We start from the raw sequence: 223,642 nt of genomic DNA on the forward strand, positions 1-223,642 counted from the left end.
GCTACCTGCCGGCCCGCGACGGGATCGAAGGCCCGGCCGGCTTCCCGGCCCGCGAGACGATCAAGCTGATGCCGTTCGATGCCGCCAAGGCCCTCGCCGACGAGGAAGCCAACAAGCAGCGCTTCGGCGAGATCTTCGGCGGCTGACGCTGAGCCGCATTACCGACAGTGCCAGACGTTTGGACGGCGAGAGCATCACTCTCGCCGTTCTTGTCGTTTTTGTCGGGCTCGTCAGCGTGCTGCCGGTGGCCCGCCTCGCCTTCGAAGCGTTCTTTCCCGGCGGCACGCCCGACCTCTCCAATGTCCGCTCGGTACTCGCCGCCCGGTCGACCTGGACCGCCACCTGGAACTCGCTGGTCACCGCCACGCTCGGCACCGCGATCTCGCTCTGCCTCGGCACGCTGTTTGCTCTTCTGGTCGCGCTGACCGACATACGCGGCAAGGCCGCACTCGTGTTCTGCTTCCTCCTGCCGCTGATGATCCCCCCGCAGGTGACGGCGCTGTCGTGGGCCCAGCTTGCCGGCCCTGCAAGCCCGCTGCTGATCACGCTGGGCCTGGCGCCGCCGCTGGGCTCGCCCAATCCGCTCTACAGCGCCCAAGGGATCGTGCTCCTGCTCGGCATCCAGCACGCGCCGCTGGTGTTCCTCGCCGTGCGCGCCGGGCTGCGCGGCCTGCCGCGCGAGATGATCGAGGCGGCGCGGGCCTGCGGCGCGAAACGCCTGCGCGTCCTTTCGACGATCGTGCTGCCGATGATGACGCCGCCGCTGGTCGCCGGCGGGGCGCTGGCCTTCGTCTCCGCCGTCGGCAATTTCGGCATCCCGGCGCTGCTCGGCATCCCGGCCGGCTACACCGTACTGCCGACGCTGATCTACCAGCGGCTGGCGAGCTTCGGCCCGGCGATCATCTCGGACGTCGCGGTCCTGTCGATCGTCGTCGGCGCCCTCGCCTTCGTCGGCTTCGCGGTGCAGGCCCTGGTCATCGGCAAGCGCGACTATCGCAGCGTCGGCGCGCCCTCGCAGGCGCTGCGCTATGCGCTCGGACGATGGCGCGTCCCGGCCGAAATCCTCGCCTGGACGATCATCGTGGCGATCCTCGTGGTGCCGCTGGTCGCCCTCCTGACCACCTCGCTGGTGCCCGCCTATGGCGTGCCGCTGACCGCCGACACCCTGACGCTCGGCAACTACGCCGAGGTGCTTCTGCGCCAGGATTCGACGATCCGCGCCTTCCGCAATTCGTTCCTGCTGGCGGCCGGCGCGGCGCTGGTGCTGATGGCGGTATGCGTGCCGTTCGCGGCCTTCATCGTCTGGCGCCGCAGCCGCTTCCTCGACGTCATGGCGATGACCGCCGAAGTGCCCTACGCCCTGCCCGGCATCGTGCTCGGCGTCGCGGCGATCCTCCTGTTCGTCGTGCCGCTGCCGCTCGTCGGGATCAGCCTCTACAACACGATCTGGATCATCTTCTTCGCCTATCTGGCGCGGTTCCTGACATTGTCGCTACGGCCGGTGATCGGCGCCGTGCAGCAGACCGACCGGGCGCTGGAGGAAGCCGCACGGATGACCGGCGCGCGCTATCTTTTCCGGCTGCGCACCGTAGTGCTGCCGCTGCTGGCGCCGGCCGCGGCGGCGGGCGCCATCCTCACTTTCATGACCAGCTTCAACGAGCTCACCGTTTCGGCGCTGCTCTGGTCGGCCGGCAACGAGACCCTGGGCGTCGTCGTGTTCAACCTCGACGATTCCGGCGCGACGGTGCTGGCCTCGGCGGTGGCCGCGGTGACGGTGGTGGCGATCGTCGCGATCATGGGCGTGACGGCGCTGGCGGCGCGCCGGCTGCCGCGCGGCGTCCTGCCCTGGACCGACTGACGACTGCTCAGGCGGCGCGCGCGGCGGGAACCCGCATGGCGGCGCCGGGCAAAAGCCAGCCATCCCTGATCGCGATGCGGACCTCGGTTCCCGTCGGGACCAGGCGCGGCGCCCAGACCGGCAGCAGCTGCGCCGGCGCTGCCGCCGGCGCCACTTCCAAGAGGGCATGCGAGCCCTTGAACGTCGCCTTGGCGACGCGCGCGGCAAAGCCCTCGCCGTCGGAGAGCGTGAGATGTTCCGGCCGCAGGCAGAGCCGCGCCGTAGTGCCAAGCGGCGCCAGCGTGGCGGGATCGGCCCGCACGTCGGCCTCGTGGCCGAACAGCGCGACATGGGCCCTGCCGGATGCCGCCGGGCCGACGACGCGGCAATCGACCACCGAGCCGTTGCCGACGAAGCGGGCGACAGCCTCGCTGGCGGGCTCGCCGTAGAGCGTCACCGGGTCTGTGACCTGCAGCACCCTGCCCGCCTCCATCACCGCAACCCGGTCGGCCATGGCCATCGCCTCGGCCTGATCGTGGGTGACGTAGACCATCGTTGCCTTGGTGCGTTCGTGGAATTCCTTGAACGTGTCCTCCATCGAGGCGCGAAGATTGACGTCGAGATTGGCCAGCGGCTCGTCGAGCAGCACCACCGCCGGGTCCATCGCAAGGCAGCGCGCCAAGGCCACGCGCTGGCGCTGGCCGCCGGAGAGGTCGGCCGGCCGCCGCGCCTCGAAGCCGGAAAGGTCGACGGCGGCTAGCGCCTCGGCGACCTTGTCGGCCTTCGCCGCGCCCCTGATGCCGCGCACCCGCAGCGGATAGCCGACATTCTCGGCAACACTCATGTGCGGCCAGAGCGCATAGGACTGAAAGACGATGCCGACATTGCGGTCTTCGGGCGGCACATGCCGGCCCTCACCCGCCATCACGGTGCCATCGAAGCGGATCGCCCCGGAGGAGAGCGTGTCGAAGCCGGCGATCAGCCGCAAGAGTGTGGTCTTGCCGCAGCCGGACGCGCCGAGCAGCGCCACGAACTCGCCCGCCGCGATCTCCAGCGACACGCCGTCGACGGCGGCGGCATCGCCGAAGCGCTTGGTGACGGCGGAGAGGGAGATCGCGGACATGGGAGGCTCGTCATGGCAGGAAAATCTGCCGGCAAGGATAGGGCGCGCGCCCTCCGAGCGCGAGAGCATTCGGCAGGGCGCGGCCTGTGATCGGCTTCGGGTCCCCTTAGCGCGAGGAGAACTGGTCCTCCATCCGCCGCTGCCATTCGGGCGACAGGATGATCCGGTCGATCTCGATGCGCAGCCGCTCGGACCCGACGTGGAACAGCGGCATGGCGACGGTACCGGCGAAGCGCTGCACGCTCTTTTCGCCGGCAGCGCTCCTGGCGGCCTGGTAGGGATAGGCGATCCGGTCGATCTCGTCCGCCTCCAGCGCCGTCATGGCCCGATCGAGGCTGTCGAAGCTGGTGAGCGTCCGAGCCGCTTTCAGGTCGCTTTCGGGCACTGCCCCGTCCGCGACGAAGCCGACGCGCTGATCCGCGATCGCATCCTCGAGGCTGGGGCCGCTGCCCTTTTGGCCGGTGAGCGACACCAGATAGGCGGTCAGGATAGCTGTCAGCGCCATGGAAAACAGCATCCAGATCATCGCCACGGCGCGTCCGCCCAGCGTCTTCGGCACGAGGTCGCCGTAGCCGATCGTCGTCGCCGTCACGCCGGCCCACCAGAAGCCGTCGCCGATACCCTTGATGCTGGATTCGCGTGCCGCGAGGTCGCCGTTGCCGGATTTCTCGACCAGCCAGAAGATCGTACCGACCACCAGCAACAAGACGCTGAGCATGCCGACGACCTTGAGGAAGCCGAGATTGAAGAGGCCGGCGAGCCCCTCCACGAAGCCCGAAGCGCTCGACGTGCCGGGCGCGCCGATCAGGCCGATCGGGTCGACATGGAACGGCAGGCTGCGCCGGACCGTGTCGGACACCTGCGGCTCGGCGTAGACCGGAAAGACCGCCTGCATCGACCCGATCTCCGGCTGGCTGCCGGCCGCAACCAGCCTGTAGTAGAGCCCTGCCGCGTCCGCTGCCTCCCGGAACAGGTCGACCGCCGGCCCGCTCCAGTTGCCGTCCCCGTCCTGCGTCGCATAGGGCGCGATCTCGACGACCCCGACCTCCTGCGCAGTAGCGCTCGGACCCGGCAGGCTGAAGGCGGCAAGGAAGGCGAGACCGGCGAGGAACCGGAGAAATCTTGGCATGACGGAGGCGTACTCGGTGTGAGGAAGATCAACGCGGGCTGATGAGCCTTTCGAACAGCAAAACGCCTAGGACGCAACGCCGTCGGCGCCAAACTGATCCGCAGTCTGGCGAGCGAGTGCATGAGGCACGCGATCTCGCGGGGGCCGCGATGAGCCTCGCCCTTCCCCACGGGCGTCATCCTCGAGCTTGACCCAAGGACCCATTCCTCGGCGCTGACCCCGCGAAAACCGCGCAGAGGATCCCAACAAACCTGAAGCAGGTAGCGCATCCTCGGCGCCGATTTGGCGGCGTCGAGGACTTGGCATGGGTCCTCGGGTCAAGCCCGAGGAGGACGCCGTGTTGGGGGTTCGGTGCCAATCGCATCAGGCAGCTGAGCGCGACATGGACGCATACGGCGCTCTAGAACAGCCCCTCGATCTCACCGGCCTCATTCAGCCGGATCGTCTCGGCCGCCGGCTTCGACGGCAGGCCGGGCATGGTCATGATCTCTCCGCAGATGGCCACGACGAAGCCGGCGCCGGCGGAGAGGCGGACTTCGCGAACATGGACGGCAAAGCCGTCCGGCGCGCCGCGCAGGGTCGGGTCGGTCGAGAAGGAATACTGGGTCTTGGCCATGCACACCGGCAGCTCGCCGTAGCCGGCCTCCTCCCAGGCGGTCAGCTGGTCGCGGACGGACTTGTCGGCGGTGATCTCGGCGCCGCGATAGATGCGCTTGACCACCGTCTCGATCTTCTCGAACAGGCCGAGCCCGTCCGGATAGAGCGGGGCGAACTGGGCGGCGCCGCTGTCGGCGAGGACGGCGACCTTCTCGGCGAGTTCGGTGATGCCGGCCGAGCCGTCGGCCCAGTGGCGGCAGACCACCCCCTCCTCGCCCATCTCGGCGACATAGGCCTTGATCGCGGCGAGCTCGGCCTCTGTGTCGGTACCGAAATGGTTGATGGCGACGATGGCGGGCACGCCGAACTGGCGGATGTTCTCGATGTGCCGGCCGAGATTGGCGCAGCCGGCCGTCACTGCCGCCACGTTTTCGGTGCCGAGATCCTCCTTGGCGACGCCGCCGTTCATCTTGAGCGCCTTGACGGTGGCGACGATGACGGTGGCGGCGGGCTTCAGCCCGGCCTTGCGGCACTTGATGTCGAAGAACTTCTCGGCCCCGAGATCGGCGCCGAAGCCGGCCTCGGTGACGACGTAGTCGGCGAGCTTCAGCGCCGTGGTGGTGGCGACGACGGAGTTGCAGCCATGGGCAATGTTGGCGAACGGGCCGCCGTGGACGAAGGCCGGGTTGTTCTCCAGCGTCTGCACGAGATTGGGCTGCATCGCGTCCTTGAGCAGCACTGCCATGGCGCCGTCGGCCTTGAGGTCGCGGGCGAAGACCGGCGTCTTGTCGCGGCGATAGGCGACGACGATGGCGCCCAGGCGCTTCTCAAGGTCGGCAAGATCGGTGGCGAGGCAGAGGATCGCCATCACCTCGGAGGCGACGGTGATGTCGAAGCCGCTCTCGCGCGGATAGCCGTTAGCGACGCCGCCGAGCGAAGCGACGATGCCGCGCAGCGCCCGGTCGTTCATGTCCATGACCCGGCGCCAGGTGACGCGGCGGGTGTCGATGTCGAGTTCGTTGCCCCAGTAGACATGGTTGTCGATCAGCGCGGCGAGCAGATTGTGCGCCGTGGTGATGGCGTGGAAGTCGCCGGTAAAATGAAGGTTCATGTCCTCCATCGGCACGATCTGCGCATAGCCGCCGCCGGCCGCGCCGCCCTTCATGCCGAAATTGGGTCCGAGCGAGGCTTCGCGGATGCAGATCGCGGCGCGCTTGCCGATGCGGTTGAGCCCGTCGCCGAGGCCGACCGTGGTGGTGGTCTTGCCCTCGCCGGCCGGTGTCGGGTTGATCGCGGTGACGAGGATCAGCTTGCCGTCCGGGCGGCCTTCCAGCGACTTGATGAAGCCGGCGGAGATCTTCGCCTTGTCGTGGCCATAGGGCACGATGTCGGCCTCGTCGATGCCGAGGCGGGCGGCGATCTCGCGGATCGGCTTCTTCTTCGCGGCACGTGCGATCGCGATGTCGGACTTGAACTCGGCCAAGTGGTTGTCTCCCGATTCCGATTTTTTTGTTGCGGCGGACCATAGGGAGCGAACGACGGAAACGCTACCGGCCCGGGCGGTGAAGAATTCTCAATGCAGGGGTAAGATTTCGCAGCGCAACGAAGAAGCCCGGGCGCAGGGCGCACCGGGCTCCTCGTCTGTCAGTCTGCCTGTCCGCGACATCGGGAGGAAATGTCCGAGAACCAGGCAGTGCGCGGCATTGCGAGGCTCGAGCGATTGGGAGGATCTCGCGGGCCTCAGCAGGTCTTGTTACCGCAACGTCATGAATGTAGCGCAAGTTGTGTCCGCTGTCTGTTACTCGTTTGCTACGACTCCATTGCAATAAGGCTCGCGTTGCCACCGGCCGCGGCGGTATTGACCGACACCACCTGTTCGCGCGCGAACCGCAGGACGTAATTCGGCCCGCCGGCTTTCGGCCCGGTGCCGGAAAGACCGGAGCCGCCGAAGGGCTGCGAGCCGACGATGGCGCCGATCATGTTGCGGTTGATGTAGACATTGCCGACGGTGAGGCGCTCGCGCACCCGCCGGGCGACGTCGTCGATGCGGCTGTGGATACCGAGCGTCAGGCCGTAGCCGGTCCGCTCGATGGCGTCGCACACCGCGTCCAGCCCGCCGGCCTTCCAGCGCACGACATGCAGGATCGGACCGAAGATCTCGCCGGGGAGCGCCTCCGCCCGGTCCAGTTCGACGATGTGCGGCGCGATCCAGTGTCCCTCAGGCGGCAGGCCGGCCGGCAGCGTGCCGGCGAAGCGGATGCGCTGCTCGCGGCCCATGCGGTCCAGATGCTCGCTCAGCATGGCGTGCTGCGCGGCGTCGATCACCGGGCCCATGTCCGTCGCGATGTCGCGCGGGTCGCCGACGGTCAGCTCCGCCGCGGCGCCGGCGATCATCTCGACCATCGCGTCGGCAACCTCCTCCTGCACGAACAGGAGCCGCAGCGCCGAGCAACGCTGGCCGGTCGAGCGGAAGGCCGACATCACCACGTCGTCCGCCACCTGTTCGGGGAGCGCCGTCGCATCGACGATCATCGCGTTGATGCCGCCGGTCTCGGCGATCAGCGGCGCGATCGGGGCGTTGCGTGCGGCGAGCGCCCGGTTGATGGCAAAGGCCGTCTCGGTCGAGCCGGTGAAGGCGGCGGCCGCCGTCGCCTGATGCGCGACAAGGGCTGCCCCCGCCTTGCCGTCGCCGGGCGCGAGATAGAGGCTGGCGGCGGGGAAGCCCGCCTCGTGCAGCAGGCCGACGGCGATCGCGGCGATCAGCGGCGTCTGCTCGGCCGGCTTGGCGATGACGACATTGCCGGCGGCGAGCGCCGCGGCGACCTGGCCGGTGAAGATCGCCAGCGGGAAGTTCCACGGCGAGATGCAGACAGCGACGCCGCGCGAGCGGTATTGCAGCACGTTCTCCTCGCCAGTCGGGCCGGGCAGGAAGGTCGGCGCGCCGAACAGCCGTTCGGCCTCGGCGGCGTAAAAACGCAGGAAATCGACCGCCTCGCGGATCTCGGCAATGCCGTCGTCGACGGTCTTGCCGGCTTCGCGCGCCAGAAGATTCATCAGCAGGCCCTGTCGCGCCTCCATCAGGTCGGCGGCCTTGCGCAACCAGCCTGCCCGCGTCGCGGCAGGCACGACTTCCGCCTTGCGGACATGGCGGGATGCTTCGCCGACGAGGGCGGAGGCCGCCTCGGCGCCGAGCGCATGGACGCTGCCGATCGCCGTGCCGTCGACGGCCGAGCGGACGGTCTCCGGCGCGTCGGCCTTGGCGCCCGACCACAAGCAACGGGCGGTCACATCGAGCGGGCCGGCGGCGTCACGCTCGGCCAGGAAGGAAGCCAATGCCTTGCGCTCGCCGAAGGGAACGCCGGCGGAATTCTGCCGCGGCGCGAAGATGTCGCGCGGCAGGGCGATCTTGCCATGGCGGGCGGGGCCGTCGGCAAGCAGGTCGCGCGGGCGCTGCAGCAGCGTCTCGATCGGCACGTCCTCGTCGCCGACCTGGGCGACGAAGGACGAGTTGGCGCCGTTCTCGAGCAGGCGGCGGACGAGATAGGCGAGCAGGTCGCGATAGCCGCCGACCGGGGCGTAGATCCGGCAGGCGATGTTACCGCCCTTGGTCTTGCGCAGCGTCTCGTAGAGCGCCTCGCCCATGCCGTGGAGGCGCTGGAACTCGAAGCCCGTCGGGTTGGGACCAGCCATTTCCATGATCGTCGCGACCGTCAGCGCGTTATGGGTGGCAAATTGCGGATAGAGCCGCGAGCGCCGGTCGAGCAACGCGCGCGCCGCGACGAGATAAGATAGGTCAGTCGCCGGCTTGCGGGAATAGACCGGATAGCCGGCAAGGCCCTTTTCCTGCGCCAGCTTGATCTCGGTGTCCCAGTAGGCGCCCTTCACCAGCCGCACCATCATCTTGATGCCGGAAGCGGCGGCCAGTGCGTCGAGATGGTCGATCACCGCCAGTGTGCGCTTCTGGTAGGCCTGAACCGCGAGGCCGAAGCCGTCCCAGCCCTTGAAGTCCGCGGCCGCGACGACCGCATCGATCACGTCGAGCGACAGTTCCAGCCGCTCGGCCTCCTCGGCGTCGATGGTGAGGTTGAGGTCGTAGCCCCTGGCCCTGTCCGCCAGCTCCACGACCTTCGGCACGAGGTCGCGGATCACCGCCTCGCGGTGCGTCGGGGCGTAGCGCGGATAGAGGGCCGACAGCTTCACCGAGATTCCGGGCCGGTCCGGCAGCGCCTTGTTGCCGGCCTTGCGCCCGATCGCCTCGATGGCGTCAGCATAGGACTTGAAATAGCGCGCGGCGTCCTTGGCGGTGCGGGCGCCCTCGCCCAGCATGTCGTAGGAGTGCCGGTAGCCCTTCTTTTCGAAGCTCCGTGCCCGGTCGAGCGCGTCGCCGATCGTCTCGCCCAGCACGAAATGCCGGCCGAGGAAGCGCATCGCCTGCCGCGTCGCGGTGCGCACCGCCGGTGCGCCGAGCCGCTTCACCAGCGTCTGCATGACGCCCTGCGGCGTCTCGCCCGGCCGGATGATCCGCGCCGAGATGCCGAGCGCCCAGGCCGAAGCGGCGGTCAGCATGCGGTCCTCGTCGCCGTCGTGATGGGCCCAGTCGCCGGCGCCGATCTTGTCCTCGATCAGCCGGTCCTGCGTCGCCGCGTCGGGCACCCGCAGCAGCGCCTCGGCGAGGATCATCAGCGCCAGGCCCTCGCGGCTCGACAAGCCGAATTCACGCAGGAAGTCCTCGACGCCGCCAATGCCGCCCGATGAGTTGCGGATCCCCTCGATCAGGGCGCGGGCCCGGCGGTCTACCGCGGTCTCGTCGTGGGTCCAGCGGCCGGCGGCCCCGAGCAGCGCCGCCACGGCGGCGGTGTCGTCGGGCGCGTAGGGAGCGGTGAAGGGCGGAGTCAGGGCCGGCATCGCGTTCTCCAGAAGCGGGTCGGCGGCATTCTAGCAGGCTCGCCGAGAGTGCTTCTCGCTAAAAAATGCCATTCAGGTGGTGACAAGCGCAGCCGGAGTCGATCTAAAGCGACGAAATGACGGAACTCGACCAAAAAGACCGTAGTATTCTCCGCGAGCTTCAGCGCGAGGGCCGGCTGACCAATCTGGAACTCGCCGAACGCGTGCATCTGTCGCCGACGGCGACGACCGAGCGGGTCAAGCGGCTGACCCGCGAGGGCTTCATCCTCGGCTATGCGGCGCGGCTCGCGCCGGAGAAGCTCGGACGCGGCATGATCGTCTTCGTCGAGGTGAAGATGGATCGCACCAGCGACGCGGTGTTCTCCGAGTTCAAGCGCGTCGCAGAGGCGACGCCGGCGATCATGGAATGCCACATGGTGGCAGGCGGCTTCGACTACCTGATCAAGGCCCGGGTCGAGGACATGGCGGCCTACCGCGCCTTCCTCTCGGAGACCTTGCTGGCGCTGCCAGGTGTCCGCGAAACGCACACCTACGCCGTGATGGAGGAGGTGAAGAATACCGCCGCCATCGCCTTCTGACGGTTGACGTCACCGCCACAGATGCAATGTTGCGCAAGCCTGGAACATGGCGCAATACTCAGCACCAATGGACCCGATCCGGCGCCGACGGGGGCTCGACGCGGCGAACTGGTGCCTCAGATAAGGAGACAATCATGATTTCTCGCCACGTTGTTGCGGGGCTTTCGCTCTGTGCTCTGATCGCTGCCTCCCCGGCAGTTGCGCAGGAGGCCGACAGCTGCTCGACCGTCCGTCTCTCCGACGTGGGATGGACCGACATCACCGCGACGACAGCCGTGACCGGCCAGATCCTCGACGGGCTCGGCTACGAGGCGGACGTCAAGATTCTCTCCGTGCCGGTGACCTTCGCTTCGCTGGCGAACAACGACCTCGACGTGTTTCTCGGCAACTGGATGCCGGCACAGTCCAACGACCTGAAGAAATATCTCGACGACGGGTCGATCGTGCAGGTGCACACCAATCTCGAAGGCGCCAAGTACACGCTGGCGGTGCCGAAATATCTCTTCGACGCCGGCCTCAAGGACTTCGCCGACATCAGCAAGTTCCGGGACGAGCTGGACGGCAAGATCTACGGCATCGAGCCCGGCAATGACGGCAACAGCCTCGTCATCGGACTGATCGAGAAGGACGAGTTTGACCTCGGCGACTTCGAGCTGGTCGCCTCGTCCGAGCAGGGCATGCTCAGCCAGGTCGCCCGCGCGACGCGCTCCGACGAGCCGATCGTCTTCCTCGGCTGGGCACCGCATCCGATGAATTCCTCCTACGAGATCGAGTACCTGTCCGGCGGCGACGACACGTTCGGGCCGAACTACGGCGGCGCGACGGTCTACACGGTGACCCGCAGGGGTTATTCCGAGGAGTGCCCGAATGTCGGCAAGCTGCTGACCAACCTGACCTTCGACCTCGAGATGGAAAACCAGATCATGGGTGCCATCCTCGACGACGGCGAGGATCCGGACGACGCGGCCGAGGCATGGCTGAAGGCCAATCCGGGCCGCCTCGACGCCTGGCTCGAGGGCGTCACCACGACGGACGGCGAGGAAGGCCTTCCCGCCGTCAAAGAATCGCTCGGTCTTTCCTGACCATCCCCGACTGACCGACGACTGCAGGGCCGGATGAACCGGCCCTGCCTGCATGAACGGGCCCGGACCCCGCAAGAAGGAAGACATCCCAAGTGGAATGGCTGGAAGATAACCCGCTGCCGATCGGCGACTACGCCGAAGCCTTCGTCGACTGGCTGACGGACAACTTCACCTTCGTCTTCGACGGGCTGACGACGGGATTGGGCGGTTTCATCGACGGCATCCTGTTCCTGCTGGAATGGCCCCATCCCTTCGTGATCGTAGCGGTCTTCTGCGCCATCGCCTGGTTCGCCCGCCGCTCCATTCCGGTGGTGCTGTTCACCCTCTTCGGGCTGCTGCTGATCATCAATCTCGGCTTCTGGGAAGCCACCGTCCAGACGCTGGCGCTGGTGCTGGCGGCGACCACGGCGTCGATGATCATCGGCGTCCCGCTCGGCATCGCCGCGGCGCGCCGCGAATGGATCTACGTGATCCTGCGGCCGATCCTCGACCTGATGCAAACCATCCCGACCTTCGTCTACCTGATCCCGGCGCTGATCCTGTTCGGCCTCGGCATGGTCCCCGGCCTCGTCGCGACGGTGATCTTCTCCCTGCCCGCCTCGATCCGCCTGACCCGCCTCGGCGTCGCCTCGACGCCGCAGCAGCTCATCGAGGCGGCCGACGCCTTCGGCGCGACGCCGATGCAGCGGCTGTTCAAGGTCGAGATCCCCTACGCCCTGCCGCAGATCATGGCCGGCCTGACGCAGACGATCATGCTGTCGCTGTCGATGGTGGTGATTGCCGCCCTCGTCGGCGCACCGGGCCTCGGCGTGCCGGTGCTGCGGGCGCTGAACTCGATCAATGTCGGCAACGGCTTCGAAGCGGGCCTTGCCATCGTGCTCCTGGCGATCATTCTCGACCGCTTCTTCCGGGTCGAGGAGTCGCCGCGATGACCAAACCCATCGTCTCCTTCCAGAACGTCTCGATCGTCTTCGGCAAGAACCCGGAATTGGCGTTGCCGCTGGCGGATGCCGGTCAGTCCCGCGCCGAGATCCGCGAGGCGACCAACACGACGCTTGGCGTGGCCGACGCCTCGATGGACGTCTTCGAAGGCGAGATCGCCGTCCTGATGGGCCTCTCCGGCTCCGGCAAGTCGACGCTGCTGCGCGCCGTCAACGGGCTTGCGCCCGTGACCCGCGGCCGGGTCCTCGTCGATACCGGCAAGGGGCAGGTCGACCCGCGCGACTGCGGCACGAAGCGACTGCGCGAGCTGCGCCGGCGCGAAGTCGCGATGGTGTTCCAGCAATTCGCGCTGCTGCCCTGGCGCACCGTCGCGGACAATGTCGGGCTGGGACTGGAACTCTCCGGCGAGCCGAAGGCGGAGCGCCGCGAACGGGTGATGAACCAGCTGCAACTGGTCGGTCTCGGTGACTGGGCGGACAGCCGCGTCGGCGAACTCTCCGGCGGCATGCAACAGCGCGTCGGCCTCGCTCGCGCCTTCGCCACCGACGCGCCGATCCTGCTGATGGACGAGCCGTTCTCGGCCCTCGACCCGCTAATCCGCGCCCGGCTGCAGGACGAGCTCCTGGAGATCCAGCAGCGGCTGAAGAAGACCATCATCTTCGTCAGCCACGATCTCGACGAGGCCTTCAAGCTCGGCAACCGCATCGCCATCATGGAGGGCGGGCGGATCATCCAGATCGGCACCGCGCAGGACATCGTGCTGCGTCCCGCCAACGATTACGTCGCCGACTTCGTGATGCACATGAACCCGCTGAACGTCCTGACCGCCGAAAACGTCATGCGGCCGATCGATCGCGAATCCGGCGACGCGCCGGCCCGTGTCGCTGGCATGGCCGAACCGGACACCCCGCTGCGCCGGGTGATGGAGTCGGTCTGCAAGGGCCGCGGCTCCGTCGTCGTCTCGCGCAACGGCCAGATCCTCGGCCAGATCGGCGCCCAGGAAATCGTCGACGCGCTGGAGCGCCATCAGGTCGACCAATAACGCTTTCCATCTGGCACCCCTTCGGCCCGTGCCCGGCTGCTTCGCCGGAACGGCTGGCGGGGTTGGGCGTTGGTTCCCCAGCACCATCGCGCGCCGATTTCCGGCCGCAAATCCCCTACCTGCAAGGATCAGTCATGCTCAAGTTCTTCGCCAGCGCCGTCGGCATCGTCTTTCTCATCGGGCTTCTCGTGGTCGTCGGACTGCTGATGCTGATCTTCTAACCGCGTTGGACACGACGCTCGGGCTGCTGGACGTTCCAGACGGCCTCCCATGGTCCAGTCCTGCGCTCTGGCTGTCGACATGGTTCGGCGCCGGACTGATCAACCCGCTCCGGGCGGGGCTGGCCGTCGCAACGGCCCTCGCCCTAGTCCTGCTGCTGCGACGCCGCGAATGGCCTGTCGCGCTTCTGGTAGTGGCCACGGGGTTGGGGACGACAGGCGTCGTCTTCTGGGAAGACGCCACCGGCACCGGCGACGACAGACGCATCGTCGTCGACGAGGTCGCAGGATTCCTTCTGATCGCCTCGATCCTCGGCGCTGCCCGATGGCAGCGCCTTCTGCTCGCCGCACCGATTTATCTAGTGATCGACCGATCGAAGATCTGGCCGCTGGACTGGCTGGAGACGCTCCCCGGGGCGATCGGAGTCATGGGCGACGATATGGGCGCCGCCGGACTCACGATCCTGCTCTTTCTCGCTGCCGAAAAGTTCGTGCCATCCAACGCTGGTCGCCGCGCCCGGTCGTGATGCCAAGATCCAGCCGAGCCAGACGGCTCAGGCCTGGATCAGTGTCTCGGCCCGTGCCGGCGGCAGCCGACCTTCATCCACCGCGAAACAGGCGACTTCAGTCGCACCATGCCGCTTCAGCACCGGCAATTCGGTCCGGCAGCGCTCGTTGGCATAGGGACAGCGCGGATTGAATGAGCAACCCGGCGGCGGGTTGAATGGCGACGGCAATTCGCCGGTGAGGCGGATGCGTTCGACCTTCTTTGTCGGATCGGTCGCCGGCGTCGCGGACAACAGCGCCCGCGTGTAGGGATGCAGCGGGTCGGCGTAGAGCGCGTCGACCGGGGCGATTTCCACTGGCCGACCGAGATACATCACCATCACCCGGTCAGCGACATGCCGAACCACCGAGAGGTCGTGGCTGATGAAGACGTAGGTCAGGCCGAGCCGATCCTGCAGATCGGCCAGGAGGTTGAGGATCTGCGCCTGGATCGACACGTCCAGCGCCGAGACCGGCTCGTCGAGGACGAGGATCTTCGGCTCGAGGATGATCGCGCGGGCGATGGCGATGCGCTGGCGCTGGCCGCCGGAGAACATGTGCGGGTAGCGGCCGTAATGCTCGGGCCGCAGCCCGACCTCGGCCAGGGCCGCCTCGGCCTTCGCCCGGCGCTCGGCGCGCGACAGGCTGGTGTTGATCTTCAACGGCTCCTCGATGATCGTCCCGACCTTCTGGCGCGGGTTCAGCGCGCCATAGGGGTTCTGGAAGACGATCTGCACGGTCGAGCGCAGACGCTTGGCGTCGCCCTTGTCCTTGCCGGTGATCCGGACGCCGTCGATGTCGAGTTCGCCCGCCGACGGCGTCTCGATCATCGTCAGCATACGGGCGAGGGTCGACTTGCCGCAGCCGGATTCGCCGACGATCGCCAGCGTCTCGCCTTCCTCGACCGAAAAGCTCGCCTCCTTGACGGCCTTCAGCTCGAGCTGCTTGGCGAACATGCCGCGCCGGACCTCATAGACCTGGCTGACGTCCTTGGCCGTGACGATGGCGTTCATCGGGCAGCTCCCTGCGCATAGGACGCTTCGGCCGGCGCGTTCATCGGGTAGTGGCACAGGGCTTCGCCGAGCGACGGCGGCTGGTGCGGCGGCACGATGGTGCGGCAGCGATCGTCGGCCTTCGGGCAGCGCGGGTTGAACAGGCAGCCATTCGGCCGGTCGCCCTGCCCCGGCACGACGCCCGGAATGGTCGGCAGCCGGTCGCCGGTCGAGCGCTCGGGAATCGCGGCGAGCAGCGCCGCCGTGTAGGGATGATGCGGTGCATCGAACAGGCTCGCGACCTTCTGGCGCTCGACCTGCTGCCCGGCATATTGCACCACGACGCGCTCGGCCGTCTCGGCGATTACGCCCATGTCGTGGGTGATCAGGATCATCGCCATCCCGTGCGACTTCTGCAGGTCGAGCAGGAGATCGAGGATCTGCGCCTGGATGGTGACGTCGAGCGCCGTCGTCGGCTCGTCGGCGATCAGGAGCTTCGGGTTGCAGGCGGTCGCCATGGCGATCATCACGCGCTGGCTCATGCCGCCGGAGAGCTGGTGCGGGAAGGCGGAGAGACGGCGCTCCGGCTCCGGCATGCCGACCTGCTGCAGCAGCTCGATGGCCCGGTGCTGGCGCGCCTTGCGATCGAGATCGGTATGCGCCTTCAGCGCTTCCTTGATCTGGAAGCCGACATTGAAACACGGGTTGAGGCTCGCCATCGGCTCCTGGAAGATCATCGCGATGTCGCGGCCGATGATCTTGCGTCGCTCGCGGCCGGCCATGAGCTGCATGTCATGGCCTTCGAAGGTCATCTCGTCGGCGGTGACGGTGGCGCTCGGCGGCAGGAGCCCCATCAGGCCGAGCATCGCGACCGACTTGCCCGAGCCGGACTCGCCAACGATTCCGACGACTTCGCCGGGCTCGATGGTGAGATCGACTCCGTCGACCGCCTTGAACGGGCCGGACGCCGTGGCGAAGGTCACGGAGAGATTGCGGATCGAGAGAAGTGGCATAATCAGCTTCGTTTCATCTTCGGGTCGAGCGCGTCGCGCAGCCCGTCGCCGACGAGGTTGATCGCGAGCACCGTGATGAGGATGGCCAGGCCCGGGAAGGTCACGACCCACCATGCTCGCAGGATGAACTCGCGCGCCTCGGCGAGCATTGTGCCCCATTCCGGCGTCGGCGGCTGGGCGCCCATGCCGAGGAAGCCGAGCGCCGCGGCATCGAGGATCGCATTCGAGAAGGACAGGGTGGCCTGGACGATCAGCGGCCCGAGACAGTTCGGCAGGATCGTCACGATCATCAGGCGCAGCGGCCCGGCGCCGACGACGCGCGCCGCGGTGACGTATTCGCGCTGCTTCTCGGCCATCACCGAGGCTCGGGTGAGCCGGACGAAATGCGGTTGCAGCACCAGAGCAATGGCGATCATCGCGTTGAACAGGCCGGGTCCGAGCACCGCCACGAGCACCAGCGCGAGCAGCAGCGACGGAAAGGCGAGGATGATGTCCATCACCCGCATGATCACCGTATCGACCCATCCGCCGACATAGCCGGCGATCAGGCCGAGCGAAATGCCTGTCGACACGGCGATGACCACGACCACGACGCCGATGAACAGCGAATAGCGCGCCCCGTAGATCAGGCGCGAGAGGATGTCGCGCCCGACCGGGTCGGTGCCGAGCAGATAGGTCATCTGCCCCCCGTCCTGGAAGGCCGGCGGTACCAGCAGGGCGTTGGTGTTGGTCAGCGTCGGCGAATGCGGCGCGATCAGCGGCGCGAACAGCGCCGCGAGGACGACCAGCGTGAACACCACGAGGCCGCCGACGGCGCCCTTGTTCTCCGAAAAGTAGAACCAGAATTCCGCCAGCATGACGCGGCGCGCGCTCTTCGTCGGCTCGCGATCGGGGATCTCGGAGCCGACGCCTTCGGCGGCTTCCTGTGCTTCGATATGGCTCATCAAGGCCTCCTATTGCGCCCTGACGCGGGGATTGATCACGCCGTAGAGGAGATCCACGACGAGATTGACGAACATGATGATCATGGCGATCAGCAGCAGCCCGCCCTGCACGACCGGGTAGTCGCGGCGGAACACGCTGTCGACCATCCACTTGCCGATGCCGGGCCAGGAGAAGATCGTCTCGGTCAGGATCGCGCCGGCAAGCAGCACGCCGACCTGCAGGCCGATCGTCGTCACCACCGGGATCAGCGCATTGCGCAGCGCATGGACGCCGACGACACGGCACTGCCCGAGGCCCTTGGCCCGCGCCGTCCGCACGTAATCCTCGCCGAGGACTTCCAGCATGGCCGAGCGGGTCTGCCGGGCAATGACGGCCAGCGGGATGGTCGCCAGTACCACCGAGGGCAGGATCAGATGCGACAGCGCCGAGGTGAAGGCGCCGGCCTGGCCGGAGCGCAGCGAGTCGATCAGCATGAAGCCGGTGGTGGACGGGAAATAATAGAGCAGCGAGATGCGACCGGAGACCGGGGTCCATTGCAGAACGCCGGAGAAGAAGATGATCAGCAGGAGACCCCACCAGAAGATCGGCATCGAATAGCCGACGAGGGCGGCGCCCATGATCGACTGGTCGAACCACGAGCCGCGCTTGACCGCCGCGAACACGCCAGCCGGAATGCCGAACACGATGGCCAGCACGATGGCGCAGAAGGCCAGTTCGAGCGTTGCCGGGAACAGCGTCAGGAATTCGTCCAGCACCGGCCGCCGCGTCGTGATCGACTGGCCGAAATCGCCCTGGAACAGCCCGGTGAGGAAATTCCAGAACTGCAGGTAGATCGGCTGATCATAGCCGAGCAGCGCCGAGAGTTCGGCATGGCGTTCGGGCGTCAGACCCCGCTCTCCGGCCATGATCAGCACCGGATCGCCGGGCAGCAGGCGGATGAAGAAGAAGGCCACCAGTGCGACACCAATGAAGGTAGGCACCAGAACGGCGAGACGACCGACGAGAAAACGTAACATGGAACCGTTCTACACGTTTTTGCGGGCGACGAAATGCGCCCAAGCGCCGGGGAGCGCGCGGAGCAAGCCCCCTAAACGAAGGAGGGGCGGCTGTCGCCACCCCTCCTCCTTTTCCACAGATAGCCGCGCTTTACTCGGTGATGTCGACGCCGTCAAAGGTCATGTCGCCGAGCGGGCTCTGGACGAAGCCCGTGACGTTCGAGCGCATCGGCACGTAGACCACCGAATGGGCGATGGTCGCCCAGGGCGCTTCGCGCTTGAAGACGACCTGCGCCTGCTCGTAGAGCTCGGCGCGCTCTTCCTGCGTCGGCTTGGACTTGGCTTCCTGCACGAGGGCGTTGAATTCCTCGTTGCACCACTGCGCGCGGTTGGCGCCGCCGACGGCGTCGCAGCCGAGCAGCACAGCCAGGAAGTTGTCCGGATCGCCATTGTCGCCGGTCCAGCCGAGCAGCACGGCGCCATCGCGATCAACCTGCGACGAGCGCTCGAGATACTCGCCCCACTCATAGGTGACGATCTCGACATCGACGCCGATCGCGCCGAAATCCGACTGCAGCAGCTCGGCCATGCGGCGGGCATTCGGGTTGTACGGCCGCGACACGGGCATGGCCCAGATGTTCATCGACAGGTCGGTCACGCCGGCTTCCTCGAGCGCCGCCTTGGCCGCCTCGGGGTCGTAGTTGTCGTCTTCCAGCGTGTCGTTGTAGGACCACATCGTCGGCGGGATCGGCGCCTTGGCGACTTCGCCGGCACCCTGGTAGACGGCGTCGATAATCGCCTGCTTGTTGATCGCCATGTTGAGCGCGCGTCGCACTTCCGGCTGGTCGAACGGTGCCTGCTGCGTGTTGTAGGCGAGGAAGCCGATGTTCAGGCCTTCCTGCTCCATCACCGTGAGGTCCGCATTGTTCTGCAGGCTCTCGAGATCGGCCGGATTCGGATAGGACATGATGTGGCACTCGCCGGCGAGCAGGCGCTGCTGGCGCACCGACGCGTCGGTGGTGATGGCGAAGACGAGGTCGTCGATCGGCTGCACGCCGCCCCAGTAGTCGTCGAAGGACTGGTAGCGGATCACGGCATCGCTCTGATAGGCGACGAACTCGAACGGTCCGGTGCCGATCGGAGCCTGGTTCAGCTGCGCCTGCTGATTGGTCTCGGCGAGCTGGTCGGCATATTCCTTGGAGAGGATCGAGGCGAACGGCATCGCCAGGTTGGCGATGAACGGCGCTTCAGGACGGGCGAGCGTGAAGCGGACCGTCATGTCGTCGACCTTCTCGACCGACGTCACGAGCTCGGGCATCGACATGGAGTTGTAATACTCCCACGACGCCCCGGCCACGTACTGGTGATACGGATTGTCGGTCTTGCCCTGGCGCTCGAAGGAGAAGATCACGTCGTCGGCATTCATGTCGCGCGACGGGGTGAATGTCTCGTTGGAATGCCACTTCACGCCCGGTCGCAGCTTGAACGTGTACTGCAGGCCGTCGTCCGAGATTTCCCAGCTTTCCGCAAGGCCCGGCTCGGCCTCGGTGGTGCCCTTCTTGAACTCGGTCAGGCGGTTGTAGATCGGGTGGCCGGACGCATCGAAGGTGGTTCCGGCGGTGTACAGCGCGGGGTCGAAGCCCTCGGGCGAGCCTTCCGAACAATAGACCAGCGTCTTGGCCGACGCGGCGGATCCGAGCGCCAGCGTCAGAGCGGTGGCGGCGAGGAGCCGGGTTAACAATTTCATGGGTGAACTCCCGAAAAAGACAAGGCGGGCAACAGCGCCCGCCGGGAGCGCGCATCCGACAATCTTTGTGTTTTCCTTGCAAGCTTAATTTTTGAACACCTACTCAAAAACGATCATCGGCGCTTTTGCGCCGCCCGCTGCGTCGCGATCCATTTCGGCAAGCGTCCGCGCGGCGATGTCGCGATAGACCGCAGCGTGCCGGCTGTCGGGCTCGGCGACGACGATCGGCCGTCCTGCATCCGAGGTCTCGCGAATCACCATCTCCAGTGGCACCTCGCCGAGGAACGGGACTTCCAGACGTTGCGCCTCGGCCTTTGCGCCGCCATGGCCGAAGATGTCATAGCGGGCGCCGGTGTCCGGCGCGATGAAGTAGCTCATGTTCTCGACGATGCCGAGCACCGGCACGTCGACCTTCCGGAACATCGCGAGACCCTTGCGCGCATCGATCAGCGCCAGGTCCTGCGGTGTCGAGACGATGACGGCACCGGCCAACGGCACCTGCTGGGCCATGGTCAGCTGGGCGTCGCCGGTGCCGGGCGGCATGTCGACGACGAGCAGGTCCAGCGTGCCCCACTCGACCTCGCGCAGCATCTGCGTCAGCGCCGACATGACCATCGGACCACGCCAGATCATCGGCGTTTCCTCGTCGACGAGGAACCCCATCGACATCGCCTTCAGCCCGTAGGCCTCGAGCGGGATCAGGGTCCGGCCGCCGCCCGAGCGGGGCTTTTCCTTCAGATTGAGCAGGCGCGGGATCGAAGGGCCATAAATGTCGGCGTCGAGAATGCCGACCTTCAGGCCGAGCGCGGCGAAGCTGAGCGCCAGGTTGACGGCGGTGGTGGACTTGCCGACGCCACCCTTGCCGGAGGCGACCGCGATGATCCGGTCGATGCCGGGAACGCCCGGCTTCGAACCCGCAGGGCGCGGGGCGCCAGGACCGCCCGCGGGCGCTGCACCGGCGCGGATCGCCTGGCCAGGCCTGCCCGGTTGCTGCGGGGGAACCGGCTGCGGCGAGCGCGATGGCGCGCCTGCCGCCTTCTCGGCGGTCAGCGCCACGAGGGCGCTGGCGATTCCGTCAATCGACACGACCCGCCGCTCGATTTCCCGGCAGAACGGCTCGAACCGCTCGGCCTCCGCTGCCGGTACGGACAACGAGAAGAAGGCCTTGCCGTCGGCGATGAAGATGTCCGACACCATGCCGCGGGAGACGACGTCGCCCTGTCCGTCGGGTGCATCGAGCCCCCGCAGCAGCGCCTGGATCGCGGATTTCTGTGCGTCGCTCAATTCGTGTCTCCTACTGTGGCTATTGCCCTTGCCGCCGCAGATAACCCGCCTGATGGGCAGTTCCAACGCCTGCCACCCCGTATTGTCGTAAAGAACCCCGATCCGGGTGCCGTCCCGTCGGCATCTGGCCTATCATCGGCGTATGGACGATGGACCCGACGAAGCTCCCGGAAATGCCGGATCATCCCGGCCGGTGTCGCTGCTCCAGCCGGTGGCCGACACAGTCCGTGCGCTGGGGCGGCGCCTGCTGCGCGAGGCTCGCCATGGCGCGCTGGCGGTCATCGGCCCGACGGGGCATCCCGCGGCAAGCAGGGTCCTCGTCGCGACGGATGCGTGCGGCAACCCGATGATCCTGATCTCAGACCTGTCGGCGCACGCGGCCGCCCTCGCCGCAGACCTGCGCTGCTCGCTGCTCGTCGGCGACGTCGGCAAGGGCGATCCGCTGGCGCATCCCCGGCTGTCGCTCAGCGCGACGGCCACGCCCATCAACGCCGCTGCTCCCGAGCGACCGGCAATGCGGGAGCGCTTTCTGTCGCGCCATCCCAAGGCGGCGCTCTACGCCGATTTCGCCGATTTTCGCTTTGTCCGCCTTGAGCCGGTCGACGCGGCGCTCAATGGCGGCTTCGGCCGCGCCTATGCGCTGGAGCCGACGGACCTGATCGACGAGCCCGTCGCGGGTCTCGAAGAAGCGGGCATCCGCGCGCGTGACCACATGAACGCCGATCACGGGGATGCCGTCGACCAGATCGCGCGTCGCCACGGCGAGCCCCACGACGGATGGCGGATCGTCACGGTCGACCGGTCGGGATTCGAGATCGGGCGCGGGGATCGGCTACGGCATGTCGCCTTCGCGCTCGACCCGGCCGGCCCGGGCGGCTTCCGCCGGGCTTTCGTCGCGCTGCTGGCCGAGGCGTCGGAAGCGAAAGGCGCCTAAAGCTTGTAGCCGTCCGGGCAAGCCGCGCGGAAGCGGCGGTTGTCGGCCCGCCGATAGATGCACTGCCCGGGAAAGTTAGCCGCAAGACCAAGAATATTGTCACCGGGAGACGGCGACGGATCCGGCACGGTCCCGACGGTGAACGGCGCGACATCCGCTCCCTCAAGACCGAACACGGCACCGAAGACAGGCGGCAAACCGGCGCCGGAGCAGCCCGAGAGGACCGTGAAACAGAACAGCAGCACACAGGCCGGCACCGTACGGCTGTTCGGCTTCGGCGTCGTGATGCGCGAAAGGTGAGGTCGCGATTTCATGTGTCCCCGCTTTTGATGCCCGACATCCTTAGCCTCGACCGGCATGCGCAGCCAAGTTCGACACGAAAAAGGCCGCCGGGATCTCACCCCGACGGCCCTTCGAAACATTTCCTGCAGTGATCGGCTCAGCCGATCAGTAGCCTGCCGGGCAGCGGTAGATGTTGCCGTCGGAATAGCGGCAGTAACCCGGGCGCTCCTGCGAGCGGCCCACGACATTGCCGACGACCGCGCCCGTGCCGGCGCCGATAGCGCCGCCGATAAGTGCGCCGCGCGCATCACCGGTAATACCGGCACCGATCGCTGCACCGCCGAGACCACCAATACCGGCGCCCCCTGCCGTGTAGCGGTCTTCCGTCGTGCAGCCCGATGCCGCGAGCGTCAACGCCGCGACCGCTGCCAATGAAAGCTTTCTGATCATTCCCAACCTCTCACTAAAACTCGTCGTCCCAGCGTGAAACGATGAAGGATGACTTTCGTTCCGTCACGCGTGAAAGCGTTCAGCGTGCGGCGACGATCTGCGGCTCGGCGTCGAAGGTGATCAGAAGCTGGCCAGAACGGCTGACGGCCCAGTCGATCGAAGCGGACTGTTCGAAGACCTCTTCGTCGACCGCCTTGCAGGCACCCAGGACGCGACGGTCGGTCGACCCGCTCAGCCGGATCTGCAGCGGCAGATCGCTCTGGCACTCGGCCAGCGTCTCGTAGGCCGGGACGGGGACCGGAATTTCCTTGCAAAGCGTGGCGTCGCTCGAGCAGCCAACAAGCAACATGAAAGCAGCAACGTGTTCCATGAAAACCTCTCCTTTGGTCACTTAAATGACCGGTCAGGAGATTCGTTCCGCGACCGCCGGCATGCGCCGTCACGAATGTGTGAGGTTTACAAGACATTGGTTTGCAAGGGCCGTTGGGCCTCAGGCGGACTCGACGGTGGACCGCGAGATGATCTCGTACTGCGCGTCGGGAATGGTCAGCGTGTAGCGAATACCACCCGGCAGATACTCTAGTCCGGCTTCGCCGCCGACCGCGTTGGGCACGATCCGTTCCAGCGTGGATGTTCCGAAGCGTGCGTCCCGCTCCGCCCGGACGCGCGGCCCGTTGCGCTCCTGCCAGACCAGCAGCAGGCTTTCACCATCGTCTGTCGTCTGGAACCGTGCCGTGATCGAGACCTGGCCCCCGGGGACCGACAGCGCGCCATAGGATGCCGCATTGACCGCGAGTTCGTGAAGCGCGAGCCCGACATGCAACGAAGCCGTTGGTGACAGATAGACGTCGGGAGCCTCAACCTCGATCTGATCCATGCCGTCTGGCGCATAGCGCTCGACCTGCATGGTCACGAGGCTCAGCAGGTCGGCGCCACGCCAATCGGCGTCGGTGACAATGTCCTGCGAATACGACAGTGACTGGATCCGCCCCCGGAAGCGGACGAGGAATTCCGGAACGGTCACCGAATGGCGCGCCGTCTGGCTGGCGAGGCTCTGGATGATCGCCAAGAGGTTCTTCGACCGGTGCGAGAGCTCGCGAAGCAGCGTCTTGAGGGTCTCCTCCCGACGCTTCTGCTCGGTTATCTCGAAAGATGTCCCGATGATGCCGCATACTTCCCCCTGCCGATCGCGGTCGACATCGATGCGGACATCATACCAGCGCACCGCCGAGCCGGACGCTATCGACAGCTCGAACCGGGCAGGTCGAAGGCTGCGCAGCACTTCCCGTTTCATCGCGGTGGAACGTTCGCTCGCCGCGCCGGAGAGGATGTCGGCGTCGCCCATGCCTTCCCGCGCGTCGGCAAGCCACGAATCGCCGCCGTTCGACACCCAGCAGTAACGCAGCTCGCGATCTTGGGCGAACACGGACATCTCCGTGTTGCCTATCGCTCGCATGACCTTGTCTGCCAACATTAGCCGACGCTCGAAAAATGCGCTGTGCGATCAAGCGCCAAGCCGAGCCGACCGCGACGAATAGCGACGGCGGAATACGCCCTGCGCGATGTCAGCGGTTCCCGGCCTGGCGGCCTGGCGGATGGTGCGCCGCGAACACGTCGCACGCGATGACGATCTGCGCGGGCGCGTCGCGCCGCGACTGTGCGGGCCCGACCATGGCTTGCCTGCCAAATCCGATACTTGCCTGGGCTCGCCATGATCGGCTCGGTGACCGCGACCTAAGCCGCGGCCTTCCTGTCCGACTCGAAGAACAGTGCCTGGCTGATCAGCGCTTTCACCATGTCCGGGTTGAAGGGCTTCGTGACGAGGAAGGTCGGCTCCGGCCGTTCGCCCGTCAGCAGGCGCTCGGGGAAGGCGGTGATGAAGATCACCGGCACGGAAACCTTCGCAAGGATGTCGTTGACCGCATCAATGCCCGAGCTGCCGTCGGCAAGCTGGATGTCAGCAAGGACCATTCCCGGCTTCTGCTTGTCGAACAGGGCGAGAGCTTCCTTGTGAGTCCGCGCGACGCCGGTCACCGTGTGCCCGAGGCTCTCCACCATCTGCTCGATGTCCATCGCGATCAGCGGCTCGTCCTCGATGATCATGATGTCGGTGGAGACCTGACGGCCGATATCGGAGCTCGCCTGATCGATCAGGCGGGAGAACTCCGCGTCGCCGAGGCCGAGGATCAGGGCGGCTTCGTCGGTCGTGAAGCCCTCGACCGCGACCAGCAGGAAGGCCTGGCGTGGCAGCGGGGAAATGGCGCGCAGATTGCGCGAAGCCTTTTCCTCCCAAGCCGAGGTCGGGGCATCCTCGCGGATATTCACCTCGACCGACTGCCACAATGACGAGAACAGCTTGTAGAGCGAGATGCGTGGGGTCTGGTCGTCCGGAAAAAGGCTTGGATCAGCAATCAACGTCTCCAGGACCGCTGCGACATAGGCGTCGCCGCTCGCCTGCGAACCGCTGAGGGCCCGGGAATAGCGCCGGAGATAAGGAATGTGAGGCGCTATGCGGGATGACATCGACATGAAAACTCCCCTCGTGTCGACCTAAGGATAAGGCACGAATGGGTGCTGAATGCCCCGACGGCGAAAAAGTTCCTCACGTCGGTCGGAACTTTGGCTCGTGACGGATGTTCACGCCTTCGGATGCTCTTGCGACGACGCGTCAATGTCGGGAGCATTGTGGAGGGGCAGGCTTGCGAAGCGCAGCAATGAATTTATGTAACAGTCGTCGTACGGCGCTACTGCGCGGCATGTCACGAGCGAGTGACACACGACATACACATACCGAGACCGTTTATGGATGATCGCGACACGAAGGATCAGATGTTCCAGGATAAGCAGCAGCAGCGATCGCCGACGCCCGCTCCCCAGTACGGCGTGCAGACCGCAATCGGTAAGCGGTTGAGGGCGTACTACGACGACGTCGCCAGCGAACCCGTTCCGGACCGCTTCCTGTCGCTTCTGGACGCGCTGGACGCGGCGGAATCGGCGTCGAAGAATGCGGACCGTAAGTAGGTTCATTGATGAGCGAACAGCACGATTTCCGCCGGGAACTGATCGCGATCATTCCCAACCTTCGAGCTTTTGCCGCCTCGCTGTCGGGCTCGTTCGATCGAGCCGATGACCTGGTTCAGGAAACTCTCGTCAAGGCTTGGGACAAGCAGCATACCTTTCAGCCAGGCACCAACCTGAAGGCGTGGCTCTTCACCATCCTGCGCAACGAGTTCTACACCCAGATGCGCAAGAAGGGCCGCGAGGTCCAGGATGTCGACGGCATCCACGCGATGCAGCTGGCCGGCCATCCCGAACAGCAGGGGCATCTCGACCTGCAGGATTTCCGCAGGGCGCTCGACATGCTGCCGGACGACCAGCGCGAGGCGCTGATCCTCATCGGCGCGTCGGGCTTTTCCTACGAGGAAGCTGCCGAGATCTGCAAATGCGCGGTCGGCACGATCAAGAGCCGCGTGTCGCGGGCTCGAACCCGCATCGCCGAAATTCTCGGGATCGATGGCGATGGCGAATACGGCCCGGATTCGATTTCGTCGCAGATCATAGGCGTCTCGGCGGCCTGATCTCTTCACAAACCGCGCACCGGGCGGGAACCGTCCGGCTGCAAAGCAGTTTCATTCAACACCGGTAGCGGGCGGGTCCTCCCGCCCCACGCCTGTCCTTCAGTTTTCTCAATGGGGTGCTCCATGGCTTCCGATATCAGTTCGAACGACGTCAAGATGGCTGGCAAGCCGAGCGGTCCCGGGACGAACGAGGGCAAGCATGACATCGAGGCCGAGCTGGCTCGGCTCCGCGAGGATGTCAGCGGCCTTGCCGAAGCCCTGAAGGCCGAGGCTTCCAATCGTGCCGACGGCGCCCGCCAGCAGGCCTTTGCGCTGCGTGACGACGTACGCGAGCGCGGCGAGCGCTACATGCGCCAGGCACAGGACGCCGCTTCGGACCTGGAAGAGCAGTTGAGCGAGAGGGTCCGCGCCGAGCCGATCAAGGCTGTCCTGATTGCAGCCGCCGCGGGCTACATCTACGCGCGTCTGTTCCGCCGCTGAACATGGTCCTGCAGCTCATCACCAGGCTGATCACGGGCGAGGCCGGCACGTACTTCGTGCGAATGCGTCGACTGGCCGGACTTTACGCCGTCATGGCGTTGTTCGGCCTGCTCACCGCCATCTTCCTTATCCTCGCGCTGTTCATCTTCCTGGCAGAGACTTTCGGTGCTCTGCCGACGGCGCTCGGTTTCGCCGGCGTGTTCCTGCTCGTGTTCGTGGTATTCTGGATCATGACCATCATGGTCCAGCGCACCCCGAGCCGGCGGGCAGATGATCGCCTGCAACGCGACGTTGCTTCGATTGCCGGGGTCGCCGCCCTGACCAACGCGCCGCTGCTGTTCCGCTCCATTCGTCGCAACAAGACGCTCCTTCTGGTGCCGGTTGCCGGCGCAACGGGTTTCGCCCTCTGGCGGGCGATCTCCAATTATCGTGATCGCATCCGTTAGGCATCTCGCCCGTTATTCTCATGAGGTGCCTTACCGGGCCCGCCATGAACTTATCTCATTTGCAGGACCCAACTCATGCCAGAGCCCAAACTCAATCCCGAAGACGCCCGCCAGGGCGAAAAGGGAACGCCCGTTCTAAAAATTCTGATCATCGGCCTGGCGCTGTGTGCCGTCATCTTCATCGGGCTGGGCATCTACGGTTCGGTACTGCCCGACGCCGATATGGCGATCGAGGGTGAATCGACGACCACGGCACCAGCCGCCGACACGGCCGAGCCAACGGGTACGACCGTGACGCCGGCCGAGGACGCGCCAGCGCAGTAAACTGTCGCATCAGCCGATCTCGCCTCGGGCTCGGCTGCCTCATTCGATCATCCAGCCCAGACGGAGCGTTTCATGTCGAATTCAGGCAACGGCGGCAAGGATCGGGTGATCGCCGCCGATATGGATGTCGGTGGCGACGCCGATCAGCCCGGCATCAGCCAGCCGATCACACAGGCCGAAATCGAGGACATCCTCAACAACCCGGAGATGCTGGTCGAGGAAAAGCAGGCGCGGCTCGAGGAACTGTCCCAGCGCGTCGGCTACCGGGAAACGATCGACGCGGGTGACGAATTCAATCCGCTGGGCATGCAGATCAGCGAAGCGCTGAACCTCCTCGCAGACGGCGGCCACAACTATTCTGCCGTCGAAGAAACGGGTTTCGATCCCGAGGGGCGTTCCGACGCAAAATCGCCGGACGAGATCGACTGGTCCGAAGACGAAGATAAGCCGCCCCGCTGACCGGCGGGTGCCAACAGCTGGAGAGAGCGCGGTACTCGGCTAGTTCGCCGAGACCGCATGCGTTGCGTCCTCGGTAGCGTGATAGCTGGCTTCAGCTGGCACCAGTACATTCAGCGCCAGCGGCTTGATCTCCACGACCATGCTCGGCTCGAGCCGCGTGAGTTCTCCATCGCGGACCGCCCGCTTGTCGTGGTGGCGGCCGTTGTATTCAAAAGCCACCTTATGCGCCGTCAGCACTTCCAGATGTGGATTCTGGCGCCAGGACCCGCGCATGATGTCGAAGGTGAGCTTCATGACCGCCCGCGGCGCCTTGACCCGGCAGATATAGACGCCGAGCACGCCGCCGCGCGGATCGTCCGCATAGGGCACGTGCCCCTCCCCGTAGAGATTGTTGGAGATGGCGACGGCAGGGCTCGAGATGCGCTGCTGGGCGCCGTCGATCTCGATTAACAGTTCCACTGACGGCAATTGGCGCAAGGCCAGGAAGACGGCGCGACTGGTGGCGAACATCTTGCCGACCCGCGAGCGGTAAGTCAGGCCCTCGCGCATCCGGACCATCCGCGCGTGCAGGCCGACGGCGAACTGGTGGACGAAGGGCTCGCCGTTCACCGTCCCGACGTCCACGGCCAGCACCTGTCCCGACGACAGGGCCGCGATCGCATCGGTCAGATCCAGTGGAATCTGCAGCGTGCGGGCGAAGAGGTTCATCGTGCCGGCTGGCAGGATGGCGAGGGCGATCGGCTTGCCGGTCAGCGCCATGGCCGCTGCCGAAACCGTCCCGTCGCCGCCACCGACCATCAGCACGTCGATGTCGGTGCGCTCCGAGGCCTTCCGGATGGTATCGACGATGGCCTTTCCCGCGCAGTGCTCGACGATGATCTCGTGGCCATGAACCTGGAATTCGTCACGGATCAGCGCCGAGAGCTGATCGAGGTCCATCGTTTTCAACGTGCCGCCATCCTGGTTGAGCAGCGCGAGAATCTTCATCGATGTCCCCATTCGGAAAGGTGGTCAGTCGTCCGCAGGAGACATGGCACCGCGTCGTCGTCGTTGCACATAGGCGCATAACGCGGACGCGCCAATCCGCGCAATGCGGGCGTGGCAATGGTTGTCGAATGGAACCGTCGCGGCGCCGTGCCGTTCTGGCGGCGAGGTCGCGCGAACGCGCGGCACGAAAATGGGAGCACGACATGATCGAATGGATCGTCATTTTGCTGATCGTGGCCGCGATCGCGAGCCTGCTCGGCTTCCGCAGCGTGGCTGGGGCCTCGGTCGGCATCGCCAAGATCCTGATCTTCATCGTGCTGATCGGCCTGTTGCTGATGCTGGTCTTCGGCGTGCTGGTCTTCGCCTGATCCTCGCTTGCGACAGGGGGCGCCGTCTGTCCGTAACGTCGGCATTTCAGCGAAGAAAGGTCCGACTGGCGGAACCGAAAGGTGTCGAGTCGGTTCTATCTCCATAGGCGGCGCGTCACGAAGGCTCCTGCAGCATTCGTGACTGCGGCCGCGTCTATCCCTAGAATAGACAAGGACAAATTCCATGATCCGCAAGCTTTTCGCCACCACCGCCCTCGCCGGCATTCTTGCAACTTCGGCCTACGCCCAGGAAGCAGCGCCAGTGACCGCGGCTCCTGTCGCGCCGGACGCAGCGGTGACGATCGATTCGAATGCAGCGGCCACCACGCCGGTTGCCGGTGAGCACGCCGGGATGGCCCAGGGCGACCACATGCAGTCGCTCACGGCCGACCAGCATCTCGCCAGCGACCTGATCGACCTCGCCATCTACCAGAGCGCGGCTGCCGACGCCGAGAGCATCGGCGGGATCGAGAACTTCATGATCGACGCTGACGGCCAGGTCGTTGCCGCCGTCGTCGATATGGCGGTCAACGGCGAGAGCCGCATCGTCGCCATCCCGTTCGACCAGATCACCTGGTCGATGGACGCGAACAACGAGCCGCGTGCCGTGTTGAACGTCGGCGTCGAGCAGCTGGCCCAGGCCCCGGCATTCGTCGAGCCCGAAGACCAGGTTGCAGCAGCCGATGCCGTCGCTGTCGGTGGCACTGAAACGGCACCGGCGACCGGAATGGCCGGGACTGAGATCGCTCCGGTGGCGGGCACGGATCAGGCTGCGGTGACCCCGCCGGCCGCTACGACCGGTACGGTCGCAGCAACCGACGGCGAATACGCATCCCAGGTCGGCCCCGACCAGTACCTCGCTGACAATCTCATCAGCTCCGACGTGCGCAGCGGTGCAGGTGACGACGCCGACGAGATCGGTACGATCAGCGACCTCGTCATGGCCTCGAACGGCCGTATCGATGCCGTCGTCATCGGTGTCGGTGGGTTCCTCGGCATCGGCGAAAAGGACGTCGCTGTCCCGTTCGACCAGCTGCAGATGACGCGTGATGACGACAACGATCTGGTCGTTGCGACGGCGATGACGCGCGAGCAGCTCGAGCAGGCGCCGTCCTTCGAAGTATCGGATGACAATGCCACGATGGCTGCTGGCGAGCCGGCTGCGACCTCGGCGGTTGCGACCGATGACACCAACGAGCTGACGGTCGCCGAGCCGGTCGAAACCGACGTCGTCGCCCCCGTCGACGGAACGGTGACGACCCAGGCCGAGACCGACGTGGTCACGCCCGGCGTTGGCACAGCCGACACCACCACCACGGCCTCGACCGGTGGCGAGCGCGAAGGCATGATGGCGGTCACCGACCAAACCGAACTGACGGCCGACAATCTGCTCGGCACCTCGGTCTACGGTCCGAATGAAGAGTCGGTCGGCGACATCGCCGACATCGCCCTCAGCGCCGACGGCCAGGTCGATGCAGTCATCGTCGACGTCGGTGGCTTCCTCGGGATCGGTGCCAAGCCGGTCGCGGTGAGCATGGACAACCTCCAGTTCATGCAGGATGCCGGCGGTTCGCTGTATCTCTATACGCAGTTCACCCAGGAGCAGCTCGAAGCCGCTCCCGAGTATGATGCGGACAGCTACGCCGACAACCGCGACACGATGCGGATCCAGTCGAGCGGCGCGGCCGGTACGCCGGCAACCGCCAACTAAGCTTCGACACTTTGTCGAGGAAGAGGGCTCGCTTCGGCGGGCCCTTTTTCGTTTTTGCAGCGCAACATGCTGCGACGATGCCGCGCTTGTGATCTCCAGCCCCGCCAAGGTTACACTTCGTAATCAAAGCAACGGCATTCTCGCCCGAATATCCGCTATCTTGCATTTTGGGGCGGCTCTCGCACCGCAACACGCCGACGCAACATACAAGGTGTCCATGGCCATCCTGAAGCAGGTGCTCGTCACCGCCCTCGTCCTGATTGTTGCCGCGGTGGCCTATCTCAAATGGGATCCGGGCGCCGGGCGTACCGTGCTGGCATCCGACATGGCTTTGCCCGGCTTTGTGCGGACGGCCATCCTGTTGGTGGCACCCGAAGCTGGCGAGCCGGCGCCTGAAGCGGCCGAGGCTCCGGCTGGCAATCCGCGCCGCGGCGGCGGCGGCGCGACCATCGTCGTTGCCGACACCGTCGCAACCGGCGTCACCCGGACGGCAATGCGCTCCATCGGCACGGGCGAAGCCATCCGGTCTGTGGTGGTCTATCCCGACAACACCACCGGCATCATCGACGAGGTGCCGGTGCAGTCCGGCGACCAGGTGGAAGCGGGATCGATCCTGGCCCGCCTCGAGAGGGCGAGCGAGGAAGTCGCGGTTGCGCGCGCCCAACTCGGCGTCGAGGCCGCCGAGGACAAGCTCCGCCGCTTCCAGCGCCTGCAGAATTCCAACACCATCACCGCGGTCGAGGTCACGGACGTGGCGCGGGAGCGCGACAATGCCCGCCTCGACCTGCAGACGGCCGAGATCGCCCTTGGCAAGCGCGACATCCGCGCGCCGATCGCCGGCCGTGTCGGCATCGTCAGTGCCGACCGCGGCGACCTCGTCGGCAACGACACGGTGATCGCGACGATCGACGACCGCAGCCAGATCAAGGTGGTGTTCTTCACGCCCGAGAGCTTCGTGCAGGACTTGGAGATCGGCGCGCCCATCGAAGCGGTTGCAACGGCGCGACCGAACCGCATCCATGAAGGACGGATCGTCGCCATCGACAGCCGTCTCGACGAGGCGAGCCGGACGCTGCGCACCGAGGCGATGATCGAGAACACCGAGGACGAGCTGCGGCCCGGCATGTCGTTCTCCGTCTCGCTGGAGCTCGATGGCGAGACATTCCTGTCGGTCGACCCGATTTCCGTCGTCTGGGAACGCAACGGACCGATCGTCTGGAAGATCGTCGACGACAAGGCCATCAAGGCGCCCGTTCGCATCGTCGAACGCAACATCGACCGGATCCTTGCCGCCTCCGATACGCTGAAGGACGGCGACCTCGTCGTGGTCGAGGGCCTGCAGACCGTGCGCGAGGGCGGCCCGGTGGAGATCCAGCGCGTGCGGCAGCTGCCTGCCAGCGCCGAGGCTACACCCTCTGCCGAGGGGGTCGCGCTGGAGACGCCGCTGGAAGAGGAAGCGTCGGCTCCCGCTCCGCTCGGCCGCGCGGCGGCCGCGCAGCTGCCGGCCTCCGGCACCGCCGACGACGCGAGGACGACCACCCGATGACGCAGCCGGTGTCGCCCGATTCCAAGCCCGACGGCATCACCGCCTTCACCAGTCTGTTCATTCGGCGGCCGGTGCTGACCATCGTCATCAACCTCCTGATCGTCGTCGCCGGCCTCGCCGCCTTCAACGCCGTAGAGATCCGCGAACTGCCGAATGTCGACCGCCCGGTCATCAGCGTCTCCGTCACCTTCGACGGCGCCTCTCCGGAGACGGTGGACCGGCAGATCACCGACCAGATCGAGAGCGCCGTCGCCCGCGTCTCGGGCATTTCCTCGGTCTCCTCGCGATCGCGCTTCGGCGACAGCCGGACGACCATCGAGTTCACCGACTCCACCGACCTGAACGTCGCCGCCAGCGACGTGCGCGACGCCGTCAGCCGCATCTCCGACGTGCTGCCGGAGGGCGCGGACGAGCCGCGGATCGTCAAGGCGGACGCCGACGCCGACGCGATCATGCGCCTGGCGATCACCGCGCCGGGCATGCCGATCGAAGACCTCACCACGCTGGTCAACGACCGCATCGCCGACCAGCTTGCCGCCGTCGAAGGCGTCGCCGACCTGCAGGTCTACGGCGACCGCGAGCGGCTGATCTATGTCGACATCGACCCCGACAAGCTGGCGACCCGGGGCCTGACCCTCGGCGATGTCTCGACAGCGCTGCAGAACGCGGCGATGGACGTGCCGGCCGGCTCGCTGGCCTCGCCGACGCAGGACCTGATCGTCCGGGCCGATGCCAACGTCTCCTCCCCGGCCGAATTCGAAGCCATCTTCCTGGACGACCGCACGCGGCTGCGCGACGTTGCCGCCGTCCGCTTCGGGCCGGACGATGCGGCCTCGCAGCAGCGGGTCAACGGCCAGACCGGCGTCGGGCTCGGCGTCGTGCGCCAGGCCGGCTCCTCGACGCTCGACATTTCCGAGGGGGTTCGCGCCGAGGTCGAAAACCTCAACCGGACGCTGCCGGACGGCGTGACGATCCGCGTCACCAGCGACGACGCCACCTTCATCGACGGCGCCATCCACGAGGTCGAGATCGCCCTCGGCCTCGCCGTCGTCATCGTCGTCTTCGTGATCTTCCTGTTCCTGCTCAATGTCAGGGCGACGATCATCCCGGCGGTCACCATGCCAATCGCGCTGATCGGCGTCATGGCCTTCATCTACCTCGTCGGGTTCTCGATCAACATCCTGACGCTGCTGGCGCTCGTGCTGGCCACGGGCATGGTCGTCGACGACGCCATCATCGTGCTCGAGAACATCGTGCGCCGCCGCGACATGGGCGCCAGGCCGAAGGCGGCTGCCGTGCTCGGGACGCGCGAGGTGTTCTTCGCCGTCATATCGACGACCGCGACGCTGGCCGCCGTGTTCGTGCCGATCTCCTTCCTGCCGGGCCAGGCGGGCGGGCTGTTCCGCGAATTCGGCTTCGTCCTTGCCATCGCGGTCGTCATCTCGTCCTTCATCGCCCTGACCCTCTGCCCCATGCTGGCGGCGCATTTCCTGAAAGCCCGCGAGGACGAACGCGCGCCGGGCTTCTTCCAGAACGGCATGCGCTGGATCGGCCGCCGGCTGGCCGGATTCTATGCGGTCACGCTGCGGTTCTGCCTCGCCTTCCCGCTGCTGATCGTCGTTGTCGCCGGGGGGTTCTCCTTCCTCGCCTACATGACCTTCCTGTCGATGCCGCAGGAGCTGACGCCGACGGAGGACCGCGCGGTCGTGCTGATGAGCATCGACGCACCGCAGGGCGCGAGCCTCGACTACACCAACGGCCAGCTGCGCCGGATCGAGGACGTCGTGCTGCCCTATGTCGACAGCGGCGAGGCGACCAACGTCTTCGCGATTTCCGGCCGCGGCTCGGCAAACTCGGCGTTTCTGGTCGTGACCCTGGCCGACTGGGCCGAGCGGGAGCGGACCCAGCAGGAGATCGTCGCGGAGATCAACGGCAAGGTCCAGCAGATCGCCGGCGTCCGGGCGTTCGCGATCCAGCCCAACTCGCTGGGCATCCGCGGCGGTGGACGCGGCCTGCAGTTCGCGGTTGCCGGCCAGAATTTCGAGGAGCTGGCGCTGACCGCCGACAGGCTGCTCGAGGCGATGCAGGCCGACGGCCGCTGGGGCAACGTGCGCCTGTCGGAGAACGCCACCCAGGCGCAGCTCTCGGTGATGATCGACCGGGCGCGGGCGTCCGATCTCGGCATCGACATCGACGGCCTCGCCACGGCGATGCAGGCGCTGCTCGACGGCCGCGAGATCGGCCAGACCTACGTCGACGACAAGGAAGTGCCGATCAAGCTGATCTCGACCAGCGACCCGGTCAACGATCCGGGCGACATGCGCAACATCTTCGTCCAGGCGAGCGACGGCCGCATCGTGCCGATGTCGACGGTGGCGACCGTCGAGGAGCGCCCCATCGCGCCGACGCTCAACCGCGAGGATCGCGCGCGGGCGGTGGCGCTGTCGGCACAGCTGCCGGACGGCTATTCGATCCAGGCCGGCTGGCTGGACCTCCAGGATTTCGCCGCCGAGATCCTGCCGGACAACCAGCGGCTGATCCCGCTCGCCGAAGCCGCCACGATCGACGAGACCAACAGCGGCATGGCGCTGGTCTTCGCCTTCGCGATCATCATCATCATCCTTGTGCTCGCGGCGCAGTTCGAGAGCTTCGTCTCGGCCTTCATCATCATCGCCACCGTGCCGCTGGGCGTTGCCTGCGCGATCTTCGCGCTGAGCTTCTTCGGCATGAGCCTCAATCTCTACAGCCAGATCGGGCTGGTGCTGCTGGTCGGCATCATGGCGAAGAACGGCATCCTGATCGTCGAGTTCGCCAACCAGCTGCGCGAGGAAGGGTTGAGCGTGCACGAGGCGATCGAGCAGGCGTCGCTGATCCGCCTTCGGCCGGTGATGATGACGATGATCGCGACGGTCGTCGGCGGGCTGCCGCTGGTCTTCGCGTCCGGCGCGGGCGCCGAGGCGCGCATCGCGCTGGGCTACGTCATCGTCGGCGGACTGGGTCTCGCGACGCTCTCGACGCTCTACGTGACGCCGGTGGCCTATCTCATCCTCGGCCGGTTCTCCTCGCCCAATGCCGACAAGACCGCGCAGCTGCAGCGCGATATCGCCGCGGCCGAACGGCAGGAAGCCGATCGCCGGCGCAGGGAAGAGGACGGCATGAGGCCTCAGGGAGCCTGACGCGGCGCTGCCGAGGCTCGCCGGACGACCGCCTGAGTCGGGGCGCTTCTTGCGCCCTGCGCGCCGGCGCGGTTGCCGGGACGGACATTTGGCGCCATGCTGTGCTGCAGCGCCGTGACCCGGCCAGTGCGAGGCCAACGATGTCCAGCATGCCAGTTCGGGACGACCGCCGCTTCCAGCTCATCCTGATCAAGCCGTCGCATTACGACGACGACGGCTACGTCATCCGCTGGTGGCGGGCGATGATCCCGTCCAACTCGCTCGCGGCCCTCTACGGCATCGCCCTCGATTGCGCCGAGCGCGAAGTGCTCGGGCCGGGCGTGGCCATCGACATCACGGTGATCGACGAAACCAACACGCGGGTCGACATCGATGCGCTGCGCGAAAAGCTGCGCCGGCAGGACGGGTTCGGGCTGGTCGCGCTGGTCGGCGTCCAGTCGAACCAGTATCCCCGCGCGCTAGACATCGCCCGGCCGTTCCGCGAGAGCGGATTTCCGGTCGCCATCGGCGGGTTCCACGTTTCCGGGTGCCTTGCCATGCTGGACGGGCGAGCCGTCGAGCTCGACGCCTGCCGCGAGATGGGCATCGCGATGTTCGCGGGCGAGGCTGAAGGTCGTCTCGACGCGGTACTGCGCGATGCGGCGGCCGGCCAGCTCGCCCCGCTCTACGACTTCATGAACGACCTGCCGAGCATCGAGGGCGCCCCGCCCCCGTTCCTGCCGAAGCAGTACGTCTCGCAGACGCTCGGGCTGAGCTCCAGCTTCGATGCCGGCCGAGGCTGCCCCTACCAGTGCTCGTTCTGCACCATCATCAACGTCCAGGGGCGCAAGTCGCGCTTCCGCACCGCCGACGACGTCGAGCAGCTGGTGCGGCTCAACTGGGCGCAGGGCATCCACAAATTCTTCATCACCGACGACAATTTCGCCCGCAACAAGGAATGGGAGCCGATCTTCGACCGCCTCATCGAGCTGCGCGAGAAGGACGGCATCCCGCTCGGCCTGATGATCCAGGTCGACACGCTCTGCCACAAGATCGAGAACTTTGTCGAAAAGGCCAAGCGCGCCGGGGTTACCCGTGTCTTCATCGGGCTGGAGAACGTCAATCCGGACAATCTTGCCGCCGCCAAGAAGCGGCAGAACAAGATCACCGAATACCGCAAGATGCTGCTCGACTGGAAGGCGCAGGGCATCATCACCCTGGCCGGCTACATTCTCGGTTTTCCAGCCGACACGCCGGAAACGATCCGGCGCGACATCGCCATCATCCAGGACGAGCTGCCGCTCGACATCATCGAGTTCTTCGTTTTGACGCCGCTGCCGGGGTCGGAGGATCACCAGGCCCTCTGGCGCAGGCAAGAGCCGATGGATCCCGACCTCAACATCTACGACGTGGAACATGTCTGCACCGCCCATCCGAAGATGTCGCGGGCGGAATGGGAAGGAATCTACCGGGAGGCCTGGTCGCTCTATTACACGCCGCGGCACATGCGCACGCTGATCCGCCGCGCCGTGGCGACGGGCGTGCCCGTGGCGAGCCTGGTGAAGGTGCTGGTAGCGTTCGCGACGACGGTGCAGCTGGAGAACGTCCATCCGCTGCAGGGCGGCCTCGTAAGGCTCAAGCGGCCGTCCGAGCGCCGGCCAGAGATGAAGCGGGAGCATCCGCTGGTGTTCTGGCCACGTTACGCCGTCGAGACGGTCGTCAAGCATCTGCGCCTCGCCGCCACGATCGTCCGGCTGACGGCCACGGCGCTGTGGATCACGAACGACCCGGCGACGCGCCGTTACATGGACCGCGCCCTCACCCCGGTGGACGACGACGGCGACGCCTCGCTCGATCTCTTCACCAAGACCACGGGCGGAAAGGCCAGCGTGACGCACATGAAAAAGGTCGCGCAACTCACGGGCGCCGGTCGCGCCGCCTGAGGCCGGCCCTTCCCCCCTGGACGCATCCCCGCTAGAAGCCGGCCATGGCTCCTCCTCCTTTGCTCCGCCTCGATGGCGTCCGACTGACTTTCGGCGGCACGCCGCTGCTCACCGGCGTCGAACTCAACGTCCTGCCGGGCGACCGCATCGCGCTGGTCGGCCGCAACGGCTCCGGCAAGTCGACGCTCCTGAAGATCGCCGCCGGCCAGGTCGAGGCCGATGGCGGCGAGGTCTTCCTGAAGCCCGGCACGACGCTGCGCTACCTGCCGCAGGAGCCGGATTTCGGGGACTTCGAGACCGTCGAAGCCTACGTGACCTCCGGCCTCGGCCCTTCCGACGATCCGCATCGCGTCACCATGTGCCTCGACGCGCTCGGCCTTTCGCCGGACATGCGCCCGGTCAACCTGTCGGGCGGCGAGGCCCGCCGCGCTGCGCTGGCCCGCACGCTAGCGCCCGAGCCGGACGTCATTCTGCTCGACGAGCCGACCAACCATCTCGACCTGCCGACCATCGAGTGGCTCGAAGGCGAGCTGCGCCAGATCAAGAGCGCCATCGTGGTGATCAGCCATGACCGCCGCTTCCTCGAGAACGTCACCCGCGCCACGGTCTGGCTCGACCGCGGCACGGCCCGCCGGCTCGACCAGGGGTTCGGCAGTTTCGAGGCCTGGCGCGACAAGACCCTGGAGGAGGAAGAGCGCGACCTGCAGAAGCTCGATCGCAAGATCGTCCGCGAGGAGCACTGGCTGCGCTACGGCGTCACTGCGCGGCGTACCCGCAACCAGCGCCGCCTCGAAGCGCTGCACACGCTGCGCCAGGACCGCCGCGACACCCGCCGCGCCGTCGGCCAGGTGGCGATGCAGGCGGGCGAGACCCGCGAGAGCGGCAAGCTGGTGATGGAGGCGGAGGGGATCTCCAAGGCCTATGACGGGCGCGAGCTGGTCAAGGATTTCTCGATCCGCATCGCCCGCGGCGACCGGGTCGGGCTGGTCGGGCCGAACGGCGCCGGCAAGACGACGCTCCTCAAAATGCTCATCGGCGAGATCCAGCCGGATTCCGGCAAGGTGCGGATGGGCACCAATCTCGACCTCGCCTTCCTCGACCAGAAGCGCGCGGCGCTGAACGACACGCTGTCGCTTGCCGACTCGCTCACCGACGGGCGCGGCGACCAGGTCATGGTCAACGGCGAGGCGCGCCACGTCATCGGCTATCTCAAGGAATTCCTGTTCTCGCCGGAGCAGATCCGCACGCCGGTCGGCAACCTTTCCGGTGGCGAGCGCGCGCGCCTGCTGCTCGCCAAGACGCTGGCGACGCCGGCGAACCTCCTCGTCCTCGACGAGCCGACCAACGATCTCGACATGGAGACGCTGGACCTGCTGGAGGAGCTGATCGCCAACTATCCCGGCACGGTGCTGCTGGTCTCGCATGACCGCGACTTCCTCGACCGGACCGTCACCAGCGTCATCACGCCCGACCGCGACGGGCAGTGGCTGGAATATGCCGGTGGCTACACCGACATGGCATCGCAACGCCGCGGCGCGGCGAAGGCCGGCGGAGGGCGCGATCGTGGCAGCAAGCGCGGCAGTGCCGGGACGGCATCCTCCAGCCACGGCACCGCGACGACGACCGCCGGCAGCAAGCTCACCTTCAAGCAGAAATTCGCGCTGGATAGCCTGCCGAAGGAGATCGCCCGGTTGGAATCGGCGATCCGCAAGACCGAGACGGTGATGGCGGACCCGGCGCTCTTCGCCCGCGACCCCAAGCGCTTCCAGGCGCTCGCGGCCGAACTCACGCGCGAGCGGACGGCGCTGGCCAAGGCCGAGGACGACTGGCTGGAGCTGGAGATGATCCGGGCCGAAGCCGAAAGGTGACGGACGCCGGTTCTGCAGGCCAACAGCTTCGTGTATCTGCCGGATTTCCGTTGACCCGCACGGCGCCTCTCGTTCAGGTTGAACGCGGGGGCAGGAGCGGGGGACGGCGACCTTTGGTCGCCACCACCGACGAGGCGGGAAGAGTGCGCATGCATGGCATAGCCAGAGAACGGGACAGCATGCGGGGCGGGTGGAACCGGATGCGCGCTGCGACGGCCAGCCTGGGCATATGCCTGAGCCGTGCAACGCTCTGCCTTGCCACAGCACTTGCCTTGGCCGTGGTGGGGAGCCCGCAGGCCGGAGCCTTCGAGACCACCGCCCCGACCGCCATCCTCGTCGATTTCGGCACCGGTCGCGTTCTCTTCGAGAAGGAGGCCGACCGGACCATCGCGCCGGCGAGCCTCGTCAAGCTGATGACCGTCGCGGTGATCTTCTCCGAATTGAGCACCGGCACGATTTCGCGCGACGACCGCTACATGGTCTCCGAATATGCCTGGCGCACCGGCGGCGCGGCCTCCGGCGGGTCAACGATGTTCCTGCCGCTGAACTCCGAGGTCAGCGTCGACGATCTCATCAAGGGCATCATCATCCAGTCGGGCAACGATGCGACCATCGTCGCCGCCGAGGGGATTGCCGGATCGGTCGAGGCCTTCGCCACGAAGATGAACGCCCTGGGCGAGACGATCGGCCTAACCGGGTCGCAGTTCGCCAACCCGCACGGCCTGCCGGATCCGGACCAGCATGTCACCGTCCGCGACCTCGCAACACTGGCCGACTTCCTGATCCGGACGTTCCCCGAGGAATATCCGCTGTTTAGCGAAGAGAGCTTCACCTTCAACGATATCACCCAGCGCAGCCGCAACCCGCTGCTGGCGCTCGGCGCCGACGGGTTGAAGACCGGCCATACGTCCGAGGCGGGCTACGGCCTCGTTGCCTCAGCCGAGCGCGACGGACGGCGCATCATCCTCGCCATCAGCGGCATGGAGAGCGCCAACGAGCGGGCCCGAGAGGCCAAGCGCCTGATGGATTACGGGCTGCAGGATTTCGAGGAGGTGGTGCTGCTGAAGGCCGGCGAGACCGTCGGAGAAGCCGTCGTGCGCGGCGGGGTGGCGACCAGCGTCCCGATGACCGCCGAGGGCGAGCTTCGCCTGCTCGTGCCCCGCGGCAGCCTCGCCGGCGTCGAGCGGACGGTGGTCGACAACGGCCCGGTCGAAGCACCCGTCGTCGCCGGCCAGCGGCTTGGCTGGATCCGCTTCGCGCGCGGCGAGGAGACGCTGCGCGAGGTGCCGCTGCACGCGGCCCAGGCGGTGGAGCAGGCAGGGATTTTGCAGCGGATTCGCGAGGCGATCAGCGAGAACCTCACCTGGCGCTAGGCGATTACGCCTTGACGCAGCGCAGCAAACAGCCGATATGCACGACTGTAACGCCGTGACAGCGCAGCGCCTGCTTGTCTCCTGACATCAGCTTCGTCGGGATCTTTGCCAGCGCAATCGGATCGGCCCTTGGCTTTCAGCGAAGGTGCTCGCATTTCGACACGGCCCGTCGATCCGTCCGCCAGCGCGAAGACGATCGGCCTCTTGGCGGACCTCCGTCCGCAATCCCGCAAGGCATATTTTTGACCCATAATGATTTTCAGGCGTTCGGCCTCGCCGATACGCTTCTCGCCGCGCTTGCGCGGCTCGACATCAGCCAGCCCACCCCGATCCAGTCCCAGTCCATCCCGGCCGTGATGGAAGGCCGCGACGTTCTCGGCATCGCCCAGACCGGCACTGGCAAGACCGCGGCCTTCGCCCTGCCGGTCATCAACGCCATTCTCGAGAAGGGTGGCCGGCCGATGCCGAAGACCCCGCGGGCGCTGATCCTGACCCCGACCCGCGAGCTCGCCTCGCAGATCGCCCAGAACGTCAAGGCCTATACGGCCGGCACCAAGGTCAGCCACCACGTCATCTTCGGCGGCGTCTCCATCCGTCCGCAGATCGACGCGATGCGCCGCGGCGTCGACATCGTCATCGCCACCCCCGGCCGCCTGCTCGACCTGATCGACCAGCGCGCGATCTCGCTCACGGACGTGCGCCACGTCGTTCTCGACGAAGCCGACCGGATGCTCGACATGGGCTTCGTGCGCGACGTCATGAAGATCGTCGGCATGCTGCCGAAGCAGCGCCAGTCGCTGCTGTTCTCCGCGACCATGCCGCGCTCGATCGCCGATCTCGCCGCCAAGATCCTGACCAACCCGGTCCGTTTCGAGGTGACCCCGGAAGTCATTACCGTCGAGAAGATCCAGCAGAGCGTCTATCTGGTGCCGCAGAAGGCCAAGAAGCTCTGGCTGATCGAGGCGCTGTCGAAGCCGGAATTCACCAAGGTGGTGATCTTCACCCGCACCAAGCACGGCGCCAACAAGCTGTCCGAGGATCTGGGCAAGGCCGGCATCGAGGCCGGCGCGATCCACGGCAACAAGAGCCAGGCGGCCCGCCAGAAGGCGCTTGCGACCTTCCATTCGGGCAAGACGGGCGTGCTGGTGGCGACCGACATCGTCGCCCGCGGCATCCATGTCGACGACATCAGCCACGTGGTGAACTTCGACCTGCCGGAAGAGCCGGAAAGCTACGTCCACCGCATCGGTCGGACGGCGCGTGCCGGCAAGTCCGGCGCGGCGATCGCGCTGGTCGATCCGTCGGAGCGCGCAAAGCTGCGCAGCATCGAACGGCTGACGGGCATCACCTTCGATGTCGTGCAGACCGAGTTCCTCGGCAATATCGACCTTGCCGCCGAGCCGACGCGTCCGGCCCGCACGGGACGGCCGCCGAACCGCTCGGGCAAGCCGCAGGGCCAGCGCCGCGACGGGCAGAAGCCGGGCGGGCAGCGCCCGGCGGGCGCCCACGCCGGCGAGAACCGCAACCGCAACTCCGACCCCAAGGGCACCGGTCGCGGCAATCGCCGCCAGCGCGGTGGTGGCGGCGGCGGACGTTCGCAGGTCGCATCGGCCTGAGGCTTCGGCCTAACGGAATGGATGGAAGGGCGGCCGCGAGGTCGCCCTTTTTCTTTGCCCCCTCACCCGACCCTTGTCGGATTGACCCGGCCCGGTCGGCGTTGCACCCGGATTGCACCGGAAGCGCAGTGACGCCATATGGCGTCAATCGAGACGAGGAGACGCCCCCAATGGCCGAAACGATCAAGGTCGACATTCCCCACAAGCTCGGCCGTGCATCGGCCCGGGCCCGGATCGACGAGGGATTCGGCAGGCTGCGCCAGGAGATGCTGGGCGGCATGGTCAAGTTCGAGGATACCTGGGACGGCGATCATCTGGACTTCAAGGCCCGCGTCATGGGTCAGACGGTGACCGGCCGGCTCGACGTCATGGACGAGGCCGTGCATGTCGAGGTCGACCTGCCGATGATGCTGGCCGCCCTTGCGGACAAGATCAAGGGCAAGCTCCGCAAGCAGGGCCAGATCCTGCTCGAGAAGAAATAGGCGGAGCGCTCCTTCGGCTTCAGTCCGTCCGCACGCCGGTCAGCGTCGCCCTCTCGGCACGGACGGTCCCGCCGTTCTCGCCGGGTTCGATCGCCAGGATCTTGCCGAGCCCCGGCACCAGTGAGTCCACCCTGACGCGCCAGAGTTCGCCCGGCGAGGCGAGATGGGCCTCGCCGCCAAAGACCATGACGATCTGGAAGTCCTGCGGCGTGAGTTCGGTGGACCGGACGCGATGCGGTACGGGCAGCGGCGTGATGCCGTTGTCGTCGGCCTTTTCGGTCGAACCGGTCTCGATCGGATCCAGCCGGCCCTGCGCCGCCGACATAAGCAGCCGGTCGAAATAGCCGGGATCGGTGTGCGAGATCGCGATGACCGCCGAGAAGAAACCCGTCGACAGCAGCAGCACCATGACGGCGAGGACACGCGACAGCCGATCCGACGCGGTGGTCGCTGGTGCGGCGTTGCCGAACGCCGAAGGGTCGATGCTGGACATGGTCGCTCCGCGCCACCGGCTCCCCGAGGCCGGTGTGCAGGTACCTTCGCATTGCCGCGTTAACGCATGGTAAGAGCGCGGCCGGCCTCGATGATCGGAACGATCGCCAGAAGCGTTTTCACGATTTCTTCGACAATCGGCGCCTATCCTGCGCCATGGAACCGCCTTTGCTCCCGACCGGCCAGGAAAGCCGCAACGCGCATCGCCGGCGCACGCGCCTGCGGCCGGTCAAGCTCGTCACCGCCAGCGGTCGGTTCATCCAGGACGGCACCGCCCTCGACGGCTCAGCGAACGGCGCCCGGATCCTGCGCTACGAAGCGATTCCCCTGCCCGCGCGCATCGCCGTCTTCGACGAGTCCGACCGCACGCTGCGGGCGGCCTCGATCGTCTGGACGCAGGCAATGGAGATGGGCGTGCGGTTCGCCGGTCCCGCGCGGGCCGCCAGCCCTGCCGAGATTGCACGCCTGACCGGGCGTTATTACGCCCTGCCGGACTGATCGCGGCGGTCCGCCTCAAGCGCCGTTGCGGACCTCGGACTTGGCGACGTAGTCGAATTGCTCGACCAGGATTTCCCGCACCAGTTCCTGGCCATAGCGCGCATTGACGGCGTCGCGGATGTCCTTGGTCAGAGCCGGCAGATCGAAACGCTCAGGCTTGGCGAAGTCGAAGCCCTCGGTGGCGTAGAGGCGGCGGAACGCCTCGTCGAGGATGAACGGATCCGGCGGGACCTTCAGCTGGGCGACCGTCCGGCCGTCGATCGTGTAGACGAAGCGGGCGAGGATATAGCCCTGGATCGCCGCATCGGTGATCATCGGAATGGTGATGTTGTCGGTGGTGCGATAGTCGAGGCCGGCGAAATAGCTCGGCTCCTCGGCGGCATCCGCCGCACTGCCGCCACCAGCCATGGACGCCATGACGTAGCTCGACCCGAGCGCCACGATCGCCACCCACAGGCCGACGGCGATGAGCTTGATCAACGCGGCAGGTCCCGACGGCCGAGCGCGGCGCTGTAGGTCCCGTCGGACTCCGATTCGGCAATCGATCGCGAGATCAGGGCGGAGATGTCGTGGCTGGCACGCACGTGCAGCTCGAGCATGTTGCGATTGGCCTCGACGACGTCCTTCAGGCGGCCGAGCCGCTGGTCGAGCGCCGGATCGCGCGTCGCCGGGACGCTCTTGGCGAGCCGGGTGAGTTCCAGCAGGCTCTGGTTCTTGCGGCCGGTGATCTCGGCGAGATCGATGGCGGTGCCGCGGTCGAGCGCGGCGGTCTCCGCGGCGAGGATCTCTTCGAGCCGGTCGACGGCCTTGGCGAGCGCGATGTTCAAGAGTTGATCTCCTATCTGGTTGTATCGAGGCGCGCTGCGCCGGCCCGGGCGACGTCACTGTCGCGGAGCATGTCGTTCAGGGCTTTGTCGCCGCTCTTGCCGGGCAGCGCCTGGCTGCTGCGGTCGGCAGCGATGGCGTCGGCGATGCCGATGCCGCCGCCCTTGGCGAGTTCGTTGCCGATTTCCTCGGCCATCATCGACCGCCAGACCTCGCCGGCAGTGCCGCTGCCGAAATAGCTCGACGCCTCGGTCGGCAGCATCGACTCCACGAAGCTGCGCAGCACGAAGCCCTCGAACTGCTCCAGCGGCGGCGCGACGCGCGACTGGTGGGCGACGAGCGGGCTGATGGGGGCCGAGACGGCCGCAGCCTGGGAGGCAGCGCCGCCGGCGGCGTCGAGCGCCGTCGTGAAGTCCGCGCCGGCGGCGGCGCTGGCGCGCGTGGCGGATGGCTTCGGCGCGGCGGCGGTCTGCGTCAACGGGCTGGTGGATGTCAGGGGCGCTATCGTCATCGGTCCTGGTCGCGCTGCTGCGTCGATCGTCGTCTCGGCTTGTAGCGCCGCGGGCTTATTCGAAGCTTGTCCGGCCGCGCGCCAGATGGCCTTCGATGGTCGATCGCAGGGCACTCGCCTCGTCTTCCGCTGCCGACAGCTGGGCAGCCTCGCCGCGAACCTTCTCGACCCCCTTCTCCGAGCGGCGCGCCGAGCGGATCCGCGTCTCCGTCGCCGCCTGCAGGTCGGCATTGGACCGGCGGGCGACGTCGTTGCGGCGCAGCCCATTGACCTTCGCGCCGACGAACAGGCCGTGCAGCGCGGATTCGGTGCCGAGGCTGGCGATGAGCTCGGCCGTCGTGCGGTCGATGGCGGCGCCTTCCTCGCGCAGATGGACGAGGCGCCACTCCTCCAGCAGCCGCTTCTGGCGCTGGACCTTGAGGATCCGGTCGAGGCGCCGCAGCCGCTCGTGCTCCGCGCTCATCCGGCCAGCACCCAGGCTTCGAAGGACTGCAGGAAGATCACCAGGAAGTCGCCAATCGTGTAGGCGAAGAGCACCAGCCCGCCGGCGAGGACGAAGGGCAGCGAGATGAAATACACCGGGATGGTCGGCGTCAGCTTGTTGGCGAGCCCGATCGCGAAATTGACGACGATTCCATAGAGCAGGAAGGGGCTCGAAATCCGCAGGCAGAGCAGGAAGGCCTCGTCGAGATTATCGGCGATGCTGGCGAGGTTGCCGCGCACCGAAAAGCCGGCCGACGTCGGCATCGCGGTATAGGAGGCGACGAGCGCCCGGGCGATCTCGGCATGCAGGTTGAGGACGAAGATCATCGTCGTCGCCGTCAGGGTCACTAGCGTGACCATCGCCGGCGCCGGTTCGTTGTCCTCGATCGCCCCGCCCATCGCCATGCCCATGCCGATCGAATTGGCCATGACGTGACCGGCGAACTGCAGGGCGATCATGAAGCTGCGCCCTAGCAGGCCGATGAACATGCCGTTGAGCAGCTCGCTCGCCATCAGCGCCAGCCGGCCGTTGTCATCGGCGGCCGCGACCAGCGGCTGGATCGTCGGCAGCAGTCCCGGCGACAGCGCCAGCGAGATCGCGAAGGACAGGAATAGCCGGATCTGCATCGGGATGCGCGAGGACGAAAACCCCGGCAGCAGCATCAGGCAGGCGCCGATCCGGCAGAAGATCAGGAACAGCGCGAAGAAGAGCTCCGACAGCTCCGGCGTCACGAGATCGACCCGACCGTCTTGATGTCGACGCCGCGGGCGATCTCCACATGCGAGAGCACCGGCAGGTTGACGAAGATCCGCTCGATCATCATGCGCACGTAAGGCCGCGCGTCCGGCGCCGCGACGAGGACGAACATCTCGCCTTGGTCCATCTTCTCGCGGATCACCTTGGTGGCTTCCGTCGCGAACTGTTCGACGACGCGCGGATCGATGTCGAACTCGATGACGTCGCCCTTGCCGTCCCGCTTGAGTGCCTGGTGGAAGGCGAGGTCCCACTGGTTGCCGAGGCGCAGCACGCCGAGCTTGCCGTCGTGCAGGAGATCGCCGCAGATCTGCTGCGCCATGCGCATGCGCACATGCTCGACGATCTGTTCCGAGCGACGCACATGCGGCGCGATCTCGGCGATCGCCTCGAGGATCAGGTTGAGGTTGCGGATCGACACGCGCTCGGCAAGCAGCAGCTTGAGCACCGCCTGCAGGCCCGAATAGGACATGTGGGCCGGGATGATCTCGTCGATCAGCCGCTTGTATTCCGGCTCCAGACGCTCGGTCAGCGCCCGCATGTCCTTGTAGGACAGGAGCTGCGCGAGGTTGTTGCGGATCACCTCGGAGAGGTGCGTCAGAACGATCGACAGCGTGTCGATCGGCTCGAAGCCCTGCCGGCGGGCTTCTTCGGCAAAACTTCCCGAAATCCAGGCGGCCCGCATGCCAAAGGCCGGCTCCTTGGTGATGTCGTGCGGCATGTCGGGCTGGCCCGCATCGCCGAGTACGATCATCAGGTCGCCGAGCCGCAACTGCTGGGCCGCCACCACCGTGCCGTGGATCTTGATCTGGTAGGATTTGGAATCGACCGAGAGGTCGTCCGACAGCTTGATTTCCGGCACCACGAAGCCGTAGCGGGCGGCAAAGCGCCGGCGCATCTTCTGGACCCGATGGGCAAGCTCGTCGCGCTTCAGCACGAGATGCGCCGAAGCCTGCTTGCCGAGAACGAGCTCGATCTCGACGATCTTGAGGGATTCCTTGACCGAGGTGCGCTCGGCCTCGACGGCGAGCTTTTCTTCCTCGTTGCGGACTTGCTCGACCTTGCGCAGCTCGTCCCGACGCTGGCGCGGGATGATGTAGGCGAGGAAGCCGAGGCCTGCGCCGAGGATGAAGAACGGGATGAACGGCAGTCCGGGCAGGAAGGCGAGGATCGCCATCAGGACGCCCGACACCGCCATGGCGCGGGGGTAGAAGCCGAGCTGGCCGATGACGGCGAGTTGCGCCGCGCCGCGATTGCCGCCCTTCGACACCAGCAGGCCGGCCGCCAGCGAGACGATCAGCGCCGGGATCTGCGTCACCAGCCCGTCGCCGACCGACAGCTTGGTGAACACATCCGCCGCGCTGGCGGCATCCATTTCGTGCCGTGTGATGCCGATGATGATGCCGCCGAAGATGTTGACGGCGGTGATGATCAGCCCGGCGATCGCGTCGCCGCGGACGAATTTCGAGGCGCCGTCCATCGAACCGAAGAAGGAACTTTCCTCCTCCAGTTCCTGACGGCGCGCCTGCGCCTGGCGCTCGTCGATCAGTCCAGCAGAGAGGTCGGCATCGATCGCCATCTGCTTGCCGGGAATGGCGTCGAGCGTGAAGCGCGCGCCGACCTCGGCGATGCGGGTCGCGCCCTTGGTGATGACCAGGAAGTTGACGATGATGAGGATCAGGAAGACGACGATGCCGATGACGAAATCGCCGCCCATGACGAATTGCGAGAAGCCGCCGATGACGTGGCCGGCCGCGTTCACGCCGTTATGTCCTTCGGCCAGGATCACGCGCGTCGTCGCGATGTTGAGCGACAGGCGCATCATCGTGGCGAGCAGCAGAACCGTTGGAAATGCCGAGAAGTCGAGCGGCTTCTGGATCCAGAGCGCGACCATCAAGATCAGCACGGAAAGCGCGATCGAGAAGGCAAGGCCGATATCGATCAGGAAGGACGGGATCGGAATGAACAGGACCGTGAGGACCAGCACCACCGCGATCGCGAAGCCGATGTCGCGACCTCCGGTGACGCTGGGGGCTTCGACCCGACGAGGCTTCAGAATATCGGCGGACATCGCAGCTTCCCGAACTCAACTGTCATGACCCGTGCGGCAGTCGCGGCGGGCGTCGAGGCTGAGGTTTCGCAAACGAAGGTTGCTTCGGGCTGTTCAGTAAGCGCGTAGCAGAGAGGAAGGTTTCGCTGACGCGGGGGCCGCAAGGCTCGGGAAAGCGGGAGCCGCGGCGAGGCAGCGACCTCGCCGACAGGATCAAGCGGACTGGTACGGCTCAGCTGAAGCCATGCTCGATGCGCGAGTAGGATTCCTGCGTGAAGGCAAAGACCTGCGCGCCGGTGAACGAGGCGGTCAGGGCAATGACGATGAAGATCGCCAGGATCTTCGGCACGAAGGTGAGCGTCACCTCCTGGATCTGCGTCAGCGCCTGGAACAGCGCGATCGCCACGCCAACGATCATCGCCGCGGCGACGGCGGGGCCGCAGGCGGCGACGATGGTCCAGATGGCGGACTGGACGATGTCGAGTGCGTCAGCTTCGTTCATGGTCTCATTTCACCGTCGTGCCGGATTCCAGCATCAGCGTCTTGCCGCCGCCGAGCACGGCCTGCACGCCGCCATCGACGACCCGCACCGCCTCGACCGTGCCGGTGACCGAACCGTCGGCCGAGGTCGCGGTGCGGCCGATCAGCGAGTTCGCCTGGGTCAGCGCCGAGACCGTCATCAGCGAATCCAGCTTCTTGTTGGTCTGGATCGCCTGCTCGACGGAGGAGAACGACGCGAACTGCGAGATGTACTGGGTCGAGTCGGTCGGGTTCAGCGGGTCCTGGTGCGACATCTCCGCGACCAGCAGCTTGAGAAACGAGTCGTAGTCGAGCGTCGAGCTCTTCTCGGCCGTCGTCTGGGCGGCCTGGTAGGACGTGGTTCCGGAAATGCCGCTGACGCTCATCGTGCTCCTCCTGCGGCCAGCCGCAATTCGGTTCGCCCGGACTGGGGCGGGGGGAATGCATCGGCCGTCCTGCCGAGACTTTCGTCCTCGAGCGGGATCAGCGAGCGGACGCGTTTGAGCGCCTCGAAGCAGCGATTGCGCTCGACCAGTTCCGAAGCTTCGGTCAGACCGTCGATGATGTCGCGGTTACGATAGGTCTTGAGCATCAGCGAGCGCGACGACAGGAACAGCTGGCGGGCGGCATCGCTGTCGTTGGGATCCATGATCATCATCTGGATGACGAAATAGAGCTGGCGAAGCGGCGTCGTCGCCTCGTCCGCCTGCATGACATGGCTCTCGAGCAGGAACGTCACGTCATTCAGGAATTCCAGCGTGGTCTTGCGGTCGACCTTGAGCACCGCGCCATTGACGAAGATCCGTTCGCCGGGCCTGAGCGAGATCCGCAGCGTCGCCATGTCAGTTCAACCCGTTGCGGATGAGCGTGGAGATCTCGATGATCCCCTTGAAATTCTCGGACTTGCCGAGCCGGATGGCTTCGGCCTCGCGCATGATCCACAACCCGACGGAGATCAGTTCGGCCCGCAGCTCGTCCGGCAATCCGTTGTCTGCGCCGGCGAGGTCCTCGACGAGGATCGCCCAGAGGCTGCGCGTCGTGTAGATCGCCTCGATCGCGTCGCGGGAACGCGGACCGCTGACGGCCGCGCGCTCGAGCATCGCGATCGAATGATCGAGAGCCTGACGCTCGCGGTCACGGGCGTCGACTTCGACGTCCTGCGTAACTTCCGCATATGAGAACTGATACATTCCAATCCCTTGCTGCTTGTCCGAACCGCCTCCCACGAGCCTGGTCCGGGGTCTTGATCTGTCTTGTCCGGCCTCGCCGAAATGGCGGCCGGATCAGTCCTCGCGGGTGCTGCGTCTTCGGCGCGCAGGACGCCTAGAGGTAGTTCAGGAGGCTGAGCCGCGAGATGCGGGCGGTCAGCGAATAGGAGGTTTCCAGGAGGGTCATCAGCGTGGTCACCCTGGTCGAGGCCTCGTACTGATCGACCTCCTCGAACGAGGCGATCGACAGGGTCAGGACGCTGTTGCGGCTCTTCAGCGTCGCTTCCGTCACATCGAGCCGGCTCTGCTTGCCGCCGATCTCGGAGCGAATCTCGGTGAGCTGGGCGAGGCCCTGGCTGAGAGTCTCGATCGCCCGGCTTGTGAGAACCTGACGTACGTCGCTGCTCATGCCTTCCGCCCCCAGATCGGCGATCATGACATAGGCCTTGGCGATGTTGCGGAAGGCCTCGTTGGAAGCCGGATAGGAGACGTCGAGCGTCTCGCTCTCGCTGATGCGGTTGTAGACCGACGAGCCGTCGGCCTTCGACCAGTTGTCCCAGTTGCCCGCCGGAGGAAGCTCGAACAGGTCGTCGATGTCGCCGTCGATGAAGGCCTCGAGGTCTGCCGCTGGGATGTTCGCGACCGCCGGATCGTCCTGCGCGAAGCCGAATGCCGCCTGGAAAGCCGCGGCCGTGGCCTGCTGGGCCGTCGAGTTCTGCTCGTAGCCGCTGGCCGGACCGCCGCCCACCGCCTCGAAGGCAATCGCCGGCTGGTCGCTGCTGGCGCCGGAGAAAAGGAACCGCGATCCGGCGGCGCTGTTGAGCGCCCCGGTATACTGCTGCAGGGCTGCTTTCGCCTGCTGCACGCTGGCGGTGATGCCCGGGTCGCTGGCGCCGTTGGAGATCAGCGACGCCAGGAGCGCCTCGCCGGTCTTGGCCATGGATTCGAGCGCGGTCTGCATCGTGTCGAAGCGCTGGCCGATGAGCGCATTGGACTCGCGCAGGCGCGTGTTGTTCTCCCGCTCGATGCGGATTGACACGGTCTGGTTGGTCCGCACGCCGAGCCCGAGGCCGACATCGGCCAGGCGACCGGTGGTGACCTCCTTCTGGGCGGTCCGCAATTCGTCCTGGATCCGGAAGACGGCCGATCGCGGCGCCGAGGAGAGCGAGTAGCTGGAAACGAGGAAGTTGCTCACGAAAGTCTCCGTCTATCGAATGGCCAGAAGGGCGTCGATCATCTCTCCGACCGTCGAGAGGAGCTTGCTGGAAGCCTGGTAGGATCGCTCGAGATCAAGCATCCGGGTCATCTCGTCGTCGATATTGACCCCGCTTTTGTCCGAGAGGCTTTCCTGCGTCCGCGACAACAGCACCGACCGATAGTCCGCCTCGTCGACAGCCGTGGCGCGCTGGCCTTCCAGCCAGCCGATCGATGCCGCGCTGTATTCCGACAGTGTCGCCCTTACGCCGGCACCGGCGTTCACGTCGAAATCGCGAGGCAGAGAGAACTGCGCGATGAGGGCGTTCAGCCGCTCCGTGAAGCCGCTGGACCCGTTGGTGTTGTAGCGGAAGGCCGGATCGCCGGGATGGGAGATGGCGCCGTCCCGCAGCAGCATCGGATCGCCGCCGGGCTTCGTCGAGTCGACGCTCGCGGCGATCTGGATCGTCCCGGCCAGGCCCCTGGCGCCGGCGACCGTAGCCGGCACGGTGGTCATGCCGTTCGACGTGAACAGGCCGGCGTATCGCCCGGTATCGGCCGGGTCGGCCTGATTGGTCTCGGCGAAACCGTCGATCAACGCATAGGCGATCCCGTCGAGCTGGCCCTGGAAGCTCACGGCGGTTTCGTCGCGAAGGGTCAGCAGCCCCGCCAGGCTGCCACTCTTGACCGGCATCGGCGAAGCGGCGCCGGAAATGACCACGCCGTCGATCTTGAAGGCGCCGCCGACCACGTTCGGATCGTAGGCCGCCTGCGGGGTAAACTCGACGGCGCGGGCGGCCTTGTCGAACAGCGTGATCCCGGAATCGGTGTAGAGGGCGAGTTCGTTGCCGTTGCGCGTCTGGACATTGACCCCGACATATTGCGACAGCTCGCGGATGATCTGGTCGCGCCGGTCGAGGAAATCGGTGACGTCCGCGCCGGTCGACGTGCCGGACATGATCCGGCCATTGACGGTCTCGAACTCGGCCAGCAGCGCGTTCATCGACTTCGCCGCCTGGTCAAGCTTGTCGTCGGCATCCTTGCGGGTTGCCTGGACCGCGGCACTCGCCTCGTTCAGCCCGTTGGCCATGTCCCGCGCCGCGGCCACGGCCGCCTCGGCGGTCTGCCCGCTCTCCGGCGAGACGGCATATTGCGACAACGCCGCCTTGAGTTGCGCGAGCCTTGCAGCGGGCGACGTCGGCGCATCGACGTCGCCGATCACGTCGCGGATGCGATCCAGCCCGGAGGCTTTCGCATCGGCTGCCCCAAGCGCCGAGGTCGACACGAGCAGCGAGCGGAACAGCGCCGCGTCGCCGGACTGGGCGATCGAGACGATCCTGACGCCGCCCAGCTGCCCTGTCGACAGGTTGGCATATTTGCGCGAGGCGTAGGGGTTGTCGGCGTTGGCGATGTTCCGCGAGACGATCGCGGTCTGGCTCGACACGGTCGAAAGCGACGCGCGGGCATTGGAGAAGGCGGACAGAAGTGACATGGCGCTGGCGGGTCCGATGCGGGGCTAGTCGGTGGGCGGCCCTAGCGTTTCAGGTTGACCAGGACGTCGAGGATCTCGGACCCGGTCTGGAACACCTTCGAGTTGGCGCTGTAGCTGCGCTGCGACTCGATCATGCTGGTCAGCTCGGAAGCGAGATCGACGTTCGACTGCTCGAGGCCGCTCGGGACGAGGCTGCCGAAACCGTTCATGCCGGGGTCGCCGACCTCGACGACGCCCGAAGCGTTGCTGGCGCTGTAGACGTTGCCGGCGGCTGCCGTGAGCTGATCGGGGCTCGGGAAGCGGGCGAATTTTAACTGGTAGAGTTCGATGATGGCGCCGGAATCCATGATGCCGTTGAGCGTGCCGTCCTCGCCGAAGGCGAATTCGCTGAAGGTGCCGGCCGGGTTGCCGTTGCCGACGAGGCGCGCGGAAAAGTCGGTGGCGTATTCGGTCAACGGCCCGAGGCCGATCGGGATCGCCTCCCCGCCCGGCAAGGTGTAGGCCATTGCCGCGGGCGTGGCCGTGCCGAGACCGGTCACCGCGTTGAAGTCGATGACGCTGGTCTGCGGCCCCAGGCTGTCGTCATAGGTGATCGTCCACTGATTGGCCGCCGTCTTCGTCATGTTGACGTCGACAACGATCTCCCTGCCGACGTCGTCGTAAATGACCATCGACGACTTCTTGGTATCGTTCACGGCCGCCGATTCCGGGAACTGCAAGGCGAAGTTCGCCTGGGTCGTGCGCTGCGGCGCGACGATCTCGCCGACCGGCAGCGTGATCGGCCCGGCGCTGCCGTCGAGCGCGGTCGTATCCTTGAGCCGGTATCCAGCGGAATTGACCAGATAGGTGACGTTGTTCTCGGTGCGCTGCACGAAGGAGCCGGCGCGAGTATAGAATTCGCGACCGGCAGCATCCTGGACGACGAAGAAGCCATCGCCCTGGATGGCAAGGTCCGAACCGGACGAGCTGGCGGCGATGTTGCCCTGCTGGCTGACCGACTGGCGAACCTGGGTGGTCACCGAGCCGGAATTGTACTCGCCACCGCCCTGCGCGATCACCAGCGAAGAGAACTCGGCCGAGTTCCGCTTGTAGCCAGTCGTACCAGAATTGGCGATGTTGTCGGAAACGACCGAGAGGCGGTTTGCCTGAGCGTTCATTCCGGAGACACTGGTTCTGAAGACGCCGTTGATGCTCATGATCTGCTGCTCCGTGCCGCGTTGTTCCGCGCCATGATTAGAAAGCGAAGCTTGCCTCTGGCTGTTGGCTCTCCCGCATTGCGAAGTAGATTTTATAAAGAAAAAAGCCGCATCGGATAATCCGACGCGGCTTGAACTTTTAATACTTTAGTAACGATCGCTTTTTATTCTACACCGATGCCATAACCGAGATAGCGCTTCGACGACACCGGATCGTAGCCGAGGCGCATCTTCAGCTTCTTGCGCAGCTTGGAGATATGGCTCTCGATGACGTTCTCCTCGACGTTCTCGTCGAAGATGCCGTAGATGGCGCTGAACAGCTGCTGCTTGGAAACCCGGCGACCGCGATTGGCGACCAGATATTCCAGGATGCGGCGCTCGCGGCGGGGCAGTGCCATCGGCTTGCCCGCGACTTCGGCGTCGCGACCGTCCTGGTAGACCGAGATTTCGCCGACGATCGTGCGGGCCTGCTCGATCGCCTCGCGGCGACGGATGGCGCCGACCCGGGCGAGGATTTCCTTGACGTGGACCGGCTTGGCGACGACGTCGTCGACTCCGGCGGCGAAGAGATCGAGCGTACCGTCGAGGTTGCGGCTGTCGGAGAGCGCGATCAGCGGTGCCTTGGAGCGGGAGCGGATGAAGCGGGGGCAGATGGCGCGATCGTCGAAATCGCCCAGCAGGAAGGCTTCGACCGCCGAAATATCGGCGTCCGGCGCGGTCTCGACCCACTCGCGAAAATCGTCTGCCTGGAACCCGGCAGCGGAGACGCCTTCACGGCCGAAAAGGGACTGATAGCCGCTCGTCACAAGCTCACGATTGTCCACTACAACGATCATCTCAACCCCTCCGGCCCCGCCGTTTTGCTCTGCGAAAAGAGGTAACCTGACCTGAGTCTTGCGCCTATCCTGAAATTTAGTGATCCGTTAACCATAATCGGCGGATAGCGGCTAAGTATCGAATCCGATTCGCGAATTTTTTTCGTTACCAATTCCTTAATGGGACAGGTCCGGGCCAGCCGCGTACCGTAGGGCGGCGGGCGGTCTATGGCCGGGCGAACGAAGATCCTAGTTCAGAGATAGACCGAACGATCGAGATCGCTGCGGGCTGTCTGGGCATCCGCCGTGATGCGCGTGCCCTGGCCATCGCCACTCGCACCGCCCTGCCCGGCCGCGCCACGCTGCCCCCCTGACGGGTTTTGCGACGCGTCGCCGTTCGGCGCCCCCCCATCGGCCGAAGCGCCATGCGGCGTGCCGTCAGCAAAGCCGGGCGACGTGGCACGGGCCTGGCCTGGATCACGCAGGCCGATGCTGATCGCCGCGTCGTCGACGGCGAAGCCGGACTGGCTCAGCAGCGATTTCAGCCCTTCGGTGTCGTCCTTGAGGCGCATGACCGTTTCCGGCTCGCTGGCCATGAGCTGGATGGCGAGCTGCCCGTCGATCAGCTTCAGGGTCACGTCGACCTTGCCGAAATGCGCCGGCTGCAACTGGATCTGCACCGTCTTCAGCGCCGCACCGCCGGCGCGCAGCCGCAGATTGCCGGTGGTCTCGGCGCTGTCCGGAGCAGCGCGGAACTCACCGAACGCACTGCCCAGGGCCGAGGCGACCTGACGCATCGGCGGTACCGTGGCTATCGTGCCTGGAGCGGAAGGGCCGGCAGAGGCGGCGGGCTCCGGGAATACGGTCGAACTTTCCGTCTTCGTCGCGGGATGTCTCTCGGTGGCGGCGTCGCCACCCTTGGCTTCGTCGCGGACAGAGCCGGGCCTGACGCCAGGCGAAAGCGCGTCTACCGTTGCGGTGGCGCCGGCATTGGCGACCTTTCGCGAACCGTCCTGCGTGGCACCTGCGCGAACGCCTGCTACAGCGTCGTCCGCTGCATCGATGGAAGCAGCGCTCGGCTGCGCGGCATCGTCCGCGACGAGCCGGCCAAGCGCGCCGTTTCGTGCCGCGAACGTGGCCGCCACGGCGCCCCTGTCGTCACCCCGTCCGGCTGGCGCGAAGTCGGTTCGCATCGACACGAAGTCGGCCCGGACCTGGTTGCCGGGCGCTCCGTGACCCCGGGCGGCGAAGCGCAGCGGCGCGGCGTCGCCATCGAACACCGCGGCCGCCGTCGCATCGAGGCGCCGGAACAGGTCCGTCCGCGCGTCGTCAGGCATGCTGTCCGGCAGTCCCGCAAACGGATCTCTCGGGGCGCTGATCTCTCGCGGCCCGTCGGCGAGGTCAGCGACGGGGCGCGCAGTGGGATTGATGGTATCGGGGATGCTGCCCGCCGGTGTCGCCATGGCCTTCTCGCCGGTCGGCCCTGCGGCTGCAGCAGAATGCCGGGGACCGGCCTCGAAGGCCGCGAGGATGGCGGCGAGGCCCTCGGGCCGGGGATCGGCAGGCGCCCCGTCACGGCCTTCCAGGGGCGGCGTCATCTCGGACGGCGATATGCTGGCGAGGGCGGCATTGCTGTCACCGTCCGCCGGTCCGCGGCCCGTTGACGCCGCGTCGGCGGCAGCGTCGCCAACCGTGGTGGCAGGCTGCCTGTCCTCGCGGGCGCCGAGCGCGACGGCGAACCCTTCACCGCCGCCGCTGCGCTCGTCACGGGCCGCCGCGCGGCGCGCGGCAGGCTGCGAAACAACGTCGATTTGCTTCGGCACAGCGGTCATGGAGCACGTCTCTTCTGGTCGCCGCGCATCGCCTCCAGGAGCGCTTCGCCCCGGGCCAGCATGTCGGCCGCGGGCAACGGCACCGCATCTTCGTCATCGTCGTTCGGAACCGACGTGGCGCCGGCGAGCAGGGGCTGGCGCATCTGCTCGAGCAGTCTCACGGCGGCGGTGCGCAGCTTCTGGTCGGCCGGGTGGAGCAGCGCCGGATCGATCGCCTCGAGCGTCGTGCGGACCTCGACGAAATCGCGCTCCGTCAAGGTCGCCGCGATTTCGTAGAGCGTGGCGCGCACCCGGTCTTCGCGCGTCATCGCGGGAAAGGCCAGGGCCCGCGATGCGGCCATCGCCGCAAGCCGGAGATTGCCGGTCACCAGTGCCCGGCGCCCGACGGCGAGGAAGATCGACAGCTGCTGCTCGGACGGGATCGTGAACGTGGCATCGACGATGGCGGCGACTGTCGCCTCCTCCGTCCCCGCCGGCCGATCCGCATAGACCGAAGCGAAACGAGCACGAAAATTCCCGGCATAGGCCGATTTCGCGAACCGCTCGAAATACTGCCGGGCAAAGCGGTTTGCCGCCTCCGGCTCACCCGTCCCCTCGGCCAGCATCACCCCCATGCGCAGCGCCGCCTCTTCGAGCAACGTGCCCGGGGCCGCCAGCATCACCCGCTTCAGCCGGGCCAGCGCCACGTCGGGATCGGATTCCTGCTGCAACTGCGCCAGCGCGAGTTCCACCTGCGCCACGAGGCCGGTTTCTCCCGTCGCGAGGTTGATGGCGCCGAGCTTCTCGATCGCTTCGGCGGAGCGGTTCTCGACATAGGCGAGCGCGCCTTCGAGGAGCAGTCGGTCCTCGCCCTCCGGTGACGTGCGTTCGATGACCTTGCGCAGCACCGGCGGCGGGCCGCCACTCAGCACGAACAATGCCGCCGCCCGGCGATTGCGTGGGTCCTGCCAGACCTCCGGCGCCAACTCGGCGAAGGTCGGTCCGTAGCGCCGCAGCAGGCGCGACTGAACCCGGATGGCGGCGCCGTTGCCGCGCGCCACCTGATCCTGAAGGAACTGCAGCGAGCGGACGATCTCGTAGGGCATCGGGCCCTGCTCCATCGTCGCGCCGGCCTCACCCGCCAGATCCGGCAAGGCCTCGTCGGTGGTTGCGGCCTGCCGGGCCGTTTCGCCCGCCTGACGGACCCGCGCCGCGGTAGCGCCAGGTTCCTCTGAAGCCATCGCCGGCCTGCTCTCCTGGGCAAACGCAAGCGGACAGGGCGCGAGCATCATCAGCACCGCGACAGCAGCGAATCGTGATAGGCGGCCGCCGCTCATGCAGAGGGAACCGTCAGCAGGATCTCAATGCGACGATTGATCGCCGCCTCGGGGTTGGCCGGGTCGCGCGGCTCACGGTCGGCGAAGCCCTCGATCGCGCGGACGCGGCTCTCGTCGAGGCCGCCGCGCGCCAACATGTAGTAGGCCATGTGGGCCCGCGCCGTCGAAAGCCGCCAGTTGTCGTATTCGCCACTGGCGAAGGGGCGCGCATCGGTGTGGCCGCGGATGACCACCTCGCCCTCGCGCTTGGCCAGCGCCGCGGCGATCTTCTCCATCATCGCCACTGCCTCCGGGGTCGGGCGGGCGGAGCCGATGGCGAACATGCCGCTCACCGCATCGTCGACGAGCGAGATCGTCACGCCGCCCTCGCCCTCGCTGATCTCGAGATTCGCCGGCAAGGACTGCCCCGCTTTCGCGAGTTCGATCTCGAGGTCGGCCTTGACCGCGTCGGCGACGTCGCCGGGCCCACCCTCGCCGGCTTTTTCCTCGCCGGTCTTTTCCTCGCCCGTCGCAGCCTTGTCATCGGGAACGGGCATGGCCTCCTCGCCGGCCTCGATAGCCGGATCGACGGGGATCACCGCGGTCCGGAATTCCGCCGGCGGCACCTCTTCCAGCATGCCGCCATTGTCCACCGTGTTCCGGGCGATCTGCCAGGAGGCGGGATCGAACGGGTCCCGATAGGCGTCGCCGCCGTTCATGCCGGGCAGGCCCGATCCGTCGGGCACGCCGTTGTCATAGGTGTTGCTGGTCGCGCTGCTCTCGGACGCGATCTCGGCCAGCACGGCATAGGGGTCGCGGAACATCGCCTGCTCGTCGCCGCCCTGCTGCTCCCCGGCCAGCGGCTTGCCATGCGTGTCGCCATTGGTGTCGACCCGGCTGACGCCGCGCTCGTTGTCGTCACGCGATGCGCCGTCGTCCTTGGTCTCGACGCCGCGCGAGGCGGGGGCGGTGTCGGTCAGCTTGATCGGATTGAAATACTGCGCGACCTGCTTGCGCGTCGCCATGTCCGAGGTGTTGGTCAGCCACATCACCAGGAAGAACGCCATCATCGCCGTCATGAAGTCGGCGAAGGCGATCTTCCAGACGCCGCCATGATGGCCCTCGTCCACCGGCGCGCGCCGGCGAACGATGATGATCTCCTGGCGCTCCAGATGTCCGGCGCCCGCCTGTTCGCTCACGCCAGTGCCTCTTCCAGCGCCGTACGCCATCCGGCGAGGCGAGTCTCGATGACCGTCTGGTCGCATTCGATGCGCACATCGACACCGTCCTTGTCCGGCGTGAACGCCACCATCGCGCTGCCGCTGCCGAGTTGTGCCGCCAGGGCATCGAGAAGATCGGCAGGCCCGCTTGCGCGCACCTTCAGGGGAGCGCCGTCGAGCGTCAGGGTGCGCACCGCGCCGGCAAGTTCCATCACCGTCTGCCGGCGGCGCGCGTCGAGCGCGATCGGACGCAGCACGCTCGCCAGCGACGAATGCACGACGGTTTCGATGCGGTCGAGCCGCTCGTCGAAGAGCCCGGCCAGGCGCTCGCCCTCCGACTTCGCCCATTCCGCCCGCGCGGCCTCGAGCGCGGCAGCCTGCTCGGCCGCGGCCTTTTCGCGTTCGGCGCGCAGGGCTTCGGCCAGCGCCGCCTGATGCTCGGCTTCGGCCGCCGCGCGGGCTTCGGCGCGTGCCTCCTCGCGCGCCGCCTCCAGAAGCTCTTCCTGGCTCGGCCCGGCAACGACGGCGGCCGCTTCGTCTGGCCCTTCATCCTGGCCCGCATCGGCATCGGCAGGTTCCGCGCGCGCTGGCGCGGGCACCGCTTTCCGCGCCGTCGTCGCTGCGTCCTCGGGCAGTGCCATTTCGGGCAGCGCAATCAGCGGAAACGGCACGATGTCGGCCGAGGGATCGGGATCGAAGGCGCGGCTCGCCACCAGCATCAGATGCTCGAATTCCGGCTGACGCGGGCGTCGGGGGTGCGGTGCCGGGCTCTTGCGGCCGGCGAAGGGCGTGCCGTCCTGCTCGTCGAATTCGGTGAGATATTGTGCGAGAGGGATCATGACTTAAGCCGCTTCCTTCTCATGGATCCACTGCTTGAGGATCGCCGCCGCCTGCGCTTCGTCGAATTCGATCAGCCGGGCGAGCCGCGCCTGCGGCGAGCGCGCCTGGCTGTTCGACAGATCCTCGAGATAGGCCGGGTCCAACCCGGCAACCCGACCGTTACCCCCGGAAGCTGGCGCGGCGCCGGTGCCGAGATCGACGTCACGGCCATCGAAGCCCGGCAGAGGGAGGTCGAGATCCGACGGATCGGCTTCCACCAGCTGGGTCCCTGTCCCCGCGATGGCGCGGACGGCGGGCCGCAGGCCGAACCAGATCACCAGGACGGCGACCACGAGGATGGTGAGCGCGTTGATCAGCGTGCCAGACTGACGCACGAACATCTCGCCGAGCCCCGGCCCTGGCAAGGGCTCCAGCTCGCTGCCATCGGCCATGAAGTCGACAGCGGTGACCTTGATCTGGTCGCCGCGCGCTTCGGAAAAACCCGACGCGGAGGCGACGAGGGCCTGGATCTCGGTGATGCGCTCGTCCACCTGCGCATCGGTGGCATCCGCGCCGATCGCGTCCTTCAGCCGCTGGCGGTTGACGACTACGGCGATCGACAGGCGCTCGACCGCATAGCCATCGCTAGTGGTCGAGATGGTCTTCTCGTTGATCTCGTAATTGGTCAGTTCCTCGCGCCGCTCGTTCTCGTCGCGCGAGGTCTCGCCGCCCCCGCCACCGGCCGGCGCCTCGTCCACGGCGCGGATATCCTGCTCGATCCCGACGGGCGTCTCGCCCTGGGTATTCTGGCTGGAGCCGCTTTCGCGCACGGTGCGGGTCGAGCGCTCGACGCGCACGTCCGGGTCGAACAGCCGTTCGCTGACCTGCCGCCGGTCGGTGTTCAGCCGCGTGATGACGCTGGTCTGGAAATTGCCGATGCCGAGATAGGGCGCGAGCGTGCGGCGAATGGATTCCTCGACGCTATTGGAGACGATCTTCTCGATGCCGAACAATTTGGTCGGCGCCGCGGAGACCGAATCATCGGCGGTCGCCAGCAGGGTGCCGTCGGAATTGAGGACCGTGACCTCGTTCGGGTTCATGCCCGGGATCGCCGAGGCGACGAGCGAGCGCACCGCCTGCGCCGAGCCGAAGTCCTCCGGGCTCTCGGTGCGGATCACAACACTAGCCGACGGCTTGCGCTGTTCGCGGCGGAACGAGCCCTCGTCCGGCAGCACGATGTGGACGCGCGCGGCGCGGACGTTCTTCAGCGTCTGAATGGTGCGGGCGATCTCGCCTTCCAGCGCCCGGACGCGGGTGATCTCCTGCATGAACGAGGTGAGGCCGATCGAGCCGAGATTGTCGAAGAGCTCGTAGCCGGCGTTCTCGGAGCGCGGCAGCCCCTTCTCGGCCAGCAGCATGCGGGCCGGCGCCGTCTGCGAGAACGGCGTCAGGATGGCATCGCCGGTCATGTTGACGTCGAAGGGGATCGCCGCTTCCGTCAGCGCCGCACCGATGCGCGTGACGTCGGTCCGGTCGAGACCCGAATAGAGCGTCTCCATGTCGGGGCGCGAGAGAAAATAGCTGCCAAGCCCGACCAGCGCGACCACGAGCACGCCGATCAGTCCGAGGGCGCCGAGTTTCTTCGGGCCTAGCGCGCCGAGATTGGCCAGCAGCTGCTGGCTCTGTCCACCGATGGCAAGCGCCATGTTCGTCCCCTACCCGTTCCGATGCAACGCAACATCTCGCCGGGAACATGCCGTCCGAAGCTTGCGCGAAGCCCCGGTTAACAAAGGGTTAACGGTAAAAGCGAGCATCGGGGACGGGCGATGCTTCAGCGACGGCCGATACGTCGCAAACATACTTGCGCGACAGCGTGGTCATTCGACCCTTACCCGAAACGCAATCGAGCCCGGCCATGATGGCCGGGCCCGATCTCATGCTGGTTGCCGGGTCGCTTAGCGGAAGAGCGACAGCAGCGACTGGCTGGACGTGTTCGCGATCGACAGCGCCTGGACACCCAGCTGCTGCTGGGTCTGCAGCGCCTTGAGGCGGGTCGACTCCTCGGTCATGTCGGCATCGACGAGCGTGCCGACGCCCTTGTCGATCGTGTCCATGAGCTTGGAGACGAAGTTGGTCTGCATCTCGATACGGGTCTGCACCGCACCGAGATCGGAGCCGGCCGTGGTGACCTGAGAGAGCGCCTCGTCGACGACCTTGATGTAGGCCTGGACCTCGTCGGAGGTCACGGTTCCGGCCGAGATGTCGATATCCAGGACGGAGGTCGAGAAGGTGCCGGCGCCTGCCACGACCGGCTGGTCGGCACCGCTCGCGCCGAGACCGAGCGACGTCACGTCGATCGCGCCGGCGCTGCCGTCGGCATCAACCGTCGTGGCTGCGGGTCCGACGGTGAAAGCTTCGAGGGACGTGAACGAGACGGCGCCAGCGCCGTCGATCTGCACATCGACGCCAGCGATACCGGCGTCGTTAAGCGCCTGGCGATAGACCGCCTTCAGGTCGGCGTCCGACTTGATCTCGGTGCCGGTCAGGCCGGCATCGGTCAGCGTCTGCTCGTTGATCTCGACGGTGCGAGCGGCGGCGCCGTTCTGCGAGATGCTGAACGAGATCGTCTCGCCAGCGATATCGATGGCGCCCGCTTCGACGGTCGACGTGCCGGTCGCCGCAGCGAACTGGTCGATGTCGATCGCCTTGTCGAGGATGCCGGTGTCGCCAGAAATCAGGCGGAGGCTTTCGATATCGACCTTGATCGTGCCGATGCCGATCTTGCCGTCGGCGTCACGCGACAGCGACGAGACGATGGACTTCTCCGTCGTGCCCTCGGTGTTGCTGAGCCAATTCTGGCCAGAGAAGGACGACGACTCGGCAATCGTCTTCAGCTGGTCCTGGAGGGCGGTGATTTCCGACTGGACCTTGCTGCGGTCGACGCCTTCGCCGGTCGCCGTCGTCAGCTTTGCCTTGATCTCGTTGAGGACGTCCTTGGCGGCGTTGATGCCGGTATAGGCCGCGTCGACTGTCGCCGCGCCGATGCCGAGAGAGTCCGACACCGCCGACATGGCGTTGTTGTCCGAACGCATCGTGGTCGCGATCGACCAGTAAGCGGCGTTGTCCTTCGCATCGGAGACGCGGTAGCCGGTCGAGATGCGGGCCTGGGTCTGGTCGAGCGAGGAGTTGATCGACTGGAGGCTCTGGAGAGCCGTCATCGCCGAGGTATTGGTGTTGATGGAGGTCATTAGTTGAGTCCCGTGACGCAAGTACAATTGGGACAGTCCGGATCGACCGGGATAACGAGTCGGCGTCATGCCTGTGACCGCAGTTCCTGCCGGCCACTTCGCTATGGCCGGACCTTGCGTGGGGCTCCCCTTCCAGTTCCTTAAGATCGGCGGCCGGGTGCCCCCGCGCCGGCTGTTCCGATCATCGTGGTAAATGCGGCCCTAGCGGCCATGGTTAATCGATGGTTGATGCCGGAAGTGCTGCGACTGGCGCGACGCGAAGAAGCCGCCCCCGGGGGAGCGGCTTCTCGGGTTGTGCTGGATCTGCCTGCCGGTTTTAGTTCTGGAAGAGCTGCAGGATCGCCTGGCTGGACGTGTTGGCGATCGAGAGCGCCTGGACGCCCAGCTGCTGCTGCGTCTGCAGTGCCTTGAGGCGGGTCGACTCCTCGGTCATGTCGGCATCGACCAGCGTGCCGACGCCCTTGTCGATCGTATCCATGAGCTTGGAGACGAACTGGGTCTGCATGTCGATGCGGTTCTGGGCGGCGCCGAGATTCGAACCTGCCGTGGTGACCTGCGACAGCGCCTCGTCGACGACCTTGATGTAGGCCTGGACCTCCTCCGACGTGAGCCCGGTGGCCGAGATGTCGATATCGAGGATGGTGGTAGAGAAGGCTCCCGAGGCAATGGCATCCACCGGAAGGTTGGTGCCGCTGACGCCGAGGCCGAGACCGGCAACACCGACGGTGCCAGCGCCGCCGCCAGCGGCCGTAGACGTTGCCGGTCCGACGGTGAAGGCTTCGAGCGACGTGAACGACACGTCACCGACAGCGACCGCCGGCGGGCCTGCGACAGCCGTCGTTGCAATCGAGACGTCGATACCGTCGATACCCGCGTCGCTCAAGGCCTGGCGGTAGACCGCCTTCAGGTCCGAATCCGACTTGATCTCGGTCGTCGTCAGTCCGGCGTCGATGAGGGTCTGGGCAGTGATCTCGACCGTGCGGGCCGCGGCGCCGTTCTGCGAGATGCTGAACGAGACCGTGTCGGTGCCGATGTCGATGGCGCCGCCCGTGTCGACGGTCGAGGTGCCCGTCGCCGCCGCGTACTGGTCGATGTCGATCGACTTGTCGAGAATACCGGCACCCCCGGAAATCAGGCGAATGCTTTCGATGTCGACCTTGATCGTACCGATGCTGATCTTGCCCTCGGCATCCCGCGACAGCGACGAGACGATGGACTTTTCCGTCCCTGCCTCCGTGTTGCTCAGCCAGTTCTGGCCGGAGAAGGACGAGGATGCGGCGATCGTGCGGAGCTGTTCCTGAAGCTGCGAGATCTCGTCCTGGACCTTGCTCCGGTCGACGCCTTCGCCGGTCGCCGTCGTCAGCTTGGCCTTGATCTCGTCGAGCACGTCCTTGGCGGAGTTGATGCCGGTATAGGCTGCATCCACCGTCGCCGCGCCGATGCCGAGCGAATCGGACACGGCCGACATCGCCTTGTTGTCCGAGCGCATGCCGGTGGCGATCGACCAGTAGGCAGCGTTGTCCTTCGCCTCGGAGACGCGGAAGCCGGTCGAGATGCGGTTTTGCGTCTCGTCCATCATCTGGTTGGTCGACTGCAGCGTCTGCAGCGCGGTCATCGCAGCGACGTTGGTATTGATACTCGTCATAGTCCTACCCTTGCTGGCGAGCGTCGCCCATCATGGGCCGTGCCGGATTTCCCGCATCGATGCTTCATGCCCTCTGCGTTTCCATTAACCTAAAATCTTAAGGTTAACCGAAGGTAAAACCTGCTGCGCCGAAGTCGCGAAAGCAGCGTCAGAAGAACGACCGCACCAACGAGCCGACAAGCAGGTTCCAGCCGTCGATCAGCACGAAGAACAGGATCTTGAACGGCAGCGAGATGATGGTGGGTGGCAGCATCATCATGCCCATCGACATGGTCAGCGTCGCGACGATCATGTCGATGACGAGGAACGGCAGGACGATCAGGAAGCCGATCTCGAAGCCGCGCCGCAGTTCCGAGATCATGAAGGCCGGCACCAGCACCCTCAGGTCGACGTCGCCATCCTCGGCGCCCTGCGGCTCCGGCTCGACGCGGTCGCGGCTGTTGGTGGCCGCAAGATCGCCGAAGAGGGCGAGATCGGCCGGTCGGACCTGGCTCAGCATGAAGTCCTTGAACGGGTCGGAGATGCGGTAGAACGCCTCCTCTTCGTCGATCTCCTCGTTCAGCAGCGGCTGCAGGCCGTCCTGCCAGGCACGGTCGAAGGTCGGCGCCATGACGAAGAAGGTCATGAACAGCGACAGCGAGATCAGGATCAGGTTGGCCGGCGTCGTCTGCAGCCCGAGGCCGGTGCGCAGGATCGACAGGGCGATGACGATGCGGGTGAAGGACGTGACCATGACCAGGAGGCCGGGCGCGATCGACAGCACCGTGACGAGACCGAAGAGCTGGATGATCCGGCCCGAGGCCGCCGAGCCGCCGTCCGGGATGAGGCCGGCGAGACCTGACGTGTCGGCGAGCTGGGCCGCCGCCGGAAACGACGCGAGCAGCGCGCAGAGGAAGACGAAGAGCCGCTTCATTCCGCGACCATCGCCTGGATGAGATAGTCAACGACGGCCGGCGAGCGGAGCTTCGCCCTTTCGCGCAGATCGTCGCGCAGATGCAGGAGACCGCGGGTGCCTTCCACCTGCGCCAGCTGCAGCGAGCGCAGGAAGGCCAGCGTATCGGCCTCGATCTCGGCGGCGAGGATTTCGGCGTCGATGCTGCCGTCATCCTCGACGACGATCGAGGCCTCGATCCGCAGCCAGGCATTCGCCGGGGCGTAGATGTTCGTGACGACGGGCTTCAAGGTGATCAGCCGCAGCGGCAGGGCACTGCCCTCGGCGGCGGCGATATCGGACCGGGGCGAGAGCGCGGGATCGGGTGTTGGTGCCACCGGCTCGGACGGCGCCGGGACGGCGTTGCCGCCGGTGAGCCAGCCAACGGCGGTGCCGCCGGCCCCTGCCACCAGGGTCAGGATCGCCACGGCGATCACCGTCTGGATCATCGAGCGCTTCTTCGCGCCAGCCTCTTCGCCCCATGTGCCCGCATCGGCCATTTCGACGAACCCTCTTCGCTCGGCAAATCGGTGGCGATGCCTTCATGGAACCATCCTGCCGATCACTGAGCGATAGCCGTTCTGGCTGGCCCGAGACTTGCCGCACGAGCATACGCCACAGGGCTTTCCGGCGTTCAGAACGGCGCGATGACGTCGTAGACCTGCTGGCCCCAGGCCGGCTGCTGGACTTCCGTCATGCGACCGCGGCCGCCATAGGAAATGCGGGCCTCGGCGATCTTGTCGTAGTCGATCGTGTTGTTCTGGAGAATGTCCCGGGGCCGGATGATGCCGGCCATCGCCAGCACCCTCACCTCGAAATTCACCCGCACTTCCTGCTGGCCGCTGACGACGAGATTGCCGTTCGGCAGTTTCTGGGTGACGACGGCAGCGACCGAGAGATCGATGTCCTCCGAGCGCTTGATCTTGCCCTTGCCGGCCATGTTCGAGCTGCCGTCCGCGTCGAGATCGACGCCGACGGTCGGCAGCGTGTAGTCGCCGAGCTGGCCGGCGAGATCGAGCCCGCTGCCGATGCCCGAGCGGCGGGAGCGCTCGGAATTATTGTCGAGCGAGGCCTGGTCGCGAATGCGGATCTTCACCGTGACGATGTCGCCGACGTCGAGCGCCCGCGGATCCTGGTAGAACTGCGCCTGCTTGTCGCTCCAGAGGGAGTGCGGCGTCTGCGGTCCGGAAGCCGGAAACGCCGTCGGAGCGCCGGCGAGCGCGGGATATTCGTAAAGGCCGGTCCCGACTGGGGACATGGCCGGCTCGCGCAGGAAGTCCTCCCGGCTGGTGGAGCAGCCGGCGAGCGCTGCGAGCGCGATGAGGGCGAGAATTCTCATGACCGGCTCTCCGCCACCTGCTCGATGTCCGCGGCGGTGCCGGCCGACGTCTTGTCGACGATGCGCTTGGCGATTTCCGCCGCGACGGTCGGCGACATCTCGCTGAGTATGTCGCTGGCCTGCCGCGACTTCAGGCGGACCAGCACCGAGGCGGCGGAATCGCGATCGAGATTGGCGAGCTGCGGCGCTGCCGCGTCCGGCTTCATCTGGCTGTAGATGTCGACGACGATCTGCGAGGCGCTGTCGAGGAAGCGCTGGCGCTCCGCCAGCCAGGTCTCGTAGTCGGCGCGCTTGACCTCGAGTTCATCGATCTGCTGGCTGATCGCGACCTCCAGGTCCTTCATCCGGCTCTCCTGCAGGGAGTAGCGCGCGTCCTGGGCCTTGTCGGCGATGTTGAGGCAGTACTGCTCCACCTCGGTGGCCGGCGCCGGCGGGACGAGATCGCCGGCCGGGTCGATGATCCTGATCTGCTGCGGCGGCAGTGCGGGCGAAGCCGCGACTGCGTCGGCATCCTGTGCGGCTGCGGGCCATGCCAGCGCCAGGGCCAGGGCACACCAGCCGAACCCCGCGGTGGTTTTCAGGGCGTTCTTGGTCATCACTGCACCACGAGTTCGGCCTGGAGCGCACCAGCCGTCTTGATTGCCTGGAGGATCGCGATGATCCCCGTCGGCTTGAGCCCGATGCGGTTCAGGCCGCGCACCACGGTTTCGAGATCGGCGCCGCCGACATAGGCGAAATTGCCGCCGTCCTGGGACGCGTCGACGATGGTTTCGGACGTCACGACGGTCTGGCCATCGCTGAAGGGGGCGGGCTGCGACACCGAGGGAAGTTCGCTGATCCGGACCGTCAGATTGCCGTGCGTCAGCGCGACCGTGGATATCTGCACGTCCTGCCCGATCACCACCGTGCCGGTGCTCTCGTCGATCACCACCCGCGCCACCTGATCCGGCGCGATCCGCAGATCGCCGATCTCGGCCATGAAGCGCGTGCTCGACACGTCGGTCGGACGCTTGAGATGGATGGTGCGGAAGTCCTCCTCCTGCGCCACCGGTCGGCCCCAGCGCTTGCGGGCATAGTCGTTGACGATGTCGACGACGCGGATCGAGGTCTTGAAATCCGGGTTGACGAGTTCGATCGCCAGCTTGCCGTCATCGTTGAAGTGGCCGGGCACCTCGCGCTCGATCAGCGCCCCGTTCGGCACCCGCCCGGTGGTCGGCACGCCCTGGGTCAGCCGTTCGCTGTCGCCTTCGGAGGAAAAGCCGCTGACGGCGAGCGGCCCCTGGCCTACCGCGTAGATCTCCCCGTCGGCGCCATAGAGCGGCGTCATCACCAGCGTGCCGCCGAGCAGCGAGCTGGCATCGCCGAGCGAGGAGACGGTGACGTCGATGCGCGAGCCGGTGCCGATGAAGGCCGGCAGTTCGGCGGTGACGGTGACGGCGGCGATGTTCTTGTTGCGGGCCGACTGCGACCGGATGTTGACCCCCATCCGGTCGAGCATCGACTGCATCGACTGTTCGGTGAAGGGGGAATTGCGCATGGAATCACCCGTCCCCTGCAGGCCGACCACGAGGCCGTAGCCGACGAGCTGGTTGGCGCGCACGCCGCGGATCGTGACGATGTCCTTGATGCGCACCGACCCCGCCGCGCCGCCGGGGTCGCCCCGCACCGGTGCGACGTGCTCGCGCACCGGCGTGCCGTAGCCGGTGTAGTCGGCCGGAACGGCGGCGACCGCGGTCGCCATCAGCATCGCGAGCGCCAGGAGGGACCGGATCATCCGCGAATCCTGATGCTGCCGTCGGGCGCGACGACGCCGGAGACGATGACGCCGCTATCGGCATTGCGGGCGCGAACGACCTGGCCGACCGGCGCCGACTGCAGGGCGGTGCCGAGGCCGGTGATCACCAGCCCGTCGGCTTCGTAGACCAGCGTGACAGCCGCGCCGGCACTGACCAGGTCGGCAAGCTTCAGGTCCGACAGGAGGATCGGCCGGCCCGGCAGAAGGGTCCGCCGCGCGACCCGCCCCTCGAGCATCGCCTCGTCGGCGACGTAGAGCGCGAGCTTCTCGTCCTTGACGATGTAGGCCTTGCGGTCGAGGCCGCGCTCGAAGACGTTCTGGCCCGGATAGACCACCGCCGTCGGCACCGGCATGTCGAGCTCCGCCGAGAACGCCCGCACGGGCACCGACAGCAGGAAGACCGCGGCGAGCGCGACGACGCAGGCATAGAGGACGACGAGGATCGGGGCGGGACCGCGGGTGTTGTCCATGGCTCAGCGCAGGCCCTTCGACACGATGCTCGCCATCTCGTCGGCCGCGGAAATGACCTTGGAGTTCATTTCGTAGGCCCGCTGCGCCGAGATCAGCTCGGAAATTTCCTTCACCGGGTCGACGTTGGAGTCTTCCAGGTAGCCCTGCTGCACGACGCCATAGCCGGGGTCGCCCGGAACCCCGACGATGGGGGCACCGGAGGCGACCGTCTCCTTGAAGAGGTTGCCGCCCTGCGCGGCGAGGCCCGCATCGTTGGCGAAACTGGCGAGCGTCAGCTGGCCGATTTCCTCCAGATCCGCCGCGCCGTCGACCCGGGCAAAGACCTGACCGCTCTCGTTGATGATCACCTCGGTGGTGTTCTGCGGCACGTTGATCGCCGGCTCGACCTCGAAGCCGTCGAGCGTCACCAGCTGGCCCTCGCCATTGGTGTTGAAGGCGCCGTCGCGGGTGTACATCACCTCGGCATTCGGCCCCTGCACCTGGAACCAGCCCTGGCCGTTGAGCGCGAGATCGAGCCGGTTGCCGGTCTGGTTCAGCGTGCCCTGCAGATGAATATTGCGGATCGCCGACAGCCGCGTGCCGAGGCCGAGCTGCGCGCCTTCCGGCACCACGCCCTCGCCGCCTCTCGCCGGCACGCCCTGGGCCCGCTCGATCTGGTAGAGCAGGTCGGTGAACTCCGCCCGGGCCCGTTTGTAGCCGGTGGTGTTGATGTTCGCGATGTTGTTGGCAATGACCTCGACATTGGTCTGTTGCGCATTCATGCCGGTCGCGGCAATGGCCAGGGCTCGCACGGGTCGTCTCCTTCGGTGGGTGGCGGTTTGCCCATGCGGGCAGGCTCGGTCAGGGCGTCAGGCAGGCAGGCTCAGATCGACATGCGCGACAGTTCGAGATAGGCGCTGACGGCCTTGTCGCGCAGCGCGACGGCGGTCTGCAGCGTGCGCTCGGCGGCCATCACCGACTCGACCACGGCCTGTGTCGACGCGTCGCCGCGGATGCCCTGGATGGACGTCGCCTCGGCCGACTTCACGGCGTCCATGGCGTTGGTGGCGACCTGCGACAGCACGGTGCCGAAATCGGCGCCCGCGACCGTGGTCGCGGCGCCGACGCCGGCGGTGGACGCCCCCTGCAGCGGGCTGGTCTGGATGCGGGGAAAGGCCGAGCCGATTGCCGAGATCATGGTCAGTTCCTCAGGAGATCGATGGTCATGTTGATGATTTCGCGGGCCTGCTTGACGACCTGCACGTTCGCCTCGTAGGCGCGGTTCGCGTCGCGCATGTCGGCCATTTCCACCAGCATCCGCACGTTCGGCATCTTCACGTAGCCGTTCTCGTCGGCGGCGGGATTGCCGGGGTCGTGCTCGACGACGAAGGGCGCCTCGTCGCGCCCGACATTGCGGACGCTGACCATCTCGGCGCCGGTCAGGCGGTCGAGTTCGCTGGCGAAGCTGACCGTCTTGCGCTGGTAGGGGTCGCTGCCCGGCGTCTTGCCGGTGGTCTGGGTGTTGGCGATGTTCTCAGAGACGATGCGCATGCGGGTGGACTGCGCCTGCAACCCGCTGGCGGCGATCCGGAGGGAGGAAAGAAGCGGATCGGACATCGAAACTAACCCTTGACCGACATGATGAGGAGCCGCTGGAAAGCCTTCATCACGGACGTGTTGAGCGCGTAGCTGCGCGAGATCTCGCCAGCTTTCAGCATTTCCTGCTCGAGCATCACCGAGTTGCCGGAATGCCGGACGTCCCAGCTGTTTTCGGAAACCGTTGTATCCGCGCCGCGCTGCCGGCCGAGCGAAGCAAGATGCATGTCGCTCGACTGCGAGAGCTGCAATCCGGTCGTGTCGAGCACTTCCGAAAAAGACGATATGTCCTTGCTCGTGTAGCCGGGCGTGCTGGCATTGGCGATGTTCTCGGCAACCACGGTCTGGCGGTTCGCAAGCCAGGAACTGCGCTGGGAAGCGATGCCGAAAAGATAGACCTGGTCCATGCGTACCGCGCGTGTTGCTTGCGTCGGTGAATGTCTAGGGTCGGGCGCTTGTCCGAAGCTTGACCGATCGGCCTGCTTCTTCGGCACTGCAACCAGGGTTACTGGCTTCGCCGGCGGACGCGCATCCATGGGATGCAGTCGCACCGAACGGGATCAAGGAGATGGCTGTCGGAAGATGCAGATGGTCCCGTGAGGGAATAAACTATCGCGTCAGGCGCGCGTCACCGATCGCCTTCAACAGGCGTTCGGTCTGACAGTCGGCGTCCCGCTCGGGACCGTCGAAGGCGATGTAGGTGATGTCCACGGCAGCCGTCGAGGCGCCGAGTTCCAGCCGGAAATGCGCCGTGACATCCTCGAAGCGGAACTCCAGCGCCAGGCAGATGACGGGCACTTCGCCCCAGCCCATCAAGACATCGCCGGAATTGGCGAAACGCAGGACGCCTGGCTTGAAATACGGCTCGGCCGAGGAGGCGACGATGTCGTCCAAATTGCCGTACCGTTCGAGTCGCAGGAAGGCGATGTAATCGACGACCTCGACAAGGCGAAGCTCGGCGACGAACTCCCTGAGGCCTTCGGCGAGCGCGCGCTCGCGGACCATCGTCTTGCGTTTCTTGATATCCAGCATGATCAGGCTGTCGCAACTCCCATCTTGGAGCCCGTACGGGAGTGGAGATAGTAGATGAGCTCGGCGACGGCCTTGAAGAAATCCGGCGGAATCATCTGGTCAATCTCGACACTGTCGTACATCGACCTTGCCAAGAGCTTGTCTTCGATGATCGGCACGTCGTTCGCTTCGCCGATCTCGCGGATCTTCAGGGCGATCAGGTCGACGCCCTTGGCCACGACGATGGGCGCGCCGCCCTCTTCCCGGACGTAGCGCAGCGCGATCGCGTAGTGGGTGGGATTGGCGATGATCAGCGTCGCCTGGGGCACCGCCGCCATCATCCGCTTCTTCACCCGGTCCCGCGCCACCTGGCGCTGGCGCGCCTTGACCATCGGGTCGCCTTCCGCCTGCTTGTTCTCGTCCTTGATGTCCTGCTTCGACATGCGCAGGTCGCGGCGCCAGTGGATGCGGCTCATCGCCAGATCCGCCGCAACGAGCACGATCGTGGCGATCGAGACGCCCGAGAGCAGCTTCATGGTCAATTCGAGGATCAGTTCCGGCATCAGGACCGGGTCGGAATACATCGTGCGCATCATCGTCGGAAAACCCGAGACGAGCAGCATGCCGACGACGATGCCGATGGTGATGAACTTGAACATGGCCTTGGCGAACTCCGTCAGCCCGCGCAAGCCGAAGATCCGGCTGAAGCCGGCGGAGAGCGAGATATGGGAGGTTTTCGGACGGATCCGCTCGATATTGATCTGTGGCGGGTTCTGCAGGAGCGACGAGGCGACGCCGCCAATGACGAAGAAGATCGCCGCGGGCAGGATGAACCGGCCGCTTTCGATGCCAACCATCTGCAGGACGTGTAGGGCATCGACACCGGTTTCCAGTTCCCACTGCAGCGGATTTTCGAACGTCGTCTCCAGGGTCAGAAGGAGGCGTTGGGCCGCGTCCCTGGCGTGGAAGGCAATGAATGCCATCGTCGCCAGGAGCGAAGCCAGGATCGGCGCTTCGCGCGAGACCGGGAGGTTGCCCTTCTCGATCGTGTCGCGAAGCTTCTTTTCGGTCGGCTCTTCGGTGAGCGACGCCTTGTCCTGACTGTCACTCAACGTCGATTAGTCCTCGAACCCGTTGACGTTCGGTGAAGGCGCAAGGTCTTCCCGCTTTTCCGTCGGTGCGGCGATCGCCGAAACTGTCGAGCGCGGCCAGGACTACGCCGCGTCGATCGCGCGGAGCTGTATCCGACCCTCGCCGGAGAGGCGCAGCGCCTCGTCGGCGATCCGGCGGCGCGCGCCCTCGATTTCGCTCTCCTGCGTATCGATCTGCTGCGACAGTTCGGCCTCGGCCATGCGGCGCGCGCGGGCGCCGAGCGAGGACAGCACGCATTCCCGCATCTCCGGCGACGCGCCGCGCAAGGCGAGGATCGACATTTCCGTCGGGATGGCATCGAAGAGCGTCAGGCGCGACTTCTGCGGCAAGCCCGGCAGGTCGTTGAAGTTGAACAGCAGCTTCTGCAGGTTCTCCGCGTCGCGCGGCCGCACGATCCGCACCGCATCGAGCAGTTCGTCCGCCTGGCGCTTCTCCAGCCGGTTGACGATGTCCGCCAGTATCGCGTGGCTGCCGGTGCTCTCCGGGCTCTCCTGGGTGCCGAGATAGGCGAGGCGCACATGCGTCTCGAACAGCGTCAGCACCGGCTGCGACAGCGGCTTCAGGGCCAGCATCCGTCGCATGACGCTGTTTCGGAAACCCGGATCGAATTCGCGCACGATGGCCGAGGCGGTGGTGGCGCGGATCTTCGAGAGCAGGATCGCCACGACATGCGGGTGTTCCTTCGCCAGTTGCGGCGCCAGGACCTCGCCCTGCAGATCGGCGACCGCGTCCCAGACGGTGCGGGGGGCGTCCTCGCGCATTTCGAGGGCGAACTCCGCCGTCGCTTCCGGGAAGAGCGCCCCGAATTCATCCTCCGAGAGCGCCTTCTGGAGGAGTTCGTTCATCTGCCGCTCGGGCCCGGCCAGTCCGGGCCCCTTGCGGAACGCCTCGTGGAAGATCTCGACGATCCTGTCGATCTGCTCGGGGGAGATGGCGTCCAGCCCGCCCGCCGCGTCGCGCAAGAGCTTGATCTCGCCCGGCGCCAGATGCTTCAGCACCTTCGAGGCGCCCGACGAGCCCATGGCGAGCAGAAGGATCGCGGCGCGGGCGCGGCGGCTGCCCGGCAGCGCCACATCTTCGTCCTGGTAGGCGGCGATCATCGACATGAGGAATCAGGCAACCCGCTGCTTGGGCTTCAACTGCGCGCCGGGCGTCGCGACCTCGGTCAGCGTCAGGCCGAAGCGCTGGTCCTCGTTGTCGAGGATGACGATCTCGCCGCGCGCCACCAGACGCCCGTTGACGACCACGTCGACCGGGTCGCCGACCTTGGTATCGAGCTTGACGACGGCACCGCGACCAAGCTTCAGGATATTGGCGACGGTCATCGTCGCCGACCCGAGCACGACCTGCATGGTGACCGGCACGTCCATCACGATGTCGATGTCGAGCGGACCGGGCCGCGCCGGCTGCTTCGTCTCGAATGCCGCCGCTTCGGTGTCGGCCTCGATATGGCTCATCGGATCATCCTCGGAAATCGGGTCGTCGGGAGCCGCAGTTTCTGCGCTGCCCGCCTTCTCTACGGCTTAGCCAACAAGACTTTCGCGAAGCCTGTGCCGGCCGGCATTCGTGGCCCTTACGCCGCCGTGCGGTCGGCGAGGCCATGGCGGGTCGCGGCCCATTCGGCGCGCTCCATGCGCCGATCCAGACGGTCACCCTCCTCGCGCGCCTCCTCGATCCGCGCTTCCAGCGCGCGGAGCGTCTGGATCCCCTCGTGCTTGAGGACGACGACCGCCTGGGCGGCGCGGTTGATGGAGCGATCGGCGTCATCCAGGGCGGTGCCGAGCTCGCTGCCGGCGGCGCGCAGCAACCGCAGCTCGCGGTACACACGGCCGCTGCGCAACGCGGTGACAACGAGTGCCGCGAGCAGCACGAGGTCAATCAGATAAGATGTCATCGATGAACTCCTGGGCTGGATCGACGCGTTCTTCGACGCTGATCACGAAACTGTCGCGGGACCGCCCGACCCTGGCGCGGAACAGCGGACGGTCCTCGCACTCGATGGAAATCAGGCTGGCGATGTCGACGTCGAGGGGAATGGTCGCGCCGACGCGGAAGGCGGCGACGGTCGCCAGCGGCACCTTCTTCTTGGCGAGCAGCGCTTCCAGCCGCAGATCGCTCTGGGCAAAGCTTGCCTCGATCCCGCGCGACCAGGCCTCGTCCCTGTCCACCGGCGCGGCGTCTTGGGATTCGGCGAGGAAGCGGCGATGCGGCGCGAATAACTCTTCCGGAAACGCCACCACCAGCGGCGCCAAGAGGCCGCGCACTTCAATCTCGAAGCGGAACTGCACGAAGCGGCCGGAGCCGTCCTCGAGCCTGGCGGCGAGGTCCGACTGATCGACAAGGTCGCCGCGGACAAGGTCCAGCGCCGCGACCGGCGCGAAGACCTCGCCGGCGCAGGCCACGACGGTGTCGATCGCGAGCACGACGAGCCCGCGATCGAGTTCGGTCGGCTCCCGCGTCAGGACCTTGTCGGGGGAAGGCTCGGCGGCGAAGAAGGTCGAGATCAGCGCCTCGATCGTCGATCGGGCGACGACGGCGAAACCTGGTCCCTGGAACCGCGGCGAGGCCAGCATGGCGATGAGATCGCCGCCTTGGCCCTCGTCCGGCGGCTCGGGCGCGGTGTCGAGTTCGACTTCCGAAAATCTGACCACGGGCCGGTCGGCAGCCAGCCGCGAAAGGCCCCGGGTGATCAGTTCGGCCCAGCCCTCGCCCATCTGGACGAGGCGCGGCAACCGGCCGGGGTCGATCTCGGCGGCGCTGCGCAGCCGCTGGGAGATGTCGGACGTTTCCGTGGCCGAGGCGACGTCGCTCATCGCATCAGGCTCCCGCGCCGATGGTCTCGTTCTCGACCTGATCGATTGTCGGCCGGTCGTAGGCGGAGATGGTCTTGCGGCCGTATTCCAGCGCGACCTGCGGCATGGCACCGTTCATGTAGGCGATGAGGGTCGACTTCACGATCACGAAGACGCGGCACTTCTTCTCGCGCACGGACTTCACCTTGGTCGCGATCGGTCCGACGACGGCGTAGGAGAAGAAGATGCCGGCGAAGGTGCCGACGAGCGCGGCGCCGATCAGATGGCCGAGCACTTCCGGCGACTGGTCGAGCGCGCCCATCGCCTTGATGACGCCGAGCACCGCGGCGACGATGCCAAGGGCGGGAAGCCCGTCCGCGACGTCCTGCAGCGCATGCTTGGGCTTCATCGTGTCGTAGGTGATGGTGGCGATCTCTTCCTCCATCAGCGCCTCGATCTCGTGCGGACGGGCATTGCCGATGATGATCAGCCGGCAGTAGTCGCAGATGAAGTTGGTCATCGGGACGTCCTTCAGGACCGTCGGAAAGGCCTGGAAGATCGCCGATTCCTGGGGGGCGTCGATATGCGCCTCGACCTCGCTGCGCGACTTCGACCGCATCTCCCGCATCAGCTGGTGCAGCAGCCCCAAGAGGTTCAGGTAGTCGCGCTGCTGCGGCACCTTGTTCTTGAACGCCTCGCCGATGGCGCGCCCGCAATCCTTCACCACCTTGGTCGGATTGGCGACGAGGAAGGTACCGACCGCCGATCCGATGATGATCACGTATTCGAAGGGCTGGACGAGGACGCCCAGGTGCCCGCCCATAGCGACATAGCCGCCGAGCAGGCAGCCGAGCGTGACGATCAGGCCAAGTACAATTCCCATGCGATCCTCGCAAGCAGATGACTGAGCAAATCCCTAGGTAAAGGCGCTTGTGCGAGCCTTGCTGCACCGCCGAGGGGCGGCATCTCGCAAGCAAGCCCGTGACAGGCTCGGACAAGGATGCTCGCCGACACTTCGCGGAAGCATCATCGGATGCCCGCCGGCAGCGCCGGCCTGCTTCCTCCCGATACGAACAGACCGAGCCCCGAGCATGCAGACATCGTTTCCCGTCGCCCTCTCGGCCCAGCTTTCGATGGAAAAGCGCCTCGAGACGATCGCCAACAACATCGCCAATAGCCGAACCGCCGGATTCCGCGCCGAGGAGGTGAAGTTCGAGCAGCTGATCTCGCGGACCGCGGCGGAGCCGGTGAGCTTTGCCTCCGAAGGCGAGACCTATCTCTCGACGCGCTCGGGCGAGCTGACCCTGACCGGAAATCCGCTCGACCTCGCCGCGTCCGGCGAAGGCTATTTCGCCTTCCAGGGCCCGAACGGACCGGTCTACACGCGCGACGGCCGGATGCGGATCAATGCCGATGGCGGCCTGGAAACGATGAACGGCTATGCCGTGCTCGACGTCGGCGGCGCTCCCTTGGAGATCAACGCCAATGCCGGCCCGATCGGTGTCGCCCGCGACGGCATGATCACCCAGAACGGCCAGCAGATCGGGGCTGTCGGCCTCTTCGCCATGCCCGCAGGAGCCAGTCTGGCGCGGTTCGAGAATTCCGGCGTCATCCCCGACCAGGCCGCACAGCCGGTCCTCGATTTCCAGAACGCCGGGATCGTGCAGGGTTTCGTCGAGGGCTCGAACGTCAATCCGGTGATGGAGATCAGCCGGCTCATCGCCCTGCAGCGCGCCTTCGACAGCGCTTCCAACCTCGTCCAGGGCTCAGAGCGCTCCCTCGATGAGGCGGTCAAGAGCCTCGGGACGATGTCGTGAGCCGCAGCGATTCCGGCTTCGAGATCGCGCCGCTCGACGCGCCATGCCTCGACATCTCCGGCCAGATCGTCGACGTCTCGCCGCAATCCTTCCGCGTCGCCGGCCTGTCGCGCTTCGTGCGTCTCGGTGACTGCATCGCCTGCCCGGGCAGCGATGGCGAGGAACTGGGCGAAGTCGTGCGGATCGAGGCCGACGCGCTGACCGTCAAGCCGTTCGGCAACCGCTTCGACCGCGGCGTCAAGGCGCCGGCGCGCCGCCTCGGCCGGTTCAGCCTCGCGCCCTGCGAAGCCTGGAAGGGCCGCGTCCTCAACGCCTTCGGCATGCCCTGCGACGGCGCTGGCCCGCTCGCCACCGGCGACGAGGAGCGCTACGCCGACGCTCCGCCGCCGCCAGCCCTCAGGCGAGGCCGGGTCGGCGATCCGGTGCCGACCGGCGTTAGGGCGATCGACATCTTCACGCCGCTGGTGAAAGGCCAGCGCATCGGCATCTTCGCCGGCTCAGGCGTCGGCAAGTCGACGCTGATGGGCATGCTCGCGCGGGCCGAGGGCTTCGACACCGTCGTCATGGCGCTGGTCGGCGAGCGGGGCCGCGAGGTGCGCGAATTCCTCGAGGAGTCGATGGCCGGCGACCTCGCCAAGCTGGTGACGATCGTCGCGACGGGCGACGAGAGCCCGATGATGCGCCGCCTCGCCCCGCGCACCGCCACCGCCGTGGCCGAGTATTTCCGGGACCGGGGCGAGAACGTCCTGCTGATCGTCGACAGCATCACCCGGCTCGCCCATGCGGCGCGCGACGTGGCCCTGGCGGCCGGCGAGCCGCCGGTGGCACGCGGCTATCCGCCCAGCGTGTTCTCCGAACTGCCGCAGCTGCTGGAGCGCGCCGGGCCGGGCCTCGAGGGGTCGGGCACGATCACCGGGGTGTTCTCCGTCCTCGTCGATGGCGACGATCACAACGACCCGATCGCCGACGCGATCCGCGGCACGCTCGACGGCCATATCGTCCTCGACCGTGCCATCGCCGAACAGGGGCGCTTCCCGGCGGTCGACGTCCTGAAGTCGATTTCCCGCCTTGCCGAACGCGCCTGGAACGAGCAGGAGCGCGAACTCGTCGTGCGGCTGCGCGGCATGATCTCGCGCTTCGAGGACACCCGCGACCTGCGGCTCCTGGGCGGCTACCAGCGCGGCAGCGACCAGACGCTCGACCAGGCCGTGGACCTCGTTCCGCTGGTCTACGAGAGCCTCGTCCAGGGCCCGCGCGACGAATCGAGCAAGGCACCCTTCACCGATCTCAGCCGTCGCCTGAAGAAGGGTTTCGAGCCCGCCACCTGAAGCGGCCCGGCTCCCGCGACATCGTTCAGTCTTGACTGAACGATGCGCCGTGCGTATCTGCGCGGCATGAACATCGCTCTCGACCAGACGACCCTGCCCGGCCAGCAGCGCCTCGCCGCGGCATCGCGCCTCATCGAACGGATGGGAGACCATCTCGAGGCCGAAGGCATGCCGCGCATCGCCGGCCGGATCTTCGGGCTGATGATCATCGAACCCGATCTCGTCAGCTTCGGCGCCTTGGCCGAAAGGCTGGAGGTGAGCCGTGCCTCGATCTCGACCAATGCCCGACTGCTCGAGGACAAGGGCCTCCTGGCACGCGTGCGGGTTCCCGGACAGCGGCAGGATTTCTATCGCCTGGCGGACCAGCCCTACGTCAACATGCTGCGCGGGGTGGCGGCACGCATGAGCGAGACGCTGGCGACGCTGGCAACCGCCCATGACGACCTGCCGCCCGAAGCCGGCGTCGAACGCGCCCGGCTCGAACAGGCGCGCATCTTCTTCGAAACCACGCTGGCCTCGCTGACCGAACTGTCGGCACAGCTGAGCAGCCTCGATGCCGGCGGACGGGACAAGTCATGACCGAAAAGCCGAAGACCGTCGACGCGACGGCCGCGACCCCGCAGAACACGCGCGAACCGAAATCCTGGTCCGGCTGGATCGCCGCCCTGTTCGTGCTGGCGCTCGTCGGCTGGATGGGTTCGGGCTATTACTACCCGACCGCATCGACCGACGCCGAGGCGCCGCGCAGCATCGAGCGCCAGCCCTTCACCGTCGAGGCCTTCGTTTCGCGTGCCCGCACCGTCACCGAATTCGTCGCCTCCGAAGGACAGGTCTCTCCCGACCGAATGACCCCCGTCAGGGCCAAGGTCGGCGGCACGGTCGAGGACATCGCCGTCGCCAAGGGCGACTTTGTCGAGGAAGGTGCGCTGATCGCTCGCATCGCGCTCGACGACCGCGTCGCCCAGCGCTCCCAGGCCGAGGCAGAGCTGGCCCGCCGCCAGGGCGAATATGATCGCGTCTCGGGTCTGGCGGAAAGAGGCTACGCCACCGCCGCGCAGGTAGAGGCCGCGCAGGCGGAACTCGCGACCGCGCAGGCGGCGCTGGCGGCCATCCAGCAGACCACCGGCGACACAGAAATCCGCGCGCCGATCACCGGGGTCCTCGACAATTTCGATCTCGATCTCGGCGAATTCGTCGCCGCATCCGCCGAAGTCGGCACGGTGATCGACAACGACCCGCTCTCGGTCGACATCCAGATCCCGCAGCAGAGCGTCGGCCGGGTTCGCGCCGGCCAGCCGGCCGCCGTCACCTTCATCACCGGCGAGACCCGCGAGGGAACGGTCAGCTACGTCGCCGCCAACGCGGACGCTTCGACGCGCACCTTTCCCGTCGAGATCACCATTGCCAATCCTGATCGCGACATACCGGCTGGTATCTCCGCGCAGGTGCGGATCCCAGTCGGCGAGATCCCGGCGCATTTCCTGTCCGCCGCCCTCCTCGCCCTCGGGCCGGACGGCACGCTGGGCGTCAAGGCGGTCGACGAGGACGAGACCGTGGTCTTCCACCCCATCAATCTTGTCCGGGCCGAAACAGACGGGATCTGGGTCTCTGGGCCGCCGGAAGCGATGCGTGTCATCTCGGTCGGCCAGGGCTTCGTCTCCTCCGGCGAGACGGTCCGCGTGATCGAGGCGGATCCGACGGAGGAGGTCCCGGAACCGGCCCCCTCCCTCGCGACGCCGGACTCGCCTTTGGCTGCCGATGAAGGGCCCGCTGAGGCCACCACCGGCTCGGTCGAACCGGTCGTGGTGCCGGAAGCAAGCGCTTCTGCCGCCGACGTGGCGCCGACGGAAACGGCATCGCTGCTCGAGACGATCGGGGTGAGCGGCGAAGGCATGCCGGTTCGGCTCCTGCAGCAGCGGCTGGCCGCGCTCGGCTATGAGGTCGGACCGGTCGACGGCGTTCTCGGGGAATCGACGAAGGAAGCGATCCGCCAGTTCCAGCGCAGCAACGAGCTCGAGGTCACCGGCGAGGTCAGCGCCGCGCTGGCCATGGCCTTGTTTGCCGACGACGCCCCGGCAGGTGCCGAATGAACGGGATCATCGAGGCTGCCTTCGACCGATCGCGAACGGTCCTTTTGTTCCTGGTGCTGATCTTCTTCACCGGCATCATCGGCTACCAATCGATCCCGAAGGAGTCCTCGCCGGATATCCCGATCCCGGTGATGTACATCACCGCGGTGCTGGACGGGATCTCGCCGGAGGATTCCGAACGGCTGCTGGTGCGCCCGCTGGAGACCGAGCTGTCCTCGCTGACCGGGCTCGACGAGATGGAGTCGCATGCCGCCGAGGGCTTTGCTTCGGTGCAGCTTGAATTCGAGGCCGGCTTCGACGCCAGCCGCGCCCTCACCGACGTCAAGGACGCGGTCGACCGGGCGCGACCCAACATGCCCGACGAGGTCGATGAGCCGGTGGTCAATGAGGTCAACACCTCGCTGTTTCCGATCCTCACCGTCGTGCTGTCGGGCCCCATCCCCGAGCGAACACTGGTCAACATCGCCAACGAGCTGCAGGACGATCTGGAGGCTTCGGCCGGGGTTCTGGAAGTCGATATCGGCGGCGATCGCGACGAGCTGCTCGAGGTGCTGATCGAGCCGACCGTGTTCGAGACCTACGACCTCTCCTTCGACGAGCTGGTCAGCCAGATCAGCCGCAACAACCGGCTGATCGCGGCGGGTGCGATGGACACCGGCGCCGGCCGCATCGTCGTCAAGGTTCCCGGCCTGATCGAGGACATGCAGGACGTCCTCGACATGCCGGTGAAGGTCGACGGCAGCACCGTCATCACCTTCGCGGACGTTGCCGTGGCGCGGCGCACCTTCGAGGACCCGAGCGGCTTCGCCCGCATCGACGGCGAGCCCTCGCTGGCGCTGGAGGTCAAGAAACGCTCCGGCGCCAACATCATCGAGACCGTCGCCGCAGTGCGCGAGGTCGTCGCCCGGCACCAGGCCGAATGGCCGGAAACCGTCGGCGTGAAATATCTGCAGGACGAGTCCGAGCAGGTTGAGACGATGCTCGGCGACCTCGAGAACAACGTCATCTCGGCGATCGTCCTCGTGATGATCGTCATCGTCGCGGCGCTCGGCCTGCGCACCTCGATCCTCGTCGGCCTGTCGATCCCCGGCTCGTTCCTCGCCGGCATCGCAATCCTCTGGTTCATGGGCTTCACCATGAACATTATCGTCCTGTTCTCGCTGATCCTCGTGGTCGGCATGCTGGTCGACGGAGCGATCGTCACCACCGAGCTGGCCGACCGCCGGCTGATGGAAGGCGCAACGCCGCGCGAGGCTTACAAGCTGGCCGCCCAGCGCATGGCCTGGCCGATCATCGCCTCCACCGTCACGACGCTGGCGGTGTTCCTGCCGCTGCTGTTCTGGACCGGCATGGTGGGCGAGTTCATGAAGTTCCTGCCGATCACCGTGATCATCACCCTCACGGCTTCGCTGTTCATGGCGCTGATCTTCATTCCCGTGCTGGGCGGCATGATCGGCAAGGCACAGCCGATGTCGACCCGCCAGCGCCAGGCGCTCGAAGACGCCGAAACCGGCGACCTGTCGCGCATCGGCGGCGCGACAGGCACCTATCTGAAGGTACTGCGCGGCGCGGTGAAGGCGCCGCTGGCGACGCTCCTCATCGCCGCGACATTGCTCGTCGGCGCCTTCTACGGCTTTGCCCAATACGGTCGCGGCGTCGAGTTCTTCCCCTCGATCGAGCCGGAATTCGCCCAGGTACAGATCCGCGCCCGCGACAATTTCTCGATCTACGAGCGCGACGCGCTGGTCCGCCGCGTGGAGGACCGCCTGCTCGGCATGGAGGAAGTGCGTAGCGTCTATGCCCGCACGATCGGTGAAGGCGGCGCGCGCCAGCTCGGGGCCGACGTCATCGGGACGATCCAGCTCGAGCTCGACGAATGGGACCAGCGCCGCAAGGCGACGGCAATCTTCGAGGACATCCGCACGCGCGTCGCCGACATTCCCGGCGTCAACGTCACCGTGCAGCAGGAGGAAAGCGGTCCCTCCAGCGGCAAGCCGATCAACGTCAAGCTCTTGGGCAGCGATATGGACGCGCTCGCTGCCGGTGTCGCGACCGTGCGCGGCCTGATGGACGAGATCGGCGGCTTCGAGAACGTCACCGATTCACGCCCCCTGCCCGGCGTCGAATGGCAGGTGCAGGTCGACCGCGAGGAAGCGGCCCGCTATGGAGCAGACGTCTCGCTGCTGGGACAGGCCGTGCGGCTGCTCACGGTCGGCATCGAGGTCTCGAATTACCGCCCGGACGATGCCGGCGGCGACGGCGAGGTGCCGATCCGGGTCCGCTTCCCCGCCGGCGACCGGACGTTGGAACGGCTGGAGGATTTGCGCATCCGCACCGCGCAGGGGCTCGTGCCGATCCGCAACTTCGTCTCCTTCGAACCGGCGCCCAAGGTCGGCACGATCATCCGGATCGACCAGCGCCGGGTCATGTCGATCGAGGCGGACGTGGCGCCCGGTATCCTCGCCAACGACCAGACCGTGGCGCTGAACGCTGCGCTGGCCGCGGCCGAGCTTCCGCCGGGGATCGACTATACGTTCGGCGGCGAGGCCGAGGACCAGGCGGAGGCGGCGACCTTCCTGGCCGGGGCCGGCGCGGCGGCGATCTTCCTGATGTTCATCGTCCTCGTCACGCAGTTCAACTCGATCTACCAGGCCTTCCTGGTGATGACCGCCATCGTCTTCTCGACGGCCGGCGTGTTCTACGGCCTGCTTCTGACCGGTCGGCCCTTCGGCGTCGTCATGGGCGGCATCGGCGTGATCGCGCTGGCCGGCATCGTGGTGAACAACAACATCGTGCTGATCGACACCTACAACGACCTGCGCCGCGCCGGGCAGTCGCCGCTGGAGGCCGTCATGCGCACCGGCGCGCAACGGCTGCGACCGGTCTTCCTCACATCGATCACCACCGTGCTCGGCCTCGTGCCGATGGTGATCGGCGCCAATGTCGACTTCATCCGCCGCGACATCGCCTTCGGCGCGCCGTCGACGCAGTGGTGGATCGAACTGTCCACCGCGATCGCCGGCGGCCTGGCCTTCGCGACGGTCCTGACGCTGGTGCTGACGCCCGCCCTTTTGATCCTCGGCGAGACCTTTTCGGCCTGGGTCAAGCGCCGCCGCGGCCGACATGCGCCGAGCCCGCTGAACGACGATCCGCTGGCCGACGGAACCGCGCGACCGGCGGCCGCGCCGGCGGAATGATGCTGCCGTGGGGCGTCAGTAGAGCCCGCGCACAAGGAACAGCGTGATCGCCGGGAACAGGACGAGGATCACCGTGCGGACGATGTCGGTTGCGACGAAGGGCATCGCGCCGCGATAGGTGCGGCTCATCGGTGTGTCCTTGGCCATCGAATTGATGACGAAGAGATTGAGCCCCACCGGCGGGGTGATCAGCCCGACCTCCACGACGATCAGCACGAGGATGCCGAACCAGATCGCGAACTCCTCCGGCGGCAGACCGAAATCCAGCCCCGTGACGATCGGGAAGAAGATCGGCACGGTCAAAAGGATCATCGACAGCGAGTCCATCACGCAACCGAAGGCGAGATAGGTCAGGAGGATCACCGTCAGCACGACGAAGGGCGAATAGCCCTGGGCGATCACCCAGGCGGCGGAGGCCTGCGGCAACTGGCTGAGGGCGAGGAACGAGTTGTAGACCCCGGCCCCGAGGATGATGAAAAAGATCATGCCGGAGGCAATCGCCGTGTCGACGAAGCATTCGGCGAGGTCCGCGCGGCTGAGCCCGCCGTTGAGGAAGGCGATCAGCCCGGTGCCGGCAACGCCCACCGCGGCGCCCTCGGTCGGGGTGAACCAGCCGAAATAAATGCCGAAGACGACGAGGAAGAAGACCAGCAGGACAGGCCAGACGTCCCGGGTCAGCCGCAGTCGCTCGGCAAGGCTCGCCTTCGCCGCGGTACCGGCCGATTCCGGCTTAAGCCGGACATAGATGGCGATCGCGATCATGTAGCCGATCATCGCCAGGATCCCCGGCACGAACGCGGCGAGGAAGAGCTTTGCGATATTCTGCTCGGTGAGGATCGCGTAGATCACCAGGACGACGGAGGGCGGGATGAGGATGCCGAGCGTGCCGCCAGCGGCCAGCGCCCCGGTGGCGAAGCCGCCCTCGTAGCCGTAGCGCTTCAGTTCCGGCAGCGCGACCTTGCCCATCGTCGCGGCGGTGGCGATGGACGAGCCGCAGATCGCGCCGAACCCGGCGCAGGCGCCGATCGCCGCCATGGCGACGCCGCCGCGGCGGTGGCCCATCCAGGCATTGGCCGCCCGGAACAGTGCCTGGCTCATGCCGCCCTTGGCGGCGAACTGGCCCATCAGCAGGAACAGCGGGATGATCGACAGCGAATAGCTGGCGAAGGTGGTGAAAGGCAGCGTCTTCAGCTGCGCCAGGATCGGCGTCAGGCGCCCCATGACGATCCAGTTGCCGACGAAGCCGCAGACCAGCATGGCAAGCCCGATCGGCATGCGCGCCAAGATCAGCGCGAGCAGGATCGGGAAGGACAGGAGCGCGATCTCGAGATTGGACAAATGTGCCTCAGGCCTGGCCGGGCGCGGCGGACGTCGTCTCCGCCCACGACCGGTACAACGTGTAGAGGCAGACGAGGAGGAAGCTGACCGCCCCGACCAGCGACAGCGCGTAACCGGACCATACTGGAATGCCGAGGATGAAGCTCTCCTCGCCGGTTCCGAGCTTGTCCTGCAGTCCGGCGATCAGGCGCCAGAGGATCACGCCCGCGGCGATCGACATCAACAGGTTGCCGATCAGGTCGCTGACCGCGACACCCCACCTGCCGAACCAGCCGGACAGGATGTCGACCGTCACGTGGCCGCGCTTCAGCTGGCAGAGCGGCAGGAACAGGAATACCCCGACACCCGCGGCGATCTCCACAAGCTCGAAGTCGCCGGGAACCGGGCCGAAGCCGAGACCGAGTGTCAGCATCGCCCGGCCGATGATCGAGGCGCAGGTGAGGACGACGATAAAGAACAGACAGGCCCCGCTGGCATAGGCGAGCCAGCGGGCGCCGTGCTCCACCGCGGCGCCGAGCGTGCCGGCCTCGGGCCCGGTTTCGGGGCGAAACGTCTCCCTCATCGCGGCAGGGTCGGGCGCGACGGCCGCCCCGCCGCCGCGCGATCGTGGCGGCGCAAGCGCCCCGAAAGGCTCAATTGGCTGCCTTTTCGGCGCCCTCGCCGGGCGTTTCGGCTCGCTCGCCGGAATATTTGGCGATCAGCGCCGTCGCGCTGTCGAGCAGTGCCTGACGGCCTTCTCCGCCGGCCACCCACTCCTCGATCACCAGCGCGGAAGCGTCCTTGAAGCGCGCGGTCTCCGCCTCATCGAGGGCGACGACCTCGTTGGTGAGATCGAGCGCCTTTTGCCGGCCGTCCGCGTCTGCCGCTTCCATCGCCTCGCCGGCCATCGTGGCGAGGGGCATGCCCGAGTTCGCGTCGATGACGGCCTTCAGGCCCTCCGGCAGCCCGTCATAGGTGTCGGCGTTCATGATGATGGCGAAGGTCTGGGTGTAGAGGCCGTTCTCGCCGGTGAAACCCGTATGATGGCGGACGAGCTCGGCGATGCGCAGCGGCGTCGTCACCTCCCACGGCACCGTCGCCCCGTCGATCACGCCCTTCGACAGCGATTCCGGTACGGCCGGCACCGGCATGCCGACCGGCGTCGCGCCGAGCTTGGTCAGGAGGTCGTTGATGATCCGCGAGCCGCCGCGGATTTTCATGCCGGAAAGGTCCTCCAGTTCGCCGATCGGCGCCTTGGTGTGGAACAGGCCCGGCCCGTGCGTGTGAACGGCAAGGAGATGCACCGCGTCGAACTCGTCGGCGGCGTTTGTCTCGACGAACTCCTGGAAGGCCTTCGAGGTCGAGACCGCGTCGGTCATGATGAACGGCAGCTCGAAGGTCTCGGTTTTCGGGAAGCGCCCGGGCGTGTAGCCGAGCACCGTCCAGACGACGTCCGCCACTCCGTCCCGGGCCTGGTCGAAGAGATCGGGCGGCGTGCCACCCAACTGCATCGAGGGGTAGAACTCGACGGCGATCCGCCCCTCCGATTCCGCCGTGATCTTCTCCGCCCAGGGAACCAGCACGTTGGCGGGAATCGTCGCCTGCGCCGGCAGGAACTGGTGGACGCGCAGCGTCACTTCCTGAGCCAGCGAACCGCCGGCCACGACGGCGAGCAGCGCCGTGGCGAGCGGCAGTCTGATCAGTGTCTTGAGCATGATATCCTCCCAGATACGGCCTTCCGGCCTGTCGCGGACGACATTATTGCGGAACGCTGTTTCGGGAAGCCCTCCCGGCTTGCCCGGCCACGCACCGCCGACGTCCTGACGGCGCGTGAGGATGCCAAGGCTTCCCTTGCGCGCCCGTGATTTTCCCATCCCAGGGCTCTCGTGCCGCATGATCGCACACCGGGCGCCGGTGGAAAGACCCCGGCCGATCTTTATATGCGTCGCCGGGGCCGGCCGCCGTGACGCGCATGGCGACCGCCTTCCCGGCAGACGACCGCACAGGACCATCATGACCAGACCCCCCTTCAAGGCCGACCATGTCGGCAGCTTCCTGCGTCCCGAGCGGCTGCAGAAGGCCCGAGCGCAATACGCCGACGGCAAGCTCGATGCCGAAATCCTTCGCGAGATCGAGGACGAATGCATTACCGAGCTGGTGCGCCGGCAGGAATCGGTCGGCCTGCAGGGCATCACCGACGGCGAGTTCCGCCGGACGTTCTTCCATGTCGACTTCCTCGAACAGCTGGACGGGGTCGATGTGACCTATGGCGAGTTCAAGGCGCATTTCCGCAAGGACGACGGGACGGAAGTGGGCTTTGCCCCGCCGACGATGCACGTCAACGAGACGATCGGATATGCCAGGCCGATCCAGGGCGCGGATTTCGATTTCCTGAAGTCGGTGGTCACGCGCACGCCGAAGGTGACGATCCCGGCCCCGTCGATGCTGCATTTCCGCGGCGGGCGGGACGCCGTCTCGCGCTCGGCCTATCCCGATCTCGAGCCGTTCTACGAGGATCTGGCCGCCGCCTACCGCGCCGAGATCGCCGACCTCGCCGAGCGGGGCTGCCGCTATTTGCAGATGGACGATACCAATCTCGCCTATCTCTGCGACCCCGAGATCCGCGAGCGCACCGCCAAGCGCGGCGACGACCCGGACGAACTGACCCGGCTCTACTGCCGGATGGTCAACGATGCGATACGCGACCGTCCCGACGACATGGTCGTCTCGGTTCATCTCTGCCGCGGCAACTTCAAGAGCGCCTGGGTGGCGAAGGGCGGCTACGAGCCCGTCGCCGAGATCCTGTTCAACGAGATGGCGATCGACGGCTTCTTCCTCGAATATGACGACGAGCGCTCCGGCGATTTCGCGCCGCTCCGGCACATGCCGAAGGGCAAGACCGTGGTGCTCGGACTGATGTCGTCGAAATCCGCTACGGTGGAGACCGGCGATGCCGTCAAGCGGCGCATCGACGAGGCGGCGCAGTTCGTCGATCTCGACCAGTGCGCGCTCTCGCACCAGTGCGGCTTTTCCTCCACCGCCCACGGCAACGATCTGACCGAGGACGACCAGTGGCGCAAGCTCGACCGCTGCGTCTCCGTCGCCCGCGACGTCTGGGGCTACTGAGGGCGCAAGAAAAGGGCCGGGGAAGTTCCCCGGCCTTCTGTCTTCATGCGGCCTGAGCCTATTCCAGCTCGGCGGCCTTGTCGGTCACCACGCTGGTCCAGGCACCCTCGGGTTCCTGGGTGATCACCGGGTCGGAGCCGCCGCCCATCAGCACGGCAACGGTGTTCTCGGCAGCTGCCGTGTCGAGCGCGGCATCATCGCCGAGCAGCTTGGCGATCTCGCCCATCATGAACTGCTGGTGCGCCAGCGTCTGGGCACCGGTCATGTCGTTGTCGATGACGATCTCGGCCGCCTCGTCCGGGTTCTCGGCGGCGTATTCCCAGCCCCGCATCGAGGCCTTCACGAAGCGGGCGTATTTGTCGACGGTCGCCGGATCCTGAAGGTCCTCCTCGAGGACGTAGAGCCCGTCTTCCAGCGTCGCGACGCCTTGGTCGGTGTAGTTGAACACCACCAGCTCCTCGGCCGGAATGCCGGCGTCGAGCACCTGGCCGTATTCGTTGTAGGTCATGGTGGAGATGCAGTCGGCCTGCTTCTGGATCAGCGGATCGACGTTGAAGCCCTGCTTGATAACGGTGACGCCGCTCGGGCCGCCCACTGTCGGCAGGCCGAGCTTCGACATCCAGGAGAGGAACGGATATTCGTTGCCGGAGAACCAGACGCCCAGCGTCTTGCCGGCAAAGTTCTCCGGGCTCTCGATGCCGGTCTCCTTGCGGCAGGTCAGCATCATGCCGGAACGGGCGAAGGGCTGGGCGATGTTGACCAGCGCCACGCCCTTCTCGCGCGCGGCGAGCGCCGAGGGCATCCAGTCGACCACCACGTCGGCGCCGCCGCCGGCGAGCACCTGCACCGGCGCGATGTCGGGGCCGCCCGGCTTGATCGTGACGTCGAGGCCGGCTTCCTCGTAGAAGCCCTTCTCCTGGGCGACGTAGTAGCCGGCGAACTGCGCCTGCGTGACCCATTTCAGCTGCAGCGTCACAGCATCCTGCGCCAGCGCCCCGGTGGCCATGGACGCGAGCGCGATCGTCGCGCCTGCCAGAAGTCTCTTCATACGCCTTCTCCTTTGCTGCATTGAGTTTGCCGCCTATCCCTTGCGATAGGAGGGATGCCAGAAAGTCGACCACCGCTCGACCGTCGCCACGAGGCCGTAGCTGAGCGAGCCGGCCAGCGCCGCGACGGTGATCTCGGCCCACACCATCGGGGTGTTCATGCGGCCGATCTCGGCCGAGATGCGGAACCCCATGCCGACGATCGGCGTGCCGAAGAACTCGGCGACGATGGCACCGATGAGCGCCAGTGTCGTGTTGATCTTCAGCGCATTGAAGATGAAGGGCAAGGCCGCCGGCAGGCGAAGCTTGAGAAGGCTCTGCGTGGGGCTTGCCGCATAGGTGCGCATCAGGTCGCGCTCCATCGTCCCGGCTGCCTGCAGCCCGGCGACGGTGTTCACCAGCATCGGGAAGAAGGTCATCACCACCACGACGGCGGCCTTGGACTGCCAGTCGAAGCCGAACCACATCACCATGATCGGCGCGACGCCGATGATCGGCAGCGCCGAGACGAGATTGCCGATCGGCAGCAGACCCCGCTTCAGGAACGGCGAGCGGTCGACCAGCACGGCCACGACGAAACCGGCGCCACAGCCGAGGACATAGCCGGCGATCACCGCCTTCAGGAAGGTCTGGCGGAAATCCGCCCAGAGGATCGACAGCGATCCGGCGATCTGCGCGCCGATCGCCGAAGGGGGCGGCAGCAGCACGCTGGGCACGTCGAGGCCGCGCACAAGAAGCTCCCACAGCAGCAATAGCGTCAGCCCGAACAGCGCCGGCAGCGCGATGGTGATGAGGGCGCGGGCAGCCCTGCCCTTGGGCTCCAGCGCCGCCAGACTCGCGGTCAGCCGCCAGGCCAGCAGCCAGAAGCCGAGCGCGACGGCGAGCAGCAGCCGGCCGCTGCCGCCGTCCAGTAGCGACAGCGCGTAGAGCCCCGCCGCCCCCGCCAGCGCGGCATTGAGGGCGATCGCCGCCGGCCGCGATGCGGTGACGCCTGCGGCGCTCATGATCGCGTTCCCATGCGCCGCAGCACGATGCGCTCGCCGAGCCCGACCAGCCAGACGAGGCACCCCGCCATGATCGCGGCGGCGAACAGCGCCGACCAGATCTGGATGGTCTGGCCATAATAGGAGCCGGCGAGAAGCCGCGCCCCGAGCCCTGCGACGGCGCCGGTCGGCAGCTCGCCGACGATCGCCCCGACCAGCGCGGCAGCGACGGCAACCTTCATCGAGGCGAAGAGGAACGGCGTCGAGGCCGGCCAGCGCAGCTTCGCCAGCGTCTGCGTGCGTTTGGCCGAATAGGTATGCATCAGGTCGAGCAGCATCACGTCCGGCGAGCGCAGGCCCTTCACCATGCCCACCGCCACCGGGAAGAACGACAGGTAGGTGGAGATGAACGCCTTCGGCAGCAGCCCGGTGACGCCGACGGAATTGAGAACGACGATGACCATCGGCGCGATGGCGAGGATCGGGATGGTCTGCGACGCGACGAGCCAGGGCATCAGGCTCTTGTCGAGCGTGCGCGAATGGATGATGCCGACGGCGAGCAGAACACCGAGCACCGTGCCGATCAGGAAGCCGAGCAGCGTCGAGGAGAGCGTCACCCAGGAATGGTAGAGCAGCGAGCGCGGCGAGCTCGGCTTCACGTCCACGGTGGATGTCCACAGCTCGACGGCGATCTGGTGCGGCGCCGGCAGCACCGGCCGCTCGGCCGACCATGTGGCGGCGATTGTGCCGGTGATGCCATAGGGCTCGCCGGCCCGCTCGAGCTTCACCGTCTCGGTCGCCCAGTTCATCCCGATCGCGGCGAGATACCAGAGGACGAGGATGACGAAGAGGACGGTCAGCACCGGCAGCGCATGGCCTTCGGCCATGCGGCGGCGAAGACGCGTCAGCGGCGCGGCATAGCCGATCGCAGCGCCCGGCTCGGCGATGGAGGTGGACGGGGCGGTCATGCGCAGCTCGATCGCGCGGCCACATAGGCGGGCGGCTTGCCAAACGCCCTCATCCGCCCCTCCGGGGCACCTTCTCCCGGATCGGGAGAAGGGCTAGCCGGCAATGGTTGCCCCTCCACCTCAATCATACCCGTGCCCTGCCCGCAGGCCCTCGCGGACACGGTGCGCGATGGCGAGGAATTCCGGGGTTTCGCGGATTTCCAGCGGCCGGTCGGGGCCGAGGTCGCAGTCGATGATCTCGTGGATGCGGCCGGGCCTCGGGCTCATCACGACGATGCGGGTCGACAGGAACACCGCCTCGGGGATCGAATGGGTGACGAAGACGACGGTCTTCCGCGTCTTCGCCCAGAGCTTCAGCAGTTCCGCGTTGAGATGGTCGCGGACGATCTCGTCGAGCGCGCCGAACGGCTCGTCCATCAGCAGGAGATCGGGGTCGAAGCACAGCGCCCGGGCGATCGAGGCGCGCTGCTGCATGCCGCCCGACAGCTGCCAGGGAAACTTGCGCCCGAAGCCGGCGAGGCCGACGAGGTCGAGATTGGCATCAACGAGCTGCTTCCGCCGGGCGCGGTCGAAGCCCATGATCTCCAGCGGCAGCGCGACATTCTTCTCGATCGTACGCCAGGGATAGAGCGCCGCGGCCTGGAAGACGTAGCCATAGGCCCGCGCCTGCCGCGCCGCGTCCGGCGTCATGCCGTTGACGCTGAGGCTGCCGCCGGTCGGCTGTTCGAGATCGGCGATGACGCGCAGCAGCGTGGTCTTGCCGCAGCCGGACGGGCCGATCAGCGAGACGAACTCGCCCTTGAAGATGTCGAGGTCGATATCCTTCAGCGCGTGCACCGGCGAATCGCCAGTCTGGAAGACGAGGTCGAGGCCGCGGGCCTCGATGACCGGCCCGCTCCCTGACGCCGCATGGACGGCGTCGCCGTCTTGCCGCAGCGCCCCGGTTGGCGTTTCCTGCGTCGACGCAAGGAGACTTTCCGATGATCGCATCCTCGCCCCCCTCATCCGACCGTCCGCAATGCCGGATCATAAGGCCGGTTTCGACCTATGACGGCAAGCAGGGCTTCAGCTATTTCGAGGGAATTGCACGGGAAACCGTCGGTGCCTCCGGAATCTGCATGCATCTCCTGACGATCCCGCCGGGAGGCCGGGCGAAGGCCCACCTCCACGAGAACCACGAGACCGCGATCTTCGTCGTCAGCGGCGTCTCCGGCACGTACTGGGGCGAGCGGCTCGAGCATCACGAGACGGTCGCGGCGGGCGCGCTCTTCTACATTCCCGCCGGAGTGCCGCATCTGCCTTACAATGCCGGCTCCGAGCCCTGCGTGGCCGTCATCGCCCGCACCGATCCGCACGAGCAGGAAAGTGTCGTGCTGCGGCCCGATCTGGAAGCGCTTGTGCCCGGGTGATCGCCGGGTGGCGCGGCGTCTGCACCGTGACCGCGTTTGTCACGCAAGCGCCGCAAAATCGTCACCGGCGCTTCAAGGAACGGTCCTAGCTCTGGCGCGCAACTTATCTCCGCCTGGAGCCACGACCATGATCAGAAACACCCTTTCCGTCTCGGCGATCGCGCTCGCCGTCTGCCTCGGCAGCGCGCAGGCCGAGACGGTCTTCCCGGCCAATCTCGTCGGACACGCCTTCCTGCCCGCCGCGACCTTCATCGATGCGCCCGCCGATGCGCCGGAAGACGCCCGGATCTCCGGCAAGTTCACCACCGGCAGCCGCGTCGACGCCATCGGCACCGTGCCCGGCGACACCGGCGCCCAGCACGGCAAGCGCACGACGGGCCTGTCGGTGCCGTTCGAAGGCCAGCCGATCCAGGGTTTCTCCGGCTTCGCCATGGAGCGCGCCGAGGACGGCTCGACCTACGTCCTGACAGACAACGGCTTCGGAACGAAAGCCAACAGCCCGGACGCGCTGCTCTTCTTCCATCGCGTCACGCCGGACTTCGAGGCCGGCTCGGTGGCGGTCAACGAGACGATCTTCCTCTCCGATCCGGACAAGAAGATCCCCTTCCGCATCGCCTATGAGGGCACCGAGCAGCGTTACCTGACCGGCGCCGACTTCGATCCCGAGAGCATCCAGCTCGTCAACGGCGACATCTGGATCGGCGAGGAGTTCGGCCCTTATCTCATCCGCGCGACGACGGGCGGAAAAATCATCTCCGTCCACCAGACCATGATGGACGGCGCTCCGCTGAAGAGCGTCGACCACCCGCAGATGAGCGGCATGTCGAAGGCCGGCACCGACTGGCGTGTTCCGCGCTCGGGCGGCTACGAGGGCATGGCCCTGCAGCCCGGCACCAACCTGCTCTGGGCGATGCTGGAGAAGCCGCTGCTCGGCGAGGACGGCGCGCCCGTCGGCAACCACCTGCAGGTGCTCGCCTTCGATCCCGCCAAGGGCGAATGGACCGGCGAAGGCTTCAAGCTCGCGCTCGCCGAGGGCGCGACGGCGATCGGCGACTTCAACTTCATCGACGAGACGCGGGCGCTGGTGATCGAGCGCGACAATGGCGAGGGCGACCCGTCGCTGAAATGCGAAGGCGAGGCGCAGCCCGACTGCTTCCCGAGCCCGGCCATGCTGAAGCGCATCGTCCTCATCGACACAGCCTCGGTCGATGAAGACGGCTTCGTGCGCCGGATCGGCCACATCGACCTGATGGACATCGCCGATCCGGACGGCAAGAGCCGCATCGAGACGGCGTCCAAGCGCGACCTCGAAGGCGTCATGACCTTCCCGTTCTTCACCATCGAGAACGTCATGGCCGTGTCGGACACCGAGATCATGGTGGCGATGGACAACAACCTGCCGTTCTCGTCGGGCCGCACGCTCGACAAGGCGGCCGACAACGAGTTCGTCCTGCTCGACGTCTCGGAAATGCTGGCCGCCAAGTAAGACGCCTGCCGCCTTTGTGACGGAGATAGCGCCGGCCGGGCACTGGAAAAAGCTCGGCCGGCTCTCCTACGCAATTTCTCCAGCAGAATTCAATCGGGCTAATTGCCCTTAAAGCAACCCTCTTGCATTTCTGTCCGTTATTTTTGAATATTTATCGATGGCAACCTTTTGAAAGGATCACCGCTATGCAAAAAAAAAACGGATGTAATGCGAAGTGTCACTTTCACGTTCGTCGGTCGCGATGCTGATAAATTGGCTGAAACGTTGTTTGTGCATTGGCTTGACGGCGGCTTCGACCAGACATTTGAGGGCCATCTTATTGACCAAGGCCTTGCGACAGGCATTGAGTACGAATGGGATCAGGAAAGCCGAACAATTCGAATTCGCGCATCATAATTGAAGATTCATCATACTCCGCTCGCCGGAATGCCCGACCGCTCCACCCGCCGCGGCGCGGTGAGCTCCTTCCAGGTCGACAGCGCCCTGTTGACCGGGGCGCCGGCGGGCCGCTCGACGAAGCGGCCGTCGCCGCGTTCGGCAAGGACTTCGCCGTCCTGCCAGGCGATGCGGCCGCGCGACAGGGTGATCGTCGGCAGGCCGGTGACCTCGACGCCCTCGAAGACGTTGTAGTCGATGATCGACTTCTGCCGGCTGGCGGCGATCGTCTTCGTCGCCGTCGGATCCCAGACGATCAGGTCGGCGTCGGCGCCCGGCAGGATCGCGCCCTTCTTCGGGTAGATGTTGAGGATCTTGGCGATGTTGGTCGAGGTCACCGCGACGAACTCGTTCATCGTCAGCCGGCCGGTGGCGACGCCCCTCGTCCACAGCACCGGAAGCCTATCCTCCAGCCCGCCGGTGCCGTTGGGGATCTTGGTGAAGTCGCCGAGCCCCATGCGCTTCTGCTCGGTGGTGAAGGCGCAATGGTCGGTTGCCACCACCTGCAGCGAGCCGGAGGCGAGCCCCGCCCACAGCGAATCCTGGTGCTTCTTGTTGCGGAAGGGCGGCGACATGACGCGCCGCGCCGCATAGTCCCAGTCGGCGTTGAAATATTCGCCCTCGTCGAGCACCAGATGCTGGACCAGCGGCTCGCCATAGACCCGCATGCCGTTCGCCCGGGCCCGGCGGATCGCCTCGTGCGCCTGCTCGCAGGAGACGTGGACGACATAGAGCGGCACGCCGGCCTGGTCGGCGATCATGATGGCACGGTTGACCGCCTCGCCCTCGACCTCGGGTGGCCGCGAGAAGGCATGCGCCTCCGGGCCGTTGTTGCCTTCGGCCATCAGCCTCTGCTGAAGCGAGGCGACGACGTCGCCATTCTCGGCATGGACGAGCGGCATGGCGCCGAGTTCGGCGCAACGCTGGAACGACGCGAACATCTCGTCGTCGTTGACCATCAGCGCGCCCTTGTAGGCCATGAAATGCTTGAAGGTGTTGATGCCCTGCTCGACCACCTTGGGCATCTCGTCGAACACCTGTCTGTCCCACCAGGTGATCGCCATGTGGAACGAGTAGTCGGTGCGGGCCTTGCCGGCCTTCTGGTACCATTGCTGCAGCGCGTCGATCAGGCCCTGGCCCGGGCTCGGCAGGCAGAAATCCACCGCCATCGTCGTGCCGCCCGACAGCGCCGCCGCCGTGCCGGTGTCGAAATCCTCCGCCGCATAGGTGCCCATGAAGGGCATCTCCATGTGGGTGTGCGGATCGATACCGCCCGGCATCACATAGGCGCCGGAGGCGTCGATGACCGTATCGCCTTCAAGGTCCGGCCCGATCGCGGCGATTGTCTCGCCATCGATCAGGATGTCGGCCTTGTAGGTGAGATCGGCCGTGACGACCGTGCCGCCCTTGATGACTGTGGTCATGAAAATTTCCCTATCGCTGATACGATGGCGGCGGCCGGCGCCAAGCCCAGGATATTGATCACCGCGATATTGAGGCGATCCAGATCATCCCTGCTCAGCTGACCGATACGACGTCCCAACTCACTTGGAAGCGCCGCTCCGAGACGCTCGAGCATCGCTTCCGAGATGACATGCAGCCCGTTCTCGGCCGACGGCTCTATCCGTATGCGGCCGAGCCGCGCGTCAACGACCTCGCTCGTCAAGGGACACACGATGATCGGACGATCCGATCGCAGAAACTCGTCAGCCATCAGAATGATCGCCGGACGCGGCTTTGCAGCCAATCCCCGCGTCGAGACCGTGAAGATGTCGCCGCGCTTCAAGGCTCATCATCATCCCAGAGATTGCCGCGAACACCGACGACCCATGCATCGATGTCGGGGTCGTTGCGGTCCGCCTCGGTGGTGGCATCCAGCTCACGTCCGACTTCCGCCCGATAGGCTTCATTGTCCCGATCAATGACCCACACCTCCATCGGTCGCCAACCCTTCGCCAGAAGCGCCGACCGCTCTTCGTCCGATAACTCCTTCGGCCTTCCCATCCTGGCACCTCCGCCTGTGCGACGCCCGATCCTACTCCACGATCCCCGCCGTCTCCACCACCGCGCGCATCAGCACGTTGGCGCCGGCGGCGGCCCATTCCGTGGTGATCTCCTCGGCCTCGTTGTGGCTGAGGCCGTCGACGCAGGGACACATGACCATTGCGGTCGGCGCGACGCGATTGATCCAGCAGGCGTCGTGGCCGGCGCCCGAGACGATGTCGCGATGCGAATAGCCGAGCGCCTCGGCCGCGTCGCGCACCGCCTTGACGCATCCGGCGTCGAAGGTCACCGGATCGAAATGCCCCACCTCGTCGATCGAGACATCGATGTCGAGCGCTTCGGCGATCAAGTCGATCCCGTCCTCGATCTGCTCGCGCATGGCATCAAGCGTTTCCTTGGAGGGCGAGCGGATGTCGATGGTGAAGGTGGTTCGACCGGCAATGATGTTGCGGGAGTTCGGATAGGCATCCATATGCCCAACCGCGCCGACGGCGTCCGGCTGGTAGTACATCGCCACCTCGTGGACGAGTTCGATCACCCGCGCCATGCCGAGCCCGGCGTTGCGGCGCTTGTACATCGGCGTCGAGCCGGTGTGGCTCTCCTTGCCGGTCAGCGTCACCTCGAGCCAGTAGAGGCCCTGGCCGTGGGTGACGACGCCGATGTCGATACCCTCGTCCTCGAGGATCGGTCCCTGCTCGATATGCAGCTCGAAGAAGGCCTTCATCTTGCGTTGACCGACCGGCTCGTCGCCTTCCCAGCTAATGCGCCTCAGCTCCTCGCCGAAGCTCTTGCCGCCGGCGTCCTTGCGCTCCTTGGCCCAGGCCTCGTCGTGCATGCCGGCGAAGACGCCGGAGGCGAGCATGGCGGGCGCAAAGCGCGAGCCTTCTTCGTTGGTCCAGTTCACGACGACGATGGGATGCCTGGTCTTCACCCCGAGATCGTTGAGCGACCGGATGATCTCCAGCCCGGCCAGTACGCCGAGCACGCCGTCATATTTGCCGCCGGTCGGCTGCGTGTCGAGATGGCTGCCGACATAGACCGGCAGCGCGTCCGGGTCGGTGCCCTCGCGCCGGGCGAACATGTCGCCCATCGTGTCGACGCCCATCGTCAGGCCGGCCGCCTCGCACCAGGACTGGAACAGCCGCCGTCCCTCGCCGTCCGCGTCGGTCAGCGTCTGGCGGTTGTTGCCGCCGGCAATCCCCGGTCCGATCTTCGCCATCTCCATCAGCGTGTCCCAGAGGCGATCGCCGTCGATCTGGAGATTGGTGGCAAGGCTCATGAGTTCACTCTTTGCTGCTGGCGGTCGATAACGCGGATCAGTCGAGGATCTTCAGAATGGTCCGCAAGGTCTCGACGATCTCGCCGATCTGGTCCTCGCTGATGATCAACGGCGGCGACAGCGCGATGATGTCACCGGTGGTGCGGATCAGGAGCCCCGCCTCGTAGGCCTTGAGGAAGGCCGCGAAAGCCCGCTTGGTCGGCTCGCCGGCGATGGGCTCGAGCTCAATGGCGCCGATCAGCCCGATGGTGCGGATGTCGATGACGTGCGGCTCGCCCTTCAGCGAGTGGATCGCCTCGGCCCACACCGGCTCCAGCGCCTTCGCCCGCTCGAACAGGCCGTCCTCCTTGTAGGTCTCGAGCGTCGCGAGCCCGGCGGCTGCGGCGATCGGATTGCCGGAATAGGTGTAGCCGTGGGCGAACTCGATCAGGTGTTCCGCACCGCCCATGAAGGCTTCGTAGATCTCGTCCTTCACGTAGACCGCGCCCATCGGGATGACGCCGTTGGTCAGGCCCTTGGCGGTGACCATGATGTCGGGCGTGACGCCGAAATAATCGGCAGCGAAGGCCGTGCCCATGCGTCCGTAGCCGGTGATCACCTCGTCGAAGATCAGCAGGATTCCGTGCTGGTCGCAGATCTCGCGCAGGCGCTTGAGATAGCCTTTCGGCGGCGGCAACACGCCGGTGGAGCCGGCCACCGGCTCGACGATGACCGCGGCGATGGTAGAGGGATCGTGCAGCGCCGCGATCCGCGCCAGATCGTCGGCAAGCTCCGCGCCGTATTCGGCCTCGCCGCGCGAGAAGCCGTTGCGCTCGGCATCGTGCGTATGGCGCATGTGGTCAACGCCGGTCAGCAGCGTGCCGAACATCTTGCGGTTCCCGACGATGCCGCCGACCGATATGCCGCCGAAGTTGACGCCGTGATAGCCGCGCTCGCGCCCGATCAGGCGGAAGCGGGAGCCGTCGCCTTTGGCGCGATGATAGGCGAGCGCGATCTTCAGCGCCGTGTCGACTGATTCCGAGCCGGAATTGGTGAAGAACACGTGGTCGAGCCCGGCCGGCGCGATCGTGGCGAGCCGCGACGCGAGCTCGAAGGCCTTCGGATGCCCCATCTGGAAGGCCGGCGCGTAGTCGAGTTCGGCCGCCTGGCGCTGGATCGCCTCGACGATGAGCGGCCGGCAATGGCCGGCATTGACGCACCAAAGGCCCGCCGTCCCGTCCATGACCTGCCGCCCCTCGGCGGTGGTGTAATGCATGTCCTTCGCCGCCACGAACATGCGCGGCGCCTGCTTGAACTGCCGGTTGGCCGAGAACGGCATCCAGAAGGCTTCGAGGTTGTTGGGCGCGATCGCCGCGTGCTCGTTCATCTGCTGCCGCCTTGGTGGGGCTGCCCCTATCCGGAGCGCCCGTAAATCTTGACTAAATGGTCAAAAGGGAGGCTAGAAGTTCACCAGGAACCGGTCAAGCGCCACGCCCTGTATCTGCGCAGTCTCTCGCAGTGCAAGCAGATCGGGCAGCCTCGGGAGGATGGTCGTGGACCTGAAAGTCGAACTGGCCGTCGACCCGATGAAGGGCGGCACGAATGGCCGCCCGAAGGAAGGCCAGTCGACACGGATCCAGTCGATCAATCGCGAGATCATCCTCTATGCGGCGCTTGAGGTGTTCTCGATCCACGGCTTTCGGGGCTCGACGGTGGACCAGATCGCCGCCCGCGCCGCGATGTCGAAGCCGAATCTCCTGTATTACTTCCGGCGCAAGCAGGACATCTATCGCGCCGTTCTCGAAGCGACGCTTGCCGACTGGCTCGCCCCTTTGGCCGCGATCAGCCCGGATGGCGACCCGGTCGAGGAACTGCGTCGCTACATCACCGCAAAACTCGCCATGTCGGCGGAAAAGCCGGCCGCCTCGCGCCTCTTCGCCAACGAGATCCTCTCGGGCGCGCCGGTGGTGGGGGACTTCCTCAGGACGCGGCTCAAGCGGCTGGTCGACGAAAAGGCCGGAATCATCCGCGACTGGGTCAGCGCCGGCCGGCTGGCACCGGTGGACCCGCATCACCTGATCTTCATGATCTGGGCAACCACCCAGCACTACGCAGATTTCGACGTACAAATACGGGCGATCATCGGGAGCCAGGTCGACCGGCCCGGCTTTCGCGAGCAAACGGCGCAGGCTGTCCTGACGCTGGTGCTCAACGGGCTGAAACCGCGACCATGACGTCGGCCGGATTGCCGGCCTGTCGCGTTCGAGCCATGATCGCGCCGCGTCAGGGCACCGGCGCCATGGGAGGACTAACGTCTTGGCAAAGCTCATCGTGCTCTACAAGCACCCGAAGGATCCGGCAGCATTCGACGCCTATTACCTGCGGACCCACGCGCCGCTGGCGAAGAAAATCCCGGGCCTTTCCCATTACGACATCAGCGACGGAACCGTGGCAGGACCGGCCGGAGCGACGGACTATCATCTCGTGGCGACGCTGAGCTTCGGCTCGCTGGCCGACATCGAGGCGGGTCTTGCCACCCCGGAAGGTCAGGCAGCAGCGGCCGACCTCGGCAATTTCGCCGATGGCGGCGTCGAGCTGCTGATGTTCGACACCGCGACCCTCTGACAGAAGGAAGGCGGCGGCGCCCTGCTGGCGCGCCGTCTCCGCAGGCCGTGCAAGGCTGGCGGTGCAGCGCGCCTAGGCGGCGGCCGCTTCCGCGCGGGGTGCCGCATCGACGGCGAACTCCTGGTCCCATCGGCTCGAGATTTCCGAGAGCATCAGCGGGATTTCACCGGCCGGACGCGGCCGGGAGAAGTAGTAGCCCTGCATCTCCCGGCACCCCTCGTCGTAGAGGATCCGCATCTGCTCCTCCGTCTCGATTCCCTCGGCGATGACCTGCATCTGCAAGGCTCTCGACAGGCCGATCACCGAGCGGACGATGGCGATGTTCTCGGGCCTGCGCATGTCGCGCACGAAGGCCTGGTCGATCTTGATCTTGTCGAAGGGGAAGCGGCTGAGATAGCCGAGCGAGGAATAGCCGGTGCCGAAATCGTCCATCGAGATCGTCAGCCCCATGCGGCGGAACTCGGTCAGGATCGCCAGCACCTTGTCGCTTTCGTCGATGAACAGCGACTCCGTCACCTCGATCTGCAGGCGCGAGGCGGCGAGACCCGACTCTGCGAGCGCCCGACGGACATCGTCGACGAGCGTCGCACTCTGGAACTGCACCGCCGACAGATTGACCGAGATGGTCAGATCGGATGGCCATTGGACTGCCTGGTGGCAGGCCTTTTCCAGCGCCCAGACGCCGAGCTGCTCGATCAGGCCGGACTCCTCCGCGAGCGGCACGAAGACGGAAGGGGCGATCGTTCCCTGGCCGGGGTGGCGCCAGCGCAGCAGCGCCTCGAAGCCGCTGACGCGGCGCTGCCCGGCATCGATGAAGGGCTGGTAGAAGAGTTCGATCTGGTCTTCATCGAGAGCCGCCTTTAGGTCGAGCTCCATCTCTCGTCGCCGCTGCAGCCGCTCGCGCATGGCCGGAACGAAGCGACGATAGGGCCGCCGCCGGCCGCCTTCCTTCGCCTGATAGAGGGCCAGATCGCAATTCTGCAGCGCGAAATCGGCGTCGAGACCCGGCGTGCGGTATCCGCTCGGCACGAACAGGATGCCGGCATGCGCCGTCGCGACGATCCGGCGGTTCTCGACATCGAACGGCTCCGCGAAGCTCGCCAGGATCTTCTGCGCCAAGGCGTCGGCATCCTCGGGCGTCCGCAGACCCGGCACGATTACCGCGAATTCATCGCCGCCGAGCCGCGCGACCGTTGCTTTCGGCGTCGCGATTTTCAGGAGGCGCTGGCCGAATGCCTTGAGCAGCGCATCGCCTGCGGCATGCCCGTAATTGTCGTTGATCGACTTGAAGCTGCTGATGTCGACGACCATCAGGCCGAGCGGCTTGAGACCCTTTGTCAGCAGGCTGTCGAGGACTTCGCCGAACCGCCGGCGGTTGGGCAACTCTGTCAGGCCGTCGTGGTTGGCGAGATGCTCCAGACGCTTCGAGATACCCTGTCGCTCGGTGATGTCCTCGAAGGTGATCAGCAGCCCGCGGTCCTTGATGCCGCGGCGCTTGACCTCCATCGTACGGCCGTCCAGCGTCTCGTGCAGGTGCGTCGACGTGCCGTTCTCGGGCAGCTGGAGTGCCAGTTCGGAATCGTCGAAGAAGACGCGAGCGGGCGTGCCCGGCGCGACCTTCCCGAACAGCTCGGTGAAGACGTCGTTGCAGACGACGAGGCGCTTGTCGCCGTCGAGCATGCACAGGGCTTGAGTCATGTTGTTGAGCGCAGCCTCCAGCTGCGTCTGCTGCATCGCTATCTGGTCGGCGAGGAAGCCGGTCTCGCTGGTCTTCGCGCCCTCCAGCTTGGCGCAGCGCGCCTGCAGGGCCCTGAGCGCTGCCAGAACGTCGCGAATTTCCGACGGGCCTTCCGGCTTGATGAGGTCGACCGTTTCGCCGTTCGCCAGCGCATGCGCCAGCGCCGAGAGCCGGCGCAACGGGCGGCCGACCGAGCGCATCAGAAACAGAAGGAAACCGCCCAGAGCGAGAAGGACGACGGCAAAGCCCGCAACCATGCTGGTGACCGAACGCTCGATCCGCGCATCGGCCTCGGACCGCAGTCCATCCAGCTCCGCACGCATCGCCGAGCCGGCACTCGCCAGCCGTTCCGAAAACGCCTCCAGCCGGGTGCGGGCCAGACGCGGGGAGAGGTTGCCGCTCGTCGCCTGGAGGCGGGTCAGATCGTAGAACAAGGCGCGGACCGCCGTGTGGTTCTCGGACGCGATCTCGGTGGCGAGAACGGTCTCCAGGTCGCTCACCGTCTGGGCGATCGTGCGACGGAAATCGTCGGCTTCGCTGGCTTCGAGCCCAGGCTCCCCACCCGGCGTCGCCGCGTCCGCCGCCGCGGAAAGCCGCGCATGCAGCGACTGGACCCGCGTCTCGGCGGATTGCAATGCGATGATCGGATCGAGGCCCCGCTCGTAGAGCCGGGCCGCCAGTTCCATCGATGTACGCTGCGACTGGTAGGAGAATCCCGCAAAGCCGGCCGCCAGCAGGGCAAACCCGACGCCGCCCGCAATAAGCCTCGAGTTGATCGACATCGGCGCCGCTTCTCGCGTTGAGGGATCGTGCCGGACGCGGGAGCGGCAGGCGTGTGGTGCGACCCTACCGCAGCGAGGTTACTTCGCGGTTACGCTTTCTGACCTTCGCCTTCCTTGTCGCTGCGTCGCAGCACCGACACGAGCGATGATGGCGCTCGCCTGGACGACGGGCGCTACCCTATTCCGCTGCGTCCGGCAGGACGACCGGTTCGGCCGCGAATTGCTGCTTCTCCTTCGCCATCGGATTGTTCGGGTGCATCGTCCAGTTGCCGTATTCGTCCGGGATGGGCTTGCCGGTGCGCGGGTCGACGCCGGCGATCTGCTCCATGGTGATGCAGTTCTCGACCGGGCAGACATTGACGCAGAGATTGCAGCCGACGCACTCCGCGTCGATCACCTCGAAATGCCGGACGCCGTCGACCATCGCGGTGATCGCCTGGTGCGAGGTGTCCTCGCAGGCGATGTGGCAGCGCCCGCATCTGATGCAGAGATCCTGGTCGATCCGCGCCTTGGTGACGTAGTTGAGGTTGAGATACTGCCAGTCGGTGACGTTGGGGACGGCGAGGCCGCGGAAATCCTCGATGGTCCGGTAGCCCTTCTCGTCCATCCAGTCGGAGAGGCCCGAGATCATCTCCTTCACGATCTTGAAGCCGTAGGTCATCGCGGCCGTGCAGACCTGAACGTTGCCGCAGCCGAGCGCAATGAACTCGGCGGCGTCCCGCCAGGTGGTGATGCCGCCGATGCCGGAGATCGGCAGGCCCCGCGTCTGCGCATCGCGGGCGATCTCGGCGACCATGTTCAGCGCCATTGGCTTGACCGCCGGCCCGCACATGCCGCCATGGCTGCCCTTGCCGTCGATCGTCGGCGTCGGGGCGAAATTGTCGAGGTCGATCGACATGATCGACGAGACCGTGTTGATCAGCGAAACGGCGTCGGCGCCGCCCTTCTGGGCGGCGCGGGCGGGAAAGCGGATGTCGGTGATGTTGGGCGTCAGCTTCACGATGACCGGGAGGTCCGAGTGCTGCTTGCACCAGCGCGCGACCATCTCGATGTATTCCGGCACCTGGCCGACGGCCGAGCCCATGCCGCGCTCGCTCATGCCGTGCGGGCAGCCGAAATTCAGCTCCACCCCGTCGGCGCCGGTCTCGCCGACGAGGGCGAGGATCTTCTGCCACGGCGCCTCCTCGCAGGGCACCATCAGCGACACGACCATCGCCCGGTCCGGCCAGTTGTGCTTGACCCGGGTGATCTCCTCCAGGTTGGTGTCCAGCGCCCGGTCGGTGATCAGCTCGATATTGTTGAAGCCGAGCAGCCGCCGGTCCGGCCCCCACATCGCGCCGTAGCGCGGGCCGTTGACGTTGACCAGCGGCGGGTCTTCGCCGAGCGTCTTCCAGACCACCCCGCCCCAGCCCTGCTCGAAGGCCCGCTGTACGTTGTATTCCTTGTCGGTCGGCGGCGCCGAGGCGAGCCAGAACGGGTTCGGCGAGGATATCCCGAGGAAGGACGTCGAAAGGTCGGCCATGGTCCTGCTCCTCACGCCCTGCCGGGGATGGCGGTCTTGACCGCCTCGACAGCCCGCGACAGCAGGCCTACCGGCGCCGACAACGCCGCGTGGATGCTTGCAGCGGCGACCTTGCCGTCCTCGACGGCGACGACGGTGAGATCGTCGCCCTCGGCGATGCAGTCGCCGCCCGCCCAGACGCCGGAAAGGCTGGTGCGGCGCTCGGCGTCGACCTTGATGCGGCCTCGCTCCAGCGCAACGGCAGCGCCCTCGGCGGAAACGCCTTCCGGCTCGAAGGCCTGCCCGATCGCCTTGAACACCTGGTCGGCGGCGATCGTCAGCAATTCGCCGGTGCCGGCAATGCGCCCCTCGGCGTCCACATCGGTCCGCTCCAGCTCGATGCCGACGACCTGGCCGCCATGGGCCACGACCCGCTTCGGCTGCAGGTTGCAGCGAATATGGACACCGCGCGTCTGGGCGATCTCCTGCTCGTAGCCGGAGGCGTTCATCGCTTCCTGGCCCCGGCGATAGGCGATGGTCACCTCTTCCGCGCCCAGCGCACGGGCCTGCACGGCCGCGTCGATGGCCGTCATGCCGCCGCCGATGACAACGACGCGGCGGCCGATCGGTAGCGCCGCCATGTCGCTCGCCTGGCGCAGTTCGGCGATCCAGGCGACCGCGTCGCGGCTGCCGCGGCTGTGCTCGCCCTCGGCGCCGAGCGCGTTGACTCCGGCGAGCCCCAGCCCGAGAAACACCGCGTCGAAATCGCGGCGAAGCTCGCCCAGGTGGATATCCCGGCCAAGGAGCCTGCCGGTCTCGAGCGTGATGCCGCCGACCGACAGGATGAACTCCACCTCGCGCTGCGCGAAGTCCTCCGTCGCCTTGTAGGCGGCGATGCCATATTCGTTGAGGCCGCCGGGCTTCGGTCGCGCGTCGTAGAGCGTGACGTCATGGCCGAGCGTCGCCAGGCGATGGGCGCAGGAAAGGCCCGCGGGCCCCGCGCCGACCACGGCGACGCGCTTGCCGGTGGGTTCGGCCCGGACGAACGGATGACCGTCCTTTTCCATCAGGATGTCGGTGGCGTAGCGCTGCAGGAGGCCGATCTTCACCGGCTTGCCTTCGGCAACCTCGCGCACGCAGACCTCCTCGCAGAGCGTTTCGGTCGGGCAGACGCGGGCGCACATGCCGCCGAGGATGTTCGATGACAGGATGGTCTTGGCCGCGCCGGTCGGGTTGCCGGCCTGGATCTCGCGGATGAACAGCGGAATGTCGATCGAGGTCGGACAGGCCGTCATGCAGGGCGCATCGTAGCAGAAATAGCAGCGATCGGCCTCGACCAGCGCCTCGTGCGCTTCCAGCGGTGGGTGAATGTCGGAGAAGTTCCGGCCGAGCGTCATCCGGTCGATCCGTCCGGCGGCAATATCGGGGCGGATCGGGTGGGCTTCGTTCATCGCGGCACTCCCCAGGCGCGTCGGTTTGCCGGCTCGTCAGACGCCGGACCGGGCGAAGTTTAGAATGGTCCGAAATTCCGAAGCCGTCAAATTTTTGACCGGACGATCAAAAATAGCGCCGTGGCCGGCCCGATAGCCGACTAAGCAGGGGTTGCAGTCTCAGCGGAACGGCAGGAGGCGCCTGCCGTTGTGCATGCGGTACAGTTATGCCCACTTCTGTCGCCCATTCTTTTGACGTGCCCCGAGAAAAACCATGAACCAGTCCTCCCGCGGCCGCGATGCCACGAAGCCGTCCGACATCCCCGCGCGTGGCTGGAAGGAAATCCTCTGGCGGGTGTACAGCGAGATCAACGAGGACCGCGTCATGCTCATCGCGGCGGGGGTCACCTACTACCTGCTGCTGGCGATGGTGCCGAGCCTGTCGGCGCTGATCTCGGTCTACGGGCTGTTCGCCGATCCGGGGACGGTCCAGGAACATGCCCAGGCGCTCAGCGGGTTCGTGCCGGCCGGCGGGATGGAGATCCTCAACGAGCAGATGGAGCGGCTGGCCGAGGGCGGTCGCACGACGCTCGGCCTGACTTTCGCCATCTCGCTGGCGATCGCGCTCTGGAGCGCCAACGCCGGCATGAAGTCGCTCTTCCAGGCGATGAACGTCGCCTATAACGAGCGGGAAACGCGCAGCTTCATCAAGGTCACGGCGATCTCGCTGATCTTCACGCTCTCGGCGATCGTCGGCGTCATCTGCATGATCGGCGTGGTCGTCGTCGTCCCGACCGTCCTCGGGTTCGTCGGTCTCGGCAACGCGGCCGAATGGCTCATCCGGATCGGTTCGTTCGTCGGGTTGATCATGCTTGCCTCGCTGGCGGCGGCGGCGCTGTTTCGCTGGGGACCGGACCGGGAGAATGCCCGGTGGGAGTGGATCACCCCCGGCACCATCCTCTCCGTGGTCGTCGTCGTCGCCGTCTCTGCACTGTTTTCCTATTACGTCGCGAATTTCGGCTCCTACAACGAGACCTACGGCTCGCTCGGCGCGCTCATCGGCTTCCTCACCTGGATCTGGCTGGCGGTGACGATCCTCATCGTCGGCGCGGAACTGAACAGCGAGATGGAGCACCAGACCGCCCGGGACACGACCACCCCGCCGGACGAGAGAATGGGAAACCGCGGGGCGCGGATGGCCGACACGGTCGCCGACGGGCCGAACGACGGCGGCGCCGACGACACGCCGGATGAACGCCCACGGCGGGAAGAGCGCAAGCGGCACTCAGTAGGCAGCCTCGCCTTCGCGGTGCCGGCCGCGTTGTTGCTGACGTTCCTGGAACGCCGCTCCAAACGACGGTAGCGCGAGTCTCGGGACTAGCTCGAGGACGTTCGCCCGGCCTTCGTCGGGCTCAAGTGCCGTCGCTGGGGCGTTCTCGCGCCGATTTTGCGGAAATAACAGCCCGCGACGTGCAATCGCCGCGGAAAACGACTATTTCCCGCATGTTGCCGGCAATATTGCGTGAGTAACGGACGCGGCGCAGCCGATGCGACGCTCATCCGTCCTCGGCGCATCGGCCCTGCCCGCGAGCCACACAGGGAATGACATCTTGAGCGCGACCGCCTTTTCCGAGACGATTCCGGCCAAAGCGCCGAAGGAAGAAGCTGCCGGGCATCACAGCCGCCGCACCTTCGCGATCATCTCCCACCCTGACGCCGGCAAGACCACCCTGACCGAGAAGCTGCTGCTCGCCGGCGGCGCCATCGAGATGGCCGGCGCCGTGCGCTCCAAGGGCAATGGCCGGCGGGCGAAGTCCGACTGGATGGACATCGAGAAGAGCCGCGGCATCTCCGTGACCTCCTCGGTGATGACCTTCGAGCGCGACGGCATCACCTTCAACCTCCTCGACACGCCCGGCCACAGCGACTTCTCCGAGGACACCTACCGCACGCTGACCGCCGTCGACAGCGCCATCATGGTCATCGACGCGGCCAAGGGCATCGAGGCCCAGACCCGCAAGCTGTTCGAGATCTGCCGGCTGCGCGACATCCCGATCATCACCTTCATCAACAAGGTGGACCGGGAGGGAATCGACCCGTTCGAACTGCTCGACGAGATCGAGGAGCAGCTGGCGCTGACCGTCGCGCCGCTGGTCTGGCCGGTCGGCCAGGGCGGGCTGTTCAAGGGCTGCTACAATCTTGCGGACAACGACTTCCTGTTCGCCGGCAGCGACAAGACCGTGCATTACGACGGCGGCCTCGACGACCCGGCGCTGATCAAGGCGCTGCCAGCCGATATCTACGCAGGCTTCCGCGATTCCGCCGAACTCGCCGCCGAGGGCTATGCCGATTTCGATCCCGTCGCCTACCGGCAGGGCCATCTGACGCCGGTGATCTTCGGTAGTGCTCTGCAGAACTTCGCCGTCGACCAGCTGATGGACCTGATCGCCGCACATGCGCCCTCGCCGCGCCCGCAGCCCTCCGACAAGGGCCCGGTGGATCCCGACGGCGACAAGGTTTCAGGCTTCGTCTTCAAGGTGCAGGCCAACATGGACCCCAAGCACCGCGACCGCGTCGCCTTCGTGCGGTTCTGCTCGGGCCATTTCCGGCGCGGCATGAAGCTCGACCACGTGCGCTCCGGCAAGCAGCTGGCCGTCTCGAACCCGATCTACTTCTTCGCCCAGGAACGGGCGCTGACCGAGGAGGCCTATGCCGGCGACGTCATCGGCATCCCGAACCACGGCACACTGCGGGTCGGCGACACGCTGACCGAGGGCGAGAATTTCCGCTTCACCGGCCTGCCGGCCTTCGCGCCGGAAGTGCTGCGGCGGGTGCGGCTGGAAGACTCGATGAAGCTGAAGCAGCTGCGCCGCGGCCTGGAAGACCTTGCCGAGGAGGGCCTCGTCCAGGTGTTCCGCCCGTCGATCGGCTCGGACTGGATCGTCGGTGTCGTCGGGCCGCTGCAGCTCGACGTGCTCGCCTCGCGCATCGCCGGCGAATACAAGGCCGATGTGACCTTCGAGCCGGTGCCGTTCAACGTCGCGCGCTGGATCCGCTCGGAGAACGAGGCGGCGCTGCAGACTTTCATCCGCGAGAACATCACCCATGTCTCGCGCGACCGCGACGGGCGGCCGGTCTATCTCTGCAAGGACAGCTGGGACCTGCGCTTCATGATGGACCGTAACAAGGACATCGCCTTCGACGCGACCCGCGAGATCGTCTCGATGTGATCAGTACGGCGAGCGCCCCGGCGCCCGCCCGGCGATATGTCGCGTGGGACACGGGAGCGCCGCGCGCTATGCTCGGCTCATGCGATTGACCCGCCCCCAGCGCCTGCCCGTCACCCCCGATCCGGTCCGCCCCGGCCAGGAAAGCGTCTGGGACTTCCCGCGCCCTGCCCGGCTCGAGCCTGTTTCGTTTCATCTCGTGGTGCAGTTCGCCGGCCGAACCATCGCCGAGACGCGGCGCGGCTTTCGCGCGATCGAGACCAGCCACCCGCCGTCGTATTATTTCCCGCCCGACGACGTCGCGCCCGGCATCCTGAAGCCGTCTTCGGCGCGGACGCTGTGCGAGTGGAAGGGCGGCGCGGTGTATTTCGATCTCGTCTTGGAAGGGCATGACGCGCACGATGCGGCATGGTCGTATCCGCGCCCGGCGCCGGACTTCGCCCCGGCCACCGACTATCTGGCGTTCTATCCGGGACGGGTCGACGCCTGCTTCGTCGACGGCGAGAAGGTCGTCCCGCAGGAGGGAAGCTTCTACGGCGGCTGGATCACCAGCCATGTCGCGGGCCCGTTCAAGGGACCGCCGGGCACGGCCGGCTGGTAGGCCGCCGAAGCGGCTGGCGGCGCCGTTTCAGCCCATGAACTGGCCGCCATTCACCTCGATGACCTGCCCGGTGACGTAGCCCGACAGGCTGTCGCTCGCCAGGAACAGATAGGCTGGCGCGCATTCCTCGGCGGTGCCGAGCCGGCGCAGCGGGATTGTCGCCGCCGTTGCCGCCAGCTTTTCCGGCGAGGAATAGCGCCGGTGGAAATCCGTCATGATCGTACCGGGCGAGACGGCGTTGACGCGGATGCCGTCCGGCGCGAGTTCTCTGGCCAGCGCCCGCGTCCAGGTCGAGATGAAGGCCTTCGACGCCGAATAGAGCGACGAGCCGGGGCTGCCGCCGATCGTCGCCGAGATCGACGAGGTGTTGACGATCGCTGCCCCGCCCGCTGCCTTCAGCGCCGGCAGCAGCGCCGTGGTCAGTGCCACCACAGAGCGGATGTTGAGGTCGAGCACCTTGTCGTATTGCGCCGGCGTCACTTCCACCGCCGCGATCCGCCCGCCCATGGTCCCGGCATTGTTGACGAGGACGTGGATCGGGCCCGAGACGGCCGACAGAATCGCCGCCGCAAGCCGTTCCCCACCGTCCACGGCGGCAAGATCGCCGGTCAGCAGCGTCAGTCGATCGCGTTGCGCCGGCGGCAGGTCGGCGAGAAGGTCTGCCTCGGCATGTTCGAGCGAGCGTCCGGCATGGGCGACAACCGTCGCGCCGCAGCCGAGAAATGCCCGCGCGACGGCAGCACCGATGCCGCGGCCGGCGCCGGTCACGACGACCGTCTTGCCTGCGAACAGGCCCGCATCAAACCCGGTCATCGTCGCCTCCACGGCCATGAACGGCCCGCGTTCCGCGCACCAGCCCCGACACGGCGATGATCAGCCACGCCGCGATGAGCATCCCGCCGCCGATCGGCGCCGCATTGGCGAACAGCCGGTCGCCGAGCAGCACGCGGGCCGCGAGATCGCCGGAGAAGAGCAGCGTCCCGGCGATCATCACCCCGCCGCCAAGATCCGCCCAGCGACCCAGTAAGGGTCGTAACGCGGCAAGACCGAGCAGTGCCGGCGCATGGACGAGCGCGATGGCAGCGGCGGTCGCCACCAGCCGCACCTCGCCGCCATGCGCCGCCAGCGCCGCGCCGGCGACGCCGGCCGCGCCGAACAGGCCGGCAAAGAGGATGAGCAGCCCGGCCATCACACGATCCCGGAGCAGGCGCGCGTCACGACGGATCGATCGCCGGCTGCGGCGACGGATTGCGGGCGCTGTTCGGCGCGTCGGTGCCGACATTCGTCGGCCGCGGCGGCGGCATCTCGTCGAGAACCGATTCCGGCCCGAGCTTGTAGCCAACCGAATAGGCCGCCTTGGCAAGGAGATGCGCGGCGAGCGGCGCCGTCAGCAGGATGAATACCACGGCCGCCAGCGCCCTGAGCGCGGTGGGTGTCGAGTCTGCGGTCAGCGCCAGCGCCAGGAGCAGCATCCCCGCCCCGACGGCACCGGCCTTTGAGGCCGAATGCATGCGCGTGTAGACGTCCGGCAGCCGAAGGATGCCCAGGGCGGCAATCGCGGCGAAGGCGGAGCCCGCGAGGACGAGCAGTCCGGCGAGGATCAGGATAAGATCGTCGATCATGGGCGTGGGCCTCCCTCTAGGCCGGCTTCGGCATCGACTCCCACCCGCGCCTCGCGAATCGCGGATTCCGTCTTGCCCCGGGAGAGGATGAAGCGCGCGAAGGCGACTGTGGCCAGGAAGCCGACGAGGCAGAGCCCGATCGCGACGTCGACATAGAGCGTGTAGCCGCTGTCGAGGGCGATGACCGCGATGAAGCCGATCGCGACGTTTGTCAGGACGTCCAGCCCCAGCACCCGGTCGGGCAGCGTCGGGCCGAGCAGGATCCGGACTACGGTCAGGAGGAAGGCGATGCAGAGCAGGATCAGCCCGCCGGTCAGCGCCAGGGCGAAGAACGAGACCGCAAAATCATGCAGGGTCATCGGAACACCTGCAGGATCCTTGCTTCGAACCCGTCGCGAATGTCGGCCTTGGCCGCGTCCGGATCCGAGCAGTCGAAGGCGTGGATGTAGAGCGTCGAGCGGTCTTCCGAGACGTCGATCGACAGCGTGCCCGGCGTCAGGGTGATCATGTTGGCGAGCAGCGTGATCTCGGCGTCGCTCTTGACCCGAAGCGGGAACGCCAGGATTCCGGGCTTAAGGTTCATGTTCGGGCTGAGCACCATGACGGCGACCCGCCATGCCGACTTCAGCAATTCGAGCAGGAACAGGAGGAACAGCGAGAAGCCGAGCCGCGCCCGCCCGGCATAGCTCATGTTGCCCTCTTCGCGGATCAGATACAGCGCCGCGCCCCCGAGCAGGAAGCCGAACAGGAGATTCAGGAGGGTGAAGGAGCCGGAGACCACCACCCACATCAGCGCCAGGACGAGGTTGAACAGCAGCATTGTCATGGGGCGTCTCCGAACACCGACGACAGATAGGCCGAGGGATCGATGACCCCCGCCGCTGCCACGTCGGTCAAGCGTGCCAGCCATTCAGGCGAGAGGCCCGCCGCGAACACGAACACCACCAGGCCGAGCAGCGGCACCAGCGACCATGGACCATAGAGTCCCGGTGCCGGGGCGGCGGGATGCGGCGCAGGCACGGCGGCTCCCTCAGCGCCGGCGACTTCCACGGCCTCCGGCACCGGGCGCCAGAAGGCCAGGGCGAAGACCCGCGCGCTGGCGACCGTCATCAGGAAGCCGGAGACGAGGATCGCCGCGGCGAGCCAGGGCATGTCGGCGATGATCGTCGCCCGCACCAGCGCCACCTTCGGCCAGAAGCCGGAGAACGGCGGCAGCCCGGAAACGGCGAACAGGAAGACCAGCATCAGCGCTGCCAGCAGCGGCGTGCTGCGCCACAGCCCGCCCATCTGCGCGAGCGAGGACGACCCGGTCAGCGATGCCGCGACGCCGGCAGTCAGGTACAGCGCCGTCATCACCACGATGGAATGCAGCGCGTAGTAGATCGAACCGGAAAGCCCCGTCTGCATCGCGCCCGCCGCCGTCGAGGCCGCCGCCGCGAGTTCACCGGCCGGGCCTGCCTGCGCCACCATCACCTCGGCGATCTGCGGCAGGGCAAGTCCCGCCATGATCGTGCCGATGCCGGCGATGACCATGTAATTGAGGAGCCGCCTGATGTCGGTCTGTGCCAGTGCGCCGAGCGCGCCGACCATCATCGTCAGGCCGGCGATCCAGGCGATGACGGGCGCGAGCCCGGCATGTTCCGCCGGGAACAGCATGAGCAGCAGACGGATCAGCGCATAGACGCCGACCTTGGTCAGGAGGCCGGCGAACAGCGCCGACACGACGAAGCGCGGCGTGTGGTAGGAGGCCGGCAGCCAGAAATTCAGCGGGAACGCCGCAGCTTTCAGCGACAGCGAGGCAAGGTACAGGACCCCGATGATGTAGACGGCGCTGTCGTTCTCCATCGCCGCCGCCTTGATGGCGATGTCCGCCATGTTGAGCGTGCCGAAGACGCCGTAGAGATAGCCGGTGGCGATCAGGAACAGCGTCGTGCCGACGAGGTTGAGGAAGCAGTATTTGGTGGCGCCGTCGAGCTGGTCGTGCCGTGATCCGAGGATCAGCAGGCCGAACGAGCCGATCAGCAGAACCTCGAACCAGACATAGAGGTTGAACACGTCGCCGGTGAGGAACGCCCCCGAGACGCCGCCCATCATCAGGAACATGAACGGGAAGAAGCCGTAACGCCGCTCGGTGCTGCTGATCGAAGCGACCGCATAGATGCCGCAGGCGAGCGCCACGAAGCCCGAGACCGCCAGGAACAGCGCGCCCATCATGTCGACGGTGAAGGCGATGCCGAACGGTGGCTTCCAGCCACCCATCATCATCGTCCACGGCCCCTCGGCGGCAACCTTGAGGAGCACGGCGACATCGATGGCGAACAACAGGACGAGGCCCGGTATCGCGAAGTAGGCCTGCTGGCTCACGCGCTTGCGCATCATCAGCAGCCCTGCCCCGAAGATGAAGCAGACGAGGACGGGCAGGACGATCAGATAGTCGGACGCAGCGACCGGTCCGGTGACCATCGCCTCCGCCTTCAGCATCTCAAGGCTGTATTCCACGCTCGGGCTTGTCGCCTCCATGTTAGTAACCAAGGGGCGGCAGCCCCTCGTCTTCGGGTTCGGCGAGACGCATCTCGTCGGTGTTGTCGGTGTCGAGATCCTCGTAGGTGCGATAGGTCAGCACCAGCAGGAAGGCGAAGAAGGAGAACGAGATCACGATCGCCGTCAGTATCAGCGCCTGCGGCAGCGGATTGGCGATCAGGCCCGCCGGAACAGACAACCCCCCGGGAATGATCGGCGGCGCGCTCGGACCGATGCGGCCGGCGGTGAAGATCAGCAGGTTGACTGCGTTGCCGAGCAGCACGACCCCGAGCAGCATCCGGATAATGCGCCGGGAGGTCAGCAGGTAGACCGCGGCGGCGAACAGGCAGGCGACGGCGAGGGAAAGGACGGTTTCCATCAGTCGGTATCCCTTTCCTCGAGAGCGAGGGCGATCGAGCTGATGGCGCCGACGACCACGAGATAGACGCCGATGTCGAAGAACAGCGGCGTCGAGATCGCGACCTCGCTGCCGAGAATCTCGGGAAACGCCCAGAGGCCGGTCAGGAACTGCGACGACACGACGAGCGAGGCGACACCGGACAGCACCGCGAGCATCAGCCCGGCAGCAGCAATCGAGATCGGGTGGAAATACATCGCCCGCCGCACCGGGCCGACGCCGCAGGCAATGCCGTAGATTCCGAAGGCCGAGGCGGCGACGAGCCCGCCGATGAAGCCACCCCCGGCCTCGTTATGGCCGCGCAGCAGCACGAAGATCGAGAACAGCACCATCAGGCTCGTGAGATACGGCGCGACGGTGCGGAAGATGATCGTCCTCACGGCGTCTCCTCCAGCGGGTCGGGATAGCGCGCGCCCTTGGGCCCGACGCGGATCCGGATGAGCGCCAGGACGGCCAGGCCGGTGACCATGACCACGCCGATCTCGCCCATCGTGTCGATGCCGCGGAAGTCGACCAGGATGACGTTGACGATGTTGCGTCCGTGGGCGATCGCGTAGCTGTAGCGCTCGAAGAAGTCGGACAGCGTGCGATCGAAGGGCCGCTGGGCGATCGACAAGAGGAACAGCCCAAAGCCGGAGCCGGCGGCGATCGCCAGGACGCCGGCCCGGATCTTGTCACGCAGCGGCCGGTGATCGGCAACCGAAAGCTTCAGCCGGGTCATCGCCAGTGCCAGGATGACCACCGACAGCGTCTCCACCATGAACTGGGTGAAGGACAAATCCGGCGCCCCGAGCAGCATGAAGATCAGCGCCACGGCAAAGCCCTGGATGCCGAGCGAGAGGATGGCGGTCAGCCGGTTGGTCGCCAGCACGACGGGCAGGATGCCTGCCAACAGGAGCGCGAAGACCGCCCATTCGTAGAAATGCAGGCGCGGGAATTCGGGGATTGCCGGCCAGCCGCCGGTGTAGATGAGCGGGCCGAACAGGGCTGCGATGATCACCGCGATGGTGACCGCCATGTACTGGTCGAGCTGCCCGGGCTGCAGCAGCCTTGTGATCCTGACGGCACCACGGATCAGCCCGCGCATCGCCTGGTCGAATCCCTTGTCAGGACCCCAGCCGACCGCGGCCAGGAAGCCAGCGATGCCGGACCGCAGCCGCGCCGACAACAGGTAGATCACGACGCCGAGCGCGACCGTCGCCATCGACAGCGCGAAGGCGAGGTTCAGATGCGGCACCCAGCCGATCCCGATCTCGACCGGCGCACCGACCGCCGCCGAGGCCATCGGACCGGAGAACAGCTGGTGATAGGTCGTATAGAACATGGCGCCGACGAGGCCGGCAATTCCGAGAACGAGCGGGCCGAGCCAGATGGTGGATGTGCCCTCGTGCGGATGGTCGATCGTCTCGGGCATCCGGCCAACGAACGGCTTCAGCGCAACGATGAAGGCCGCGGCGAACATCAGCGCATTGCCGACGATCGCGGCGATCATCAGCGCGATGTAGTACGGATCGGCATATTCCAGCGCGTGGTAGATCTCTTCCTTGGCGAGGAAGCCGACAAAGGGCGTGACGCCGCCCATCGACAGCGCGCAGAGCATCGCCGCGGCGAAGGTGATCGGCATCGCCCGGCCGAGACCGCCAAGCCTGTCGATCTCGCGCGTATGGGCGCCGTGATCGACAGAGCCCGCCACCATGAACAGGCCGCCTTTGAACAGCGAGTGGGCGATCAGATAGAGCACGGCGGCGATGATCGCCGTTTCGGTGCCGACGCCAATCAGCATCACCAGCAGACCCAGCGAGGCGACCGTCGTGTAGGCCAGCGTGATCTTGATGTCGGTGGCACGCAGCGCGAGAAGCGCGCCGACAACCAGCGTCACCGCGCCAAAGGCCGGCAGGATCGTCGTCCAGAGCGCCGTGTCGCCGAGTGCCGGATGAAAGCGCAGCAGAAGGTAGATGCCGGCCTTCACCATCGTCGCCGAATGCAGATAGGCCGAAACCGGCGTCGGCGCTTCCATGGCGTTGGGCAACCAGACGTGGAACGGCATCTGCGCCGACTTGGTGAAGGCGCCACAGAGGACGAGGATCAGGATCGGCGCATACAGCGCACTGTCGCGCAGTGCGTCGCCCGCCGCCAGCACCTCGGTCATCGACGCAAGGCCGGTGAGTTCGCGGATGATGATCAGGCCCGCCAGCAGCGCGAGGCCGCCGCCGCCGGTGATCACCAGCGCCTGGATGGCGCCGCGCCGCGCCGCTTCCCGGTGATGGTCGAAGCCGATCAGCAGGAACGACGTGATCGACGTCAGCTCCCAGTAGACGAACAGCGTCATCAGATCGTCGGCCAGAACGAGGCCGAGCATCGCACCCATGAACAGGAAGATGAAGGAGAAGAACCGTCCCTGGTCCTTGTGGCCGGCGAGATAGCCGCCGGAATAGAGGACGATCAGCGTGCCGATGCCGGTGATCAGCAGCCCGAAGACGGTGGAGAGCCCGTCCAGCCGGAACGAGAAGCGGATGTCGAAGGACGGGATCCAATCGAAGCCGAACAGGAACACGTCGCCGGCCGAAACGCCGGGTACCGCGCCGAACAGGATGAAGAACGCTGCTGCGGGGGCCAGGGCCAAGGGCCAGGCCGCATGCTGGCCGAGGACGCGAGTGAGGAGAGGTGCCAAGGCCGCAGCGAGAAACGGCAGTGCGAGGGCGATATATCCGTTCGTTGCCTCGATGCCTGTCATCCGGCGCGTCCACCCCTCGATCCGATCTCGCCACTCGGGGCGACGTTGCTGGCCCTCTCTTAGTCAGGCAAAACCGTGGCTACAAGCTTTTCCGGTTGACACAGAATTGATCGCGACACGGCTTGCAGACTCGGCCATCTCCCCTCTCTCGCTCCCGTCCCGGAAAAGCGATCTGCGTCAAGCTGCGACCCTCACGCGGATTAGTGGTCGGCAAAACAACAGGTTTTGTATTGAAACCATTCCGGCTAGTATGAGCCGACCGGTTCGATCCGTCGGACGACAGGCTACTCCCCAAACCTTCCGGCCAGCGCGACACATGAAGCAATCACCGATCGACGCCGCGAAGCTCATGCCGCCCGTGGCTTCGCAGCAGGTGCGGACCGATATCCGCCATGGTCGCGAGCGCTCGGACCCCTATGGCTGGCTCCGGGCCGAGAACTGGCAGGACGTCTTCAAGGACACGTCGGTTCTCGAGCCGGCGATCCGGGACCATCTCGTCGCCGAGAATGCCTACCAGCAGGAGGTGATGGCCGGCACGGAGAAACTGCGCGAGGCGCTCGTTGCCGAGATGCGCGGGCGGATCAAGGAGGACGATTCTTCCGTCCCCGCGCCCGACGGGCCGTGGGCCTACGGCATCGCCTATGAGACGGGCGCGGAATATCCAAGGGTCATCCGCCGGCCCCGCGATGGCGGCGCGGACGCGGCCGCGGTCATTCTCGACGGCGCCAGGGAAGCCGCCGAGCGGCCGTATTTCTCGATCGGCGGCGTCAGTCACTCGCCGGATCATCGCTGGTTGTCGTGGTCCTATGACGACAAGGGCTCGGAGTTTTACGCCGTCTCCATCCGCGACATGGAGACCGGCAAGGATCTCGACGTCCGGATCGAGGACACCAGCGGCGGCGCCGTCTGGTCGGCGCGCTCGAACGGGCTGTTCTACACCCGCCTCGATTCCAACCATCGCCCGAGCCGGGTGTTCTTCCACCGGATCGGCACCGATCCCCACGACGACGCGCTGATCTACGAGGAAACCGACACCGGCTTCTTCATGGGTGTCGGCAAGACCCAGTCCGGCGAGTTCGTGGTGATCGACATCCACGACCACGAGACGTCCGAGGCTTGGCTGATCCCCGCCAACAACCCGGCCGCCGAGCCGCGGCTCGTCGCCGAGCGCGAGACGGCGGTGGAATACGACGTCGATGAGGGCGACGGCACGCTCTACATCCTCACCAATGCCGACGGCGCCCACGACTTTAAGATCGTCACCGCGCCGACCGACGCAGCGCGCCGCTCGGACTGGAGCGAATACGTTCCCCACGAGGACGGTCGGCTGATCCTCAGCCACATGATCCTGAAGCGTCACCTGATCTGGATGGAACGGCGCGACGGCCTGCCGCGCATCGTCGTCAAGCGCCTCTCGGACGGCGAGGAGCACGCGATCGCCTTCGAGGAAGAAGCCTATTCGCTCGGTCTCGCCGGCACCTACGAGTTCGACACCGACACGATCCGCTTCACCTATTCCTCGCTGACGACGCCGACCCAGACCTACGACTACGATGTCGGCACGCGCCAACGCACGCTGCTGAAGACGCAGGAAGTTCCCTCCGGCCACGATCCCGAGGACTACGTCACCCGCCGGATCTTCGCGCCGGCCGCCGACGGCGAACTGGTGCCGATCTCGCTGCTGTACCGCAAGGACCTCAAGCTCGACGGCACCGCGCCGTGCCTGCTCTACGGCTACGGCTCCTACGGCATCGCCATCCCCGCTTCCTTCAACGCCAATGCGTTGTCGCTGGTCGATCGCGGCTTCATCTGGGCGATCGCCCATGTGCGCGGCGGCAAGGACAAGGGCTTTGCCTGGTACGACGGTGGACGCCGGCGCAACAAGGCCAACACCTTCACCGACTTCATCGCCTGTGCCGACCATCTCGTCGCCGAGAACTACACCAGCCACGAGCGCATCGTCGCCGAAGGCGGCTCGGCGGGCGGCATGCTGATGGGCGCCGTCGCCAACATGGCGCCTGAGAAGTTCGGCGGCATCATCGCCGTCGTGCCGTTCGTCGACGTCCTCAACACCATGCTCGACGACACGCTGCCGCTGACGCCGCCGGAATGGCCCGAATGGGGCAACCCGATTGTCTCGGGCGAGGATTACGAGGTGATCTCGACCTACAGCCCCTACGACAACGTCAGGTCCCAGGCCTATCCGCCGATGCTGGTGCTGGCCGGGCTGACCGACCCGCGGGTGACTTACTGGGAGCCGGCCAAATGGGTCGCGCGGCTGCGCGAGATGAAGACGGACGACAATCCGGTGCTGCTGCGCACCAACATGGATTCCGGCCATGGCGGCGCCTCCGGGCGGTTCTCCAAGCTGGAGGAGGTCGCCTATATCTATGCCTTCGCGCTGAAGCTGATGGGCAAGGCCGCATAGCCACCAGTGAGCTTTATTGCGTGGGCGTGGCGTCCTCGCTGTCCAGCGCCGGCACGGCCTTCAGATAGGCGGCGATGGCGGTGCGATCCTCGTCCGGCAGCCGCGCGAGGTTGCGCTGCACCGCCACCATGGCGCCGCCGACGGAGTCGAAGTCCGGCGTGAAGCCGGTCTCGAAATAATAGGCGAGGTCGCTCGCCGACCACGAGCCGATGCCCGAGTCAGACGGCGTGATGTTGGGCACACGGCCCCTGCCCTCGGGATTGGGCGCGCCGGCGAGCCAGCGATCGTCCTCGAGGCCTCCAGCGCCGCCGAGCGAGCGCGGCGTGTGGCACTGGCCACAATGGCCGGGCCCCTCCGCCAGCGACCGGCCGACGAAGGCCGCTTCCGGTGCGTCCGCGGGCAGCGCCACGATCGGCTGGTCGTCGCCCAGAAACAGCAGCTTCCAAAGGCCGATGCCGCGGCGGACAGTGAACGGGAACGCGAGGTCGTTGTCCGGCGCGCGCTCCTCGACGGGCGGCAGCGTCTTCATGAACGCCCAGAGGTCGGCGATCTCCTGCGGCTGCATCTTGATGTAGGACGTGTAGGGAAACGCCGGATAGAGATGCCGACCTTCGGGATCGACACCCCGCTGCATGGCGTTGGCGAAATCGGCAAGGCTCCAGGCGCCAATGCCGTCTTCAGGGTCCGGCGAGATGTTGGGGCCGTGGAACGTGCCGAAATCCGTCGTCAGCGGCGCGCCGCCACCGAGGCGCAGGGCCTCGTCACCCTCGGCTCTCGTCGCGGCATGGCAGGAACTGCAGCCACCGGCCCAGAACAGCCGCTCGCCATTGCCCGCATCCGCCGACGCCTCGTCACCAATGCTTGCAGCATCAAGATGCTGCGGGATTGTCAGCCAGTACACGGCCCCGGCCGCGACCAGCACCAGGACGAAGACGGTGGTGAGTATCCGCTCGATCACCGGCCGATCTCCGTCATCGGCGCAAGATAGCCCGAGCGGCTGGGCGAGGCCTCGCCTTCACCCTGCCCGTCGGCAGACGACATCGGCGCTCGCTCCGCGGTCAGCCGTCCTTGTCGATCCGGAACTCCTCGTGGCAGCCCTTGCAGTTCTCCGCGACGCGGCCGAAGGCCTGCCTGAAGGCCTCGACATCCTGCGGCGCGGCGTCGATCGCCGCCTGCGTGTCTTCCTGAAACTTGACAAGCGCGGCCTGAAATTCGGCCGGACGCTCCCAGATCGCCGGTGCGGCCTCGGTGTCTTCGCCGGTCTTGGAATCCTCGGGGAAGTATTCGCCGAATTCCATGGCGACGTCGTGCATCTCGGTGAAGATCGTCGCGGCGGTGGCCGGGTCGAACGCCGCCTCGCCCTTGATCATCTCGCCGGCACCCTTGGCGGAACGGCCGTTTTCCTTCATCAGCTCCTGACGCTGCTTGATCGGATCAGTGTTCTGCGCGCCGGCCGGCAAGGCGGCGAGGGAAGCGCCGAGCGTCGCGAGCGCGACGGCGATGGTGAGAAAACGGGCCTGCATGAGATGCTTTCCTCCCTTGAGCCAGGGCCGCGTCCAGCGGACCTGAGGAATTGAGTTGAACCGAGTTTCTGGAATCGTTCAATCACCCTTTTGCCTGCCCTGCTCACGAATGCGTTGCCTTGAACGCAGAAGGCCCCGCGGACAGGGAGTCCGCGGGGCCTTCTGAGGTCGTATCCTGTCGGTGGACAGGATCAGCTTGTCGCTGCCTCGTAGCGCTCCAGCACGTAGTCCCAGTTGACCAGATTATCGACGAAGGCGCCGAGGTACTTCGGCCGGGCGTTGCGGTAGTCGATGTAATAGGAATGCTCCCACACATCGACGCCGAGGATCGGCTCGGCGCCGTGCACCAGCGGGTTCTCGCCGTTCGGGGTCTTCATGATCTCGAGCTTGCCGTTCTTGACGGCGACCCAGGCCCAGCCGGAGCCGAACTGGCCAGCGCCCGCCGCCTCGAAATCGGCCTTGAACTTGTCATAGCCGCCAAGGTCGCTGTCGAAGGCCGTCTGCAGCTTGCCGGGCAGGCTCTTGCCGCCGCCGCCGGGCTTCATCCACTTCCAGAAATGGATGTGATTGTAGTGCTGGCCGGCATTGTTGAAGAGCGCCTGGTCCGTCCCGTAGGATTTCCGGACGACCTCTTCGAGCGGAAGGTCGGCCATGCCGGCCTTCTCGGCCAGTTCGTTGCCCTTTGTGACATAGGCCTGATGGTGCTTGTCGTGGTGAAACTCGAGGGTTTCCTTCGACATGTAGGGACCCAGCGCGTCGTAGGCGTAGGGAAGTTCCGGCAGGGTGAAAGCCATAGTGCAGTCTCCTTCTGGTGTTCGTGACCTGGCGCGGCGGCAACCAGCGTGGTCGTCGACGCACCGAATTCGGCGTGGAGGAAGCTAGGGCCGAAGTATGAGCCTGCCACCGCCTGTCGGGATTGCCGCGTTCAGGCGGCCTGCCGCGCGAAGTCCATGTAGAGCTCGCGCGAGCGGCCATAGGCGGAGCCTGGCTGCAGCGTACGGTCCTCGATCCGCGTCACCGGCACCACCTTCGAATGGTTGCCGGTCGAGAAGATTTCGTCGGCGGCAGCGAAATCCGCCACCGTCAGCGACCGCTCGACGACGTCCCACCCGTCGTTGCGCAGCAGCGCGATGATCCGCTGGCGGGTGATCCCGTTGAGGAAACAGCCGTTCGGTACCGGCGTACGGACGACGCCGTCCTTGACCATGAAGATGTTCGACGTGCCGGTCTCGGCGACGTTGCCGATCATGTCGAGGACCAGCGCGTTGTCGAAGCCGCGCGAGCGCGCCTCCAGGATTGCCCGTGCATTGTTGGGGTAAAGACATCCGGCCTTGGCGAGCGTCGGCATGGTCTCCGGCGTCGGGCGGCGGAACGGCGAGACGGTGAGCGAGAAACCCGCCGGCGAGATCATCGGCGATTCGTAGAGGCAGAGGCAGAAACGGGTCGATTCCGGCTCGGCCGGCACGCCCATGTAGCCGCCCTCCTCCGCCCAGTACATCGGCCGGATATAGACGGCAGTCGCGCCGTCGAACGACTTGAGGCCCTCCCAGGTCAGCCGCTCGATCTCCCCGGCCGCCATGGTCGGCTTCAGGCCGAGCGCCTCGGCGGAACGGTTGACCCGCTGGCAGTGCCGGTCGAGGTCGGGCGCCAGCCCGTCGAACCAGCGAGCGCCGTCGAACACCGTGCTGCCCAGCCACATCGCGTGGCTGCGGGGGCCGATCAGCGGCGGATTGCCGTCGTGCCAGCTGCCGTCGACATAGCTGCGGGTGCGGGTCATCTCTTGTGGCATCGACAGAACGCTCCGGTCAGAATCGCGCCAGTGGCGCGTGCAACGGTTGCGTCGGCACTGTTAGCGCGAGAAGGAGAAGCCGTCACGGCGTGATTTCGCGATCGCGGGGGCAGACGCTTTTCCGCGGCGGACCGCGGGGCTATGACCCGGGTGTCGCTCATGCCCTGCCCGTCCAGGAGGTCCTGCTTGCATTCCGTCTATGTCTTCGACGCCTATGGCACGCTCTTCGACACGGGTGCCGCTGCAGCCCGGCACGCCGGGGACCTCGGCGAATCCGGCCGGCTCCTCTCCGACATCTGGCGCCGCAAGCAGCTCGAATATTCCTGGGTCCGCAGCCTGATGGGCCGGGTGGACCGAAACTTCTGGCAGTTGACGGAAGATGCCCTCGACTACGCTTTCCAGAAGGTGCCCGAGGCAGACAAGGGCCTCAGAGCCAAGCTGCTCGACGCCTATCGCGACCTCGACATCTTCCCGGAGGTCCCGGCGACTTTGCGCGCGCTCAAGGCAAGGGATGCCAAGCTCGCCATCCTGTCGAACGGCTCGCGCGACATGCTGCTGCGGGCGATGCGCTCCGCCGGTATCGAGGATCTGTTCGATGGCGTGTTCTCCGCCGAGGACTGCGGCGCCTACAAGACGGCACCGGCCATCTACGACCTGGTCACCACCGAGTTCCGGCTCTACCCGAACGCCGTGTCGTTCCAGTCGTCGAACCGCTGGGACGTCGCCGGGGCGACGAGGTTCGGCTTCCACACCGTGTGGATCAACCGGACGGGTGAGCCGGACGAATATGTCGACCTCCAGCCGAACGCCGTCCTGCCGGATCTGCGCGGATTGCCCGGGTGGCTTTGACCTGCGGCGGCTCAACTGGGCGTGAACCGGGAACTTTTGCAACCGACCGGCAGTTTGCTGGCAAACGACGACCGACCGGGCGCCCAAAGGGAAGCTCGGCAGAGCAAGGCTGGACCAGATGACGCAAACCGACGACCTCACCCCTTCCCGACGTAAGTTTCTGGTTGGCCTTGGCATCGGGGCCACGGCACTGATGGCCGGCTGCACCTCCGGCCCGCGCGCCAGCATCGTCGGCGTAGCCTATCCTGGCGCCGCCGGCGGCGGCGGTCTCTTTCGAAGCGTTGACCCTCGCTACGCACGGATGTACAGCCGCGTCGTCGACGACGGTCATGTCATCCCCGCCCCGGATCTGTCGCGGGTCGACCCGCTATATTATCGCCAGGAAGTCGCCGATCCGACCGGCGAACGGCCCGGCACGGTCGTGGTCGATACCGCCTCGCGTTTTGCCTATGTCGTCATGCCGAGCGGCCGTGCGATGCGCTACGGCGTCGGTGTCGGTCGCGAGGGCTTCGGCTGGTCCGGCCGGGCGGTCGTGCAGTGGAAGCGCAAATGGCCGACGTGGACACCGCCGCGCGAAATGATCGCCCGCAAGCCGGAGCTGGCGCAGTATGCCGACGGCATGGAGCCGGGCATCGCCAACCCGCTGGGCGCCCGGGCGCTCTATCTGTTCCAGGGCGGCAAGGACACGCTGTACCGGCTGCACGGTACGCCGGAATACTGGACGATCGGCACCAGCGGCTCTTCCGGCTGCATCCGCTTCATGAACCAGGACATCATCGACCTCTACGAGCGCGTGCCGAGCGGCTCGCCGGTGGTGGTGCGCCAGGGCGGTCTGAGCGTCTGAGACAGCCACGCGTGAGGTGACGGATCACGACACCTCACTCCGCGACTGGGCGCGCCCCGCGAAGGGTGCGCTGCCCGTAGTTTACAGGACGCGCTGGCGCTCCCGCTCCATCATGTCGATGCGGCTTTCGAGGTTTTCCTCACGGACCATGCCAGGGATCAGGAACAGGTCGATGATCTGTCCGATGCCGAGAAGGCCCAGCGTCAGCAGCCAGAGAAGTCCCGTCCAGGGCCGGCCGAGATAGAAGCGGTGGAGGCCGCATATCCCGCCGAAGCAGAGCAGCCAGAGGATGTAGGAGGCAAGCGTCGACTTCCGGTTCATGATCGTCCTTCCCGCGTTGGTCGTCCCTCAAATGGGTTCTGGCGCGAGGGATTGAAAGTCCGGCCGGCAATCGCCGGCTGTCCTTCCGCCCTGAAGACTACCGCCCGCGTTTGAAGCTACCGAGAATGCCCCTGACGATGGCGTTGGTCACGGTGGAGGCGACGGTCCGCCCGACCTGCTTCATGATCGTCTCGGTCACCGTCTGGCGTTGATAGCCGCGCGTCCGGGCAGGCGCACGCCTGCGGGGCTCGGCCCGTTCTTCATTGTCGTCGCCGCCGAAATCGGGAAGCTGGAAGCCGGTCCGCGTCCGCGGCGGCGCAGCCTCCGGCCCCTCTTCCTCCCGCCGACGAGCTGCATCTGCTCGTCGCTCGGCCTCGCCAATCCGACGCTCGCCCGCCTCCTCCTGCTCCAGCCGGCGCTGCTCGGCCTCCTGCTGCAACTCCTTCTCTGCGCGTCCGACCAGCATCTCGTAAGCCGAATCCCGGTCGACCGTATGGTCGTAGAGACCGGCCACCGGGCTGCGGCCGATCACGGCAGCGCGCTCGTCAGGCGTGATCGTCCCGAGACGGGCGGCGGGCGGGCGGATCAGCGTCCGCTCGACCATCGACGGCACGCCGCCCTTGCCCAGCGTCGAGACCAGCGCCTCGCCGACTCCCAGCTGGCCGATCGCCTCGTAGCTATCGAATGCGGGGTTCGGCCGGAAGGTCTCGGCCGCAACCTTCACCGCCTTCTGCTCGCGGGGCGTATAGGCGCGCAGCGCATGCTGCACCCGGTTGCCGAGCTGCGCCAGCACGCCGTCGGGAACGTCGAGAGGGTTCTGCGTGACGAGATACACCCCGACACCCTTCGAGCGGATCAGCTTCACCACCTGCTCCACCCGGTCGACGAGAACCTTCGGCGCGCCGTCGAACAGGAGATGGGCCTCGTCGAAAAAGAACACCAGCTTCGGCTTTTCCAGATCGCCGACCTCCGGCAGTTCCTCGAAGAGCTCCGAGAGCAGCCACAGGAGGAAGGTCGCGTAGAGGCGCGGGTTCATCATCAGCCTGTCGGCGGCGAGCATGTTGACGATGCCGCGCCCGTCCCGGTCGGTGCGCATGAGGTCGGCGATCGCCAGCGCCGGCTCGCCGAAGAAGTTCGCCGCGCCCTGCTGCTCGAGGACGAGCAGCGAGCGCTGGATCGCCCCGACCGAGGCTTTGGCGACATTGCCGTAGAGGCGCGAGACGCTGTCGGCATTCTCGGCGACATGCGCCAGCATCGACTGCAGGTCCTTGAGGTCCAGGAGCAGCAACCCCTCCTCGTCGGCGATCTTGAAGACGATGTTGAGGACGCCTTCCTGCGCGTCGGTGAGGTTCATCAGCCGCGACAAGAGCAGCGGGCCCATCTCGGAGATGGTGGCGCGGACCGGATGGCCCTGCTCGCCGAAAATGTCCCAGAACACCACCGGATACAGGTCGTGGTAGTACGGCTCAAGGCCAATCTGGCGGGCCCGCTCGACGAGGAAGTCCTTGGGCTCGCCCCGCTCCGCCATGCCGGCGAGGTCGCCCTTGATGTCGGCGCAGAACACCGGGACGCCGGCTTCGGAGAAACCTTCTGCGAGGATCTGCAGCGTCACGGTCTTGCCGGTGCCGGTGGCGCCGGTCACCAGCCCGTGGCGGTTGGCGAGGCGCAAATCGAGATATTCGCCCTGCTTCACGTCGCCTTGCGGGTCGCGGCTGCCGCCAATGAAAATCCGTCCCGCTTCCAGCATGCGCTTCCCCCAGATCAATCGCCGAGCTTACCGGAGCGGGGTCCACGCTCACAAGCGTAGCGGCGCCCGATCTTGGCGATTGCATCCGCGGAACCGGCTTGCCAAGTTCGCATCGATTCGCCTGGCCCCCGGCCAGGGCAATGCACACGTGATCGAGGACATGATGGACGAACTGCTGACACGTATCACCGCCGAGACCGGCCTCGACACCGCAACCGCCAAGCGTGCGGTGGGGAGCATCCTCGCCTTCCTGTCGGCGGAAAGCGACGATCCCGCCGTGGGCACGATGATCAAGGAAACGCCCGGCGCCGAGGACGCCATGGCGGCGACCGGCGGCGATGCCTATTCGGGCGGCGGCATCATGGCGCTCGGCGCCGGGTTGATGGGCATGGGGCTCGACATGGGACAGATCCAGACCGTCGCGCAGGACCTCGTCGCCTATTCCAAGATCCATGCCGGCGCCGACACGGTCGACCGCGTCATCGCTTCGGTGCCGGGACTGGCGCAGTTCGTGTGACGCCAATCACCGCCGCGACGCGCTGCGCGTGGCACGACGGGGCAACCCCAGGGGCGGCACCGTGCCGCCCCTCGGACCTATTCCCATGGATAATGATCCGAGCCTCGCGTATGCTGTGAAACGGTATAATTTCAATATTTAACGGTGGAGCGTGGCGCTCCTGATGCGGCGCCGCGGGGGGAACGCAAGGTCGATGACCGTGGATACGCCAGCGGCAAACGTGCGATCGCGAGGTGGACGTACCGGCCGTATCCTGCCGGGCTCGCTGCGGAATGCCCGGCTGGCCCGGCTGTGGCGTCGGCCGCCTCTTTTGGCACATCTCGTCGTGTTCGCCGTCATCGTGCTGATCCCGGCGCTGCTGTTCAGCGCTTTCCTGATCCTGCAGTTCTCCCGGCAGCAGGAGGAGATCGTCACGGCGCAGGTCAACGACACCGCCGACATCATCTCCAGCGCCATCGACCGCGAAATCTACGGCATGATCACCACGGGTCGTGTCCTTGCGTCTTCGCCTGCGCTGGCACGCGGTGATCTGAACGGATTCCGCGAACGGACCGTCGCGGCGTTGGCAGGCACCCGGACCACGGCGGAGCTGATCGCTCCGGATCTCTCCGTGGTCGTATCCACCGACGGCGCCGCAACGCCCGTTGGCCAGGCACTGGGCGACACGGCCACGATCGAGATGGCCTTCCAGACACGCCGTCCGGAAGTGTCCGGCGTCATGTTCGCCGAATCCGTTGGCCGCTTCGTCTTTCACGTCGCGGTGCCGGTCACCGGGGGTACGCGGGTTCCCTATGTGCTGGTGCTGCAGAAGTCGGTGGATGCGCTTGGCGCCGTCATCGCCGACCGCAATCTCCCGAGCCAGTGGTCGGCCATCATCAAGGACCGCCAGAACCGGCGGGTCTTCGCGGCGATCACCAGCGACGGCCAGATCCAGCCGCAGGACGGGGTCTCCTACGACAACCCCTCGATCGCCGAGACGCTCGGAGCTGCCAGCGACGACCACATCCAGGGGTCGATGGTATCGAGCCTATCCGGCTGGGCAACCACCGTCGCGGTTCCGAACAAGGTCATCATCCGGCCGGCGCTGCGCTCCTGGTTCATGCTCGTCAGCGCCGGTCTCCTGCTCGTCGCCTTCTCCATCCTGCTCGGCGTCGTGTTCGGCCGTCGGATCGCCACGCCGATCCGGCAATTGTCGAAGCAGGCGGAGGCCATCGGCCAGGGACGTCCAGCGACCATCATCCAGACCGACATCGCCGAGATCGGCGAGGTGTCGATGGTGCTGGCGCAGGCATCGCGCGATCGCCGCGAGGCCGAGGAGCAGAGCCGTTTCCTGATGCGCGAGATGACGCATCGCGCCAAGAACCAGTATGCGCTCATCGCCGCCATCGCCCGCCGGGCCGCCAAGGAAAGCTCCGACACGACGCAGCTGCTGGCGACGCTGTCGGAGGCGCTGAACTCGCTGGCGCGCTCGGCGGACCTCCTCGCCGGCCGCGGCTGGGAAAGCGCCGACATCAACGACCTCGTCCTCGCCCAGCTCAAGCCGTTCGGCGCCGATGGCGACCATATCACCATCTCCGGCCCGAAGATCTGGCTCAATCCCACCGCTGCCCAGACCATCGGCCTCGCCCTGCACGAACTCGCCACCAACGCGGCCAAATACGGGTCGCTCTCGGTAGCAGAAGGCGCAGTGGACGTGCGCTGGACGATGGACGAGGCCTTCACCCTCGAATGGCGCGAGGCGGGCGGACCGCCGGTCGCAGAGCCCAAACGATCGGGGTTCGGCACGCTGGTCATCCAGAAGATGACGGCCAGGGGCCTGGGCGGCGAGGTGGACATGGAATACGCCGAGACCGGCGTGGTCTGGAAACTGGTCACGCCGCCGGAGGCCGTACTCACCCACTGACGCGCTGCCGAACGACACGCGCGGACAATCGGCGATTTCGCTTTCGCCCGCGACGCGTTATCTGCTCTGGGAACGATGGTGCCGGCGGGAGGCCGGGATCGTTCGAGCGCCGCAACGTGGCAGAGGGAGGAGAGATGAGCGCGACGAGGATCGAGCCGGATGCCTTTCCGCCCGCGACCGAGGCCGACTGGCGTGCTCTGGTCGAGAAGGCGGGCCGCGGCGTCGATACGCTCGCCACGATCTCCGAAGACGGTTTTCGCTATGGCCCTGTCTATGGCCGGCGTCGGGACGCCTCTCCCCTCGCCCGGCTCGAGGCCGGGAGATGGTCGATCGTCGCACGCGTCGACGACATCGACCCGGCCCGTGCGGGAGAACAGGCGATCGCGGACCTCGAAGGCGGTGCCAACGGACTCGCCATGACGCTCGCGGGCGGGGCCTCGGCCCATGGCTTCGGCCTGCCGCTCGACGGCCTTGCCGCTGCGCTGTCCGGTGTCCAGCTCGACATCGCGGCGCTGCGCATCGAGCCGCATCCTCAATCGATCGAGGCGCTGGAAGCGATCGTCCGCCTTGCGACCGCGAGCGGACATGACATTGCGGCGCTATCCGTCGATGTGAGCCTCGACGACAGCGGCAGCTTCGCCTTTTCCGGCCGCTTCCCCGGCAGCGAGAGCGACCATCGCCGCCGGCTCGGCCGTGAGACCAAAGCGCTGCGGGAACGCGGCTTTTCGGGCCGCACCGCCGAGGCCGACGGCCGGATCTACAACGATGCCGGGGCGACTTCCGGCCAGGAACTCGGCGCCGTCCTCGCCACCGCGCTCTACGATCTGCGCGCGATGGAGGCGGCCGGCCTGTCGATCGCCGAAGCCGCAGGGGCGATCGGTTTCACCCTGGCCGTCGACCAGATGCAGTTCGAGCAGATGGCCAAGCTGCGGGCGCTGCGGCTGCTCTGGGCCCGGCTGCTGGAAGCCTGCGGCGAGGCCGATCCGCCGCCCGCCCGCCTCCACGCAGAGACGGCCTGGCGCATGCTCTCGGCGAGCGACCCCCACACCAACATGCTGCGGGCGACGATCGCCGCCTTCGCCGCCGCCACCGGCGGCGCCGACAGTATCGCCGTCCTGCCGCACACCGCCCCGCTCGGCCTTGCCAACAGGGTGGCGCGGCGGCTTGCCCGCAATGTCCAGGTCATCCTGCAGGAAGAGGCCGGCCTTGACGCCGTGGACGATCCCGCTTGCGGGTCGGGCGGCATCGAGGCATTGACCGAGCTGACCGCGGAAGCCGGCTGGAACGAATTCCGCCGGATCGAAGCCGAAGGCGGGATCATCGACAGCCTTGCCGCCGGCGCGCTGCAGAACCGCATCCTCGATGCAGCCGCTGCCCGGCAGCAGGCATTGACCGACAAGCGCACCGTGATCGTCGGCGCGACGATCTACCCGATCGAAGCCGAGCGGTCCCACGCAATCCTGGCGACGGCGGCGCCGGCAGAGCCTGGCTGGAATGGTGAGCAGGGTTGCGCGCCGCTCCGCCCGCGACGGCTGGACGAGGAAGCCGAGGTCGCCGCATGAGCCGCATCCCCGACTTTTCCAGCCTTGCCTGGACCCCGCCGTCAAACGCGCCAAAAGCTGCGCGTAGCGAGCGGTTTCGCGAGACGCCCGAGGGGATCCCGCTCGCCGGCGCCCATGGCGAGGACGACATCGCCGGCCTGCCCTTCCTCGACACCTGGCCCGGCATCGCCCCGTATCTGCGCGGGCCCTACCCGACCATGTACGTGGAAAAGCCATGGACGATCCGGCAGTATGCGGGCTTCTCGACGGCCGCGGCATCGAACGCGTTCTACCGGCGCAACCTCGCCGCCGGCCAGAAGGGCCTGTCGGTCGCCTTTGATCTCGCCACCCACCGCGGCTACGATTCCGATCATCCGCGCGTCGCCGGCGATGTCGGCATGGCGGGCGTGGCGATCGATTCGATCATCGACATGCGCCAGCTCTTCGACGGCATCCCGCTCGGCGAGATGAGCGTGTCGATGACGATGAACGGCGCGGTACTGCCGGTGCTGGCGCTCTACGTCGCCGCCGCCGAGGAACAGGGCGTTGCCCAGAAGGACCTGTCGGGCACCATTCAGAACGACATTCTGAAGGAGTTCATGGTCCGCAACACCTACATCTACCCGCCGAAATCCTCGATGCGGATCATCTCCGACATATTCGCCTACACCGCGAAGAACATGCCGCGCTACAACTCGATCTCGATCTCCGGCTACCACATGCAGGAAGCCGGGGCGACGGCGGATCTGGAACTCGCCTACACGATCGCCGACGGCATCGAATACGCCCGGGCCGGGGTAGCGGCGGGTCTTGCCATCGACCGTTTCGCCCCGCGCCTGTCGTTCTTCTGGGCGACCGGCATGAACTTCTTCATGGAAGTCGCCAAGATGCGGGCCGCCCGGCTGATCTGGGCGAGCCTGATGCAGAGAGAGTTCGCGCCGGGCGATCCGCGTGCCCTGCAGCTGCGCACCCACTGCCAGACCTCGGGCTGGTCGCTGACCGCGCAGGACGTGATGAACAACGTCGTTCGGACCTGCGTGGAGGCGATGGCCGCCACCCAGGGCCACACCCAGTCGCTGCACACCAATTCCTTCGACGAGGCGCTGGCCCTGCCGACCGACTTCTCCGCCCGCATCGCCCGCAACACCCAGCATGTCCTCTCCCGCGAAAGCGGCACCACCCGGCTGATCGATCCATGGGGCGGCTCGGCCTATGTCGAACATCTCACCCACGCGCTCGCCGAGAAGGCGCTCGGCCACATCGAGGAGGTCGAGGCGATGGGGGGCATGGCGGCGGCGATCGACAAGGGCCTGCCGAAGCTGCGGATCGAGGAGGCCGCGGCACGGACGCAGGCGCGTATCGATTCCGGCGCCCAGACCGTCGTCGGCGTCAACCGGTTCGTCGCCGACGGCACCGACGAGATCGACGTGCTGCGCGTCGACAATGCCGATGTCCGGCGCCAGCAGATCGACAAGCTGCAGAGGCTGAAGGCGGAACGCGACCAGCCCGCCACCGACGCGGCGCTCGCCGCGCTCACCGCAGCCGCCGAGCGCGGCGACGGCAATCTCCTCGAACTCTCAATCGCCGCCGCCCGGGCCAAGGCGACCGTGGGCGAGATGGCCGATGCGCTGGAAAAGGTGTTTGGTCGGCACGTGGCAAGGACGCATGTGATCGCCGGCGTCTACAAGCGGGAGGCCGGCGCCATGTCGGAGCAGATTGCGCGCGTCCAGGCACTGAGCGACACCTTCGCGGAAGCCGAAGGACGCCGGCCGCGCATCCTCGTCTGCAAGATGGGCCAGGACGGCCACGACCGGGGCCAGAAGGTCATCGCCTCGGCCTTCGCCGATCTCGGCTTCGACGTCGACATCGGCCCGCTCTTCCAGACCCCCGAGGAAGCGGCCCGCCAGGCGGTCGAGAACGACGTCCACATTGTCGGGGCATCCTCGCTCGCCGCCGGGCACTTGACGCTGGTGCCGGAACTGAAGGCAGCGCTCGAGCGCGAAGGCCGCGGCGACATCATGATCGTCGTCGGCGGGGTCATCCCCCCGCAGGACGTCGAGACGTTGAAACAGGCCGGCGCGGCGGCGATCTTCCTGCCCGGAACGGTGGTCGCAACGGCCGCCGAGCAACTCATCGGCGATCTGTCGGCTCGCCTCGGTCACGCCAAGATCGCCGCGGAATAGAGCGGCTCGCTGCAACCCCGAACAACTCGATAAAGAGGCGCATGTGATCAGGGCTTATGTCCCGGAAGAGGCCCAGATTCGCGCCGTGACGGCCGACGCGAACAGCGTGCCGGCCGACGCGATCTGGATCGACGTCATCAATCCCAGCCGCGAAGAAGAGCTGGCGGTCGAGGCGCTTTGCAGCATCGAGATGCCGACGCGCGAGGAAATGCGCGAGATCGAGGTGTCGAGCCGGCTCTATGCCGAGGATGGCGCCACCTTCATGACGGCCTCGGTGGTGTTCGGGCTGGACAGCGGCAAGCCGTCCTTTGCGCCCGTCACCTTCATCCTCGCCGGCTTGCGGCTGATCACCTTGCGCTACAGCGAGCCGAAGAGCTTTTCGATATTCGCCGCCAAATTGTGCCGCGAGGTGCCGCGCATGGCGCCGGAGGCCCCGGAGAAGCCGACCACCGGCAACGGCAGGCTACAGACGGCGGAAACCATCCTGATCGGCCTCTTGGAAACTGTCGTCGACCGGGTCGCGGACATTCTGGAGACCGTCTCGGCCGACCTGGACGGCATCGGCGACGACATCTTCTCCTCGTCGGACCGCAAGAAGCCGACCAAGACCGGCGACTTCAAGTCGCTACTGCGGCGGATCGGCGCCGTCGGCGACCTGACCTCGCGCATCCGCGAGAGCCTGGCGACGCTCGACAGGCTGTTGCCGTTCCTGCAACTGGCGCTCGATGGGCGTAAATCCGTGGCCAAGGACGCCAAGCCGCGCGTCAAGGCAATGGCTCGAGACGTCCATTCGCTCAACGACTTCGTCGCGTTCCTGTCCAACAAGACGGTGTTCTTGCTCGATACTACGGTGGGAATGATTTCCATCGAGCAGGCCGCCATCATCAAGATCTTCTCCGTCGCGGCCGTAGCGTTCCTGCCGCCGACGCTGATTGCTTCCGTCTACGGCATGAACTTCGTACACATGCCGGAACTTACCTGGACATACGGATATCCTTTGGCAATTTTCATGATGATAGTCTCGGCGATCGTTCCGATGATATTCTTTAGAATAAAGAATTGGCTTTGACTGAGTATAGATGAGATTATCCACAGTCTGCCGATCTGCTATGCCAGATGGGGAAGCTCCTGAGCAATTCAACCTGCCATTGCAGATGGAATGGTAAATCCGGATCCCGGGCACCCTCAGAACTGGACGCCACCGCACCGTTAACCGATAATTTCGTGTTTACGGCGAATCTGCCGCAGGATCACTCGGCTCCGGAGACCATGCAAGGCCCTTCCGCGAAGGCAAAAACCAGAGAATATCAGGACGAACTCCAGACGGTCCGCTCCCTCTACGGCGATGTGGGCTCGTTTGCGATCGGTTCGTTCGTGGTAATCGCCGGCACGGCTTTGACGGGCGCCCGCATCGGGCACCCGGCGCTCTGGCTCGTCTGCGGCCTGCTGACGGTACTGACCTGCTTCCGCGTGGCGACGATGCTGCGCTTCGAGACGCGCGACGCCCAAGGCCTCGCCGATCCGCACCGCTATCTCCTGCTCTATTCGATTCTCGGCACCCTGCACGTCCTCACCGTAGGATCGTGGACCACCGCCGTGTTCTGGTTCGACTCCGATTCGCTCAGCGAGCTGATCGCCCTCTCGACAGCCGTCGGCTTCATGGTCGGTATCCAGGGGCGGAACTTCGCCAGTCCCGCAACGGTATCGCTGCAGCTGGTGGCTCTCGCGATCCCGGTCGCGCTGGCGTTCCTGGTAAAGAATTCGGCTTGGTATCTCGTTTGCGGCCTGTTTTTCGGCGTGTTCATGCTGTCCGTCCTCGCGAATTCGCGTCGGGTCGGCAAGACGTTCCTCGATGCGCTGAACACGGCGCGCATCAACCAGGACCTCGCACACCGCGACTCGCTCACCGGCCTGCCGAACCGCGCTGCCACCCAGCGCATGATCGCGGCCGGCGTCGAGCGGCTGGATCATCCCTTCGCCCTGCATTTTCTCGACCTCGACAAGTTCAAGCGCGTCAACGACACGCTGGGACACAGCGCCGGCGACCGGCTGCTGCTCGAGGCGGCGCGACGCTTCACCGCCGTCGCGGGCGAATCCTGCGTCGTCGCCCGCCATGCCGGCGACGAGTTCGTCATTCTCCAGTACGGCGTCGATTCGCGTCAGGACGCGGCGGATCTGGCAGCCGCGCTGATCGCTTCCTGCAACGAGCCTTACGATCTTGGTGCCACGGTCGCGAATATCGGCTGCTCGATCGGCACCGCGATCTTCCCGGAAGATGCGACCAGCGCCGAGCATCTGCTCCAACGCGCCGACGTCGCCCTCTATCATGTCAAGCACAACAGCCGGAACAGCTTCGCCTTCTACGAGACTGCCATGGCCGACGCGGAGCATGAACGGCTGGCGATCGAGACCGACCTGCGCAAGGCACTCGAGACGGACGGCGATCTCTACATGGTGTTCCAGCCGATCATCGGGACACGCACGATGCAGGTGGTGTCGTTCGAGGCGCTGGTGCGGTGGCAGCACCCGACCCGCGGCATCGTGGCGCCCGCCCAGTTCCTGCCGATCGCAGAGGAATCGGGCCTTATCTCCAGCGTGACCGACAAGACCGTCGCCATCGCCTGCCGGGTCGCGGCAAGCTGGCCCGGCGATGTGGCGGTCGCCATCAACATCTCGCCCAGCCAGCTGCAGCGGGCAGATCTCCAGGACATGATCCTGCGCAATCTCGCGGAGAGCGGACTGCCTGCACACCGTCTCGAGGTCGAACTGACCGAAAACCTCTTCGTCGGCTGCGACAGCGAGACGATGCGGCAGATCAGGGCACTGCGTGATCTCGGCGTGCGCTTCTCGATCGACGATTTCGGCACCGGCTATTCCAACCTCGGCTACATCAACAACCTGCCGATCAACAAGGTGAAGATCGACCGCAGTTTCCTGACCGGCGTGCTCGACGATGCACGCCGCGAGACCCTGCTGCGCGGGCTCATCGCCTTCATCGCCGAGCTCGACCTCATCACCGTGGTCGAGGGCGTCGAAACGCTGGATCAGCTCGATCTCCTGACCAGCAATCCGAACGCCCACCAGCTGCAGGGCTTCGTTTTCGGCGATCCCCTGAACGCTCGCGGTGCACTGGACCTGATTCGCCGCGCATTGCCTGTCGCGCCGATCGCTCGTCAAGCGGCCCAGTAAACATTAACCACAGCTGACTTTTTGTCCGGCTGACCATGGTTAATGCATTGCAAAAAATCGGTACAATTGTACCTTGTTTCGACAGATGCGGGGGCGCGTGTGCCGATGAGTACGACTGACAACCGGGCAGGGCTGTTCGCCCTGAAGGTCTCTTCATTGCTGGAAGATCTCGAGTACGATCGCGTCGTGACGGACGAGCAGCGTGAAGCGGTCTATCGGCTGCGCTACGACTGTTACCTGTCCGAAGCGGCCATCATGCCGAGCGACCAGGCCCGGTTTACCGATCCCTTCGACGAGCAGAGCAACGGCTTCCTGTTCGCCATCCGCCACGGCGACAGGCTGATCAGCTCGATCCGGCTTCACATCGCGACACCCGAATATCCCGACACGCCGAGCACCACGGCCTTCTCCGACGTTCTGGGCGAGATCACCGGACGCGGCGAAACCTTCGTCGACCCGACGCGGTTTGTCGTCGACCGGCGCGTCAGGGCGGCAACGGCGTTGATGCCCTACGCCACGCTGCGGCTGGCGGCCATGGCAGCCGATCATTTCGATACCGACCATATCATCGCCACGGCCCGGCTCGAGCACACGCCGTTCTACCGCCGCGTCTTCCAGCTGGAGCCGCGTACCCAGCCGCGCGACTATCTGGGTCTGGTCAAACCACTTTGCCTGATGTCGAACGATACGGAGACGATCCGGGAGAAGGTCTACACCCGCTTCCCGATCTTCTCCTCCGATCCCGAAGAGCGCGAGGCGCTGTTCGGCGTGTCGCGCTCGACGGATTTCCTCAACCGGCACGCCGTGCTGGCGAACGACAATGTCGGCCGCTCTTTCCGCCGTTATCCGATACCGGTCGATCTGGCAGGACACGCCCCGGCACAGGCCAAGCTCCGCCTCGAGGATATCTGAGCCGACGGCACGACTGCCTGCCGTCGATCAGCTGGCGCGGAACCCGCGATAGACCACGGCGAGCGGATCCGCGACGGACGAGGCCTCGATGGTCGCCGTATCGCCCAGCTCCTGGTGCAGTGGCGATTTGATGCAGGCCGGATCCGTATTGGCTGCGTCACCCGTCAACGCCAAAGCCTGGCAGCGACAGCCGCCGAAGTCGACGTGCCGACGCTCGCAGGACGTGCAGGGCTCCTTCATCCAGCCGGTGCCGCGATAGGCCTCGAAGGCCGGCGACTCCGCCCATATGTCGGCCAGCGAGTGATCGCGGACCGACCAGAACTCCAGATGCTTGATCGTCTCGGCGGCATGGCACGGCAGCGCCTTGCCCGCCGGCGTGACGCTCAACGTGCGCGCGCCCCAACCGCCGTTGCAAAGCTTGGGATAGCGCGCGTAGTAGTCCGGGAACACCGCGTCGATGACCAGCTGGCCCTTCAGACGTTCGCGCGCTTCCTCGACCTCGACGATCGTCCGGTCGACATCCTCGCGGACCGGCATCAGCTGCGCCCGATTCTTCAGGGCCCAACCGTAATATTGCGTATGCGCGATCTCGAGCCGCCGCGCGCCGAACTCGACGGCCTTCTCGATCATCGCCGGCACCTGATGAATGTTCATGCGGTGGATGACGGCGTTGAGCGTCAGGGGAAAGCCGCGGGCGACGACGGCGCGCGCGAAGGCTTCCTTCTTCTCGAAGCCGCCGCGATAACCGCCGACGAGTTCGGTGACTTCCGCATTGGCACCCTGCAGCGACAGCTGAATGTGATCGCAGCCGGCCTCGAGCAGTGCGTCGAGCTTCTCGTCCGAGACGCCGATGCCTGACGTGATGAGGTTTGTGTAGAGACCCACATCGGCGGCATGGCGGGTCAGCTCGACGATGTCGCGGCGCGCCGTCGGCTCGCCGCCGGACAGGTGGATATGGATCACGCCGAGTTCGGCAGCTTCCGTGAAGACCCGCTTCCAGGTCTCGGTGTCGAGCTCCGACGAGCGACCGTCGAGCTGCAGCGGGTTCGAGCAATAGGTGCAACGCAGCGGGCAGCGATGCGTCAGCTCCGCCAGGAGGCCGAGCGGTGGCGGCGGGGCGGCCCGGGCTACGGGTTCCGGGCGCCGGTCGAGCAGGGTTGCACTCATAGCGTCACCATCTGCTTGTCGCGCAGATCGATCAGGAAGCTCTCGACATCCGGGCGGATCACCGCTTCGTCGGCGGCGAAGACCTCGCCCAGCTGTCGGACGATGTCGCCGATCGAGGCCCTGCCGTCGACCCGCTGCAGGATTTCCCGCGCGACGCCGTCGGCGTTGAAGATCCGCTCCGGCCCGACGAGGATGAACTCGCCGCGGACCTTGTCCTCGCGCAGCCGGACGCCATGCGGCAGTTTCGGGATAGTGCCGTCGGGCAACGCGGTCATGGCGCATCCGCCTTCATGCCGATACCGGGCCGCCACGCATCGGGCGGCGTCATCGCCGGCTCGACATACGAAAAATAAAGCGCATCGAGCTGGGCCCAAAGCACTTCGCATTTGAAGCGCAGCGCATCCATGACGGCGCGCTGATCCTCGGGCCGCCGCGCATTGTCGAGGCAGTAGGCGAGCGCAAAGTCGGAATCGCGCTTGGCCTGCACCGGCCGCTTGTCGAAATAGGCCAGCGTCTCCTGCGAGATGAAATCGTAATGCGCCAGCATTCCCTTGCTCCGGATGCCGATCACCGTTGGCGAAAACAGCTCCGTCAGCGACGAGGCGATGGCTTCGAGCAGGCTCTTCTCGCGAACGAAATGCACATAGGCGTCGACCGCGAAGCGCGTCGCCGGCAGGATCCCCTCGCCCGACTCCACGTAGTCGCGGTCGAGACCAACGCCGTCGGCGAGCGCGATCCACTTCTCGATGCCGCCACGCTGCGCCGGCTGGCCGTCGGATGCCTCCTGCCCGTCATGGTCGATGATGCGCTGACGCCATCCGCGGCGCAGCGCCGTCGTCTGCAGCCGGGCCAGGATGGAGGCGTCCTTCACCGGGATCTGCGACTGGTAGTAATAGCGGTTGAGCGCCCAAGCCTGGACCTGGACCTTCGTCAGCTGGCCGTCCTGCAGGAGCTTCTGGAACGGGTGCAGGTGATGATAGCGCTCGGCGCCAATCTGGCGCAGGGCCGCCTCGAATTCCTGCCGGTCCATCATCGCCTTCATGGCGCGATCTCCATTCCGTCATGGCACACCTGCCATCCCGCAGCTTCGACCGCCTGCCGCTCGGGCGAGCCGTCGACCAGGATGGGATTGGTGTTGTTGATATGGATATAGGCACGCATGCCGATACCCAAACCCCCGAACGCGTTCAGGCTGCCGCCCTCGCCGTCGATGGGCACGTGGCCCATACGCCGGCCGGTCTTCAGCCCGACGCCCGCCCGCGGCATCTCGTCGTCGGCAAAGACCGTTCCGTCGAAGAGCAGCACGTCGGCATCCCTCACGCGCTCGCGCAAGCCCTCGGTGACGGCGGCGCAACCGGGAATGTAGTAGGCCGTCCGGCCATTGGCGGTGAGACGCACGCCGACCGTCATCTCGCCCTCTTCGCCGACGTCGACCTCGCCCTTTTCCAAATACAGCGGCACTTTTCCCGGCACGGAGAAGACTTCCACCTCGAGACCCGGCACCGGCTCGAAGGCCTCGCCGATGACCACCGGCTTGCGTTCGACGCAGGCAGAATCGAGCACCGAAAACACCGGGTTCGCCGCGATGACGTCGAGAACGCCGGCCGTTCCGAAGAGCTGAAATTTCTGTTTCTCGCGCAGGGTCAAAAGCCCCGCGACATGATCCACGTCGCCATTGGTCACCAGCACCGCACCGAGCGGCGAATTGCGGCTTTGCGCGTCGTCGGCGCCGGCCAATGGCACAATCGGCGGCGACCGGATGATCTGCTCGCGCAAATCGGGTGATGCGTTGAGAAGGAGCCAGTGGACACCGTCGGCGCTCGCCGCGATCGACGACTGCGTCCGGGCGGTCACCCGGGTATCGCCACTCCAGTAGAGCCGGCAGACGGGGCAAAGGCAGTTCCATTGAGGATAACCGCCTCCCGCGGCAGACCCCAATACAAAAAGCCGCAGGCGGGTTTCCACCCGCCCGCGGCTATCGATGCTTGTCGGCAATCAGAACTCGATCGGCATGTAACCGTTGATTTCCATTGCGACGCAGACTTCCGTGATAACGGGCTTGTTCCAGGCCATGGTATCTCTCCCAAAGTTGCGGGCAAACGACAGGAGGCCGATCGCTCCGATGGTACCCACAATACGCGAAGCTATCAAAGCTCGTTCCATTGTGGAAGCCGCGTGCGCGGTTTCGGCGCAGTCGGGAAAAAATCCCAGTGGCCCGAGAAGCCATTGTCGACAGAACCACTTAGCCACCCCAAGCAGCGAGACGGCATGGACAAGCGACTTGACCCCGAGGCCTTGGCAGACGGCGTGCGGCAGGGCAACCGCACGGCGCTGAGCCGCGCGATCACGCTAGTGGAATCGACCCGCGCCGATCACCGCACGGCTGCCGCCGCCGTGCTGGACCGGCTTGCCGGGGCGTGCGGTCCATCGATCCGCATCGGGTTGAGCGGCATTCCAGGCGTCGGGAAGTCCACGCTCGTCGACGCGTTCGGCACGATGCTCACCGAAGCCGGCCACAAGGTCGCGGTCCTCGCCGTGGACCCATCGTCGGCGCGTACCGGCGGCTCGATCCTCGGCGACAAGACCCGCATGCCGCGGCTCAGCGTCGACCCGGCGGCCTATATCCGTCCCTCCCCCTCCTCCGGCACGCTCGGCGGCGTCGCGGCGCGAACCCGCGAGACGATGCTGCTCTGCGAGGCGGCGGGGTTCGACGTGGTGATCGTCGAGACGATGGGCGTCGGCCAGTCGGAGATCGTCGTCGCGGAGATGGTGGATCTGGTCCTGTTGCTGATGATCGCCGGGGGCGGCGACGAATTGCAGGGGATCAAGAAGGGCATTCTTGAGATCGCCGACATCATCGCGATGAACAAGGCGGATGGCGACAACGCAATGCGAGCCAAGGCGGCGGCGGCCGAAATCCGCGCAGCGCTGAATATCCTGACGCCGCGCTCTGCCGCCTGGCAGGTGCCGGTCCTCACCGTCTCAGGCCTTGGTGGAGAGGGTCTCGCCACGCTCTGGGACGATATCCAGCGATTCCGCGCGATTCACGAGGCCGACGGAAGCTTCGCCGCGCGCCGGGCCGAGCAGCGCGTGCACTGGCTGAAGGCGGCAATCGACGACGGTATCAGGCGCCGCATCCTCGCCGATGAGAATATCCGGGCCGAACTCGAAGCCGGCGAGGCGGCGGTGCGAGCCGGCGAACGGGCGCCCACTGCCGTCGCTGAGGCCATCCTCGACCGCCTCGGCTTCGGCGCGACACCGCTCGACTGAGACGAGCAACCCGGCGCGGCCGCCGGTTGTGGCGCGTTGCCCAGCGGGGTATTGCGAAAGACGCACGAGACCGGCATCGCAAGTCGGCCGCCAAAGCAAGGAACGACGATGTCCCTCACCCGATCCGACCGCACGCATCGCCTTGCCGTGCTGATCGACGCCGACAACGCCTCGGCGCGCATCGCCGACGGGCTGTTCGAGGAAATCGCCAAGATCGGCGAGGCCAGCGTCCGGCGCATCTACGGCGATTTCTCCAGCCCCCGTTCGAAAAGCTGGGCCGACATCCTGTCGCGCCACGCGATCATCCCGCAGCAGCAATTCGCCTACACGACCGGCAAGAACGCCTCCGACATCACCCTGGTCATCGACGCCATGGATCTGATGCATAGTGGCCGTTTCGACGGATTCTGCCTGGTCTCTTCCGACAGCGACTTCACCCGCCTGGCCGCCCGCATCCGCGAGCAGGGCGTCGACGTCTACGGCTTCGGCGAGCAGAAGACGCCGGAGAGCTTCCGGCAGGCCTGCCGGCGCTTCATCTATACCGAGAACCTGCTGCCGCAGCGGATCGCAGCAGAGAAGGACGACGGCAAGCCCGCGCCGGCCCCGCTGGCCAAGCCGCAGCAGGCAGCCGATCTCCTGAAGCGGGTGATCGACCAGATGGACACCGAGGACAACTGGGTGAATCTCGGCAGCTTCGGCAAGCAGCTGCTCAACATCGCGTCGGACTTCGATCCGCGCACCTACGGCTTCAAGAAGCTGAGCGACCTGGTCCGCTCGACCGGGCTGTTCGACGTGGAAGATCCAGAGGGCGGCAGCGTCCGCATCCGGCTGAAGCCGGCGGCACCGGCTCGCGGGCGGCGCACGGCGAGCGCCGGTACGGCGACGAGCCGCAAGAGCGAGACGCCGAAAAGCGACTGGAGCTGAGCCGCGGCTGGCGAGGCGCGCATGATTGGCGCGCCGCCTGGCAGGATGAGTACCTTGGGAGCGGCTAGGGAGAGCCTGTTCCACGACTCCGGCGGCTCATAAGCCGCTCCCGAGGCATGTCAGTAAGAAGCCGCTGGACAGGATCCCGAACAACAGATCCTGTTGTCTAGGCGGCGGCGTGCTGAGGTGGTTCCATAGTTACCTCCCGCTGCGTCATGGACGCAGAGATCAGCCTACGCCTGTTCTACAGCCCGTCAAGCACGTAATCGCGGCCCAGCGGCAAACGTGAACACCGTCGTCAGGCGGGCGTCGTCACCCGAATCTCGCCGACCTCGGTCTTTTCCCAGTTGCGCAGCGTCCGCCGCGCGAGGCCGTCGAATATCTTCGCAAGCGCCGCATCCTCGTCCCGTAGCGCGGTGGCGATCACCGCGGCGGCAAGCGCTTCGCTGGCGCGGGTGGCGCCGTCGTCGATCTTGAGCGCAAAGCCGAGTCCGAGATCGGGCAGGGCGCCGCAAAACACCCCCTCGGCGCCGGTCTTGGCGAAGACGCGTCCCGGTGCTGCACGCATCAGCGTCTCGCAGTACCGTCCCGTTCCGGACATTTCCCAAGGATGTGCCATGCAGGCGTCGATCAGGCTGCGGCCGGCTGCCGCCCGCTGCGCCGAGATGCCGTGGCCGCTGACGAGCTTGGCGAAGCCGTGGGCGAAGCCCCTGAGCGGCGCCGCGAAGGTCGGGATCGAGCAGCCATCGATGCCGCAGGCGTCGATGGTCAGGGCCTGGCCGACGAGATCCTCGATCGCCGCCCTGGCCCGCAGCTGCACCGGATGGTCGCGGCCGACATAGCCCGTCAGATCCTCACCGCGATGCACCGCCGTGCAGAGGAAGCCGGCATGCTTGCCGGAGCAGTTGTTGTGGAGCGGCGTCGGCGTCTCGCCGCGGCGGGCGAGGTCGCGGGCGACCGGGGCGTCGAATGGCCAGTGGCAGCCGCATTCCAGCGCCGAAGCGTCGAGGCCGGCCTTGGCCAGTATCGCCGCCGCCTGGCGGACGTGGCCCTCCTCACCGGAATGCGAGGCGCAGGCGAGCGCTAGTTCCGCCGGCGTCAGCTGAAACGCCGCGGCAGCGCCGGTCTCGATCAGCGGGATGGCCTGGAACACCTTGATCGCCGAGCGCGGAAACACCGGCCGCTCGACGTCGCCAGCGGAAGCCACCAGCGCGCCTGCGCCATCGACCAGCGCGAAAGCGCCGCGATGGGCGCTCTCGACCATCGTGCCGCGGGTCACTTCCACGAGAACCGGGTTTGCCATGTACTACCTTGACATTACACTTTGAAATTCGCGCTTCGCCCTACCAGCCCCCGCCCGCTTACGCCACATCGCATCGAGACCGCCCCCTTGCTGAAAATGCTGTTCCTCGTCATCGCGGGCGTCTATCTGCTGCCGGCCGCCCTTGCCGCGCTTCTCTGGTGGTCGGGCGATCACCCGTCGTCCTGGCGCCAGGCCGACTGGAGTTCCGCGCGCATCCTGCCGGCGCCGCAGGAGCAGCCGGACGCGGCGCTGTATATCTTCGCCGCCCGCACCGGCGGCATGAAGGGCGCGGTCTCCGAGCATTCCTGGATCGTGGTCAAGGACAGGGACGCCGGCGCCTACGAGCGCTGGGACAAGGTCGGCTGGGGCATGCCGATCCGCCAAAACCATCGCGCCGCCGACGGGCTCTGGTACTCGAACGTGCCGAAAATCATCGTCGGGGTCACCGGCGCCGATGCCGAGCGGCTGATTCCGCAGGTCCGGGCGGCGATCGCCGACTATCCCTTCGCCGAGGCCGGCGGCTACACGATGTTTCCCGGCCCGAACTCCAACAGCTTCGTCGCGCATGTGATGCGGGCGGTACCCGGCATCGACGCGAGCCTGCCGGTTGCCGCCGTCGGGCGGGACTATCCTTCGGATGGGCGGCTGGTTGCCTTCGATCCGGATCGGCGGGAGGTTCGGCTGTCACTCTGGGGTTACGCCGGCCTCGTCGTCGGCTGGCAGTCCGGGCTTGAAATCAATCTGCTCGGCCTCGTCGCCGGCCTTGACCCGCGGCATCTGGCGGTCAAGGTGCCGGCCTTCGGCACCTATTCGCTTCTCGGTGCCTGACGCCGTCAGCGATGCTCGCGGGCGAAGGCGGCGATCTCCGCCTCGGCCTCCGGCCCCCAGAGGTCGAGGGCTTTGAGGATTTCCATCGCGAAGCTCACCGGCGAGTTGCCGGGCGCCGTCACCACCCGTCCGTCCGACACCGCCTGCGGCTGGTCGCGATAATAGGCTTCGCCGCGATAGGCCGCCTGCTCACGATGGGATGCCAGCGAATTGCCGGTATGGGCGACCCGGTCGAGCAGGCCGGTCGCCGCCAATGCACTTGCTGCAGCGCAGATGCCCCCCACGACCCTGCCCTCCAAATGGAAGCTTCGGGCGAGTGGGCCGAAATCAGGCGCCGTGCCGCTTTCCCATGACAGCCCGCCGGGAATGACGAGCGCATCGAAGCTGGCCGGGTCGAGGCCTTCATAACCGAGATCGGGCGTGACGCGCAGCCCGCCCATCGACGCCGCCACGCCGCCGTCCGGCGACGCGGTCACGACGTCGACACCGAGATAGGCCCGCGCCACGGCCATCAGCAGCGCGCATTCCCAATCGGCGAAATCGGGCGTCAAGGCGATGGCGATGCGCGTCATGACGGGCTCCTCCGGGGTGTGACGCGCCATTATGCCGCGCGCCGGCGTCGCCCGGAAGGTCCGGCCTGGCCTATGTCAGGATTTCGCCAGCGACAGGTTCTCGAGCAGTTCCTCGGCTATCCGGGTTGCTGCACCCGCGGCCATGGCCATCTGCGGCAGCAGCATCCACTCCAGCGTCCAGGCGGCGCCCGAGCGCTCGTTCTCGTGCACCAGCGAATGATGCAGGCCGGAAACCAGCGTGGCGTTGAAACGCGCCAGCGTCACCAGCATCTCGGCGCCGACCGGGTTCTGCTTGTGCGCCATCGCGGACGAGGATCCGCCGCCCTCGAGCCGCAATTCGCCGACCTCCGACTGCAGCGCCAGCGCGGCGTCCTGGCCGAACTTGCCGAGCGCACCGGTGACCAGCGACAGCCAATGGCCGATCTCGACGATCCCGTCGCGCTCGGAATGCAGCGAGCCCGGTGCCGGAAACAGGCCGAGGGACGCCGCGACGCGGTCTGCCACCGCGTCTGCCTGGTGGCCGAGCTCGGACCGGTCGCCCACGGCACCGCCAAAGCGGAGCACGAAAGCTCTGAGCGTCAGCTCTTCGCGGCGCAGCCGACAGCGCACCAGAGGGTCCGCCCAGGAAGACAGCTTGCGCCGGAACCGCGTCGGTCGCGCCGCCTGCATGCGGGTATGCGCCATCACCTCGGCATCGCCCGCCTCGATGCCCCACTGGGCGAGACGATCGCCCAGCCGCGCCAGCCGGCGGTCGATGACCAATGACACGCCCATCAGCCGCATCGCCATCGCGGCGTCGATCGCGTCCTGGCTGGTGGCGCCGTGATGCAGCGCGGCTGCCGCCTCAGGCCCGAGCCCCTGGCGAAGCTGGCGTAGCAGCGCCGGCACCACAACGCCGTCGCGGGCGGTGCCGCTCTTGAGGTCGGCCAGATCCGGCGTGAAATCGCGGGCTCTCTCGCGAATCGCCGCGGCGGCCGCTTGAGTGATGATCCCCTCTTCGGCCTCGGCCTCCGCCAGTGCCGTCTCGAAGGCGAGCAGTGCCTCCAGCTCGGCAGCGGCTGTGAAATAGGACGAGACCTCCTCGTCGCCGAGCAGGCCGGCAAGAATCGGATGATCGAACACCGAGGCGGTCATGGCCGGGCCGCCGTGCCGAAGATCTGCGCCGCGAACCGTTCGATGAGCTTCGCGGTCACCGCCGGCTGCTCGATGCAGGGCAGATGACCGGCATTCTCGACGACGACGAATTCGGCGCCGCGGATCAGCGCGGCGGTGGAGCGCACCAAGTCCGGCGGCGTCGACCCGTCCTGGTCGCCCACGATGCAGAGCACCGGCAGGTCGAGCCCGGCAACATCCGCCGTGTAGTCGGTGTCGCGCAGCGCCGCGGAACTGCCGAGATAACCCTCGCGCGGGGTCCGCAGCAGCATGTTGGCATAGCCGACGAAGTCGGGATTCTCCGGCCGGCGATAGGCCGGCGTGAACCAGCGCGCCAGGATCCCCTCGGCGATCGCCGCAATCCCTTCGGCTTCGACGGCGGCAATCCGCTGGTTCCAGAGTTCGTCCGTGCCGATGCGATGGGCGGTGTCCATCAGGACGAGGCCACGGGCGAGCTTCGGATGGCGAGCGGCGAGACCCTGCGCGATCATCCCGCCGATCGACAGGCCGACGACCAGCGGATCGTGGATGTCCAGATGGTCGAGCAAGGCGTTCAGGTCCGCGACATGGTCGTCCATGGCATAAGGCGGCGGCGTCGCTTCCGAGAGCCCGTGGCCGCGCTTGTCGTAGCGCAGCACGGTGAACTGATCGCCGAGTTCGGCGAGCAGCGGGTCCCAGATGCGGAAATCGGTCCCGAGCGAATTGGCGAAGACGAGGGTCGGACCGGGCCCGCGGCGCTCCAGGCTGTAGTGCAGGACGATGCCGTTCACGCGCTGAAATGCCATGGTTTCCTATGCTCCCCTATGCGCCGGGATCATAGGCGTGACGGGCACGGAAGAAAGGGCGGCGCCGCAAACCCGCCGCACGGCCCTTTTCGGTCAACCGCAATCCTGCTAGCGGCAGGTTGTGTCAGAGACGGATGGGAGGTCTGCCATGTTCCTCAGCTGCGGCGATTCCCTGTTCGACCTGTTCGCGCAGGATGGCGAAGACGTCGCCGCGATCAGCCTTGCCGGACGCGTCGGTGGCTCGCCGCTGAATGTGGCGCTCGGCCTCGCCCGCCTCAGCCATCCGGTCGGCTACTTCACCAAGATCTCGCAGGATCTGTTCGGCACGCGCATCCGCGCCTTCATGGAACGCGAGCGGATCGACGGGCAGTTCCTCATCCCCACCGACCGCAACACGACGCTGGCGATGGTCTCGCTCGGAGCCGACGGGTCACCCGCCTACGCCTTCTACATCGACGGCACGGCCGATCGCTCGATCGAGCCGGGCGAGGTGCCCGCGGAACTGCCCGATACGGTCCGCGCCATCCATCTCGCCTCCTATTCGACCGTCACCGAGCCGACGGCCTCGGCGCTCGCCCGACTGGCGCGCCAGGAGCACGAGCGGCGCTTCATCTCCTACGATCCCAACGTCCGCGCCTCGATCGAGCCCGATCTCGACATCTGGCGGGCGAAGGTGGCGGAGCTCGTGCCGCTGGCGGCGCTGGTGAAGGCCAGCGAGGAGGATCTCGGCCTGCTCTATCCCGGCCGCAGCCTCGATTCCGTACTCGACGAGTGGCTGGCGGCGGGTGCTGGGATGGCGGTGCTGACTCTCGGTGAGCGCGGCGCGGTGGCTCGCACCAGCGCCGGCGTTTCGGCTTCGGCGGAGGGGCAGCGCATTGCGGTGGTCGATACGGTCGGAGCCGGCGACACGTTCCAGGCGGCCCTCCTCGCGGGACTCGCCGAGTCGGGCGCCCTGTCGCGAGAAGCGCTGCACGCCATGGACCGGGATGCCCTCGCGGCGCTGCTTGATCTTGCCGTCAAGGCCGCGGCGGTCACCTGCTCGCGGCGCGGGGCAGACCTGCCGCGGCGCGCCGATCTGGGCCTGCCGCCGCTGTAGCGGCGGTGGCCGCCTCATCGCCTTATACCAACGAAAAACCCCGCCGGATCGAGTGATCCGACGGGGCTCAACAGTGCCGGGCTAGGGCGCCCGGCGTGGCGTGAACGCCTTAGTTGAAGCGATACGAGGCCTTGGCCCAGACCGTGTGGAAGTCCAGATCGTCGTCGTTCGACTCGCTGGTGAAGTCGACCGTGTTCGTGCCGTTCGAGGCGCTGACCGAATAGTCGTTCGAGCCGAGGTTGGTGTAGAGATACTCGACGCCGAACGAGATGTTCTGCGTCGCCATCACGTCGACACCGGCGCCGACGGCGTAACCGATGTCGCCATCAGCGTCGTTGTCGTCCAGCGTGTAGCCGTTGAGATCACCGGTCGGCGCGTTCGGGAAGTTGCTGTTCCGATCGTAGCCGGCATAGGCGAGACCGCCCGAACCGTAGACCAGGACGCTATCCATGGCATAGCCGACGCGAGCGCGGACCGTGCCGAGATAGTCGACTTCTTCTTCGACGCTGACGTTGTTGCCGGCAATCGAATAGGTGCGGTTGGTGTCGGCATCGATGTAGTTGATGTCGGCAACGGCACCGATGACGATGTTGTTGGCGAACTGGTGATCGTAGCCGATATGCGCGCCGCCGATGAAGCCGGCGTTGTCGTCGTCGCCGCTGTCGAACGTGCCGTCACCGAAGGCGCCGTCGGAACCTGGGTCGAGATTGATCGCGTCGCTGCCGCTGAACGCAACACCGGCCTGGCCACCGATGTAGAGGCCGGTCCAGGTCGTCGTGGTGGCGACAGGCTCGATCATCATCGGTGCCGGTGCCGGCGGCTCATCATAGATCACGTCGGCGGCGAGTGCCGGGGTGACGAACGCCGTCGAGGCGAGAAGCAATGCAAAACGTTTCATGACTGAACTCCATTCTGTCGCCGGAGCGACTTTCTGTTTCGGACGCTAGTCCTCGTACCGTCCGAATTCCGGACCCGGCAGTGCGGGTTCGGGAGGGTTATGGGCTGGCTCCGTGCCCGAATAAGGGCAGGAATCTGTTCTCCTCAGCCGTGTTGCCGATGTGCAACGAGATACTCTCCGGCACGGCGTCGTGAATGGTTTGTAACTGCAGATCGTTGATTGGGATTTAAAATCCATGGTTTACGAAAGCCATTCGTTCACGCTCGGGCTTAACGAAGGTGTCCGGAATGAGGCGGAATCGGTTCCTACTCAGTGAGTTCATGACCTGCTGCCGCCGGCCTGCGCAGGCATCTGCACAGATTTTGTCCGCATACGCGTGATCCATTGCAGGCGTCGAGCGACCGGTCGGCGCGTCCGGCGCCGCGGCGCCCATGCGGCCGAAGGTCGCGACGGTGGAGCCATGGCGGTGCCGCGAGCCGTCTCATGGTGCGCGTTCTCAGGGCAAATCCGCTCACCGCCCGGCTCGACGATTGCCATTGTTTAGAAGGGTTACATATGATGCTGCCGGTAGGATGAACTGAGCTCGAAGAGCGTGGAGGAAACATGCGAATTCTGATGGTGGCCGCAGCGGCGATGCTGGCGACGGCAAATGTGGCGGCAGCGCAGACGGCGGGTGATCCCGCTGCCGGGGAGAAGGTCTTCAACAAGTGCCGGGCGTGCCACGCCGTCGGCGAGGGCGCGGCCAACAAGATCGGGCCGGAACTGAACGGCATCATCGGCGAGAAGCCGGGCGTGGTCGAAGGCTATTCCTTCTCGGCCCCCTTCGTCGCATGGGCTGAAGACAAGCCGGTCTGGAACGAAGAGCTGATGAGCACCTGGCTCGCCGACCCGCGGGCGGTGGTCAAGGGCACCAAGATGGTGTTCCCCGGCCTGAAGAAGCCCGAGGAGCTCACCAACGTGATCGCTTATCTCGCGACCTTCGACGAGTCGGGTGCGACGCGTGACCCGGCCGCGGCGCTGGCGGCGGCCGCCGGCCAGTAAGGCAGGCGATCCGCTACGACGATTGCATTCGCTATCATGACGGCCGCCGCGAGGCGGCCGTTTTGATTTTGGGCCCCGGTGCAGGGCGTTGCATCACCGCATCCTGTCACCAAAGCAGCCCAATCCCGATCGCCGCCATGGGACTCCGGACACGTTCGGCGCCCGGAGCCAAGGATCAGGCGTAGAGGTCCATCACCTGGCCGAGGAGCTTGACTGCCTCGGCACGCGGGCGCTGGAAGGAGTTGCGGCCGATGATCGAGCCGTTGCCTCCGCCATCGCGGATCGCCCGGACTTCCTCCAGCAGCTCCTCGGTATTCTTCGCGGCGCCGCCGGAAAACACCACCAGCCGCTTGCCGGCGAAGGATGCCTGCATGACATGGCGCACCCTGTCGGCGGCCGTCGCGCGCGGGATGTGGTTGTTCTCGTAGGTCGCCTTGGCGGCCTCGAGATCGATGTGGTCGGTCGGCAGCTTCACCTTGATGATCGTCGCGCCCATCAGCGCCGCCATGTGCGCGCCGTAGGCGATGATGTCGAGGGCGGTCTCGCCCTCCTTGGTGACCTTGCCGCCCCGCGGATAGGACCAGACCACGGTCATCAGGCCGCGCGACTTCGCCTGGAGGCTGAGGTCGCGCAGTTCCTCGATCATCTCGTAGGAGATGTCCGAGCCGGGATAGATGGTGAAGCCGACACCGACGCAGCCGAGCCGCATCGCGTCCTCGACCTTGCCCGTCAGCGCCTGGTCGTTGCCGGAAACCAGGCCGTTGCCGCTGTTCATCTTGAGGATCAGGGGAACCTCCCCGGCGAAGGTGTCTGCCCCCTGCTCGAGCAGGCCGAGCGGCGCGGCATAGCCCGATACGCCGGCTTCGATCGCCAGCTCGTAGAGGTAATGCGGGTCGTAGGCGGCGGGGTTGGGCGCAAAGCTGCGGGCCGGGCCATGCTCGAATCCCTGGTCGACCGGCAGGATGACGACACGGCCCGTGCCGCCGAGGCGGCCATGCATCAGGAGACGGGACAGATTGGCCTTCAACCCGGGCGTCTCGCCCTCGTACCAGGACAGGATGTTACGGACGACCTCGGTTCTCAGCATATGTCTTTTCCTTGCCTCGGCTGCCTGCGGGGCGAGCCCTCGTGATAGGATCACGTTGTGGTGGGATGTCGCCGCCCCGTCCAGACTCGCGACGGCCTTCCGCAACATTAAAATCGGTTGAAGGGAATGGGTTCGGTCGCGGACCCGCCGAAAGCCTTCCATGCCGAGGCGTGGCAGGCTTCGGAACCTTCCGCCGTTCTGCCGATTTCGCAACTGGAGGTGCTGCCGCATGAAAGGCACGAAGGCCTTTCCCGAGGGATTTGGCGACGACACGGCATTGATGTTCGCCGGCGATACCGGCACCGAGCCGGCCGGTGCCGATGCAGCGGATTCGGCTGAGACGCCTCAACTCTCCGCGAATGACGCAGAGGCCGACGAGCAGCACCCACCATCCGCGCCGGTCGAGGGCTACGAGCAAGCCTGGACGCCGACCGTGAAACTGGGACGCCGCGGCTTTCACTTCCCTCCCCCACCTGCCGGACCGGACGAATCGAGCGACGGCACGGTCCGACAGCCGCCGAGCGTGCTGATTCCAGTTGCCATCGTCGGCCTGATCCTGGCCGTCGCCACGTATTTTTTCAATTTCATCAAGTGACTCCGGGGCTTTGTGCGGCAGGCGCCGGGGCGGGCTTCGCGGGACTCGAATGGTTCTGCGCTTCCCCGGGCCTCATTTCAGCCTGACGGTTGATTGAGATGGCGGGAGATGCCACCCCGCCTGCCAACCGGAGATCCTCGATGAAATGGTTCACCACGTTGATGACGGTCGCCCTTCTGGCCTTTGCTGCGCCAACGGCGGCCCAGACGCCGCCAGACGTGCTCGTGGTCGGACAGGTCGCCGAGCCGAAGTCGCTGGATCCGCAGGCCGTCACGGCGACCAATGATTTCCGCATCCTGGTGAATGTCTTCGAAGGCTTGGTGCGTTTCAGGAAGGGCACCATGGAAGTGGAGCCGGCGCTCGCGACGAGTTGGACCATTTCGGACGACGGGCTGACCTACCGTTTCCAGTTGCGCGAGGACGTAACGTTCCACGACGGGACGGCCTTCGACGCCGAAGCGGTAAAGTTCACCTTCGAGCGCATGCTCCAGACCGATCATCCGTTTCACGATACCGGCCCGTTCCCGCTGGCGTTCTTCTTCTCCGCCATCGACACGATCAACGCCGTTGATCCGCTGACCGTCGAGTTCACGCTGCGCGAGCCCTTCGCGCCCTTTCTGTCGGCGCTGGCCTATCCGACCGGATTGGTCGTTTCGCCCGCGGCGGTGGCCGAAGCCGGCACCGAGTTTGGGCAGCACCCTGTCGGTACGGGTCCGTTTCGCTTCGATGCATGGGAGCCGGACGCAAAAGTGGTTCTCGGCCGCAACGATGATTACTGGGGCGACGCACCGACTCTCGAAGGGGTCGAGTTCCGGCCCATCGTCGACCCCGGCACCCGCACGGCGCAGATGCTGGGCGGCGAGATCGACCTGATGGTCGAGGCGCCGGCCGACAATCTCGCGATGTTTCGCACCGACCCGGGCTTCGTCGTCCACGAGGAAGCCGGCCCGCATCTCTGGTTCCTGATCCTCAACACGAAGGAAGGTCCGTTCGCCGACAAGCGGGTGCGCCAGGCAGTGAACTACGCGATCGACAAGCAGGCGATCGTCGACGACGTCCTGAAGGGCTCGGCCGCGGTCGCCGCCGGGCCGATCCCACGAGCCTTCGACTGGGCCCATGACGATACAGTGGAGCCCTACCCGCACGATCCGGAAAAGGCCCGCACGCTCATCAAGGAAGCCGGGGCGGAAGGTGCGACGCTGACCTTCTACGTCGCCGAAGGCGGCTCGGGCATGCTCGATCCGGTCGCCATGGCGACGGCGATCCAGGCCGACCTCGCCGAAGTCGGCCTCGACGCCCGCATCGAGACCTACGAGTGGAACACCTTCCTTTCCAACGTCAATCCGGGCCTCGAGGGCAAGGCCGACATGGCGGAGATGGCGTGGATGACGAACGATCCGGACACGCTGCCGTTTCTCGCCCTCCGCTCGGACGCCATGCCCGACAATGGCGGCTTCAACGCCGGCTATTACTCGAACCCGGAGGTGGACCGCCTGCTTGGGGAAGCGCGCCGCGCCACGGACCAGGCAAAGCGCGGTGCGCTCTACAAGCAGATCCAGCGGATCGTCCACGAGGATGCACCCTGGGTGTTCGTGGCGAACTGGAAGCAGAACGCCGTCTCCACCGCGGCCGTCACCGGCTTCGATCTGGAGCCTTCCTTCCTGCTGATCCTGCGGGACGTCACCAAAGGATAGACCAGGCTCGCTCTTTGGAATGATTCCATAAAGTAACGTCCCACTATCGAACGTTTCTAAACTTTGCTTACTTTGTTGACAGCTGCCCTGCCCGGTCGTAGCCAAAGCAGAGAAACCGCACCCTGGTGCGTCCTTTGCGAAAACGACTTAGCCGGCGCCTGTCCGGCGGGAGGCTCTCCATGACAATCATCGCCACAAACAGCGCGCGCCTGGCGTCCTGTCTTGCTTCGGTCCTGCTCATCTCCAGTGCAGCGCCCGCGGCAGCGCAAGAGACTGACCCTGTCGCCGTCGTCAAGACCTATGCCGACATCGCCCTTGCCGGATACGAGGATGCGCTGACCGCCGCCAAGGCGCTGGACGCGGCGACGGATGCGCTGATCGCCGATCCCAGCGAGGCGACCATGACGGCGGCCCGCGAGGCCTGGCTTCAGTCCCGCCCGAGCTACCAGCAGACCGAGGCGTTCCGCTTCGGCAATCCGATTGTCGACGACTGGGAAGGCCGTGTGAATGCCTGGCCGCTCGACGAAGGCATGATCGACTATGTCGACCAGAGCTACGGCAGCGAATCCGACGAGAACGGCCTCTACACGGCCAATCTGATCGCCAACCCCCAGTTGTCGGTCGCCGGCGAGACGATAGACGCGACGACGATCACCCCGGCGCTGCTGCAGGACGAGTTGCAGGAGGCCGGCGGCATCGAGGCCAATGTCGCCACCGGCTACCACGCGGTGGAGTTCCTGCTGTGGGGCCAGGACCTCAACGGCACCGAAGCCGGCGCCGGCGAACGGCCCTTCACCGACTATGCCCCGGGCGACGACTGCACCAACGGCAATTGCGATCGACGCGGCGAATATCTCGATGCAGCGACCGACCTCCTCGTCACCGACCTCGAGGAGATGGTCGGCAACTGGCGGGCCGACGGTGCTGCGCGCAAGGCGCTGACCGATGCGCCGGACGCGGCGATCTCGGCCGTGCTCACCGGCATGGGCTCGCTCTCCTACGGCGAACTTGCCGGCGAGCGCATGAAGCTCGGCCTGCTGCTGCACGATCCGGAGGAGGAGCATGACTGCTTCTCCGACAACACGCACGTCTCGCATCTCTACGACGCGATCGGCATCCGCAACGTCTACACCGGCCGCTACGAGCGCACCGACGGCACGATCGTCGAGGGCCCATCGGTGTCCGACCTCGTGGCAGCAAAGGACGCAGCCGTCGACGCGGAGCTTCGCGCCGATCTCGACGCGACGATCGAGGCGATGCGGCTGATGGCCGCGGCGGCCGAGAACGGCGAGGCCTACGACCAGCAGATCGGCGAGGGCAATGCCGAAGGAAACGCCCGCGTTCAGGCGGCGATCGACGGTCTCGTCAAGCAGACCCGCTCGATCGAGCGCGCCGTCGCGGCGCTCGATCTCGGCAACGTGACGATCGAGGGTTCCGACAGCCTCGACAACGTCGACGCGGTCTTCCAGTAATCCCGGACCGGGCGCGGCGGGCACGGACCTGCCGCCCCGCATGGCCGGTGAGATCCGGCAAGGCGATCGGGAGAGACCCATGCGGCTTGCCGCAAGAATGACGGTGATCGCTGCGGCCATCGTGCTGCCGGCGGTGCTGAGCCTGACCGCGGCCCTGAGTCTCGATCGACCGGTCCGCGGCGACCTGACGCCGAAGGATCGCGCCCGGGTTGAGAAGGTCACCGCCCCCGCGACCGACTTCTCTCGCCCCGAAGCGTTCGAGGCGATGCCGGCGGGCGCAGCCACGTCCCAGAAGCTGGTCAACCGCGACTCCTTCAGCCACATCTCCGCCAACCAGACCTTCGAAGGTGAAGACCGCTTCAAGGTCGGCAACGCGCTGTTCCGCAAATTGTGGGTCTCCTCCCCGTCCTCGACCGAGGCGTCTGACGGGCTGGGTCCGCTGTTCAACGCCCGGGCCTGCCAGAGCTGCCATCTGAAGGACGGGCGTGGCCGGCCGCCGGCAGAGGGGGAGACCTCGGTCTCGATGTTCCTGCGCCTCTCGGTCCCGCCGCGCAGCAAGGAAGAACACCAGAAGCTTGCCGACCGGGAGCTGACCCGGATTCCCGAGCCGACCTATGGCGGCCAGTTGCAGCATTTCGCCGTGCAGGGCCTTAAGGGCGAGGGCCGCATGGCGATCGACTACGCTGAGGAGCCGGTCACCCTCGCCGACGGCACCGTCGTCAGCCTGCGCCGGCCGAGCTACCGGGTCGAGAACCTCGCCTACGGGCCGCTCGATCCGGAAGTGATGCTGTCGCCGCGGATCGCCCCGCCGATGATCGGCCTCGGCCTGATCGAGCAGATCGAGCCGGCCGACATATTGGCGCGCGCCGATCCAGAGGATGCCGACGAGGACGGTATTTCCGGCAAGGCGTCAATGGCCCGCGATCCCGAAAACGGCGCGCCGGTTTTGGCCCGCTTCGGCTGGAAAGCCACCGTTCCGACGATCAAGTCGCAGACGGCGGAAGCCTTTGCCGGCGATATCGGCATCTCGACGCCTCTGGTCACCGACGCCTTCGGCGAGTGCTCGATCGCCCAGCAGGCCTGCCGCGACGCACCCTCCGGCGTCCAGCCGCGCCTGGGGGAGGTCGAGGCGCCGGACCCGATCCTCGATCTCGTCAGCTTCTATTCGCAGAACCTCGCCGTGCCCGCCCGCCGCGACGTCGCCGACCCGACCGTCCTTCAGGGCAAGCAGCTGTTCTACGGCGCCGGCTGCGCTTCCTGTCACACGCCGAAATTCGTCACCTCCCGCAAGGCACCCGACAAAGCCCAGCGCTTCCAGCTGATCTGGCCCTATTCGGACTTCCTGCTGCACGACATGGGCGAGGGTCTGGCCGACGGACGGCCCGTCGGCGATGCCGACGGCCGGGAATGGCGCACACAGCCGCTCTGGGGCATCGGCCTGACCGAGACGGTGAACGGGCATACGTTCTTCCTGCATGACGGCCGCGCCCGGAACCTTGCTGAGGCGATTCTCTGGCATGGCGGCGAGGCGGAAGCCGCCCGCGACGCCTATGCCGCCATGGCCAAGGCCGATCGCGATGCCCTGCACGCCTTTCTGGAGTCCTTGTGAGAACGCACATCAAACGCCTCGCGGCCCTCGGCCTCGCGCTCTGCTTCGCCGCCGGACCTGCGGCCGGGCAGGAAGCCGGTCCGGTGACCGGGACCGCCGATCCGGCCGCCTCCCTCACCGTTGTCCGCAACGCCATCGACGGCTTCATCCGTCCGGGCTACGCCGCCTTCCGCCAGCAGGCCGACGCGACGGCTTCGGCCATGGCGACACTGTGCGACACGCCGGGAACCGAGAGCCGCCAGGCGGCCGAGGAGCGCTTCGGCGATCTCGTGCGGGCCTGGTCGCTCATCGAGCTCGTCCGGTTCGGCCCGGTCGTCGAAGAGAACCGGCTGGAGAAGATCCTGTTCTTCCCGGACCGGCGCGGCATCGCGCTGCGTCAGGTGCAGGCGATTCTCGGGACGGAGGACCCGACAGCGACCAGTGCCGACAGTCTCGCCGACAAGTCCGTCGCCGTGCAGGGCCTGGGTGCGCTGGAATTCGTGCTCTACGGCACCGACGCCGAGACGCTGTCGACGCAAGACGGTGCGTTCCGCTGCACCTACGGCCGCGCCATCGCGCAGAACCTCGCATCGATCGCCGCCTCCATCGACGCCGCCTGGGCCGACGAGACCGGCATTGCCGCGCGGCTGACCGCGCCAGCGCCGGAAAACACCGCCTATCGCAGCCCAACGGATTCGCTGCAAGCGATCGTCGGGACCTTCGTCCACGGGCTGGAGGCGAGCCGCGACCTGCGGCTCAACCCGGCGGTGGGCGGGAGCGCTGCGGAAGCCAAGCCCAACCTCTTTCTCTTCCGCCGCTCCGGGCTGACGCTGGATTCGCTGCAGGGCAATTTCGATGGCCTTCGCGATCTCTTCGCCACGTCCGGGCTCGCCAAGCTGCTGCCGGCGCCGCAGGCCTATATGGGCGTCTCGATCGACTTCGAATTCGCCAACGCCGACCGCACGCTGGCAGGCCTGTCCGAACCGCTGACCGATGCAGTTGCCTCACCGCAGCGCCAGGCGCTGACCTACCTGCAGATCGTCACCGGCAGCCTGCAGGACCTGTTCGACGCGCAGCTCTCGCCGGCGCTCGGCCTGTCCAGCGGCTTTTCGTCCCTCGACGGCGACTGAGGCGATACGGCATGGCGTTTCAGCCCCTCCCCCTTGGCCCCGGTCCGCTGGTCGACCGCCGCAGCTTCCTGGCCGGCGCCGGGGCCGCCTTCGTCGCCGGGCTGGGACCACGTTCGGCCGCCGCGCTCGATCGCGCGGATGCGCTGTTCGGCGCATCCTGCCGACGGCCGGACGGCAGCTATGGCTGCGCGGTGTTCTCCGACCGCGGCGAGATCGTCTCCACCGTCGCCCTGCCGGAGCGCGGCCACGACATCGCCTTCAACAGGATCAGCGGCCGCGCCGTCGTCTTCGCCCGCCGGCCGCGCACCTTCGCCGTCGTGTTCGATCCGGCGAGCGGGCGGACCCTCCAGACGCTGACATCTCCCGGGGGCCGGCACTTCTTCGGCCACGGCTTCTTCTCGCCCGACGGGGCGCTGCTCTACGCCACCGAGAACGACTATGACGGCGCCCGCGGCATGATCGGCGTCTATGACGTCGCAGCCGGCTACCGGCGCATCGGCGAGTTCGCCTCGCACGGCATGGACACGCACGAAGCCCTGCTGATGCCGGACGGCGAGACCATCGTCGTCGCCAATGGCGGGATCGAGACGCATCCCGACTACGGCCGGCAGATGCTCAACATCCCGACCATGGAGCCCTCCATCGCCTTCATCGACCGGCGCAGCGGCGACCTCATCGACAAGCAGCTGCTGCCGCAGAGCCTGCACAAGCTGTCGCTGCACCATATCGCCATCGACGCGCGGCAGCGCGTCTGGTTCGGCGGCCAGTACCAGGGGCCGGCCGGCGACGCGCCGCCGCTCGTCGGCTTCGCTGAGGCTGGCCAAGCGCTCACCCTGACCGAGATGGCGCCGACCGACCTTGCGGGCCTCGGCAACTATATCGGTTCGGTCGCGACCAGCCGCGATGGCGCACGCGTGGCGGTGTCCTCGCCAGTCGGCAACACGACCTTGATCCTGGCGGCAACGACCGGCGACATCCTCAGCCGCCACGCCATCCGCGACGGCTGCGGCCTTGCACCCGACGGCAGCGGCTTCCTGGCGACCAGCGGTGGCGGCGACGTCATCCGTCTCGAGGAAGACGATCGGCCAACAAGCGCCGATCTCGAATGGGACAATCACATCCTGGCGCTTGACGCCCTCGGCTGAGCGTCGGACCATCAGCGCCCAACATAAAGGCGTTGCCCATGTCCCTGCTCGTTCCCGTCATCCTCGGTTCCGTGCGCTCGGAGCGCCAGGGCATCAAGGCGGCCAACTTCATCATCGCCAAGCTGCGCGAGCGGGGCCACGAGCCGGTGCTGGTCGACCCGATGGAGCTCGACCTGCCGCTACTCGACAAGATGTACAAGGAATATCCGCGGGGCGAGGCGCCGGAGAAGCTGGAGCGGCTGGCCGATCTCTATCGCCGCGCCGACGGCTTCATGATCGTCAGCGCCGAGTACAACCATTCGATACCGGCGGCGCTGAAGAACACGCTCGACTATTTTCTAGAGGAGTATTTCTACCGCCCGTCCAGCATCGTCTGCTATTCGGCCGGCCGCTTCGGCGGCGTGCGGGACGCGATCGCGCTGCGCCCGGTCCTCGCGGAGATGGGCATGTCGAGCCTGCCCTCGGTCCTCGCCATCCCGTCGATCGGCAAGGCGCTGCAGGAGGACGGGACATCCAACGAGCCGTGGATCGACAAATCCGCTGTCAAATTCCTCGACGAGTTCGAATGGTATGCGACGGCGTTGAAGGCCAAGCGCGAGGCGGACGGCGTGCCGGGCTGACAGACGGCGCCACCCGGTGACGTTGCGCGCGTTCATCGACCGCGGACGCGAGGCCGAGCCATTTCCGAATGCGGCAGAGGGAGGATGACATGCCGGGGAAGATCACGTTCTACTACAATCCGATGAGCCGCGCGGCGACGGCGCGCTGGATGCTCGAAGAGGTCGGCGCCGAATACGAGACGGTGCTGGTGGATTTCGAGGCGGGCGACAACCGCAAGCCGGAATTCCTCGCCATCAACCGGATGGGCAAGATCCCGACGCTGGTCCTCGACGACGGCACAGTGCTGACCGAGACCGCGGCGATTCTCGCCTGGCTCGCCGAGGCCTATCCCGCGGCGGGGCTCGCGCCGGAGCCCGCATCCCCCGCGCGCGGCAGCTACTACCGCTGGCTGTTCTTCGGCGGCAGCTGCTTCGAGCCGGCGCTGACCGAGACGATGATGCGCAAGGACGCTGCGCCCCTCTCCAAGATGGCCGTCGGCTGGGGAAGCTACAACGACGTGGTCGACACGCTTGAGCAGGCGGTGTCGCGGACGCCCTACCTGGTCGGCGAGCAGTTTACCGCCGCCGACGTCTATATCGGCTCTCAGCTCTCCTGGGCCGGCAGCTTCGGCGCGCCGCGCCTGCAGGACAGCACGGCGATCCAGGCCTATGTCGAGCGGGTCGTCGACCGCGACGCCTACCGGCGGGCGATGCGGCCCGCCTGACGGTCTCAGACGGAAGGCGCCCGCGCCGCCTCTTCCAGGAAAGTCCAGACATAGTCGGCGAAGGAGCGCCAGCATTCGATCTCGAAGCGGGCCTCGCCGGTGCGCCAAAGGACGATCTCGGCCTTGGACAAAACCGTCCGGCTGGCGGCGCCGACCGGGAAGCTGCGGAGCCGCAGATCCTGCGGGCAGCCCGCCGCGACGATCGCTTCGGCCGCCGGACCTTCGACGACGATCCCGAGATTGCGATGCGAGACGTCGACGATCGAGATCCCCGGCACGCCGGCAAGGGCGGCCGACATCGTCGCGGGCGATCCATCGCCATCCGGGATGGCGCGATTGTCGAGCAGCAGCCACTCGTCCGGGCCAAGCCAAAGGGCCGCGACCCCGTCGCCGGTGGCGCTCGACTTCGGCCGTGTCGGCAGGGCGAATCCGATCGCTGCGCCAACCGCGTCGAGCGCGCCCGGACCGGCCCGCAGGCTGAGCCGCCCGCGGAAACCCAGCGGCGTCAGCGTCGCCCCGGGACCGCCGGCATAGCGGCCATCGAGCGGCGACAGGCGGCGCACGGCCGGGCTAACGTTGGCCGAAGCCGTGTCCGCCGGGACAATGGGCGCCGGGTCGGGCATGGCAGGCCTTTTCGCCGCCTTGCCGGCGCGTGACGGCGCCGCGGAGCCAGCAGCTGCCGGCTTCTTCCGCGGCGCGGCGCGCGGCTTGGTGGGCTTCTTCTCGTCAGCCATGCAGCCGCTCCCCTTCCGGATCGAAGAACACCGACGACGTCACTTCCACGGCGATCGTCTCCTTCGGCATCGGCACGTAGAGCGTCCGCCCCATCAGGCTCTGGCCGTCTCGCACCATGGCCATGGCGATGGAGCGGCCGAGCGTCGCCGAATGGTAGGCAGAGGTCACGTGCCCAAGCGCGGTCATCGGCACGGGCTCGTTCGGATCGGCGACCAACTGTGCGCCCTCCTCCAGCACTGTCAGCGGGTTCGCCGTCTTCAGCCCGACCAGCTGCTTGCGGCCCGGTGCGAAGAGGTCCGGCCGTTCGAGCCCCCGCTTGCCGACGAAATCCGGCTTCTTCTTCGACACCGCCCAACCGAGTCCGGCGTCTGCGGGAGTCACCGTCCCGTCGGTTTCCTGGCCGACGATGATGTAGCCCTTCTCGGCGCGCAGCACGTGCATCGACTCGGTGCCGTAGGGCTCGGCGCCGAAGCTTCGGCCGCGCTCGCGCAGCGCGTCCCAGGCGGCCCGCCCGTGATCCGACGGGACGTTGATCTCGTAGCCGATCTCGCCGGTGAACGAGACGCGGAACAGCCGGCAGGGCACCCCCATGAACCTGCACTCGGCGACCGCCATGTGCGGAAAATCCGCCGCGCTGATGTCGAGCCCCTCGACGAAGGGCGCGATGATCTCCCGTGCCTTCGGGCCCTGCACCGCGATCACCGCGAACTGCTCGGTGATCGACGTGGTCCAGACGGCAAGGTCCGGGAACTCGGTCTGGCGGTAATCCTCCATATGCGCCAGCACCCGCGGCGCGCCGCCGGTGGTGGTCGTCACGTGGAAGCGATCCTCGGCGAAGCGGGCGATAATGCCGTCGTCGATGACGAATCCCGCCTCGTTCAGGAGCAGCGCATAGCGGCATTTGCCGACCGCCAAGCTCGCCAGCGGCGTCGCGTAGATCAGGTCGAGGAAGCGCGCGGCGTCCGGCCCGGTGACCTCGATCTTGCCCAGTGTCGAAGCGTCGAACAGCCCGGCCGCGTCGCGCACTGCCCGGCATTCCCGGTCGATCGCGGCATGCTTGTCGGCACCGCGCGGAAAATACCAGGCGCGCTTCCACATGCCGACATCCTCGGACACCGCGCCCTCGGCAACAGCGCTGTCGTGGATCGGCGTCTTGCGGGTCGGATCGAAGAGCTCGCCCCGCGCATGGCCGGCGATCGTGCCGAAGGTCACCGGCGTGAACGGCGCGCGGAAGGTTGTCAGGCCGACCGCCGGCATCGGCCGCGACAGCGCCTCGGCGGCGACGCCGAGGCCGTGGATGTTCGAGGTCTTGCCCTGGTCGGTGGCCATGCCGTTGGTCGTGAAGCGCTTGATGTGCTCGACCGAGCGGAAGCCCTCGGCAACGGCGAGGCGGATGTCGCGCGCCGTCACGTCATTCTGGAAGTCGACGAAGGCCTTCACGGCCTTGCCGGGACCCGCGGCCGGCGTCGAGCCCGCCATGCCGCCGCCCGACAGGGCCGCGCCTTCCACGGCGACGAGTGCTCCGCTGCCAGCTTCGCCTGTCGCCGCCGACCGGCCTGCGGCACGCGCTTGGCTGATCGTCTCGGCCAGGTCGAACAGCCCGCTGGCCGCGCCGACACTGTGGCAGTTCTGCACCGCTTCGCCCGGCACGTAGGCCTGCAGGGCCGGATCGAAGGCGAGCTTGCCACGCGATTGCGAGAACAGATGCACCGAGGGCGTGAAGCCGGCGGACATCAGCAGCGCGTCGCAGTCGAAGCCGCGATTGTCGCCGCCGGTGCGCAGGTCCTCGACTGTGAATCCGCGGATGCGGTTCTTCCCGCGCACGCTCTTGACGCCGTAGCCGGCCAGCACCTCGATGCCGAGCGAGCGCGCCGTGGCAGAAAGCCCCGCGCCCGGCTCGGCGCGCAGGTCGACGATCACCGGCACGTCCACCCCTGCCCGGCGCAGGTCGAAGGCCGCCTCGTAGGCCGCGTCATGAGCGGTGAAGACAGCGACCCTGAGGCCCGGCGTCACGCCGTGATGGTTGAGATAGAGCCGCGCCGCGCCTGCCAGCATGATGCCCGGCCGGTCGTTGTCCGGAAACACCAGCGGTCGCTCGATCGAGCCGGTCGCCAGCACGACGGTCTTGGCACGCACCTGCCAGAGCCGCTCGCGCGGAAGGGCCGGATCGGGATGCGGCAGATGCTCGGTGACCTGCTCGGCCAAGGCGACCATGTTGTGGTTGTAGTAGCCGAAGCCCGTCGTGCGCGGCATCACCCGGACGTTCGGCATCGCTTCGAGCCGGGCGAGCGCGTTCGCGACCCATTCCATGCCGGGCATGCCGTCGATCCGAACAGCGCTCTCGACCTTCAGCCAGCCGCCGAAGCTCTGCCCCTCGTCGCAGATCAGGACGTCGGCGCCCGCCTCGCCGGCCTCGAGCGCGGCGGCAAGGCCGGCCGGACCGCCGCCGACCACCAACACGTCGACATGCGCGAAGCGGTTGCCGTAGCGGTCGGGATCGACTTCCTCCGGCGCCCGGCCAAGGCCGGCGGCGGAGCGGATATAAGGCTCGTAGACCCTGTGCCAGAAGCTCTTCGGCCACATGAAGGTCTTGTAGTAGAAGCCCGCCGTGAGGAAGCGGGAGAACAGGCCGTTGACGGCGCCGACGTCGAAGGCGAGCGATGGCCAGCGGTTCTGGCTGTGCGCCTCCAGCCCCTGGTAGAGCGGCTGCATCGTCGCGCGGATGTTCGGCTGGCGCCGGCCACTGTCCCGGCGGATTTCGACCAGCGCATTCGGCTCCTCGGGGCCGGAGCCCAGAATGCCACGCGGCCGGTGATACTTGAACGAACGCCCGGTGAGATGCACGCCGTTGGCGAGCAGCGCCGAGGCGAGCGTGTCGCCCTCGAGGCCGGTGATGCGGTCGCCGTCGAACGTAAAGGTGACACGCCTGGCGCCGGCGAGCCGGCCGAGGCCGGGCAGTCGGAACGACTTCATGGGCGCGGCTCCGGGTTGCTCGGTCCGGCAACCGGGCCGGTTTCGTCCGGCGCGATATCGGGCCGCTTCTCCCCGGCCTTGTAAAAGGCGAGGAACGCGTCCGACACCGAATGCCGCGCGGCGTTGAAGAAGCGGCCGCAGCCATGAACGTGCCGCCAGCGCTCGAAGACCACGCCGCGCGTGTTGGTGCGCAGATACAACGCCTCGGCAACCGCACGGCCGGGTTCGACGGTCTGCGAGGGCCGGGAGACATGCGCCTCGCCGGCGTGGCGGAACTCCAGTTCCGGCCGGTCGTCTTCGCAATAGGGGCAGTGGATCAGCAGCATCGTTCTACCTAATGCGCGACGGCGGCGGCGGCCGCCTCGTCGATGAAGCGGCCGGTTTCGAAGCGGTCGAGGCTGAAGGCGGCGTTGATCGCATGCGGCTCGTCGAGCGCGATCGTATGGGCGAAGACATGGCCCGAGCCGGGCGTCGCCTTGAAGCCCCCGGTGCCCCAGCCGCAATTGACGTACAGCCCCTTCACCGGCGTCTTCGACAGGACAGGCGAGCGATCCGGCGTCACGTCGACGATGCCGCCCCAGGTGCGCAGCATGCGCATCCGCCGGAACATCGGGAACATCTCCGAGATCGCGTCCAGCGTATGGTTGAAGATCGAGAGGCTGCCGGTCTGGGAATAGGACGGGTACTGGTCGGTGCCCGCGCCGATCACCAGCTCGCCCTTGTCCGACTGCGACACATAGGCGTGGACGGTGTTCGACATCACCACGCAAGGGAAGCACGGCTTGACCGGCTCCGAGACCACCGCCTGCAGCGGAAAGCTCTCGATCGGCATGCGGACGCCGGCCATATCCATAACCACGGAGGTGTGGCCGGCGGCGACGACGCCGACCTTGCGGGCCCCGATGAAGCCACGCGACGTCTCGACGCCGGCGACGGCGCCGCTGGCGTCGCGGCGGATGCCGGTCACCGCGGTGTTCTGGAGGATGTGGACGCCGCGGGCCGAGGCGGCGCGGGCATAGCCCCAGGCGACCGCGTCATGCCGCGCCGTGCCGCCACGCCGCTGCAGCGCGCCGCCGATCACCGGGTAACGGGTGTTCGGCGAGATGTTCAGCGGCGGGCAGTAGGCCTTGCACTCTTCCGGCGTCAGCCATTCGTTGTCGACGCCGTTGAGCCGGTTGGCGTGGATGTGCCGCTGCGCGCTCTGCCGGTCATGCTCGTTGTGCGACAGCATCAGCACGCCGCGCGGCGAGAACATGACGTTGTAGTTGAGGTCCTGCGACAGGCCCTCCCAGAGCGTCACCGCGTGGTCGTAGAGCGCCGCGGACTCGTCGTAGAGATAGTTCGAGCGGATGATCGTCGTGTTGCGGCCGGTGTTGCCGCCGCCGAGCCAGCCCTTCTCGATCACCGCGACGTTGGTGATGCCGTGCTCCTTGGCGAGATAGTAGGCGGTGGCGAGCCCGTGGCCGCCGGCACCGACGATGACGACGTCGTACTGGCGCCTGGGCTCAGGCGAGGCCCATTGCTCGGTCCAGCCGGAATGGCCGCGCATTGCCTCGCGCGCCACGGCGAAGGCCGAAAATCGTCGCATCTGTCGCCTCGCATCCGCATGTCCGAGCCCGGCAAATGCCGAGCCAACGCTCTGGTGTAGCGTCGCGCCTGCCGGGGAGGCAATGGCGGGACGCGCTTACAGCTCTAGCCGGGATGCCGCAGGACCTTGCTCAGAATGCGACTGCCGATGACGCAGTCGCCGCAATGGGCGTGATGGCGGGGCGAACGCCGGGCGGAAGCCGGCGTCAATCCTCATTCTGTGGCCTGGAGTTCGTCGAACAGGCCGGCAAAGGCCTTCTTTGCCCGACCGGGCGCCTTGGCCGCGGCCGCCTTGGCCTCCGCAAGGTTCGACAGATCGTCGCCGACCTGGATCAGCGCGACCATCCCCATGGCATAATGCGGCGTGCAGTGGATGCCGTATACGCCCTGCTGCTCGACGGTGTAGACGACCTCCTCGTTCATCCCGCCTGCCAGCGTCTCGGCTTCCGGCGGCATCATGCCTTCGACGCTCGCCGCATTGTGGCTGGGGTCGACCGGAACGAAACGTACCGTGTCGCCCGGCATGGCTCTGACCAGCGCCGGCTCGAACACCATGATGCCGCTATCGCCGCGATTAAGCATTTCCACCACATGCTCTTCCGCGACAACCGTCGCGGCGCTGGCGGCGAGCCCGGCAAGAGCGGCGAGTCCGACCGCCATCGCGCGGCTTCTGTTGAAGATCTTCGTGTTGGCCCCGGTCATTGCGGCGCTCCCATGTAGTCGGGTTTCGGCGTGTCGATCGTGCTCGGCGGCAGGATCGGAATTTCGACCGCCGGCTGCTCGCCGGTCAGCGTGCGCAGGAAGGCGGCGACTGCGGTGATGTCGTCCTCCGCCATCTCGGTTCCGAGCTGGCTGGTGCTCATGATCGCCACGGCCTGCTCGAGGTCCCAGGCCTGCCCGCTGTGAAAATACGGCGCCGTCAGTTCGACGTTCCGCAGCGGCGCTGCCCTAAAGACGTATTCGTCGTCGGCGGTCTGGGTAACGGCAAAGCGGCCCTTGTCGCCCAGCGGCAGCATGCTGGCGCCCGGGCGCTCGACCACGCCGAACGGGAAGTAGTCCTGCCCGCCGAAATTCGAGCCGCTGTGGCAGGCGCCGCAACCGCTTTCGATGAACACCTGGAGCCCGCGGATCTCTTCCTCGTCGAGCGCATCGTCGTTGCCGGTGAGGAACTGGTCGAAGCGCGCGTTCGGCGTGATCAGCGTCGTCTCGAACGCCTCGATGGCGATCACCATGTTGTCGAAGGTGACGGGATCGCCCTCGCCCGGAAACGCTTCCTGAAAGGCACGCACGTAGTCCGGCATGCTCTTCAGCGTATCAACGACGCGTTCGGGCGTGCTCGCCATCTCGACGCCGGCCTGGACCGGGCGCTTCGCCTGCTCGCGAAGATCGGGCGCACGGCCGTCCCAGAACTGCGCGACGTTGAAGACCGAGTTGAGGACGGTCGGCGAGTTGCGCGGCCCCTTCTGCCAGCCGTGGCCGATCGAGGTCCGGATATTGTCCGCGCCGCCCGTCCCGACATTGTGGCAGGTGTTGCAACTGATGATGTGGCTGCTCGACAGCCGCGGGTCGAAGAACAGCATGCGTCCGAGCTCGACCCGCTGCGGCGTGACTGCTGCCCCGCGCACTGCCGTGACCTCGGTCGGCACCACCCCGAACAGCATGGTCGCCGTCTCGCGCAATTCGTTGGCGCCGGATGCCGTCGCCCACGCGGCAATGCCCATCCCGAGTAGGATCGTCCTGGCTGAAAACATCGTATCGCTCCTGGTGATCCCGCATGTGCGAGATCACCTATTGCGACGGTCGCGCTCATTGATCTCGATCAACGGGGCGCTGTTTCGCTGCGTGGTGTTGCTCGGCGGGAGGCTCAGACCAGGATGCGGCGGGGCCGCCCGGCAACGCCGCCGAGGGCACCCACGACGAGGCCCAGCAGAAGGGCGATGAAGGCGCCGAACGATGCCGTCGAGACGGCCCCGGCCGCGGCATCCGCCGCCTGGCGCGCCTGCCGGACGGCCTCGTCGTATTGCTGCTGGAAGCGCTGCAGGCGCTGTCGGGCCTCCGACTCGGCAATGCCGGCCTCCCGGGCGATTGCGTCCACGGCCGCCTGCCGCTCTTCGGGCGTCGCGGCCTCGTCGATCCCGGCCACGACCTCGGCGATGGCCGTGGCAATGTCTTCCGCGCTGCTCGGCTGTTGCGGGGCCTCCGCCGAAGGCGTCTCGCCCTCGGCTTCGGTCACGGCGGCAGGCGGCGCCTGCCGGCCCTGGCGCAGCATCTGCTCGGCCTCGCCGCGAAGGGGACCGGCCATGCCATCGACAGTTCCCGGCGCCATGGTCTGCGCGGCTTGCGCCAGGCCTTGGATCGAGTTGCCGATGGCGCCGAATGCTCCGCCGAGAACGACCGAGGCGCTGCTGGTCAAAAGGTAGATGACGAGGAGCGTCGAGGCCGCCCAGGTCACGGCGCCGTGCAGCGCCGCGTCGCTCTTCTCCGGCTGGCCGGCGAAGCGACCCGCGGCGAAGGCACCGGCGAACAGGCCGATCAGCACGACGGCGACGGTCCAGAGGCCGCCGGCGGAGGCGAACGCGCTGGCGTCGAGATTGCCGCTGCCGACGGGATCGATGGTGGAGAGCCCGATGCCGAGACCCAGCAGGCCGAGCATGAACTGGATGGCAAGCGCGAGCAGCGTGCCGGCGGCGATGGCACCCCACGAAATGCGCCTGACGCTGCTCGAAGCCAGCGCCGCCGTCCGATCCCTGTCCCGCCTGATATCGCTCATGTCACCCTGTCCGCCATCCGTGGGCGCGCGACGCCCGGTCTCTGTCTTCCGTTCCGTAAACACGACTTCGCCGCTCGCGTGAAGCCATGCGATACGCAAACTTGGCAGCCGTCTCGGTGCATTGGCGCATCGCGACAGCGCAATGACGCCCGCGATGACCCGGACCAAGACGCGTGACACGCTGCCGGAGCACCGCTACCGTCGGCCAAAACAAAGGCGGAAAGCCGCGGATCCTAGATCCGGTCCTAACAGGGAGGACCCCATGCAAAGCCCATCACTCCTGATCGCCCTCGTGGCGGGGTTCGCTGCAGTTGCATCGGCGGTGCCGACGAACGCCGCCGACCTGCCGCGGATCGCGCTGGCCGATTTCTATTATCTCGATACCTCGGGCGAGCCAGGCGACCGGGCCACCGAGCACCAGCAGCGGGTCGACCTGTTCGAGACGGTGCTGCGCGAGCAATTGACAGCCAATGGCCGTTTCGAGGTCGTCGCCCTCGAATGTCCGCTGCCCGAATGCGGCGTCGGCTCGCTAAGCGTCGAGGATGCCGTCAACGCGGCCGAACGGGTGAATGCCGACTACGTGCTTCTCGGCGCGATCCAGAAGATATCGACCCTGATCGGCACCGGGCGCCTCGACCTCGTCGATGTCCCGCAGCGCCGCAGCGCGATGAGCCGGGTCCTGTCGTTTCGCGGCGATTCCGACGAGGCCTTCCGCCGGGCGGCCGAATTCTCCGCCCGCAACGTCGTCGAGGCTGACCTTTCCGCCGCCGCCGAGGGCTCGCGATAGCCGGCCGTACCAGGCATCGATCGGAACGCACAGGCCCTCGCCAAGCCATCTCGACAAGCAGCAACCGGTCTGTTAAGGGCAAATCGCTCTCGAAGACGTGTCTTCGCGGGGGGTAAGGCCAGTGGGAGCCGACCTTCGCCAGGACCCCAGGAACGGATCGCAAGGTGCAGGTACTCGTCCGCGACAACAATGTCGATCAGGCTCTTCGCGCTTTGAAGAAGAAGATGCAGCGCGAGGGCATCTTCCGCGAGATGAAGATGCGCAACCACTACGAGAAGCCCTCGGAGAAGCGCGCCCGCGAGAAGGCCGAGGCGGTTCGCCGCGCCCGCAAGCTGGCTCGCAAGCGCGCCCAGCGCGAAGGCCTGCTGGCAGGTGGCAAGACCCAGTAGCCGCCATCCTTTCGGCGATATCGGAATTTAGCAGAAAGGCGGTGGGCAGGGCCCGCCGCCTTTCTGCTTGATTGTTGCATAAGTCCGGGTCCAGAGGGGAAGCGTCGGGATCGATCACGGGCGGGCCCGGGCAGACGCGCGCTGCCCTGGTCTCGTGTCCGCATGCCACCTTTGGGGGAAGTATCAGCCAATGCCGCAGTTGCCGAGAACCGTCCGGGCAGACGCCCGCCCGATGCCTGAAACCGCTGCAGGGTTTTCCGCCAGCGGAATGGCGCGGATCGCCGGGCTGCTGATGCTCGGCACGCTCGCCGCCTGCCAGTCGGACGGTTCGAACGCGCCACTGGTCCAGGCCATCGCTCTCGACCAGAACCAGGGTCTTGACCAGAACATCGCCTCGCTGACGCAGACGGTTAACGCCAACCCGAGCGATCCGGAAGTCTACAACGTGCGGGGCACCGCCTATGGCCGTGCCGGGCAATACGATGCGGCCATCGCCGACTTCGCCGCGGCGATCCGGCTGGACCCGAACTTCTACCAGGCCTACGCCAATCGCGCGCTGATCTACCGCCAGACGAACCAGCCGGCCCTGGCGCTGGCCGACTACAACGCCGCCCTGCAGATCAATCCAAACTACGATTCCGCCTATATCGGCCGCGGCAATGTCTACCGCGTCGCCGGACGCAACCAGGAGGCACTCGCCGACTTCCAGCGGGCGATCGACCTCAACACCACCGATCCGCGCGCCTTCCACAATCGCGGCCTGCTCTACCAGCTCGACGGCCAGCACAAGCAGGCGATCGAGGATTTCTCCACCTCGATCTCGTTGCAGGCAACAGCGCCTGAGCCCTACTCTGGCCGCGGCGTCTCATATCTCGCGCTCGGCGACGAGGAAAACGCCTTCACCGACTTCAACGCGGCGCTGAAGCTGGACGACAAGAAGGCCGAGTACTGGACCAACCAGGCGGTGATCTTCGAGCGTCGCGGCGATCGCGCGCGCGCCTTCCAGTCCTATACCCGCGCCGCGCAGCTAGATCCCAACTACCGCCCTGCCAAGGACGGCATGGGCCGCACCAGCGGTCCCGGCGCCGGCGCCTGACCGCTAGGCAAGGCGTCCGCCGGCAATCGGTGGTCGTCTTTGCAATTTCGGGAACTCCTTCTGGCTTCGGCGGTTCTGCCGCTGAAGCGGGCATTACGTCAAAAGGATAATTCCCATGAAATTCGCCATCTCGTCCATCGCCGTTGCGGCGGTCCTTGCCGTGTCTCCTCTCGCCGTCGGCGCCGCGTCGGCTGCCGAAGTCGGCCTTCTCGGCTGCAACAGCGACGGCAACACCGGCTTCATCATCGGATCGTCGGAAGATCTGGTCTGTGACTTCACGCCAGCCGACGGCGGCCCGGTCGAGCGCTATGCGGCGACGCTCGACACGTTCGGCCTCGATATCGGCGTCACCGGTCGCACGGTGATGAGCTGGGCCGTGGTGGCGGCAGGCGACGGCGGCTATCAGCCGAGCGCGCTGGCAGGCACCTATGTCGGCGCCAGCGCCGATGCGTCGGCCATCGTGGGCGGCGGCGCCAATATCCTCGTGGGCGGTGCCGACAACAGCTACACGCTGCAGCCGGTCAGCATCCAGGCTCAGGAAGGCATCAACGCCGCGATCGGCGTGACCAAGTTCACGCTCGAGGCAGTTGCCCCGCAGCCGGTGGTGATCGAGCGGCGCACGACGATCATCCAGCAGTAACGCCGCTATAACCGACTACGTCGCAAGAAGCCCGCGGATCCGTCCGCGGGCTTCTTTGCGTCCGGAACCTGAGGAGCGCCTGCTCGCCATCAGCGCAAGCCGGTCATTCGGCGCTCTTCCCAGGCCTCCCGAGATCTAGCGGAAGATGACCCAGGCGATGACCAGGACGATCAGGAACGAGAACACCGAAGCGATAACGCCGGCTCCCATGATCAGACCGACGAGCATGCCGACGAGGATCGCGATGATGGCGGCCGAGCCCCATTTGGTCATTGCCAGGAACCGCGAATAGGTCCGCTCGTGTTCCGGGTAATCCATCTCGGCGGGGTGGTTGATGTCGAATTCGGGCGAACCAGCCATGCGATCGTCTCCATATGCGCTGGTCTGGCACATACACGAACTGGCTCGGCGCTGGCAACGGCGCCCGGAACCTGGGCCACAGATGCCGGACGCGCGAAAACGGCCGGCGCCCAAGGGCACCGGCCGTTTTCGTCATTGGTCAGCTTTGTCGGAAGCGTGAAGCCGTCAAGCGACCTTGCGGTCCTCGTGGCGGCCTTCTTCGACTTCCTCGATGATCTTGGCGATGAAGGCCGGCAGATCGCCCGGGTTGCGCGAGGTGATCAGCGCCTCGTCGACCACCACCGCGGTGTCTTCCCAATTGCCGCCAGCGTTGACCATGTCGGTCCTGATCGACTTGAAGGAGGTGACGTTCCGTCCCCGGACCACGTCCGCCTCGATCAGCAGCCACGGGGCGTGGCAGATCGCGGCAAGCGGCTTCTTGGAGTTGAAGAACTCGCGTACGAAGCTGACGACCTTGGGATCGGCGCGCAGCACGTCCGGGTTGATCTGGCCGCCCGGCAGGACGAGGCCGTCATATTCGGAAACGCGCACCTCGGAGAGCAGCTTGTCCACCGGGACGGTCTTGCCCCAGTCGTCCTTGTCCCAGGCTTTGATGGAGCCTGACTTGGTCGACAGGACATGGACCTCGGCGCCGGCCTGGCGCAGCTTCTCCAGCGGCTCGAAGAGCTCGGACTGCTCGAAGCCGTCGGTGGCGAGAATGGCGATCTTGGCCTGATTGATGTTCGGCATGATGTCTGTTCCTTCTTGATCGACCAGAGCGATGCGTTCCCCACGCGAAGTCGCGGAGTGCCTCATCCAGTTCCTGGTCGGTGTTGGTAAGGCTAACGTGCTGACTTCAAACGGGTTCCGACTCCTGGATCCAGACTTCCGTCCTCTCGGTAGCGGCCGTCCGGCGGCATCGGGGCTCCGTAGGGGTTTCCCTAAGCCTCGCCGGTGTCGGCTTCGCTGTCGATCGCCGCCGCGGCGTCGGGAAACGCAAAACCGGCGCGAACCATCGCCGCAACGTCGCGGTCCCGCCGCTCCTCGCGCTGGCGGCTGCGCCACGGCCCCAGCCGTCGGCGCTTCGCATAGGCATGCGCCGCCACGCGCTCGCTGGTCTCGTCGGCGGCGACGAGTTCCTCCACCAGCGCCTTCTCGACCCCCTTCTCGAGGAGCTTGGCCGTCGTCATCCGTCGTGATGTGCCGCGCCGGCGAAGGCTGGCAAGCCGGCCCTCGGCGAAGGACCGGTCATCGACGAGCCCGAGTTCCACGAAGCGCCCAACGGTCGTCTCCACCAGGCCGAGGTGCTCGGCGGCGTCCTCGCCACGCGCATGGGCGCGGCGCATCACCTTGCGCTCCAGTACCCGGCGGAGATTGGCTGTGGTGGAGGCGTAGCGCTCGAGATAATGCGCGGCGGCGCGAAACAGCCATTCCGCGGTGATCGGCCTCGGGACGGGACGCTCCACTATTCTGCAGCTTCCGCGACGCGCATGGCTCCAGGCATTTCAAGATCGTCCTTGTCGTCCAGCTTGATCCTGCGCGTGGCCATGACGGCACCTCCCGCAAGTGCCGGCGAGCCGAACCCCGCCATCAGCGTCCTGTTTCCCCGACCGTTCTGGGACGGCCGGCCGGCGAGGTCAAAACCTTTTACCGGTCGCCTTCCAGGGACATGCTTTGTCGCGGCGAATTGAAGTGCCCTTGCACAGGCGCCGGAATTTCCTTAACGGACGCCCATCCCGGACATCCGGGCGATGCGGGGCACCATCGCGACAACGACGCCTGATCATCCTCACCCTTTCGACCGCGCCGCCCGGCGCCAAGGAAGGTGAGGAAGGCGCCGTAGTGTGTTCCACACGCGCGGACGGTCCATCGGCAGGGCATACGAGGGAGGCGAGGCACAATGTCGGCGCTCATGGCTTTTTCCCGCGGCATCGATCGCGTGACGACCTTCGTCGGGCGCGGCGTCTCCTGGCTTGTGCTCCTCGTGGTGCTGGTCAGCGCCGGCAACGCAATCATCCGCAAGGCCTTCGACATCTCCTCCAATGCCTGGCTGGAGCTGCAATGGTATCTGTTCGGCGCGATCTTCATGCTCGCCGCCGCCTGGACGCTGTTGAAGAACGAACACATCCGCGTCGACATCGTGTCGAACGCCGTGTCGAAGCGGACGCGTGACTGGATCGACCTGCTCGGCCACATCTTCATGCTGCTGCCGTTCACGATCTTGATGCTCTGGCTGCTCTACCCCTACGTGCTGCAGTCCTTCATGCGCGGCGAGACCTCGCCGAATGCCGGCGGACTGATCCTCTGGCCTGCCAAGTCCCTGCTGCTCGCCGGCTTCGCGCTGCTGTTCCTGCAGGCCATCTCCGAACTCATCAAGCGTGTCGGCGTGATGTTCTTCGGCATCGAGGATACGACACCGATGGGGTCGGCACATGCCGAGGTTACCGAAATGGTCGCACTCGCGCCTGACCGGCCAGAGGGCGGCGCCGAGCCGCCGGTCAATCCGCCGCCATCGAACCAGCCACGAGACGGTGGACCGGGAGTGATCCGATGATCGAGTTCGTCGCCCACAATCTCGCGCCGATCATGTTCGGCTCGCTGATCATCTTCCTGCTGCTCGGCTACCCGGTGGCGTTCTCGCTGGCCGCCAACGGTCTGTTGTTCTTCATCATCGGAGTCGAGCTGGCGCCGCTGTCGAACGACATCAACCTGTTCTGGCCGCTGCTCGGCGCGCTGCCCGACCGCTTCTTCGGCGGCGTCATGTCGAACGACACGCTGCTGGCGATCCCGTTCTTCACCTTCATGGGACTGATCCTCGAGCGCTCCGGCATGGCCGAGGACCTGCTCGACACGATCGGCCAGCTGTTCGGCCCGCTGCGCGGCGGCCTTGCCTATGCTGTCATCTTCGTCGGCGCGCTGCTGGCTGCCACGACCGGCGTCGTCGCTGCCTCGGTCATCGCCATGGGCCTGATCTCGCTGCCGATCATGCTGCGCTACGGCTACGACCGCCGGCTGGCCAGCGGCGTCATCGTCGCGTCCGGGACGCTCGCGCAGATCATCCCGCCCTCGCTGGTGCTGATCGTCCTCGCCGACCAGCTCGGCCGCTCGGTCGGCGACATGTATTCGGGCGCCCTCGTCCCGGCGCTGGTCCTGACCGGCCTCTATGTCGGCTACGTCTTCCTCGTCACCATGTTCAATCCGAATGCCGCGCCGGCCCTGCCCAAGGAAGCACGCACCCTTGGCCATGGCGTCACCTCGCTGATCTTCGCCGCCGCCGGCGCCGTCGTCCTGGCGTATCTGGCGACGACCTTACTTGACGGGCAGGTCGAGCAAGGGGCGGCGATCTGGGGCGCCACGATCGCCATCCTCGCGGTCTATTTCGTCGCCGTCCTCAACAAGGCGCTGAAGCTGCCGCTGCTGTCCTACCTGACGCAGCAGGTGATCATCGTCCTGATCCCGCCGCTGGCGCTGATCTTCCTCGTCCTCGGCACGATTTTCCTCGGCATCGCGACGCCGACGGAAGGTGGCGCGATGGGCGCCGTCGGCGCGCTGGCCCTCGCCTTCGGCAAGCGCAAGCTGAACCTCTCGCTGATGACCCAGGCGATGGAGTCGACGACCAAGCTGTCGGCCTTCGTCCTGTTCATCCTGATCGGCGCCCGGGTGTTCTCGCTAACTTTCTACGGCGTCAACGGCCACATCTGGGTCGAGGAACTGCTGACCTCGGTCCCCGGCGGCCAGACCGGCTTCCTGATCGTCGTCAACATCCTGGTCTTCTTCCTGGCGTTCTTCCTCGATTTCTTCGAGCTCGCCTTCATCATCGTGCCGCTGCTGGCACCGGCGGCGGATAGCCTCGGCATCGACCTGATCTTCTTCGGGGTGCTGCTCGGCCTGAACATGCAGACCTCGTTCATGCATCCGCCCTTCGGCTTCGCGCTATTCTACCTGCGCTCGGTGGCCGCCCGCGTGCCCTATCTCGACCGCATCACCGGCAAGCGGATGGAGCCTGTCACGACCGGGCAGATCTACCGCGGCGCCGTGCCGTTCGTGTGCATCCAGCTGGTCATGGTGGGTCTGACGATCCTCTTCCCGCAGATGGTCATGCGCTACAAATCCGAGGCGCCCGTACTGGACCCGTCGGCGATCCAGTTGCAGATCCCCAACTTCGGCGGCGAGGGCGGCCTGCCGCCGCTGGGTGGGGCTTCGGGCGTCGGTTCGCCACAGAACAACCCGCTGGGGCTGCCGCCGCTCGGCATGCCGCCCGTGGGCGCTCCGGCAGGCGGCGCGCAGGCGCCCGCAGCCGGTGGCGCATCACAGCAGGCGCCGGCAGCCGCCCCGTCGATGGGCCTGCCGCCTCTGGACTTCGGCAATGCCCCGGGCGAAGCAGCGCCGGCGCCCGTCGCGCCGCCGGCTTCCCAGCAACCGTCCTCGCCGACGCCGCCGGCATCGGCCGGGCAGAGTGCGCCGATCGACCTGTCGCAGCCGCCGAGCTTCCAGTAAGAGCAAATCGCCGGTGGCCTCAGGGCCGCCGGCCCGATCGGCCGAGACCTCGTCAGGCGGCCTGGCGCTGCGCCTCGAACCGGCGCACCGGCGGCGACTCGACGGCGGCGCCCAGAATGCCGACGGCCTGGGCGAAGCGCGCCGCTTCCACCCGTGCGCGCTCCAGTCCGGCAGCCGCGACGTCATCCAGCGTGAAGATCGTCCCGCCAAGGGCAAACGGCGCCGCATGCGCCGCGCATTGCGACAACCCGATCGGCAGGCGCGGCGTACCGCTGGTGCCGATGATCGCCTCGATGCTCCGGGCAACACCGCTGCCGATCACGGTGATGGCGCTGGCGACGAAGCAGCGGTCGCCGGCCTTCCGGTCGCGCCGCGCATCGGCAGCCAGCATCTGGTCGGTGACCAGCGCCGAATAGGCCGAGATCGGCGAGAACCGCACCGGGATCAGCGCGCGGTCGGCAAGGCCCGCCGCGGCGCGAACGGTCGCCTCGTCCTCGCCCGCGTCGATGATGGCGACCGCGCCGCTCCGGCGCGCCTGGCGAAGCGCTCGTTCGATGGCGGCAATGTCGGCGGCCTGCTCGTAGGAGAGATGGGCCGGATGCGCGGCTTTGGCGGCCCACCCCGCGAGTTCCCCCTGCCCCGCCGCATCGATCAGCACCACCGGAATGTCGGCGGCTGCGGCAACGCTTGCCAGTGTCAGCGCGACGGTGGCGCTGCCGGAAGCCTTGAGGGATCCCACGGAGATAACGGAGAGCATGATCGACCTCGTCGAAGGGCATCGCGCCGGGTGAATGCTGCGGGGCGGTTCTGCCGCCCGACCGGGCGCTGCCGGGACGAGTGCTGCCGCGACGGCGCAGGATCCCTTCCATCGTCCGATCCGTAAAACTCTCCGCCCTTATGGTTAACCGAAGCTTAACCGGACACGCGCGACGGCATTGCCGCAACGAAAAGGCCCGGAGCGTTTCCGCCCCGGGCCCTTCATCATCTCGACGCTGCAGGCGATGTCAGCCGCCCTGCTGCGGGACCAGCGCGCCCTCGCGCTGCTTGATCATCATGAAGGTGTCGAACGTGTATTCGCCAACCTGCTGCCAGAGATAGGTATCGTTCCGGAACGCCACCATCGAGTCGTAGATCTTCTTGAACGCTTCGTTCTGGCCGTTGATCTCGGCATAGACCTCCTGCGTGGCGTCGAAGCTCGCCTGCATGATCTCCTGGCTGAACGGACGCAGCTGCGCGCCCTGCTGGACCAGCGTCTTCAGCGCCGTCGGGTTCTTGTAGTCGTACTCGGCGAGCATCTCGATCGTCGAGGCGCGGGCGGCCGTGGCGAGCAGGCTCTTGTAGGCGTCCGGCAGGGCGTCGTACTCGTCCTTGTTGGTGAAGAAGCAGAGCGCCAGGCTCCCCTCCCACCAGCCCGGGTAGTAGTAATACGGCGCGACCTTCACGAAGCCGAGCTTCTCGTCGTCATAGGGTCCGATCCACTCGGCGGCGTCGATGACGCCCTTTTCGAGCGAGGGATAGATGTCGCCGCCGGCGATCTGCTGCGGCACCACGCCGAGCTTCTGCATCGCCTGGCCGGCAAGGCCCGCGATGCGCATCTTCAGCCCGTTGAGGTCGGCGACGGTGTTGATCTCCTTGCGGAACCAGCCGCCCATCTGGGTGCCGGTGTTGCCGCCCGGCATGTACTGCAGGCCCTGGCCGTTGAAGTACTCGTTGAGGAGCGTGATGCCCTCGCCGTAATAGAGCCAGGCATGCAGGCCGCGGGCGTTCAGCGTGAACGGCACCGTCGCGCCGAGCGCGTAGGTCGGGTCCTTGCCGACATAGTAATAGGACGCCGTGTGGCACATCTGGACGGTACCGTCGGTAACCGCGTCCGCCGCCTGCAGGCCCGGGACTATCTCGCCGGCCGCGAAGACCTGGATGTCGAAATTGCCGTCGGTCGCCTCACGGACGTATTTGGCGAGATCCTCGGCGCCGCCATAGATCGTGTCGAGCGATTTGGGGAAGGACGAGGTGCAGCGCCACTGCACCTTCGGCAGCGACTGGGCGATGGCCGGAGCTGCCAGCGCGCCGGCACCGGCGACGCCGAATGCGCCGACGGCACTGTTACGGATAAACTTGCGACGGTTCATGAGGACGGACTCCCTGTGCCCCACCCGGTCTCGGAGCAGGTGGCGACGAATTGCTGAGGCTGGTTTGATGCGAAACCCGGCGACGGATTCCCTGATGCGTGGCTCCCTACCCGCCGGCTTCACCGGCGAGCCCAGCCTGATCGTAGGCATCCCTACGCATTTTGCAACGCACCCGTCGCTTGTTCCCCAAAGAGAACCGGAAGCCGCGTCGAGCGGCTTCCGCATGGATGTCAGAGCGCGTTCTGGCGCTGCTGGACCATCATGAACGTGTCGAAGCTGTACTCGGAGATCTGCGCCCAGAGATACGCGTCGCGCTTGAAGGCGTTCTGGCTGTCGAGCAGCTTCTTGTAGTCCTCGTTGGTGGCGGAGATTTCCGCATGCACCTCGTTTGCCGCCTCGAAGCTCGCCTGCATGATCTCCTGGCTGAACGGGCGCAGCTGGGCGCCGGCAGCCGCAAGACGCTTCAACGCCATCGGATTGCGATAGTCGTAGGAAGCCAGCATCGAGCCGTTGATCGCCTGGCAGGCCGATTCCAGCATCGCCTTGTAGGCCTGGGGCAGCGAATTCCACTGCTCGAGATTGAACATCATGTGCAGCGCCGCGCCGCCTTCCCACCAGGCGGGGTAGTAGTAGTACTGCGCGACCTGCTGGAAGCCGAGCTTCTCGTCGTCATAGGGTCCGACGAATTCGACGGCGTCGAGCGTGCCGCGCTCCAGCGCCGCGTAGATGTCGCCCGCGGGGATCTGCTGCGGCACGACGCCGAGCTTCTCGACGACCCTTCCGGCAAGACCCGCGATCCGCAGCTTCAGGCCGCGCAGATCGTCGAGCGTGTTGATCTCCTTGCGGTACCAGCCGCCCATCTGGGCCCCGGTATTGCCGGCCGGCAGGCCATAAATGCCGCTCTTGGCGAAGAACTCGTTCATCAGGTCGTTGCCGCCGCCCTCATAGAACCAGGCGTTGAGTTGGCGGGCATTGAGCCCGAACGGCACGGCGGTGCCGAAGGCAAAGGCCGGGTCCTTGCCGACATAGTAGTAGGATGCGGTATGACCCATCTCGACCGTGCCGTTCTGGACGGCGTCGAGCACCTGGGCGCCCGGGACGATCTCGCCGGCGGCGAACATCTGGATCTCGAACTGACCGTCGCTCGCTTCGCGGACATAGCGGGTCAGAAGCTCGGAAGCGCCGTAGATCGTGTCGACCGACTTCGGGAACGACGAGGTGCAGCGCCAGGTGATCTTGGGCCGGTCCTGCGCGATCGCGGGAGCCGCCAGGCTCGCCGCGCCGATGCCGACGGCGCCGGCGCCGATCGCGCCCTTGGCCGCACCGCCGATGAATTTGCGTCTGTCCATTGTCGCCTCCCGGGAATGAACGCGCCGCCCGAAGGGGCGGCGTGTGTAACTGCGGCAGATTGGTCGCCGTCTTGCGCGCGATCCTAGTCAGGCGCTTCCGAAACGCAAGCGGGGGTTTCGCGCCCGCCTCCCAGCTTTTGCCGGACGTGCTGCGGCCATGAAAAAGGCGGCGGCCCCGAAGGACCGCCGCCTGATTTTCATCGGACCTCAAAGAAGGATCAGGTCAGATCCTGCTTCTTGGCGTCGTCCTTGGCCGCCTCGCCCGCCGCGCGGGCAACGCTGCCTGCCTTCTCGGCAAGCGTCTCGCCCGACTTGGTATCGGGCTTCAGGCCCTTGGCGTCCGCTTCCTCGCTGGCTGCCTCATAGGCCGCGCCAGCAACATGTTCCGCGCGGTGCAGCGTGTCGCGGCCATAGGCCACGGCATCGTCACGCACCTTGTCGCGCATGCCGCCGACCAGTTCGTCCTCACGACGGGTCGCCGGCAGTGCGGCGCCGATCGCAGCACCGATCGCCAGTGCCAGGGCACCGAAGACCAGCGGCTCGTCGTGCATCGCATCGATCACCGTGCGCTGCGCGCGACGGCCGGTGCGATAGGCGCCCTGGCCGGCGTGACGGGCGCCTTCCCATGCCGCGCTGCCCGCATGACGGGCGGCGTCGGTGGCGTCGTGGGACGCACGGCGCATGGCGTCCGTCGCCGAACCGGCGGCGTCGCTTGCAGCACCGCCGGCACGGCTTGCCGCGTCTCCGACGGACGACGCAACGTTCGACGCGCCGCTTTTCACGGAGCCGGCGGCGCTACCGACGGCGCCGGAAGCGCTCGAAGCGCCCGACTTGATGGTGCCGCCGACGGAGCCGTGGCTGCCGCCCGAGACATTCGTCGTGGATCCGGTGGCGACGCCGCCGACCGGGGGCGTCCCGCCCTGCGGATAGGCCGGCATCGGACGACCACCACGCGGCATGGCGCCAGCGTCTGCCGACCCAGCAGGGAACGCGCCCTCGAAATCGTCGTACTCGCGATCATCGCGCCAGTCGCCGTAGCGGCTGGCGAGACGATGGCTTTCCGAGCGCACTCCGTCGCCGAGGAAGAGCCATGCGAGGCCCGCGCCGACCAGGCCGAGCGCCAGCGGATTGTCGCGAACCTGCCGGCCGAAATTGTTCATGGCGTCGGCGCCCTGGCCTTCGCGAACATAGCCGGAGAGTTCGTCGACGATCTGCCCGACCGACAGGCGACCGCGCAATTCGTCGAGGGTGGAGTCGAGCTTGGACCGATGCGTTTCGGCCTCTTTCTCGAGGCGGGTTGTGTTGTCGCTCATCGGATCTGCTCCTTCACGAGCTGGCCGTCCTTGTTCAACTGGTTGGTCGAACGGTCTGGCATGAGGTTGCTGGGGGCGAGGTCGCGGCGTCCCTTGGCGAGAAGCGCCATGCCGATGGCGGCAATCACGACCCCGACGAGGAGTGCGGCCCAGGCGTCGCCGATGACGTTGCCGAGCGCGACGATCAGGGCCTGCGCAAGGACGAAGAGAGCGACGAGCAAGCAGATGGCGCCGGCGGCAAGCGAGCCGCCACCCATCTCGACTTGCCGCACCTTGTCGGAGATCTCGGCCCGCACGAGGCGGCTTTCGGTCCGTACAAGTTCACCGGTCTCGCGGATCAGGTCCGTGATCAGGTCGGTGACTGAGCGGGATTCGCGTGGTTCAACGGACATTGCTGCCTCCGGGGGTCTTGGGGGTCATGCCGGGGGTCGACGTCGCGCCGGATGCGGGCGTCGCCGCACGGGGCTTGCCGGTCACCGGATCGTTGCCGCCCGAGAAACTGGTCGTCGTCGGCTTGGACGCCGAACCGACGGCCGGATCCTGGTGACGCTGCTTGCCCGTCACCGGGTCGATACCGACGGGATGGGCGCCCTCGACAGGGCGCGGCTGATCGCCATAAGTCGGCGCGTAGCCTTTGGCGCCTGCCGCCGAACCCGGCCGACCCGCCTGCGACGAATAATCATCGCCGTAATCCTGCGCGGTATGCTCGCCAGATGCACGGGCGAAGCGACCAAGCGCAACACCGGCAAGAGCGGCACCGACGAGGAACGTTGTTGGTCGACGACGGGCAAAGCCCGCAACCGAACGCGTCAGGTCCTCGATGCTGTGACCATGGATGCTACGCGAAGCGTCCTCGAGGCCGCCTGCGACCTCGCGAACCAGCTTCGATGCCATCGACTGGTCGCGGTCGCCCAATTCGTCGGACGCCTTGCGAACGGCCGCGGCGAAATCGTCGAGGCCACCGGCTACGGTTTCCTTGCCGGTCTCGGCTTCGTCGTAAGCACGCTCTTTCGCCTTGCCGGCAAAATCGCCGGCCTGCTGCCGGACGGTCTCGCCCAGCTTGCGGGCTTCCTCACGGGCAGCGCCCGCTTCCTGGCCGGCGCGATCACGCGCCTTGTCCATATCTTCGCGCGCCCGGTCGGGCGCTGCTTTATTGATGTCTGACATTGTCGGTCTCCTCAGCTGAGTCCCAGGAGTGAAAGGACGGCGAGGACCACGACGATCAGGCCGATGAGATAGATGATACTGTTCATGTTACTTCCTGCCTCGTGTCGCGCTGGGACAGACGGACACGCGATAATTTCGCCGCTCCGGCTCGTCCGGCTCAAAATACCAATCACCGAACGGTGAGATGGTTCCGCACCGTTGGCCGGCTATCGGCAGGTATTACAGCGCAAAACAGGCCGAAAATTACTGTCCAGCACCTCGGCCGGTGGCGTCGACAAGATGACCGGGCGCGCTTATCTGGCGATCACAGCAATCGCGAAAGCCAGCTATGTCCCTCCCTATCCTCGTCGCCGTGCCCGCCGATGTCCGGGCGTTCGAGAATTATCGCTGGCACGCCACCCCGGACACCTACCTGAAGGCGCTGACACGGGTGGCCGGTGCCATCCCGGTCATCGTGCCGGCACTGGCCGACGAGTTTGACGTCGCGGCGCTGCTCTCGCGCGTCGACGGGCTGATGATGACCGGATCGGCGTCGAACGTTCATCCGGATCGCTATGGTGTCGAGCCATCGACGGCACACGAGCCATTCGATCCGGCGCGCGACCGGCTCACCGAGGCACTGATCCACGGTGCCATCGAGATCGACCTGCCGCTTCTTTGCATCTGTCGCGGCCACCAGGAACTGAACGTCGCGCTGGGCGGCACGCTGGCGACCGAGATCCAGGACAGTGAAGGTCGCATGGATCACCGGGCGATCAAGCATGAGGAGCAGCGGGAGCGCTTCGCTGTCCGGCATCCGGTCAGCGTCGCGGCAGGCGGTGCGCTGGCGGCGATCGTCGGCGACGACGAGATCCGGGTGAACTCGCTGCACCGCCAGGCGATCGACCGGCTGGCGCCGGGGCTCGCCGTGGAGGCGACGGCCGAAGACGGCACGATCGAAGCCGTGTCTGTGGAGGGCGCGAAGGGTTTTGCCCTCGGCGTGCAATGGCATCCGGAATACTGGGCAGAGAGCGACGCGGCCTCCGCAGCCATCTTCCACGCCTTTGCCGCGGCATGCCGGGCCTATGCATCGGCGCGTGCGGATGCGCCTCGTGGCTGACCTTACCGTCTGGTTCGACGGCGCCTGTCCGCTTTGCCGACGGGAGATCGCCTTCATGCGCCGGCTGGATCGCCGCCGCGCCATCACCTTCGTCGACGTTGCCGACGGCGAGGCCGCCTGCCCGATCGACCGAGGCGAATTGCTGGCGCGGTTTCACGCCGCCGAGAATGGCGATCTGCTATCGGGCGCCGCGGCGTTCGCCGCCATGTGGCGGGCGATCCCCAGCCTGAGGCCACTCGGGCTTGCCGCAAGGAATCCGCTGGTGCTCCGGTGGCTCGAACGGTCCTACCTGCTGTTCCTGAAGGGGCGACCCCGCGTGCAGCGGCTGCTGTCGCGGATTGGCCGGTAGCCGGTCAAACCGTCTGCAGGGCCCCGCCGAGAAGCAGCAGGCCGAGGATCAGCAGGAGCAGCGCACCGGCGATTTCCACAACCGTCGTCACCGTGCGGTAGCGCGACCCGCCAAGCTGCAGCGCAAACCCCTTGGCAAACACGGCTATGGCCGCAATGACGGAGACGGTGATCGCCGTCCCGAGCGCCATGGCGAGAACCGACAGGATGCCGCCGAGATAGAGGCCGTTCACCAGCGCGAAGGTGAGGACGACGATCGCCCCGGAACATGGCCGCAGGCCGACCGCGAACACGGCCGAGACGGCGGAGCCGAAGGTGACCTTTTCCGAGAGCGTTTTCGGGTCGGGCATGTGGCTGCGCCCGCAACCGCAATCATCCTCGGAATCGGTGCAGATCTCGGCGGCGAACGCGCCCGATGCCGGTCGCATCAGCCTGGTCCCGCCGGATGCCTCGTTCCGCTCCGGGGCCGCGAAGGCGAGCGCGCCCATTGCGCCGCCCTCGCGGTACCCGCCGGCAGGCGCAAAAGACAGCGAGCCGCCCCGTTTGCGCCAGTCGCCGGCGAGGGCTGCGAGCTTGCGGACCAGTAGCCAGGCCCCGAATCCGGCGACGAGGGCGTAGGAGACGAGTTCCAGAAAGTCTGTCGCATCGGTCATCGAGACCGCCGTGCCGCGCAGGATGAACCAGCCGGTACCGACGATGACGAGCGCCGAGACGGCCTGCAGCAGCGACGATACGAAGGAGAGCATGATGCCGCGCCGCAGTTCCACCTCGTTGGCCAACACATAGGCGGAAATCACCGCCTTGCCGTGTCCGGGCCCGGCGGCGTGGAAAACGCCGTAGGCAAAGGACAGGCCGATCAGGAACGGCAGCGCCAGCCCGTCGTCCTTGAGATCGATCAGCGCGCCGCGCAACGCCGTGAAGAACTCGCGCTGATAGACCGCGATCTGGGTGAACAGCCCGCCCAGCAACCCGCCGGATGGCTGCGCCGTGACCTCGGCGCTGCCGATGCCGAGCGACGAGCGCGCCAGCGCCGGTCCGGCCGCCGCGAGCGCTACCGCCAACAGGGCGAACAGGATCAGCTGGCGGGGCCGCATGAGACCTCGATGCGTGTCGCGAGAGCCTGCGAATAGTTGATCCCGTCCTCCGGCAGCGACTCGTCCGGGCCGAGACTGGCGACGGACTCCATCCACTGCTGCGCCGCCGCGTCGGCATCCGGCACGACATATTGCTTGGTGCATTGCTTCGGCATGTCGATGAGCTGGAAGTCGGCCTCGCTGGCGACGTCGAAGGCGACGAAGAAGGTGTCGTCGAAATTCGCGACCGTCAGCTTGCCCGCGGCAAGATCGACCGGCTCGGCCGCCCGCATCTCGAAGAACATCAGGAGCTGGCCGTCCTCATAAAGCGTGTGGATCATGTCGGGCGGCGTCAGCTTCACCGATCGGCCGGCAGTCTCGACGAAGGTGTAGAAATCCCATTCGGCGATGGATTCCTTGACCGTCGTCCCGATCTCGACGAGCTCGTCCTGGTCGAGCGTGCCGTTGGCGTTCTTGTCGAAATCGACCAGCACGGAGGAGGAGAACAACTCGTCCATCCGCCAGACATTGCGGATCGCCGCGAGGCGCGCATCGGGCGTGCCGACGATCTCGACCTTGGCCTCGGCGAAGACGTGCGGATGAGCGAGGGCCGGAGCCGCCGTCCCCACGATCGCGGTCAACGCCGCTGCGCCGAGCATCCTGCACTGGTTCAAAGGTCGAATCCCCTCCGGAGTCACCTTTCCCAAGACACGACAAGAATGGCCGAAGTTTGAAGGATGCGGCCGCCTCTTGCGGTCAGCGCAGGACAACGACCTGCGCGCCGACATTCACCCGCTCGTAGAGGTCGCGGACGTCCTCGTTGCGCATGCGGAAGCAGCCGGCCGAGGCAGCGCTGCCGATGGAGCGCGGGTTGTTGGTGCCGTGGATCCGGTAGGCGCCCCAGCCGAGATTGATCGCGCGCTCGCCCAACGGGTTCTTCGGGCCAGGCCCGACCGACTGCGGCAGGCGCGGATTCTTCTGACGCATCGACGGGGTCGGCGTCCAGGTCGGGTTCGGCCGCTTCTTCGATACCCAGCTCTTGCCGAACCATTGCTCGCTCGGCTTGCCGACGGCGATGTCGTAGGCGAGCGCCCGGCCGTTGCCGGTGACGAGGTAGAGCTTGCGCTCCGATGTCCGGATCACGATCGTGCCGGGATCGCCCTCGGCGGTGAAGCTGATGTCGGCAGGCCCCTCCCCGGTCGCGGCGAGTGCGACGCTGGAAACGGTGAGGACAGAGAAAATCAGGGTGGCGAGGATCAGGTTGCGCATGGCCGGCAGGTTACCGGCCGAGCGCTGAACTTTGCGTAAAAGCTGGCAGGCTTCCGCTCAATCCTCGTGCTTGGAGCGCCCGTCGCATTTGCGGAACCATGCCGCCAGATAGTCGACGAACAGCCGCACCCGCGCCGGGAGGTGCCGGCGATGCGGGAAGACGGCGTAGATGCCGGCCTCGCTCGGCATGTAGTCGTCGAGCACGGTGACCAGCCGGCCGGCTTCCAGGTCCTTGCGCACGACGAAGGTCGGGCTGAGCGCAAGGCCGAGCCCGGCGATCGCTGCCGCCCGTACCGTGACCGGGCTGTTGGCGGTGAACTGGCCGGAGACGGTGACCGGGATCGTCTCCTTGGTCTCGGGATCGCGGAAGATCCAGTTCGAGAACATCCGCGAGTTGGAATCGATCACCGCCGGGAAGCCGGCGATCTGCGACGGGTGGGTCGGCCGGCCGAGCCGCTTCAGGAGATCCGGGCTGCCGACGATGGCGAAGTCGAGCGAGGCCAGGCGGCGCGCGATCATCGCCGAATCGGCGAGCCGGGTCATGCGGATGGCAACGTCGAAGCCTTCCTCGACGAGATTGATGAAATTGTCGTCGAGATGGACGTCGAGGCTGATGTCCGGGTGGTCCTTGGCGAAATCGACGAGGGAGAGCCCCAGCTCGGCGTCGCCGAAGGTGCGGGCGGCGGAGACGCGGATCGTGCCCTTCGCCTCGCCGGTCGCTTCCCGCGCTTCCTCGTTCAGGCTCTCGAGGTCCGACAGGATCGCCGAGGCGCGCGACAGATAGACCTCGCCCGCCGCCGTCAGGGCGATCTGCCGCGTCGTGCGGTTGATCAAGAGGACGCCGAGCTCGTCCTCCAGCTCGCGCACGTATTTCGACAAGAGGGCCTTGGATCGGCCGGTCTTGCGGGCGGCCGCCGAGAAGCCCTCGTTCTCCACGACCGAGATGAAGGCGCGCATCCGCGTCAGCGTGTCCATCGAATGCACCTTGCTCCAGGCTTGCGTGGTGTGGCCGCCGGTCCACGGCGCGCGCCCTTCCTCCGCCGGAAGGGATAAAAAATCAACCGGCGGCGGAAATTCCCACTTGTGTATGACAGGGCGCCCGCATACATCGCGCCTTGCCCCATGTCGCACGTGCCCGTGGGCGTCCCCCGGCCCTCAAATGCGAGGTCACCGGGACGGTACCTGGACGTAACACATCCAGTCGATTTCGCCGCATCGCGGAATCGAGGACGCCTTTAAGCAACGACGGTCCGGGCCTTTCTGGTCTCTCCTGGTCTCCATCGCCAGGAATACTGAAGAGGCACACCATCATTGCCTGAAGTGCGGCGGGTCCAAGCCCACCATGCCATGGCAGATTGACTCCGGCGACGGACGCGACGCGTTCGAAACCGGCCATCGTCGCGTCTCGCAAGGAGACCGCCCGGTCATGCCGTTTCGGCAGGCACGGGGGGAATCCAGGCGGTCGCTTCTTGTCGACCTTTCGGTTCTCGGAGAGCCCCATGGCCACGCAGCGCATCCTCGACTTCCTCGCCACCCGTCGTCCCGAAGGCCCCTGCCTCGTCGTCGATCTCGACATCGTCGAGAACAATTTCCACGCCTTCCGCAAGGCGCTGCCGGATTCGGCGATCTTCTACGCGGTGAAGGCAAACCCGGCCCCCGAGGTGCTGCGTCTCCTCGCCTCGCTCGGCTCCAACTTCGACTGCGCCTCCGTCGCCGAGATCGAGATGGCGCTCGAGGCCGGCGCGACCGCGCGGCGCATCTCCTATGGCAACACGATCAAGAAGGAGCGCGACATCGAGCGCGCTGCCGCTCTCGGCGTGTCGCTGTTCGCCGTCGACTGCGTCGAGGAAGTCGAGAAGGTCGCCCGCGCGGCGCCGGGCGCTCGCGTGTTTTGCCGTGTCCTGACCAACGGCGAAGGCGCCGAGTGGCCGCTGTCGCGCAAGTTCGGTTGCGTGCCGGCGATGGCGATCGACGTGCTCGTCGAAGCCGCCCGGCTCGGACTCGTCGCGACCGGCATTTCCTTCCATGTCGGCTCGCAGCAGACCGACACCAACGCCTGGGATGCGGCGATCGGCGACGCCAAGTTCGTCTTCGAGGCGCTGGCCGAGAAGGGTATCGTGCTCACCCTGGTCAACATGGGCGGCGGCTTTCCGACCCGCTACCTCAAGGACGTGCCGGCCGCCGAAGCCTACGGCCGCGCGATCTTCGAGAGCCTGCGCCGGCATTTCGGCAACCGCCTGCCGGAGACGATCATCGAGCCGGGCCGCGGCATGGTCGGCGACGCCGGCGTCATCAAGGCCGAGGTCGTGCTCGTGTCGCGCAAGTCCGCGACCGACGAGAACCGCTGGGTCTATCTCGACATCGGCAAGTTCGGCGGTCTCGCGGAGACGATGGACGAGGCGATCCGCTATCCGATCGTGACCGCACGGGATGGCGACCTCATGGAGCCCTGCGTTCTCGCCGGCCCGACCTGCGACTCGGCCGATGTGCTCTACGAGAAGAAGCCCTACCCGTTGCCGATCACCCTGACGATCGGCGACGAAGTGCTGATCGAGGGCACCGGCGCCTACACGACGACCTATGCGTCGGTAGCGTTCAACGGCTTCGAGCCGCTGCGCGCCTACGTGATCTGAGCGGCATGACCATCCGTCTCGAACGACGACGGAGCGACATGCTCCGACGCTGACCCGGCGCTGCGGCGCCGGGTTCTCGCCCGCGCCGCGCTGCCGGCTCGTTCCTTTCGCCTCCGCATGTCCTGGGGGTTCTCATGTCCGCATTCCAGCATGCCGCCTTCTTCGAAGCGGCCCCACCCTTCTTTGCCATCCGGCCGGAGCAGCCGGGCGACGTCGCCGCGCGCGAGGCGCTGCTCGACGCCGCGATGGGCCCGGGCCGCACCCGCAAATCGTCCGAGGCGCTCCGCCGCGGCCGGCTGCCGGCGCAAGGCCTCAGCCTCGCAGCCCTTGCCGCCGACGGCACCCTCGCCGGTACGGTCCGTCTGTGGGCGATCGCCGCCGGGATGCGCGGCGGCGCGCCGGTGCCGGCCCTGCTGCTCGGCCCGCTCGCGGTCGATCCGGCCTCTCATGGTTCCGGCATCGGCGGGGCGCTGATGCGCCACGCCACCGCCGAGGCCGCGCGGCTCGGGCACGGCGCGATCCTGCTCGTCGGGGATCCGGAATATTACGGCCGCTTCGGCTTCTCGACCGAGGCGACGGGCGCCCTTGCCATGCCCGGCCCGTTCGAGCAGCGGCGGCTGCTGGCGCTGGAATTGCAGGATGGCGGGCTGGCCGGCGCGGCCGGGCTCGTCACCGCGACAGGGCGGCTGAAGGATGACGTGCCGGCGCGCGAGGCCGCGGCTTAAAGGCTCATTGGCTGGAAGCGACGGGCGGCGGCTGACCGCCCCTCGCTGACGCTCAACCGGAAATGTCGACGACGCCGGCCTCGCCGGATTCGCTGCCAAAGGCGAGCAGCCGTCCCTTCGCATCCCAGCCCATGGTCCGCACGGGCCCGGTGCCGCCTCGCCGCAGCAGCGCTTCCTTGGCGTCGGCGAAGCGGACCGCGAGGATCATGCCGTCCTGATAGCCGATGGCCACCATGTCCTCGCTCGGATGGCAGGCGACGGCGGTGACCATGGTATCGCCGCGTGTGCCGAGCTCCAGCGGTGCCTTGCCCATCGGGCCGTCACGGCCCGAGAACGGCCAAAGAATCGCGGCCGGCGCGCCGCTGGTCGCCAGGAACTTGCCCTTGGCGGAGAACGACCAGTCCTTCACCTTGCCCGGATAGCCGGTCATCTTCATGTGCTTGCCGTCCTCGACCCGCCAGCCGTGCAGCGCATTCTCCTGCATCAGCGTGACGAGGAAGCGCCCGTCCGGGGAGAAGAGGACGCCGAGATGGGCACCCTTCCACTCCAGCGATACCGGCTCGGCTCCGGTGGCGGGGAAGAACAGCGAGGCGCCGTCGTAATGCGCCGTCGCGGCCCGCAGGCCTTTCGGCGCGAAGGCGATGTCCTCGACCGTGCGGGCATGGGGAACGGTCTTGAGCGTTCCGTCCGGGAGGCGGACATAGGCATTGCGTCCGGAGGCAAAGCCGACGGCGCCCCTCGGCCCGCCAGCGACGGCGCCGACCCACTTCGAGCCGATCGACGCCAGTTCCTCGGCCTGCCCGCCGGACGTGATGGCGACCACGCGGCCGTCCTCACCGCCGGAGAGCAGCCGCGCCCCATCCATGTCGAGGCGGGCCGAGAGCAGCCCGCCTTCATGCGCGACGACCGAGCGCTCGCCGCCCGCCGGAAAGCGGACTGTGCCGTCGGCGAGGGCGAAGACCGGCTGGTCCTTCAGGAAGGCGGCGGTCTGGACGAAATCGGCGAACTCATAAGCCGCGATGGACGGCATCAGGCGTCGGCCCGCTGCCGCGCCGCACAGGCCTCGAACTCAGCCGAGAGCGCCTCGGCATCGAGCTCGCGGCCGATGAAGACCAGCCGGCTCTCGCGTTTCTCGTCAGCGCGCCACGGGCGCTGGTGGTCGCCCTCGACGATCATGTGGACGCCCTGCACCACGTAGCGGTCCGGATCTTCGGCGATCGCGATGATGCCCTTCAGCCGCAGGATGTTCGGGCCCTGCTCCTGGGTGAGCGCCTGGATCCATGGGAAGAACTTCTTCGGGTCGACCTCGCCGCCGCGCAGCGAGACGGACGTCACCGTGACGTCGTGGATCGCCGCCGGGCCATGATCGTGATCGTGCCCATGATGGTCATGGCCGTGATGATCGTGGCCGTGGTGGTCATGCCCGTGGTGGTCGTGCCCGTGATCATGGTCGCAGTCGGGACCGCAGACATGGTCGTCATGCGCCTTTTCGGCTTCCTCGAGAAACTCGGGATCGGCGTCGAGCACCCGCTTCAGGTCGAAGGCCCGCTGGCCGAGGACGCGCTTCAGGTCGATGGCGGCGCGCTCGGTGCGGTGGATAACGGCGTAGGGGTTGATGGCGCGCACCGTCGCCTCGATCTTGGCGAGCTCCGCTTCGGTGACAAGATCGGTCTTGTTGAGGAGGACGACGTCGGCGAAGGCGATCTGGTCTTCCGCCTCGCGCGAATCCTTCAGCCGCAGCGGCAGGTGCTTGGCATCGACCAGGGCCACGACCGCGTCGAGCCGGGTCTTGGCCCGCACGTCCTCGTCCATGAAGAAGGTCTGCGCCACCGGCACCGGGTCGGCGAGGCCGGTCGTCTCGACGATGATCGCGTCGAACCGGCCCTTGCGACGGGTCAGGCCCTCGACCACCCGGACCAGGTCGCCGCGCACCGTGCAGCAGACGCAGCCATTGTTCATCTCGTAGATTTCCTCGTCGGATTCCACGATCAGGTCGTTGTCGATGCCGATCTCGCCGAACTCGTTGACGATGACGGCGTAGCGCTTGCCATGGTCCTCGGACAGGATGCGGTTGAGCAGCGTCGTCTTGCCGGAACCGAGATAGCCGGTCAGCACGGTGACCGGGATCTGATCGAGGGTCGGGCTGGCAGTGTCGGACATGAAAAGCCTCCGTCTTGGGACGGGCAGCATATAGGACCATGCTCCGGCGAATGCACGGGGTCCAATGACGGCTGATCGCTAGTTTCGCTCTCCAGGCGCCAGCCGATCGAGGTCGAAGGCCAGCACATCGTCGAGAAAGGCGAGGAACGAAGCCGCCTGATGCGCGGCGATGGCGGCGCCGATATCCGCCGTCGCCAGCCGTGCGTCGCCGACGACGCCGGCCGGATTGAGGTCGCGCGCCATCCAGCCGAAGCCGAGCCTTCCGTGCGCCCGCAGGTGCATCGCCTCGGTTGACAGTGTGTCCTGCAGCGACGGGAAAGCCCCGATCGCCTCGCTGCGGACCAGCTCCGGCCGGAAATGCAGCATCAGCGACGTCTCCACCGCCCCGCCATGGATGCCGGTAGCGATCTCTTCCGGCGGCAGCAGCCCGTCCGGATAGCCGAAGCGCAGCCACGAGCAGGTGGCCACCATCAGCCCGTGCGCCCGCCGCAGCTCGAGCGCCGCCGTATCCATGATCGGCGTGTTGCCGCCATGGGCGTTGACGATCACCAAGCGCCGAAAGCCGCTGGCGGCGAGCCCCGCGCCGATCTCGATCAGCGCCGCTGTCGCCGTTCGCCAGTCGTGGCTCAGCGTGCCGGCACAATCGGCGTGCTCGGTCGACTTGCCGATTCGCAGCGTCGACAGGAACGTCACCGGACGATCCTGGGGCAGCATCGACAGAACCAGCGCGACCATTTCGTCGGAGAGGATGGCGTCGGTGCCGAGCGGCAGATGCGCCCCATGCTGCTCCACGGCGGCGATGGGGATGACGGCCACCGCGTCGGACAGAGATCCCCGCTCGGCGGCGAGCTCGGCGCTGGTCATCTCCTCGTAGATCGGCCGCATGCGCGCGCCTCCTCCTGCCTGCTCTGACGCTACGCCGGCGCAGCGAAACCTCGCGGCGCCGGCAAGGTGGACAACATAGCCGCCTCACGTCATTTTGCCTTGCAAAATGGCGGTGACCCTCTCGGTCCCGCGCAATCGGGTGGAACGTCGATGGCTGTCAAGAAGAAGAAGCAGTTCGTCACCGCCCATCTGAGCCTCGCCGGCCGGGCGGCCCGCACGGCGCTGTCGCAGCGGCTGACCTCGCTCGAACTCTATCCCGGCCAGGATGCGGTCCTGCTGGCGATCGGCGAGGAGGATGGGATCGCCCTGCGCGATCTTGCCGAGCGCCTCGCGGTGCGGCCGCCGACCATCACCAAGACCGTCGCCCGGCTCGGCAGCCAGGGGCTGGTCGAGAAGCGCAACTCCGACAGCGACGCCCGCCAGAGCCACGCCCACCTTACCGAAAAGGGCCTCGCCATCGTCGACGCGGTGCGCAGCACGCAGAAGGCCGTCGAGCGGCGCGCCCTCAAGGGGTTTTCCAACAAGGAGCGCAAGCTGATGCGCAAACTGCTGCAGCGCGTCACCGCCAATCTCGACGGCACGCCCCTCCCCGCGATGGTTCCGGACGAGGAATAGGCCATCAATCCCTGCCCTGCTGCCCGGCGGCCTTTCCCCGCCGGGCCGTCTTTGCCATAGATCGGCCGGGCATCCGCATGAACAGAACCGAACGAGTCTAGGTGGCGCAGAAGGTCAAACTCTCGACGATCGCGGACGCGCTGGGCGTGTCGACGGCGACCGTCTCCCTCGCTTTGCGCGACAGCCCGCTCGTGGCCGAGGTGACGCGCGAGCGCATCAAGGAGGCGGCACGCGACTTCGGCTATATCTACAATCGCCGCGCCGCCTCGCTGCGGACCTCCAAGTCCGGCATCGTCGGCGTCTGCGTGCACGACATCATGAACCCGTTCTTCGGCGAGATCCTGATGGCGGTCGAGGAAGAACTCGATCGCCAGCGCCAGACGTTCATTCTCTGCAACCACCATGACGACCTGTCCAAGCAGCGCTCCTTCGTCGACACGCTGCTGCAACTCGGCGCCGACGGGCTGATCCTGTCGCCGGCGCTCGGAACACCCGCCGCCGACATCCGCCTCGCCGAGGACAACGAATTGCCGGTGACGCTGATCGCCCGAACGGTCGAGGGCTCCGGCGTCCGCGGATTTCGCGGTGACGATTCCTATGGCATGGGTCTGGCGGTCGACCACCTGATCGAGCGCGGTCACCGTGAGATCGCGATGGTCGGCGGCACGGCGATGACGTCCACCGGGCGTGACCGCGAAGCGGGCTATCTCGCCGCGCTGGAGCGGGCCAAAATTGCCTTCCGACCGGAATGGCGGGTCGAGGGACCCCGCAACCGCCATTCCGGCTTCGACGCGACGGCGACCGTGCTCGCGATCGAGCCGCGCCCGACCGCCATCGTCTGCTTTTCCGACCTCGTGGCGCTCGGCCTGATGTACGGCTTGTCGCGCGCCGGGCTGCGGCCCGGCATCGACATCGCCGTCACCGGCTATGACGACATCGACGAGGCGGCGATCGCCATGCCGTCGCTCTCCACCGTGTCGAACGGCCAGCGCGAGGTCGGCCGCCGCGCCGCCGGCGCGCTGCTCGATCGCCTCCGCGGCGAGCCCGCCATCGACGAGACCGTCCTTATCCGCCCGGAGCTCAAGATCCGGCAATCCAGCGAATATGCCTGGCCGTCATGATGGCCGGGCCGACATCATCTTAAGGGAAGGAAACCCATGACCGACTTCGCATCCTTGACCATTCTGGTCCCCGGCCGGCTGAACCCGGACACGCTCGAGACGCTGAAGCAGACCTTCGACGTCGAGCATGTCGAGGATCGCGACCTCTCGCGGCTCTCTGCGGAGCGGCGCGACAGCATCCGCGGCATCGCCCAGATGGGCCCGATCGACGGCGCCACCATGGACATGCTGCCGAAGCTCGAGATCATCGCCAATTTCGGCGTCGGCTATGATGCGGTCGATACGAAGGCTGCAACCGCGCGCAAGATCGTCGTCACCAACACCCCGGACGTCCTGACCGAGGAAGTCGCCGACACTGCGCTCGGTCTGCTGCTGATGACCGTCCGCGAACTCGGCGCGGCCGAGCAGCATCTGCGCGCCGGTCTCTGGGAGAGCAAGGGCAACTATCCGCTGACCGGCGCGACGCTGCAGGGCCGCACGGCCGGCATCATGGGCCTCGGCCGCATCGGCCTGGCGATCGCGCGTCGTCTCGAAGGCTTCGGCGTGAAGATCGCCTATCACAACCGCTCGGAGCGGGACGATGTCGACTATCCCTATCACGCGACGCTCGAGAGCCTTGCTGCCGCCGTCGACACTTTGATCATCGCCGCGCCCGGCGGTGCTTCCACGGAAAAGGCGGTCAACGCCGCCGTCCTCAAGGCGCTCGGCCCCGACGGCATCTTCATCAATATCGGGCGTGGCTCGACGGTCGACGAGCCGGCGCTGATCGAGGCGCTCAAGGACGGCACGATCCGTGCGGCGGGTCTCGACGTCTTCGACAAGGAGCCGCATGTGCCGGCAGCGCTGATCGCCCTGCCCAACGCGGTGCTGCTGCCGCATGTCGCCTCCGCATCGCGCCACACGCGGCGCGCCATGGGCGAACTCGTCATCAACAACCTCAAGGCGTGGTTCCAGGGCGAGAAGCCGCTGACGCCGGTGACGGAATCGGTCGAGGCAGGCCTGGCGCGCAGCGCCTGAGGCAGTCGCCGCGCCGGCCGGGTCATCCCGGCCGGCGCGGTACTCTTTTCGAACTTACCCGGCTTGCTTCAGGCACTCGCCCGCCGCCGTGGCGGAGGAGCGCGCCGACATGCGCCCGACCTGGCCGGCCGCGACGAGCGATTTGGTCGCCGTTGTGACGCGGTCGCGCAGCGAACCGGTGGCCGGTGCGGCAGCGACAGTGTCGTAGATCAGTTTCGCCTCGGCCGGGAGCGCAGCGGCGCAGGCGGGCGCTTGCGCGTGAGCGGCGCCTGAGATGACGGAAGCAGACAGGAGCGTAGCGAGCAGGAGCCTTGGCATGGATGGACCTCGTCGCGACAGGCACGGTCGGGATGACCGAGCGGCCGGACCTTAGGCGCGACTGGATCGCTTGTCATCCATTCCGGCTGGAAGCGAAGTCCAGGCCCGGCAAGGCTGGAAGCGAACGCACTAGTGCGCCGCAGCAATCCAGCAAGAGCTTGGCCGGATTGGTAAATCCCTAAAATTTCTTTCCCGCGTCAACCTTCGGTTAAGCCTATTGGTCGTTAATGCGGACGAACGATGCTTGGAGTGTTCGTCATGAATTTCGCCGCAACGGTAGTCGGCGCTGGAATCGCAGGTGCAGCGCTCATCTTCTATATCGAGAGCACGCATGCGGTCGTCGCCGAAATCGGCACCGAGGAATCGAAAGTCGACCGGATTCGCACCGCCGGCATCGGCCCGGCTGCGCCGAGCGACCAGCGCTCGAGCGCGATCCGGCTGATCGACCTGCGCAGCGGGGCGAACTGCAAGATGGCGCGGCCCGATGCGCTGCCATCCTATTACACCCCGGCTCCGCTCGGCCCCGATTGCGTCAGCTCCCCGGAACTCCGGCAGGTGTCGCAGTGGCGCTCGGGCGACGATGGCGCGCTGGAGATGGCCGACACCGACGGCCGCATGGTCCTGCGCTTCATGCCCGGCGACGGCGTGCTCTTCGAGTCGATCTATCCGATCGACACGATGATGACGATCGTTCCCGCGCGAGGCTGAGGCAGAACCGGCTTCGGCCTGCCCAGTGACGCCGGTCAAATGGCCATAGCCGCCCGCACATCTTCCAGCCGCCGAATCTGCCGGCCGGCTGCATCGAAATTGGCCGGATCGAGCCACGCCTCGAAGCTCGCCTGCAAGGCTGGCCACTCGCTGTCGACGATCGAGAACCAAGCCGTGTCGCGGTTGCGGCCCTTGACGATCATGTGCTGGCGGAACGTGCCCTCGTAGCGAAACCCGAACCGCTCGGCGGCGCGGCGCGACGGCAGGTTGCGATCATCGCACTTCCATTCGAGCCGCCGGTAGCCGAGGTCGAAGGCCCGGCGCATGATCAGGAACAGCCCCTCGGTCGATGACACGGTCTGCTGCAGCGACGGCGCCAGGCAGATATGACCGATTTCGATGACGCCATTCGCCGGATCCGCCCGCATCAGCGCCGCGACGCCGCTGGCTTTGCCCGTCGAGGCCGGCACCAGCGCGTGGAACCGCATCGTGTCGCCCAGATAGGTCCGCGCGGCAAAGCTGCGGAAGCTTTCGCGGTCGACGAACGGGCCAAAGGCCATGAACTCGAAGATCCGACCGCTTTGGTCCGTGGTATAACCATCGTACAGTTCATCGAAGCGCCGCTCGTCGGTGAACGGCTCGATCCGGACGGCGCTTCCCTCGATCGGCTCGGTCCCCGGCAGCGCGCGTGGTGCAAAACCGGCGAGATCGGTCTGGGCCCGGCTCATCGGGCGTGCCGCCGGATGAAGCCGATGGTCCCGGCCGGGATCACGTCTTCCTGGAACGGGATGGCCGTCGCGAAAGCCGTGATCGCGCCCGTGTGGGTGACGCCGGGAACCATGATTTCCTCCACTGAAACGCCTTGCGCTCGTGCTTTTGCAGCCAGCGAGCGCGTGTTCTTCGGATCGACGACCGTGTCCGCCTCGCCGGCGATCAGCAGCATGGGCGGCTCGCCACCGTCGACGAAGGCGACCGGCTGCGATTCTGCCCGCGTTTCGGCGGGAAACACCTGCCGGTAGCGTACCTCGGTCAGCGGCAGGAAGTCGTAGGGTCCGGCGAGGCCGATGAAGCCGGCGAGCCCGCTTGCCGGAAACGACTCCCGTGCCAGCCAGCGTTCGTCGGTGGCCAGCAGCCCGGCGATCTGTGCACCGGCCGAATGCCCCATGAGAAACACCTTCCGCTGCCCGGCCGGGACGCCGTGGTCGCCGCCCTCGAGGTCGCGGGCGATCGTCGCCGTCGCTGTCGCGGCATCCTCGATGAAGCCGGGAAACCGCACTGCCGGATAGAGGCGGTAGTTCGGGATGGCGACGATGATGCCTTCGCTGGCCAGCGCCTGGCCAAGAAACGGATAGATGTCCTTCGACCCGTCAGCCCAGCTGCCGCCGTGGATGAACACGACGAGCGGCGTGTCGCTGCCCGCGCCGTCCGGGACGTAGAGGTCGTAGGTGCCCCGTTCGCCGTCCTGGTAGCGCAGGTCAGCGATGCGCTCGTAACCCGCTTCGCTGGTGGCGGCGTTCAGCGCTGCCGCGCAGCCGGCGAGCCACAGGCCGAGCAGCGAAGCGGCAACGGGCGCGAGCGTGGATCTCAGGCGTCGGATTGGGAAGAATCGGGACAGTCTCATCGGCGCTGACATAGCGGGCTGTCGCGGCGCAGCAATCTTGGCAGGCGCGCTTCCGCCAGGTGGACGGAGGTGCTCAGGCGGAGCCGAGCCGCGTGCCGATGCGCTCCAGCGCCGCGGCAGTCTCGTTGAGGCTTTCGACGAAGGATTCCCGTTCGCGGCGGCGGACATGCTCGAGTTCGCCGGTATCGACCGATTTCTGTTCCATGCCGCCTTCGAGCTCGGCGATCCGCCGGCGCGCCTCGAACAATTCGTCCGTCGCGGTGATCGCCGCCATGACCGTCAGCCGGAGATCGCCGATCTGCCCGAAGCCGTCGCGCAGTTCCGCGATCTTGCGATCGACCTCGGCGGCAAGCGCCGTCAGATGCGGCTCCTCGCCCTCGCCGCAGGCCATGCGGTAGGTCTTTCCGTCGATGCTGACCACGACTTGCGGCATCGCGATTTCCTACTCTCTCACCGGTGCTGTTCCAGGACGCCGCGGACGCGTTCCATGGCGTCGACCAGCCGCTGCGACACTTCGCGATTGGCTTGCGTCAGCCGCTCGTTGCGGGCGAGCGCGGCATCGAGCTCGCGCGCCAGCCGGCCCCGGTCGGCGGTCATGCGCTGGATTTCGACTTCGGCGCCCTGCACCACCGTCTCGCGTTCGAGCCGGGCCTCGACGGCGTGCTCCAGCCGCTCGATCGCAGTTCGAAGGCGCAGGCGCGCCGCTTCGAACGGATCATCCAGCGGCATGGCTTCGTCCCCCTGTGGTCGGTCCCGGACCGGTCCAGCCGCATAAGCGGCAGAGCCGTTCCGGCATTTCTCCAAGCTCTAGCGGCTCGTGGCAGGGATGAAAAGCGCGGGGCTGCGCCCGGGGCCGGTTTGTTGACACCCCACAGGGCATGTGATGTCTGCCGCCCGTTCCGGCCAGCGTGGCCGCCGATGGAGCGGACCGATGACCACACCCGAGATGCAGCGTTCGATGGCGAACGCGATCCGCTTCCTTTCCGCCGACGCGGTCGAGGCCGCCGGGTCCGGCCATCCCGGGCTTCCGATGGGCGCGGCGGATATCGCGACCGTCCTGTTCACGCGCTTCCTGACCTTCGATCCGAAGCAGCCGGCATGGCCCGATCGCGACCGCTTCGTGCTGTCGGCCGGGCACGGATCGATGCTGCTCTACAGCGCGCTTTATCTGCTCGGCTACGACGACATCGATCTCGAGGAGATCCGCCGCTTCCGCCAGCTCGGCGCGCGCACCGCGGGCCATCCGGAATACGGCCATGCCGCCGGCATCGAGACCACCACCGGCCCGCTCGGCCAGGGGCTTGCCAACGCGGTCGGCATGGCTTTGGCCGAACGCGCCATGAACGCACGGTTCGGCGACGACATCGTCGACCACACCACCTACGCATTGGTCGGCGACGGCTGCCTGATGGAGGGCATCAGCCAGGAGGCGCTGTCGCTCGCCGGGCATCTGAAGCTCAACAAGCTGATCGTGCTCTGGGACGACAACGGCATCACCATCGACGGCAAGGTCTCTTTATCCGACTCCACCGACCAGGCCGCGCGCTTTGCCGCGAGCGGCTGGAACACGCTGGCCTGCGACGGCCACGACCAGGAGGCGATCGCCGCGTCGATCGAGACGGCGCGGGCGAGCGACCGGCCGACGCTGATCGCCTGCAGGACCACGATCGGTTACGGCGCGCCCGGCAAGGCCGGAACCTCGAGGGTGCACGGGTCACCGCTTGGGACCGAGGAACTGGCAGCAGCGCGCAAGGCGCTCGGCTGGGAGTACGGCCCCTTCGAGGTGCCGGCGGCCATCCTCGACAAATGGCGGCTCGTCGGGCTTCGCTCCAGCGCCCGGCGCAAGGAGTGGGAAAAGCGCTTCGCCACCGTCGATGGCGAAATCCGCGGCGAGTTCCTGCGGCGGGTCCGCGGCGACCTGCCGAGCGGCGTCGGCCAGGCGATCCATCGCTGGAAGCGCCAGCTCAACGCGGAGCGTCCCAGAATCGCGACCCGCAAGGCATCCGAACTGGCGCTCGAAATCATCAACGCCATCGTCCCGGAGACTCTCGGCGGATCGGCCGACCTCACCGGCTCGAACAACACCCGCACCAGCCAGATGGAGGCGATCGCGCCGGGCGACTATGCCGGACGGTTCATCCATTACGGCATCCGCGAACACGCCATGGCGGCGGTGATGAACGGCATCGCCCTGCATGGCGGCTTCATCCCCTATTCCGGCACGTTCCTGGTCTTCTCAGACTACTGCCGTGCCGCCATGCGGCTTTCGGCCCTGATGGGGCAGCGCGTGATCTACGTGATGACGCATGATTCGATCGGCCTCGGAGAAGACGGTCCGACGCACCAGCCGGTCGAGCATCTCGCGGCATTGCGGGCGATCCCGCAGATGCAGGTCTTCCGGCCGGCCGACGCGGTGGAAGCGGTCGAGTGCTGGGAGCTGGCGCTGCAGTCGCGCCATGCCCCCTCGGTGCTGGCCCTCAGCCGCCAGGACCTGCCGACGCTGCGCCTCGACCAGCACGACGAGAATTACAGCGCTCGCGGTGCCTACGAGATCAGCCCGGCCTCGGGCGAAGCGGAAGTGACGATCTTCGCCACCGGCTCGGAGGTGGAGATCGCCTTTGCCGCGCAGGCGGAACTGGAGAGCGAGGGCGTCCTGACCCGCGTCGTGTCGGTGCCCTGCTTCGAGCTGTTCGAGGCGCAGAGCCCGGAATATCGCCACGTGATCCTCGGCGACGGTACGACACTCAGCATCGCCATCGAGGCCGGCATCAGGCAAGGCTGGGACCGCCTCATCGGCCGCGACGGCATCTTCGTCGGCATGAGCGGCTTCGGCGCATCCGGGCCCGCCCCGGCGCTCTACGAGCATTTCGGCATCACCGCCGCGGCTGTGGTCGAGGCGGTGAAAGCCCGCCGCGGAGCCTGACCGTAGCGCTGGCGGCCGGGCGGCGCTCACATCGCGGCGACCGCCGGAACCGCGCCAGCCTTCCCGGCATCAGCGGAAATCATCACGGTCATCAGAAAAGCTGACCGACGCGAATGTTGATCCGCGCCGCCGGGGACTGTACAGCCCATGGCGACCGAGATTACCGGCGTTTTCACTCACCGGGCACCCATCACAGGAGACGGATCCATGACAGTTCGCGTTGCCATCAACGGCTTCGGCCGCATCGGGCGCAATGTCCTGCGGGCGATCATCGAGTCCGGCCGCACCGACATCGAGGTCGTCGCGATCAACGATCTCGGCCCGGTGGAGACCAACGCCCATCTGATCCGCTTCGATTCCGTGCATGGCCGCTTCCCCGGAACGGTGACGGTCTCCGGCGAGACGATCGACGTCGGTCGCGGCCCGATCCGGGTCACCGCCGAGCGTGATCCGAAGAACCTGCCCTGGGCCGAGCTCGGCGTCGACGTGGCGATGGAATGCACCGGCATCTTCACCGATCCGGCCAAGGCCTCGGCGCATCTCGACGCCGGCGCCAAGAAGGTGCTGATCTCGGGCCCCCTGTCGGGTACGGCCGGCGCCGAGAAGACCATCGTCTACGGCGTCAACCACCAGAGCCTGACGGCGGACGACAGGATCGTCTCGAATGCCTCCTGCACCACCAACTGCCTCGCGCCGGTCGCCAAGGTCCTCAACGACGCCATCGGCATCGACAAGGGCTTCATGACGACGATCCATTCCTATACCGGCGACCAGCCGACGCTCGACACGATGCACAAGGATCTCTATCGTGGCCGCGCCGCCGCCCTGTCGATGATCCCGACCTCGACCGGCGCCGCCAAGGCGGTCGCGCTGGTGCTGCCGGAGCTGAAGGGCCGCCTCGACGGCGTCGCCATCCGCGTCCCGACGCCAAACGTTTCGGTGGTCGACTTCAAGTTCGTCGCCAAGCGCGACACGACGGTCGAGGAAGTGCAGGCGGCAATCCGCGCCGCGGTCGAATCCGGCCCGCTGAAGAACATTCTCGGCCTGACCGATGCGCCGAATGTCAGCCATGACTTCAACCACGACCCGCATTCCTCGGTGTTCCACATGGACCAGACCAAGGTGATGGACGGCAATTTCGTGCGCATCCTGTCCTGGTACGACAATGAGTGGGGCTTCTCGAACCGCATGTCCGACACCGCCATCGCGATGGCCAACGCCAGCTGACCATACCGATCCGTTCGTTCTTCCAGAAAAGGGGGCTGCCTGTACGAGGCGGCCCCCTTTCGCGTTCAGCGCCGTGATCAGGCCAGCGCCGGCCGCCTCCGGGTCATCGCCCGGTCGAGCGCCAGCATGACCAGCAGCGAGGCGCCGACAAGCGGGAAGATGATACCGCCGACAACGAGGATGGCGAGCAGTCCGCGGAACACGCGGCGGTCCTGCGGCATCGGCGGCACGCCCATCGAGCCGCTCGGGCGTCGCTTCCACCACATCACGCCGGCCGACACCGCCAGCAGGACGTTGCCGGCGCAGACCCCCAGCAGCAGGAGCTGGTTGAGCAGCCCGTATTGCTGGCCCATGTGGACATTGATCCCCCATTCGAGCCAGCGCCCGCCGGGTCCGTAATCGGCGTAGCTCATGTCGACCAGGGACTCGCCGGTGTACTGGTCGAGATGCACGACGCGCTGCCGGGAGAGGTCGTCCGGATAGACCGAGCCGGTGTAGACGCCCTCAGGCTTGCCCGGAATGTTGACGGCATAGCCGCGATTGAGACCGAGATCGTCAAGGATCGCCACCGCCCGGTCGAGGCCGATCGGCTGCGTCGCCGCCGCGGCGCCCGGTGACATCGGGACCTGCGCCTGCTCCATCGACCACGCCGTCAGCCCCTCGTCGGAAAGCTTGCTGCCAGACATCGGCACGTCGGTGCGCACGCGGGGGGGGTAGCCGAAATTGGCGCCGTTGGCCCATTCGTTGACCTTGCCGCCCCAGACCTGCGACCACGGCATGCCGGTCACCGCGAGGAAGACGATGAAGCAGCCGACGACGCTGCCGGTCACCGCGTGGACGTCGCGCCAGAACAGCCGATTGCGCGGCCTGCCCCGCACCGAGACGACGCCACCCTTCTGGCCCCGCGGCCACCAGAGGAAGATCCCCGTCCCGACGAGCAGGATCACCCAGCCGCCGGCGATCTCGATGATGCCGCGTGCCACCGGCCCGAAATAGCGCAGGCTGTGCAAATAGCGGACCGTCCACATCACCGTGCCGCGATCGGCCAGCGCGCCCAGCACCGCGCCATCATACGGATCGACATAGACCGCCAACCGCTCACCACTGTCGGCATTGACGGTGATCTCGGCCGAGCTGCCGGGTGTCGCCGGGTCGGTGTACTTGACCGCCCTGCCGGGATGGGCCGTGATCGCCGCCGCGACCATGGTGGAAGGCGAAGCGAGCGCGATGTCCTGGCGGATCTCGACCGTCTTCAGGTCGGCGTGGACGAGGGCGTCGATCTCGTCCCTGAAGAGATAGAGCGCCCCGGTGATCGACAGGGTGATCAGGAACGGCAGGACGAAGAGCCCTGCGTAGAAATGCCAGCGCCAGACGGCGCGGTAGAGATCGGGCGAGGCGAGAGAACGCGCGGCGTCCTCGGCCTGCCCGGCGACGAGACGGGACATGGTTGCAATCCTTTGGACAAACGGGTGACACGGGCAGCGGCCAACCTCACGGCAGCCGGAAGCTGCCGCCGAAATCGCGGGCTGCGTGAATTCATGGGATGCGAGGGCCGCCGGGCGGTAGCCGCGGCGGCCGGATCAGCCCGGCCTAGTGGCCGGCGTGGCCGTCATCCTGCGGCTCGACATCGACGGCCACGTCATCGGCCGGCATGCTCGAGTGGTCCATCGCCGAATGATCCGGCTCGGGCGCGCCCATGGCTTCCACCGCAAGCTCGACCTCGACCGGCCCGGCCGTCTCGAACTCGAGCGTCAGCGGCACGCGGGCGCCATCCTGCAGCGGCTCCACCGGGTCGATCAGCATGAGGTGGTACCCGCCCGGGGCGAGCGCGACGGTTTCGCCGGCCGGAATGTCCAGGCCATCCGTCACCTGGCGCATGCGCATGACCCCGTCGGTGACCTCGGTCGAATGGATCTCCACCGCCCGCGCCGCAGAGGTCGAGCCGCCAACGAGGCGGTCCGGCGTCTGGCCGTTGTTCTCGATGGAAAGATAGGCGCCAGCGACCTTCGCCTGCGGCGGCGTCGCGCGCGCCCAGGGATGGCCGATGTGGATGTCGGCGACCTGGTAGTCGTGCGCGGTGACTGTGGTGGTGGCGAGGGCCGTCAGGGCAGCGCCGACGAGCAGCGACTTGAAAAACGACATGGGAATTCTCCAGATGAACGGGGATCACGGCCCTGCCGCGATAGGCGGCCGGCCGATGGATACGCTGTCAGATGGAGAAGGCTGGCGGTCCCGTGGGATCCGGGGCGAGCGCGAGGGTCGGCGAGACCCGGTCCGCGTCGCCCTCATCGGCCAAGATTGGGCTGGCGCCGGCAAGGAGCGAAAACGCCGCACCGAGCCCCTCTTCCGGGGCGAATTCGGCGAGGACGGCGGCGGTCGCCGAGCAGGCGATGCCGCAGGGGCAATCGAGGCAGATGCCGCCGGAGCGATCGCGATGCGGAGCCGGCGCGTCGGCGACGGCTTCGACCTGGAGACCGTGGCAGATCACCGGCGATGCCGCGGCGACCGACATGCCGCAGGTCATGCTGGAGAGGAAGGCCTGCAGCACCAGAAGCTGAATGGCCAACACGAGCGCGCCCGCTCCCGCCACCCTGTCTCCCAGTATGAGCCTGAAAATCCGCATCGCCTGATCTAGCGTGAAACCGCAGGGCTGTCATCCGGGGACGCGGGCATGGCGGCAACCCTGCCGGAGCACCGGCGGATCAGCCGCCGAGATGGCATCGCGAGCGATCGCCCACGACTTGGTCTCAGGCGGTTTTCAACCGATACGTCGGTAGTTTTTCGAGCGGTTCCGGCTATATCGAAAGACATAGTGCGAGCATCTGCCTTGGGGGCTGCGGTCACTGTCCGGGCAGCCGACGGGCTCGCCCTCCCAACACCGAAGGGTCAAGCACCGCGCCGATGCTCGAATCGCTCTACGTCATTGTCCTTGTCTCGGCAGTCCTCATCCTGCTGGCAGCCTTCTCGAGCCTTCTCGCCTTTCGCTTCGGCGCTCCGCTGTTGCTGCTGTTCCTGTCGATCGGCCTGTTCGCCGGCGTCGACGGAATCGGCATCGCCTTCGACAATGCCGGCCTGGCCTATTTCGTCGGTTCGCTGGCGCTGGCGATCATCCTGTTCGATTCCGGCTTCGGCACCTCGCTGGCGTCGTTCCGGCAAGCGGCCGTGCCGGCGATCGCGCTGGCCACCGTCGGCGTGCTGCTCACCGCCGTGCTGTTCGGCTTCGCCGCGTCATGGCTGCTCGGCCTGCCACTGCTCGAGGGCATGCTGCTCGGGGCGATCGTCGGCTCGACGGACGCAGCCGCGGTGTTCTTCCTGCTCCGCGTCGGTGGCATCGCCATTCGCGAGCGCGTGCGCTCACTGCTCGAGATCGAATCCGGGACCAACGACCCGATGGCGATCTTCCTCACCATCGCGCTCGTCGAGCTTCTGGCCAGCGGCGGGGGGCTGGAGGCACTGGGCGTCGACGTGGCGGTCGGCTTCCTGCAGCAGATGGGCCTCGGCATCATCTTCGGCTTCGCCGGCGGGTGGCTGATTCGGACGCTGGTCGCGAAGCTGGCGATCGACCGGGGACTCCTGCCGGTCTTCACCCTGGCGCTGGCGCTGCTGGTCTTCGGCGTCGCGGGCGCGCTGGGCGGCTCGGGATTCCTCGCCGTATACATCGCCGGCCTCTATGCGGCCAACAGCGGGCTGCGCCATGCCGCCAGCCTCAAGCGCTTCCAGGACGGGCTGACCTGGCTCTCGCAGATCGTCATGTTCCTGATCCTCGGCCTTCTGGCGACGCCGTCGCAATTCGGCGAGATCCTGCTGCCAGCCGTGGCGCTCGCGGCGTTCCTGATCTTCGTCGCGCGCCCGATGGCCGTCTGGCTGTGTCTCCTGCCCTTCGACTTCCAGCGGCGCGAGACAGCCTTCATCTCCTGGGTGGGCCTGCGCGGCGCGGTGTCGATCCTGCTCGCCATCGTCCCGCTGATCGGCGGCCTCGACGACGCCCGGCTGTTCTTCAACGCCGCCTTCATCATCGTCCTCGCTTCGCTGCTGGTGCAGGGCTGGACGATCGGCCTGCTGGCCCGCCGGCTGGGGCTGATCATCCCGCCGCGCATCGGCCCGGTCGAAAAGGTCGAGCTGGAACTGCCGGGCACCGCCAATCACGAGCTGCTGTCCTACCGCGTCGTCGCCGACAGCCCGGTCGCCCGCGGCGAGCGCGTGCCGCGCTGGGCCCGCCCGTCGCTGGTGGTCCGCGACGGCATCTCGATGCGCTACCAGTATGCCGGGCGGCTGCGCGCCGGCGACTACGTCTATCTGTTTATCTCGCCGCGTTATCCGCGGCTCCTCGACCGGCTGTTCGCCAGCCCCGCCCCGGTCGGCGCGGACGATGCCGAATTCTTCGGCGAGTTCTCGGTCGATCCCTCCTCCCCCGCCAGCGGGCTCGCCACCGCCTACGGCGTAAAGCTGAGCGACGAGGACAGGAACGTCACCATCTCGGACATGATGATCCGTCGTCTCGGCGGCCGCGCCGAATATGGCGACCGCGTCTCGGTGCGCCCGATCGAGCTGATCGTCCGCGAGACCGGCCTCGACGGCGCCGTCGTCGCCGCGGGCCTGTCGCTGGAGCCGGAGGCCGGCCGCGGCAGCAAGATTCCGCTGTTCCTCAATCTGCGGGAGATCCTGACGGTGGGTCGGCGGCTGGTCTCGCGCGAAGCCGGCGACAAGCCGTAACACCGCTGCCGCCGCGGTTTGCCAGCAAGGCGATTGCCCTTCGCCGATCTCTCGCGCTACATCGCCGCTGGGGCACGGTGAGGCGTCGGTCCGAGGGGCACCGGGACAGCGGCGAAAGCGCCGGCATTGCGGAAGCGATGCTTGGCCGACGACCCGTATCCCGCGGATACGGTGACCCCGAGGAGGAGACGGCATGACAGTATTCAAGACCCTCGACGACGTCGACGTCGCCGGCAAGCGCATCCTGCTGCGCGTCGACCTGAACGTCCCGATGCAGGACGGCGAGGTCGGCGACACGACGCGGATCGAACGCATCCTGCCGACGATCAGGGAACTCGTCGACAAGGGTGGCCGGGTCATCCTGCTGGCGCATTTCGGGCGCCCGAAGGGCAAGCCGAACCCGGAAATGTCGCTGGAGCCGCTGGCGCCGATCCTCTCCGACATGCTCGGCCAGCCGGTCGGTTTCTCCGACGACTGCGTCGGCCCCGTCGCGGAAGGCATCGTCGGTGCCCTTGAGGACGGCAACGTTGTCCTGATGGAGAACACCCGCTTCCATGCCGGCGAGGAGGCCAATGACGAGGACTTCGTCGCGCGCCTCGCTTCGCTGGGCGATATCTTCGTCAACGACGCCTTCTCGGCGGCGCATCGTGCCCATGCCTCGACCGAAGGCCTGGCGCGGCATCTGCCGTCCTATGCCGGGCGTACCATGCAGGCCGAACTGGAAGCCCTGGAGAAGGGTCTCGGCGATCCCGAACGCCCGGTCGTCGCGGTGGTCGGCGGCGCCAAGGTGTCGACCAAGATCGACCTCCTGCAGAACCTCGTTGGCCGCGTCGATGCGCTGGTCATCGGCGGCGGCATGGCCAACACTTTCCTCGCGGCGCAAGGCAAGGACGTCGGCAAGTCACTCTGCGAGCACGACCTCGCCGATACCGCGCACCGGATCCTCGCCGCAGCCAAGGAATCCGGCTGCGCCATCGTGCTGCCGGTCGATGCCGTCGTCGCCCGCGAGTTCAAGGCGGGCGCCGCCAGCGACATCGTGCCCGTGGACAACGTCCCGCATGATGCCATGATCCTCGATGCGGGTCCGGACTCGGTCGCGGCTGTGGCTGCCTGGCTCGACAAGGCGAAGACGCTGGTCTGGAACGGTCCGCTCGGCGCCTTCGAGATCCAGCCCTTCGACAAGGCGACCATGGCGGCGGCACGCCATGCGGCGGAACTGACGAAGTCGGGCAAGCTCGTTTCTGTCGCAGGCGGCGGTGACACGGTGGCCGCATTGAACCAGGCGGGCGTCGCGGATGACTTCACCTATGTCTCGACGGCCGGTGGCGCCTTCCTGGAATGGATGGAGGGCAAGCCCCTCCCCGGCGTCGAGGTCCTGAAGGCCTGATGCCACCCGAATCATCGTTTTCCGGCGGACCGGCCAGTTGGGGCGAACTCGACCCCGGCGGGCTCGCCGCCTCGTTCAAGACCGGCCTCATCTCCTGGCTGCTCCTGCCCGTCTATGTCTGGCAGGGCCTGGCCACGCGACGCCGGATCGAGCGGCTGCTGCCGCCGGTCGGCCCGCGCACCGGCTGCATCGGCACCGAGACGAAGGATGAGGCCGCGATCCGACTGCTGGTCCTCGGCGATTCCTCGGCGGCCGGGATCGGCGTCGAGCGAATGGAGGATAGCCTTGCGCCGAAGCTTGCGGAACGGCTCTATGCGCTGACCGGCCTCTCGGTGTTCTGGCGCACCGCCGGCGCCAACTCCGCCGTCTCGGCGGAGGTCCGCGACCATGTCGTGCCCAATCTCGCCCCCGAAGCCTTCACCCACATCGTCCTGATGATGGGCACCAACGACGCCAAGAACTGGCATGGTGCCCGCAAGTTCAAGAAGAATTTCGGCAGCCTGCTCTATGCACTCCGGGCCAAATGGCCGGAGGCACGGATCGTCTGGTCGCCGCCGGTGGACCTGAAGCGCGTGCCGGCTTTGCCGCCGGCCCTCGCCTACGTTCTGGAGCTGCGCGCCCGCATCATCCGCCAGCGTGGCGCAAATCTCTGCGCCGAGCGCGGCATCGTCGTCTCCACCACGCTGCCGCGCGTCGAGCCGGCCGGCTTCGGCCCGGACGGCTTCCATGCCTCGGTGGCGGGCTATGCCTACTACGCGGGTCACCTGGTGAACTACGTCCTCGGCGACCGGACGCGCTTCCACGACCCCGAAACGATGATGATCGACGGCTGAACGGCGCTCAGGCGATCGAGGATGGGCACAGCGAGGCGCCACTCCGCGACGCTTCCGCCAGCGGATCTGCCCCCAGCCCGGGCCGGCGCGCGTCCGCAGCCGTCGAGGCCCGCATAGGGTTCGCGAGAACGCTTCGCACGATGGCGGCGCGCGTGCCTTCCGATGCCCCCTGGTGCTGGCATGGGCGCGCGCCAGGGCGTTGATCCGCGTGGCGGGTTCTCGTCGCTTGGGATAGGCTGCCGACACTGAAACCGGAGAGCCCCGATGTTCGAGACCACCGCGCAGGACAGCTTCACCAAGCACAAGGACTCTCGCGGCGAATGGATGGTGAAGATCAATCGCAGCGGCCAGCTGCAGCCGCCGATCTTCTGCCGCGACGAGGCGCACGCCGACGCCGTGATCCGCGAGCAGGAAGAGAAGCATCGCGGCTGATCGCGAACGCCGAAGCGTCTCTTCGGACGCCCCGCTCGTTCTGTGCCAAAGCCCCCGGCCGAGCCGTTCGTGTCTTCACAGAACGGCTCGGGTAGTCCAAAGCGGGGCCTGAACCGAAAGGATAGCCCATGGCCAGACAACCAAACTTCAATTTCGAACGCCAGGAACGCGATAAGGCGAAGGCCGCCAAGAAGGCCGCCAAGCTCGACGCCAAGAAGGCCGCCAAGGCCTCCGAGCAGCCGGAAACGGATGCCGGCTCCGAGTCGACCGACGCGACGGACTCGCCGCGCGACTGATCGCGCTTATTTATCACGGCGACGGAGCGGCCATGCCCGCTTCGGCCTGCCGGGATAGACCGATATCGCCGGACCGGCCGTAGCGCGCTGTCATGCCGCCCACGAACCCGAGGACAACGATGTCTGCCAGATCCACTCTCTTCGCAGCCTTGGTCGCTGCCACCGCGCTGTCCGGCTGCGTCGAAAGCGGCGGCGGCTACTACGATGACGGCTATCGCGGCCCGGTCTACAACGACGGGTACCGCGGCCCGGCATACGGCGATCGCTATCGTGGGCCTGTGGTCGTCGACCGCGCAAGGCCAGGGCCTCGGCGGGATTATTATCGCGATCGGCGGGAAGATCGACGCGAGACGTACAGGCGCGAGCGCCGCGACGACCGCGACGACCGTCGGCGAGACCGCCCGGTCGAGGTCGATCGGCCGCGGCCGGTCGAACAGCCGCCGCGCGTCGAGCGTCGTCGCGCCCCCAACACCGGGCTGGCGGCATGCGACCTCTCCGACAGGGATTGCCGCATCAGCAGGTCAAGGGACGGGCGCGACCCCCGGTCCTGACTGCGGCGCTGCCGCTCCGCCACATCATCGTCAGACTAAGATTGCACTTTCCTGGCAGAAGGGAGATCGCGATGAGCGACGATTGGACATTCATCGGGCTGGGAATGGCGCTCGGCCTTGCGCTGGGTGCCCTGCTGGGCGCGCTGGCTTTCGACGATATTCCGGTGGGAATCGCCATAGGCCTCGCCCTGGGGGCGGGCCTCGGCAATGCCGTCGGCCGCCACCGCCAACGCTGAAGCCAGCGCGTTTCGACCGCTTCGGCGCTACTCTGCCTCGTCCTCGTAGCCGACGAGATGCAGCGGACGGGCGCGCAGCTGGCGCAGCTCGCACCAGCGGACCAGCGCCTCTTCCCGCCCGTGCGTGACCCAGACCTCCTGCGGCGCGATCTCGTCGATCGTCTGGGTCAGCTCGTCCCAGTCGCAATGGTCCGAGATGATCAGCGGCAGCTCGACGCCGCGCTGGCGAGCCCTCTGGCGCACCCGCATCCAGCCGGAGGCAAAGCACGACACCGGATCCGGGAAGCGCCGCGCCCACCGATCGGCGAACGCGGAGGGCGGGCCGACGACCACGGCGCCGGCGAAGTCGGCCTTGATCGTGCCGTCGCCGCTTTTGGCCTCGATCGTCGCCGGGCGCAGCTCGCCGAGGTCAATGCCCTCGGACTGATAGAAGTCGCAGAGCTTCTTCAGCGCACCGTGGATGTAGATCGGCTTGTCATAGCCGGCGTCGCGCAGGTGGCGGATCACCCGCTGCGCCTTGCCGAGCGCATAGGCCCCGACCAGATGCGCCCGCTCGGGAAACTGCCGCAGCGAGGCGAGCAGCTTGGCGACTTCGTCGGCCGTCTCCGGATGGCGGAACACCGGCAGCGCGAAGGTCGCCTCGGTGATGAAGACGTCGCAGCGCACCGGCTCGAACGGCAGGCATGTCGGATCCGCCCGGCGCTTGTAGTCGCCCGAGGCGACGATCGTCAGGCCGTTGTGGCTGACCGCGATCTGGGCCGAGCCGAGGACGTGGCCGGCCGGGTGGAAGCTGACGTCGACGCCGTTGATCGTGATGGTCTCGCCGAGCGGCGCCTCCTGGCGCTCGACGCAGAAATCCTCGCCGTAGCGCAGCGCCATGATCGCCAGCGTCTGGCGCGTCGCCAGCACCTTCTCGCTGCCCGGCCGGGCATGATCGGCATGGCCGTGCGTGACGAGCGCCCGCGGCACCGGGCGCACCGGGTCGATGTAGAAGTCGCCGGGCGGACAGTAGAGGCCGGCCTCGGTCGGGCGCAGCAGGTCGTCGGGGCGCATGGGGTCCTTGGCGTATCGTGGAATATCCGGCCGGCTTAGTTAAGCCGAAATTCCGCCGAGGCGACCCGCATCGGATTTCTTTCGCACTGCAACGGACTATGATCGCGGTCGAATCGCCGTCGTCCCCTCAGGATCGTCCCATGCCGCACTTCCTCCCAGCTTCGACCGGGGCGCTCTGACCATGGCGAGAAGCTTCGGCGCCTGGTCGGCGACGGCGACGCATCATTCCCCGCTGGAAGATGCCCAGGGCATCCTCACCGGGGCGATCCTGACAGCCATGGGCCTGTCGATCCTCGCGCATCTCGGTTTCCTGACAGGCGGTACCGCCGGGCTGGCGCTGATCCTCTCCTACGCGACGGGCTGGAATGTCGGCCTGGTTTTCTTCCTGGTCAATCTGCCGTTTTACGGTCTCGCCATCGGCCGCATGGGCTGGCACTTCACGATCAAGACCTTCCTCGCTGTTGCCCTGCTCTCGGCCATGACGGCGCTGCAGCCGGACTATTTCACGCTTGGCACGGTCAACCCGCTGATCGGCGCGGTGCTTGGCGGACTGCTGATCGGGTTCGGCCTGCTGGCGATGTTCCGCCATCGCGCCAGCCTCGGCGGTGTCGGCATCCTGGCGATCTACCTGCAGGACCGGCTCGGCTGGAAGGCGGGGTACACGCAGCTGGCGATCGACCTGGCGATCCTGGCGCTGTCCTTCACCGTGGCGGAGCCCGCCGCCATCGCCTATTCGGTGCTCGGCGCGGTGGTGCTCAATCTGTTCCTCGCGGTCAATCACCGGCCGGACCGCTACATCGCTGCCTGACGCGACAAGTCAGGCGGCGTCCCGGCCCCCGACGATCATCTCGCGCTCGCGCGGCAGGAACGGCGTGCCCTCGGAAGGACCGTTGCCGCTTTCCGCATCGAGGCGCGCCGCCTCCTTCAGCATGGTTTCGCGCAGCCGGCACACCATCGCCCAGCCGCTGACCGGATCTTCCGCCGACGCCAGGAACCAGACCAGCATCCCGTTCACATCCTGACCGATGACCTGGACCTTGGCGGAATCCTTGTCGATGACGTCGTCGGATTCGTCGATGAATTTCTGGAACGCCTCGCGCAGGCGATCGACGTCGGCGCGATGGTCGAGGCGCAACTCGACGCTCTTGATCAGGCTGGCATCCTGCTTGGTCCAGTTCTCGAAGCTGTTCGAGACCAGTTCCGAGACCGGCACGATGATCCGCCGGTTGTCCCAGCTCTTCAGCTGCACATAGGTGAAGTTGATCTTCTCGACGTAGCACCACTGGCCTTTGTAGAGCACGGCATCGCCGATCCGGGCCGTCTTGGCGAGAGCGATCTGCAGGCTCGCCATGATGTCGGCAAGGACGGACCGCGCCGCGAACGCCAGGATCAGGCCGATGGCGCCGGCTGACGCCAGAATGGAGAAACCGAGGGTTTCGAACGCGTTGATCTGGATCAGCACGAGCGCGGTACCGACGAGGAACGCAATGACGATGGCGACGCGGCGTGCGGCGGAGATGTTGGTGTAGAGGTTGCGCTGGTCGGCGGCCTCGGAGTCGCTGAGCTCTTCCATATTGCGGCGGACGACACGATCGAGCACGGCGTCGACGATCCGTACCGCGATGAGCGCCAGCGCGATGATGAACAGTGCCGATTGCAGCGGCGTGAGGAAGATGTTCACGGCACCGGAGAAGGTGAACAGCCACGTCTTCACCAACGAGAACGTGCCGACGCAGACCATCAGCGCGACCGGCATCTGGATCGTGTCGACGATGTTCTCGGCGATCTGCGACGGCTGGTTGTGCTTGGCCCGGTTCATGCCGGCATAGGCGAGCGCCGCCGCACCGATCGCAAGCAGCAGGATGATCGGCAGCGCGATCACCTCCCACCAGGCCAGCGTCCAGAAGGCACGTTCCTGCAGGAACTGCGGCAAGGCCCTCTCGAATCGAGTCGGGCCGAATACCTCGTGCAACGCGAGGATGTTGCCGACCGTCTGCTCCGAAAACACCCAGACCGGATCACCGTCCGCCGGCTTGACGCGCGCGATTCGGACCGGGACCGGCCGGTCCGGCAGTTCCAGGATGGCCAGCCTTATATTCCGGCGCGGCTCTCCCGCCAGGGGGTTCTCGCTGGCGACATTGTCGGCCAGCGCATCCGGCCGGTCCGGCAGGTCGCCCCAGTCGAGCCACATGGCGCCTTCGATGACTTCGTTCAGCCGCGCGGCGAGCGCCGGCCCCATCTCCGGCTGTATCGCCGGGTCGACCCCCGACAGGTCGAGCAGATGCGCCGCGGTGTCCCAATCGTCCCGTTCAGCCGCGAGGATGAAGCTCTCCATCGTCCCCTGCGGCGTATCGCGATCGATATAGGTTTCGACCGGCGGCAACCCCGAATTCAGGGAGTCGATCTCGAGAAAGCGCGGTGAACCGCCCGATTCCTGCGCACTCGTCGCCAGCTGCGTCGCAAGGAGAATGAGGAAAGCAGCAAGCCAGCGCATCACACGGGTGCCTCGTGGTTCGGATGGTCTGAGCGAGTAGCTAGGGGCGATCGGCCGCAGACCCACCCCGCACGACGTAATTGGGTCACCGACCCTGTCGCCGGCGACCCGTTGACGGTCGTGCGACGCGCGGCGCAAATGGCCGGGCATGGCCAACGGACGTATTCAAGAATGTCACCGACGCTCTGGCTGACCACCGTGGCCATGGTCGCCTTTGCCGGCAACTCGCTGCTGGCGCGCCTCGCGCTCGCTGACGGCGCGATCGACGCGGCAGGGTTCACCGGCATCCGGCTGACCTCCGGCGCGGCCGTTCTCGCGCTCATTGCCCTCAGGGCACGCAGGGAGACGGGAAGCGGACCCACTATCGGCGGCAGCTGGGCTTCCGCCCTGGCGCTTTTCGTCTACGCGATCGCGTTTTCCCTCGCCTATGTGGAGCTCGGCGCGGCCGTCGGCGCCCTCGTCCTGTTCACCGCGGTGCAGGCGACGATGATCGCCTGGGGCCTCGTGCAGGGCGAACGCCCCAGCCGCCGGGAGATGGCCGGCCTTGCCGTCGCCTTTGCCGCCTTCGTGCTCTGGCTCGCGCCCGCCGTGACGCGGCCCGACCCGCTTGGCACGTTGCTGATGATCGCCGCAGGCATCGCTTGGGGCGTCTATTCGCTGCGCGGCAGGGCGGCCGGCGATCCGATGCGGGCCACCGCCGGCAATTTCATCCGCACCTTGCCACTCGCCGTGCCGCTCGTCGTTGTATCGCTGTGGCAGGACGGCGTCAGCGCAGAGGGGCTGATCCTGGCGCTCGCCTCCGGCTGCGTCGCCTCCGCGCTGGGCTACATCGTCTGGTACCGGGCGCTGGCGGGCCTGACGTCCCTCGCCGCTGCCATCGTCCAGCTCTCGGTGCCGGTCATCGCCGCGCTCGGGGCGGTACTGTTCCTGTCCGAGACGCTGAGCCTCGGCTTCGTCGTCGCCGCCGCCTTCGTTCTCGGCGGCATCGGCTTCGCGCTTTTTGCCCGGCAACGATAGCGGCGGGCAAAATCGCCGCGCCGACCCTATCTTCGCGCCGTGACCGTTCGCCCCGCCCCCCTTTCGCCCTCAGGTCCCCTGCCCGAGCGCTTCGGTGACTGGTTCGCCGGCCATGGCTGGGCGCCACGTCCGCACCAGCTGGATCTGCTGCAGCGGGCCGAAGCCGGCGCGTCGGTGCTGCTGATTGCGCCCACCGGCGCCGGCAAGACGCTGGCCGGCTTCCTGCCGTCGCTGGTCGATCTCGACCGGCGCGGCCGGCCGAAGCCCGGCACCCGCCCACGCGGCGTCCATACGCTCTACGTCTCGCCGCTGAAGGCACTGGCGACGGACATCGCCCGCAATCTCGAAAAGCCGGTCGCGGAGATCGGCCTGAAGATCACCATGGAGACGCGCACCGGGGACACTTCGCAGGTCCGCCGCCAGCGCCAGAAACTGAAACCCCCGGACATCCTGCTGACGACGCCCGAGCAGTTGGCCCTCTTGATCGCCGGCAAGGATGCGCGGCAGTTCTTTTCCGACCTCCGGTACGTGATCTTCGACGAACTGCATTCGCTGGTGACCTCCAAGCGCGGGCATCTCCTGTCGCTGGGGCTCGCGCGGCTACGCGCGCTGCAGCCGGAGATCCAGACGATCGGCCTGTCGGCGACGGTGGCCGAGCCCGACGATCTGCGGCAATGGCTGGTGCCGCAGGGGCGAAATGCCTCGCCGCTGTCGGACCTGATCACGGTATCCGGTGGCGCCCGGCCCGACATCAGCATCCTGACGTCCAAGGAGCGGGTGCCGTGGCGGGGCCACACCGCGCTCTACGCCATGCCGGAGATCTACGCGGCGATCCAGGCGCACAAGACGACGCTGCTCTTCGTCAACACCCGCTGGCAGGCGGAGCTCCTGTTCCAGGAGCTCTGGCGGATCAACGAGGACACGCTGCCGATCGCGCTCCACCACGGCTCGCTGGACGTCGCCCAGCGCCGCAAGGTCGAGGCGGCGATGGCCGACAACCGGCTGCGCGCCGTCGTCGCCACCTCGACGCTCGACCTTGGCATCGACTGGGGCGACGTCGACCTCGTCGTGCATGTCGGCGCGCCAAAGGGCGCCTCGCGCCTCGCCCAGCGCATCGGCCGCTCGAACCACCGGATGGACGAGCCCTCCAAGGCGATCCTGGTGCCGGCCAACCGCTTCGAGGTGATGGAGTGCCAGGCGGCGCTCGACGCCAACTATCTCGGCGCCCAGGACACGCCGCCGCTGCGCGACGGGGCGCTCGACGTCCTGGCCCAGCATGTGCTCGGCATGGCGGTGGCCGAGCCGTTCCGCGCCGACGACCTCTTCGCCGAGGTGATCTCCGCCGCCCCCTATCGCGACCTCGATCGCGAGACCTTCGACCGGGTCATCGATTTCGTCGCCACCGGCGGCTACGCGTTGCGGGTCTACGAGCGCTACGCCAAGATCAAGCTGACCGAGGACGGCACCTGGCGGATCGCCCATCCGCGCATCGCCCAGCAATACCGGATGAACGCCGGCACGATCCTTGAGGCGCCGATGCTGCAGGTGCGGTTGATCCGCGGCCGGTCGAAGGGCGCCATCGCCCGCGGCGGGCCGATCCTCGGCAAGATCGAGGAGGGCTTCGTCGAGGCGCTGTCGCCGGGCGACACCTTCACCTTCGCCGGCCGCGTGCTGCGCTTCGAGACGCTGCACGAGAACCAGTGCATGGTCTCCAAGGCGGTGGACGAGGACCCGAAGATCCCCGCCTATGCCGGCGGCAAATTCCCGCTGACCACCTATCTCGCCGAGCAGGTGCGAGCCATGCTGGCCGATCCCGGCCGCTGGCAGGCGCTGCCCGACCAGGTCTCCGACTGGCTGGAGATCCAGCAGCGCAAGTCGCTGATTCCCGGCCCAGGGGAGCTGCTGGTCGAGACCTTCCCGAACGGGCGCATGCATCACATGGTGCTCTATCCGTTCGAAGGCCGGCTGGCGCACCAGACGCTCGGCATGCTGCTGACCCGCCGGCTGGAGAAGGCCCGGGCCAAGCCGATGGGCTTCGTCGCCACCGATTACGCCATCTCGATCTGGGGGCGCGGCCCGATGGGCGCGATGATCGCCGACGGGCGCCTCTCCCTCGACGCGCTGTTCGACGAGGACATGCTCGGCGACGACCTGGAAGAATGGATGGCCGATTCCTGGCTGCTGAAGCGCACCTTCAAGCAATGCGCTGTGATCTCCGGGCTGATCGAGAAGCGCCATCCCGGCCAGGAGAAGACCGGCAGGCAGGTGACGGTCTCCGCCGACCTGATCTACGACGTGCTGCGCGGCCACGAGCCGGACCATATCCTGATGCGCGCGACCTGGGCGGACGCCGCGACCGGCCTGCTCGATGTCGCCCGGGTCGCCGACCTCCTCGGCCGCATCAAGCATCACATCGTCCACAAGGATTTGAAGCAGGTCTCGCCGCTCGCCGTCCCGGTCATGCTGGAGATCGGCCGCGAGCGGGTCGTCGGTGAGGCGCGCGACGAATTGCTGGCGCAGGCGGCCGAGGACGCGATGATCGCGGCGGCGCTCGAATAAATTCCCAGGTCCGCGCGTAGGGCGGCGCCACGGGCTGCGTATCAGGGACCGGACGCCGACGACGGCGCCGTTTCTTCGCAATGGAGCCAGCCCGATGCGAACCCCGACGACCCTGATCCTGATCGCCGCCTTGGCGGTGCCGCTCACCGCCCCTGCCGCAAGTGCCCAGTCGCTGGTGATGTCCCGCCTGTTCCAGACCATCGACACCAGTCGCGACGGCGCCATCGACCGCGGCGAGTTCGAGGCCGCCATGGCAAAACGCTTCGCGCGCCTCGACACCAATCGCGACGGCTCGCTCGATCACGCCGAGATGGAGGCCGCCCGCGAACGGCTGGCCCGGCGCGCCAATGCCGCTCAGGCCGTCGCCGAAAATCGCTTCGAACGACGGGACCGCAGCCGCGACGGCCGGATCACGCGCGCCGAGTTCATGCATGTGCCAGCTTTGTTCGACTTCGCGGACAGGAACCGCGACGGCCGGCTGGACAAGGAAGAGCTTGCCGCTGCGGCGGACGCGCTGGCTGGCCGCTGACGGCCCCAGCCCCGCTTCCATCCACCCCACACCAACCAGGAGAGAACCCATGCAGATCAAGACCCTTACCGCCCTCGCCGCGCTCTGCGTCGGCACCGCTTTGGCCCTGCCCGCCCAGGCCGCCGATCGCGTCTATTACGGCGCGCGCAGCGGCAGCTACGCCGTGTCGCAGGGCTGCGTCGCCGGCTATGTCGATCGCTGCTACCGTTCGGTGACGGCGGTCGGTCCCAAGGGACGCGCCTATGTGGCGGATCGCGCTGTCGTGGCCGGGCCCTATCGCGCCCGGAGCGTCAGCCGTGTCGTCGGCCCGCGGGGCTACACAGTCGTTCGCACCGGTCACTGGATCCGCTAGCATCCGCACCGGCCGACAATCGGCCGCAGACGCCCGGAAACCGTCCATGCCGGACCTCTCACGCGACCGCGTAGGGCCGGAGCCCGCACCGATGGATCTCCCCGTCCATCCGGTCCTTGGCTCCGACCGATCCGGGGCGCCCGACGCCGCAATCGTCCGCCGCATGGCGGCGGGCGATCAGGGCGCCCTGAGGCAGCTCGTCTCCCGTCACGGAGGCGGGCTGCAAGGGTTTTGCCTGCGCTTCCTCGGCAATGCGGCCGACGCGGAGGAGGTCGTACAGGATGTCTTCTTTCGCGCCTGGCGCTTCGCAGACCGCTACCGGCCGGAAACCGCAACGGTCGCGACGTGGCTCTACGGCATGGCGGTCAATCGCTGCATCGACCGCAAGCGCAGCCGCGCCCTGCGCGCCTTCGTCGGTCTCGGCACCCGCGAGGACACCGCGCCGAGCGAAGCCCCCGATCCGCTGCGCCAGACCGAAGGTCGCGACGCGCTGGAGAAGACCCGCGCCGCGATCGCCGATTTGCCGGACCGCCAGCGCCTGGCGATCCTCCTCGGCGCCGCGGGCGGGCTCGACAACGCCAGCGCCGCCGACGCCATGGGCATCCGCCTCGGCGCTTACGAACAATTGCTGGTACGGGCGCGCCGCACGCTGCGGACGCAGCTCGACCCCTGACAGGCAGGAGCCGAGACATGGACTTGAAGACTTTTGACGATCGCCTGCTGCGCTACGGGCCGGACATCGCTTCCTGGCCGCCCGACGAAAGCGCCGACGCGCAGTTTCTGGTCGCGACCGACGATGCGGCGCGGGCGCGGCTCGAAGCCGACCAGGTGCTCGCCGTACTGGTCACCCGCGCCGCGCGCTCGATCCCGGACGACGCCGCAATCCTCGCCGGCGTTCAGGAGCGCATTGCGGGCACCAGCGGATCGTCCCGCGCAGCGGGCCTTGAAAGCATCCTCGCGCGCCGGCTGACGCCGGCGCCGGTTGCCGCCGGGGCTCTTGCAACCATGCTCATCGCCGTCGGCCTCGGCTACGCCCTCGCCACTCAACCGACGGGCGTCCCGGACGATCTGCTGCTGGCCATCGCCGAAGGCAACTTCGCGGGTGCGGAACTCGGCAGACCCGGCGAGGCACTGCTCTGGCCCGGAAGGTCCTGACCATGCGCCGCTGGATCATTCCCTCCCTCGCGGTCGCACTGTTCCTCTCGCTGATCGGCAATTTCGTCGGCCTCGGCTATGCTCTTGGCCAGTGGCGGGCAGAGAGGCCAGGCATGGCCCTCGTCCAGGCAGCGCTCGGCGACTATCCGCCTGAACTCCGCCGTGCGATCCGTGCCGAATTCGCAGCGGGCCGCGGCGACTTCGTCGCCGACGTCGCGGCATTGCGGCAGGCGCGCCGGGTGATGACTGCCGCGTTGCAGGCCGAGCCCTTCGACGGCGCCGCTCTGCGTGACGCGCAGCAGACGGTGGCGGCCCAAGCCGCTACGCTGCAGCAGCGCGTCCACGCGGCGATGCTGGCGGCGGCCGAAAAACGGGCGCAGCCCTGAGCGACGCGCCCGCTCTTCGCATCGAATGCGCTATTTTGCCTCGTCGGCCGCCTCTTCGCCGATCCAGACCTTGAAGCCGGTCAGCGTGTTCTGCCCGAACGTGTGGGTCAGCGGCACGTCGGCAGCGTCGCGGCCCTGTGCGATCAGCACCCGGCCGAAACGCTGCGCGTTGTTGCGCGCATCGAAGGTCCACCACTGGCCGCCGAGATAGCACTCCATCCAGGCCGCGAAATCCATCGAGGCGTAAGGCGGCGGCAGGCCGATGTCGCTGATATAGCCGGTGCAGTAGCGGGTCGGGATGTTCATCGCCCGGCAGAAGGTGACGGCGAGATGGGTGTAGTCACGGCAGACGCCGACCCCCTCCGAATAGGTCTCCGCGGCGGTGCGGGTGGCGCGGGAATTCTCGTAGCCGAAGCGCACGTGGTTGTGGACGAAGTCGCAGATCGCCTGGGCGCGGCCCCAGCCGGGCGTCGTATGGCCGAACAGCCGCCACGCCTCGTTGGACAACAGGTCCGTCTCGCAATAGCGGCTGCCGAGCAGGAATTGCAGCGTATCCGAGGGCAGATCCTCGATTTCGTGCTGAACGGCGTCGAGACCGACCGGATCGGACAGACCCTGGTCGTGGATTACGCCGTCGGTGCCGAGCACGAAATCCCCGGCGGGCGCGACCAGCCGGTTGCACCAGTTGCCGAAACTGTCGCGGTAGCTGGTGATCGGGACTGCCGGCGTCGTCACGAGATGATCCGGCCGTTCGAGCGAGCCCGCCCGCGAATAATGCACGTTGAGATTGATGATCATCGGCGTCGGTGCCGGCAGCTGGTAGGCGAGCTCGCAGCCCAGTCGGATGCGCATGCGGCATGTTCCTATCGGGCCATTCGGCAATCGGCACGCGCCTGGCCACGGCGACGGCAGCAATCGGGCGGCGCGCCCGGCCGGGCTGCGCCGCAGTTGGCGCACCCCGGACGAACGTGGTGCGCTGCAGCGATGATAGGAGGTCGCACGCAGCTTGGCGAGATGCGACATCGACGACTGCGAGTATCAAAGGCGATTGCTGCCCTTGTTTTCGCCGTCCGGCCTCGCTTGGATGGGAACGAAACGCGAATCACCCTGCGATCTGGAACTCGGCGAATGAATGCACTGGCGCGGCGGCTGCGGCGGAACGACTGTCCGGGCGTCGAGATGCAGTTGGCGGGCGCCACGGTGGTCTGCGATCCGTCGGGGGTCCTCTACGCGCCGTCCGAACGGCTGCTCGTCGTTTCCGACCTGCATCTGGAAAAGGGCGCCGCCTTCGCCCGGCGCGGCATGATGCTGCCGCCCTACGACACGGCTGCGACGCTCTCCCTGCTCGGCGCGGCGCTGGAACGCTATGACCCGGCCCGGGTGATCTGCCTGGGGGACTCCTTCCACGATCGGCACGGCGCGGCGTTCATGCCGGCCGTGTTCCGCGAAGTCCTCGTCCGGCTGATGACCGGCCGCGACTGGATCTGGATTGCCGGCAATCACGACCCCGAACCCCCGGCCTTCGTCGGCGGCGAGACGCTTGAGACGATCGGCGTCGGTTCGTGGACCTTCCGGCACGAGCCGAGCCCGGCGTCCCGTATCGGCGAGGTCGCCGGCCATCTGCATCCGGTGGCGCAGGTCTCGGCGGGCGGGCGATCGAGCCGCAGCGCCTGCTTCGCCAGCGATGGCGACCGGATGATCATGCCCTCCTTCGGCGTCACCACCGGCGGGCTGAACGTCCTCGACCGGGCCTTCCACGGCCTGTTCGACCCGGTTCGCGCCAAGGCCTACGTCATCGGCATCGCGCAGATCTATCCAATCCCCTTCCGCTCGCTCTGCCGGTAGCCGCCGAAGCGTTCAGTAGGTCGAGACGAAGGCGACGACCTGGCAGAGCACGACGACCGCGCTGAGCACCATCCGCAGCCGCCCGAACCAGTCGGGCAGCGCCGCCGCCCGTGCCGCCATCGCGTCCCACAGGCCCTGCAGCAGGAAAAGCAGCGCGAAGCCGGCGAAGAGCCAGGGGCTGGGCAGGAACAGCACCAGCCAAGCGGCCAGCGCCGGCAGCACCGACAGGATCAGCGTCGCCGGTCGGCGCGTCGCCGGGTCGAGCGCCGCGCCCCAGCGAATGCCGCCGAGAAAGGCGAGGATCGTCGCCGAATAGCCGGCATAGGCGAGGATCAGCTGCCGGTAGGCGATGAAGTCGCGGCCGGCATAGACCAGCATCGCGGTCATCAGGACGAAGGGTGTGAGCCCGCCGAGGCCGAGGATCCAAGCCGCACGGATGCCGCGGTCGCGCTCGTGACGAGACGCGGCGGGGGAAGACGGACGGGTGTCGGCGGGATCGGTCTGGGTCATCGGTGGCACTCTAGTCGCGCTTGAACAGGATGCGACCGAACCATCCGGTGAAGATGGCGAGGATCACGGCGGCGAATCCATACAGGATACCGTGATCGGCGGCGAAACCGGAGATGAAGCTCTCGAAGCCGGTCTTCACGACGGTCAGCGACGCGGTGCTGCCACGGATGAACACGCCCTGGCGAAACAGATAGGCCCGCACCGTATGCTCGCCGGTCGGCAGGCCCGCGGGCAATTGCAGGTCGGCGCGGAAGAGCGTCGGGCTGACGAACTGCACGCTGCCGAAGCGCTGGTTGTAGAGGCCGTTGTTCTCCCGGATGCGCCTGAGCGCGGTGGCATACTCGTCGCGATTCGGCACAACGGTCTGGCCGTCGTCATCGGCCACCGGCTCGCCGCCACCGCCAAGCCGCAGATCGGCGATCCCGATCGACAGATTGACCCGGTTCGCCTCGCTCATGATGTCGGCGAGCGGCCGGGTCGACGCCAGGGCATAGGACGCCGGTGGCGCTGCGAAGCTCTCCGACCCGCGATTGATCCAGAGCCCGAGCGTGCGCTCCTTCTCGCGCACCACCACCGGCCGGCGCGGACCGATCAGCGCCACGACGATGTCGTAGCGTTGCTCGCGCAGGATGCGGCCGTCGGCGTTGTCGAGGGCGCCGAAGACGACCAGCCGCGCACCGGTGAAGTCGGAGGTGATGCCGATCTCCTCGGTCGACAGGCCGATCTCGAAGGTCTCGGGGGCCAGCTGCGCCCGCGCCGGCACGGCCAGGACGACCGCAAGCGCGAACAGCGCTGCCAGGGACTGCACCAGCCGGGCAGGCCTCGCGAAGATCATGGACCACCGGCGGGTCATCCGGTCTCTCCGCTCGGCAGGCTGATCGAGAACGGCTCCTCCGGCGTGACGACGAGCTCGAAACCCAGCCGCAGGCCGACCGCGAGGACCAGCAGCGCCAGCAAGGCGCGCAGCTGGTCGCCGCGCAGCTTGCGCCCGGCTTCCGCGCCGAACTGCGCGCCGACGACGCCGCCGAGCATCAGCAGGAAGGCCAGCACCACGTCGATCGTGTTGTTCGTCGCGGCTTGCAGGACGGTGGTAACCGCTGCGGTGAAGATGATCTGGAACAGCGAGGTGCCGATGACGACGTTGGTCGGCACTCGCAGGAGGT

General features: G+C 66.9%; 225 protein-coding genes and 1 pseudogene (2 of these 226 running past the window's edge). 93 read left to right on the forward strand and 133 right to left on the reverse strand.

Annotated elements, in window-relative coordinates; all coding sequences use genetic code 11:
- Positions 1-146, forward strand: the final stretch of a protein-coding gene (locus tag GTW51_RS03090; RefSeq protein WP_203565845.1) for an ABC transporter substrate-binding protein. The gene continues 835 nt to the left of window position 1, outside the view; 146 of the gene's 981 nt are visible here — the last part of the coding sequence; the start codon falls outside the window, past its left edge; it ends in the stop codon at positions 144-146.
- 32 nt (positions 147-178) lie between these two features.
- Positions 179-1,858 carry an ABC transporter permease gene (locus tag GTW51_RS03095; protein ID WP_203565846.1) on the forward strand — a complete coding sequence of 560 codons (1,680 nt, stop codon included), beginning with the start codon at positions 179-181 and terminating at the stop codon, positions 1,856-1,858.
- Between the two features lie 7 nt (positions 1,859-1,865).
- On the opposite strand, the gene GTW51_RS03100 is transcribed toward GTW51_RS03095, so the two are convergent.
- The 4 genes from GTW51_RS03100 to putA all read right to left on the reverse strand — a co-directional run bounded on the left by GTW51_RS03100 (position 1,866) and on the right by putA (position 9,591).
- Positions 1,866-2,960, reverse strand: coding sequence for an ABC transporter ATP-binding protein (locus GTW51_RS03100; RefSeq protein ID WP_163042385.1), 1,095 nt, complete (start codon positions 2,958-2,960; stop codon positions 1,866-1,868).
- A 106-nt stretch (positions 2,961-3,066) separates the two neighbouring features.
- Positions 3,067-4,089 carry a potassium channel family protein gene (locus tag GTW51_RS03105; protein WP_163042386.1) on the reverse strand — a complete coding sequence of 341 codons (1,023 nt, stop codon included), beginning with the start codon at positions 4,087-4,089 and terminating at the stop codon, positions 3,067-3,069.
- 400 nt (positions 4,090-4,489) lie between these two features.
- The gene (locus GTW51_RS03110) at positions 4,490-6,169 is read right to left on the reverse strand and encodes a formate--tetrahydrofolate ligase (protein ID WP_163042387.1); all 1,680 of its coding nucleotides are present in this window, start codon (positions 6,167-6,169) and stop codon (positions 4,490-4,492) included.
- A gap of 326 nt (positions 6,170-6,495) precedes the next feature.
- A complete protein-coding gene (putA, locus tag GTW51_RS03115; RefSeq protein WP_163042388.1) occupies positions 6,496-9,591 on the reverse strand; it encodes a bifunctional proline dehydrogenase/L-glutamate gamma-semialdehyde dehydrogenase PutA in 3,096 nt (1,031 codons plus the stop codon).
- Positions 9,592-9,707: 116 nt separating this feature from the next.
- Between putA and GTW51_RS03120 the strand changes: the two genes are divergently transcribed.
- The 6 genes from GTW51_RS03120 (at position 9,708) to GTW51_RS03145 (ending at position 13,980) form a co-directional block, all read left to right on the forward strand.
- Positions 9,708-10,169, forward strand: coding sequence for an Lrp/AsnC ligand binding domain-containing protein (locus GTW51_RS03120; RefSeq protein WP_163042389.1), 462 nt, complete (start codon positions 9,708-9,710; stop codon positions 10,167-10,169).
- Positions 10,170-10,303: 134 nt separating this feature from the next.
- On the forward strand, positions 10,304-11,251 hold the full coding sequence (locus GTW51_RS03125; protein WP_163042390.1) for a choline ABC transporter substrate-binding protein: 948 nt from the start codon (positions 10,304-10,306) through the stop codon (positions 11,249-11,251).
- 92 nt (positions 11,252-11,343) lie between these two features.
- A complete protein-coding gene (gene choW, locus GTW51_RS03130) occupies positions 11,344-12,183 on the forward strand; it encodes a choline ABC transporter permease subunit (RefSeq protein ID WP_163042391.1) in 840 nt (279 codons plus the stop codon).
- Positions 12,180-13,235 (forward strand): choline ABC transporter ATP-binding protein, encoded by a 1,056-nt coding sequence (choV, locus tag GTW51_RS03135; protein WP_163042392.1) that lies wholly within the window; start codon positions 12,180-12,182, stop codon positions 13,233-13,235. The genes choW and choV overlap by 4 nt, the downstream gene beginning before the upstream one ends.
- Before the next feature lie 62 nt (positions 13,236-13,297).
- Entirely contained in the window at positions 13,298-13,456 is a 159-nt protein-coding gene (locus GTW51_RS03140; RefSeq protein WP_163042393.1) for a small membrane protein YohP, read from the forward strand.
- Positions 13,457-13,461: 5 nt separating this feature from the next.
- Positions 13,462-13,980 carry a phosphatidylglycerophosphatase A family protein gene (locus tag GTW51_RS03145; RefSeq protein ID WP_163042394.1) on the forward strand — a complete coding sequence of 173 codons (519 nt, stop codon included), beginning with the start codon at positions 13,462-13,464 and terminating at the stop codon, positions 13,978-13,980.
- Positions 13,981-14,007: 27 nt separating this feature from the next.
- On the opposite strand, the gene GTW51_RS03150 is transcribed toward GTW51_RS03145, so the two are convergent.
- From GTW51_RS03150 to GTW51_RS03175, 6 genes are all read right to left on the reverse strand, one after another.
- Positions 14,008-15,012: a dipeptide ABC transporter ATP-binding protein gene (locus tag GTW51_RS03150; protein WP_163042395.1), complete on the reverse strand. Its 1,005-nt coding sequence runs from the start codon at positions 15,010-15,012 to the stop codon at positions 14,008-14,010.
- The gene (locus tag GTW51_RS03155) at positions 15,009-16,004 is read right to left on the reverse strand and encodes an ABC transporter ATP-binding protein (protein WP_163042396.1); all 996 of its coding nucleotides are present in this window, start codon (positions 16,002-16,004) and stop codon (positions 15,009-15,011) included. Before GTW51_RS03155 ends, GTW51_RS03150 begins: the two co-directional genes overlap by 4 nt.
- 2 nt (positions 16,005-16,006) lie before the next feature.
- Complete coding sequence (locus GTW51_RS03160; protein ID WP_425483225.1) at positions 16,007-16,861, reverse strand: ABC transporter permease subunit; 855 nt, start codon at positions 16,859-16,861, stop codon at positions 16,007-16,009.
- Between the two features lie 96 nt (positions 16,862-16,957).
- The gene (locus GTW51_RS03165) at positions 16,958-17,965 is read right to left on the reverse strand and encodes an ABC transporter permease subunit (RefSeq protein WP_163042398.1); all 1,008 of its coding nucleotides are present in this window, start codon (positions 17,963-17,965) and stop codon (positions 16,958-16,960) included.
- Positions 17,966-18,095: 130 nt separating this feature from the next.
- Positions 18,096-19,691, reverse strand: a complete 1,596-nt coding sequence (locus GTW51_RS03170) for an ABC transporter substrate-binding protein (RefSeq protein WP_163042399.1) — start codon at positions 19,689-19,691, stop codon at positions 18,096-18,098.
- Between the two features lie 99 nt (positions 19,692-19,790).
- On the reverse strand, positions 19,791-20,975 hold the full coding sequence (locus GTW51_RS03175; protein WP_163042400.1) for an Mrp/NBP35 family ATP-binding protein: 1,185 nt from the start codon (positions 20,973-20,975) through the stop codon (positions 19,791-19,793).
- A gap of 193 nt (positions 20,976-21,168) precedes the next feature.
- Between GTW51_RS03175 and GTW51_RS03180 the strand changes: the two genes are divergently transcribed.
- Positions 21,169-21,909: a HugZ family pyridoxamine 5'-phosphate oxidase gene (locus GTW51_RS03180; protein WP_343033883.1), complete on the forward strand. Its 741-nt coding sequence runs from the start codon at positions 21,169-21,171 to the stop codon at positions 21,907-21,909.
- On the opposite strand, the gene GTW51_RS03185 is transcribed toward GTW51_RS03180, so the two are convergent.
- From GTW51_RS03185 to GTW51_RS03205, 5 genes are all read right to left on the reverse strand, one after another.
- A complete protein-coding gene (locus GTW51_RS03185; RefSeq protein ID WP_203565847.1) occupies positions 21,906-22,268 on the reverse strand; it encodes a hypothetical protein in 363 nt (120 codons plus the stop codon). The genes GTW51_RS03180 and GTW51_RS03185 overlap by 4 nt on opposite strands.
- 88 nt (positions 22,269-22,356) lie before the next feature.
- Positions 22,357-22,641 (reverse strand): hypothetical protein, encoded by a 285-nt coding sequence (locus tag GTW51_RS03190; RefSeq protein WP_163042403.1) that lies wholly within the window; start codon positions 22,639-22,641, stop codon positions 22,357-22,359.
- A gap of 79 nt (positions 22,642-22,720) precedes the next feature.
- A complete protein-coding gene (locus tag GTW51_RS03195) occupies positions 22,721-23,011 on the reverse strand; it encodes a hypothetical protein (RefSeq protein WP_163042404.1) in 291 nt (96 codons plus the stop codon).
- A 120-nt stretch (positions 23,012-23,131) separates the two neighbouring features.
- On the reverse strand, positions 23,132-24,073 hold the full coding sequence (locus tag GTW51_RS03200; RefSeq protein ID WP_246232522.1) for a sensor histidine kinase: 942 nt from the start codon (positions 24,071-24,073) through the stop codon (positions 23,132-23,134).
- A 302-nt stretch (positions 24,074-24,375) separates the two neighbouring features.
- Entirely contained in the window at positions 24,376-25,170 is a 795-nt protein-coding gene (locus GTW51_RS03205) for a response regulator (protein WP_163042406.1), read from the reverse strand.
- 273 nt (positions 25,171-25,443) lie between these two features.
- Here GTW51_RS03205 and GTW51_RS03210 point away from each other — a divergent pair, with 273 nt between their 5' ends.
- The 6 genes from GTW51_RS03210 (at position 25,444) to GTW51_RS03235 (ending at position 27,928) form a co-directional block, all read left to right on the forward strand.
- The gene (locus GTW51_RS03210) at positions 25,444-25,662 is read left to right on the forward strand and encodes a NepR family anti-sigma factor (RefSeq protein WP_246232525.1); all 219 of its coding nucleotides are present in this window, start codon (positions 25,444-25,446) and stop codon (positions 25,660-25,662) included.
- Positions 25,663-25,670: 8 nt separating this feature from the next.
- Positions 25,671-26,219 carry a sigma-70 family RNA polymerase sigma factor gene (locus tag GTW51_RS03215; RefSeq protein ID WP_163042407.1) on the forward strand — a complete coding sequence of 183 codons (549 nt, stop codon included), beginning with the start codon at positions 25,671-25,673 and terminating at the stop codon, positions 26,217-26,219.
- Between the two features lie 123 nt (positions 26,220-26,342).
- Positions 26,343-26,699 (forward strand): ElaB/YgaM/YqjD family protein, encoded by a 357-nt coding sequence (locus tag GTW51_RS03220; RefSeq protein WP_246232528.1) that lies wholly within the window; start codon positions 26,343-26,345, stop codon positions 26,697-26,699.
- Positions 26,700-26,701: 2 nt separating this feature from the next.
- Positions 26,702-27,145: a hypothetical protein gene (locus GTW51_RS03225; protein ID WP_163042408.1), complete on the forward strand. Its 444-nt coding sequence runs from the start codon at positions 26,702-26,704 to the stop codon at positions 27,143-27,145.
- Positions 27,146-27,220: 75 nt separating this feature from the next.
- Positions 27,221-27,469: a hypothetical protein gene (locus GTW51_RS03230; protein WP_163041842.1), complete on the forward strand. Its 249-nt coding sequence runs from the start codon at positions 27,221-27,223 to the stop codon at positions 27,467-27,469.
- A gap of 105 nt (positions 27,470-27,574) precedes the next feature.
- A complete protein-coding gene (locus GTW51_RS03235) occupies positions 27,575-27,928 on the forward strand; it encodes a hypothetical protein (protein ID WP_343033884.1) in 354 nt (117 codons plus the stop codon).
- Positions 27,929-27,967: 39 nt separating this feature from the next.
- Here GTW51_RS03235 and GTW51_RS03240 read toward each other — a convergent pair whose 3' ends face one another.
- The gene (locus tag GTW51_RS03240) at positions 27,968-28,915 is read right to left on the reverse strand and encodes a diacylglycerol/lipid kinase family protein (RefSeq protein WP_163042410.1); all 948 of its coding nucleotides are present in this window, start codon (positions 28,913-28,915) and stop codon (positions 27,968-27,970) included.
- A gap of 203 nt (positions 28,916-29,118) precedes the next feature.
- Between GTW51_RS03240 and GTW51_RS03245 the strand changes: the two genes are divergently transcribed.
- From GTW51_RS03245 to GTW51_RS03285, 9 genes are all read left to right on the forward strand, one after another.
- A complete protein-coding gene (locus GTW51_RS03245) occupies positions 29,119-29,283 on the forward strand; it encodes a DUF1328 domain-containing protein (protein ID WP_163042411.1) in 165 nt (54 codons plus the stop codon).
- A 184-nt stretch (positions 29,284-29,467) separates the two neighbouring features.
- On the forward strand, positions 29,468-30,994 hold the full coding sequence (locus GTW51_RS03250; RefSeq protein WP_163042412.1) for a PRC-barrel domain-containing protein: 1,527 nt from the start codon (positions 29,468-29,470) through the stop codon (positions 30,992-30,994).
- 217 nt (positions 30,995-31,211) lie between these two features.
- The gene (locus tag GTW51_RS03255; RefSeq protein ID WP_163042413.1) at positions 31,212-32,540 is read left to right on the forward strand and encodes an efflux RND transporter periplasmic adaptor subunit; all 1,329 of its coding nucleotides are present in this window, start codon (positions 31,212-31,214) and stop codon (positions 32,538-32,540) included.
- Entirely contained in the window at positions 32,537-35,716 is a 3,180-nt protein-coding gene (locus GTW51_RS03260) for an efflux RND transporter permease subunit (RefSeq protein WP_163042414.1), read from the forward strand. Before GTW51_RS03255 ends, GTW51_RS03260 begins: the two co-directional genes overlap by 4 nt.
- Before the next feature lie 140 nt (positions 35,717-35,856).
- A complete protein-coding gene (locus GTW51_RS03265; protein ID WP_163042415.1) occupies positions 35,857-37,638 on the forward strand; it encodes a B12-binding domain-containing radical SAM protein in 1,782 nt (593 codons plus the stop codon).
- A 44-nt stretch (positions 37,639-37,682) separates the two neighbouring features.
- Entirely contained in the window at positions 37,683-39,506 is a 1,824-nt protein-coding gene (locus GTW51_RS03270) for an ABC-F family ATP-binding cassette domain-containing protein (RefSeq protein ID WP_163042416.1), read from the forward strand.
- Between the two features lie 200 nt (positions 39,507-39,706).
- Positions 39,707-40,879, forward strand: coding sequence for a D-alanyl-D-alanine carboxypeptidase family protein (locus tag GTW51_RS03275; RefSeq protein WP_163042417.1), 1,173 nt, complete (start codon positions 39,707-39,709; stop codon positions 40,877-40,879).
- Between the two features lie 242 nt (positions 40,880-41,121).
- A complete protein-coding gene (locus tag GTW51_RS03280; protein ID WP_163042418.1) occupies positions 41,122-42,495 on the forward strand; it encodes a DEAD/DEAH box helicase in 1,374 nt (457 codons plus the stop codon).
- A 170-nt stretch (positions 42,496-42,665) separates the two neighbouring features.
- A complete protein-coding gene (locus GTW51_RS03285; RefSeq protein WP_163042419.1) occupies positions 42,666-42,977 on the forward strand; it encodes a polyhydroxyalkanoic acid system family protein in 312 nt (103 codons plus the stop codon).
- Between the two features lie 19 nt (positions 42,978-42,996).
- Here GTW51_RS03285 and GTW51_RS03290 read toward each other — a convergent pair whose 3' ends face one another.
- A complete protein-coding gene (locus tag GTW51_RS03290; protein ID WP_163042420.1) occupies positions 42,997-43,470 on the reverse strand; it encodes a hypothetical protein in 474 nt (157 codons plus the stop codon).
- 167 nt (positions 43,471-43,637) lie between these two features.
- Between GTW51_RS03290 and GTW51_RS03295 the strand changes: the two genes are divergently transcribed.
- On the forward strand, positions 43,638-43,967 hold the full coding sequence (locus GTW51_RS03295) for a PilZ domain-containing protein (RefSeq protein ID WP_163042421.1): 330 nt from the start codon (positions 43,638-43,640) through the stop codon (positions 43,965-43,967).
- A gap of 15 nt (positions 43,968-43,982) precedes the next feature.
- Here GTW51_RS03295 and GTW51_RS03300 read toward each other — a convergent pair whose 3' ends face one another.
- From GTW51_RS03300 to motA, 38 genes are all read right to left on the reverse strand, one after another.
- Complete coding sequence (locus tag GTW51_RS03300; RefSeq protein ID WP_163042422.1) at positions 43,983-44,447, reverse strand: hypothetical protein; 465 nt, start codon at positions 44,445-44,447, stop codon at positions 43,983-43,985.
- Positions 44,444-44,794 (reverse strand): flagellar protein FlgN, encoded by a 351-nt coding sequence (locus GTW51_RS03305; RefSeq protein ID WP_163042423.1) that lies wholly within the window; start codon positions 44,792-44,794, stop codon positions 44,444-44,446. Before GTW51_RS03305 ends, GTW51_RS03300 begins: the two co-directional genes overlap by 4 nt.
- A gap of 11 nt (positions 44,795-44,805) precedes the next feature.
- Entirely contained in the window at positions 44,806-45,303 is a 498-nt protein-coding gene (locus GTW51_RS03310) for a rod-binding protein (protein WP_163042424.1), read from the reverse strand.
- Between the two features lie 55 nt (positions 45,304-45,358).
- Entirely contained in the window at positions 45,359-45,766 is a 408-nt protein-coding gene (locus tag GTW51_RS03315) for a hypothetical protein (RefSeq protein ID WP_163042425.1), read from the reverse strand.
- A complete protein-coding gene (locus tag GTW51_RS03320; RefSeq protein WP_163042426.1) occupies positions 45,763-46,518 on the reverse strand; it encodes a flagellar biosynthetic protein FliR in 756 nt (251 codons plus the stop codon). The genes GTW51_RS03315 and GTW51_RS03320 overlap by 4 nt, the downstream gene beginning before the upstream one ends.
- The gene (flhA, locus tag GTW51_RS03325) at positions 46,515-48,611 is read right to left on the reverse strand and encodes a flagellar biosynthesis protein FlhA (protein WP_163042427.1); all 2,097 of its coding nucleotides are present in this window, start codon (positions 48,609-48,611) and stop codon (positions 46,515-46,517) included. The genes GTW51_RS03320 and flhA overlap by 4 nt, the downstream gene beginning before the upstream one ends.
- Positions 48,612-48,822: 211 nt before the next feature.
- Positions 48,823-49,092 (reverse strand): flagellar biosynthesis protein FliQ, encoded by a 270-nt coding sequence (gene fliQ, locus GTW51_RS03330; RefSeq protein ID WP_163042428.1) that lies wholly within the window; start codon positions 49,090-49,092, stop codon positions 48,823-48,825.
- A gap of 4 nt (positions 49,093-49,096) precedes the next feature.
- Positions 49,097-49,495, reverse strand: a complete 399-nt coding sequence (gene flgD, locus GTW51_RS03335) for a flagellar hook assembly protein FlgD (RefSeq protein ID WP_163042429.1) — start codon at positions 49,493-49,495, stop codon at positions 49,097-49,099.
- Entirely contained in the window at positions 49,492-49,950 is a 459-nt protein-coding gene (gene flbT / locus GTW51_RS03340) for a flagellar biosynthesis repressor FlbT (RefSeq protein ID WP_163042430.1), read from the reverse strand. Before flbT ends, flgD begins: the two co-directional genes overlap by 4 nt.
- A gap of 1 nt (position 49,951) precedes the next feature.
- Positions 49,952-50,299 (reverse strand): flagellar biosynthesis regulator FlaF, encoded by a 348-nt coding sequence (flaF, locus tag GTW51_RS03345; protein WP_163042431.1) that lies wholly within the window; start codon positions 50,297-50,299, stop codon positions 49,952-49,954.
- A 133-nt stretch (positions 50,300-50,432) separates the two neighbouring features.
- The gene (locus GTW51_RS03350) at positions 50,433-51,512 is read right to left on the reverse strand and encodes a flagellar hook-associated family protein (protein WP_163042432.1); all 1,080 of its coding nucleotides are present in this window, start codon (positions 51,510-51,512) and stop codon (positions 50,433-50,435) included.
- 12 nt (positions 51,513-51,524) lie between these two features.
- Entirely contained in the window at positions 51,525-53,003 is a 1,479-nt protein-coding gene (gene flgK, locus GTW51_RS03355; protein WP_163042433.1) for a flagellar hook-associated protein FlgK, read from the reverse strand.
- Positions 53,004-53,044: 41 nt separating this feature from the next.
- On the reverse strand, positions 53,045-54,199 hold the full coding sequence (locus tag GTW51_RS03360) for a flagellar hook protein FlgE (protein WP_163042434.1): 1,155 nt from the start codon (positions 54,197-54,199) through the stop codon (positions 53,045-53,047).
- Positions 54,200-54,363: 164 nt separating this feature from the next.
- Complete coding sequence (locus GTW51_RS03365; protein WP_163042435.1) at positions 54,364-55,035, reverse strand: response regulator transcription factor; 672 nt, start codon at positions 55,033-55,035, stop codon at positions 54,364-54,366.
- A 233-nt stretch (positions 55,036-55,268) separates the two neighbouring features.
- A complete protein-coding gene (locus GTW51_RS03370) occupies positions 55,269-56,846 on the reverse strand; it encodes a flagellar hook-length control protein FliK (protein WP_163042436.1) in 1,578 nt (525 codons plus the stop codon).
- Positions 56,843-58,066, reverse strand: coding sequence for a hypothetical protein (locus GTW51_RS03375; protein WP_163042437.1), 1,224 nt, complete (start codon positions 58,064-58,066; stop codon positions 56,843-56,845). Before GTW51_RS03375 ends, GTW51_RS03370 begins: the two co-directional genes overlap by 4 nt.
- A 92-nt stretch (positions 58,067-58,158) precedes the next feature.
- Positions 58,159-59,340: a MotB family protein gene (locus GTW51_RS03380; protein ID WP_343033886.1), complete on the reverse strand. Its 1,182-nt coding sequence runs from the start codon at positions 59,338-59,340 to the stop codon at positions 58,159-58,161.
- Positions 59,337-60,200, reverse strand: coding sequence for a hypothetical protein (locus tag GTW51_RS03385; RefSeq protein ID WP_163042439.1), 864 nt, complete (start codon positions 60,198-60,200; stop codon positions 59,337-59,339). Before GTW51_RS03385 ends, GTW51_RS03380 begins: the two co-directional genes overlap by 4 nt.
- A gap of 3 nt (positions 60,201-60,203) precedes the next feature.
- Positions 60,204-61,886 (reverse strand): flagellar basal-body MS-ring/collar protein FliF, encoded by a 1,683-nt coding sequence (fliF, locus tag GTW51_RS03390; RefSeq protein ID WP_163042440.1) that lies wholly within the window; start codon positions 61,884-61,886, stop codon positions 60,204-60,206.
- Positions 61,887-62,135: 249 nt separating this feature from the next.
- Complete coding sequence (locus tag GTW51_RS03395) at positions 62,136-63,428, reverse strand: flagellin N-terminal helical domain-containing protein (protein ID WP_163042441.1); 1,293 nt, start codon at positions 63,426-63,428, stop codon at positions 62,136-62,138.
- A 316-nt stretch (positions 63,429-63,744) separates the two neighbouring features.
- Positions 63,745-65,073, reverse strand: coding sequence for a flagellin N-terminal helical domain-containing protein (locus GTW51_RS24300; RefSeq protein WP_163042442.1), 1,329 nt, complete (start codon positions 65,071-65,073; stop codon positions 63,745-63,747).
- A gap of 148 nt (positions 65,074-65,221) precedes the next feature.
- Entirely contained in the window at positions 65,222-65,986 is a 765-nt protein-coding gene (gene fliP, locus GTW51_RS03405; protein ID WP_163042443.1) for a flagellar type III secretion system pore protein FliP, read from the reverse strand.
- Positions 65,983-66,504 (reverse strand): flagellar basal body-associated FliL family protein, encoded by a 522-nt coding sequence (locus tag GTW51_RS03410; RefSeq protein ID WP_163042444.1) that lies wholly within the window; start codon positions 66,502-66,504, stop codon positions 65,983-65,985. The genes fliP and GTW51_RS03410 overlap by 4 nt, the downstream gene beginning before the upstream one ends.
- A gap of 134 nt (positions 66,505-66,638) precedes the next feature.
- Positions 66,639-67,343, reverse strand: a complete 705-nt coding sequence (flgH, locus tag GTW51_RS03415; protein ID WP_163042445.1) for a flagellar basal body L-ring protein FlgH — start codon at positions 67,341-67,343, stop codon at positions 66,639-66,641.
- Positions 67,340-67,939, reverse strand: coding sequence for a MotE family protein (locus GTW51_RS03420; protein ID WP_163042446.1), 600 nt, complete (start codon positions 67,937-67,939; stop codon positions 67,340-67,342). The genes flgH and GTW51_RS03420 overlap by 4 nt, the downstream gene beginning before the upstream one ends.
- The gene (flgI, locus tag GTW51_RS03425; protein ID WP_163042447.1) at positions 67,939-69,117 is read right to left on the reverse strand and encodes a flagellar basal body P-ring protein FlgI; all 1,179 of its coding nucleotides are present in this window, start codon (positions 69,115-69,117) and stop codon (positions 67,939-67,941) included. Before flgI ends, GTW51_RS03420 begins: the two co-directional genes overlap by 1 nt.
- Positions 69,114-69,608 (reverse strand): flagellar basal body P-ring formation chaperone FlgA, encoded by a 495-nt coding sequence (gene flgA / locus GTW51_RS03430; protein WP_163042448.1) that lies wholly within the window; start codon positions 69,606-69,608, stop codon positions 69,114-69,116. The genes flgI and flgA overlap by 4 nt, the downstream gene beginning before the upstream one ends.
- Before the next feature lie 3 nt (positions 69,609-69,611).
- Positions 69,612-70,400 carry a flagellar basal-body rod protein FlgG gene (gene flgG, locus GTW51_RS03435; RefSeq protein ID WP_163042449.1) on the reverse strand — a complete coding sequence of 263 codons (789 nt, stop codon included), beginning with the start codon at positions 70,398-70,400 and terminating at the stop codon, positions 69,612-69,614.
- A gap of 71 nt (positions 70,401-70,471) precedes the next feature.
- Positions 70,472-70,786 carry a flagellar hook-basal body complex protein FliE gene (gene fliE, locus GTW51_RS03440; protein WP_163042450.1) on the reverse strand — a complete coding sequence of 105 codons (315 nt, stop codon included), beginning with the start codon at positions 70,784-70,786 and terminating at the stop codon, positions 70,472-70,474.
- 2 nt (positions 70,787-70,788) lie between these two features.
- Entirely contained in the window at positions 70,789-71,205 is a 417-nt protein-coding gene (gene flgC / locus GTW51_RS03445; protein WP_163042451.1) for a flagellar basal body rod protein FlgC, read from the reverse strand.
- Between the two features lie 5 nt (positions 71,206-71,210).
- A complete protein-coding gene (flgB, locus tag GTW51_RS03450; protein WP_246232530.1) occupies positions 71,211-71,720 on the reverse strand; it encodes a flagellar basal body rod protein FlgB in 510 nt (169 codons plus the stop codon).
- A gap of 73 nt (positions 71,721-71,793) precedes the next feature.
- Positions 71,794-72,216: a hypothetical protein gene (locus GTW51_RS03455; RefSeq protein ID WP_163042452.1), complete on the reverse strand. Its 423-nt coding sequence runs from the start codon at positions 72,214-72,216 to the stop codon at positions 71,794-71,796.
- Between the two features lie 2 nt (positions 72,217-72,218).
- Positions 72,219-73,307, reverse strand: coding sequence for an EscU/YscU/HrcU family type III secretion system export apparatus switch protein (locus tag GTW51_RS03460; RefSeq protein ID WP_163042453.1), 1,089 nt, complete (start codon positions 73,305-73,307; stop codon positions 72,219-72,221).
- A 102-nt stretch (positions 73,308-73,409) separates the two neighbouring features.
- On the reverse strand, positions 73,410-74,453 hold the full coding sequence (locus GTW51_RS03465) for a FliG C-terminal domain-containing protein (protein ID WP_163042454.1): 1,044 nt from the start codon (positions 74,451-74,453) through the stop codon (positions 73,410-73,412).
- Positions 74,454-74,459: 6 nt separating this feature from the next.
- Positions 74,460-74,804: a flagellar motor switch protein FliN gene (fliN, locus tag GTW51_RS03470; RefSeq protein ID WP_163042455.1), complete on the reverse strand. Its 345-nt coding sequence runs from the start codon at positions 74,802-74,804 to the stop codon at positions 74,460-74,462.
- A 116-nt stretch (positions 74,805-74,920) separates the two neighbouring features.
- Positions 74,921-75,241: a hypothetical protein gene (locus GTW51_RS03475; RefSeq protein WP_163042456.1), complete on the reverse strand. Its 321-nt coding sequence runs from the start codon at positions 75,239-75,241 to the stop codon at positions 74,921-74,923.
- Positions 75,222-76,160, reverse strand: coding sequence for a FliM/FliN family flagellar motor switch protein (locus GTW51_RS03480; protein ID WP_163042457.1), 939 nt, complete (start codon positions 76,158-76,160; stop codon positions 75,222-75,224). The genes GTW51_RS03475 and GTW51_RS03480 overlap by 20 nt, the downstream gene beginning before the upstream one ends.
- Before the next feature lie 4 nt (positions 76,161-76,164).
- Positions 76,165-77,022 (reverse strand): flagellar motor stator protein MotA, encoded by an 858-nt coding sequence (gene motA, locus GTW51_RS03485; RefSeq protein WP_163042458.1) that lies wholly within the window; start codon positions 77,020-77,022, stop codon positions 76,165-76,167.
- Between the two features lie 208 nt (positions 77,023-77,230).
- Here motA and flgF point away from each other — a divergent pair, with 208 nt between their 5' ends.
- From flgF to GTW51_RS03510, 5 genes are read left to right on the forward strand one after another with little or no spacing between them, the layout of a single operon-like run.
- Complete coding sequence (gene flgF / locus GTW51_RS03490; protein ID WP_163042459.1) at positions 77,231-77,956, forward strand: flagellar basal-body rod protein FlgF; 726 nt, start codon at positions 77,231-77,233, stop codon at positions 77,954-77,956.
- Positions 77,953-79,284 (forward strand): flagellar protein export ATPase FliI, encoded by a 1,332-nt coding sequence (gene fliI, locus GTW51_RS03495; protein ID WP_163042460.1) that lies wholly within the window; start codon positions 77,953-77,955, stop codon positions 79,282-79,284. The genes flgF and fliI overlap by 4 nt, the downstream gene beginning before the upstream one ends.
- Positions 79,285-79,326: 42 nt before the next feature.
- On the forward strand, positions 79,327-79,863 hold the full coding sequence (locus tag GTW51_RS03500; RefSeq protein WP_163042461.1) for a GbsR/MarR family transcriptional regulator: 537 nt from the start codon (positions 79,327-79,329) through the stop codon (positions 79,861-79,863).
- On the forward strand, positions 79,860-81,374 hold the full coding sequence (locus tag GTW51_RS03505) for an efflux RND transporter periplasmic adaptor subunit (protein WP_163042462.1): 1,515 nt from the start codon (positions 79,860-79,862) through the stop codon (positions 81,372-81,374). Before GTW51_RS03500 ends, GTW51_RS03505 begins: the two co-directional genes overlap by 4 nt.
- Positions 81,371-84,571 carry an efflux RND transporter permease subunit gene (locus tag GTW51_RS03510; protein ID WP_163042463.1) on the forward strand — a complete coding sequence of 1,067 codons (3,201 nt, stop codon included), beginning with the start codon at positions 81,371-81,373 and terminating at the stop codon, positions 84,569-84,571. The genes GTW51_RS03505 and GTW51_RS03510 overlap by 4 nt, the downstream gene beginning before the upstream one ends.
- 15 nt (positions 84,572-84,586) lie before the next feature.
- On the opposite strand, the gene GTW51_RS03515 is transcribed toward GTW51_RS03510, so the two are convergent.
- The 3 genes from GTW51_RS03515 to GTW51_RS03525 all read right to left on the reverse strand — a co-directional run bounded on the left by GTW51_RS03515 (position 84,587) and on the right by GTW51_RS03525 (position 87,603).
- Entirely contained in the window at positions 84,587-85,909 is a 1,323-nt protein-coding gene (locus GTW51_RS03515) for a TRAP transporter large permease (protein WP_163042464.1), read from the reverse strand.
- A gap of 7 nt (positions 85,910-85,916) precedes the next feature.
- Entirely contained in the window at positions 85,917-86,471 is a 555-nt protein-coding gene (locus tag GTW51_RS03520; protein WP_163042465.1) for a TRAP transporter small permease, read from the reverse strand.
- Between the two features lie 70 nt (positions 86,472-86,541).
- A complete protein-coding gene (locus GTW51_RS03525) occupies positions 86,542-87,603 on the reverse strand; it encodes a TRAP transporter substrate-binding protein (protein ID WP_163042466.1) in 1,062 nt (353 codons plus the stop codon).
- Between the two features lie 298 nt (positions 87,604-87,901).
- Between GTW51_RS03525 and GTW51_RS03530 the strand changes: the two genes are divergently transcribed.
- Positions 87,902-89,014 (forward strand): 5-methyltetrahydropteroyltriglutamate--homocysteine S-methyltransferase, encoded by a 1,113-nt coding sequence (locus tag GTW51_RS03530; protein WP_163042467.1) that lies wholly within the window; start codon positions 87,902-87,904, stop codon positions 89,012-89,014.
- Between the two features lie 58 nt (positions 89,015-89,072).
- On the opposite strand, the gene GTW51_RS03535 is transcribed toward GTW51_RS03530, so the two are convergent.
- The 4 genes from GTW51_RS03535 to GTW51_RS03550 all read right to left on the reverse strand — a co-directional run bounded on the left by GTW51_RS03535 (position 89,073) and on the right by GTW51_RS03550 (position 93,001).
- Positions 89,073-90,062, reverse strand: coding sequence for an ABC transporter substrate-binding protein (locus GTW51_RS03535; protein ID WP_163042468.1), 990 nt, complete (start codon positions 90,060-90,062; stop codon positions 89,073-89,075).
- Positions 90,063-90,095: 33 nt separating this feature from the next.
- Positions 90,096-91,064 carry an ABC transporter permease gene (locus tag GTW51_RS03540; protein ID WP_163042469.1) on the reverse strand — a complete coding sequence of 323 codons (969 nt, stop codon included), beginning with the start codon at positions 91,062-91,064 and terminating at the stop codon, positions 90,096-90,098.
- Positions 91,061-92,011: an ABC transporter permease gene (locus GTW51_RS03545; protein ID WP_163042470.1), complete on the reverse strand. Its 951-nt coding sequence runs from the start codon at positions 92,009-92,011 to the stop codon at positions 91,061-91,063. Before GTW51_RS03545 ends, GTW51_RS03540 begins: the two co-directional genes overlap by 4 nt.
- Positions 92,012-92,131: 120 nt before the next feature.
- Complete coding sequence (locus GTW51_RS03550; protein ID WP_246232533.1) at positions 92,132-93,001, reverse strand: ABC transporter ATP-binding protein; 870 nt, start codon at positions 92,999-93,001, stop codon at positions 92,132-92,134.
- Here GTW51_RS03550 and GTW51_RS03555 point away from each other — a divergent pair.
- Together GTW51_RS03555 and GTW51_RS03560 are read left to right on the forward strand one after the other, a co-directional pair.
- Positions 92,992-93,420: a cupin domain-containing protein gene (locus GTW51_RS03555; RefSeq protein WP_163042471.1), complete on the forward strand. Its 429-nt coding sequence runs from the start codon at positions 92,992-92,994 to the stop codon at positions 93,418-93,420. The genes GTW51_RS03550 and GTW51_RS03555 overlap by 10 nt on opposite strands.
- Positions 93,421-93,547: 127 nt before the next feature.
- Positions 93,548-94,906, forward strand: coding sequence for an esterase-like activity of phytase family protein (locus GTW51_RS03560; protein ID WP_163042472.1), 1,359 nt, complete (start codon positions 93,548-93,550; stop codon positions 94,904-94,906).
- A gap of 407 nt (positions 94,907-95,313) precedes the next feature.
- Here GTW51_RS03560 and hydA read toward each other — a convergent pair whose 3' ends face one another.
- The 5 genes from hydA to aptA are packed head-to-tail and all read right to left on the reverse strand — an operon-like array spanning position 95,314 to position 99,990.
- Positions 95,314-96,765: a dihydropyrimidinase gene (gene hydA / locus GTW51_RS03565; RefSeq protein ID WP_163042473.1), complete on the reverse strand. Its 1,452-nt coding sequence runs from the start codon at positions 96,763-96,765 to the stop codon at positions 95,314-95,316.
- A complete protein-coding gene (locus GTW51_RS03570) occupies positions 96,762-97,127 on the reverse strand; it encodes a type II toxin-antitoxin system PemK/MazF family toxin (protein WP_163042474.1) in 366 nt (121 codons plus the stop codon). The genes hydA and GTW51_RS03570 overlap by 4 nt, the downstream gene beginning before the upstream one ends.
- The gene (locus GTW51_RS03575) at positions 97,124-97,345 is read right to left on the reverse strand and encodes an antitoxin MazE-like protein (RefSeq protein ID WP_163042475.1); all 222 of its coding nucleotides are present in this window, start codon (positions 97,343-97,345) and stop codon (positions 97,124-97,126) included. Before GTW51_RS03575 ends, GTW51_RS03570 begins: the two co-directional genes overlap by 4 nt.
- A 31-nt stretch (positions 97,346-97,376) precedes the next feature.
- Positions 97,377-98,624, reverse strand: a complete 1,248-nt coding sequence (locus GTW51_RS03580) for a Zn-dependent hydrolase (RefSeq protein ID WP_163042476.1) — start codon at positions 98,622-98,624, stop codon at positions 97,377-97,379.
- A gap of 37 nt (positions 98,625-98,661) precedes the next feature.
- Positions 98,662-99,990: an omega-aminotransferase AptA gene (gene aptA / locus GTW51_RS03585; protein ID WP_163042477.1), complete on the reverse strand. Its 1,329-nt coding sequence runs from the start codon at positions 99,988-99,990 to the stop codon at positions 98,662-98,664.
- Between the two features lie 199 nt (positions 99,991-100,189).
- On the opposite strand from aptA, the gene GTW51_RS03590 reads away from it, so the two are divergent.
- Together GTW51_RS03590 and GTW51_RS03595 are read left to right on the forward strand one after the other, a co-directional pair.
- Complete coding sequence (locus GTW51_RS03590; protein ID WP_163042680.1) at positions 100,190-100,837, forward strand: TetR family transcriptional regulator C-terminal domain-containing protein; 648 nt, start codon at positions 100,190-100,192, stop codon at positions 100,835-100,837.
- Between the two features lie 82 nt (positions 100,838-100,919).
- Positions 100,920-101,228, forward strand: a complete 309-nt coding sequence (locus GTW51_RS03595; RefSeq protein ID WP_163042478.1) for an EthD family reductase — start codon at positions 100,920-100,922, stop codon at positions 101,226-101,228.
- Positions 101,229-101,300: 72 nt separating this feature from the next.
- On the opposite strand, the gene GTW51_RS03600 is transcribed toward GTW51_RS03595, so the two are convergent.
- From GTW51_RS03600 to GTW51_RS03610, 3 genes are all read right to left on the reverse strand, one after another.
- A complete protein-coding gene (locus GTW51_RS03600) occupies positions 101,301-103,748 on the reverse strand; it encodes a putative bifunctional diguanylate cyclase/phosphodiesterase (protein ID WP_163042479.1) in 2,448 nt (815 codons plus the stop codon).
- 178 nt (positions 103,749-103,926) lie between these two features.
- Positions 103,927-105,270 carry an NAD-dependent dihydropyrimidine dehydrogenase subunit PreA gene (gene preA / locus GTW51_RS03605; protein ID WP_163042480.1) on the reverse strand — a complete coding sequence of 448 codons (1,344 nt, stop codon included), beginning with the start codon at positions 105,268-105,270 and terminating at the stop codon, positions 103,927-103,929.
- An 11-nt stretch (positions 105,271-105,281) separates the two neighbouring features.
- Positions 105,282-106,700: an NAD(P)-dependent oxidoreductase gene (locus GTW51_RS03610; RefSeq protein ID WP_203565848.1), complete on the reverse strand. Its 1,419-nt coding sequence runs from the start codon at positions 106,698-106,700 to the stop codon at positions 105,282-105,284.
- A 253-nt stretch (positions 106,701-106,953) separates the two neighbouring features.
- Here GTW51_RS03610 and GTW51_RS03615 point away from each other — a divergent pair, with 253 nt between their 5' ends.
- The 3 genes from GTW51_RS03615 to GTW51_RS03625 all read left to right on the forward strand — a co-directional run bounded on the left by GTW51_RS03615 (position 106,954) and on the right by GTW51_RS03625 (position 110,507).
- A complete protein-coding gene (locus GTW51_RS03615) occupies positions 106,954-108,042 on the forward strand; it encodes a YihY/virulence factor BrkB family protein (RefSeq protein ID WP_163042481.1) in 1,089 nt (362 codons plus the stop codon).
- Between the two features lie 247 nt (positions 108,043-108,289).
- A complete protein-coding gene (locus GTW51_RS03620; protein ID WP_425483222.1) occupies positions 108,290-109,909 on the forward strand; it encodes a peptide chain release factor 3 in 1,620 nt (539 codons plus the stop codon).
- A gap of 85 nt (positions 109,910-109,994) precedes the next feature.
- Positions 109,995-110,507 (forward strand): DUF427 domain-containing protein, encoded by a 513-nt coding sequence (locus GTW51_RS03625; protein WP_246232535.1) that lies wholly within the window; start codon positions 109,995-109,997, stop codon positions 110,505-110,507.
- Positions 110,508-110,534: 27 nt separating this feature from the next.
- Here GTW51_RS03625 and GTW51_RS03630 read toward each other — a convergent pair whose 3' ends face one another.
- The 9 genes from GTW51_RS03630 to GTW51_RS03670 are packed head-to-tail and all read right to left on the reverse strand — an operon-like array spanning position 110,535 to position 117,801.
- Positions 110,535-111,320, reverse strand: coding sequence for an SDR family NAD(P)-dependent oxidoreductase (locus GTW51_RS03630; RefSeq protein ID WP_163042484.1), 786 nt, complete (start codon positions 111,318-111,320; stop codon positions 110,535-110,537).
- Entirely contained in the window at positions 111,307-111,696 is a 390-nt protein-coding gene (locus tag GTW51_RS03635) for a DUF423 domain-containing protein (protein WP_163042485.1), read from the reverse strand. The genes GTW51_RS03630 and GTW51_RS03635 overlap by 14 nt, the downstream gene beginning before the upstream one ends.
- Positions 111,697-111,721: 25 nt before the next feature.
- Positions 111,722-112,129: a monovalent cation/H(+) antiporter subunit G gene (gene mnhG / locus GTW51_RS03640; RefSeq protein WP_163042486.1), complete on the reverse strand. Its 408-nt coding sequence runs from the start codon at positions 112,127-112,129 to the stop codon at positions 111,722-111,724.
- Positions 112,126-112,488 carry a cation:proton antiporter gene (locus GTW51_RS03645; protein ID WP_163042487.1) on the reverse strand — a complete coding sequence of 121 codons (363 nt, stop codon included), beginning with the start codon at positions 112,486-112,488 and terminating at the stop codon, positions 112,126-112,128. Before GTW51_RS03645 ends, mnhG begins: the two co-directional genes overlap by 4 nt.
- Positions 112,485-112,955, reverse strand: a complete 471-nt coding sequence (locus GTW51_RS03650) for a Na+/H+ antiporter subunit E (protein WP_163042488.1) — start codon at positions 112,953-112,955, stop codon at positions 112,485-112,487. Before GTW51_RS03650 ends, GTW51_RS03645 begins: the two co-directional genes overlap by 4 nt.
- Complete coding sequence (locus GTW51_RS03655; protein WP_246232619.1) at positions 112,952-114,610, reverse strand: proton-conducting transporter transmembrane domain-containing protein; 1,659 nt, start codon at positions 114,608-114,610, stop codon at positions 112,952-112,954. Before GTW51_RS03655 ends, GTW51_RS03650 begins: the two co-directional genes overlap by 4 nt.
- Positions 114,611-114,650: 40 nt before the next feature.
- Positions 114,651-115,028 carry a Na+/H+ antiporter subunit C gene (locus tag GTW51_RS03660; protein ID WP_163042490.1) on the reverse strand — a complete coding sequence of 126 codons (378 nt, stop codon included), beginning with the start codon at positions 115,026-115,028 and terminating at the stop codon, positions 114,651-114,653.
- Positions 115,028-115,447: a Na+/H+ antiporter subunit B gene (locus GTW51_RS03665; protein ID WP_163042491.1), complete on the reverse strand. Its 420-nt coding sequence runs from the start codon at positions 115,445-115,447 to the stop codon at positions 115,028-115,030. The genes GTW51_RS03660 and GTW51_RS03665 overlap by 1 nt, the downstream gene beginning before the upstream one ends.
- Entirely contained in the window at positions 115,444-117,801 is a 2,358-nt protein-coding gene (locus GTW51_RS03670; protein WP_163042492.1) for a putative monovalent cation/H+ antiporter subunit A, read from the reverse strand. The genes GTW51_RS03665 and GTW51_RS03670 overlap by 4 nt, the downstream gene beginning before the upstream one ends.
- Positions 117,802-118,117: 316 nt before the next feature.
- Between GTW51_RS03670 and GTW51_RS03675 the strand changes: the two genes are divergently transcribed.
- Positions 118,118-120,229: a S9 family peptidase gene (locus GTW51_RS03675; protein WP_163042493.1), complete on the forward strand. Its 2,112-nt coding sequence runs from the start codon at positions 118,118-118,120 to the stop codon at positions 120,227-120,229.
- A 13-nt stretch (positions 120,230-120,242) separates the two neighbouring features.
- Here the strand turns inward: GTW51_RS03675 and GTW51_RS03680 are convergent, their stop codons facing one another.
- From GTW51_RS03680 to GTW51_RS03695, 4 genes are all read right to left on the reverse strand, one after another.
- Positions 120,243-121,187: a c-type cytochrome gene (locus tag GTW51_RS03680; protein WP_163042494.1), complete on the reverse strand. Its 945-nt coding sequence runs from the start codon at positions 121,185-121,187 to the stop codon at positions 120,243-120,245.
- A gap of 100 nt (positions 121,188-121,287) precedes the next feature.
- On the reverse strand, positions 121,288-121,752 hold the full coding sequence (locus tag GTW51_RS03685; RefSeq protein WP_163042495.1) for a c-type cytochrome: 465 nt from the start codon (positions 121,750-121,752) through the stop codon (positions 121,288-121,290).
- Between the two features lie 191 nt (positions 121,753-121,943).
- Positions 121,944-122,546, reverse strand: coding sequence for a superoxide dismutase (locus GTW51_RS03690; protein ID WP_163042496.1), 603 nt, complete (start codon positions 122,544-122,546; stop codon positions 121,944-121,946).
- Positions 122,547-122,677: 131 nt separating this feature from the next.
- A complete protein-coding gene (locus GTW51_RS03695; RefSeq protein WP_163042497.1) occupies positions 122,678-123,541 on the reverse strand; it encodes a branched-chain amino acid aminotransferase in 864 nt (287 codons plus the stop codon).
- A gap of 186 nt (positions 123,542-123,727) precedes the next feature.
- Here GTW51_RS03695 and GTW51_RS03700 point away from each other — a divergent pair, with 186 nt between their 5' ends.
- Both GTW51_RS03700 and GTW51_RS03705 read left to right on the forward strand, forming a co-directional pair.
- Positions 123,728-124,390: a haloacid dehalogenase type II gene (locus GTW51_RS03700; RefSeq protein ID WP_163042498.1), complete on the forward strand. Its 663-nt coding sequence runs from the start codon at positions 123,728-123,730 to the stop codon at positions 124,388-124,390.
- A gap of 118 nt (positions 124,391-124,508) precedes the next feature.
- Positions 124,509-125,234, forward strand: coding sequence for a L,D-transpeptidase (locus GTW51_RS03705; protein ID WP_163042499.1), 726 nt, complete (start codon positions 124,509-124,511; stop codon positions 125,232-125,234).
- Between the two features lie 81 nt (positions 125,235-125,315).
- On the opposite strand, the gene GTW51_RS03710 is transcribed toward GTW51_RS03705, so the two are convergent.
- Both GTW51_RS03710 and GTW51_RS03715 read right to left on the reverse strand, forming a co-directional pair.
- On the reverse strand, positions 125,316-125,555 hold the full coding sequence (locus GTW51_RS03710) for an NINE protein (protein WP_163042500.1): 240 nt from the start codon (positions 125,553-125,555) through the stop codon (positions 125,316-125,318).
- Between the two features lie 97 nt (positions 125,556-125,652).
- The gene (locus tag GTW51_RS03715) at positions 125,653-127,302 is read right to left on the reverse strand and encodes a helicase HerA-like C-terminal domain-containing protein (protein WP_163042501.1); all 1,650 of its coding nucleotides are present in this window, start codon (positions 127,300-127,302) and stop codon (positions 125,653-125,655) included.
- A 148-nt stretch (positions 127,303-127,450) separates the two neighbouring features.
- On the opposite strand from GTW51_RS03715, the gene GTW51_RS03720 reads away from it, so the two are divergent.
- From GTW51_RS03720 to GTW51_RS03750, 7 genes are all read left to right on the forward strand, one after another.
- Positions 127,451-127,819 (forward strand): DUF2267 domain-containing protein, encoded by a 369-nt coding sequence (locus GTW51_RS03720; RefSeq protein ID WP_343033890.1) that lies wholly within the window; start codon positions 127,451-127,453, stop codon positions 127,817-127,819.
- A 310-nt stretch (positions 127,820-128,129) separates the two neighbouring features.
- On the forward strand, positions 128,130-129,722 hold the full coding sequence (locus tag GTW51_RS03725; protein ID WP_163042502.1) for an HWE histidine kinase domain-containing protein: 1,593 nt from the start codon (positions 128,130-128,132) through the stop codon (positions 129,720-129,722).
- 134 nt (positions 129,723-129,856) lie between these two features.
- Positions 129,857-131,284: a methylmalonyl-CoA mutase family protein gene (locus GTW51_RS03730; protein WP_163042503.1), complete on the forward strand. Its 1,428-nt coding sequence runs from the start codon at positions 129,857-129,859 to the stop codon at positions 131,282-131,284.
- A complete protein-coding gene (scpA, locus tag GTW51_RS03735) occupies positions 131,281-133,446 on the forward strand; it encodes a methylmalonyl-CoA mutase (RefSeq protein WP_163042504.1) in 2,166 nt (721 codons plus the stop codon). Before GTW51_RS03730 ends, scpA begins: the two co-directional genes overlap by 4 nt.
- 43 nt (positions 133,447-133,489) lie before the next feature.
- Positions 133,490-134,515, forward strand: a complete 1,026-nt coding sequence (locus tag GTW51_RS03740) for a CorA family divalent cation transporter (RefSeq protein WP_163042505.1) — start codon at positions 133,490-133,492, stop codon at positions 134,513-134,515.
- Positions 134,516-134,715: 200 nt separating this feature from the next.
- Entirely contained in the window at positions 134,716-136,635 is a 1,920-nt protein-coding gene (locus tag GTW51_RS03745) for a putative bifunctional diguanylate cyclase/phosphodiesterase (RefSeq protein WP_163042506.1), read from the forward strand.
- 105 nt (positions 136,636-136,740) lie between these two features.
- Positions 136,741-137,547: an N-acyl amino acid synthase FeeM domain-containing protein gene (locus tag GTW51_RS03750; protein WP_163042507.1), complete on the forward strand. Its 807-nt coding sequence runs from the start codon at positions 136,741-136,743 to the stop codon at positions 137,545-137,547.
- A 27-nt stretch (positions 137,548-137,574) separates the two neighbouring features.
- On the opposite strand, the gene pqqE is transcribed toward GTW51_RS03750, so the two are convergent.
- The 4 genes and pseudogenes from pqqE to pqqA form a co-directional block, all read right to left on the reverse strand.
- Positions 137,575-138,714 carry a pyrroloquinoline quinone biosynthesis protein PqqE gene (gene pqqE / locus GTW51_RS03755; RefSeq protein WP_163042508.1) on the reverse strand — a complete coding sequence of 380 codons (1,140 nt, stop codon included), beginning with the start codon at positions 138,712-138,714 and terminating at the stop codon, positions 137,575-137,577.
- A pseudogene (pqqC, locus tag GTW51_RS03765) lies at positions 138,711-139,756 on the reverse strand (pyrroloquinoline-quinone synthase PqqC). The gene pqqE and the pseudogene pqqC overlap by 4 nt, the downstream one beginning before the upstream one ends.
- Positions 139,753-140,667, reverse strand: coding sequence for a pyrroloquinoline quinone biosynthesis protein PqqB (pqqB, locus tag GTW51_RS03770; protein ID WP_163042683.1), 915 nt, complete (start codon positions 140,665-140,667; stop codon positions 139,753-139,755). Before pqqB ends, pqqC begins: the two are co-directional and overlap by 4 nt.
- A gap of 42 nt (positions 140,668-140,709) precedes the next feature.
- Complete coding sequence (gene pqqA, locus GTW51_RS24610) at positions 140,710-140,877, reverse strand: pyrroloquinoline quinone precursor peptide PqqA (RefSeq protein WP_163042511.1); 168 nt, start codon at positions 140,875-140,877, stop codon at positions 140,710-140,712.
- Positions 140,878-140,982: 105 nt separating this feature from the next.
- Here pqqA and meaB point away from each other — a divergent pair, with 105 nt between their 5' ends.
- The gene (gene meaB, locus GTW51_RS03780) at positions 140,983-141,984 is read left to right on the forward strand and encodes a methylmalonyl Co-A mutase-associated GTPase MeaB (protein ID WP_163042512.1); all 1,002 of its coding nucleotides are present in this window, start codon (positions 140,983-140,985) and stop codon (positions 141,982-141,984) included.
- A 108-nt stretch (positions 141,985-142,092) separates the two neighbouring features.
- Positions 142,093-142,908, forward strand: coding sequence for an NYN domain-containing protein (locus tag GTW51_RS03785; RefSeq protein WP_246232538.1), 816 nt, complete (start codon positions 142,093-142,095; stop codon positions 142,906-142,908).
- Positions 142,909-143,206: 298 nt separating this feature from the next.
- Here the strand turns inward: GTW51_RS03785 and GTW51_RS03790 are convergent, their stop codons facing one another.
- Complete coding sequence (locus tag GTW51_RS03790) at positions 143,207-144,211, reverse strand: asparaginase (RefSeq protein WP_163042513.1); 1,005 nt, start codon at positions 144,209-144,211, stop codon at positions 143,207-143,209.
- A gap of 96 nt (positions 144,212-144,307) precedes the next feature.
- On the opposite strand from GTW51_RS03790, the gene GTW51_RS03795 reads away from it, so the two are divergent.
- Complete coding sequence (locus tag GTW51_RS03795; protein ID WP_163042684.1) at positions 144,308-145,039, forward strand: DUF3750 domain-containing protein; 732 nt, start codon at positions 144,308-144,310, stop codon at positions 145,037-145,039.
- 5 nt (positions 145,040-145,044) lie between these two features.
- On the opposite strand, the gene GTW51_RS03800 is transcribed toward GTW51_RS03795, so the two are convergent.
- The 3 genes from GTW51_RS03800 to pcaD form a co-directional block, all read right to left on the reverse strand.
- Positions 145,045-145,611 carry a DJ-1/PfpI family protein gene (locus GTW51_RS03800; RefSeq protein WP_163042514.1) on the reverse strand — a complete coding sequence of 189 codons (567 nt, stop codon included), beginning with the start codon at positions 145,609-145,611 and terminating at the stop codon, positions 145,045-145,047.
- Between the two features lie 75 nt (positions 145,612-145,686).
- Positions 145,687-146,745 (reverse strand): 3-carboxy-cis,cis-muconate cycloisomerase, encoded by a 1,059-nt coding sequence (locus GTW51_RS03805; RefSeq protein WP_163042515.1) that lies wholly within the window; start codon positions 146,743-146,745, stop codon positions 145,687-145,689.
- Positions 146,742-147,548: a 3-oxoadipate enol-lactonase gene (pcaD, locus tag GTW51_RS03810; protein ID WP_163042516.1), complete on the reverse strand. Its 807-nt coding sequence runs from the start codon at positions 147,546-147,548 to the stop codon at positions 146,742-146,744. The genes GTW51_RS03805 and pcaD overlap by 4 nt, the downstream gene beginning before the upstream one ends.
- A gap of 148 nt (positions 147,549-147,696) precedes the next feature.
- Here pcaD and GTW51_RS03815 point away from each other — a divergent pair, with 148 nt between their 5' ends.
- Complete coding sequence (locus tag GTW51_RS03815; RefSeq protein ID WP_163042517.1) at positions 147,697-148,644, forward strand: carbohydrate kinase family protein; 948 nt, start codon at positions 147,697-147,699, stop codon at positions 148,642-148,644.
- A 109-nt stretch (positions 148,645-148,753) separates the two neighbouring features.
- Here the strand turns inward: GTW51_RS03815 and GTW51_RS03820 are convergent, their stop codons facing one another.
- A complete protein-coding gene (locus GTW51_RS03820) occupies positions 148,754-149,542 on the reverse strand; it encodes an outer membrane protein (RefSeq protein ID WP_163042518.1) in 789 nt (262 codons plus the stop codon).
- Between the two features lie 603 nt (positions 149,543-150,145).
- Here GTW51_RS03820 and GTW51_RS03825 point away from each other — a divergent pair.
- Positions 150,146-150,583 carry a c-type cytochrome gene (locus GTW51_RS03825; protein ID WP_163042519.1) on the forward strand — a complete coding sequence of 146 codons (438 nt, stop codon included), beginning with the start codon at positions 150,146-150,148 and terminating at the stop codon, positions 150,581-150,583.
- Between the two features lie 175 nt (positions 150,584-150,758).
- Here the strand turns inward: GTW51_RS03825 and GTW51_RS03830 are convergent, their stop codons facing one another.
- Positions 150,759-151,670: a class I fructose-bisphosphate aldolase gene (locus GTW51_RS03830; RefSeq protein WP_163042520.1), complete on the reverse strand. Its 912-nt coding sequence runs from the start codon at positions 151,668-151,670 to the stop codon at positions 150,759-150,761.
- A gap of 229 nt (positions 151,671-151,899) precedes the next feature.
- Here GTW51_RS03830 and GTW51_RS03835 point away from each other — a divergent pair, with 229 nt between their 5' ends.
- The 8 genes from GTW51_RS03835 (at position 151,900) to GTW51_RS03870 (ending at position 160,618) form a co-directional block, all read left to right on the forward strand.
- Positions 151,900-152,265 carry a hypothetical protein gene (locus tag GTW51_RS03835; RefSeq protein ID WP_163042521.1) on the forward strand — a complete coding sequence of 122 codons (366 nt, stop codon included), beginning with the start codon at positions 151,900-151,902 and terminating at the stop codon, positions 152,263-152,265.
- A 140-nt stretch (positions 152,266-152,405) separates the two neighbouring features.
- Entirely contained in the window at positions 152,406-153,959 is a 1,554-nt protein-coding gene (locus GTW51_RS03840) for an ABC transporter substrate-binding protein (protein ID WP_163042522.1), read from the forward strand.
- A gap of 179 nt (positions 153,960-154,138) precedes the next feature.
- A complete protein-coding gene (locus GTW51_RS03845; protein ID WP_163042523.1) occupies positions 154,139-155,431 on the forward strand; it encodes an imelysin family protein in 1,293 nt (430 codons plus the stop codon).
- Between the two features lie 79 nt (positions 155,432-155,510).
- Positions 155,511-157,040 (forward strand): di-heme oxidoreductase family protein, encoded by a 1,530-nt coding sequence (locus GTW51_RS03850; protein ID WP_163042524.1) that lies wholly within the window; start codon positions 155,511-155,513, stop codon positions 157,038-157,040.
- Positions 157,037-158,149, forward strand: a complete 1,113-nt coding sequence (locus GTW51_RS03855) for an imelysin family protein (RefSeq protein WP_163042525.1) — start codon at positions 157,037-157,039, stop codon at positions 158,147-158,149. Before GTW51_RS03850 ends, GTW51_RS03855 begins: the two co-directional genes overlap by 4 nt.
- Positions 158,150-158,160: 11 nt before the next feature.
- Positions 158,161-159,294 (forward strand): DUF1513 domain-containing protein, encoded by a 1,134-nt coding sequence (locus GTW51_RS03860; RefSeq protein ID WP_163042526.1) that lies wholly within the window; start codon positions 158,161-158,163, stop codon positions 159,292-159,294.
- Between the two features lie 38 nt (positions 159,295-159,332).
- A complete protein-coding gene (locus GTW51_RS03865; RefSeq protein ID WP_163042527.1) occupies positions 159,333-159,914 on the forward strand; it encodes an NADPH-dependent FMN reductase in 582 nt (193 codons plus the stop codon).
- 89 nt (positions 159,915-160,003) lie between these two features.
- Entirely contained in the window at positions 160,004-160,618 is a 615-nt protein-coding gene (locus GTW51_RS03870) for a glutathione S-transferase family protein (RefSeq protein ID WP_163042528.1), read from the forward strand.
- A gap of 5 nt (positions 160,619-160,623) precedes the next feature.
- Here GTW51_RS03870 and GTW51_RS03875 read toward each other — a convergent pair whose 3' ends face one another.
- The 7 genes from GTW51_RS03875 to GTW51_RS03905 form a co-directional block, all read right to left on the reverse strand.
- Positions 160,624-161,241, reverse strand: a complete 618-nt coding sequence (locus GTW51_RS03875; protein WP_163042685.1) for a sarcosine oxidase subunit gamma — start codon at positions 161,239-161,241, stop codon at positions 160,624-160,626.
- Between the two features lie 103 nt (positions 161,242-161,344).
- Positions 161,345-164,326: a sarcosine oxidase subunit alpha family protein gene (locus GTW51_RS03880; RefSeq protein WP_163042529.1), complete on the reverse strand. Its 2,982-nt coding sequence runs from the start codon at positions 164,324-164,326 to the stop codon at positions 161,345-161,347.
- On the reverse strand, positions 164,323-164,652 hold the full coding sequence (locus GTW51_RS03885; protein ID WP_163042530.1) for a sarcosine oxidase subunit delta: 330 nt from the start codon (positions 164,650-164,652) through the stop codon (positions 164,323-164,325). The genes GTW51_RS03880 and GTW51_RS03885 overlap by 4 nt, the downstream gene beginning before the upstream one ends.
- An 8-nt stretch (positions 164,653-164,660) precedes the next feature.
- Positions 164,661-165,914 (reverse strand): sarcosine oxidase subunit beta family protein, encoded by a 1,254-nt coding sequence (locus tag GTW51_RS03890; RefSeq protein ID WP_163042531.1) that lies wholly within the window; start codon positions 165,912-165,914, stop codon positions 164,661-164,663.
- Positions 165,915-166,126: 212 nt separating this feature from the next.
- Positions 166,127-166,615, reverse strand: a complete 489-nt coding sequence (locus GTW51_RS03895; protein ID WP_246232543.1) for a pseudoazurin — start codon at positions 166,613-166,615, stop codon at positions 166,127-166,129.
- Positions 166,612-167,664 carry a cytochrome-c peroxidase gene (locus GTW51_RS03900; RefSeq protein ID WP_163042532.1) on the reverse strand — a complete coding sequence of 351 codons (1,053 nt, stop codon included), beginning with the start codon at positions 167,662-167,664 and terminating at the stop codon, positions 166,612-166,614. Before GTW51_RS03900 ends, GTW51_RS03895 begins: the two co-directional genes overlap by 4 nt.
- Before the next feature lie 113 nt (positions 167,665-167,777).
- Positions 167,778-168,683 carry a PhnA-like protein gene (locus GTW51_RS03905; protein ID WP_163042533.1) on the reverse strand — a complete coding sequence of 302 codons (906 nt, stop codon included), beginning with the start codon at positions 168,681-168,683 and terminating at the stop codon, positions 167,778-167,780.
- Between the two features lie 262 nt (positions 168,684-168,945).
- On the opposite strand from GTW51_RS03905, the gene GTW51_RS03910 reads away from it, so the two are divergent.
- The 4 genes from GTW51_RS03910 to GTW51_RS03925 all read left to right on the forward strand — a co-directional run bounded on the left by GTW51_RS03910 (position 168,946) and on the right by GTW51_RS03925 (position 171,595).
- Positions 168,946-169,470, forward strand: a complete 525-nt coding sequence (locus GTW51_RS03910) for a DUF2380 domain-containing protein (protein WP_163042534.1) — start codon at positions 168,946-168,948, stop codon at positions 169,468-169,470.
- Positions 169,471-169,634: 164 nt separating this feature from the next.
- A complete protein-coding gene (rpsU, locus tag GTW51_RS03915) occupies positions 169,635-169,859 on the forward strand; it encodes a 30S ribosomal protein S21 (RefSeq protein ID WP_163042535.1) in 225 nt (74 codons plus the stop codon).
- 232 nt (positions 169,860-170,091) lie between these two features.
- Positions 170,092-170,955, forward strand: a complete 864-nt coding sequence (locus GTW51_RS03920) for a tetratricopeptide repeat protein (protein ID WP_246232546.1) — start codon at positions 170,092-170,094, stop codon at positions 170,953-170,955.
- 115 nt (positions 170,956-171,070) lie between these two features.
- Positions 171,071-171,595, forward strand: a complete 525-nt coding sequence (locus GTW51_RS03925; RefSeq protein WP_163042536.1) for a DUF992 domain-containing protein — start codon at positions 171,071-171,073, stop codon at positions 171,593-171,595.
- 135 nt (positions 171,596-171,730) lie between these two features.
- On the opposite strand, the gene GTW51_RS03930 is transcribed toward GTW51_RS03925, so the two are convergent.
- The 4 genes from GTW51_RS03930 to GTW51_RS24305 form a co-directional block, all read right to left on the reverse strand.
- Positions 171,731-171,955: an aa3-type cytochrome c oxidase subunit IV gene (locus GTW51_RS03930; RefSeq protein WP_163042537.1), complete on the reverse strand. Its 225-nt coding sequence runs from the start codon at positions 171,953-171,955 to the stop codon at positions 171,731-171,733.
- Positions 171,956-172,120: 165 nt separating this feature from the next.
- Entirely contained in the window at positions 172,121-172,684 is a 564-nt protein-coding gene (locus tag GTW51_RS03935) for a type 1 glutamine amidotransferase domain-containing protein (RefSeq protein WP_163042538.1), read from the reverse strand.
- 191 nt (positions 172,685-172,875) lie between these two features.
- Positions 172,876-173,400: a regulatory protein RecX gene (locus GTW51_RS03940; RefSeq protein ID WP_343033894.1), complete on the reverse strand. Its 525-nt coding sequence runs from the start codon at positions 173,398-173,400 to the stop codon at positions 172,876-172,878.
- Positions 173,400-173,525 carry a hypothetical protein gene (locus GTW51_RS24305; protein ID WP_281354564.1) on the reverse strand — a complete coding sequence of 42 codons (126 nt, stop codon included), beginning with the start codon at positions 173,523-173,525 and terminating at the stop codon, positions 173,400-173,402. Before GTW51_RS24305 ends, GTW51_RS03940 begins: the two co-directional genes overlap by 1 nt.
- A gap of 309 nt (positions 173,526-173,834) precedes the next feature.
- On the opposite strand from GTW51_RS24305, the gene GTW51_RS03945 reads away from it, so the two are divergent.
- Positions 173,835-174,488, forward strand: a complete 654-nt coding sequence (locus GTW51_RS03945; RefSeq protein ID WP_163042539.1) for a TRAP transporter small permease subunit — start codon at positions 173,835-173,837, stop codon at positions 174,486-174,488.
- Positions 174,485-176,431 (forward strand): TRAP transporter large permease, encoded by a 1,947-nt coding sequence (locus tag GTW51_RS03950; RefSeq protein WP_163042540.1) that lies wholly within the window; start codon positions 174,485-174,487, stop codon positions 176,429-176,431. Before GTW51_RS03945 ends, GTW51_RS03950 begins: the two co-directional genes overlap by 4 nt.
- A 52-nt stretch (positions 176,432-176,483) precedes the next feature.
- Here GTW51_RS03950 and GTW51_RS03955 read toward each other — a convergent pair whose 3' ends face one another.
- The 6 genes from GTW51_RS03955 to GTW51_RS03980 all read right to left on the reverse strand — a co-directional run bounded on the left by GTW51_RS03955 (position 176,484) and on the right by GTW51_RS03980 (position 182,389).
- Positions 176,484-177,188: a P-loop NTPase family protein gene (locus GTW51_RS03955; protein WP_163042541.1), complete on the reverse strand. Its 705-nt coding sequence runs from the start codon at positions 177,186-177,188 to the stop codon at positions 176,484-176,486.
- A gap of 247 nt (positions 177,189-177,435) precedes the next feature.
- Positions 177,436-178,560 (reverse strand): TRAP transporter substrate-binding protein, encoded by a 1,125-nt coding sequence (locus GTW51_RS03960; protein ID WP_163042542.1) that lies wholly within the window; start codon positions 178,558-178,560, stop codon positions 177,436-177,438.
- A gap of 230 nt (positions 178,561-178,790) precedes the next feature.
- Entirely contained in the window at positions 178,791-179,909 is a 1,119-nt protein-coding gene (locus tag GTW51_RS03965) for a TRAP transporter substrate-binding protein (protein ID WP_163042543.1), read from the reverse strand.
- Positions 179,910-180,127: 218 nt separating this feature from the next.
- The gene (locus GTW51_RS03970; protein WP_163042544.1) at positions 180,128-181,222 is read right to left on the reverse strand and encodes a DUF3618 domain-containing protein; all 1,095 of its coding nucleotides are present in this window, start codon (positions 181,220-181,222) and stop codon (positions 180,128-180,130) included.
- Positions 181,219-181,614: a phage holin family protein gene (locus GTW51_RS03975; protein ID WP_163042545.1), complete on the reverse strand. Its 396-nt coding sequence runs from the start codon at positions 181,612-181,614 to the stop codon at positions 181,219-181,221. Before GTW51_RS03975 ends, GTW51_RS03970 begins: the two co-directional genes overlap by 4 nt.
- Positions 181,604-182,389 (reverse strand): hypothetical protein, encoded by a 786-nt coding sequence (locus tag GTW51_RS03980; RefSeq protein WP_163042546.1) that lies wholly within the window; start codon positions 182,387-182,389, stop codon positions 181,604-181,606. The genes GTW51_RS03975 and GTW51_RS03980 overlap by 11 nt, the downstream gene beginning before the upstream one ends.
- Positions 182,390-182,717: 328 nt before the next feature.
- On the opposite strand from GTW51_RS03980, the gene GTW51_RS03985 reads away from it, so the two are divergent.
- Together GTW51_RS03985 and GTW51_RS03990 are read left to right on the forward strand one after the other, a co-directional pair.
- Entirely contained in the window at positions 182,718-183,488 is a 771-nt protein-coding gene (locus GTW51_RS03985) for a gamma-glutamyl-gamma-aminobutyrate hydrolase family protein (RefSeq protein ID WP_163042547.1), read from the forward strand.
- Positions 183,481-183,837 carry a thiol-disulfide oxidoreductase DCC family protein gene (locus tag GTW51_RS03990; protein ID WP_343033895.1) on the forward strand — a complete coding sequence of 119 codons (357 nt, stop codon included), beginning with the start codon at positions 183,481-183,483 and terminating at the stop codon, positions 183,835-183,837. The genes GTW51_RS03985 and GTW51_RS03990 overlap by 8 nt, the downstream gene beginning before the upstream one ends.
- Positions 183,838-183,841: 4 nt before the next feature.
- On the opposite strand, the gene GTW51_RS03995 is transcribed toward GTW51_RS03990, so the two are convergent.
- The 4 genes from GTW51_RS03995 to GTW51_RS04010 all read right to left on the reverse strand — a co-directional run bounded on the left by GTW51_RS03995 (position 183,842) and on the right by GTW51_RS04010 (position 187,153).
- Positions 183,842-184,930 carry a nickel/cobalt transporter gene (locus GTW51_RS03995; RefSeq protein ID WP_163042549.1) on the reverse strand — a complete coding sequence of 363 codons (1,089 nt, stop codon included), beginning with the start codon at positions 184,928-184,930 and terminating at the stop codon, positions 183,842-183,844.
- The gene (locus GTW51_RS04000) at positions 184,912-185,583 is read right to left on the reverse strand and encodes a DUF1007 family protein (RefSeq protein ID WP_246232548.1); all 672 of its coding nucleotides are present in this window, start codon (positions 185,581-185,583) and stop codon (positions 184,912-184,914) included. Before GTW51_RS04000 ends, GTW51_RS03995 begins: the two co-directional genes overlap by 19 nt.
- Positions 185,584-185,665: 82 nt before the next feature.
- Positions 185,666-186,178, reverse strand: coding sequence for a L,D-transpeptidase (locus GTW51_RS04005; protein WP_163042550.1), 513 nt, complete (start codon positions 186,176-186,178; stop codon positions 185,666-185,668).
- Positions 186,179-186,235: 57 nt separating this feature from the next.
- Complete coding sequence (locus GTW51_RS04010) at positions 186,236-187,153, reverse strand: LysR family transcriptional regulator (RefSeq protein ID WP_163042551.1); 918 nt, start codon at positions 187,151-187,153, stop codon at positions 186,236-186,238.
- A gap of 524 nt (positions 187,154-187,677) precedes the next feature.
- Between GTW51_RS04010 and odc2 the strand changes: the two genes are divergently transcribed.
- Both odc2 and GTW51_RS04020 read left to right on the forward strand, forming a co-directional pair.
- Positions 187,678-188,811: an ornithine/lysine decarboxylase gene (gene odc2 / locus GTW51_RS04015; protein ID WP_163042552.1), complete on the forward strand. Its 1,134-nt coding sequence runs from the start codon at positions 187,678-187,680 to the stop codon at positions 188,809-188,811.
- 134 nt (positions 188,812-188,945) lie between these two features.
- The gene (locus GTW51_RS04020) at positions 188,946-189,536 is read left to right on the forward strand and encodes a GNAT family N-acetyltransferase (protein WP_163042553.1); all 591 of its coding nucleotides are present in this window, start codon (positions 188,946-188,948) and stop codon (positions 189,534-189,536) included.
- Positions 189,537-189,588: 52 nt separating this feature from the next.
- Here the strand turns inward: GTW51_RS04020 and GTW51_RS04025 are convergent, their stop codons facing one another.
- The 3 genes from GTW51_RS04025 to GTW51_RS04035 all read right to left on the reverse strand — a co-directional run bounded on the left by GTW51_RS04025 (position 189,589) and on the right by GTW51_RS04035 (position 192,581).
- Positions 189,589-190,566: a WD40 repeat domain-containing protein gene (locus tag GTW51_RS04025; RefSeq protein ID WP_163042554.1), complete on the reverse strand. Its 978-nt coding sequence runs from the start codon at positions 190,564-190,566 to the stop codon at positions 189,589-189,591.
- A complete protein-coding gene (locus tag GTW51_RS04030; RefSeq protein ID WP_163042555.1) occupies positions 190,566-191,696 on the reverse strand; it encodes a CobW family GTP-binding protein in 1,131 nt (376 codons plus the stop codon). The genes GTW51_RS04025 and GTW51_RS04030 overlap by 1 nt, the downstream gene beginning before the upstream one ends.
- A 78-nt stretch (positions 191,697-191,774) precedes the next feature.
- Entirely contained in the window at positions 191,775-192,581 is an 807-nt protein-coding gene (locus GTW51_RS04035) for a creatininase family protein (RefSeq protein ID WP_163042556.1), read from the reverse strand.
- 150 nt (positions 192,582-192,731) lie between these two features.
- Between GTW51_RS04035 and GTW51_RS04040 the strand changes: the two genes are divergently transcribed.
- The 3 genes from GTW51_RS04040 (at position 192,732) to GTW51_RS04050 (ending at position 195,334) form a co-directional block, all read left to right on the forward strand.
- On the forward strand, positions 192,732-193,196 hold the full coding sequence (locus GTW51_RS04040; RefSeq protein WP_163042557.1) for a MarR family winged helix-turn-helix transcriptional regulator: 465 nt from the start codon (positions 192,732-192,734) through the stop codon (positions 193,194-193,196).
- Between the two features lie 101 nt (positions 193,197-193,297).
- Positions 193,298-194,317, forward strand: a complete 1,020-nt coding sequence (locus tag GTW51_RS04045; protein WP_163042558.1) for a substrate-binding domain-containing protein — start codon at positions 193,298-193,300, stop codon at positions 194,315-194,317.
- Positions 194,318-194,353: 36 nt separating this feature from the next.
- Positions 194,354-195,334: a 2-hydroxyacid dehydrogenase gene (locus tag GTW51_RS04050; RefSeq protein ID WP_163042559.1), complete on the forward strand. Its 981-nt coding sequence runs from the start codon at positions 194,354-194,356 to the stop codon at positions 195,332-195,334.
- Positions 195,335-195,388: 54 nt separating this feature from the next.
- Here the strand turns inward: GTW51_RS04050 and GTW51_RS04055 are convergent, their stop codons facing one another.
- Positions 195,389-195,652 (reverse strand): hypothetical protein, encoded by a 264-nt coding sequence (locus tag GTW51_RS04055; protein WP_163042560.1) that lies wholly within the window; start codon positions 195,650-195,652, stop codon positions 195,389-195,391.
- Between the two features lie 258 nt (positions 195,653-195,910).
- On the opposite strand from GTW51_RS04055, the gene GTW51_RS04060 reads away from it, so the two are divergent.
- Positions 195,911-196,360 (forward strand): hypothetical protein, encoded by a 450-nt coding sequence (locus tag GTW51_RS04060; RefSeq protein WP_163042561.1) that lies wholly within the window; start codon positions 195,911-195,913, stop codon positions 196,358-196,360.
- 35 nt (positions 196,361-196,395) lie between these two features.
- Here the strand turns inward: GTW51_RS04060 and GTW51_RS04065 are convergent, their stop codons facing one another.
- The 4 genes from GTW51_RS04065 to GTW51_RS04080 all read right to left on the reverse strand — a co-directional run bounded on the left by GTW51_RS04065 (position 196,396) and on the right by GTW51_RS04080 (position 198,710).
- Positions 196,396-197,088, reverse strand: a complete 693-nt coding sequence (locus GTW51_RS04065) for a GNAT family N-acetyltransferase (RefSeq protein ID WP_163042562.1) — start codon at positions 197,086-197,088, stop codon at positions 196,396-196,398.
- Positions 197,085-197,981 (reverse strand): alpha/beta hydrolase, encoded by an 897-nt coding sequence (locus tag GTW51_RS04070; RefSeq protein ID WP_163042563.1) that lies wholly within the window; start codon positions 197,979-197,981, stop codon positions 197,085-197,087. Before GTW51_RS04070 ends, GTW51_RS04065 begins: the two co-directional genes overlap by 4 nt.
- Before the next feature lie 73 nt (positions 197,982-198,054).
- A complete protein-coding gene (locus GTW51_RS04075; protein WP_163042564.1) occupies positions 198,055-198,414 on the reverse strand; it encodes a cell division protein ZapA in 360 nt (119 codons plus the stop codon).
- 17 nt (positions 198,415-198,431) lie between these two features.
- Positions 198,432-198,710 (reverse strand): DUF4164 domain-containing protein, encoded by a 279-nt coding sequence (locus tag GTW51_RS04080; RefSeq protein WP_163042565.1) that lies wholly within the window; start codon positions 198,708-198,710, stop codon positions 198,432-198,434.
- Positions 198,711-198,912: 202 nt separating this feature from the next.
- Here GTW51_RS04080 and tkt point away from each other — a divergent pair, with 202 nt between their 5' ends.
- Positions 198,913-200,904, forward strand: coding sequence for a transketolase (gene tkt / locus GTW51_RS04085; RefSeq protein ID WP_163042566.1), 1,992 nt, complete (start codon positions 198,913-198,915; stop codon positions 200,902-200,904).
- A 207-nt stretch (positions 200,905-201,111) separates the two neighbouring features.
- A complete protein-coding gene (gap, locus tag GTW51_RS04090; protein WP_163042567.1) occupies positions 201,112-202,131 on the forward strand; it encodes a type I glyceraldehyde-3-phosphate dehydrogenase in 1,020 nt (339 codons plus the stop codon).
- A gap of 77 nt (positions 202,132-202,208) precedes the next feature.
- Here gap and GTW51_RS04095 read toward each other — a convergent pair whose 3' ends face one another.
- The 3 genes from GTW51_RS04095 to GTW51_RS04105 all read right to left on the reverse strand — a co-directional run bounded on the left by GTW51_RS04095 (position 202,209) and on the right by GTW51_RS04105 (position 204,697).
- The gene (locus GTW51_RS04095) at positions 202,209-203,576 is read right to left on the reverse strand and encodes a PepSY-associated TM helix domain-containing protein (protein ID WP_163042568.1); all 1,368 of its coding nucleotides are present in this window, start codon (positions 203,574-203,576) and stop codon (positions 202,209-202,211) included.
- Positions 203,577-203,721: 145 nt separating this feature from the next.
- Entirely contained in the window at positions 203,722-204,273 is a 552-nt protein-coding gene (locus GTW51_RS04100) for a copper chaperone PCu(A)C (RefSeq protein WP_163042569.1), read from the reverse strand.
- 67 nt (positions 204,274-204,340) lie between these two features.
- A complete protein-coding gene (locus GTW51_RS04105; RefSeq protein ID WP_163042570.1) occupies positions 204,341-204,697 on the reverse strand; it encodes a hypothetical protein in 357 nt (118 codons plus the stop codon).
- A gap of 335 nt (positions 204,698-205,032) precedes the next feature.
- Here GTW51_RS04105 and GTW51_RS04110 point away from each other — a divergent pair, with 335 nt between their 5' ends.
- The 7 genes from GTW51_RS04110 to GTW51_RS23480 all read left to right on the forward strand — a co-directional run bounded on the left by GTW51_RS04110 (position 205,033) and on the right by GTW51_RS23480 (position 210,579).
- A complete protein-coding gene (locus tag GTW51_RS04110; protein ID WP_163042571.1) occupies positions 205,033-206,844 on the forward strand; it encodes a potassium/proton antiporter in 1,812 nt (603 codons plus the stop codon).
- A gap of 193 nt (positions 206,845-207,037) precedes the next feature.
- Positions 207,038-208,231 carry a phosphoglycerate kinase gene (locus GTW51_RS04115; protein ID WP_163042572.1) on the forward strand — a complete coding sequence of 398 codons (1,194 nt, stop codon included), beginning with the start codon at positions 207,038-207,040 and terminating at the stop codon, positions 208,229-208,231.
- A complete protein-coding gene (locus GTW51_RS04120) occupies positions 208,231-209,064 on the forward strand; it encodes an SGNH/GDSL hydrolase family protein (protein ID WP_163042573.1) in 834 nt (277 codons plus the stop codon). Before GTW51_RS04115 ends, GTW51_RS04120 begins: the two co-directional genes overlap by 1 nt.
- A 264-nt stretch (positions 209,065-209,328) precedes the next feature.
- A complete protein-coding gene (locus GTW51_RS04125; RefSeq protein ID WP_163042574.1) occupies positions 209,329-209,496 on the forward strand; it encodes a hypothetical protein in 168 nt (55 codons plus the stop codon).
- A gap of 128 nt (positions 209,497-209,624) precedes the next feature.
- Positions 209,625-209,792 carry a hypothetical protein gene (locus GTW51_RS23475; RefSeq protein WP_203565849.1) on the forward strand — a complete coding sequence of 56 codons (168 nt, stop codon included), beginning with the start codon at positions 209,625-209,627 and terminating at the stop codon, positions 209,790-209,792.
- Between the two features lie 119 nt (positions 209,793-209,911).
- On the forward strand, positions 209,912-210,343 hold the full coding sequence (locus GTW51_RS04130; protein WP_163041843.1) for a hypothetical protein: 432 nt from the start codon (positions 209,912-209,914) through the stop codon (positions 210,341-210,343).
- Between the two features lie 71 nt (positions 210,344-210,414).
- Positions 210,415-210,579 carry a glycine zipper domain-containing protein gene (locus tag GTW51_RS23480; RefSeq protein WP_203565850.1) on the forward strand — a complete coding sequence of 55 codons (165 nt, stop codon included), beginning with the start codon at positions 210,415-210,417 and terminating at the stop codon, positions 210,577-210,579.
- A gap of 27 nt (positions 210,580-210,606) precedes the next feature.
- Here GTW51_RS23480 and GTW51_RS04135 read toward each other — a convergent pair whose 3' ends face one another.
- Complete coding sequence (locus GTW51_RS04135; protein WP_163042575.1) at positions 210,607-211,632, reverse strand: ligase-associated DNA damage response exonuclease; 1,026 nt, start codon at positions 211,630-211,632, stop codon at positions 210,607-210,609.
- Between the two features lie 181 nt (positions 211,633-211,813).
- Between GTW51_RS04135 and GTW51_RS04140 the strand changes: the two genes are divergently transcribed.
- Entirely contained in the window at positions 211,814-212,440 is a 627-nt protein-coding gene (locus tag GTW51_RS04140) for a YitT family protein (protein WP_163042576.1), read from the forward strand.
- Positions 212,441-212,449: 9 nt separating this feature from the next.
- Here GTW51_RS04140 and GTW51_RS04145 read toward each other — a convergent pair whose 3' ends face one another.
- A complete protein-coding gene (locus tag GTW51_RS04145) occupies positions 212,450-214,126 on the reverse strand; it encodes a mechanosensitive ion channel family protein (protein ID WP_163042577.1) in 1,677 nt (558 codons plus the stop codon).
- A gap of 171 nt (positions 214,127-214,297) precedes the next feature.
- On the opposite strand from GTW51_RS04145, the gene GTW51_RS04150 reads away from it, so the two are divergent.
- From GTW51_RS04150 to GTW51_RS04180, 7 genes are all read left to right on the forward strand, one after another.
- A complete protein-coding gene (locus GTW51_RS04150; RefSeq protein WP_163042578.1) occupies positions 214,298-215,143 on the forward strand; it encodes a DMT family transporter in 846 nt (281 codons plus the stop codon).
- Positions 215,144-215,182: 39 nt separating this feature from the next.
- Positions 215,183-217,702, forward strand: a complete 2,520-nt coding sequence (locus tag GTW51_RS04155) for a ligase-associated DNA damage response DEXH box helicase (protein ID WP_163042579.1) — start codon at positions 215,183-215,185, stop codon at positions 217,700-217,702.
- Positions 217,703-217,796: 94 nt separating this feature from the next.
- Positions 217,797-218,231, forward strand: coding sequence for an EF-hand domain-containing protein (locus GTW51_RS04160; protein ID WP_163042580.1), 435 nt, complete (start codon positions 217,797-217,799; stop codon positions 218,229-218,231).
- Between the two features lie 49 nt (positions 218,232-218,280).
- The gene (locus GTW51_RS04165) at positions 218,281-218,583 is read left to right on the forward strand and encodes a hypothetical protein (protein ID WP_163042581.1); all 303 of its coding nucleotides are present in this window, start codon (positions 218,281-218,283) and stop codon (positions 218,581-218,583) included.
- A 91-nt stretch (positions 218,584-218,674) separates the two neighbouring features.
- Complete coding sequence (locus tag GTW51_RS04170; protein WP_163042582.1) at positions 218,675-219,256, forward strand: RNA polymerase sigma factor; 582 nt, start codon at positions 218,675-218,677, stop codon at positions 219,254-219,256.
- Between the two features lie 17 nt (positions 219,257-219,273).
- Positions 219,274-219,738, forward strand: a complete 465-nt coding sequence (locus GTW51_RS04175) for a hypothetical protein (RefSeq protein WP_163042583.1) — start codon at positions 219,274-219,276, stop codon at positions 219,736-219,738.
- 2 nt (positions 219,739-219,740) lie between these two features.
- Complete coding sequence (locus GTW51_RS04180) at positions 219,741-220,124, forward strand: periplasmic heavy metal sensor (RefSeq protein WP_163042584.1); 384 nt, start codon at positions 219,741-219,743, stop codon at positions 220,122-220,124.
- 30 nt (positions 220,125-220,154) lie between these two features.
- On the opposite strand, the gene GTW51_RS04185 is transcribed toward GTW51_RS04180, so the two are convergent.
- A complete protein-coding gene (locus GTW51_RS04185) occupies positions 220,155-220,976 on the reverse strand; it encodes a transglutaminase-like domain-containing protein (RefSeq protein WP_163042585.1) in 822 nt (273 codons plus the stop codon).
- Between the two features lie 276 nt (positions 220,977-221,252).
- On the opposite strand from GTW51_RS04185, the gene pdeM reads away from it, so the two are divergent.
- Positions 221,253-221,969 carry a ligase-associated DNA damage response endonuclease PdeM gene (gene pdeM, locus GTW51_RS04190; RefSeq protein WP_163042586.1) on the forward strand — a complete coding sequence of 239 codons (717 nt, stop codon included), beginning with the start codon at positions 221,253-221,255 and terminating at the stop codon, positions 221,967-221,969.
- Between the two features lie 12 nt (positions 221,970-221,981).
- Here the strand turns inward: pdeM and GTW51_RS04195 are convergent, their stop codons facing one another.
- The 3 genes in view from GTW51_RS04195 to GTW51_RS04205 are tightly spaced (at most 10 nt apart) and all read right to left on the reverse strand, a layout consistent with a single transcriptional unit that may run on beyond the window.
- On the reverse strand, positions 221,982-222,479 hold the full coding sequence (locus tag GTW51_RS04195) for a DUF3429 domain-containing protein (protein WP_163042587.1): 498 nt from the start codon (positions 222,477-222,479) through the stop codon (positions 221,982-221,984).
- 10 nt (positions 222,480-222,489) lie between these two features.
- Positions 222,490-223,332 carry a TIGR02186 family protein gene (locus GTW51_RS04200; RefSeq protein WP_163042588.1) on the reverse strand — a complete coding sequence of 281 codons (843 nt, stop codon included), beginning with the start codon at positions 223,330-223,332 and terminating at the stop codon, positions 222,490-222,492.
- Positions 223,329-223,642 carry the final stretch of a TSUP family transporter gene (locus GTW51_RS04205; RefSeq protein WP_163042589.1) on the reverse strand. The gene runs 613 nt beyond the window's last position, so 314 of the gene's 927 nt are visible here — the last part of the coding sequence; its start codon lies beyond the right edge, outside the window; the stop codon is at positions 223,329-223,331. The genes GTW51_RS04200 and GTW51_RS04205 overlap by 4 nt, the downstream gene beginning before the upstream one ends.

The sequence above is a fragment of the Aurantimonas aggregata genome (assembly GCF_010500835.1).
Taxonomy (GTDB): Bacteria; Pseudomonadota; Alphaproteobacteria; order Rhizobiales; family Rhizobiaceae; genus Aurantimonas; species Aurantimonas aggregata.

Excerpts from the sequence above, each read along its gene's own strand:
- GTW51_RS03100 (WP_163042385.1), bottom strand. The coding sequence starts at position 2,960 with ATGTCCGCGATCTCCCTCTCCGCCGTCACCAAGCGCTTCGGCGATGCC.
- GTW51_RS03105 (WP_163042386.1), bottom strand. The coding sequence starts at position 4,089 with ATGCCAAGATTTCTCCGGTTCCTCGCCGGTCTCGCCTTCCTTGCCGCC.
- putA (WP_163042388.1), bottom strand. The coding sequence starts at position 9,591 with ATGCCGGCCCTGACTCCGCCCTTCACCGCTCCCTACGCGCCCGACGAC.
- GTW51_RS03120 (WP_163042389.1), top strand. The coding sequence starts at position 9,708 with ATGACGGAACTCGACCAAAAAGACCGTAGTATTCTCCGCGAGCTTCAG.
- GTW51_RS03125 (WP_163042390.1), top strand. The coding sequence starts at position 10,304 with ATGATTTCTCGCCACGTTGTTGCGGGGCTTTCGCTCTGTGCTCTGATC.
- choV (WP_163042392.1), top strand. The coding sequence starts at position 12,180 with ATGACCAAACCCATCGTCTCCTTCCAGAACGTCTCGATCGTCTTCGGC.
- GTW51_RS03150 (WP_163042395.1), bottom strand. The coding sequence starts at position 15,012 with ATGAACGCCATCGTCACGGCCAAGGACGTCAGCCAGGTCTATGAGGTC.
- GTW51_RS03155 (WP_163042396.1), bottom strand. The coding sequence starts at position 16,004 with ATGCCACTTCTCTCGATCCGCAATCTCTCCGTGACCTTCGCCACGGCG.
- GTW51_RS03160 (WP_425483225.1), bottom strand. The coding sequence starts at position 16,861 with ATGCTGGCGGAATTCTGGTTCTACTTTTCGGAGAACAAGGGCGCCGTC.
- GTW51_RS03165 (WP_163042398.1), bottom strand. The coding sequence starts at position 17,965 with ATGTTACGTTTTCTCGTCGGTCGTCTCGCCGTTCTGGTGCCTACCTTC.
- GTW51_RS03170 (WP_163042399.1), bottom strand. The coding sequence starts at position 19,691 with ATGAAATTGTTAACCCGGCTCCTCGCCGCCACCGCTCTGACGCTGGCG.
- GTW51_RS03185 (WP_203565847.1), bottom strand. The coding sequence starts at position 22,268 with ATGCCGGTCGAGGCTAAGGATGTCGGGCATCAAAAGCGGGGACACATG.
- GTW51_RS03190 (WP_163042403.1), bottom strand. The coding sequence starts at position 22,641 with ATGATCAGAAAGCTTTCATTGGCAGCGGTCGCGGCGTTGACGCTCGCG.
- GTW51_RS03195 (WP_163042404.1), bottom strand. The coding sequence starts at position 23,011 with ATGGAACACGTTGCTGCTTTCATGTTGCTTGTTGGCTGCTCGAGCGAC.
- GTW51_RS03200 (WP_246232522.1), bottom strand. The coding sequence starts at position 24,073 with ATGTCCGTGTTCGCCCAAGATCGCGAGCTGCGTTACTGCTGGGTGTCG.
- GTW51_RS03205 (WP_163042406.1), bottom strand. The coding sequence starts at position 25,170 with ATGTCGATGTCATCCCGCATAGCGCCTCACATTCCTTATCTCCGGCGC.
- GTW51_RS03210 (WP_246232525.1), top strand. The coding sequence starts at position 25,444 with ATGGATGATCGCGACACGAAGGATCAGATGTTCCAGGATAAGCAGCAG.
- GTW51_RS03215 (WP_163042407.1), top strand. The coding sequence starts at position 25,671 with ATGAGCGAACAGCACGATTTCCGCCGGGAACTGATCGCGATCATTCCC.
- GTW51_RS03220 (WP_246232528.1), top strand. The coding sequence starts at position 26,343 with ATGGCTTCCGATATCAGTTCGAACGACGTCAAGATGGCTGGCAAGCCG.
- GTW51_RS03225 (WP_163042408.1), top strand. The coding sequence starts at position 26,702 with ATGGTCCTGCAGCTCATCACCAGGCTGATCACGGGCGAGGCCGGCACG.
- GTW51_RS03230 (WP_163041842.1), top strand. The coding sequence starts at position 27,221 with ATGCCAGAGCCCAAACTCAATCCCGAAGACGCCCGCCAGGGCGAAAAG.
- GTW51_RS03240 (WP_163042410.1), bottom strand. The coding sequence starts at position 28,915 with ATGAAGATTCTCGCGCTGCTCAACCAGGATGGCGGCACGTTGAAAACG.
- GTW51_RS03245 (WP_163042411.1), top strand. The coding sequence starts at position 29,119 with ATGATCGAATGGATCGTCATTTTGCTGATCGTGGCCGCGATCGCGAGC.
- GTW51_RS03250 (WP_163042412.1), top strand. The coding sequence starts at position 29,468 with ATGATCCGCAAGCTTTTCGCCACCACCGCCCTCGCCGGCATTCTTGCA.
- GTW51_RS03255 (WP_163042413.1), top strand. The coding sequence starts at position 31,212 with ATGGCCATCCTGAAGCAGGTGCTCGTCACCGCCCTCGTCCTGATTGTT.
- GTW51_RS03260 (WP_163042414.1), top strand. The coding sequence starts at position 32,537 with ATGACGCAGCCGGTGTCGCCCGATTCCAAGCCCGACGGCATCACCGCC.
- GTW51_RS03265 (WP_163042415.1), top strand. The coding sequence starts at position 35,857 with ATGTCCAGCATGCCAGTTCGGGACGACCGCCGCTTCCAGCTCATCCTG.
- GTW51_RS03270 (WP_163042416.1), top strand. The coding sequence starts at position 37,683 with ATGGCTCCTCCTCCTTTGCTCCGCCTCGATGGCGTCCGACTGACTTTC.
- GTW51_RS03275 (WP_163042417.1), top strand. The coding sequence starts at position 39,707 with ATGCGCGCTGCGACGGCCAGCCTGGGCATATGCCTGAGCCGTGCAACG.
- GTW51_RS03285 (WP_163042419.1), top strand. The coding sequence starts at position 42,666 with ATGGCCGAAACGATCAAGGTCGACATTCCCCACAAGCTCGGCCGTGCA.
- GTW51_RS03290 (WP_163042420.1), bottom strand. The coding sequence starts at position 43,470 with ATGTCCAGCATCGACCCTTCGGCGTTCGGCAACGCCGCACCAGCGACC.
- GTW51_RS03310 (WP_163042424.1), bottom strand. The coding sequence starts at position 45,303 with ATGACGATAGCGCCCCTGACATCCACCAGCCCGTTGACGCAGACCGCC.
- GTW51_RS03315 (WP_163042425.1), bottom strand. The coding sequence starts at position 45,766 with ATGAGCGCGGAGCACGAGCGGCTGCGGCGCCTCGACCGGATCCTCAAG.
- flhA (WP_163042427.1), bottom strand. The coding sequence starts at position 48,611 with ATGTCCGCCGATATTCTGAAGCCTCGTCGGGTCGAAGCCCCCAGCGTC.
- fliQ (WP_163042428.1), bottom strand. The coding sequence starts at position 49,092 with ATGAACGAAGCTGACGCACTCGACATCGTCCAGTCCGCCATCTGGACC.
- flgD (WP_163042429.1), bottom strand. The coding sequence starts at position 49,495 with ATGAGCGTCAGCGGCATTTCCGGAACCACGTCCTACCAGGCCGCCCAG.
- flbT (WP_163042430.1), bottom strand. The coding sequence starts at position 49,950 with ATGGCGACGCTGCGGATCTCGCTCAGGCCCGGCGAACGGATCTTCGTC.
- flaF (WP_163042431.1), bottom strand. The coding sequence starts at position 50,299 with ATGTATCAGTTCTCATATGCGGAAGTTACGCAGGACGTCGAAGTCGAC.
- flgK (WP_163042433.1), bottom strand. The coding sequence starts at position 53,003 with ATGTCACTTCTGTCCGCCTTCTCCAATGCCCGCGCGTCGCTTTCGACC.
- GTW51_RS03360 (WP_163042434.1), bottom strand. The coding sequence starts at position 54,199 with ATGAGCATCAACGGCGTCTTCAGAACCAGTGTCTCCGGAATGAACGCT.
- GTW51_RS03365 (WP_163042435.1), bottom strand. The coding sequence starts at position 55,035 with ATGATCGTTGTAGTGGACAATCGTGAGCTTGTGACGAGCGGCTATCAG.
- GTW51_RS03370 (WP_163042436.1), bottom strand. The coding sequence starts at position 56,846 with ATGACCGCTGTGCCGAAGCAAATCGACGTTGTTTCGCAGCCTGCCGCG.
- GTW51_RS03375 (WP_163042437.1), bottom strand. The coding sequence starts at position 58,066 with ATGGCTTCAGAGGAACCTGGCGCTACCGCGGCGCGGGTCCGTCAGGCG.
- GTW51_RS03385 (WP_163042439.1), bottom strand. The coding sequence starts at position 60,200 with ATGATCCCTCTCGCACAATATCTCACCGAATTCGACGAGCAGGACGGC.
- fliF (WP_163042440.1), bottom strand. The coding sequence starts at position 61,886 with ATGGCGCTTGCCATCGGTGGACAGAGCCAGCAGCTGCTGGCCAATCTC.
- GTW51_RS03395 (WP_163042441.1), bottom strand. The coding sequence starts at position 63,428 with ATGACCTCCATCAACACCAATACCTCGGCGATGACGGCTCTCCAGAGC.
- GTW51_RS24300 (WP_163042442.1), bottom strand. The coding sequence starts at position 65,073 with ATGACGAGTATCAATACCAACGTCGCTGCGATGACCGCGCTGCAGACG.
- fliP (WP_163042443.1), bottom strand. The coding sequence starts at position 65,986 with ATGAAGCGGCTCTTCGTCTTCCTCTGCGCGCTGCTCGCGTCGTTTCCG.
- GTW51_RS03410 (WP_163042444.1), bottom strand. The coding sequence starts at position 66,504 with ATGGCCGATGCGGGCACATGGGGCGAAGAGGCTGGCGCGAAGAAGCGC.
- flgH (WP_163042445.1), bottom strand. The coding sequence starts at position 67,343 with ATGAGAATTCTCGCCCTCATCGCGCTCGCAGCGCTCGCCGGCTGCTCC.
- GTW51_RS03420 (WP_163042446.1), bottom strand. The coding sequence starts at position 67,939 with ATGACCAAGAACGCCCTGAAAACCACCGCGGGGTTCGGCTGGTGTGCC.
- flgI (WP_163042447.1), bottom strand. The coding sequence starts at position 69,117 with ATGATCCGGTCCCTCCTGGCGCTCGCGATGCTGATGGCGACCGCGGTC.
- flgA (WP_163042448.1), bottom strand. The coding sequence starts at position 69,608 with ATGGACAACACCCGCGGTCCCGCCCCGATCCTCGTCGTCCTCTATGCC.
- fliE (WP_163042450.1), bottom strand. The coding sequence starts at position 70,786 with ATGATCTCGGCAATCGGCTCGGCCTTTCCCCGCATCCAGACCAGCCCG.
- flgC (WP_163042451.1), bottom strand. The coding sequence starts at position 71,205 with ATGTCCGATCCGCTTCTTTCCTCCCTCCGGATCGCCGCCAGCGGGTTG.
- flgB (WP_246232530.1), bottom strand. The coding sequence starts at position 71,720 with ATGGATGCGCGTCCGCCGGCGAAGCCAGTAACCCTGGTTGCAGTGCCG.
- GTW51_RS03455 (WP_163042452.1), bottom strand. The coding sequence starts at position 72,216 with ATGCTGGATATCAAGAAACGCAAGACGATGGTCCGCGAGCGCGCGCTC.
- GTW51_RS03465 (WP_163042454.1), bottom strand. The coding sequence starts at position 74,453 with ATGTCGATGATCGCCGCCTACCAGGACGAAGATGTGGCGCTGCCGGGC.
- fliN (WP_163042455.1), bottom strand. The coding sequence starts at position 74,804 with ATGAGCCATATCGAGGCCGACACCGAAGCGGCGGCATTCGAGACGAAG.
- GTW51_RS03475 (WP_163042456.1), bottom strand. The coding sequence starts at position 75,241 with ATGACATCTTATCTGATTGACCTCGTGCTGCTCGCGGCACTCGTTGTC.
- GTW51_RS03480 (WP_163042457.1), bottom strand. The coding sequence starts at position 76,160 with ATGAGCGACGTCGCCTCGGCCACGGAAACGTCCGACATCTCCCAGCGG.
- motA (WP_163042458.1), bottom strand. The coding sequence starts at position 77,022 with ATGGGAATTGTACTTGGCCTGATCGTCACGCTCGGCTGCCTGCTCGGC.
- flgF (WP_163042459.1), top strand. The coding sequence starts at position 77,231 with ATGCAGACATCGTTTCCCGTCGCCCTCTCGGCCCAGCTTTCGATGGAA.
- GTW51_RS03500 (WP_163042461.1), top strand. The coding sequence starts at position 79,327 with ATGCGCCGTGCGTATCTGCGCGGCATGAACATCGCTCTCGACCAGACG.
- GTW51_RS03505 (WP_163042462.1), top strand. The coding sequence starts at position 79,860 with ATGACCGAAAAGCCGAAGACCGTCGACGCGACGGCCGCGACCCCGCAG.
- GTW51_RS03510 (WP_163042463.1), top strand. The coding sequence starts at position 81,371 with ATGAACGGGATCATCGAGGCTGCCTTCGACCGATCGCGAACGGTCCTT.
- GTW51_RS03520 (WP_163042465.1), bottom strand. The coding sequence starts at position 86,471 with ATGAGGGAGACGTTTCGCCCCGAAACCGGGCCCGAGGCCGGCACGCTC.
- GTW51_RS03525 (WP_163042466.1), bottom strand. The coding sequence starts at position 87,603 with ATGCTCAAGACACTGATCAGACTGCCGCTCGCCACGGCGCTGCTCGCC.
- GTW51_RS03530 (WP_163042467.1), top strand. The coding sequence starts at position 87,902 with ATGACCAGACCCCCCTTCAAGGCCGACCATGTCGGCAGCTTCCTGCGT.
- GTW51_RS03535 (WP_163042468.1), bottom strand. The coding sequence starts at position 90,062 with ATGAAGAGACTTCTGGCAGGCGCGACGATCGCGCTCGCGTCCATGGCC.
- GTW51_RS03540 (WP_163042469.1), bottom strand. The coding sequence starts at position 91,064 with ATGAGCGCCGCAGGCGTCACCGCATCGCGGCCGGCGGCGATCGCCCTC.
- GTW51_RS03545 (WP_163042470.1), bottom strand. The coding sequence starts at position 92,011 with ATGACCGCCCCGTCCACCTCCATCGCCGAGCCGGGCGCTGCGATCGGC.
- GTW51_RS03555 (WP_163042471.1), top strand. The coding sequence starts at position 92,992 with ATGATCGCATCCTCGCCCCCCTCATCCGACCGTCCGCAATGCCGGATC.
- GTW51_RS03550 (WP_246232533.1), bottom strand. The coding sequence starts at position 93,001 with ATGCGATCATCGGAAAGTCTCCTTGCGTCGACGCAGGAAACGCCAACC.
- GTW51_RS03560 (WP_163042472.1), top strand. The coding sequence starts at position 93,548 with ATGATCAGAAACACCCTTTCCGTCTCGGCGATCGCGCTCGCCGTCTGC.
- hydA (WP_163042473.1), bottom strand. The coding sequence starts at position 96,765 with ATGACCACAGTCATCAAGGGCGGCACGGTCGTCACGGCCGATCTCACC.
- GTW51_RS03575 (WP_163042475.1), bottom strand. The coding sequence starts at position 97,345 with ATGGGAAGGCCGAAGGAGTTATCGGACGAAGAGCGGTCGGCGCTTCTG.
- GTW51_RS03580 (WP_163042476.1), bottom strand. The coding sequence starts at position 98,624 with ATGAGCCTTGCCACCAATCTCCAGATCGACGGCGATCGCCTCTGGGAC.
- aptA (WP_163042477.1), bottom strand. The coding sequence starts at position 99,990 with ATGAACGAGCACGCGGCGATCGCGCCCAACAACCTCGAAGCCTTCTGG.
- GTW51_RS03590 (WP_163042680.1), top strand. The coding sequence starts at position 100,190 with ATGAAGGGCGGCACGAATGGCCGCCCGAAGGAAGGCCAGTCGACACGG.
- GTW51_RS03600 (WP_163042479.1), bottom strand. The coding sequence starts at position 103,748 with ATGTCGATCAACTCGAGGCTTATTGCGGGCGGCGTCGGGTTTGCCCTG.
- preA (WP_163042480.1), bottom strand. The coding sequence starts at position 105,270 with ATGGCCGACCTTTCGACGTCCTTCCTCGGGATATCCTCGCCGAACCCG.
- GTW51_RS03610 (WP_203565848.1), bottom strand. The coding sequence starts at position 106,700 with ATGAACGAAGCCCACCCGATCCGCCCCGATATTGCCGCCGGACGGATC.
- GTW51_RS03615 (WP_163042481.1), top strand. The coding sequence starts at position 106,954 with ATGAACCAGTCCTCCCGCGGCCGCGATGCCACGAAGCCGTCCGACATC.
- GTW51_RS03630 (WP_163042484.1), bottom strand. The coding sequence starts at position 111,320 with ATGACCGGGTTTGATGCGGGCCTGTTCGCAGGCAAGACGGTCGTCGTG.
- GTW51_RS03635 (WP_163042485.1), bottom strand. The coding sequence starts at position 111,696 with ATGGCCGGGCTGCTCATCCTCTTTGCCGGCCTGTTCGGCGCGGCCGGC.
- mnhG (WP_163042486.1), bottom strand. The coding sequence starts at position 112,129 with ATGATCGACGATCTTATCCTGATCCTCGCCGGACTGCTCGTCCTCGCG.
- GTW51_RS03645 (WP_163042487.1), bottom strand. The coding sequence starts at position 112,488 with ATGACCCTGCATGATTTTGCGGTCTCGTTCTTCGCCCTGGCGCTGACC.
- GTW51_RS03650 (WP_163042488.1), bottom strand. The coding sequence starts at position 112,955 with ATGACAATGCTGCTGTTCAACCTCGTCCTGGCGCTGATGTGGGTGGTG.
- GTW51_RS03655 (WP_246232619.1), bottom strand. The coding sequence starts at position 114,610 with ATGCTGAAGGCGGAGGCGATGGTCACCGGACCGGTCGCTGCGTCCGAC.
- GTW51_RS03660 (WP_163042490.1), bottom strand. The coding sequence starts at position 115,028 with ATGGAAACCGTCCTTTCCCTCGCCGTCGCCTGCCTGTTCGCCGCCGCG.
- GTW51_RS03670 (WP_163042492.1), bottom strand. The coding sequence starts at position 117,801 with ATGACAGGCATCGAGGCAACGAACGGATATATCGCCCTCGCACTGCCG.
- GTW51_RS03675 (WP_163042493.1), top strand. The coding sequence starts at position 118,118 with ATGAAGCAATCACCGATCGACGCCGCGAAGCTCATGCCGCCCGTGGCT.
- GTW51_RS03685 (WP_163042495.1), bottom strand. The coding sequence starts at position 121,752 with ATGCAGGCCCGTTTTCTCACCATCGCCGTCGCGCTCGCGACGCTCGGC.
- GTW51_RS03690 (WP_163042496.1), bottom strand. The coding sequence starts at position 122,546 with ATGGCTTTCACCCTGCCGGAACTTCCCTACGCCTACGACGCGCTGGGT.
- GTW51_RS03695 (WP_163042497.1), bottom strand. The coding sequence starts at position 123,541 with ATGCCACAAGAGATGACCCGCACCCGCAGCTATGTCGACGGCAGCTGG.
- GTW51_RS03705 (WP_163042499.1), top strand. The coding sequence starts at position 124,509 with ATGACGCAAACCGACGACCTCACCCCTTCCCGACGTAAGTTTCTGGTT.
- GTW51_RS03710 (WP_163042500.1), bottom strand. The coding sequence starts at position 125,555 with ATGAACCGGAAGTCGACGCTTGCCTCCTACATCCTCTGGCTGCTCTGC.
- GTW51_RS03715 (WP_163042501.1), bottom strand. The coding sequence starts at position 127,302 with ATGCTGGAAGCGGGACGGATTTTCATTGGCGGCAGCCGCGACCCGCAA.
- GTW51_RS03730 (WP_163042503.1), top strand. The coding sequence starts at position 129,857 with ATGAGCGCGACGAGGATCGAGCCGGATGCCTTTCCGCCCGCGACCGAG.
- scpA (WP_163042504.1), top strand. The coding sequence starts at position 131,281 with ATGAGCCGCATCCCCGACTTTTCCAGCCTTGCCTGGACCCCGCCGTCA.
- GTW51_RS03745 (WP_163042506.1), top strand. The coding sequence starts at position 134,716 with ATGCAAGGCCCTTCCGCGAAGGCAAAAACCAGAGAATATCAGGACGAA.
- GTW51_RS03750 (WP_163042507.1), top strand. The coding sequence starts at position 136,741 with ATGAGTACGACTGACAACCGGGCAGGGCTGTTCGCCCTGAAGGTCTCT.
- pqqE (WP_163042508.1), bottom strand. The coding sequence starts at position 138,714 with ATGAGTGCAACCCTGCTCGACCGGCGCCCGGAACCCGTAGCCCGGGCC.
- pqqA (WP_163042511.1), bottom strand. The coding sequence starts at position 140,877 with ATGGAACGAGCTTTGATAGCTTCGCGTATTGTGGGTACCATCGGAGCG.
- meaB (WP_163042512.1), top strand. The coding sequence starts at position 140,983 with ATGGACAAGCGACTTGACCCCGAGGCCTTGGCAGACGGCGTGCGGCAG.
- GTW51_RS03785 (WP_246232538.1), top strand. The coding sequence starts at position 142,093 with ATGTCCCTCACCCGATCCGACCGCACGCATCGCCTTGCCGTGCTGATC.
- GTW51_RS03790 (WP_163042513.1), bottom strand. The coding sequence starts at position 144,211 with ATGGCAAACCCGGTTCTCGTGGAAGTGACCCGCGGCACGATGGTCGAG.
- GTW51_RS03795 (WP_163042684.1), top strand. The coding sequence starts at position 144,308 with ATGCTGTTCCTCGTCATCGCGGGCGTCTATCTGCTGCCGGCCGCCCTT.
- GTW51_RS03800 (WP_163042514.1), bottom strand. The coding sequence starts at position 145,611 with ATGACGCGCATCGCCATCGCCTTGACGCCCGATTTCGCCGATTGGGAA.
- GTW51_RS03805 (WP_163042515.1), bottom strand. The coding sequence starts at position 146,745 with ATGACCGCCTCGGTGTTCGATCATCCGATTCTTGCCGGCCTGCTCGGC.
- pcaD (WP_163042516.1), bottom strand. The coding sequence starts at position 147,548 with ATGGCATTTCAGCGCGTGAACGGCATCGTCCTGCACTACAGCCTGGAG.
- GTW51_RS03815 (WP_163042517.1), top strand. The coding sequence starts at position 147,697 with ATGTTCCTCAGCTGCGGCGATTCCCTGTTCGACCTGTTCGCGCAGGAT.
- GTW51_RS03820 (WP_163042518.1), bottom strand. The coding sequence starts at position 149,542 with ATGAAACGTTTTGCATTGCTTCTCGCCTCGACGGCGTTCGTCACCCCG.
- GTW51_RS03825 (WP_163042519.1), top strand. The coding sequence starts at position 150,146 with ATGCGAATTCTGATGGTGGCCGCAGCGGCGATGCTGGCGACGGCAAAT.
- GTW51_RS03830 (WP_163042520.1), bottom strand. The coding sequence starts at position 151,670 with ATGCTGAGAACCGAGGTCGTCCGTAACATCCTGTCCTGGTACGAGGGC.
- GTW51_RS03835 (WP_163042521.1), top strand. The coding sequence starts at position 151,900 with ATGAAAGGCACGAAGGCCTTTCCCGAGGGATTTGGCGACGACACGGCA.
- GTW51_RS03840 (WP_163042522.1), top strand. The coding sequence starts at position 152,406 with ATGAAATGGTTCACCACGTTGATGACGGTCGCCCTTCTGGCCTTTGCT.
- GTW51_RS03845 (WP_163042523.1), top strand. The coding sequence starts at position 154,139 with ATGACAATCATCGCCACAAACAGCGCGCGCCTGGCGTCCTGTCTTGCT.
- GTW51_RS03850 (WP_163042524.1), top strand. The coding sequence starts at position 155,511 with ATGCGGCTTGCCGCAAGAATGACGGTGATCGCTGCGGCCATCGTGCTG.
- GTW51_RS03860 (WP_163042526.1), top strand. The coding sequence starts at position 158,161 with ATGGCGTTTCAGCCCCTCCCCCTTGGCCCCGGTCCGCTGGTCGACCGC.
- GTW51_RS03865 (WP_163042527.1), top strand. The coding sequence starts at position 159,333 with ATGTCCCTGCTCGTTCCCGTCATCCTCGGTTCCGTGCGCTCGGAGCGC.
- GTW51_RS03870 (WP_163042528.1), top strand. The coding sequence starts at position 160,004 with ATGCCGGGGAAGATCACGTTCTACTACAATCCGATGAGCCGCGCGGCG.
- GTW51_RS03875 (WP_163042685.1), bottom strand. The coding sequence starts at position 161,241 with ATGCCCGACCCGGCGCCCATTGTCCCGGCGGACACGGCTTCGGCCAAC.
- GTW51_RS03880 (WP_163042529.1), bottom strand. The coding sequence starts at position 164,326 with ATGAAGTCGTTCCGACTGCCCGGCCTCGGCCGGCTCGCCGGCGCCAGG.
- GTW51_RS03885 (WP_163042530.1), bottom strand. The coding sequence starts at position 164,652 with ATGCTGCTGATCCACTGCCCCTATTGCGAAGACGACCGGCCGGAACTG.
- GTW51_RS03890 (WP_163042531.1), bottom strand. The coding sequence starts at position 165,914 with ATGCGACGATTTTCGGCCTTCGCCGTGGCGCGCGAGGCAATGCGCGGC.
- GTW51_RS03895 (WP_246232543.1), bottom strand. The coding sequence starts at position 166,615 with ATGACCGGGGCCAACACGAAGATCTTCAACAGAAGCCGCGCGATGGCG.
- GTW51_RS03900 (WP_163042532.1), bottom strand. The coding sequence starts at position 167,664 with ATGTTTTCAGCCAGGACGATCCTACTCGGGATGGGCATTGCCGCGTGG.
- GTW51_RS03905 (WP_163042533.1), bottom strand. The coding sequence starts at position 168,683 with ATGAGCGATATCAGGCGGGACAGGGATCGGACGGCGGCGCTGGCTTCG.
- GTW51_RS03910 (WP_163042534.1), top strand. The coding sequence starts at position 168,946 with ATGCAAAGCCCATCACTCCTGATCGCCCTCGTGGCGGGGTTCGCTGCA.
- GTW51_RS03920 (WP_246232546.1), top strand. The coding sequence starts at position 170,092 with ATGCCTGAAACCGCTGCAGGGTTTTCCGCCAGCGGAATGGCGCGGATC.
- GTW51_RS03925 (WP_163042536.1), top strand. The coding sequence starts at position 171,071 with ATGAAATTCGCCATCTCGTCCATCGCCGTTGCGGCGGTCCTTGCCGTG.
- GTW51_RS03930 (WP_163042537.1), bottom strand. The coding sequence starts at position 171,955 with ATGGCTGGTTCGCCCGAATTCGACATCAACCACCCCGCCGAGATGGAT.
- GTW51_RS03935 (WP_163042538.1), bottom strand. The coding sequence starts at position 172,684 with ATGCCGAACATCAATCAGGCCAAGATCGCCATTCTCGCCACCGACGGC.
- GTW51_RS24305 (WP_281354564.1), bottom strand. The coding sequence starts at position 173,525 with ATGGCGGGGTTCGGCTCGCCGGCACTTGCGGGAGGTGCCGTCATGGCC.
- GTW51_RS03945 (WP_163042539.1), top strand. The coding sequence starts at position 173,835 with ATGTCGGCGCTCATGGCTTTTTCCCGCGGCATCGATCGCGTGACGACC.
- GTW51_RS03950 (WP_163042540.1), top strand. The coding sequence starts at position 174,485 with ATGATCGAGTTCGTCGCCCACAATCTCGCGCCGATCATGTTCGGCTCG.
- GTW51_RS03955 (WP_163042541.1), bottom strand. The coding sequence starts at position 177,188 with ATGCTCTCCGTTATCTCCGTGGGATCCCTCAAGGCTTCCGGCAGCGCC.
- GTW51_RS03960 (WP_163042542.1), bottom strand. The coding sequence starts at position 178,560 with ATGAACCGTCGCAAGTTTATCCGTAACAGTGCCGTCGGCGCATTCGGC.
- GTW51_RS03965 (WP_163042543.1), bottom strand. The coding sequence starts at position 179,909 with ATGGACAGACGCAAATTCATCGGCGGTGCGGCCAAGGGCGCGATCGGC.
- GTW51_RS03970 (WP_163042544.1), bottom strand. The coding sequence starts at position 181,222 with ATGAGCGACAACACAACCCGCCTCGAGAAAGAGGCCGAAACGCATCGG.
- GTW51_RS03975 (WP_163042545.1), bottom strand. The coding sequence starts at position 181,614 with ATGTCCGTTGAACCACGCGAATCCCGCTCAGTCACCGACCTGATCACG.
- GTW51_RS03980 (WP_163042546.1), bottom strand. The coding sequence starts at position 182,389 with ATGTCAGACATCAATAAAGCAGCGCCCGACCGGGCGCGCGAAGATATG.
- GTW51_RS03985 (WP_163042547.1), top strand. The coding sequence starts at position 182,718 with ATGTCCCTCCCTATCCTCGTCGCCGTGCCCGCCGATGTCCGGGCGTTC.
- GTW51_RS03995 (WP_163042549.1), bottom strand. The coding sequence starts at position 184,930 with ATGCGGCCCCGCCAGCTGATCCTGTTCGCCCTGTTGGCGGTAGCGCTC.
- GTW51_RS04005 (WP_163042550.1), bottom strand. The coding sequence starts at position 186,178 with ATGCGCAACCTGATCCTCGCCACCCTGATTTTCTCTGTCCTCACCGTT.
- GTW51_RS04010 (WP_163042551.1), bottom strand. The coding sequence starts at position 187,153 with ATGGACACGCTGACGCGGATGCGCGCCTTCATCTCGGTCGTGGAGAAC.
- odc2 (WP_163042552.1), top strand. The coding sequence starts at position 187,678 with ATGGCCACGCAGCGCATCCTCGACTTCCTCGCCACCCGTCGTCCCGAA.
- GTW51_RS04020 (WP_163042553.1), top strand. The coding sequence starts at position 188,946 with ATGTCCGCATTCCAGCATGCCGCCTTCTTCGAAGCGGCCCCACCCTTC.
- GTW51_RS04025 (WP_163042554.1), bottom strand. The coding sequence starts at position 190,566 with ATGCCGTCCATCGCGGCTTATGAGTTCGCCGATTTCGTCCAGACCGCC.
- GTW51_RS04030 (WP_163042555.1), bottom strand. The coding sequence starts at position 191,696 with ATGTCCGACACTGCCAGCCCGACCCTCGATCAGATCCCGGTCACCGTG.
- GTW51_RS04035 (WP_163042556.1), bottom strand. The coding sequence starts at position 192,581 with ATGCGGCCGATCTACGAGGAGATGACCAGCGCCGAGCTCGCCGCCGAG.
- GTW51_RS04040 (WP_163042557.1), top strand. The coding sequence starts at position 192,732 with ATGGCTGTCAAGAAGAAGAAGCAGTTCGTCACCGCCCATCTGAGCCTC.
- GTW51_RS04050 (WP_163042559.1), top strand. The coding sequence starts at position 194,354 with ATGACCGACTTCGCATCCTTGACCATTCTGGTCCCCGGCCGGCTGAAC.
- GTW51_RS04055 (WP_163042560.1), bottom strand. The coding sequence starts at position 195,652 with ATGCCAAGGCTCCTGCTCGCTACGCTCCTGTCTGCTTCCGTCATCTCA.
- GTW51_RS04060 (WP_163042561.1), top strand. The coding sequence starts at position 195,911 with ATGAATTTCGCCGCAACGGTAGTCGGCGCTGGAATCGCAGGTGCAGCG.
- GTW51_RS04065 (WP_163042562.1), bottom strand. The coding sequence starts at position 197,088 with ATGAGCCGGGCCCAGACCGATCTCGCCGGTTTTGCACCACGCGCGCTG.
- GTW51_RS04070 (WP_163042563.1), bottom strand. The coding sequence starts at position 197,981 with ATGAGACTGTCCCGATTCTTCCCAATCCGACGCCTGAGATCCACGCTC.
- GTW51_RS04075 (WP_163042564.1), bottom strand. The coding sequence starts at position 198,414 with ATGCCGCAAGTCGTGGTCAGCATCGACGGAAAGACCTACCGCATGGCC.
- GTW51_RS04080 (WP_163042565.1), bottom strand. The coding sequence starts at position 198,710 with ATGCCGCTGGATGATCCGTTCGAAGCGGCGCGCCTGCGCCTTCGAACT.
- tkt (WP_163042566.1), top strand. The coding sequence starts at position 198,913 with ATGACCACACCCGAGATGCAGCGTTCGATGGCGAACGCGATCCGCTTC.
- gap (WP_163042567.1), top strand. The coding sequence starts at position 201,112 with ATGACAGTTCGCGTTGCCATCAACGGCTTCGGCCGCATCGGGCGCAAT.
- GTW51_RS04095 (WP_163042568.1), bottom strand. The coding sequence starts at position 203,576 with ATGTCCCGTCTCGTCGCCGGGCAGGCCGAGGACGCCGCGCGTTCTCTC.
- GTW51_RS04100 (WP_163042569.1), bottom strand. The coding sequence starts at position 204,273 with ATGTCGTTTTTCAAGTCGCTGCTCGTCGGCGCTGCCCTGACGGCCCTC.
- GTW51_RS04110 (WP_163042571.1), top strand. The coding sequence starts at position 205,033 with ATGCTCGAATCGCTCTACGTCATTGTCCTTGTCTCGGCAGTCCTCATC.
- GTW51_RS04115 (WP_163042572.1), top strand. The coding sequence starts at position 207,038 with ATGACAGTATTCAAGACCCTCGACGACGTCGACGTCGCCGGCAAGCGC.
- GTW51_RS04120 (WP_163042573.1), top strand. The coding sequence starts at position 208,231 with ATGCCACCCGAATCATCGTTTTCCGGCGGACCGGCCAGTTGGGGCGAA.
- GTW51_RS04125 (WP_163042574.1), top strand. The coding sequence starts at position 209,329 with ATGTTCGAGACCACCGCGCAGGACAGCTTCACCAAGCACAAGGACTCT.
- GTW51_RS23475 (WP_203565849.1), top strand. The coding sequence starts at position 209,625 with ATGGCCAGACAACCAAACTTCAATTTCGAACGCCAGGAACGCGATAAG.
- GTW51_RS04130 (WP_163041843.1), top strand. The coding sequence starts at position 209,912 with ATGTCTGCCAGATCCACTCTCTTCGCAGCCTTGGTCGCTGCCACCGCG.
- GTW51_RS23480 (WP_203565850.1), top strand. The coding sequence starts at position 210,415 with ATGAGCGACGATTGGACATTCATCGGGCTGGGAATGGCGCTCGGCCTT.
- GTW51_RS04135 (WP_163042575.1), bottom strand. The coding sequence starts at position 211,632 with ATGCGCCCCGACGACCTGCTGCGCCCGACCGAGGCCGGCCTCTACTGT.
- GTW51_RS04140 (WP_163042576.1), top strand. The coding sequence starts at position 211,814 with ATGGCGAGAAGCTTCGGCGCCTGGTCGGCGACGGCGACGCATCATTCC.
- GTW51_RS04145 (WP_163042577.1), bottom strand. The coding sequence starts at position 214,126 with ATGCGCTGGCTTGCTGCTTTCCTCATTCTCCTTGCGACGCAGCTGGCG.
- GTW51_RS04150 (WP_163042578.1), top strand. The coding sequence starts at position 214,298 with ATGTCACCGACGCTCTGGCTGACCACCGTGGCCATGGTCGCCTTTGCC.
- GTW51_RS04160 (WP_163042580.1), top strand. The coding sequence starts at position 217,797 with ATGCGAACCCCGACGACCCTGATCCTGATCGCCGCCTTGGCGGTGCCG.
- GTW51_RS04165 (WP_163042581.1), top strand. The coding sequence starts at position 218,281 with ATGCAGATCAAGACCCTTACCGCCCTCGCCGCGCTCTGCGTCGGCACC.
- GTW51_RS04170 (WP_163042582.1), top strand. The coding sequence starts at position 218,675 with ATGGATCTCCCCGTCCATCCGGTCCTTGGCTCCGACCGATCCGGGGCG.
- GTW51_RS04175 (WP_163042583.1), top strand. The coding sequence starts at position 219,274 with ATGGACTTGAAGACTTTTGACGATCGCCTGCTGCGCTACGGGCCGGAC.
- GTW51_RS04180 (WP_163042584.1), top strand. The coding sequence starts at position 219,741 with ATGCGCCGCTGGATCATTCCCTCCCTCGCGGTCGCACTGTTCCTCTCG.
- GTW51_RS04185 (WP_163042585.1), bottom strand. The coding sequence starts at position 220,976 with ATGCGCATCCGACTGGGCTGCGAGCTCGCCTACCAGCTGCCGGCACCG.
- pdeM (WP_163042586.1), top strand. The coding sequence starts at position 221,253 with ATGAATGCACTGGCGCGGCGGCTGCGGCGGAACGACTGTCCGGGCGTC.
- GTW51_RS04195 (WP_163042587.1), bottom strand. The coding sequence starts at position 222,479 with ATGACCCAGACCGATCCCGCCGACACCCGTCCGTCTTCCCCCGCCGCG.
- GTW51_RS04200 (WP_163042588.1), bottom strand. The coding sequence starts at position 223,332 with ATGACCCGCCGGTGGTCCATGATCTTCGCGAGGCCTGCCCGGCTGGTG.